This window comes from Roseibium sp. MMSF_3412 (genome assembly GCF_030733265.1).
GTDB lineage: Bacteria > Pseudomonadota > Alphaproteobacteria > Rhizobiales > Stappiaceae > Roseibium.
This window is the reverse complement of sequence record NZ_JASHJI010000001.1, coordinates 1-230,686: the sequence shown is the minus strand read 5'-3', so window position 1 is coordinate 230,686 and position 230,686 is coordinate 1. Positions and strand designations below refer to the sequence as shown.

Annotated in this window: 205 protein-coding genes, 3 tRNA genes and 1 riboswitch; of the genes, 143 read left to right on the top strand and 65 right to left on the bottom strand. The window is 59.6% G+C overall.

Translation table 11 applies throughout. From position 1 onward, the window contains the following. Positions 1–198: 198 nt before the first annotated feature. The 4 genes from RBB49_RS01040 to RBB49_RS01025 all read right to left on the bottom strand — a co-directional run bounded on the left by RBB49_RS01040 (position 199) and on the right by RBB49_RS01025 (position 3,599). Positions 199–1,302 carry a YeeE/YedE family protein gene (locus RBB49_RS01040; RefSeq protein WP_306140792.1) on the bottom strand — a complete coding sequence of 368 codons (1,104 nt, stop codon included), beginning with the start codon at positions 1,300–1,302 and terminating at the stop codon, positions 199–201. A 176-nt stretch (positions 1,303–1,478) separates the two neighbouring features. Beyond that, positions 1,479–2,534 (bottom strand): YeeE/YedE family protein, encoded by a 1,056-nt coding sequence (locus RBB49_RS01035; RefSeq protein WP_306140791.1) that lies wholly within the window; start codon positions 2,532–2,534, stop codon positions 1,479–1,481. Between the two features lie 306 nt (positions 2,535–2,840). Next, complete coding sequence (locus RBB49_RS01030) at positions 2,841–3,149, bottom strand: helix-turn-helix transcriptional regulator (protein ID WP_306141340.1); 309 nt, start codon at positions 3,147–3,149, stop codon at positions 2,841–2,843. Positions 3,150–3,230: 81 nt separating this feature from the next. Continuing rightward, positions 3,231–3,599 carry a hypothetical protein gene (locus RBB49_RS01025; protein ID WP_306140790.1) on the bottom strand — a complete coding sequence of 123 codons (369 nt, stop codon included), beginning with the start codon at positions 3,597–3,599 and terminating at the stop codon, positions 3,231–3,233. An 81-nt stretch (positions 3,600–3,680) separates the two neighbouring features. Between RBB49_RS01025 and RBB49_RS01020 the strand changes: the two genes are divergently transcribed. The 12 genes from RBB49_RS01020 (at position 3,681) to RBB49_RS00965 (ending at position 14,294) form a co-directional block, all read left to right on the top strand. After that, complete coding sequence (locus tag RBB49_RS01020; protein ID WP_306140789.1) at positions 3,681–4,421, top strand: cytochrome c biogenesis CcdA family protein; 741 nt, start codon at positions 3,681–3,683, stop codon at positions 4,419–4,421. 112 nt (positions 4,422–4,533) lie between these two features. Next, positions 4,534–5,094, top strand: coding sequence for a thioredoxin family protein (locus RBB49_RS01015; protein ID WP_306140788.1), 561 nt, complete (start codon positions 4,534–4,536; stop codon positions 5,092–5,094). A gap of 152 nt (positions 5,095–5,246) precedes the next feature. Next, complete coding sequence (soxX, locus tag RBB49_RS01010) at positions 5,247–5,720, top strand: sulfur oxidation c-type cytochrome SoxX (RefSeq protein ID WP_306140787.1); 474 nt, start codon at positions 5,247–5,249, stop codon at positions 5,718–5,720. A 22-nt stretch (positions 5,721–5,742) separates the two neighbouring features. Next, positions 5,743–6,165 (top strand): thiosulfate oxidation carrier protein SoxY, encoded by a 423-nt coding sequence (gene soxY, locus RBB49_RS01005; protein ID WP_306140786.1) that lies wholly within the window; start codon positions 5,743–5,745, stop codon positions 6,163–6,165. Positions 6,166–6,190: 25 nt separating this feature from the next. Next, the gene (soxZ, locus tag RBB49_RS01000) at positions 6,191–6,520 is read left to right on the top strand and encodes a thiosulfate oxidation carrier complex protein SoxZ (protein WP_306140784.1); all 330 of its coding nucleotides are present in this window, start codon (positions 6,191–6,193) and stop codon (positions 6,518–6,520) included. 36 nt (positions 6,521–6,556) lie between these two features. Then, positions 6,557–7,408: a sulfur oxidation c-type cytochrome SoxA gene (soxA, locus tag RBB49_RS00995; protein WP_306140783.1), complete on the top strand. Its 852-nt coding sequence runs from the start codon at positions 6,557–6,559 to the stop codon at positions 7,406–7,408. Between the two features lie 92 nt (positions 7,409–7,500). Beyond that, positions 7,501–9,198 (top strand): thiosulfohydrolase SoxB, encoded by a 1,698-nt coding sequence (gene soxB, locus RBB49_RS00990; RefSeq protein ID WP_306140781.1) that lies wholly within the window; start codon positions 7,501–7,503, stop codon positions 9,196–9,198. A 22-nt stretch (positions 9,199–9,220) separates the two neighbouring features. Continuing rightward, complete coding sequence (gene soxC, locus RBB49_RS00985; protein WP_306140780.1) at positions 9,221–10,492, top strand: sulfite dehydrogenase; 1,272 nt, start codon at positions 9,221–9,223, stop codon at positions 10,490–10,492. Then, positions 10,476–11,777, top strand: coding sequence for a c-type cytochrome (locus tag RBB49_RS00980; protein WP_306140779.1), 1,302 nt, complete (start codon positions 10,476–10,478; stop codon positions 11,775–11,777). The genes soxC and RBB49_RS00980 overlap by 17 nt, the downstream gene beginning before the upstream one ends. Before the next feature lie 6 nt (positions 11,778–11,783). Next, a complete protein-coding gene (locus RBB49_RS00975; protein ID WP_306140778.1) occupies positions 11,784–12,488 on the top strand; it encodes a c-type cytochrome in 705 nt (234 codons plus the stop codon). Positions 12,489–12,510: 22 nt separating this feature from the next. Then, positions 12,511–13,770: an NAD(P)/FAD-dependent oxidoreductase gene (locus RBB49_RS00970; RefSeq protein ID WP_306140777.1), complete on the top strand. Its 1,260-nt coding sequence runs from the start codon at positions 12,511–12,513 to the stop codon at positions 13,768–13,770. An 89-nt stretch (positions 13,771–13,859) separates the two neighbouring features. Continuing rightward, the gene (locus RBB49_RS00965) at positions 13,860–14,294 is read left to right on the top strand and encodes a DUF302 domain-containing protein (RefSeq protein WP_306140776.1); all 435 of its coding nucleotides are present in this window, start codon (positions 13,860–13,862) and stop codon (positions 14,292–14,294) included. A 29-nt stretch (positions 14,295–14,323) separates the two neighbouring features. Here the strand turns inward: RBB49_RS00965 and RBB49_RS00960 are convergent, their stop codons facing one another. The 3 genes from RBB49_RS00960 to RBB49_RS00950 form a co-directional block, all read right to left on the bottom strand. Beyond that, positions 14,324–15,271: an MBL fold metallo-hydrolase gene (locus RBB49_RS00960; RefSeq protein ID WP_306140775.1), complete on the bottom strand. Its 948-nt coding sequence runs from the start codon at positions 15,269–15,271 to the stop codon at positions 14,324–14,326. Next, a complete protein-coding gene (locus RBB49_RS00955; RefSeq protein WP_306140774.1) occupies positions 15,271–16,185 on the bottom strand; it encodes an MBL fold metallo-hydrolase in 915 nt (304 codons plus the stop codon). The genes RBB49_RS00960 and RBB49_RS00955 overlap by 1 nt, the downstream gene beginning before the upstream one ends. 896 nt (positions 16,186–17,081) lie before the next feature. Continuing rightward, positions 17,082–17,155 (bottom strand) — tRNA-Gly (locus tag RBB49_RS00950). A gap of 157 nt (positions 17,156–17,312) precedes the next feature. Between RBB49_RS00950 and RBB49_RS00945 the strand changes: the two genes are divergently transcribed. Together RBB49_RS00945 and RBB49_RS00940 are read left to right on the top strand one after the other, a co-directional pair. Beyond that, positions 17,313–18,104 (top strand): ion transporter, encoded by a 792-nt coding sequence (locus RBB49_RS00945; RefSeq protein WP_306140773.1) that lies wholly within the window; start codon positions 17,313–17,315, stop codon positions 18,102–18,104. A 61-nt stretch (positions 18,105–18,165) separates the two neighbouring features. Continuing rightward, complete coding sequence (locus RBB49_RS00940; RefSeq protein WP_306140772.1) at positions 18,166–19,632, top strand: gamma-glutamyltransferase; 1,467 nt, start codon at positions 18,166–18,168, stop codon at positions 19,630–19,632. 569 nt (positions 19,633–20,201) lie between these two features. Here RBB49_RS00940 and RBB49_RS00935 read toward each other — a convergent pair. Beyond that, on the bottom strand, positions 20,202–20,750 hold the full coding sequence (locus RBB49_RS00935; RefSeq protein ID WP_306140771.1) for a YigZ family protein: 549 nt from the start codon (positions 20,748–20,750) through the stop codon (positions 20,202–20,204). 42 nt (positions 20,751–20,792) lie between these two features. Then, the gene (locus RBB49_RS00930) at positions 20,793–21,929 is read right to left on the bottom strand and encodes a 2'-deoxycytidine 5'-triphosphate deaminase (protein WP_306140770.1); all 1,137 of its coding nucleotides are present in this window, start codon (positions 21,927–21,929) and stop codon (positions 20,793–20,795) included. Between the two features lie 129 nt (positions 21,930–22,058). Then, a riboswitch (SAM riboswitch) is annotated at positions 22,059–22,139 on the top strand. A 42-nt stretch (positions 22,140–22,181) separates the two neighbouring features. Between RBB49_RS00930 and RBB49_RS00925 the strand changes: the two genes are divergently transcribed. Then, positions 22,182–23,372: an O-succinylhomoserine sulfhydrylase gene (locus RBB49_RS00925; RefSeq protein WP_306140769.1), complete on the top strand. Its 1,191-nt coding sequence runs from the start codon at positions 22,182–22,184 to the stop codon at positions 23,370–23,372. A gap of 63 nt (positions 23,373–23,435) precedes the next feature. Next, positions 23,436–23,765, top strand: coding sequence for a hypothetical protein (locus RBB49_RS00920; RefSeq protein ID WP_306140768.1), 330 nt, complete (start codon positions 23,436–23,438; stop codon positions 23,763–23,765). Between the two features lie 29 nt (positions 23,766–23,794). Here the strand turns inward: RBB49_RS00920 and RBB49_RS00915 are convergent, their stop codons facing one another. After that, positions 23,795–24,931 (bottom strand): iron-containing alcohol dehydrogenase, encoded by a 1,137-nt coding sequence (locus RBB49_RS00915; RefSeq protein ID WP_306140767.1) that lies wholly within the window; start codon positions 24,929–24,931, stop codon positions 23,795–23,797. Positions 24,932–25,281: 350 nt separating this feature from the next. Between RBB49_RS00915 and RBB49_RS00910 the strand changes: the two genes are divergently transcribed. Next, positions 25,282–25,509: a hypothetical protein gene (locus RBB49_RS00910; protein WP_306140766.1), complete on the top strand. Its 228-nt coding sequence runs from the start codon at positions 25,282–25,284 to the stop codon at positions 25,507–25,509. A gap of 171 nt (positions 25,510–25,680) precedes the next feature. Here the strand turns inward: RBB49_RS00910 and RBB49_RS00905 are convergent, their stop codons facing one another. Beyond that, the gene (locus RBB49_RS00905; RefSeq protein WP_306140765.1) at positions 25,681–26,301 is read right to left on the bottom strand and encodes a LysE family translocator; all 621 of its coding nucleotides are present in this window, start codon (positions 26,299–26,301) and stop codon (positions 25,681–25,683) included. Positions 26,302–26,384: 83 nt separating this feature from the next. Here RBB49_RS00905 and RBB49_RS00900 point away from each other — a divergent pair, with 83 nt between their 5' ends. After that, positions 26,385–27,272 (top strand): LysR family transcriptional regulator, encoded by an 888-nt coding sequence (locus RBB49_RS00900; RefSeq protein WP_306140763.1) that lies wholly within the window; start codon positions 26,385–26,387, stop codon positions 27,270–27,272. Positions 27,273–27,278: 6 nt separating this feature from the next. On the opposite strand, the gene RBB49_RS00895 is transcribed toward RBB49_RS00900, so the two are convergent. Beyond that, the gene (locus RBB49_RS00895; protein WP_306140762.1) at positions 27,279–27,902 is read right to left on the bottom strand and encodes a CDP-alcohol phosphatidyltransferase family protein; all 624 of its coding nucleotides are present in this window, start codon (positions 27,900–27,902) and stop codon (positions 27,279–27,281) included. Between the two features lie 124 nt (positions 27,903–28,026). On the opposite strand from RBB49_RS00895, the gene apaG reads away from it, so the two are divergent. Next, positions 28,027–28,452, top strand: coding sequence for a Co2+/Mg2+ efflux protein ApaG (gene apaG / locus RBB49_RS00890; RefSeq protein ID WP_306140760.1), 426 nt, complete (start codon positions 28,027–28,029; stop codon positions 28,450–28,452). Between the two features lie 68 nt (positions 28,453–28,520). On the opposite strand, the gene RBB49_RS00885 is transcribed toward apaG, so the two are convergent. Continuing rightward, entirely contained in the window at positions 28,521–28,892 is a 372-nt protein-coding gene (locus RBB49_RS00885; protein ID WP_306141339.1) for a tellurite resistance TerB family protein, read from the bottom strand. A 280-nt stretch (positions 28,893–29,172) separates the two neighbouring features. Between RBB49_RS00885 and RBB49_RS00880 the strand changes: the two genes are divergently transcribed. Then, positions 29,173–30,831, top strand: a complete 1,659-nt coding sequence (locus RBB49_RS00880; protein WP_306140759.1) for a lysine--tRNA ligase — start codon at positions 29,173–29,175, stop codon at positions 30,829–30,831. A gap of 151 nt (positions 30,832–30,982) precedes the next feature. Here RBB49_RS00880 and RBB49_RS00875 read toward each other — a convergent pair whose 3' ends face one another. Then, positions 30,983–31,888 carry a thermonuclease family protein gene (locus RBB49_RS00875; protein WP_306140758.1) on the bottom strand — a complete coding sequence of 302 codons (906 nt, stop codon included), beginning with the start codon at positions 31,886–31,888 and terminating at the stop codon, positions 30,983–30,985. A gap of 207 nt (positions 31,889–32,095) precedes the next feature. Here RBB49_RS00875 and RBB49_RS00870 point away from each other — a divergent pair, with 207 nt between their 5' ends. Both RBB49_RS00870 and RBB49_RS00865 read left to right on the top strand, forming a co-directional pair. After that, a complete protein-coding gene (locus RBB49_RS00870; RefSeq protein ID WP_306140757.1) occupies positions 32,096–32,440 on the top strand; it encodes a DUF952 domain-containing protein in 345 nt (114 codons plus the stop codon). Further along, positions 32,440–33,531 (top strand): quinone-dependent dihydroorotate dehydrogenase, encoded by a 1,092-nt coding sequence (locus RBB49_RS00865; RefSeq protein ID WP_306141338.1) that lies wholly within the window; start codon positions 32,440–32,442, stop codon positions 33,529–33,531. The genes RBB49_RS00870 and RBB49_RS00865 overlap by 1 nt, the downstream gene beginning before the upstream one ends. Positions 33,532–33,844: 313 nt before the next feature. Here the strand turns inward: RBB49_RS00865 and RBB49_RS00860 are convergent, their stop codons facing one another. Next, positions 33,845–35,191: an MATE family efflux transporter gene (locus tag RBB49_RS00860; protein WP_306140756.1), complete on the bottom strand. Its 1,347-nt coding sequence runs from the start codon at positions 35,189–35,191 to the stop codon at positions 33,845–33,847. 51 nt (positions 35,192–35,242) lie between these two features. Beyond that, entirely contained in the window at positions 35,243–35,584 is a 342-nt protein-coding gene (locus RBB49_RS00855) for a helix-turn-helix domain-containing protein (RefSeq protein WP_306140754.1), read from the bottom strand. Positions 35,585–35,671: 87 nt separating this feature from the next. Here RBB49_RS00855 and RBB49_RS00850 point away from each other — a divergent pair, with 87 nt between their 5' ends. Continuing rightward, on the top strand, positions 35,672–36,409 hold the full coding sequence (locus RBB49_RS00850; protein WP_306140753.1) for a hypothetical protein: 738 nt from the start codon (positions 35,672–35,674) through the stop codon (positions 36,407–36,409). Positions 36,410–36,488: 79 nt separating this feature from the next. Beyond that, positions 36,489–37,436 (top strand): histone deacetylase, encoded by a 948-nt coding sequence (locus RBB49_RS00845; protein WP_306140752.1) that lies wholly within the window; start codon positions 36,489–36,491, stop codon positions 37,434–37,436. On the opposite strand, the gene RBB49_RS00840 is transcribed toward RBB49_RS00845, so the two are convergent. The 8 genes from RBB49_RS00840 to RBB49_RS00805 all read right to left on the bottom strand — a co-directional run bounded on the left by RBB49_RS00840 (position 37,402) and on the right by RBB49_RS00805 (position 46,673). Beyond that, positions 37,402–37,677, bottom strand: a complete 276-nt coding sequence (locus RBB49_RS00840) for a DUF6460 domain-containing protein (protein ID WP_306140751.1) — start codon at positions 37,675–37,677, stop codon at positions 37,402–37,404. The genes RBB49_RS00845 and RBB49_RS00840 overlap by 35 nt on opposite strands. A gap of 542 nt (positions 37,678–38,219) precedes the next feature. Beyond that, positions 38,220–39,353 carry an AraC family transcriptional regulator gene (locus RBB49_RS00835; RefSeq protein ID WP_306140750.1) on the bottom strand — a complete coding sequence of 378 codons (1,134 nt, stop codon included), beginning with the start codon at positions 39,351–39,353 and terminating at the stop codon, positions 38,220–38,222. 138 nt (positions 39,354–39,491) lie between these two features. Continuing rightward, a complete protein-coding gene (locus tag RBB49_RS00830) occupies positions 39,492–41,702 on the bottom strand; it encodes a 3-hydroxyacyl-CoA dehydrogenase NAD-binding domain-containing protein (protein WP_306140749.1) in 2,211 nt (736 codons plus the stop codon). 17 nt (positions 41,703–41,719) lie between these two features. Next, positions 41,720–42,118 carry a cupin domain-containing protein gene (locus RBB49_RS00825; RefSeq protein ID WP_306140748.1) on the bottom strand — a complete coding sequence of 133 codons (399 nt, stop codon included), beginning with the start codon at positions 42,116–42,118 and terminating at the stop codon, positions 41,720–41,722. A 3-nt stretch (positions 42,119–42,121) separates the two neighbouring features. Beyond that, positions 42,122–43,330, bottom strand: a complete 1,209-nt coding sequence (locus tag RBB49_RS00820) for an acetyl-CoA C-acetyltransferase (protein WP_306140747.1) — start codon at positions 43,328–43,330, stop codon at positions 42,122–42,124. A 25-nt stretch (positions 43,331–43,355) separates the two neighbouring features. After that, positions 43,356–43,994, bottom strand: a complete 639-nt coding sequence (locus tag RBB49_RS00815) for a glutathione S-transferase family protein (RefSeq protein WP_306140746.1) — start codon at positions 43,992–43,994, stop codon at positions 43,356–43,358. Between the two features lie 94 nt (positions 43,995–44,088). Beyond that, positions 44,089–45,885, bottom strand: a complete 1,797-nt coding sequence (locus tag RBB49_RS00810) for an acyl-CoA dehydrogenase C-terminal domain-containing protein (protein WP_306140745.1) — start codon at positions 45,883–45,885, stop codon at positions 44,089–44,091. Positions 45,886–46,211: 326 nt separating this feature from the next. Beyond that, complete coding sequence (locus RBB49_RS00805) at positions 46,212–46,673, bottom strand: MerR family DNA-binding transcriptional regulator (protein WP_306140744.1); 462 nt, start codon at positions 46,671–46,673, stop codon at positions 46,212–46,214. 411 nt (positions 46,674–47,084) lie between these two features. On the opposite strand from RBB49_RS00805, the gene RBB49_RS00800 reads away from it, so the two are divergent. The 6 genes from RBB49_RS00800 to RBB49_RS00775 all read left to right on the top strand — a co-directional run bounded on the left by RBB49_RS00800 (position 47,085) and on the right by RBB49_RS00775 (position 55,896). After that, positions 47,085–51,176, top strand: coding sequence for a peptidoglycan-binding protein (locus RBB49_RS00800; RefSeq protein ID WP_306140743.1), 4,092 nt, complete (start codon positions 47,085–47,087; stop codon positions 51,174–51,176). A gap of 126 nt (positions 51,177–51,302) precedes the next feature. Then, on the top strand, positions 51,303–52,232 hold the full coding sequence (locus RBB49_RS00795; protein ID WP_306140742.1) for a sulfite exporter TauE/SafE family protein: 930 nt from the start codon (positions 51,303–51,305) through the stop codon (positions 52,230–52,232). After that, positions 52,229–53,014, top strand: coding sequence for a TIGR02186 family protein (locus tag RBB49_RS00790; RefSeq protein ID WP_306140741.1), 786 nt, complete (start codon positions 52,229–52,231; stop codon positions 53,012–53,014). The genes RBB49_RS00795 and RBB49_RS00790 overlap by 4 nt, the downstream gene beginning before the upstream one ends. A gap of 145 nt (positions 53,015–53,159) precedes the next feature. Further along, complete coding sequence (locus tag RBB49_RS00785; protein WP_306140740.1) at positions 53,160–54,260, top strand: AI-2E family transporter; 1,101 nt, start codon at positions 53,160–53,162, stop codon at positions 54,258–54,260. Between the two features lie 615 nt (positions 54,261–54,875). Then, a complete protein-coding gene (locus RBB49_RS00780; RefSeq protein WP_306140739.1) occupies positions 54,876–55,220 on the top strand; it encodes an endonuclease domain-containing protein in 345 nt (114 codons plus the stop codon). A gap of 307 nt (positions 55,221–55,527) precedes the next feature. Further along, positions 55,528–55,896, top strand: coding sequence for a hypothetical protein (locus RBB49_RS00775; RefSeq protein ID WP_306140738.1), 369 nt, complete (start codon positions 55,528–55,530; stop codon positions 55,894–55,896). 43 nt (positions 55,897–55,939) lie between these two features. On the opposite strand, the gene pdeM is transcribed toward RBB49_RS00775, so the two are convergent. Together pdeM and RBB49_RS00765 are read right to left on the bottom strand one after the other, a co-directional pair. After that, entirely contained in the window at positions 55,940–56,677 is a 738-nt protein-coding gene (gene pdeM / locus RBB49_RS00770; protein ID WP_306140737.1) for a ligase-associated DNA damage response endonuclease PdeM, read from the bottom strand. Beyond that, entirely contained in the window at positions 56,674–59,178 is a 2,505-nt protein-coding gene (locus tag RBB49_RS00765) for a ligase-associated DNA damage response DEXH box helicase (protein ID WP_306140736.1), read from the bottom strand. Before RBB49_RS00765 ends, pdeM begins: the two co-directional genes overlap by 4 nt. A gap of 122 nt (positions 59,179–59,300) precedes the next feature. Here RBB49_RS00765 and RBB49_RS00760 point away from each other — a divergent pair, with 122 nt between their 5' ends. Together RBB49_RS00760 and RBB49_RS00755 are read left to right on the top strand one after the other, a co-directional pair. Further along, a complete protein-coding gene (locus RBB49_RS00760; protein ID WP_306140735.1) occupies positions 59,301–60,326 on the top strand; it encodes a ligase-associated DNA damage response exonuclease in 1,026 nt (341 codons plus the stop codon). A gap of 38 nt (positions 60,327–60,364) precedes the next feature. Then, positions 60,365–60,799 carry a DUF4440 domain-containing protein gene (locus tag RBB49_RS00755; protein ID WP_306140734.1) on the top strand — a complete coding sequence of 145 codons (435 nt, stop codon included), beginning with the start codon at positions 60,365–60,367 and terminating at the stop codon, positions 60,797–60,799. A gap of 51 nt (positions 60,800–60,850) precedes the next feature. On the opposite strand, the gene RBB49_RS00750 is transcribed toward RBB49_RS00755, so the two are convergent. Next, positions 60,851–61,486, bottom strand: coding sequence for a TetR/AcrR family transcriptional regulator (locus RBB49_RS00750; protein ID WP_306140733.1), 636 nt, complete (start codon positions 61,484–61,486; stop codon positions 60,851–60,853). Positions 61,487–61,642: 156 nt separating this feature from the next. Here RBB49_RS00750 and RBB49_RS00745 point away from each other — a divergent pair, with 156 nt between their 5' ends. Further along, a complete protein-coding gene (locus RBB49_RS00745; RefSeq protein WP_306140732.1) occupies positions 61,643–62,626 on the top strand; it encodes a MipA/OmpV family protein in 984 nt (327 codons plus the stop codon). Positions 62,627–62,767: 141 nt separating this feature from the next. On the opposite strand, the gene RBB49_RS00740 is transcribed toward RBB49_RS00745, so the two are convergent. Then, positions 62,768–64,819 carry a DEAD/DEAH box helicase gene (locus RBB49_RS00740; RefSeq protein WP_306140731.1) on the bottom strand — a complete coding sequence of 684 codons (2,052 nt, stop codon included), beginning with the start codon at positions 64,817–64,819 and terminating at the stop codon, positions 62,768–62,770. Positions 64,820–65,127: 308 nt separating this feature from the next. Between RBB49_RS00740 and RBB49_RS00735 the strand changes: the two genes are divergently transcribed. Next, a complete protein-coding gene (locus RBB49_RS00735) occupies positions 65,128–67,449 on the top strand; it encodes a methyl-accepting chemotaxis protein (RefSeq protein WP_306140730.1) in 2,322 nt (773 codons plus the stop codon). 679 nt (positions 67,450–68,128) lie between these two features. On the opposite strand, the gene RBB49_RS00730 is transcribed toward RBB49_RS00735, so the two are convergent. Beyond that, positions 68,129–68,695, bottom strand: coding sequence for a TetR/AcrR family transcriptional regulator (locus RBB49_RS00730; protein ID WP_306140729.1), 567 nt, complete (start codon positions 68,693–68,695; stop codon positions 68,129–68,131). Positions 68,696–68,698: 3 nt separating this feature from the next. Next, positions 68,699–69,232, bottom strand: coding sequence for a dihydrofolate reductase family protein (locus RBB49_RS00725; protein ID WP_306140728.1), 534 nt, complete (start codon positions 69,230–69,232; stop codon positions 68,699–68,701). A 452-nt stretch (positions 69,233–69,684) separates the two neighbouring features. Here RBB49_RS00725 and RBB49_RS00720 point away from each other — a divergent pair, with 452 nt between their 5' ends. Both RBB49_RS00720 and RBB49_RS00715 read left to right on the top strand, forming a co-directional pair. After that, a complete protein-coding gene (locus RBB49_RS00720; protein ID WP_306140727.1) occupies positions 69,685–71,349 on the top strand; it encodes a cisplatin damage response ATP-dependent DNA ligase in 1,665 nt (554 codons plus the stop codon). A 126-nt stretch (positions 71,350–71,475) separates the two neighbouring features. Further along, entirely contained in the window at positions 71,476–71,997 is a 522-nt protein-coding gene (locus RBB49_RS00715) for a hypothetical protein (RefSeq protein ID WP_306140725.1), read from the top strand. Positions 71,998–72,119: 122 nt separating this feature from the next. Here the strand turns inward: RBB49_RS00715 and RBB49_RS00710 are convergent, their stop codons facing one another. Further along, entirely contained in the window at positions 72,120–72,989 is an 870-nt protein-coding gene (locus RBB49_RS00710; protein ID WP_306140723.1) for a thioesterase family protein, read from the bottom strand. Positions 72,990–73,459: 470 nt separating this feature from the next. Here RBB49_RS00710 and RBB49_RS00705 point away from each other — a divergent pair, with 470 nt between their 5' ends. Further along, positions 73,460–74,140, top strand: a complete 681-nt coding sequence (locus RBB49_RS00705; RefSeq protein ID WP_306140722.1) for a response regulator transcription factor — start codon at positions 73,460–73,462, stop codon at positions 74,138–74,140. 375 nt (positions 74,141–74,515) lie between these two features. Beyond that, on the top strand, positions 74,516–76,906 hold the full coding sequence (locus RBB49_RS00700; protein ID WP_306140721.1) for a bifunctional diguanylate cyclase/phosphodiesterase: 2,391 nt from the start codon (positions 74,516–74,518) through the stop codon (positions 76,904–76,906). Between the two features lie 4 nt (positions 76,907–76,910). On the opposite strand, the gene RBB49_RS00695 is transcribed toward RBB49_RS00700, so the two are convergent. Continuing rightward, the gene (locus RBB49_RS00695; protein ID WP_306140720.1) at positions 76,911–80,432 is read right to left on the bottom strand and encodes a PAS domain-containing hybrid sensor histidine kinase/response regulator; all 3,522 of its coding nucleotides are present in this window, start codon (positions 80,430–80,432) and stop codon (positions 76,911–76,913) included. A gap of 293 nt (positions 80,433–80,725) precedes the next feature. Here RBB49_RS00695 and RBB49_RS00690 point away from each other — a divergent pair, with 293 nt between their 5' ends. From RBB49_RS00690 to RBB49_RS00680, 3 genes are all read left to right on the top strand, one after another. Beyond that, positions 80,726–81,898, top strand: a complete 1,173-nt coding sequence (locus RBB49_RS00690; RefSeq protein WP_306140719.1) for a pyridoxal phosphate-dependent aminotransferase — start codon at positions 80,726–80,728, stop codon at positions 81,896–81,898. A gap of 74 nt (positions 81,899–81,972) precedes the next feature. Beyond that, entirely contained in the window at positions 81,973–83,136 is a 1,164-nt protein-coding gene (locus tag RBB49_RS00685) for a PAS domain S-box protein (protein WP_306140718.1), read from the top strand. Positions 83,137–83,172: 36 nt separating this feature from the next. After that, on the top strand, positions 83,173–83,784 hold the full coding sequence (locus tag RBB49_RS00680; RefSeq protein ID WP_306140717.1) for a response regulator transcription factor: 612 nt from the start codon (positions 83,173–83,175) through the stop codon (positions 83,782–83,784). On the opposite strand, the gene RBB49_RS00675 is transcribed toward RBB49_RS00680, so the two are convergent. Further along, positions 83,781–83,903, bottom strand: coding sequence for a hypothetical protein (locus RBB49_RS00675; RefSeq protein ID WP_306140716.1), 123 nt, complete (start codon positions 83,901–83,903; stop codon positions 83,781–83,783). The two genes, RBB49_RS00680 and RBB49_RS00675, sit on opposite strands and share 4 nt — an antisense overlap. Positions 83,904–84,184: 281 nt before the next feature. Here RBB49_RS00675 and RBB49_RS00670 point away from each other — a divergent pair, with 281 nt between their 5' ends. The 3 genes from RBB49_RS00670 (at position 84,185) to RBB49_RS00660 (ending at position 86,304) form a co-directional block, all read left to right on the top strand. After that, on the top strand, positions 84,185–84,526 hold the full coding sequence (locus RBB49_RS00670; protein WP_306140715.1) for a response regulator: 342 nt from the start codon (positions 84,185–84,187) through the stop codon (positions 84,524–84,526). Between the two features lie 278 nt (positions 84,527–84,804). Then, on the top strand, positions 84,805–85,515 hold the full coding sequence (locus tag RBB49_RS00665; protein ID WP_306140713.1) for a helix-turn-helix domain-containing protein: 711 nt from the start codon (positions 84,805–84,807) through the stop codon (positions 85,513–85,515). 159 nt (positions 85,516–85,674) lie between these two features. Further along, positions 85,675–86,304, top strand: a complete 630-nt coding sequence (locus RBB49_RS00660; RefSeq protein ID WP_306140712.1) for a hypothetical protein — start codon at positions 85,675–85,677, stop codon at positions 86,302–86,304. Between the two features lie 18 nt (positions 86,305–86,322). Here RBB49_RS00660 and hemN read toward each other — a convergent pair whose 3' ends face one another. Beyond that, a complete protein-coding gene (gene hemN, locus RBB49_RS00655; protein WP_306140711.1) occupies positions 86,323–87,699 on the bottom strand; it encodes an oxygen-independent coproporphyrinogen III oxidase in 1,377 nt (458 codons plus the stop codon). Between the two features lie 76 nt (positions 87,700–87,775). Here hemN and RBB49_RS00650 point away from each other — a divergent pair, with 76 nt between their 5' ends. After that, positions 87,776–88,513 carry a glutathione S-transferase family protein gene (locus RBB49_RS00650; RefSeq protein ID WP_306140710.1) on the top strand — a complete coding sequence of 246 codons (738 nt, stop codon included), beginning with the start codon at positions 87,776–87,778 and terminating at the stop codon, positions 88,511–88,513. 98 nt (positions 88,514–88,611) lie between these two features. Next, positions 88,612–89,652, top strand: coding sequence for an AbrB family transcriptional regulator (locus RBB49_RS00645; RefSeq protein ID WP_306140709.1), 1,041 nt, complete (start codon positions 88,612–88,614; stop codon positions 89,650–89,652). Positions 89,653–89,711: 59 nt separating this feature from the next. Here RBB49_RS00645 and RBB49_RS00640 read toward each other — a convergent pair whose 3' ends face one another. The 4 genes from RBB49_RS00640 to glyA form a co-directional block, all read right to left on the bottom strand. Further along, complete coding sequence (locus tag RBB49_RS00640; RefSeq protein ID WP_306140708.1) at positions 89,712–92,039, bottom strand: methyl-accepting chemotaxis protein; 2,328 nt, start codon at positions 92,037–92,039, stop codon at positions 89,712–89,714. A gap of 34 nt (positions 92,040–92,073) precedes the next feature. Continuing rightward, positions 92,074–92,442, bottom strand: coding sequence for a response regulator (locus RBB49_RS00635; protein ID WP_306140707.1), 369 nt, complete (start codon positions 92,440–92,442; stop codon positions 92,074–92,076). Between the two features lie 35 nt (positions 92,443–92,477). Next, positions 92,478–93,611, bottom strand: coding sequence for an ATP-binding protein (locus RBB49_RS00630; RefSeq protein ID WP_306140706.1), 1,134 nt, complete (start codon positions 93,609–93,611; stop codon positions 92,478–92,480). A gap of 168 nt (positions 93,612–93,779) precedes the next feature. Continuing rightward, positions 93,780–95,102 (bottom strand): serine hydroxymethyltransferase, encoded by a 1,323-nt coding sequence (gene glyA, locus RBB49_RS00625; RefSeq protein WP_306140705.1) that lies wholly within the window; start codon positions 95,100–95,102, stop codon positions 93,780–93,782. A 101-nt stretch (positions 95,103–95,203) separates the two neighbouring features. On the opposite strand from glyA, the gene RBB49_RS00620 reads away from it, so the two are divergent. From RBB49_RS00620 to ccoS, 9 genes are all read left to right on the top strand, one after another. Next, entirely contained in the window at positions 95,204–96,088 is an 885-nt protein-coding gene (locus tag RBB49_RS00620; protein WP_306140704.1) for a LysR family transcriptional regulator, read from the top strand. 243 nt (positions 96,089–96,331) lie between these two features. Then, a complete protein-coding gene (gene ccoN, locus RBB49_RS00615) occupies positions 96,332–97,987 on the top strand; it encodes a cytochrome-c oxidase, cbb3-type subunit I (protein ID WP_306140703.1) in 1,656 nt (551 codons plus the stop codon). 14 nt (positions 97,988–98,001) lie between these two features. Then, positions 98,002–98,736, top strand: a complete 735-nt coding sequence (ccoO, locus tag RBB49_RS00610; protein WP_306140702.1) for a cytochrome-c oxidase, cbb3-type subunit II — start codon at positions 98,002–98,004, stop codon at positions 98,734–98,736. Positions 98,737–98,741: 5 nt separating this feature from the next. Further along, entirely contained in the window at positions 98,742–98,897 is a 156-nt protein-coding gene (locus RBB49_RS00605) for a cbb3-type cytochrome c oxidase subunit 3 (RefSeq protein ID WP_306140701.1), read from the top strand. Between the two features lie 3 nt (positions 98,898–98,900). Next, positions 98,901–99,779, top strand: a complete 879-nt coding sequence (gene ccoP / locus RBB49_RS00600; RefSeq protein WP_306140700.1) for a cytochrome-c oxidase, cbb3-type subunit III — start codon at positions 98,901–98,903, stop codon at positions 99,777–99,779. A gap of 201 nt (positions 99,780–99,980) precedes the next feature. Next, positions 99,981–101,444 (top strand): cytochrome c oxidase accessory protein CcoG, encoded by a 1,464-nt coding sequence (ccoG, locus tag RBB49_RS00595; RefSeq protein WP_306140699.1) that lies wholly within the window; start codon positions 99,981–99,983, stop codon positions 101,442–101,444. Between the two features lie 10 nt (positions 101,445–101,454). Beyond that, the gene (locus RBB49_RS00590; RefSeq protein WP_306140698.1) at positions 101,455–101,967 is read left to right on the top strand and encodes a FixH family protein; all 513 of its coding nucleotides are present in this window, start codon (positions 101,455–101,457) and stop codon (positions 101,965–101,967) included. A gap of 10 nt (positions 101,968–101,977) precedes the next feature. Beyond that, positions 101,978–104,233 (top strand): cation-translocating P-type ATPase, encoded by a 2,256-nt coding sequence (locus RBB49_RS00585; protein ID WP_306140697.1) that lies wholly within the window; start codon positions 101,978–101,980, stop codon positions 104,231–104,233. Further along, the gene (gene ccoS / locus RBB49_RS00580) at positions 104,233–104,391 is read left to right on the top strand and encodes a cbb3-type cytochrome oxidase assembly protein CcoS (RefSeq protein WP_306140696.1); all 159 of its coding nucleotides are present in this window, start codon (positions 104,233–104,235) and stop codon (positions 104,389–104,391) included. Before RBB49_RS00585 ends, ccoS begins: the two co-directional genes overlap by 1 nt. A gap of 74 nt (positions 104,392–104,465) precedes the next feature. Here the strand turns inward: ccoS and RBB49_RS00575 are convergent, their stop codons facing one another. Further along, positions 104,466–104,645: a hypothetical protein gene (locus RBB49_RS00575; protein ID WP_306140695.1), complete on the bottom strand. Its 180-nt coding sequence runs from the start codon at positions 104,643–104,645 to the stop codon at positions 104,466–104,468. 265 nt (positions 104,646–104,910) lie between these two features. Between RBB49_RS00575 and RBB49_RS00570 the strand changes: the two genes are divergently transcribed. Beyond that, the gene (locus RBB49_RS00570) at positions 104,911–105,447 is read left to right on the top strand and encodes a response regulator (protein WP_306140694.1); all 537 of its coding nucleotides are present in this window, start codon (positions 104,911–104,913) and stop codon (positions 105,445–105,447) included. 19 nt (positions 105,448–105,466) lie between these two features. Here the strand turns inward: RBB49_RS00570 and RBB49_RS00565 are convergent, their stop codons facing one another. Then, positions 105,467–105,688 (bottom strand): hypothetical protein, encoded by a 222-nt coding sequence (locus tag RBB49_RS00565; protein ID WP_306140693.1) that lies wholly within the window; start codon positions 105,686–105,688, stop codon positions 105,467–105,469. Positions 105,689–105,886: 198 nt separating this feature from the next. Here RBB49_RS00565 and aroQ point away from each other — a divergent pair, with 198 nt between their 5' ends. Then, positions 105,887–106,330: a type II 3-dehydroquinate dehydratase gene (gene aroQ / locus RBB49_RS00560; RefSeq protein WP_306140692.1), complete on the top strand. Its 444-nt coding sequence runs from the start codon at positions 105,887–105,889 to the stop codon at positions 106,328–106,330. A gap of 16 nt (positions 106,331–106,346) precedes the next feature. Here the strand turns inward: aroQ and RBB49_RS00555 are convergent, their stop codons facing one another. The 7 genes from RBB49_RS00555 to urtA all read right to left on the bottom strand — a co-directional run bounded on the left by RBB49_RS00555 (position 106,347) and on the right by urtA (position 114,542). Beyond that, positions 106,347–106,976: a sugar transferase gene (locus tag RBB49_RS00555; RefSeq protein ID WP_306140691.1), complete on the bottom strand. Its 630-nt coding sequence runs from the start codon at positions 106,974–106,976 to the stop codon at positions 106,347–106,349. A gap of 373 nt (positions 106,977–107,349) precedes the next feature. Then, positions 107,350–108,657, bottom strand: a complete 1,308-nt coding sequence (locus RBB49_RS00550; RefSeq protein WP_306140690.1) for a UDP-glucose/GDP-mannose dehydrogenase family protein — start codon at positions 108,655–108,657, stop codon at positions 107,350–107,352. A 176-nt stretch (positions 108,658–108,833) separates the two neighbouring features. Beyond that, entirely contained in the window at positions 108,834–109,529 is a 696-nt protein-coding gene (gene urtE / locus RBB49_RS00545; protein ID WP_306140689.1) for an urea ABC transporter ATP-binding subunit UrtE, read from the bottom strand. Between the two features lie 3 nt (positions 109,530–109,532). Then, the gene (gene urtD, locus RBB49_RS00540) at positions 109,533–110,279 is read right to left on the bottom strand and encodes an urea ABC transporter ATP-binding protein UrtD (protein WP_306140688.1); all 747 of its coding nucleotides are present in this window, start codon (positions 110,277–110,279) and stop codon (positions 109,533–109,535) included. A 3-nt stretch (positions 110,280–110,282) separates the two neighbouring features. Then, positions 110,283–111,521: an urea ABC transporter permease subunit UrtC gene (gene urtC, locus RBB49_RS00535; protein WP_306140687.1), complete on the bottom strand. Its 1,239-nt coding sequence runs from the start codon at positions 111,519–111,521 to the stop codon at positions 110,283–110,285. Continuing rightward, positions 111,518–113,128, bottom strand: coding sequence for an urea ABC transporter permease subunit UrtB (gene urtB / locus RBB49_RS00530; RefSeq protein WP_306140686.1), 1,611 nt, complete (start codon positions 113,126–113,128; stop codon positions 111,518–111,520). The genes urtC and urtB overlap by 4 nt, the downstream gene beginning before the upstream one ends. A 127-nt stretch (positions 113,129–113,255) precedes the next feature. Next, positions 113,256–114,542 (bottom strand): urea ABC transporter substrate-binding protein, encoded by a 1,287-nt coding sequence (gene urtA / locus RBB49_RS00525; protein WP_306140685.1) that lies wholly within the window; start codon positions 114,540–114,542, stop codon positions 113,256–113,258. A 279-nt stretch (positions 114,543–114,821) separates the two neighbouring features. Here urtA and RBB49_RS00520 point away from each other — a divergent pair, with 279 nt between their 5' ends. From RBB49_RS00520 to RBB49_RS00325, 40 genes are all read left to right on the top strand, one after another. Further along, positions 114,822–118,211, top strand: coding sequence for an ATP-binding protein (locus tag RBB49_RS00520; protein ID WP_306140684.1), 3,390 nt, complete (start codon positions 114,822–114,824; stop codon positions 118,209–118,211). Then, complete coding sequence (locus RBB49_RS00515; RefSeq protein ID WP_306140683.1) at positions 118,201–119,115, top strand: DNA-binding response regulator; 915 nt, start codon at positions 118,201–118,203, stop codon at positions 119,113–119,115. The genes RBB49_RS00520 and RBB49_RS00515 overlap by 11 nt, the downstream gene beginning before the upstream one ends. Positions 119,116–119,459: 344 nt before the next feature. Further along, the gene (locus RBB49_RS00510) at positions 119,460–120,362 is read left to right on the top strand and encodes a metal ABC transporter substrate-binding protein (protein ID WP_306140681.1); all 903 of its coding nucleotides are present in this window, start codon (positions 119,460–119,462) and stop codon (positions 120,360–120,362) included. A gap of 95 nt (positions 120,363–120,457) precedes the next feature. Next, the gene (locus RBB49_RS00505; protein ID WP_306141337.1) at positions 120,458–121,330 is read left to right on the top strand and encodes a manganese/iron ABC transporter ATP-binding protein; all 873 of its coding nucleotides are present in this window, start codon (positions 120,458–120,460) and stop codon (positions 121,328–121,330) included. Further along, on the top strand, positions 121,330–122,223 hold the full coding sequence (locus RBB49_RS00500; RefSeq protein WP_306140680.1) for a metal ABC transporter permease: 894 nt from the start codon (positions 121,330–121,332) through the stop codon (positions 122,221–122,223). The genes RBB49_RS00505 and RBB49_RS00500 overlap by 1 nt, the downstream gene beginning before the upstream one ends. After that, positions 122,223–123,089 (top strand): metal ABC transporter permease, encoded by an 867-nt coding sequence (locus RBB49_RS00495; protein ID WP_306140679.1) that lies wholly within the window; start codon positions 122,223–122,225, stop codon positions 123,087–123,089. The genes RBB49_RS00500 and RBB49_RS00495 overlap by 1 nt, the downstream gene beginning before the upstream one ends. 356 nt (positions 123,090–123,445) lie before the next feature. After that, positions 123,446–126,103 carry a CHASE3 domain-containing protein gene (locus RBB49_RS00490; RefSeq protein ID WP_306140678.1) on the top strand — a complete coding sequence of 886 codons (2,658 nt, stop codon included), beginning with the start codon at positions 123,446–123,448 and terminating at the stop codon, positions 126,101–126,103. Between the two features lie 382 nt (positions 126,104–126,485). Next, complete coding sequence (locus tag RBB49_RS00485; RefSeq protein ID WP_306140677.1) at positions 126,486–127,742, top strand: ABC transporter substrate-binding protein; 1,257 nt, start codon at positions 126,486–126,488, stop codon at positions 127,740–127,742. A gap of 81 nt (positions 127,743–127,823) precedes the next feature. Further along, positions 127,824–128,975: an iron-containing alcohol dehydrogenase gene (locus RBB49_RS00480; RefSeq protein WP_306140676.1), complete on the top strand. Its 1,152-nt coding sequence runs from the start codon at positions 127,824–127,826 to the stop codon at positions 128,973–128,975. Beyond that, on the top strand, positions 128,975–130,405 hold the full coding sequence (locus tag RBB49_RS00475; RefSeq protein WP_306140675.1) for an aldehyde dehydrogenase family protein: 1,431 nt from the start codon (positions 128,975–128,977) through the stop codon (positions 130,403–130,405). The genes RBB49_RS00480 and RBB49_RS00475 overlap by 1 nt, the downstream gene beginning before the upstream one ends. 149 nt (positions 130,406–130,554) lie before the next feature. Beyond that, positions 130,555–131,388, top strand: a complete 834-nt coding sequence (locus RBB49_RS00470; RefSeq protein WP_306140674.1) for a helix-turn-helix domain-containing protein — start codon at positions 130,555–130,557, stop codon at positions 131,386–131,388. Between the two features lie 201 nt (positions 131,389–131,589). Further along, a complete protein-coding gene (locus RBB49_RS00465; protein ID WP_306140673.1) occupies positions 131,590–132,603 on the top strand; it encodes a branched-chain amino acid ABC transporter permease in 1,014 nt (337 codons plus the stop codon). Between the two features lie 3 nt (positions 132,604–132,606). After that, a complete protein-coding gene (locus RBB49_RS00460; RefSeq protein ID WP_306140672.1) occupies positions 132,607–133,674 on the top strand; it encodes a branched-chain amino acid ABC transporter permease in 1,068 nt (355 codons plus the stop codon). Between the two features lie 5 nt (positions 133,675–133,679). After that, the gene (locus RBB49_RS00455; protein ID WP_306141336.1) at positions 133,680–134,486 is read left to right on the top strand and encodes an ABC transporter ATP-binding protein; all 807 of its coding nucleotides are present in this window, start codon (positions 133,680–133,682) and stop codon (positions 134,484–134,486) included. Continuing rightward, positions 134,479–136,647: an ABC transporter permease gene (locus RBB49_RS00450; protein WP_306140671.1), complete on the top strand. Its 2,169-nt coding sequence runs from the start codon at positions 134,479–134,481 to the stop codon at positions 136,645–136,647. Before RBB49_RS00455 ends, RBB49_RS00450 begins: the two co-directional genes overlap by 8 nt. Further along, positions 136,644–137,477, top strand: coding sequence for a phosphoenolpyruvate hydrolase family protein (locus tag RBB49_RS00445; RefSeq protein WP_306141335.1), 834 nt, complete (start codon positions 136,644–136,646; stop codon positions 137,475–137,477). The genes RBB49_RS00450 and RBB49_RS00445 overlap by 4 nt, the downstream gene beginning before the upstream one ends. A 20-nt stretch (positions 137,478–137,497) precedes the next feature. After that, positions 137,498–140,983, top strand: a complete 3,486-nt coding sequence (locus tag RBB49_RS00440; RefSeq protein WP_306140670.1) for a flotillin family protein — start codon at positions 137,498–137,500, stop codon at positions 140,981–140,983. Further along, positions 140,983–141,420: an SRPBCC family protein gene (locus RBB49_RS00435; protein WP_305989028.1), complete on the top strand. Its 438-nt coding sequence runs from the start codon at positions 140,983–140,985 to the stop codon at positions 141,418–141,420. Before RBB49_RS00440 ends, RBB49_RS00435 begins: the two co-directional genes overlap by 1 nt. A gap of 93 nt (positions 141,421–141,513) precedes the next feature. Then, complete coding sequence (locus RBB49_RS00430) at positions 141,514–141,915, top strand: nuclear transport factor 2 family protein (protein WP_306140669.1); 402 nt, start codon at positions 141,514–141,516, stop codon at positions 141,913–141,915. Between the two features lie 17 nt (positions 141,916–141,932). Beyond that, positions 141,933–142,376 carry an SRPBCC family protein gene (locus RBB49_RS00425; protein WP_306140668.1) on the top strand — a complete coding sequence of 148 codons (444 nt, stop codon included), beginning with the start codon at positions 141,933–141,935 and terminating at the stop codon, positions 142,374–142,376. 3 nt (positions 142,377–142,379) lie between these two features. Next, the gene (locus tag RBB49_RS00420; protein WP_306140667.1) at positions 142,380–143,186 is read left to right on the top strand and encodes a xanthine dehydrogenase family protein subunit M; all 807 of its coding nucleotides are present in this window, start codon (positions 142,380–142,382) and stop codon (positions 143,184–143,186) included. Then, entirely contained in the window at positions 143,183–143,665 is a 483-nt protein-coding gene (locus RBB49_RS00415; RefSeq protein WP_306140666.1) for a (2Fe-2S)-binding protein, read from the top strand. The genes RBB49_RS00420 and RBB49_RS00415 overlap by 4 nt, the downstream gene beginning before the upstream one ends. After that, positions 143,665–145,521 (top strand): xanthine dehydrogenase family protein molybdopterin-binding subunit, encoded by a 1,857-nt coding sequence (locus tag RBB49_RS00410; protein ID WP_306140664.1) that lies wholly within the window; start codon positions 143,665–143,667, stop codon positions 145,519–145,521. The genes RBB49_RS00415 and RBB49_RS00410 overlap by 1 nt, the downstream gene beginning before the upstream one ends. A 2-nt stretch (positions 145,522–145,523) precedes the next feature. Then, a complete protein-coding gene (locus RBB49_RS00405; protein WP_306140663.1) occupies positions 145,524–146,546 on the top strand; it encodes a xanthine dehydrogenase family protein molybdopterin-binding subunit in 1,023 nt (340 codons plus the stop codon). Between the two features lie 3 nt (positions 146,547–146,549). Beyond that, on the top strand, positions 146,550–147,431 hold the full coding sequence (locus RBB49_RS00400; protein WP_306140662.1) for a MoxR family ATPase: 882 nt from the start codon (positions 146,550–146,552) through the stop codon (positions 147,429–147,431). Then, on the top strand, positions 147,428–148,531 hold the full coding sequence (locus RBB49_RS00395) for a VWA domain-containing protein (protein ID WP_306140661.1): 1,104 nt from the start codon (positions 147,428–147,430) through the stop codon (positions 148,529–148,531). Before RBB49_RS00400 ends, RBB49_RS00395 begins: the two co-directional genes overlap by 4 nt. Next, entirely contained in the window at positions 148,528–149,403 is an 876-nt protein-coding gene (locus RBB49_RS00390; RefSeq protein WP_306140660.1) for an amidohydrolase, read from the top strand. The genes RBB49_RS00395 and RBB49_RS00390 overlap by 4 nt, the downstream gene beginning before the upstream one ends. Positions 149,404–149,447: 44 nt before the next feature. Then, positions 149,448–150,296, top strand: coding sequence for an N-acyl homoserine lactonase family protein (locus RBB49_RS00385; protein ID WP_306140659.1), 849 nt, complete (start codon positions 149,448–149,450; stop codon positions 150,294–150,296). A gap of 57 nt (positions 150,297–150,353) precedes the next feature. Further along, entirely contained in the window at positions 150,354–151,964 is a 1,611-nt protein-coding gene (locus tag RBB49_RS00380; protein ID WP_306140657.1) for an isochorismatase family protein, read from the top strand. Between the two features lie 10 nt (positions 151,965–151,974). Then, entirely contained in the window at positions 151,975–152,697 is a 723-nt protein-coding gene (locus tag RBB49_RS00375) for an SDR family NAD(P)-dependent oxidoreductase (protein WP_306140656.1), read from the top strand. Positions 152,698–152,988: 291 nt separating this feature from the next. After that, positions 152,989–154,995, top strand: a complete 2,007-nt coding sequence (locus RBB49_RS00370; protein ID WP_306140655.1) for a DUF4114 domain-containing protein — start codon at positions 152,989–152,991, stop codon at positions 154,993–154,995. Positions 154,996–155,290: 295 nt separating this feature from the next. Next, positions 155,291–156,865, top strand: coding sequence for an HlyD family efflux transporter periplasmic adaptor subunit (locus RBB49_RS00365; RefSeq protein WP_306140654.1), 1,575 nt, complete (start codon positions 155,291–155,293; stop codon positions 156,863–156,865). Continuing rightward, positions 156,865–158,466: a glycosyltransferase gene (locus RBB49_RS00360; protein WP_306140653.1), complete on the top strand. Its 1,602-nt coding sequence runs from the start codon at positions 156,865–156,867 to the stop codon at positions 158,464–158,466. The genes RBB49_RS00365 and RBB49_RS00360 overlap by 1 nt, the downstream gene beginning before the upstream one ends. A gap of 176 nt (positions 158,467–158,642) precedes the next feature. Next, positions 158,643–159,911: a hypothetical protein gene (locus RBB49_RS00355; RefSeq protein WP_306140652.1), complete on the top strand. Its 1,269-nt coding sequence runs from the start codon at positions 158,643–158,645 to the stop codon at positions 159,909–159,911. Next, positions 159,904–160,119: a hypothetical protein gene (locus RBB49_RS00350; RefSeq protein WP_306140651.1), complete on the top strand. Its 216-nt coding sequence runs from the start codon at positions 159,904–159,906 to the stop codon at positions 160,117–160,119. Before RBB49_RS00355 ends, RBB49_RS00350 begins: the two co-directional genes overlap by 8 nt. Further along, positions 160,116–161,342, top strand: coding sequence for a tetratricopeptide repeat protein (locus tag RBB49_RS00345; protein WP_306140650.1), 1,227 nt, complete (start codon positions 160,116–160,118; stop codon positions 161,340–161,342). The genes RBB49_RS00350 and RBB49_RS00345 overlap by 4 nt, the downstream gene beginning before the upstream one ends. Before the next feature lie 3 nt (positions 161,343–161,345). After that, positions 161,346–162,854, top strand: coding sequence for an MBOAT family protein (locus RBB49_RS00340; RefSeq protein ID WP_306140649.1), 1,509 nt, complete (start codon positions 161,346–161,348; stop codon positions 162,852–162,854). A 13-nt stretch (positions 162,855–162,867) separates the two neighbouring features. Further along, on the top strand, positions 162,868–164,775 hold the full coding sequence (locus RBB49_RS00335) for a hypothetical protein (RefSeq protein ID WP_306140648.1): 1,908 nt from the start codon (positions 162,868–162,870) through the stop codon (positions 164,773–164,775). Positions 164,776–164,895: 120 nt separating this feature from the next. Beyond that, entirely contained in the window at positions 164,896–168,396 is a 3,501-nt protein-coding gene (locus tag RBB49_RS00330) for a PAS domain S-box protein (protein ID WP_306140647.1), read from the top strand. Positions 168,397–168,427: 31 nt separating this feature from the next. Beyond that, a complete protein-coding gene (locus tag RBB49_RS00325; RefSeq protein WP_306140646.1) occupies positions 168,428–169,900 on the top strand; it encodes a sigma-54 dependent transcriptional regulator in 1,473 nt (490 codons plus the stop codon). A 31-nt stretch (positions 169,901–169,931) separates the two neighbouring features. Here the strand turns inward: RBB49_RS00325 and RBB49_RS00320 are convergent, their stop codons facing one another. Together RBB49_RS00320 and RBB49_RS00315 are read right to left on the bottom strand one after the other, a co-directional pair. Beyond that, positions 169,932–170,513: an NUDIX hydrolase gene (locus tag RBB49_RS00320; protein WP_306140645.1), complete on the bottom strand. Its 582-nt coding sequence runs from the start codon at positions 170,511–170,513 to the stop codon at positions 169,932–169,934. Between the two features lies 1 nt (position 170,514). Then, positions 170,515–171,783 (bottom strand): hypothetical protein, encoded by a 1,269-nt coding sequence (locus RBB49_RS00315; RefSeq protein WP_306140644.1) that lies wholly within the window; start codon positions 171,781–171,783, stop codon positions 170,515–170,517. 65 nt (positions 171,784–171,848) lie between these two features. Here RBB49_RS00315 and RBB49_RS00310 point away from each other — a divergent pair, with 65 nt between their 5' ends. The 5 genes from RBB49_RS00310 (at position 171,849) to RBB49_RS00290 (ending at position 177,845) form a co-directional block, all read left to right on the top strand. Further along, positions 171,849–173,258 (top strand): UDP-glucose/GDP-mannose dehydrogenase family protein, encoded by a 1,410-nt coding sequence (locus RBB49_RS00310; RefSeq protein WP_306140643.1) that lies wholly within the window; start codon positions 171,849–171,851, stop codon positions 173,256–173,258. A gap of 458 nt (positions 173,259–173,716) precedes the next feature. Continuing rightward, complete coding sequence (locus RBB49_RS00305; protein ID WP_306140642.1) at positions 173,717–175,201, top strand: peroxidase family protein; 1,485 nt, start codon at positions 173,717–173,719, stop codon at positions 175,199–175,201. Positions 175,202–175,494: 293 nt separating this feature from the next. Continuing rightward, the gene (locus RBB49_RS00300; protein WP_306140640.1) at positions 175,495–176,331 is read left to right on the top strand and encodes a class I SAM-dependent methyltransferase; all 837 of its coding nucleotides are present in this window, start codon (positions 175,495–175,497) and stop codon (positions 176,329–176,331) included. A gap of 90 nt (positions 176,332–176,421) precedes the next feature. Beyond that, complete coding sequence (locus RBB49_RS00295; protein ID WP_306140638.1) at positions 176,422–176,802, top strand: group 1 truncated hemoglobin; 381 nt, start codon at positions 176,422–176,424, stop codon at positions 176,800–176,802. Then, a complete protein-coding gene (locus tag RBB49_RS00290) occupies positions 176,799–177,845 on the top strand; it encodes an adenylate/guanylate cyclase domain-containing protein (RefSeq protein ID WP_306140636.1) in 1,047 nt (348 codons plus the stop codon). Before RBB49_RS00295 ends, RBB49_RS00290 begins: the two co-directional genes overlap by 4 nt. Positions 177,846–177,880: 35 nt before the next feature. On the opposite strand, the gene RBB49_RS00285 is transcribed toward RBB49_RS00290, so the two are convergent. Continuing rightward, positions 177,881–178,780 (bottom strand): LysR family transcriptional regulator, encoded by a 900-nt coding sequence (locus tag RBB49_RS00285; protein WP_306140635.1) that lies wholly within the window; start codon positions 178,778–178,780, stop codon positions 177,881–177,883. A gap of 115 nt (positions 178,781–178,895) precedes the next feature. On the opposite strand from RBB49_RS00285, the gene RBB49_RS00280 reads away from it, so the two are divergent. The 7 genes from RBB49_RS00280 to RBB49_RS00250 all read left to right on the top strand — a co-directional run bounded on the left by RBB49_RS00280 (position 178,896) and on the right by RBB49_RS00250 (position 186,305). Further along, entirely contained in the window at positions 178,896–180,053 is a 1,158-nt protein-coding gene (locus tag RBB49_RS00280; RefSeq protein ID WP_306140634.1) for an ABC transporter ATP-binding protein, read from the top strand. Next, positions 180,053–180,973 (top strand): carbohydrate ABC transporter permease, encoded by a 921-nt coding sequence (locus RBB49_RS00275; protein ID WP_306140633.1) that lies wholly within the window; start codon positions 180,053–180,055, stop codon positions 180,971–180,973. The genes RBB49_RS00280 and RBB49_RS00275 overlap by 1 nt, the downstream gene beginning before the upstream one ends. Then, positions 180,970–181,905 carry a carbohydrate ABC transporter permease gene (locus RBB49_RS00270; RefSeq protein ID WP_306140631.1) on the top strand — a complete coding sequence of 312 codons (936 nt, stop codon included), beginning with the start codon at positions 180,970–180,972 and terminating at the stop codon, positions 181,903–181,905. Before RBB49_RS00275 ends, RBB49_RS00270 begins: the two co-directional genes overlap by 4 nt. A 121-nt stretch (positions 181,906–182,026) precedes the next feature. Next, complete coding sequence (locus tag RBB49_RS00265) at positions 182,027–183,286, top strand: extracellular solute-binding protein (RefSeq protein ID WP_306140630.1); 1,260 nt, start codon at positions 182,027–182,029, stop codon at positions 183,284–183,286. Between the two features lie 77 nt (positions 183,287–183,363). After that, positions 183,364–184,188: a phosphodiesterase gene (locus RBB49_RS00260; protein ID WP_306140629.1), complete on the top strand. Its 825-nt coding sequence runs from the start codon at positions 183,364–183,366 to the stop codon at positions 184,186–184,188. 169 nt (positions 184,189–184,357) lie between these two features. Then, positions 184,358–185,533 (top strand): alpha-D-ribose 1-methylphosphonate 5-triphosphate diphosphatase, encoded by a 1,176-nt coding sequence (locus RBB49_RS00255; protein ID WP_306140628.1) that lies wholly within the window; start codon positions 184,358–184,360, stop codon positions 185,531–185,533. 184 nt (positions 185,534–185,717) lie between these two features. After that, complete coding sequence (locus RBB49_RS00250) at positions 185,718–186,305, top strand: NAD(P)H-dependent oxidoreductase (protein WP_306140627.1); 588 nt, start codon at positions 185,718–185,720, stop codon at positions 186,303–186,305. Positions 186,306–186,402: 97 nt separating this feature from the next. Here the strand turns inward: RBB49_RS00250 and RBB49_RS00245 are convergent, their stop codons facing one another. Both RBB49_RS00245 and acdA read right to left on the bottom strand, forming a co-directional pair. Then, positions 186,403–187,803: a tetratricopeptide repeat protein gene (locus RBB49_RS00245; RefSeq protein WP_306140626.1), complete on the bottom strand. Its 1,401-nt coding sequence runs from the start codon at positions 187,801–187,803 to the stop codon at positions 186,403–186,405. A 42-nt stretch (positions 187,804–187,845) separates the two neighbouring features. Beyond that, on the bottom strand, positions 187,846–189,063 hold the full coding sequence (acdA, locus tag RBB49_RS00240; protein WP_306140625.1) for a 3-sulfinopropanoyl-CoA desulfinase: 1,218 nt from the start codon (positions 189,061–189,063) through the stop codon (positions 187,846–187,848). 152 nt (positions 189,064–189,215) lie between these two features. On the opposite strand from acdA, the gene RBB49_RS00235 reads away from it, so the two are divergent. Then, positions 189,216–190,079 (top strand): LysR family transcriptional regulator, encoded by an 864-nt coding sequence (locus RBB49_RS00235; RefSeq protein ID WP_306140624.1) that lies wholly within the window; start codon positions 189,216–189,218, stop codon positions 190,077–190,079. A gap of 133 nt (positions 190,080–190,212) precedes the next feature. Beyond that, on the top strand, positions 190,213–191,100 hold the full coding sequence (locus tag RBB49_RS00230; RefSeq protein WP_306140623.1) for a DMT family transporter: 888 nt from the start codon (positions 190,213–190,215) through the stop codon (positions 191,098–191,100). A gap of 207 nt (positions 191,101–191,307) precedes the next feature. Here RBB49_RS00230 and RBB49_RS00225 read toward each other — a convergent pair whose 3' ends face one another. The 3 genes from RBB49_RS00225 to RBB49_RS00215 form a co-directional block, all read right to left on the bottom strand. After that, positions 191,308–191,691, bottom strand: a complete 384-nt coding sequence (locus tag RBB49_RS00225) for a hypothetical protein (protein WP_306140622.1) — start codon at positions 191,689–191,691, stop codon at positions 191,308–191,310. 14 nt (positions 191,692–191,705) lie between these two features. Then, positions 191,706–191,966: a hypothetical protein gene (locus tag RBB49_RS00220; RefSeq protein ID WP_306140621.1), complete on the bottom strand. Its 261-nt coding sequence runs from the start codon at positions 191,964–191,966 to the stop codon at positions 191,706–191,708. Positions 191,967–192,586: 620 nt separating this feature from the next. Next, a complete protein-coding gene (locus tag RBB49_RS00215; protein ID WP_306140620.1) occupies positions 192,587–193,498 on the bottom strand; it encodes a LysR family transcriptional regulator in 912 nt (303 codons plus the stop codon). Positions 193,499–193,637: 139 nt separating this feature from the next. Here RBB49_RS00215 and RBB49_RS00210 point away from each other — a divergent pair, with 139 nt between their 5' ends. The 17 genes from RBB49_RS00210 to hpxZ all read left to right on the top strand — a co-directional run bounded on the left by RBB49_RS00210 (position 193,638) and on the right by hpxZ (position 211,941). Then, the gene (locus RBB49_RS00210; RefSeq protein WP_306140619.1) at positions 193,638–195,263 is read left to right on the top strand and encodes an ABC transporter substrate-binding protein; all 1,626 of its coding nucleotides are present in this window, start codon (positions 193,638–193,640) and stop codon (positions 195,261–195,263) included. Between the two features lie 5 nt (positions 195,264–195,268). Continuing rightward, positions 195,269–196,294 carry an ABC transporter permease gene (locus RBB49_RS00205; RefSeq protein ID WP_306140618.1) on the top strand — a complete coding sequence of 342 codons (1,026 nt, stop codon included), beginning with the start codon at positions 195,269–195,271 and terminating at the stop codon, positions 196,292–196,294. Further along, a complete protein-coding gene (locus RBB49_RS00200; protein WP_306140617.1) occupies positions 196,291–197,175 on the top strand; it encodes an ABC transporter permease in 885 nt (294 codons plus the stop codon). The genes RBB49_RS00205 and RBB49_RS00200 overlap by 4 nt, the downstream gene beginning before the upstream one ends. Then, positions 197,172–198,824 (top strand): ABC transporter ATP-binding protein, encoded by a 1,653-nt coding sequence (locus RBB49_RS00195; RefSeq protein ID WP_306140616.1) that lies wholly within the window; start codon positions 197,172–197,174, stop codon positions 198,822–198,824. The genes RBB49_RS00200 and RBB49_RS00195 overlap by 4 nt, the downstream gene beginning before the upstream one ends. A gap of 25 nt (positions 198,825–198,849) precedes the next feature. After that, positions 198,850–200,673, top strand: a complete 1,824-nt coding sequence (gene atzF, locus RBB49_RS00190) for an allophanate hydrolase (protein WP_306140615.1) — start codon at positions 198,850–198,852, stop codon at positions 200,671–200,673. Between the two features lie 23 nt (positions 200,674–200,696). Beyond that, entirely contained in the window at positions 200,697–201,674 is a 978-nt protein-coding gene (locus RBB49_RS00185; RefSeq protein WP_306140614.1) for an isopenicillin N synthase family oxygenase, read from the top strand. 256 nt (positions 201,675–201,930) lie between these two features. Beyond that, entirely contained in the window at positions 201,931–203,043 is a 1,113-nt protein-coding gene (locus RBB49_RS00180) for a BMP family ABC transporter substrate-binding protein (RefSeq protein ID WP_306140612.1), read from the top strand. Positions 203,044–203,161: 118 nt separating this feature from the next. Beyond that, entirely contained in the window at positions 203,162–204,277 is a 1,116-nt protein-coding gene (locus tag RBB49_RS00175; RefSeq protein ID WP_306140610.1) for an ABC transporter permease, read from the top strand. Then, complete coding sequence (locus RBB49_RS00170) at positions 204,274–205,197, top strand: ABC transporter permease (protein WP_306140609.1); 924 nt, start codon at positions 204,274–204,276, stop codon at positions 205,195–205,197. Before RBB49_RS00175 ends, RBB49_RS00170 begins: the two co-directional genes overlap by 4 nt. Before the next feature lie 11 nt (positions 205,198–205,208). Next, complete coding sequence (locus tag RBB49_RS00165; protein WP_306140607.1) at positions 205,209–206,228, top strand: formamidase; 1,020 nt, start codon at positions 205,209–205,211, stop codon at positions 206,226–206,228. Between the two features lie 5 nt (positions 206,229–206,233). Then, a complete protein-coding gene (locus tag RBB49_RS00160; protein ID WP_306140606.1) occupies positions 206,234–206,968 on the top strand; it encodes a cysteine hydrolase family protein in 735 nt (244 codons plus the stop codon). Beyond that, positions 206,965–208,506, top strand: coding sequence for an ABC transporter ATP-binding protein (locus RBB49_RS00155; protein WP_306140605.1), 1,542 nt, complete (start codon positions 206,965–206,967; stop codon positions 208,504–208,506). The genes RBB49_RS00160 and RBB49_RS00155 overlap by 4 nt, the downstream gene beginning before the upstream one ends. Then, positions 208,506–209,171 (top strand): cysteine hydrolase family protein, encoded by a 666-nt coding sequence (locus tag RBB49_RS00150; protein WP_306140604.1) that lies wholly within the window; start codon positions 208,506–208,508, stop codon positions 209,169–209,171. Before RBB49_RS00155 ends, RBB49_RS00150 begins: the two co-directional genes overlap by 1 nt. A gap of 12 nt (positions 209,172–209,183) precedes the next feature. Next, complete coding sequence (locus RBB49_RS00145; protein ID WP_306140603.1) at positions 209,184–209,369, top strand: DUF4089 domain-containing protein; 186 nt, start codon at positions 209,184–209,186, stop codon at positions 209,367–209,369. Further along, the gene (locus RBB49_RS00140) at positions 209,366–210,766 is read left to right on the top strand and encodes an AtzE family amidohydrolase (RefSeq protein ID WP_306140602.1); all 1,401 of its coding nucleotides are present in this window, start codon (positions 209,366–209,368) and stop codon (positions 210,764–210,766) included. Before RBB49_RS00145 ends, RBB49_RS00140 begins: the two co-directional genes overlap by 4 nt. Positions 210,767–210,790: 24 nt before the next feature. After that, positions 210,791–211,561 (top strand): 5-formyltetrahydrofolate cyclo-ligase, encoded by a 771-nt coding sequence (locus RBB49_RS00135; RefSeq protein WP_306140601.1) that lies wholly within the window; start codon positions 210,791–210,793, stop codon positions 211,559–211,561. Further along, positions 211,561–211,941 (top strand): oxalurate catabolism protein HpxZ, encoded by a 381-nt coding sequence (gene hpxZ, locus RBB49_RS00130; protein WP_306140600.1) that lies wholly within the window; start codon positions 211,561–211,563, stop codon positions 211,939–211,941. Before RBB49_RS00135 ends, hpxZ begins: the two co-directional genes overlap by 1 nt. A 170-nt stretch (positions 211,942–212,111) precedes the next feature. Here the strand turns inward: hpxZ and RBB49_RS00125 are convergent, their stop codons facing one another. From RBB49_RS00125 to RBB49_RS00115, 3 genes are all read right to left on the bottom strand, one after another. Next, a complete protein-coding gene (locus tag RBB49_RS00125) occupies positions 212,112–212,756 on the bottom strand; it encodes a VPLPA-CTERM sorting domain-containing protein (RefSeq protein ID WP_306140599.1) in 645 nt (214 codons plus the stop codon). Between the two features lie 730 nt (positions 212,757–213,486). Next, positions 213,487–213,909, bottom strand: coding sequence for a DUF1353 domain-containing protein (locus RBB49_RS00120; RefSeq protein ID WP_306140598.1), 423 nt, complete (start codon positions 213,907–213,909; stop codon positions 213,487–213,489). 232 nt (positions 213,910–214,141) lie between these two features. Further along, positions 214,142–214,216 (bottom strand) — tRNA-Thr (locus tag RBB49_RS00115). A gap of 360 nt (positions 214,217–214,576) precedes the next feature. Here RBB49_RS00115 and RBB49_RS00110 point away from each other — a divergent pair. Together RBB49_RS00110 and murA are read left to right on the top strand one after the other, a co-directional pair. Further along, positions 214,577–214,756 (top strand): hypothetical protein, encoded by a 180-nt coding sequence (locus tag RBB49_RS00110; RefSeq protein WP_306140597.1) that lies wholly within the window; start codon positions 214,577–214,579, stop codon positions 214,754–214,756. A gap of 168 nt (positions 214,757–214,924) precedes the next feature. Then, a complete protein-coding gene (gene murA, locus RBB49_RS00105; RefSeq protein ID WP_306140596.1) occupies positions 214,925–216,214 on the top strand; it encodes a UDP-N-acetylglucosamine 1-carboxyvinyltransferase in 1,290 nt (429 codons plus the stop codon). A gap of 49 nt (positions 216,215–216,263) precedes the next feature. Here murA and RBB49_RS00100 read toward each other — a convergent pair whose 3' ends face one another. After that, a complete protein-coding gene (locus RBB49_RS00100) occupies positions 216,264–216,740 on the bottom strand; it encodes a DUF3124 domain-containing protein (RefSeq protein ID WP_306140595.1) in 477 nt (158 codons plus the stop codon). Positions 216,741–216,891: 151 nt separating this feature from the next. Between RBB49_RS00100 and RBB49_RS00095 the strand changes: the two genes are divergently transcribed. The 11 genes from RBB49_RS00095 (at position 216,892) to RBB49_RS00045 (ending at position 225,447) form a co-directional block, all read left to right on the top strand. Next, the gene (locus RBB49_RS00095; RefSeq protein ID WP_306140594.1) at positions 216,892–217,104 is read left to right on the top strand and encodes a hypothetical protein; all 213 of its coding nucleotides are present in this window, start codon (positions 216,892–216,894) and stop codon (positions 217,102–217,104) included. Positions 217,105–217,239: 135 nt separating this feature from the next. Beyond that, complete coding sequence (locus RBB49_RS00090; RefSeq protein WP_306140592.1) at positions 217,240–217,677, top strand: DUF2948 family protein; 438 nt, start codon at positions 217,240–217,242, stop codon at positions 217,675–217,677. A 79-nt stretch (positions 217,678–217,756) separates the two neighbouring features. Then, on the top strand, positions 217,757–219,052 hold the full coding sequence (hisD, locus tag RBB49_RS00085; RefSeq protein WP_306140591.1) for a histidinol dehydrogenase: 1,296 nt from the start codon (positions 217,757–217,759) through the stop codon (positions 219,050–219,052). Between the two features lie 25 nt (positions 219,053–219,077). Further along, a complete protein-coding gene (locus RBB49_RS00080; RefSeq protein WP_306140589.1) occupies positions 219,078–219,581 on the top strand; it encodes a UPF0262 family protein in 504 nt (167 codons plus the stop codon). 5 nt (positions 219,582–219,586) lie between these two features. After that, a complete protein-coding gene (locus RBB49_RS00075) occupies positions 219,587–220,039 on the top strand; it encodes a low molecular weight phosphatase family protein (RefSeq protein ID WP_306140588.1) in 453 nt (150 codons plus the stop codon). 103 nt (positions 220,040–220,142) lie between these two features. After that, entirely contained in the window at positions 220,143–220,361 is a 219-nt protein-coding gene (gene infA, locus RBB49_RS00070; protein ID WP_006939340.1) for a translation initiation factor IF-1, read from the top strand. Between the two features lie 40 nt (positions 220,362–220,401). Further along, positions 220,402–221,028: a Maf-like protein gene (locus RBB49_RS00065; protein ID WP_306140587.1), complete on the top strand. Its 627-nt coding sequence runs from the start codon at positions 220,402–220,404 to the stop codon at positions 221,026–221,028. A gap of 43 nt (positions 221,029–221,071) precedes the next feature. Then, the gene (gene yacG / locus RBB49_RS00060) at positions 221,072–221,266 is read left to right on the top strand and encodes a DNA gyrase inhibitor YacG (RefSeq protein ID WP_306140586.1); all 195 of its coding nucleotides are present in this window, start codon (positions 221,072–221,074) and stop codon (positions 221,264–221,266) included. A gap of 255 nt (positions 221,267–221,521) precedes the next feature. Beyond that, complete coding sequence (locus RBB49_RS00055; protein ID WP_306140585.1) at positions 221,522–223,132, top strand: bifunctional UDP-sugar hydrolase/5'-nucleotidase; 1,611 nt, start codon at positions 221,522–221,524, stop codon at positions 223,130–223,132. A gap of 1,075 nt (positions 223,133–224,207) precedes the next feature. After that, positions 224,208–224,283 (top strand) — tRNA-Phe (locus RBB49_RS00050). Positions 224,284–224,946: 663 nt separating this feature from the next. Further along, the gene (locus tag RBB49_RS00045) at positions 224,947–225,447 is read left to right on the top strand and encodes a translation initiation factor 2 (RefSeq protein ID WP_306140584.1); all 501 of its coding nucleotides are present in this window, start codon (positions 224,947–224,949) and stop codon (positions 225,445–225,447) included. A 36-nt stretch (positions 225,448–225,483) separates the two neighbouring features. Here the strand turns inward: RBB49_RS00045 and pqqE are convergent, their stop codons facing one another. Genes pqqE through RBB49_RS00020 form a run of 5 tightly spaced genes read right to left on the bottom strand, consistent with a single transcriptional unit; the run spans position 225,484 to position 228,807 of the window. After that, positions 225,484–226,572, bottom strand: coding sequence for a pyrroloquinoline quinone biosynthesis protein PqqE (pqqE, locus tag RBB49_RS00040; protein WP_306140583.1), 1,089 nt, complete (start codon positions 226,570–226,572; stop codon positions 225,484–225,486). Further along, complete coding sequence (gene pqqD / locus RBB49_RS00035) at positions 226,569–226,889, bottom strand: pyrroloquinoline quinone biosynthesis peptide chaperone PqqD (protein ID WP_306140582.1); 321 nt, start codon at positions 226,887–226,889, stop codon at positions 226,569–226,571. Before pqqD ends, pqqE begins: the two co-directional genes overlap by 4 nt. Positions 226,890–226,904: 15 nt before the next feature. Further along, positions 226,905–227,747, bottom strand: coding sequence for a pyrroloquinoline-quinone synthase PqqC (gene pqqC / locus RBB49_RS00030; RefSeq protein ID WP_306140581.1), 843 nt, complete (start codon positions 227,745–227,747; stop codon positions 226,905–226,907). Then, a complete protein-coding gene (gene pqqB / locus RBB49_RS00025; RefSeq protein ID WP_306140580.1) occupies positions 227,744–228,685 on the bottom strand; it encodes a pyrroloquinoline quinone biosynthesis protein PqqB in 942 nt (313 codons plus the stop codon). Before pqqB ends, pqqC begins: the two co-directional genes overlap by 4 nt. Positions 228,686–228,708: 23 nt before the next feature. Next, complete coding sequence (locus RBB49_RS00020) at positions 228,709–228,807, bottom strand: pyrroloquinoline quinone precursor peptide PqqA (protein WP_306140579.1); 99 nt, start codon at positions 228,805–228,807, stop codon at positions 228,709–228,711. Between the two features lie 42 nt (positions 228,808–228,849). Here RBB49_RS00020 and RBB49_RS00015 point away from each other — a divergent pair, with 42 nt between their 5' ends. Together RBB49_RS00015 and RBB49_RS00010 are read left to right on the top strand one after the other, a co-directional pair. Continuing rightward, the gene (locus RBB49_RS00015) at positions 228,850–228,978 is read left to right on the top strand and encodes a hypothetical protein (RefSeq protein WP_306140578.1); all 129 of its coding nucleotides are present in this window, start codon (positions 228,850–228,852) and stop codon (positions 228,976–228,978) included. Positions 228,979–229,020: 42 nt separating this feature from the next. Continuing rightward, positions 229,021–229,401, top strand: a complete 381-nt coding sequence (locus tag RBB49_RS00010; protein ID WP_306140577.1) for a hypothetical protein — start codon at positions 229,021–229,023, stop codon at positions 229,399–229,401. Between the two features lie 427 nt (positions 229,402–229,828). Here RBB49_RS00010 and RBB49_RS00005 read toward each other — a convergent pair. Beyond that, the coding region (locus tag RBB49_RS00005) for a LamG-like jellyroll fold domain-containing protein (protein ID WP_306140576.1) at positions 229,829–230,686 on the bottom strand (858 nt) is incomplete at its 5' end.

Here is a 230,686-nt window from a genome sequence, read left to right as displayed (position 1 = left end):
TACCCGTCTGCCATCGCCTTCATCGAGATGATACGCGACCCAGCCTGCCAGGAAGCTTCGCAACACAGGACAGTCAAAGCGCCGGGATTGCGTTTGTAGCATATCATCAGGCAAATCGCTGTTTCACTTTCTTATGTCGGAACGTTGGACAGCAGGAACGGTTGAACAACCGCGAAGGGAAGGCATGTTGGTTCGTCCTTACTGCGACGATTGCTTGCGATCGCGCTGAGCGTTGAGGGCAAGGGCTGTGGGCCGGGATGCCATTTCGAGCAGATGATCCGTCGCGATTGCTGACAGCCATATGCCGACAAGCGTCAGCCAGGCGGTGACGGCGAAAAGGGAAGCGCCGGTTATGCCTGCGCCAACCGCGCACCCACCGGCCAGCATCCCGCCAAAGCCCATCAGGGCGGCGCCGGTCAGATACCGCGCCATGGACGGTCCGCTTTCAAACCCCTGCAGCAGGAGTTGCCGGGTGAGGAGGGCTGCAAGGAAAGAGCCGAGGAAAACACCCGGCACAAGTCCTGAGTTGAAGCCGAGATTTTCGAAGGGCACGGACAGGAACAGCATCAGCATGTCGGCCGAGGGCCCCGTGAAGGTGACACCCTCCACCTGCACCGGATCGAACGCCTGGCGGGTCATGGCGGTTGTGAACCAGAGCGCCAGCGGCACCGTCAGTCCCGCGCCGACAGCCGCGGCCATCCGCCAGACGGAACTGCGGTTGCGAGCGGCGAAGCCAAGGCCTGCGAGCAGCCAGAGACACCCGAACAGAAAGATGGCTGTTTCGCTCATGCCCAGGAATGTCGTGAGATCATTGCCAGCCGTATCGACCGTCGTCCATAGTCCGGACAACCAGTCGCGCAGCGGTTTCAGGGCACCGTAAAGGCTTGCCTGGGCAACGACGGCAAAGACGAGTCCTGACAGCAAGGCCCTCAGATTGCCGGTTGCCGACAGGACCAGCAACCGGCTTGCGCATCCCCGTGCCATTACCATGCCGGTGCCAAACATCGCCCCTCCGATAAGCGCTCCGGAGAGGCTTTGCGGGGACGCCAGCTGGCGGGTTTCGCCCGTATCAACCTCTCCCAGAAGCGCAAGACATTGCGTCGCGATCAGGGCGCTTGAAAACGCCAGCAGCCAGATGGGCAGGCGGTCGGCGGGCCTGCGCCTTGAAAATTCGAGCGCGGCGGCCCTCAGGCAGAACCGGCTCTGCTGGGCAAGTGCACCGAACAGAACGCCGACCGTCAGTCCGCCAAGCACGAGCACCGTTGGTTCGGGCAGTCTGTCAAGAAGTGCGGTCAGGTCCATGAGCGATCCGGTGCAGCGGGATCAGCGCTGTCATCAGTTCAAGATCCCTCCAGTCTGGCGACGGCGTCCCGGCGCGCATTGACCGATCTCAAGAAAACATCAGGAAATGCGAAATTTTGAATATGTAAATGAGCCCCGTTCGTTTGTGCGTACCGATTGCTTGTTGGAGGGCGTTGTCATTCGGCGGGCGCAAACCCCGTGATGAGCTGTTTCAGGCCGAAGGCAGCTCCGGCGAAAATCGCCAGGAATGTCACCGGTGCGCTGTAGGCAAGGACGGAGAAAGCGGAAATGCCCTGACCGACGCTGCAGCCGACGGCAAGGATCGCGCCGGGACCCATGATTGCCGCACCTGTGATCTGACGTCTGAGTTCGCGCGGATCCTCGCAGGCCTCCCAGCGGAAGTGTCCCTTGGCGAAGGACCCGAGGAAAGCGCCAATGACAACGCCGACGACGGAGCCAACGCTGAAGGACAAGGTGTTTCCGGAGGCGGTCATGCCGTAGTAAATCGTGTCGCCGATGGGCGCGGCGAATGTGTGCGTCTCGATTGGTTCCGACTCGAACCCGGTCATGGCCACCCAATAAGTGCCGACCCAACCCGAAACGATTGCAAGCCCGACGACACTTCCCCAGAAGATATGCCACGGCGACTTCCGGAAGCCGGCGCTCGACAGGGTGAATGCAATTATCAGCCCGCCAATGGCAAGGCCTGTCACGATGGGTGCAATTCCGAACGCGGCATCGAAGAATTGGCTGACACCTTGCGGCGTTTCGGCACCGGTCTCGACCGGAAACAGCCATACGCGCGCATGGGCAAGAGGTCCGGACATGACAAAATAGGCAGACAACCCCATGACGATGACCATGACAAATGCCCGCAGATCGCCGCCGCCGAGGCGGGCGAGAGCGCCATATCCGCAATTTCCGCAAAGGGCCATGCCATAGCCGAACATGAGCCCGCCGACGATCGAACCCAGTGGGTTCCAGACCCTGTCGAGATAAGCAGTGCTTGATCCTTCAAGAAGTCCGGAAGACATGGCCGCATGCGAGCCGATAATGGCAACGCCGATTGCAAGACCCCACATGCGCATACGCCGGTCGTCTGCACCATAGAGCACGTCTTCGATAGCTCCGAGCGTGCAGAATCGTCCGATACGCGCGGCAAGACCCAGGGCGATCCCACCCATAAGGCCAATCAGCGCAACCGCGTTGGCTTCTCCAAGCGCCTCCAGCATGTCCGTCTCCTCCCTAGGGTCAGGACTCATTAATTTGGTTGAATTGGCGCAGCAAACCGCAATGAGCTGCAAAGAAAAGCGCGACAAGCGGGCTTCCTGCCCGGTTGAGCGGTTTGACGTAGTAGATCGAAGCCGCTTTTGCGTCCCTGAGGGGTAGGATGAACTTGGCCGGCAACGTCGTTGCAAATCTTCGGAAACCGGACGGTTTCCTGCAGCTTTGCACCTCGTGTCCGAAAAAATTCATCCCTACCAATTCATCCAAATTAATCAGTTCTGACCCTAACCGGACGCCAGAACAGCGCTCGGTTACTCCTCCCGGCAGAACAGGTCATAGACCACTTCCATGATTTGCTTGGGCCGGTCGTCTGTCAAGCTGTAGTAGATCGCCTTGCCATCACGGCGCGGGGTCACCAGACCTTCAAGTCTGAGACGTGTCAGCTGCTGCGACACGGCCGCTTGCCGCGCTGAGAGAAGATTTTCCAGTTCGGCGACCGACTTTTCGCCGGAGGCCAGGTGACACAGTATCATCAACCGGCCTTCGTGGCTGATGGCTTTCAGGAAATTGGAGGCGCGCTGGGCGTTCTTCATCATCCTGTCCATGTCTTCGGCACACATGTCGGCGTCGAACACCGGCAGACGGGATGTGCCTTCCTTCGCACTCTCTGGCGTGCCTTGGGTGTCAGCGCTCATGCTCAATCAACCTGTCTTATCCAGAGGAATGTTTGCCTGGCTGAACATCATGCCGAGCAAGCTCCAAAAAAAATCCTCACCGGGGTACCCCTCGATTCGACCGACTTCGTTGCCATTGTGCACGAGAATGAAGGTCGGTGTGAAGCGAACCTTCCTTTGGAAGGCCACATCGGGCACGTCGCCATGCAAGTTATAGCGTCTCAGCGGAGCGGTTCTACCTTCGGCCGTCTTTGGATAGATATGTGCGATCTCTTTGTTCCACCTGGCACACCAGTGGCACCCGTCTTCCTCTGCCATGAGCAAGAACGTCTCCGCATGCGCCCCGACCGGCGCGAGCGCGAGCATCAGAACGATCAGCGTCTTCAACAATGTCAATTCGAAACCCCGATTGACGAGTGCACACACTTAATCATAATCTAATTTGTGAATATATCAAGCTGAGAAGCAGCTCATTCCATGTTCGAGATCACCTATTTCGGTGCGTTGGCCGCAGGGCTTCTGTCGTTCCTGTCGCCCTGCATCCTGCCGATTGTTCCCTTCTACCTGAGCTACCTGGCAGGTGTCGGGGTGAATCAGGTGGAGATGGAGACCGACATTTCCCGTAGCGTGAAGCTGCGCGCCTTTCTGTCTGCCTGTTGTTTTGCGCTGGGCGTGATCACTGTCTTCATGGGGCTTGGGGCCACGGCCAGTGCATTCGGCCAGCTGGTGCGCGAGTATTTCGACGTGCTGCGCTGGATTGCGGCTGCAATCATCATTGCGATGGGCCTTCATTTCCTGGGTGTGATCCGGATCGGCATCCTTTATCGGCAGCTTCGGGTTGAGACCGGACAAGCAACAAACGCCAGCCTGCTCGGCGCTTATGTCGTCGGGCTTGCATTTGCTTTCGGGTGGACACCGTGCGTCGGACCGGTTCTCGCGGCGATCCTGTTTACCGCCGCTGGCCAGGAAACCGCGGGTCAGGGGGCCGTGCTTCTGTTCGTCTACGGCCTCGGTATGACGCTTCCCTTTGTTGTCGCGGCTCTTTTCATCGGTCCTTTCATGTCATGGATGGCCGGATTTCGAAAATATCTTGGCGTCGTCGAAAAGCTCATGGGAGCATTCCTGGTCCTGTTCGGGGTCCTGATCGCGACGAATTCCATCAACATCATCGCGCAATGGATGCTGGAAACCGTTCCCTGGTTCAGCGCCATTGGCTAGTCACCTGAATCTGACGTTCGACCCATTTTGCAGCCGGCTTCGAACGAACTTCAGATTCACCGCACGAGAGCCCCGTCGCATTCACAAGGGCTCAAATGGAGGAGGAATGACAATGACACGTTTGCTCTGGGCGCTGTGCGCAGTCTTTTTCTCGATGCAGGTGTTTGCTGCCGAGATCGGCGATGACGGGCTCCACAAGGCATCCTGGATGCGCGATACCTTCAAGGATCTCACTGAAGACCTGGAAGAGGCAAACACGGAAGGCAAACGCCTCATGGTGATTGTCGAACAGCGCGGCTGTATCTACTGCAAGCGGATGCACGAGGAAGTTTTCGTGGTGCCGGAAATCTCCCAGTACATCGAGGACAACTATTTTGTGGTCCAGATAAACATGTTCGGTGACGTCGAAGTCACCGATTTCGACGGCACGACCCTGCCGGAGAAGGACATGGTCAAACGGTGGGGCGCGCTGTTTACACCGAACATCATTTTCTTTCCGACCGAAGTTGCGGATAATGTCACCGCGGCACAGGCAGCCGTCGCGAACATGCCCGGCGCCTTCGGGCGCTGGACGACGCTGAACATGCTGACATGGGTGGTTGAAGAGGGCTATGCCGGCGACGAGCCCTTCCAGAAGTACCATGCGCGCAAGTTCGAAAGTCAAAACAAGTGACTATCGATACTGCAGCGCGACATTTTGTTGCGTTTTTGCTGCGCATGCGAACAAATCGATAAATTCATTTAATTGAATTTGTTATTGCGTAATAACGAATATGTGCTGTATGGTCGCACGAAAGGTCGCCGGAATCGGCTGAGGGAGGACCAATGAAACACGCAATTTTCAGCTTGGCTGCGATGCTTGTTGCTTCGACGGCTTTCGCCGAGGGGGTCAAGCCGACGGACGTCGTCTTCACGGATGGCGCTGTTGATGTTTCGCTGTCCGGCGTGGCCGGCGATCCGGCCGCAGGGGCTGAAATCATGAACAAGGGTGCCGGTAACTGCATCGCCTGTCATCAGGTGTCGGCCCTGAGCCACCTGGCGTTCCACGGCGAGATCGGCCCACCGCTCGACGGTGTCGCCGACAGGTGGTCCGTCGCGGAGTTGCGCGGCATCGTTGCGAACGCGAAGGTGATGTTCGAAGGCAGTCTGATGCCATCCTTTTACAAGACCGAAGGCTTTGTTCGCCTCGGTGACGCCTATACCGGCGACGCCCATGGCGACGGCGACGTGCAGCCGCTGCTGACTGCCCAGCAGATCGAAGACGTTGTCGCCTTTCTCGTAACGCTCAAGGAAGAGTGAGCGTCCTGATATGGAGATCAAAATGGAAATGACGCGGCGAAAGCTACTTGCATTCGGCTCCGGCACCTTCGTCCTGGCGACCCTGTCGAGCCTGCCTGCATTTGCCACCCTGACGGACGACGCAATCGCGGAACTGACCGGTGGCGCGGACATGGGCGAAGGGGCGATCACCCTGACAGCGCCTGAGATCGCCGAAAACGGCAACACCGTTCCGATCGCCTTCGACGCCCCGGGCGCAGCTGAGGTCACTCTGTTCGCCGACGGTAATCCTGTGCCGAACGTCGCGACGTTCAAGTTCGGTCCGCTCAGTGCGTCCCGCGGCGCCTCGACGCGTATCCGTCTCGCCACGACCCAGAACGTGGTTGCGATCGCGAAGATGGAAGACGGGTCCTTCCAGATGGCCAAGGCCAACGTGAAGGTGACCATCGGCGGCTGCGGCGGCTGATCGGCAAGGCATTAGGAGAAAAATCATGGCATCTGGTGTGAAACCACGGGTAAAGGTTCCCAAGAAGGCTGCGGCAGGTGAAACGATCACCATCAAGACGCTGATCAGCCACAAGATGGAAAGCGGTCAGCGCAAGGACGATGACGGCAATGTCATTCCGCGCTCGATCATCAATCGTTTCACCGCCGATTTCAACGGTGAGAACGTCATCGACGTTACGCTTGAACCGGCCATATCAACCAATCCCTACTTCCAGTTCGAGGCGGTCGTGCCGGAATCCGGTGAATTCAAGTTCACCTGGTACGACGACGACGGCTCCGTCTACGACACGACAAAGAAGATCACGGTCGGCTGACCGTTGATGACAAGCGTCTGGTTGAGGGAGGAAGGCGTGAAATATACGACAATAGCAATCGGCTCTGTCGCGGCACTGGTATTGATGCCGGGTCTGGCAATGTCCGATCCGGACGAAGACAGTCTGACAATCAATGGTGACATCTCCATCGTCACGGAGACCGACGCGCCAGCGCATACGGAAAACCTCTCGACGATCTATTCCGGTTGGCGGTTCCGTTCCGACGAGACGCAGGCGTTCCAGATGGATGATTTCGACAATCCGGGAATGATTGGCGTCGAGAACGCGATGGTGAACTGGGAAACGGTCGATGGTAGCGCGGGCAAGTCATGCGCAAGCTGCCACGAAGGTCCCGAAACAATGGCCGGCGTTCGTGCTGTCTATCCGAAATGGAACGACGAAAAAGGCAAGGTGACCACCATCGAGATGGAGATCAACGATTGCCGTACGACGCATATGGGCGCACAGAAGTGGAAATACACCGGCGGTGACATGACCGACATGGTTGCCCTGATTTCCTCCGTCTCGCGCGGCATGCCCGTCAATGTCGCGATCGACGGTCCGGCAAAGGAAACATGGGAGCAGGGCAAGGAGCTCTACTATACCCGGACAGGTCAACTTGAGCTGTCTTGTGCGAACTGCCACGAGGACAGCTATGGCCTGATGATCCGCGCCGATCACCTGAGCCAGGGTCATATCAATGGCTTTCCGACGTACAGGCTGAAAAACACCAAGCTCAATTCCGTGCATGCACGGTTCAAGGGGTGTGTGCGCGACACGCGGGCCGAGACCTACAAGCCCGGTTCGACCGAGTTCATCGCCCTTGAACTCTACGTTGCTTCGCGCGGGAACGGCCTGAGCGTCGAAGGGCCGTCCGTCCGTAACTGATGTAACGTCGGGGTCCCGGTTTCCAATCGGGGCCCTTTTCTCGAAGAGATATATTCACTTATGCGCATATGATTTGAGGAGCGAGCAGGAATATGATTTCGCGTCGCGATTTTCTGCAGGTTGGAATGGCAGCATCCGCAGTTGTCGGAGCCTCTGGTTTCGGCAATTGGGCGCGCCTTGCTGCGCAGCAGGCGCTGACCCAGGACCAGCTTCTGGAATTCGATACGTTTGGAAATGTCTCGCTCATTCATGTGACAGACATCCATGCGCAGCTGAAACCGATCTATTTCCGGGAACCTTCTGAAAACATCGGCGTTGGCGACAACCGGGGCGCCGTGCCGCACGTGACCGGCGCGCAGTTCCGCAAGCTCTACGGCATCGCGGACGGCAGCCCGAGCCACTATGCGTTGAGCTCCGGCGACTTTTCGTCTCTGGCGAAAGGTTATGGCCGCGTCGGCGGACTGGATCGTGTGGCAACCGTGATCAAGGCCATTCGCGCCGACCGCCCCGACGCCATTCTGCTTGATGGCGGCGACACCTGGCACGGCTCCTACACCTGCTACAAGACGGACGGGCAGGACATGGTCAATGTCATGAACGCGCTGAGCCCGGACGCGATGACGTTTCACTGGGAATTCACCCTCGGCAGCGACCGGGTCACCGAGATCGTCGAGGACCTTCCCTTTGCAGCGCTCGGCCAGAACATCTTCGATGTCGAATGGGACGAGCCGACGGAGCTTTTCCCGCCCTACAAGATGTTCGAGCGCGGCGGCACCAGGATCGCGGTCATCGGGCAGGCATTTCCCTATATGCCGATCGCCAACCCGGGCTGGATGTTCCCCGAATTCGCCTTCGGCATCCGCGACGAAAACATGCAGGCGATGGTCGACGAAGTGCGCGCGGAGGGCGCGGAGTGCGTCGTCGTTCTGAGCCACAACGGCTTCGACGTCGACAAGAAGATGGCGACTGTGGTCAGCGGGATCGACGTCATCCTGTCCGGCCACACCCATGATGCCCTTCCCGAACCGGTGCTGTCAGGCAAGACGATCATCGTCCCGTCCGGTTCGAACGGAAAGTTTGTCAGCCGCGTCGATCTCGACATCCGCAACGGACAGCTCATGGGCTATCGGCACAAGCTCATTCCGGTTTTCTCCGATGTTATCGAACCGGATGCGGAGGTCGCCGCGCTCATCGATGAGCAACGTGCGCCCTATACCGCCGAGTTGTCGGAGGTCATCGGCAAGACCGACAGCCTGCTTTACCGCCGGGGCAACTTCAATGGCACCTGGGATGATCTCATCTGCGATGCGCTGCTATCCGAGCGCGATGCGGAAATCGCCCTGAGCCCTGGTGTGCGCTGGGGACCGTCGTTGATCCCGGGCCAGGAAATCACGCGGGAGGACATCTTCAACGTGACCTCGATGACCTACGGCAAGGCCTATCGCACCGAAATGACGGGTGAATTCCTGAAGGTCGTGCTGGAAGACGTCGCGGACAACATTTTCAATCCGGACCCCTATTACCAGCAGGGCGGCGACATGGTGCGCACCGGCGGGCTTGGCTACAGGATCGATATCGCCCAGCCGCAAGGCAGCCGGATTTCGAACATGACCCTTCTGAAGACCGGCGAGACCATCGACCCGTCGCGCTCCTACGTGGTTGCCGGTTGGGCCAGCGTGAACGAGGGCACGGAAGGACCGCAGATCTGGGACGTCGTTGAAAATCACATTCGCAAGCTCGGCACGGTGACGACACGGCCGAGCAACAGCGTTGAAGTCATTGGTGCATAGTTTAGGCAGGGAGTCCTCTTTGATGGATGCGAAAACAGGAACATCCAGAAGGTCCTTTCTCAAAGGCAGCGTTGCAATTGCAGGCGCATCCGTCGCCGGGGCGGCAAGCGCCAGCGAAGCCGATCCGCTGATCACTGACGTTCAGGACTGGGCATCGATCACCGGTGCCGGCGTGGACGAAACGCCCTATGGCATGCCGATCAGCTTCGAGAAAGACGTGGTCCGCCGCAACGTTGAATGGCTGACAGCGTCGCCGATTTCCTCGATCAACTTCACGCCGATCCACGCGCTCGATGGTACGATCACGCCACAGGGCTGCGCGTTCGAACGCCACCATTCGGGCGCGATTGAACTCCGCAAGGAAGACTATCGGCTGATGATCAACGGGCTGGTCGACAATCCCCTGGTGTTCCACTACGCGGATCTGGAGCGGTTCCCGCGGGAGAACCATGTCTACTTCTGCGAATGTGCCGCAAATACCGGCATGGAATGGGCAGGCGCCCAGCTGAACGGTGCGCAGTTCACGCATGGCATGATCCACAACATGGAATATACCGGCGTCCCGCTTCGCACGCTCCTGAACGAGGCAGGTCTTGCGGCTGCGGGCGAGCTCAAAGACAAGTGGGTCTATGTCGAAGGAGCGGATGCGTCTTCCAACGGCCGTTCGATCCCGATGGAAAAAGCCCTCGATGATGTGCTTGTGGCGTTCAAGGCCAATGGCGAAGCGCTGCGCATGGAGCACGGTTACCCGGTCCGCCTGGTGGTGCCGGGGTGGGAGGGCAACATGTGGGTGAAGTGGCTGCGCCGCATCGAAGTCACCGACATGGCGGTGGAAAGCCGCGAGGAAACCTCGAAATACACCGATGTTTATGAAGATGGCACAGCGCGGAAATGGACCTGGGTGATGGATGCGAAATCCGTCATTACTTCGCCAAGTCCGCAGATGCCCATTGCGCACGGCAAAGGCCCCCTGGTCATTTCCGGGCTTGCCTGGTCCGGTCATGGAAAGATCACGCGGGTCGACGTTTCAAGAGACGGCGGCATCAGCTGGGAGACGGCCCGTCTCGGCAAACAGGGCGACACCAAGGCCCTGACCCGCTTCTATCTGGATATCGACTGGGACGGAAACCCGATGCTGCTGCAGTCGCGGGCCATGGATGAAACCGGGTACGTCCAACCGACCAAGGAACAGCTTCGCGCAATGCGCGGCGAAAACGCCGTCTATCACAACAACTGCATCCAGACCTGGTTCGTGGATGAAAACGGGGTCGCCGAGAATGTCGAAGTCTCTTAACCAGATTGTTCTTCCCGTTGCCGGCGGGACGGCGCTCGCGCTTTCGGCCGCGCTCCTGTTCGCCAACATGGATTACGGGCAAAAGAAGATCGGCGCCCTGGAACAACGTGTCGAGCAGATCTCCCTGCAGGCGGAAACGGCGAACAGGCGCGCCGATGACGAGGCGGCAGCCGTTTCGGATCTGAAAGAGAAAATCGCAGAGATCCAGGCCGCAGCGGAAGAGCGTGCGGCGCGCGGTGGCGATTTGACGGAACGAGCACCGGAAAGCGGTGATAAATTCGGCCTTGGCCGCACGGCGAAGCCGGAAGAAGTCGCGGCCTGGGACGTCGACGTTTTGCCCGATGGACGAGGCCTGCCCGAAGGCAAGGGGGATGCCTACTGGGGCGAGGAAGTCTTTGCGGAAAAATGCGCCTCCTGTCACGGAGACTTTGCCGAAGGCGTGGACAACTGGCCTGTTCTTGCCGGCGGGTTCGACACGCTTGGCGACAAGGATCCCGTGAAGACAGTGGGGTCCTACTGGCCTTACCTCTCGACCGTCTTTGATTACGTGCATCGCTCCATGCCGTTCGGCGAGGCACAGACGCTGACAGCGGACGAGACCTATGCGATCGTCGCCTACATTCTTTATTCGAACGACCTCGTCGATGACGACTTCGAACTCAGCCACGAGAATTTTGCCGCGTTCGAAATGTATAACAGGGACGGTTTCGTGATTGATGACCGTCCTGCACTGGAATACGCAAAGTGGCGGGCCGAGCCGTGCATGGAAAGCTGCAAACCGAGTGTCGAGATTACCATGCGCGCGACCTTCCTCGATGTGACGCCGGAAGACGGTGGCGAGTCGGTGATGAACCATGCAACGGCGGATGACACGCCGACCTTCGTCGCCGCTGCGCCTTCCGCCGGAACAGATGAGGTTGCCGCTGAAGACGCGCCGTCCGTTGCGGCTTCGGCTTCCCTCGATCCCGTTCTGGTGGCGTCCGGTGAAAAGGTCTTCAAGAAATGCGGGGCCTGTCATGCAGTTGGCGCAGGCGCCAAGAACAAGTCCGGTCCGCATCTCAACGGCCTGTTCGGCCGCCAGATGGGCTCCGTGGACGGGTTCAAGTACTCCAAGGTCTTCGTTGCCGCGCAGGAACAAGGCCGCGTCTGGGATGAGGTGGCGCTGGCGGAGTTTCTGGCCAAGCCGCGATCCTACATGAAAGGCACCAAGATGGCCTTCTCCGGGCTCAGGAAACAGGACGACCTCGATGCCATCACGGCGTATCTGAAGTCGGTCGGAGAGTGAGGGAAAATGCGCCTCACCAAAATCCTGCCGGTACTTGCATTGTCGCTGTTCTGCACGGGGGCTGCCGCCGATGACTTCGGCGATCCCGTCGCCGGCGAGGCGGTTTTCAAGAAATGCAAGAGCTGCCACATGGTCGGGGAGGGCGCAAAACACCGCATCGGCCCACATCTCAACGGCATCTTTGGCCGGCAGGCGGGAACGCACGAGAACTTCCGCTATTCCAAGGCGCTCGTCCGGGCCGGGACCGGCGGACTTGAATGGCATGCCGACACGCTGGATGCGTTTCTGGAAAAACCGCGTGCGCTCGCAAGCGGGACGCGCATGAGTTTTTCAGGTCTCAGAAAGCCGGAAGACCGCCTCAATCTGATCGCCTACCTGCGCGCGTTTTCCGATGATCCGGCCAACATCCCGGAAGCGGACCCGACTGCGACGCCGACGGATCATGACCTCGATCCGGCCATCCTCTCGCTCAAGGGTGATCCGGAATATGGCGAATATCTCAGCAGCGAATGCACGACCTGCCACCAGGCAGACGGCGCGGATGATGGCATCCCGTCGATTGTGTTGTGGCCGGAAGAAGACTTCGTGGTCGCGATGCATGCCTACAAGAACAAGAAACGCGCCCACCCGGTCATGCAGATGATGGCCGGTCGGCTGAACGCGGAAGAGATAGCGGCGCTGGCAGCCTATTTTGCTGCGCTTGAACAATAACGGTGCATTTAGGGAGGAAGAAATGACACTGAATAGACGGCAATTTATCGGTACGTCGGCTGCAATGGCAGCGGTTTTGTCCGCTCCCATGGTCAAAGCGCAGGGAACACCGCGCGTGGTTGTCGTTGGCGGAGGGGCCGGCGGTGCAACTGCGGCACGCTACCTCGCCAAGGACAGCAAGGGTGCGATCGACGTCACCCTGATCGAACCGACGCGCAAGTATTACACCTGTTTCTTCTCCAATCTTTATCTCGGCGGCTTCAAGGAAATCGAGGATATCGGCCATACTTATGGCGGCCTGGCTGCCGGCGGCGTCAACGTTGTCCACGATTGGGCCATTGGTGTCGACCGTGACGCCAAGACCGTGGCCCTGGCGGGCGGCGGTTCGGTGCCCTACGACAAGCTGATCCTGAGCCCGGGCATCGACTTTGTTGAAGGGGCTGTCGAAGGCTGGGGTCTGAGCGCGCAAAATGCGATGCCGCATGCCTACAAGGCCGGTTCCCAGTCGGAACTCCTGAAGGCACAGCTTGCGGCAATGCCGGAAGGTGGCGTCTTTGCGATGGTCGCGCCGCCAAATCCCTTTCGCTGCCCTCCCGGGCCCTATGAGCGGGTGTCGATGGTTGCGCATTTCCTGAAGCAGAACAATCCGACCGCAAAGATCATTGTGGCCGACCCGAAGCCGAAATTCTCCAAGATGGGGCTCTTCCAGGAAGGCTGGGCGAACCACTACGAAGGCATGGTTGACTGGATCGGCGAGGACTTCGGCGGCGGTAACGTTTCGGTCGACCCGGGGGGCATGACAGTCACGATCGACGGCGAAGAGACAAAGGTCGACGTCTGCAACGTGATCCCGGCCATGAAGGCAGGCCGCATCGCCGAACTCGCCGGTGTCACGGATGGCAACTGGGCGCCGGTGAATGCCGCGGACATGTCGACGAAAGCCGACGCGGACATCTACGTTCTCGGTGATGCCTCGAGCCAGGGCGACATGCCGAAATCTGGCTTCTCCGCCAACTCGCAGGCGAAGGTCTGCGCCAATGCCGTGCGCGGCGCGCTGACCGGATCAAAGGTCTTCCCGGCGAAATTCTCCAACACGTGCTGGTCGCTGATCGCGCCCAATGACGGTGTCAAGGTCGGTGCCACCTACGAGGCTACGCCGGAGAAAATCGCCAAGGTCGACGGTTTCATTTCAAAAACCGGCGAAAGCGCGGACCTGCGCAAGGCGACGTATGAGGAATCGGAGGGCTGGTACACCGGCATCACCACCGACATGCTTGGATAACAGCGGTTTCCGCGCCCCGGCATGGACATAGCTCAATGCACGGGGCGCGGCTGCATGCCAAGCTTCCCGTCACAATGGAGGATAAGGCTATGAAACCCGTTCTACTCGCGGCAGCACTCGGACTTGCTCTCAGCTCTCCTGCGATCGCCCAAAAGCCATTCACATATTCGTTTGACGGGTCTTTCGAGGATGCGACCTTTGCGGTCGAAAGCGCGATTGTGGGACAGGGCCTCGTCATAGATTTTGTCAGCCATGTGGGAGAGATGCTCAATCGGACCGGGTCCGACGTCGGCAGCGATGCCATGATTTTCAAGAACGCGGACATCTTTCTGTTCTGCTCAGCCGTCGTGTCGCGCCAGGTCATGGAAAAGGACCCGATGAACATCACCCATTGTCCCTATGGTATTTTCGTCATGGAGACGGATGACGGCGTCACGATCGGTCACAAGGACTATCCCGACGGTTCGATGCAGGCGGTCGAAAACCTGATGCAGCAGATCGTCGCCGAGGCGATCGGCAACTGACGGTGCGGTAAACTTCCAGAGCGGCAGTCTTATTCGAATTCCATCTGCTCGTAGACACGGCCAGCATTCCTGGTGGCCAGCTCTTCGAACGTGTCCAGATGCGCATAGGGCGACTGATCGACGTAGTAGGCGTCAGCGAGATCTCCGCCGTTTTCAAGATGTTCACCGATCTTTTCACGCAGATAGAGAAGGTAGTCGCGTGTGTAGCGGCGCACCTGCGCCATGTTCGTCGGGTGGCCATGGCCCGGAATGACATAGGTCGCGTTCAGGGCTTCAAAGCCGGTCTCCCATGTCTCCAGCCAGTCGGCAACAATCGTGTCCTCGAAGATCGGCAGCATGCGTTCGTGAAACGCCATGTCGCCCGCGATCACAAGGCTCTGTTCCGGCAGCCAGACCTGTGTGTCGCCGGGACCATGTGCCGGTCCTAGGTGAAGGACTTCAATGTGAAAATCACCCATCTCGATGACATGCCTGTCTTCAAAGGTCTGCGTCGGTGGCGCGACGAAGGTGCCTTCGGCTTTGTCTCGATTATAGCGTTTCATGCCCTCCAGGATCTGATTGCCGCGGTCCTCGATTTCATGCGCGGCATCGATATGGGCAAGGATCGTCACGCCTTGCTGTGACCAGTAGGAATTGCCGAGCATCGCGTGCCCCTGGCCGTTCTCATCGATAACCAGTCTTACGGGCTGGTCGGTGACAGCCTTGATCTCTTCGTGAAGTGCCTTGGCGAGGATATAGGCAGCGCCACCGTTGATCACGACGACGCCGTCACCGGTTACTATGAAACTGAGATTGTTGTTGTGGCCGGAGTTCTCGTAAGTCGGCGGCGCTGTCGCACCGATTGCGGACCAAACGTGCGGGATGACCTCCACCGGTTTGGAATAAAGCGCGGAGCCCGGATACTGGTCGGCGATGTCCTCGCTCGCTTGCGCCGAAACGGCAAGGCAAAGGGAAAAAAGCAACCCCGCGATGCGCATTATGAACCCTCCGATAGAAAGCGGAATGAATCACCCTTGCGTTCGACGTGTCCCATCCCGCCTGCGGGAAGGTGAAAGCCGGCAACCTTGAGGTCATCAGCGACAATCCGGTCGAGAAGCGCAATTCGCGTCGATGCCGCGACTTCGGCATCTTGATCAGATCCGCTTGGCCACCCGGGCCTCATGAAGGCAACATGATGGTTGCCGATGGCATCCCCGATGACAAGCGCAGCTTCAGAGCCGCTGCGCACTTCGAAGCTCATATGACCCGGCGTGTGCCCGGGCGTTGAAACGGCGAGGATGCCCGGCAGGATTTCCTGGCCGCCTTTGAAAAACTCAACCGTTTCCTCAATGGCCTCCAGCCTGCGCTTTGCGCCAACCGCCATTGCCGCTCGGGCTTCGCCGATTGTGTTGACGGTCTCCGGGTTCCACCAGTAGTCCCACTCGGCGCGGCCGATCATGTAGGTGGCCTCATGGAACAGAGGGTCGTCGAACTCGTCAAGCAGCCCCCAGATGTGATCCGGATGCGCGTGCGTAAAGACCACGTGCGTTACATCTTCTGGAGAGACACCCGCTTGCGCGAGACCCTCCACCAGCATACCGGCCGAGGGTTGGAAATCCGGGCCGGAACCGACATCAAACAAAACGGTGTTGGAGCCATCCCGGAAGAGCGAAACGTTGCAATCAGGCGTCAGCGTTTCTTGCGAAATCCCGGCACCCTTGAGCAACTGGGCCAACTCTTCACGGGGCATCGGGTCAAAAACGAAACTGCCTGGAAGCGTCAGATGCCCGTCACTTATTGTTGTGAGCGAACCTTGGCCGATGGAAATCTCAGCAATCGCAACCTGGCTAAGGTGTGCTGAAATCGGTAAAACAGCACATCCGGACAAAACGGTACGTCGGGACAGGGACATGAAGCTTTCTCATATAAAATTCGTATATTTGAATATGTATTAAATTGCGAGATCGTGCAAGTCGAAGTCACCTGAAAACATGCGATAGGCTTATCGTTTCCCGCCATGTCAATTGTGCCGAAAGCGCTGGTTTTCTGTTGCGCAATAGAGGTTGTTTTTTCCAATGCTGAAGCGTCTTGGGTCTTTCAGGTTTAAACGAACCTTGCTTTCTGGAGGCGAATTCAGGCGTCCTGCCAGAGAAAAACCTTACCTGGGCGTACCGGATCGATGCTGGCAGGCAAGGTCGCCCTCCGGCTGATGCGCGCGATCCGGCAATGGGCCAAACAACGCCGCCGCAGCCATATCCTGGTCCACGTTACCAATGGCATGCGCGCGGCGGAGAGTGACCAGTTTTTTCGTTGGTGTGCGTTGAAGACGGTGGGAGGGAACTACGTTGAGGTTCCATAGTGAACTGTGAAACTGGTGACGAACTTGGGCGATGTTCTTTAAGCTTTACTTGGGCCAATTCTCCAATGAAGGCAACCGAAGGGCCGCGGCTGGAAAGTAAAGAATTATCATCCGCTTGAGCCGGTCTGAACAAGTTACTAGACGAACGTAAAGTTCTATGTCTTTGGAGGCGGAGTCCGGTGTATACATACAATTTTTGACTGGAGGTGTTTACCTAGGTTACGGAAATTTTGGGTTTGCGTTTGGGATCGGCGGCAATGATGCAATTTGAAGAGGGCTAAAAGTAGCCTTTTCGAACAGCTTGGACAGCTCGGACGGCAGATTTTCTAATTTGACTTGAAGCGTCTAAGTGATGTGACATTTGATGTATGAAACACTGCCTCCTGATTTCCGGTGCTTCCCCGAATATCAAGCTTTTGGCGAACTGTATTCTAAGTTATTGACTTAATTGGAGCGGGTGAAGGGAATCGAACCCTCGTCTTAAGCTTGGGAAGCTCCTGCTCTACCATTGAGCTACACCCGCGTGGCCCTCTTCGATTACTGATCCGACAGAGCAAAACTGTCAAGCTCTGAACTTTGCCTCTCCTGCTGTCCGGCATCTTGCGCTGCGGTGCAAAAATCGCCATGTTCGCGCCGGCGCGCAAGCGCTTCGGTTCACGGACAAACTCCAGGTCGGATACATGCGAAATCAGGTCAAGGCGCTGGTCACATCGCGCAATTGGGAATTCTGCATCATCGGGATCATCATGCTGAACGCGGTGACGCTTGGCTTGGAAACAAGTCCCTGGATGATGGACAATTTTGGCACACTGCTCGTGACGGTCGACCGCATCATCCTCGGCATTTTCGTGGTCGAGCTGATGCTGCGTCTTTACGCGCACGGTCTGAAATTCTTCAAGGACCCGTGGAGCCTGTTCGATTTTGCCATTGTCGGAATTGCGCTGGTGCCCTCGACCGGGCCGATGTCGGTGCTCCGCTCGCTGCGTATCCTGCGTGTCCTGCGCCTGATTTCCGTCGTTCCCTCGCTCCGGCGCGTGATCGGTGGCCTGATAGCAGCGCTGCCGGGGATGGGGTCCATCGTCGTTCTGATGGCTCTGGTGTTTTATGTCTTCGCCGTCATGGCGACAAAACTGTTCGGCGAAACCTTCCCCGACTGGTTCGGTGACCTTGGAGCCTCGCTCTACACGCTGTTCCAGATCATGACACTGGAGAGCTGGTCCATGGGCATCGTCCGGCCCGTCATGGAGGTCTACCCTCTTTCCTGGCTGTTTTTCGTGCCGTTCATCCTGTGTACCGCGTTCACCGTCCTGAACCTTTTCATCGGTATCATCGTCTCGGCCATGCAGGAGGAGCACGAGGTGGAGGCCGATGCCAACAGGCAGGCGATCCATGACGATACCGGCCTGATCCTGGAAGAGGTCAAGGCATTGCGTGCGGAGCTGAAGGAACTGCGCATGAAAGTGGCTGATTGACCGGTCCGCGTGCCGGCTCTTAAGCCTTGCGTTTCGGGAGGCCGCGTGATTTGACCGGGATATGTCAACTCGTTCAACGCACAGCCCAAAGGGCAGCATCGCGGCCGGTCACCAGCTGACCGCAGAAGCCGGCGCGGACATGCTGCGCAATGGCGGCAACGCAATTGATGCGGCGATTGCCGCGCTTGCCATGTCCTGTGTCTGCGAACCGGTGCTGGCCTCTCCCGGCGGCGGTGGCTTTGCCATGTTGCGCAACGCCGGGAGCGGCAAGACCACCTTGCTCGACTTCTTTCCGCAAACACCAAGGCAGAAGCGCGACAGACCCGCTGAAGGCTTTCACAGCATCACCGCCGACTTCGGTTCGGCGACCCAGGTGTTTCACATCGGACCGGCGACTGTTGCCACGCCGGGTTTTCTGGCCGGCTTATCTGCGCTGCACCGGCAAGGCGGAACGTTGCCCTTCGCCGACCTGTTTTCGCCCGCTATCGTGGCGGCCCGGACTGGCCACGTTGTTACTGATTATCAGCACTACCTGTCGACCGTGGTTCGCCCGATCCTGACGGCGACAGAAGCGGCCCGTGCCCTTTTTGCGCCAACTGGCGATCTGCCCGTTGCCGGATCTGTGTTCCGCAATCCCGGCCTTGGCGACATGTACGAGGAACTGGCGAAAAAGGACTGGCTCCAGACCGGGATTGCAGGCCAGATCCTGAAAGAGCAGGAGCTTGGCGGATATCTCACTCAAGATGACTTGACGGGCTACCGGATGGAACCGCGTGCACCTTTGTCATTCAAAGTCGGCGCGGCCACCGTTCATCTCAACCCGCCTCCGGCTGCCGGAGGTGCGCTGATCCGGTATGCGCTTATGCATCTTGAAGGCCGCGGCAGGACCGCATTTGCCGGTGCCCTTGAAGCGGCGGACTGCGCAAGACTGTCCGCGCGCGGCGATCTCCAGTCGCTTCTGGACCGCCTGGTGCGCCAGCAGGGCACAACCCACATCTCGACAGTTGATGCCGAAGGCAATGCCTGTTCGGTCACCGTCTCCAACGGCACCGGAAATGGCGAAATCGTCGGCGGCTACGGCTTCATGCTGAATAACATTCTCGGCGAAGAAGACGTCAATCCGCATGGTTCCGCGGATTGGCCTACGGACCAGCGGCTGGCCTCCATGATGTGCCCGGCGTTGATCGACATGCCGGGCGAACGCCTGATCGCGCTCGGGTCCGGCGGATCCAGCCGCATCCGCTCGGCGGTCTTCCAGGTGGTGGCGCGTCTTTGCCTGGATGAGACGGCGCTTGAGGACGCTGTTCGCGCGTCGCGGCTTCACGTTGAAGACGGTCATCTTGACCTGGAATTGCCCGGCGCCGACGCTGACATATCCACATTGACCGACCGCTTCGCCGACCATCGCCTGTGGCCCGAAAAGAACATGTTTTTCGGCGGTGTGCATGCCGTCAGCACCGATAGCCAAGGCACCTTTTCCGGTATCGGCGACGCCCGCAGGGAAGGGGCCGCGGTGATCGTGGCCTGAGGGCGGGCCAGAAAGGCTGTGCTCTTTCCGTGGAGCTCTTGTTCTGGAGACGATTGACCTTCTTTTTTTGCCCAAAAGGACCTCATCCTGAGGAAGCGCTGTCTCGAAGGATGCGCGGCTACTTTGGAAGTGCGCGGCCCATCCTTCGAGACGGGCCTGTCGGCCCTCCTCGGGATGAGGTTCCGGTGACAAGAGAACCGATGTGCCTGGACGTCCTCAGGCCAAAATGACGTCGTCATCCCGGCCAGGCGCAGCGCGAGCCGGGATCGGGGTGGCACAGCTCCAACGGTTTCCATGTGTCTTTTCGACAGACCCGGGTTCCCCGGTCCCGGATCTCTCTGCGTTCGTCCGGGATGACGGCGGAGAGGGGAGCGTCCGGCGAACGGTTGTTCGATCGCCTGGCAAAGCCGCGAGCCGCCATGAAACACCAGCCTCATCCTGAGGAAGCGCGGAAGCGCTGTCTCGAAGGATGCGCGGCCCATACTTCGAGACGGGCCTGTCGGCCCTCCTCAGGATGAAGGTTGGGGCAGGTGGTTGACTTGAAATGAACGGCGAGCTTCCAGACGAAACTATAGCGCTGCCAGAACCTCTTCCGGTCCCTCGACAGTCAACTCAACGCCGGCCTCGGTGTAATCCCGCGCCACGACGGTCACACCGAGCGCTTCGATCCTGCGTTCAAGATCGGAACTCGCGGCAAAATCCGCGCTGACCGTTCTGGAGACGATCTTGCGGAACGGGACCAGCTTGGCGTGGCCGATAGCGTCCTGTGCCGCGCCGGAATAAGCGCGGGCAAGTCCGCCGCCGCCGAGCTTCGTACCCCCGAAGTAACGCACGACAAGCACCGCGCAGTTGATCAGATCAGCGCCCTGAAGGACCCGCAGGGTCGGCATGCCGGATGTACCGGCAGGTTCTCCGTCATCCTTGCCGCTTTCCTCGACCCGGCCGTCATCGAGAAGGCGGCGGTGCGCGGTGACGACATGGTTGGCCTTCCGGTGTTCCCGGCGCAACTCCTCAAGACGCTCGTCAAACCGTTCGTAGGGAACAAGATGGGCCAGAAACCGAGACTTGCGGTCTTCCAGATAGCCTTCGTATTCACGGGTGACGGTCTTGAAATTCATGTTGGTGATCTGGCGTGCATACCGGTCCCGCCGGGAACGGGACTAGGCAGGAACCTTGAAGTGTTTCGACAGTTTGAGGGCCTGGCCCTGATAGTTCGATCCGATGCCTTCGCCGTAAAGGGTTTCGGGGCGTTCGGCCATGTGTTCATAAACGAGGCGGCCGATGGTCTGACCGTGTTCCACGATGAAGGGAACGTCGTGTGAGCGCACTTCCAGGACCGCGCGCGACCCGATGCCGCCGGCGCCTGCGTGTCCGAAGCCCGGATCGAAGAAGCCGGCATAATGCACCCGGAATTCCCCGACGAGCGGATCGAACGGCACCATCTCGGCCGCATAATCCGGCGGCACGTGCACCGCTTCCTGGCTGACAAGGATGTAAAACGCGTCCGGATCGAGGATCAACTCACCCTTGCTGCGCCGGTAAATCGGTTCCCAGAAATCCAGCGGGTCCTGCGCTCCGACGACATCGACGTCGATCAGGCCCGAATGATGTTTCGCGCGGTAGCCGATCAGGCTGCCCGGCCCGTCGCCTTCAAGGTCGATCGAGAGCTGGACACCACCGCCGATCCGTTCGTTGCCACCGCTCATCAGCGTATGAGTCCGGTGCACGTCCTGAAGCACGTCATCGGCGATGATGGAGTGCCCGCGCCGGAAACGGATCTGGCTGAGGCGGGAGCCGCTGCGGGCAAGAATCGGAAAGGTGAGGGGCGAAATCTCTGCGTAAAGCGGGCCGGTGTAGCCTGCGGGCACGGTATCGAAGGCAAGGCCATTGTCGGTTATGACGCGGGTAAACACGTCCAGCCGTCCGGTGGAGCTCTTCGGGTTGGCGGTCGCAGAAATGTCCGGGGCCAGCGCAAGGCTTTCCTGCAGCGGCACGATATAGACGCAGCCGGTTTCCAGAACCGCGCCATCCTTCAGGTCGACGGTATGAAGCTTGAGCTCTTCCAGCCGGTCGGCGACCCGGATCTCGGGACCTGGCAGAAAGCTGGCACGGACCCGGTAGGCCTTGGCTCCAAGACGGAGATCGAGACTGGCCGGCTGGATCTGCCCGCTGACAGGTGGCGCGTCGGCTGCGATTTCACCTGCGTCAAACATCGCGTGGATGATCCGCTCCGGCAGAATGCCGCTGGCTGCAAGTGTCGCGCTTCCGTTCAATGTCTGCCCCGTTGTCCCGTTCATGAAGAATTCCCGTCGTTTTTCCTTATTGGAATCCTTAAAGGATCGGCTGGCCCGCGCCAACAGGCTTTGTCCGTTCACGGGAACTTTCGCCAAAGGTGATTGACCCTTGCTGCATTATCGCATAGGACAGAGCCACTTCGTGGTGATTTGGGCCGGCCGGCTTGCAGCCACGTTAAACAAGTCGCTAAAAAAGGCCGGAGGTGCGAACCCCGGTCTTGAGGCTGGGGTTTTTTGCGTTTGGAGCGAATGAAAATGACTGAGTCCACCAACAAGAGCTGGCGTCCTGCAACCTCACTGGTTCACGGCGGCACCATGCGGTCTCCCTTTGGTGAAACCTCGGAAGCCATGTACCTGACGCAAGGGTTTGTCTACGACAATGCCGAAGCTGCGGAAGCCCGTTTCAACGGCGAAGACCCGGGCTTTGTCTATTCGCGCTATGCCAATCCGACCGTTTCCATGTTCGAGGACCGCATCAAGGCGCTGGAGGGCGCGGAAGCCGCGCGCGGCACGGCAAGCGGCATGGCCGCCGTCAATCTCGCCCTGATGGCGTCGGTCAGGGCGGGGGATCACGTGATCGCGGCCAAGGCCCTGTTCGGGTCCTGCCGCTACATCTGCGAAACCCTGCTGCCGCGCTACGGAGTGGAAAGCACGCTGGTCGACGGCACCGACATCGACCAGTGGAAAGCGGCCGTGCGTCCGAACACGCGCGCGCTCTTCCTGGAAAGCCCGACCAACCCGACACTGGAGATCATCGACATCCCGGCGGTCGCGGAGATTGCAAAGTCCGCCGGCGCGCGCCTGATCGTCGACAATGTCTTTGCAACGCCGCTTTACCAGTCTCCGCTGCAACTCGGCGCGGACGTCGTCGTCTATTCCGCAACGAAACATATCGACGGCCAGGGGCGCTGCCTCGGCGGCGTTGTCCTGTCGGACGAGGAGTGGATCTCCGAGGAAGTGATGCCGTTCGTCAAGCATACCGGCCCGCACATGAGCCCGTTCAACGCCTGGGTTCTGATGAAAGGTCTTGAAACGCTGCCGATCCGCGTTGCCCGCCAGACCGAGAGCGCAGGCCAGATTGCCGATTTCCTTGCCGGGCAGGCCAAGGTCAGCCGCCTGATCTATCCGGGCCGCGACGACCATCCGCAGGCCGAGCTTGCCCGCACGCAGATGCGCGGCGGTTCGACGATGGTCGCGCTGGAGATCGAGGGTGGCAAGGAAGCCGCCTTCCGCTTCACCAATGCGCTCGACATTATCCGGATCTCCAACAATCTGGGCGACGCCAAGAGCCTGATCACGCATCCGGCGACCACGACACACCAGTCTATCGGCGAGGAGGCGCGCGCCGAACTCGGGATTACCGACGGCATCCTGCGCCTTTCTGTCGGCCTGGAAGATCCGCTGGATCTGCTGGAAGACGTCGAAAAGGCGCTTGCCGCTGTTTGAGGGCGCCAACTGCTTTGTGGTTTCGATGCCGGCTGAAACGGCATTGATGAATGCGAGGGACACATGATCATTCGCTGGTGGCGCGCGGTTGCAGGCTCTGAAGACGTTCTGCGGCAATATGCGGAGCATCTGGAAAGAACGACCTTCGCGGAGATGGCGGAACTCCCGGGGCATCTGGGCGCGTCTCTGGCCGTGAAGGTCAAGGGCCAGGATCAGGAGCTGGTGGTCATGAGCCTCTGGTCGGATCTGGCCTCGGCGGGGCATTTCGAAAAGGGTGCGTTCGACGACGCCGTCGTCAAGCCGAGCACGCAAAAGCTCCTGAAATCATTCGACCTGAAAGTGGAGTATTTCGAAACCGTCGTTGCGACTGGGAAACTCTCCGACGGTCTTTAGCGCACCTTGAGTGGAGCACCCGGCCGGGTTCAGAAAGAGGCCTCCAGCATCCGGCGGTAGTCCTCTGCCGTTGCCTCGAGCGGATTGGTCTTGTGGCTGTGGTCGGCAAGTGCACCGGCGATGATCCGGTCGAATAGATCCCTTTCAACACCCAGCTCCGACAGGCTGACGGGCAAACCGATCGCCGCAGTCATGTCGCTGATTGCGGTTCTGACCTCGGATCCGGCAGGGAGATTCATAACCTCTGCCATGCGCGCATACTTGTCTTCCCCGCCCCGGGCCGGGGCGGTCCTGTTGAAGTCCAGAACCGCCGGCATGAACACCGCATTCAGCGTGCCGTGGTGGAGTTTCGGGTTCAGCCCGCCGAGCGCGTGGCTCAGGCTGTGAACGCAGCCGAGCCCCTTCTGGAACGCCATGGCCCCCATCGTGGCGGCAATTGCCATATTGGCACGCGCATCCCGGTCCTCCGGGTTTTCCGTTGCCGTTTGGATGTTGGTCCAGGCGCGCCTCAGCCCCTCAAGCGCGATCCCGTCAGCAGGCGGATTGAAGGACGGGGCAAGATAGGTCTCGATGCAATGCGAGATAGCGTCCATGCCGGTTGCAGCCGTCAGCATCGGCGGCAGTGTCATGGTCAGGTCCGGATCGACGATGGCTGTTTTCGGGATCAGGTGAGGGGACAGCAGACCGACCTTGCGGCCGTCTTCCAGGATGACGATCGCCCCGCGTCCGACCTCGCTGCCGGTGCCCGAGGTGGTCGGGATCGCGATGGTGGGCCAGGTTTTGTCGGTGATTTTCTCAAGTCCGCCCTCGATGACGGCATAGGTTTTGAGCGTGCCGCCATGGGCCGCCAGGATGGCAACGGCCTTTGCAAGATCAAGGGCAGATCCACCTCCGATCGCGATGATCCCGTCGGCGCCGATGTCCTTGAAAAGCGCGGTTGCGGCCCTGACCGCGGCTTCGTTCGGGTTGCCGGGGGTGTCGTCGAAGATACCCGCCGGGGTTCCGCCGAGAACCGCCTCGATCCGGTCGAGAAACCCGAGCTGGCGGACGCCCTTGTCCGTCACGATCATGGGACGCGAGATCCCGGCCAGTTCCAGCTCCGTTTTCAATGTAGCGAGTTCGCCAGACCCGAACTGGACACGGGTCACATAGTTGATCAGAGCCATGGCTTTCCCTTTTGGTCTTCCTGAGTGGACGTCGATTAGCCCGAATTGAGGCGTCGGAGTAAAGGATTTTCGTTGGCAGGCTGTTCGGTCTTGAAGAAAACCCGCAGAGACCGCTTCGCCGAGACGCGCGCATAAGACCTTGGCTCTTTGGCACGCTGGTGCAAGCGGTTGTAGCCACGCCCAGTCTTTGCCCAAAATTGAAAAGACTTCGCAATTTCGAAAGCCGGACAGACGCCGTAGGGCGAAAGGGTGGGGCTAAAATATTGAAAAATATATGTAAAAAATGAAAGTCGTTTTTGGCATGTTCCTTGTGACGTCTACCCCAGTGCAACCAGAAAAGGGGTAAAGACATGACACATCGTTTTTCGAATGAGCAGGCGGCAACCATTCCAACGCTCGAAGACATCATTGAGCGAAACGTACGCCGGAGTGCAGGTCCGGAAAGCCTGCCTGCGCTGCACCAGGAATATCGGGACGTCGGAATCGCCGCCCTTTCCGCAGCAACACTTTGTATGAAATACGGTTCCAAGGTGCGGGACAAGCACACAAAACGAGATCGCGCTGCTGCTAGATGGTAGCTCCGGGTCCCGGCAACGGATGCATATCCTTGTGCTTTCCGGGGTATCTTTTGTCCAGAAGGCGGACTGCTGCTGGAAACCAGCGGCAGTCCGTTTTCATTTTCAGACAAGCGGCATGGATCGAACGCTTTCATGAGGGGCGTTGAGGCAGACCACGTCTGTCGTTTCGATTTAGGTGCTCTTGCTGACCAGCCCCAGAAAGGCTGCTGCGCTCATCAGAACCGAACCGCTCAGCCGATTGAGCAACCGGGGCCTTTGCCTGAGGAAGCCAAGCATCCCGTTTGCGCCCGCCGCGTAGAGCATCACGAACAGAAAGTCGAGTGCGGCGATTGTCGGGCACATGACAAGAAGCTGTGCATCGAGCCGCCGTGCCGGATCGATGAACTGAGGGAAAAAGGCGGTAAAGAAAACAAGTGCTTTCGGGTTGCTGATGGCGACCAGGAACCCCGACAGGAACAGGTGTCTGCGGCCATCGCGGATGCTTGTTCCTGTTCTTGCCTGTAGCGAGGCCGGCGCGCGCCATTGACGCCAGCCCATGAAGAGCAGGACCGCGACACCGGTCCATTTGATCACCGAGAAAGCCAGTGCGGACTGCGCAAGAACAACACCCAGGCCAGCGGCAACGACAAGCATCTGCACCATGTTCGCGCTGATATCGCCAAGGGCGGTGAAGAAGGTCTTGCCAATGCCGAAGTGAAGGGAATGGACCATTCCGAGAACAATGCTCGGGCCGGGTGTCATGGTCAGAAGAAGGGAAGCGGCCACGAAGGCCAGCCAGGTTTCGAAATTCATCGGGCGCATCCGGGTTTGGTGTTGGACGCAAAATAAATTTCAGATATATTCTTAATAGGAAAATAACCAAGGGTTATACTGTAATGGCCTCCGTCGATATTCCCCTGTCTGTCGCCCGGGCACTCGCCCTGGTCCGCTCGCTTGGCAGCGTTTCGGAGGCCGCGCGCATTCTGGGCGTCAGCCAGCCTGCCGTCAGCAAGGGCATTGCCCAGCTTGAACACAATCTCGGCACGCAGTTGCTTCGGCGGGGAAACCGTCCACTTGGCCTTACGGAAGAGGGCGTGGCGGTTGCCGACTACGCACACCGGGCCGATCTTCTGCACGATCAACTGCTGGCCCGTCTGGAAGACGCAAGAAGCAACCGAACCGGGACGGTTCGGCTCGGCTCATTCGGCTCATCCGCGTCGTTTCAGATCCTGCCGCGAACCCTCTCAGACTTTGCCCGCGCCTGTCCCGGGATCAGAGTGGAGATCCTCGAGTTTCCGGATGAAGAACTTGAAGAGGCGCTCGAGGACGGAATTGTCGACCTTGCGATCATGTCCCTGACGGACGCTGAAACGCTCGAAATTGCTTCCGTCGCAAGTGACCGGCTTGTTGGGCTCGTCAGCGACGGGCATCCCCTTGCCGGCCGCGAACGCGTGACGCCGGAAGAAATGGCCGGCTATCCGTTTATCCTGACCAAGGGGGGCAGCGGGCCCCTGGTGGAACGCTGGTTCGCGGCCGCCGATGTTTCGCCGAAAGTCACGCACACGATCCTGCAGGTCAACTCGATCCTTGCCCTGGTGGAGGCAGGGCTCGGCATCTCCATCATTGCGGAAATGGCCTTGCCGAAAAGTGAGGGGCGGTATCGCGTGCTGAACCTGTCACCGGAGGCGCCGCGCAGTTTCGGTTTCGTCCGCAGACAGGGAACCGCAAGGTCATACGCGGCGGAACAGTTCTGGCGTTTCTGCTGCCGGCATCCGATCGACTAGCGTCTGCTAGTCGTTGCTGCCACTGTTGTCGAGGGACTTCACGCCGATCAGCACGCGCGCACCCGCGGACACGAAACAGACCGCCGCAAATCCCCAGGCCAGCACCGGAAACCAGCCCGGCAGTAGGGCCATCAGCAAGAACAGCACGATCGTCTCGGTGCCTTCTGCGAGCCCACCGATATAGTAGAGGGATTTGGAGCCTTGCTGGTCTGTCGTCAGCCCGCGCCGCTCCGCCATGATCGCAAAGGCGAGAAAGGCTGATCCGTTGGCGTAGAAACTGCAAAGCAGGGCGGCAGCAGGAAGCGCGTTGCTGGCAGGGTCCTGGATGGCAAAGGCGAGCGGGATCGCACCGTAGAAAAAGAAGTCGAGCGAGATGTCGAGATATCCGCCAAGATCGGTTTTCCCGGTCACTCTCGCAATCGCGCCGTCCAGACCGTCGGCGATCCGGTTGAGCGCGATCAGCACGAAGCCGAGCAGAAAGTAACCTGTCGCAATCGCGACCGCAGCGCCGATGCCCAGGCCGAATCCGATCAGCGTCACGCCATTGGCGCCGATACCCGTCGCGGCCAGAAGCGCTCCGAGGCGGTTCAGAACCGGGTCGATCATGGGGCGGATGCGGGCGTCAAACACTTGAAAAGCCACCTGACTTGGAGGAAACAGCGCTGTAAATGCAAAATCCTTCAGGAAATCACAAGTAAGACTCTTTCACGCTTATGTCATTCGCCCTATAAGCCCTTCCTGAAGTTGTGGGCGAATGCCCGGAAGTGAAGGAACAACCGTGTCAGGTAGCTACAGCGCCATTACGCAGGGGATCGAGGTATCGGTAGAACCGTTTTATCTGGACGACGAGTCGAAACCGGAAGAGAGCGAGTTCATCTGGGCTTACATGATCGAGATCCATAATGGTGGTCCCGAGCCCGTACAGCTGAAAACGCGCTATTGGCAGATCACGGACGCGCTGGGCCGCCAGGAAGAGGTAAGCGGTGAAGGGGTCGTCGGCGAACAGCCGGTGATTGAGCCGGGGGAAACCTATGAATATTCCTCTCATTGTCCGCTCTCGACCGACAGCGGCATCATGGCCGGTTCCTACGCGATGGAGCGGCCGGATGGATCCAGGTTCCACGTTGCCATCCCGCCGTTTTCGCTCGACTTGCCGGATGCGATCCGGAGCCTGAACTGAGCGCATGCGAAATCCGGCGCTTTTTTCAGCGCCGCAGATCACTCAAATCGAATGCTGGAAACAGGGGATCAGACGGTCCGGTGGCGGGCGATTGCGCCGCGCTCGATAGCGGCAACCGTCAGCTTGTCCAGACGGAAACGGTCGCGCAGCATCTGAAGGATCCGCAACTCTTCCTGTTCCACGTGAAGATCGGCTGCGGCGACTTCCACCGCCAGTGCGTACGCCGTGTCGTAAAGCTTGGGTGGCAGGACATCACCGACCAGTTCCAGAACCAGCGACAGGCCGTTTTCTTCCTGGAGAATATCACCGCAGCGCTGCGCGGCGGGAATGATCCGGTTGCCGTCATAGTCGCCGAACACCGGCAACATCTTGATCATGTCACCGATCGTGGCCAGTTCCTTGTCGGTCATCGCATTGTCTGACGCGGACACAATCACCATCACGTAGATGAGGGCTTCCTGAACGCTGATCGGTTCATTGTTAGACACTATTCATTCTCCAGTGCGCCGGTGGTTGGGCAAAAACACGCTCAGACATGATCTGATTTGCGACGGGTGGTATAAAGGGTTGGCGGGAAAGCTTCAAGTCGACCACATGCGACAATTGATTGACCTTTGGTCCGTGCTTTTCTAGTGTCGCGCCGCAACATCAGGCCGGCTGCGAGCTTGGCAGCCGGAATTTGCGCCTTATCCATCAAATTCAACAGAATGAAACCCGAACATGACCGACCAATCCCTGCCCACGCTTGACCTTTCGCAAGATTTTGTCGAGGCGGCCACGAAATCGAAAGCCTGGCCGTTCGAAGAAGCACGCAAACTGGTCAAACGCATCGGCAAGCGGGATCCGGAAAAACCGGTTCTGTTCGAAACCGGATACGGCCCGTCCGGGCTGCCACATATCGGAACCTTCGGGGAGGTCCTGCGTACGACAATGGTGCGCACCGCGTTCCGCCTGCTGACGGAAGACAAGATCCCGACGCGTCTGCTGTCGTTTTCCGACGATATGGACGGGATGCGCAAGATCCCGGAAAACGTTCCTGACCGTGCTGCCCTGGAACCTTACCTCCAGATGCCGCTCAGCGCGGTGCCCAATCCTTTCGGGGGTGACTATGAGAGCTTCGCGGCGCATAACAACGCCATGCTGCGCCGGTTTCTGGACACATTCGGCTTCGACTACGAGTTCGCGAGCGCAACCGAATACTACAAGTCCGGCAAGTTCGACGAGGTTCTGATCCGCGCAACGGAGAAGTACCAGAAGATCATGGACGTGATGCTGCCGACCCTGGGGGCCGAGCGCCAGGCGACCTATTCGCCGTTCCTGCCGATCTCTCCCACATCCGGCCGTGTTCTTTACGTGCCGATGAAGGACGTCAATCCGCGGGATGCGACGATCACCTTCGATGATGAGACGGGCGAGGAAATCACCCTGTCCGTTACAGGCGGAAACGTGAAGCTGCAGTGGAAGCCGGATTTCGGCATGCGCTGGGCCGCGCTCGATGTCGACTTCGAGATGTTCGGCAAGGACCACCAGACCAATGCGCCCATCTACGACAAGATCTGCAACATCCTCGGCGGCAAGGCTCCGGAGCATTATGTCTACGAACTCTTCCTGGACGACAAGGGCGAGAAGATCTCCAAGTCGAAGGGCAACGGCCTGACGATCGACGAGTGGCTGACCTACGCGTCTCCGGAAAGCCTTGCACTTTACAATTTCCAGAAGCCCAAAACGGCCAAGAAACTCTATTTCGACGTGATCCCGAAGGCCGTCGACGAGTACTACACGTTCGTCCAGAAATACGGGCAGATGCCGGTTGAGCAGAAGCTGCAGAACCCGGCCTGGCATATCCACTCCGGAAACATTCCGGCAATCGATATGCCCGTGCCGTTCGCGATGCTTTTGAACCTTGTTTCGGCGTCAAACGCGGACAGCAAGGACGTGCTGTGGGCCTTTATTTCCCGGTATGCACCGGGCGTGACGGCTGCAACGCATCCGGAACTGGACGCGCTTGTCGGCTACGCGATCCGTTACTTCGAAGACTTCGTCAAGCCGACAAAATCCTTCAAGGCGCCGGACGACGTCGAAATCATTGCCTTGCAGCAACTGGACGCCAAACTGGCTGAGTTGCCTGCCGACGCGGACGGGGCCGCCATTCAGGACGCCGTTCTTGACGTCGCCCGCGCGATCGAACGCTATCAGGACCCGAACAAGAAAGGCCCCGACGGCGGGCCGGGTGTTTCGGTTGCCTGGTTCTCGGCGCTCTACCAGTTGCTGCTTGGCCAGGAAAAGGGTCCGCGTTTCGGATCGTTCGTGGCGCTTTACGGTATTGCCGAGACCCGGGAGATGATCCGCAAGGCGCTCGCGGGCGAATTGGCTGCCTGACACCGGCAACGTGGAACGACACAGGGCGGGAACAGGGTTCCCGCCTTTTTTGTGCCTCGCATGACGTTAGCGCCCGCACAGCTCTTACAAAAGGCAGGATGGCATCTGATCAATGGGGCGGTCCTTTGCCGGGCTCAGCGGACGTCCGGCATCATTGCTGAGGCAGCACGCCGGGAATGTCCGGCTCCGCGCCGAAGAACGGCTGACCCCCCGGATCGGTGTCGGTGCTCTGGCTCCATTCGACGATTTCCGGGGCAAGGTCCTCAAGACCGGGCAGGGGCGCGTCCGGATCCGCTTCCCAGTTGGATCGCGGTGCGGCGACCTGCCATTCGTCTTTCCACTTTCCGAGTTTTCGCTGTTTCGCGAGAAGGGCGAAGTCTTCAAACCCCTCGGGTGCATCGGCAGTCGGATCAGCCCATCCGTATCGCACCATGCGCGTGCTGAGGTCGATCTTTCCGCGCCTGCACGTTGCCACGATCTGTTGCGGTCCCGTTTCCGAGAGTTTCTCGCACGTGACCTTGAACTGGCGGATCAGCCCGCGCAGGAAGGTCCGGGCACGCGCACCGCACGGCCAGAGACCGCCCTGCCGGGCAACACAGGTTTCGTCGATTTTCATGGGTTCGATATGGGCGAGTGTGACAACCAGTTTGCCGGACTTGATCCGCCCCCCGTCCAGAACCTGCACACGGCGGAGTTCCAGCGGTCCGTCCGGGACCGGTTCGACCGGAGGATTGATGAGTTCCTGATAGCGTTCGGAAGGTTCGATCCGCGTCAAGCCACCGTCCACATCCGGCGCGGAGACACCATCTGGAGATACATCGCGAATGTTGTCCGGAAGCGGGGCAGCGGCTTCGCTTGCAGCGACTGTTTTTGCGGCGTCCTGCGCGTCTTTGGCTGGTGCCTCAAGATCGCTCTCGACGTCATTGATGCCGGGCCTGAGCGACCCGGCGAGCTGTTCTTGCGGCGGGGCCGGCGGTTCCACCAGCAACAGCCATGCGACGAGACCCGCGAAGGCGGTCAGCAGGAGCACGGGCACCAGGAAAGGCCGAAGCTTCATTGCGAGTCACTTGTTCCTTGTGTCATCTCATCAGTAGGCTGTTGAGATCGAATTCCGAAGACCTAACGCAGCGCTATTTTGCATTTTCCATGTGAATTTGTCATGCGTGCAGAAAGTCCGTGCTCCCGGCTTGTTTGCCCGACGGCCTGTGAGTAGTGTCCGGGCCAACACCAAGACGGCTGACATGCCGCAGCGGACACAAGACAAATGACCCTGATATTCAAAATCGTCCCGAAGACCATGTGGCAGGAAGCGGAGGCGGCAGGCGTCTTCAAGGGAGCGCCGGTCGACCTGGCCGACGGCTACATTCATTTTTCGACGGCCGGGCAGGCGCGCGAAACGGCGGCAAAACACTTCAGCGGTCAGGATGATCTTCTGCTGGCCGCCTTTGACAGCGAGTCTTTCGGAGAGGCGCTCAAATGGGAACCGTCGCGTGGCGGGGCCCTGTTTCCGCATCTTTACGCCGAGCTTAAGCCCGCCGATGCTCTGTGGGTCAAGGCGTTGCCCCTGTCAGCGGATGGTGGCCATGTCTTTCCGGAGATGAGCGCGTGATAACCGGTCCTCTTCAGAGCCTGGCGTTGAAGGGACTGCATCTGCTTGATGCGGAAAATGCCCACAGGCTCACGGTGCTTGCCCTTAAATCAGGTGTGCTCTCCGCGAAGCCGGCCCCGCAGGATCCGCGCCTCAAGGTGAGGCACTGGGATCTCGATTTCCCCAATCCGCTCGGAATGGCGGCCGGTTTCGACAAGAACGCGGACGTTCCCGATGCCGTTCTGGACCTTGGTTTCGGTTTTACCGAGGTCGGCTCCGTGACTCCCTTGGAACAACCGGGAAACCCGCGGCCGCGCGTCTTCCGCCTTCCGGCCGATGAAGGCGTGATCAATCGATACGGCTTCAACAACGAGGGTCACGCCGCGATGCGGCAACGCCTGCTCGCGCGGAAGGCGCAGAGCGGGATCGTCGGCATCAATGTCGGGGCCAACAAGGATGCAGACGACCGGATTGCCGATTATGTCTCCGGGATAACGGAATTTGCGGATCTGGCGTCCTATTTCACGGTCAACATTTCGTCTCCCAACACGCCGGGCCTGAGAGATCTTCAGGCTCGCTCTGCGCTTGCCGATCTGCTTCAGGCTGTGGTTGTGGCGCGCGACGCTCGTGCGCAGACGACGGGGCGGCGCGTGCCGCTTTTGCTCAAGATCGCGCCCGATGTGGTGGAAGAGGATCTTACTGACATTGTCGAAGAGGTCCTGGAAAAGGCCATCGACGGGCTGATCGTGTCGAACACGACGGTGGACCGGTCGGGACTGAGCGGGCAGGGACCGCACAAGGAGGCGGGAGGGCTTTCAGGCCGGCCGCTTTTTCGCAAGTCCACAACCGTTCTTGCCCGTGCGCGCAAACTGGCAGGACCCGACCTGCCCATCATAGGGGTCGGCGGCATTGACAGCGCCGAAACGGCCTGGACCAAGATCGCTGCCGGCGCCGATTTGCTTCAGGTTTATTCCTCGCTGGTTTTCAAGGGGCCGGGGCTGGTCGGAGACATCCTGGCCGGCCTTGCCGAAAGGCTCGACAAACACGGGTTCTCGTCGCTGCGGGAAGCCCGCGATGCCAACGTCGATGCCTGGGCGTCCGAGCCGCTTTAGGGTACGGACTCATAAATGAAGTCAATTTGGTTTGGATCGTTTTGACTAACTGTGAGGAGCGAAAGCGCAGGAAATGTGGTTCATTTTCAAGTCTTTCGCGACGCTGCAGATGGCTGAAACGGCCAAATCCGAAGGACGGCAAAATGGCTTCACCTCGTAGCGTCACCGTGCTTGACCGGGCATAACGCCCGCTCTGCGCACGCTTCCTCGCGAGATTTTGCCATTTCTACCGCCAAATCGGCTTCATTTATGGGTCCGTACCCTAGTGAAGGTCAGCTTCAGGTCCATGTCGGTTTTGCGGTGGCAATCGTGACTAAGAGAACGTGCTGTCGGCCCGTCGCTTGCACACGGCCAGCAGTGTTAGCCCGCGCAGACCCAGGAAAATCGAGATGGCAAGCCAGAGCCCGTGATTGCCAAGTACCGGGAACAGGGCGTAGTAGGCGGTTACGTAGATGGCAAGGGAAAGGAGCATCATGTTCCGCATCGTGCCGGACCATGTCGCGCCGATGTAGATGCCGTCCATCTGGAAGGCAAGCACACCCAGTAAAGGTGCCAGCACGGCCCAGATCAGGTAAGCGTTGCCGAGGCTGCGAACCTCCGGCGACGTGGTCATGAACTCGATCATCGCACTTCCGAACACCAGGAAGATGAGGGAAAGGAGCCCGGCCATGGCGAAACTCCACACCCCGGTCAGCTTCACGGTTCTGTCGAACGCGGGCCTGAATCTGGCACCGACCGCGCGGCCTGCCAGTTGTTCGGCTGCTGTTGCCAGCCCGTCCAGAAAGTAACCGGACACGAGGATGAACTTCTCAAGAACGGCGTTCGCGGCAAGAACGGCATCGCCCTGGTCCGCCGACCTCGCCATGAAGAACGCATAGGCGTAAAGCAGCGCGAAGGAACGGATCATGATGTCGCGGTTCAGCGCCATCATGCGCATCAAGAGCCGTCTGTCGAAGACGACATGCAGCGCCGGCCAGGACCTGCGTCCGGCGCTTTTCAGAACAAGCGCGAGGCCGAGCAGCGTCGTGGAAATCTCGCTCAGGACGGTCGCGACTGCGACACCTTCCACGCTCCACCCCAGTCCGACCACGAACCAGACACTGAGCGCGATGTTCAGGCCGTTCAGGAAAAGTTGCAGCATGAGGCCTGTTCCGGCGCGTCCAAGACCGATGAACCAGCCGAGGATTGCGTAATTCGCAAGCAGAAACGGCGCGCTCAGGACCCGGACATCGAAGTAACGTGTTGTCACCGCCTGCACGTCCGGGCTGCCGCCGAGAAACCACTGCCCGGCATGAAGCAGCGGGGATTGCAGCAAGACCACCAGAAGACCGCCAAGCGCTGCGATGACAAGCGCCCGGGCAAGCGTCGCCTTGACCTCTTGGTCGTTCTGTCCGCCAACCGCCTGTGCGGTCAGCCCCGTCGTGCCGGCACGCAGGAAATTGAATGTCGTGAAGACGAGGTCGAAGATGATCCCGCCGAGCGCGATCCCGCCGAGCAGCGCGGCCTCGCCCAGGCGTCCGATCACGGCCATGTCGACCACGCCAAGCAGGGGCGTCGACAAATAGCCGAGCGTCATCGGAACGGCGATTGCCAGAACCGACCTGTGCGTTACGGAGAAGGGGCGGCGTGGCGGATCGCCCGCTGCGTCGGCAGGTGTCATGAAAAACCCGGATTGAAGTCTGCGCCTTTCTGTCCGCAGAAGGCCCGTTCGTCAATCGCTTTTGTTGGTGCTGCCCCGGTCCGGGTAGAGCGTGCCCCAGTCGATCATTGCCTCCAGAACCGGTCCGAACCGGCGGCCCATTTCGGTCAGCACATATTCGGCTCTCGGCGGATGACTTGAATAAAGCTTGCGCTCCAGCACGCCTGCATTCTCAAGATGTTTCAGCCGGTTGGAAAGCGTGTTCGGGGGCAGGCCAAGCTCATTCTGCAGATCCTTGAAACGGCGCGTCTCGCCTTCCAGAAAGAACTCCCGAAGGATCAGAAACGACCATTGGTCCGTCAGAATGTCGGTTGCCCGCCGGATCGGGCAGTTGGCGCGAGAAATGTTTTTCATGACGGGAAATGTAGGCAGCTACTTGCAATTTGTGAAGCGAATACAATTTATGTAGTCATTATCTAAATTGAAGTAAGGAGATGCTGCATGTTTTCAACGTTCCTTGAGTTTTATGTCCGTGCCTTTGCGACACTGCTTCCGGTTCTTGCCGTGACTGCTGTGGCGGTAGCAGCGCATCGCGCCGGTCTGACCCGGACCTCGACCGTGGTTGCGATGGCGGCACTCGGTCTTCTTTTCGGGCTCTGGTACGCCCTCGCGGCGCGCCTTGGCGAGCTTGGCATCCTCATGCCGCCGGAAACGGTAACCGGTGTTCCCTACATCCTGTTTTTTCTGTTTGGCGGAACGGCCGTTCTGGTCCTGTTTGCGCTGGCGACCGCTGCGGGCAGGAAACTCCTTGCAGGCGCTGATCAGCGCGAAATTATTGTCTTTCAGGCCCCTCGCGTGATGGGCGTCATCTTTCTGGTCGGTTGGGCTGTTGGTGACATTCCCTGGCAATTTGCACTGCCTGCAGGTGTCGGCGACATCTGGGCGGGGATTGCCGGCTGGCAGGCCTACAGGGCGCTGGAGGCCGGCCAGGACAATGCGACGGCGCTGGTCTGGCGGGCAAACATCATCGGCCTCTTGGACTTCGCAGTCGCGGTTCTGACAGGGCTCATGACGTCCGTGGGGTTCCTGCATGTCATGGCGATAGAGAACCCGAATATCATCAACAATTTCCCGTTGGTCCTGTTTCCTGCGTTCTTTGTCCCGATCTTCCTTGCCGCGCATGTGTTCTCGATCATGAAGCTTCGCAGTTCCGCGCGCTTGTCAGCGGTCAGCGCCTGATTGAATTGCCGCCGGAAACGATTTCCGGCGGCATGCGCCGGTACTGGCAAGCGCCGGTCGCCGCGCTATAGTGCTGAAAATGCCCTTGCCGATCGTCCATCACCCGGCCTACTGCGCCGATCTTCCTGCAAATCACAGATTCCCGATGGACAAGTTCCGTGCTGTTGCCGACTTGATCCGAAAGGAAAATCTGCTCGATGGCGGATCTTTCTACCGTCCCCGGCCCGCACCGTTCGAATGGGTCGCACTCGCGCACGATCCGGCCTATGTGGATCAGGTCTTCAATGGCAAGGTGCCGGAGAAGGTCGCAAGGGAAATCGGTTTTCCCATGCGCGATGACATCGCGCTGCGCGCCAGATGCGCAACGGGGGGCACGGTGCTTGCCGGCTACCTCGCGCTTGAACATGGGATTGCCTGCAACACGGCGGGTGGAAGCCATCACGCCCGTCGGCTGCACGGGGCAGGGTTCTGTGTCTTCAACGACGTTGCAGTGGCACTGCGCGTGCTCCAGGCGGACGGAGCCATTCGCAAGGCGCTGGTGATCGATCTGGACGTGCATCAGGGCGACGGAACCGCGGATATATTCAAGGGTGATCCCGATGTTTTCACGTTTTCAATGCATTCCCAGAAAAACTACCCGGTTCGCAAGGTTCCTTCCAGTCTCGATATCGGTTTGCCCGACGCGACCGGGGACGAGGCCTATCTGCTGGCCCTGGAAGAGGTCTTGCCGTCCCTGATCACGCGCGATCAATGGGACATCGTCATCTACAATGCGGGCGTCGACCCGTACCAGAACGACCGTCTGGGCCGCCTGCACATGTCACGCCAGGGGCTGGAAAGGCGGGACAGATACGTCATCGAAGCGGTCCGGCAGGCGGGGCTTCCGCTTGCAGGTGTCCTGGGCGGGGGCTATTCGACCGACATCGACGAACTGGCCGATCGGCACCTGATCCTTCACAGGACCGCCAGGAGCGTGTTGATCGGAAAGAATCCTACCGGGACTTGCCCATCGCCAGAAGGCGCATGACGAGCCAGATCGGAATGACCACGATCGCGCCCACGACGAGATAATTGCCAAGCCTGCCGATGGCATGAAAACCCATATCCCAGAGCCGTTCGACGAAATTGACGGCCATGTGAACGAGGTCAATCGGGTTGAGGTTCAGCGCAGAAAGGATGATACCGACGACGAATGACAGAAACACAAGTCGCAGGAGAACCTGGGCGGGGGATCCGCCAAGAAATCGGCTCAGGCCGCTATCGGACATGCATTCCTCCGGAGGTGGTGTCTGTCATTGTGCATGATAGTTAGGGTCAATTGGCAGCAAATACAACGCACCCTCTGAATGCACCAGTTTGTTACGTAATATCAGAACCTTGTCGGATTTACTGAATTCGTATGCAAAATGTCGCGAATAGCCAAATCCTGGTGATCTCATGTTAATGACAACCAAATTTAGGTGGCGTACTTATCAGGTAGGGTAAAAAAGTCTGCCGGAGCTGGAATGCCCACTTCCCAAAAAGGCAGAAATACCCTCTACCTGTGGTGAAAGAAACGCCGAACCGGAACCCCCCGGTCGACGATAAAAAAGCACGCTGCAGGCTGGTCCGTGACCGGAGGGGACCCTCTTGCAGCTTGAGGGGGTCGCTTCTCAAAAGAGTCGCTGCATCTGTGTGGAGTGACGGATGCTGAGAGGACCTCGGATTTATCTCAGGCGCGGCGGTGGTTCAGCCCGTAATCGCCACCGTGCCGGAATTCTTCAAGGTGAATATTGATTGTTGGCTTCGTCTGAAGCCGGCTTGCATGTGGTCAGTCTGCCCGCACCCGTGACTTTCGGGCGATCGGTTTCTTCCGGCGCGCGGCAGGATGCGGACCGTTCATCACGCGGATGGAGTCCGGTTTCTTGCGCGCATTCGCGCCGGAGGCCGTGTGCCGGTGCGACCCTTCCCTGTATTTGCGTGGCGACATGCCGAACCACGACTTGACGGCCCTGGAGAAGGTGCTGAGCTCCGAAAAGCCGATGAGATAGGCAATTTCCTTCATGGGAAGGTCCGTGCCGCGCAGATACCTGTCCGCGGCAGACCGCCGGATTTCTTCGCTCAGCTTGCGAAAACTCGTGCCCTCGCGTTCAAGGAGCCTTTGCACCGCGCGCTGCGACATGCCCAGTTTTGCCGAAATATGCGGCAGGGTACAGGCACCGTGTGCGAGGTTGGAGGCGACTTCATTGGCGATCCTTGTCAGCGGCGATTCCAGTTGACCGAAACTGTCCAGTTCCTCCACTGCCGACTTAAGTATGATCTGGTAAAGGTGGTTGTCGCTCTGGCGAAGCGGCCTGTTCAGCAGCGCCTTCGGTATGAAAATGCGATTGTGCGAAGCGCCGAACTTGAGCCGGCCCTGGTACTTTTTCTGGAAAGCTGATTTTTTCCTTGGAGGCGAGGTGGCCAATTCGATCAGGACCGGCGGAACCTGTTGCTCCAGCGCCCGTTCCAGCATCTGGGTGGCCCATCCGATCCTGGCGAACATGTTCTGCCGCCATTCGCCGCGCCCTTCCAGGATAGGCCACTCGACATATCCGCCCGTGTCATCCTCCTCAAAGACCAGGCGGTAGGCGTTCGTCCTGATCGGAATGAACTTGACCCATGCCTGACAGGCATCCCTGAGCGTCGGGGCACAGGAGAACAGGTAGTCGAAGAGGTGGAAGCTGCCGATGTCGACATTGTTGAAGAGGTCGAACATGGCACCATCGTTGTCGAGGGTTTTGGCAACCTCTTCGAAAACGCCATGCCAGGCAGGAATCGGAACCACGCCCAGTGGATCGTCGATGCTCGCCAGATCAAAGCCATAGCGTTCCGCGACTTGCGGCCAGTTCAAATCGCAGTTTGAACTTATGTCTCGCAAGACCCGGAACACGTCTGCGCGTGCCCATTCGCCTTCAAGCGGCATTCCTGTCTCCGGCCAATTCGTGCACACTTCAAGAGGGACTGTGCATGACTGAGCCCCAAGGATCAAGATTCGGCACGCAATTCGTGCGTCTTTCCAGATGAAACGAACCATCTCAACGAGTGAGATGGTTCAAAAGTGTTATGCGGCCTCCCGGGTGGAATCATCAGCTTTTGGCGGAAACTTTCCGTAGAACGTCTCGTTTTCCTTGGCCATGTCGCGCAACAGCTTGTTGGGCTTGAACCTGGGCCCCCATTTGCGGGTAAACTTCTTGCAGATGTCGACAAAGGCCGCTGTTCCCATCATGTCGATATAGCTGAGCGTCCCGCCCGTGTAGGGCGCAAAGCCGAAACCCAGAATGGACCCGACATCGGCTTCGCGAACGTCAGCCAGGCATTTTTCCTCGAAAATACGTGCCGTTTCGAGAGCCTGCATCACCAGGAGGCGTTGTTTGAGTTCTTCAATGTTGAAGGCGGCCGCCGGTTTGGGTTGGCCTGTGACGTCCGTCAGGCCGGGCCAGAGCTTCTTGTCCTTGCCTTTGTAGTCATAGAAGCCCTTCGCGTTTTTGCGGCCGAAACGCTCTCTCTTGACGACCATGTCTTCAAGAATGTTGTCGAGAGGTCCCTCGACATATTTCACGCCAAGGTCCTTGCGCGTTGCGGAGACGATTTTCCACGCAAGGTCAAGCGCGACCTCGTCTCCCAGGGAAAGCGGTCCAACCGGCATGCCCGCCATTTTTCCGGCATTCTCGATCATCGCGGCAGGAACGCCGTCACCGAGCATCATCAACCCTTCGCGGATATAGGTCATGACAACGCGGGAGGTGTAGAAACCGCGGCTGTCATTGACGACGATGGGTGTTTTCTTGATGGCCTTGATATAGTCGAGCGCCATGGCAAGCGCCCGGTCTGACGTGCGTTTGCCGAGGATCACCTCCACAAGCATCATCTTGTCCACGGGTGAAAAGAAGTGGATCCCGATGAAGTTCTTGGGCCGCTTGGAGGCCTGCGCGAGGGAGGTGATCGGAAGCGTCGAGGTGTTGGAGGCGAAAATGGCGCGCGACTTCATGACAGCTTCGGCAGCCTGCGTGACCGTGCGCTTGATGTCGCGGTCCTCGAACACGGCTTCTATGACAAGATCGCAATCGGCAAGTGCCTCATAGTCCGTGGTCGGCGTGATCCGCGCGAGCAGCTTGTCCTTCTGCTCTGCGCTCGCCCGTCCGCGCTTGATGGCCTTGCTCATCAACTCGTCCGAGTGGGCCTTGCCCTTGTCCGCGGCTTCCTGGTCGCGGTCGATCAGAACGACGTCGATGCCTGCATTCGCGGAGACGTAGGCGATACCGGCACCCATGAAACCGGCTCCGAGGATGCCGACTTTCCTGATCTTGTTCGGCCTCTGGTCGGCCGGGCGGCGGGCAAGCTTGTTCAGCTCCTGCATGGAAACGAACAAGGAGCGGATCATGTTGGCCGCTTCCGGGGTCTGCAGAACTTTCGCAAAATACCGGCTCTCCACCTGGAGCGCGAGATCCATCGGCAGTTGCAGGCCTTCCACGACAGCGCTCAGGAGATAGCGCGCGCCGGGATAATTGTCGTAGGTCTCGCGGCGGTAGATCGCATTCGCTGCAGGCCAGAACTGGAAACCGGCAGGAGAATAGACCTTGCCGTTCGGCAACTTGAAGCCCTTCTTGTCCCAGTCCTTGACCGGATCAACGCCGCCTTTCAGCAGCTTCTTCGCCGCCCCGACCAGTTTCTTCGTGCCTGTGACCTCGTTGATCAGCTTCATCTGCAGGGCCTGGGGGGCCCGCAAGGTCCGTCCCTGCAGCAGGAACTGCATGCCTTGCTGGCCGTCGGTCATGCGCATGACGCGTTGCGTGCCGCCTGCTCCCGGAAAGAGCCCGACCTTGACTTCCGGAAGACCCATTTTCAGGCCCTCGTCGGCAACGCGGGCGTGACAGGCGAGCGCCAGCTCCGTGCCGCCACCCATGCAGGTGCCGGCGACGGCGGCGACAAACGGTTTTCCGCATGTTTCCAGTTTGCGGTAGATGAGCGTCAGACGCCGGGAGCCTTCGTAGAGCAGCTTGGCCGCACCTTCCGGGTCGGCCCCCCGCTTGACGTGGAAGTCCTTCAGGAGGCCTTCCATCATGGTCAGGTCTGCGCCGCCGGAAAACGCCGCCTTTCCGGAGTGGATCACGGCACCGGTGATGGCCTCGTCCTCAGCGACACGGTCGATGATCGCGTCAAGTTCATCCATGACTGTCAGATCAATGACGTTCAGGGACTTTTCAGGCATGTCCCAGGTGATCACGGCAATGCCGTCAGCGTCGGTTTCGACTGTGAAGTTCTTGTAGCTCATGGGAATACCTCCTCCGGTCAGGCATCGTTCGACTGCAGGGTCTCGGTTTGCAGATGGGCGCGCTGCTGCGCGGCCGACTTGGTGCCTTCGACGATGACATCGCCTGTGTGTTTGGTTTCTGCGGGTTCGAAAAGCATCACCCAGCACTCGTCCTGCGCGATCGGATTGTGCTGGACGCCCTTGGGCACGACGTGCAGGTCTCCGGCGCTCAGAACGGCGTCTTCCCGATCGCGGTACCGGATCGTCAGTTCGCCCTTGACCACGAAGAACAGTTCGTCCTCATCCGCATGGTCGTGCCAGACGAACTCGCCTTTCAGCTTTGCCAGCTTCACGCACTGACCGTTCACATCGGCGACGACGCGCGGCGACCAGGTGTCTGCAATGGCCTCGAATTCCCTTTCGATATTGCTGATCATGGCTCAGACACGCTCGATGATTGTCGCAGTGCCCATCCCGGCGCCGATGCACAATGTGACCAGCGCAGTGTTCAGATCGCGGCGCTCCAGTTCATCGAGGACTGTCCCCAGGATCATCGCGCCTGTCGCGCCAAGCGGGTGACCCATGGCGATCGCACCGCCATTGACGTTGACGATGTCCGGATCGAGGTCGAACGCCTGCTGGTAGCGCAGAACCACGGACGCGAAGGCCTCGTTGATTTCGACAAGGTCGAGATCCTTCATGTCCATCTTGGCGTTCTTGAGCAGCTTCTCGGTGACATCCACCGGGCCGGTCAGCATCAGGGCGGGTTCTGAGCCGACATTGGCAAAGGCCTTGATGCGTGCACGTGGTTTCAGGCCCGAAGACCGGCCGGCCGTGCTCGAGCCGATCAGAACCGCTGCGGCGCCGTCGACGATACCGGAAGAGTTGCCTGCATGGTGCACATGCTTGATCGCCTCGATTTCCGGATGCGCCTGGATGCCGACGGCGTCAAAGCCGCCCATGGCCCCCATCAGCTCAAAGGAAGGATTGAGCGAGGCGAGGGACTGCATGTCGGTCTCCGGCCGCATGTGTTCGTCCCGGTCCAGGATGGTGATCCCGTTGATGTCCTTCACCGGTACCACCGATTTGGAAAACCGGCCGTCATCCCAGGATTTTGCGGCACGTTTCTGGCTCTGAACTGCATAGCCGTCGCAGTCGTCGCGGCTGAAACCGTATTTGGTTGCGATCAGGTCCGCGGAGACGCCCTGCGGCATGAAATAGGAAGGAACGGCCACCTGCGGTTCGATCGGCCACGCGCCGCCCGAAGCGCCGATACCGACACGGCTCATGCTCTCCACGCCGCCTGCAATGACCAGTTTGTGCTGCCCTGCCATGACCTGGGCGGAGGCCATGTTGACCGCGTCGAGGCCGGATGCGCAAAAGCGGTTGATCTGCATCCCGGGGACCGATGTGTCGTATCCAGCGGCAAATACCGCGGCACGGGCGATGTCGCCGCCTGCCTCGCCGACGGGATCGACACACCCGAGCACGACGTCATCCACTCTGGCCGTGTCGAGCCCGTTGCGGTCGCGGACCGCCTCAAGCGCCGTCGCGGCCAGACGTACGGACGGGACTTCGTGAAGCGCGCCGTCCTTCTTGCCGCGTCCGCGCGGGGTTCTGACGTGATCGAAGATATAGGCTTCAGCCATCTGGTCCTCCTTCGGACGGTGGTGTCTAGTCGGCGCCCGGCAACGGATGGCCGGGCATCAGGTCATAGGGGTGTTTCCAGCCGGGCAGGGCCTTGATCCGCTCCAGCCAGGCAACAACATTCGGGTAAGGGGTGAAGTCCGTTCCGATCTCGTCGCGGACAAACAGGTAGCCACACAGGGAAAAGTCTGCGGTTGTCGGTTTGTCGCCAATTGCAAAGGCGTTCGCCGCGAAGTGCTTTTCCAGGATCGCGAGCGCGCTCTTGAACCTGCCTTCGAGCCACTTCGTGACTTCCGTTTCACCGGTCTTTGCATAGATCCGCAAAAAGCGCAGCGGCCCGGCGACACCGGAGATTTTCTGGTTGTCGAAGATGGTCCAGCGCAGGATTTCGCGGCGCTCGTCGTTGTCCTCCCCGCCATACGCGTCGAATTTTTCCGTCAGATAATCCAGAATGGTCCCGGATTGGGTCAGCGTCTTGCCATCATGCACCAGAACCGGCACTTCGCCCATTTCATTCAAGGAATTGCGGAACTCGTCAGAGCGGGTCTCGCCATTGAAGAAATCGACCCATTTCGGCTCCCAGTCGGCGCCGCACAGCGCCAGCATGAGTGCCACTTTGTACGAGTGCCCCGACTGGGCCATGCAATAAAGAACGTAGTCGGCCATACCTGTTTCGTCTCCCTGGCTGGTTGCGTAGGCGGAGAACCTACACCGGCCATTGCGGATTCGCGCGCCCTAATCTGCGTCCGGCAAAACCGGATCAGAACGCGTCCGCGTCAAGCGCCATCAGTGTCTCGGAACCGGAGGATATGCGCGCAAGATGTGCGGCCGTCTCAGGCATCGTGCGTTCCATGAAAAACGTGCCGAAGGCAAGTTTGGTTTCCAGCCACTCGGCTTTCTCGCCTGCATCGCCGCCGAGTTGTTCCCGGATCGCCTTGGCCATTTTGGTCCACATGTAGCCAAGCGCGACCAAACCGAAGAGATGCATGTAATCGACGGAGCCTGCACCGGCATTGTCCGGGTTTTTCATGGCATTGTTCATGAACCACATGGTTGCCCCCTGAAGGTCGTCCATGCCTTTTTTCAATGGACCGGTAAAGGCGGCCAGGTCTTCGTTGTCCTTGTTTTCCTTCAGGAATGTGTTCACTTCGTTGAAGAAGCTCATGACGGCACGACCGCCATTGGCCGGAAGCTTGCGGCCGACGAGGTCGAGCGCCTGGATGCCGTTGGCACCCTCGTAGATCATGGCGATGCGGGCATCGCGCACGAACTGTTCCATGCCCCACTCGGCGATGTAACCGTGACCGCCATACATCTGTTGCGCGTTGACCGCATTGGCGAACCCGGTATCCGTCAGGACGCCTTTCAGGACAGGCGTCATAAGACCCATCATGTCGTCGGAATACTGCCGGTCCTTCTCGTCGTCCGAACGGTGCGAGATATCACCGTGAAGGGCGGTCCAGATGACCAGCGCCCGTGCCGCCTCGTTGAAGGCGCGGATGGACATGAGCGTCCGGCGCACGTCGGGATGCACGATAATCGGGTCCGCTGCCTTGTCCGGGTTCTTCGGACCGGTCAGGGAGCGGCCCTGGAGGCGGTCCCTGGCGTAGGTGACGGCGTTCTGATAGGCGACTTCCGATTGCGACAGACCCTGAACGGCAACGCCGAGCCGCGCTTCGTTCATCATGACGAACATCGCCTTCAGACCCTTGTTCTCTTCGCCGACCAGCCAACCGGTGGCCTCATCGTAATTCATCACGCAAGTCGCGTTGCCGTGAATGCCCATCTTGTGTTCGATGGACCCGCACGAGACGCCGTTGTTGTCACCAACGGAGCCGTCTTCGCCGACACTGTTTTTCGGCACCACGAACAGAGAAATACCCTTGACGCCCTCGGGAGCTCCCTCGATGCGGGCAAGCACCAGGTGGATGATGTTCTCCGACATGTCGTGCTCGCCGGCCGAAATGAAAATCTTTGTGCCGGAGATCTTGTAGGAACCGTCGGCCTGGGGAACGGCCTTGGTGCGGATCAGGCCGAGATCCGTTCCGCAATGCGGTTCGGTCAGGTTCATGGTCCCGGTCCATGTGCCCGCGATCATGTTGGGAAGGTAGGCCTTCTTCTGGTCGTCCGTTCCGTGAATGGTCAGGGCTGCCACCGCGCCCGCCGTAAGGCCGGGATACATGGAAAAGGCCATGTTCGCCGACGAGGCATACTCGTTGAAAATGGTTGCAAGCGTGTGCGGCAGACCCTGGCCGCCATGGTTGGGATCGGCGGACAGGGTGCCCCAGCCGTTTTCGCAAAAGGCCTGATACGCCTCCGCGAACCCCTTCGGCGTCGTCACGGAGCCGTCGTCGTTCCGGGTGCAGCCTTCCTTGTCTCCGGACTGGTTCAGCGGCTGCAGGACTTCCTCGGCAAACTTGCCGCCTTCGCGCAAAATCGCCTCGACAAGGTCGAGCGGCGCATCCGAAAATCCGGGAAGGTTGGAATAGCGGTCATAGCCGAAAACATCTTTCAGCAGGAAAAGCGTGTCGTCGACGGGCGCGGTATAGCTTGGCATGCACATCCTCCCAGATCTGCCGGATCGGTTGTAGGTTTACGTTTCCGTAAACGTCATCTAGCGCTTATATACGCGTGTTGTTTTCGTGCGGCAAGTGGTGTCCCAAGGGAAGGGATTGCAAAAAAATGTGCCCAAAACAGGCAAATTGGAAGCTTTTTCGCAGATCCGTGCTTCAAATTCGTGTTGTGATGACAAATTTTTGAGGTTTTTCAATCCGGCGCCGTTGCTGCGCTTTTCCGGGAAAACACCCATTGAGTGAACCCTGAACGCAAAAACACCGGCCAAATGGCCGGTGTTCGATGTTCTTGGTGGTTTTGGAAAACGGGTCAGGCTTCCTCGGCTTCCTTGTGCTTCAGCATGCCGGAAACGATTTCCACAGTGCGCGAAAGTTCTTCGATGGCCTGTTCAATGTCTTTTCTCTGGTCTTCCAGAACGGCAATCTGTTCGTTGAACTTCGACAGCGCGACCCGCAGCTGCGTCACCTGGCCGTCGCGCAGGTCATAAAGATCCAGCATGTCCCGGATCTCCGTCAGCGAGAAACCGACCCGCTTGCCCATCAGAACCAGCTTCAGCCGCGCGCGGTCACGACGGTTGTAGACCCGGTTCAGGCCATCACGCTTTGGATTCAAAAGACCTTTGTCTTCGTAAAACCGCAGTGTTCTCAGCGTGCAGCCGAACTCCTTGGCGAGGTCGCCAATGGTGAACTGGGTTTTCTTGGTGCTGTCGTCCGAAGCGGACACGACGTCGACAAGATCGTCTTCATTAAGAATTGAAAGCGCTTCGCTCATGATGGTCTCTACTCGATTTTCTGCCGTTCTCCGGCAATGTTGGTTTTTGTTGCTCTTTTTTTGTCTGCACGGAAGGACAGACGGTTACTGTCTTGCAATCGTTGCGAAAACAGGTCTGCACACCGGCAATTGGCGTCTGTTTAGCTTACGTGCGCGTAAAGGTCCAGAGGGATGCGTGAAAGGTTAAGAAAAATTAAGAAATTTCAGGCCGTTCGCGGCAGGATCAGACATATAAACAGGTCATTTTTGGCAAAAAAGCTCGATTTTCGCATTTAGCAACGGTGGTTAACTACCTGTTTACCCTAAGTCGACAAAGTTCGTTGAAACGCTGCCACCGGTCCGTTTTCTGACGGAAACGGGTGGTAGTCCGCTCAAACCGCGGTCAGGTGACCGTCAGTCCAGGGTTGAGAGATGCCGGCTTGGAATAAACACGAGGCAGGACGCCGCGGCCGTGATGCGTATCAAGGCGACGACTATTACGCAACATCGGGCAGGGAACCGGCGCATGACCGCATCGAGCGGCTGACGCGGACGGCGACAGCTCTTGGAGGCGGATATGCTTCTCACGGCCGGGATGACGATCTGAACGCCGTCGCCGACGAACTTGACCGGATGCTGTCCGAACGCGGCGGCAGCGGTTCAGGCCGCGCAAAGCGTGCGGTGCGGTCACAACGCGCTGTTCCTTCCCGAAAATCACCGGCGCATCAATCCGGAATGGAAGATGTTCTGGGTGCGCTCGATCGGCTTGACGAACAGGTTCAGGGACTGGCGAACGCATCGAATGACCAGGATTATGGCGACCTGCCGTCTTCGCGCTCCTATCCGCAGGCCGGGCGCTACGCCATGGATGCGTTGGAAAACCACGACTATCACAACAGTCTGACCGGTCATCGGGCAGAGGAATACTCCACCGGTTTTGACGATGACGCATTTGCATCGCGCATTGAACGGGGCCAGCCCTCCTATGTGCACAACGATGCCTCGCTCCACATTTACAAGGATCTTGGCCGGCGCATCGACGCGCTGCGCGCCCCGCAGGAAAAAGCCTTCAGTCAGGTTCGCGAAGAACTCGGGTCGCTGCGTGATGCACTTGGCGGCATCTCAAGGGGCACAAGTGAAACGGTCGGGAGGCAGAATGTCGAACTGCGCCGCCTTGCCGACATGGTCGAGCGCCTGCGTGCGGACAAGCGCGGCGAGCAATTCGCAGTCGAAATCCGCAAGGAAGTCGCGGATCTGAAATCCATGGTCGGCCGCACCAACGTGGAAGGTGCGCTGCAGACGCTTGAGCATGGCTATGCCCATATCCTGCAACGCCTCGACGAACTGTCCCGGGCATCGCTGGACCCGCGCGTGCTGCGGGGTGTGACTGCGCGCCTGAATGAAATCGAGGAAGCCTTTTCCACTCTGCCGCAGTCAGAACACATGATGGTCCTGGAAGACCGGGTCGCCAACATCGCGGAGCGCGTTGAGGAGCTTCTTCAGCGTGAGCCGCAGGTTGAAATGGAGCCCTTGCGCGCAGAATTGCGCGAAGTTCGCGGCTATGTCGAGCAGATCGACATCAAGGGGCTTGTCGAAGGCATTGACGACCGGATGAAATTCGTCTCAGGCCGGCTGGACGATCTTGAAGTGCTCGCACGCGAGCAGCGCGGGCTCGATGCGCGCCTGTCCGCGATGGAAGAGCGCATGCCGCAGCCTGAAACGATTGCAAGGCTGCAGGGGCGTCTTGAAGACATCGCCGGCATGATGGCGGACGACAAGTCGGCGGGAGCCGACTACGAGCATCTCTCGCAGGTCGACCAGCGTCTTGATGAAATCGTTGAAAGACTGGAGCGGATGGAGCAGTCCGCACCGCTGCCGTCTGCCGACAGCGGCGCCTTCCAGGCACTCGAAACGCGATTGGAAAAGATTGCCGGCAAAATCGACAAGATCGAGAAAAAGGCGTCAAAGCCTGCCCCGGCTCTTGATCCCGAAGCGCTGCGCGCGATGGCTGGTCCGGACACGGAATTCCTGTCGCAGCTGCAGGAACGGCTGACCGATCTGTCGGCGCGCCTCGATGAGCCGAAGGACACGGTCACCTCTTCCGACCTCGACAAGTTGCGTGAAGAAATCGGTTCGATGCGCGAAAGTGTGTCGGTGCCGTCTTCGACCGAGACCCTGGAGGCAAGGATTGCGGATCTCGCGCAACTGGTCTCCAAAAGCGCGGACGCGACGGACGACGACCGCTTTGAATTGCTCGGCGAGAAGGTTGCTGCGCTTGCCGCGCAGATCGAGACCAGTTCTTCCGAAGCCCCGGGGCTGGATCAGGTTGCCCCCGTGCTTGAACGGATCGAGCGCGGCCTTGAACAGACCCGTTCTGATGTTACGGACATTGCCAGAAAAGCGGCTTTTGACGCCGTTGCGAACGCGCCGCAGCCGCAGGCGGCTCAGTATGATGAAGCGATTTCAGCGCTCCAGGGTGACCTGAAACGCCTGATTGATGCGGCCGAAGGCGGCGAGAAGCGGACAAGGCACACGTTTGAAAGCGTCAAGTCGGTGCTCGGTTCGCTCACCGAGCGTCTCGACAATCTGGAGCGCTCTGAAGGCGAAGTGCCCGTCGCGGCTGTGCCTTCCGACACCCCGGTCATGCCGGGGGTCACCCGTGCGGCGCCGCCGGTCATGAGCGAGGAACACGCGTTCCCGTTTACACAGGCCGCGCGGATCACGAACGAACCTGCTGAAAGTGACGGCGGTGACGCATCCAACGCGCCCCAGCCGGAAGACAAGGCGCGGGACCGCAAGGCAGACTTCATTGCAGCCGCGCGCAGGGCAGCGCAGGCCGCGTCCGCCGAAGCGGCAAAACTCGAAAAGTCGAAATCCGCGGGCGCTGGTGTTGGCGCTGCAGACGAAGGGCGCGGCAAGGCACGTGTCGGCTGGCTGCGCAATGTGCTCAAACGCGACAATACGGCGAAAATGGACGCTGACGCGCCCGAGACATCAGACGAACTGGAACTCAGCACCGACGATTTTGCGAGCGAACAGTTTGACGCCGACCAGGCACCGGTCCTGCCGGGCGATCGTCCCGCACCCGAAATCAGGGAACGTGGCGGAAGCCGGCGCAAGGCCATTTTGCTTGCCGCCGTCGCCGTGGTGCTCGCGCTGGGGACCCTGACGGCCTACCGCTTTGTGTCGGGTTCGCCGGAAGAGGAAAACATCGCCTCCGCCGAGCAGGAAACCACGGTTGTCGCCGAGACAGAAACGCTCGCGGCGGCAAATGAGGAGCCGGCGGCAACGGACACCGCTGTCGCCTCCGGCCCGGCGGAAGGTGCGCAGCCGCCACCAGCCCAAGCTGAACGGGCTTCCGCCGGTGCGGGTGCAGGCAGCCCGGCTGCCGAAGCCGCTGGCAGTCCCGTGGTTGCGGAGGCTTCTCCGGCTCAAACAGCGGAGCCGGTGCGCCAGAGCGAGCCGCTGGTGGCAGCTGGAAGCATTCCGGCGGCGCCGGCTACAGTGCAGGATGTTCCGGAAGCCGAAGCCGCCTTCGCACCGCCCGCAGGTGTCACAAGCAGTTTTGGGGACAACCCTGTTGCCGATCCTGGAACACCTGCGCCGGCCGCTGAAACGCAATTCACGGATACATCGTCCTTGCTTGCCAACCTCCCGCCCGAGGGTGTCGGCCCGATGGCGCTGCGCAGTGCGGCGGCGAGTGGCAACCCGGCGGCGGAGTTTCTTGTTGGTGTGAAGTACACGGAAGGCGAGGGCGTCCCGGCCGATCTGGAAAAGGCAGCCGTCTGGTATCAGAAGGCCGCCAACAAGGGTCTCCCCCCGGCACAGTACCGGCTCGCCAGCCTTTATGAAAAAGGGCGCGGCGTTGAAAAGGACACGGCCAAGGCCAGGGCCTGGTACTCGCAGGCTGCGCAGGCCGGCAACGCCAAGGCAATGCACAACCTCGCGGTTCTCTATGCGGAAGGCGGCGGTGAGGAGCCGGACTATGCCAAGGCGGCGATGTGGTTTGAATCGGCAGCCAACTACGGCGTGAAGGACAGCCTGTTCAATCTGGGTATTCTCTATGCAGGTGGTATCGGCGTCGACAAGGACCTAGTCGCGAGCTACAAGTGGTTTGCGATCGCCGCCGACAAGGGCGACCCGGAAGCCGCCAAACGCCGCGACGATGTCGCCAACATGATGGACCAGCAGACGCTGGCAAATGCACGCCTTGCCGTGGAAAGCTTCAAGCTCAAGGACGCGGATCCGGCGGCGAACAAGGTTACGCTTGAACCATCCTGGGCGGAACAGTCCTCGCTGCCTGCAGCGAACGTGTCCGCTCCGGCGCCGGCCGGCGACATCGACATGATCCGCGAGGCCCAGGACAAGCTCAACTATCTTGGGTTTGATACGGGCACGCCGGACGGGCAAATGGGCCCGCGCACACGCAGCGCGATCCGTGCCTTCCAGCGCAGCATCGGCCTGCCTGAAACAGGCGAAGTCGACGCCAAGCTGATTGACGAGCTCAAAAGTCAGGCAATCTGACGATTTTCGGGGTTTCCGAACCAAAGTGAGATGCTGGTTGGTTGACACATCGACCAGCACGGGTTTTTAACCAGTCTAGTCTACTTTTCCTGCAGCCCTGTCTGCATCCTGTTCCGGCGTAACCCAGTGCAACTATATCTGCCCATAGCCGAAATTCCGGTCAATATCTTCGTGATATTTGCCATGGGCGGAGCCGTGGGCTTTCTGTCCGGCCTGTTCGGGATCGGTGGCGGCTTTCTTCTGACGCCCCTGTTGATCTTTTCCGGCATTCCGCCGGCGGTATCGGTTGCCACCGTAACCACACAGGTTGTCGCTTCGTCCGCATCCGCAGTGGTCACCTACTGGCGACGAAAGGCAATCGATCTCAAGCTGGCATCGATATTGTTGGCGGGCGGTGTCTTCGGGTCGCTGATCGGCGTCATATTGTTTGACGTGCTTCAGTCTGTCGGGCAACTGGATCTCGTCATCTCCCTGTCCTACGTGACCTTTCTGGGTGCGATCGGCGGTTTGATGCTGGTCGAATCCGTGCGTGCGATCCGCCGGCGCAAGTCAGGTGCGGCCCCGTCCGCGCGCAAACCCGGCCAGCATAACTGGATCCACGGCCTGCCGCTGAAGGTGCGGTTCCGGCAGTCGAAACTCTATGTCAGCGTGATACCCGTGGTCGCGCTCGGCGCGATCATAGGTTTCCTTGGCACGATCCTGGGCATTGGCGGCGGCTTCATGATGGTGCCCGCGCTCATTTACCTCCTCAGGGTGCCGACAAATATCGTCATCGGAACATCCCTCTTCCAGATCCTGTTCACGATGGCGGCGGCGACGATCTTCCACGCCATGGGCACCAAGACCGTTGATATCGTTCTGGCGATGACGCTGATGATCGGCGGCGTGATAGGAGCCCAGTTCGGTGCACGCATGGGGCAGAACCTGCGCGGCGATCAGCTGCGCCTTTTGTTGGCCCTTCTGGTGCTCGGCGTCGGTTTGCGCTTTGCCGTGGATCTGCTGCTCATTCCCGACGATCTTTATTCCATCGCCATCCGCAAGGGGGCAGGGGTATGATCCGTTTCCTGCTTGCCTCCCTGTTTGTGCTGACTGGCCTCGTGGCAGGCACCGCGCAAGAGGAAGACCACTCGAAAGACCTGGTCACGGCATTGTCCTCGGACATGGTGTCGATCCAGTCGAATTTCACCGGAACCGAGATTGTCATTTTCGGCCAGGCGAGCCACATCGCCGACAGTTCCGGCGAAGCGGACGATTTTCAGCTCGCGATCGTGGTCGAAGGGCCCCCTCAGGACATCACGACACGCCGCAAGGGACGGTTTCTGGGCGTCTGGGTGAACCGCGAAGCGGAGCGCTTTCAAAACGTCCCCTCGTTTTACGCCGTCGCGAGTACTGCCGACATCGGTCAGATCGCGCACCGGAATGTGCTTGATGAGTACAGCATTGGTCTCAATCATATCAATCTGGCAGTTTCGGGCGTCTCGAACGTGGCGCTGTCGGATCGGGACGACTTCCGCCGCGCTTTCGTCCGCCTGCGCGAGGAGACAGGTCTTTATTCGGAACGGGAAACGTCGATCGAGTTTCTGACCGACACCATGTTCCGGACGAAAATCCCGCTGCCGGCAAACATACCTGTTGGCGACTACACCGTGAAAAGTTACCTCTTCAACCAGGGTGAACTCGTTTCGGAAACCCAGCAGATACTCGCGGTTGCGAAAATCGGTTTCGAGCAGGTGACCTTCGAACTGGCGCAGAACTATCCGCTCGTTTATGGCGTCTTGGCGGTGATCCTTGCGATCTTCACCGGCTGGCTTGCGGGCGTGATCTTCAAGAAGGACTGATCGGCATCAAGCGAGCACGCTGCGCCGGGCAACCGCGCCAGACCCGTTTCGGAACAGTGCCTGCAGCCATTATCATCTGGTACTCATAGGCCCTGTGGCTATTGTGATGAAGTGGCATGACCATGGAATCACAAGGTGGGGCACCATGACTGATCAGTCTTCTCCCGATCCGGCGGGCAGCGAAGCAGGCAAGCGCGAACCAACCCTCGACGCGAAGGTGATCGATATCGCCGTGCGTCTCGGCGTGCTCGGTCTGTTTGCCTATTTCTCGCTGCAGCTGATCGCGCCGTTCTTCCTGTTTCTGCTCTGGGCCGTCGTGCTCACGGTGGCACTTTATCCGGCCTATGACTGGCTCGCCGAAAAGCTGGGTGGGCGCAAGATCCTGTCCGCGGTGCTGATCACCCTGTTGTGCCTGGCCATCGTTATCGGGCCTGTCGCGGTGCTTGTCGTCAGCCTCGTCGAAACGCTCAGCGGCTGGTTCCACAAGATAACCGGCGACGGGCTTACCCTGCCGCCGCTGCCGGAAAGACTGGCGGCGCTTCCCGTTGTCGGCGACCGCATCGCCGAACTCTGGGGCCTCGCCAGCCGCAGTCTGGAACTGTTTTTCACCAAGGTCGGGCCGATGCTGGTGCCCGCCGGCGGGCGGATACTGTCCATGCTTGCCTCGCTGAGCGGCAGCGTGCTGTTCTTCATCGTTTCCATCATTCTCGCCGGCTGCCTGTTCGTGCCAGGGCCCACGCTCGGCAGGGGCGCCAAGCGCTTCGCCGACCGCATCATGGCGCCACGGGGGTCTGAGTTCGTCGATCTGGCGGGCGCAACCATCCGCAATGTTTCGCGTGGGGTGATCGGCGTTGCGGTGATCCAGGGCCTTCTGACCGGCATCCTTCTGATCGTTTTCAGCGTACCTCTTGCCGGTGTCCTGACCTTCATCGCCCTGATCCTGTGTATCATCCAGATCGGCCCGGCACTGGTGATCATCCCCACCATTATCTGGGCGTGGAGCTCCTGGGAATTCGTTCCAGCGCTCGCCTTCACCATCCTCATCGTGCCGGTGATGCTGGTCGACAACGTCCTGCGCCCGATCCTGATGTCGCGCGGCCTCGACGTTCCGATGCTGGTCATCCTCATCGGCGTCCTCGGCGGCACTCTGACCCACGGCCTGCTCGGTCTTTTCCTTGGCCCTGTTGTGTTGTCCGTCTTCTATGAACTGGTCATTGCGTGGGTGAAGGTGGGGGAAGAAGACTAGGAAACCTATCTCTTTTTCGCGCCCCATGCCGTGGAAACAAAAGGTACCTCTCCCCTGGGGAGAGGTCGGAGCGCAGCTCCGGGTGAGGGGGCGGACACTCTGCTCGTTGCGGTCTTCTGTTCCCTCACCCTGACCCTCTCCCAGGGGGAGAGGGAATGCGGGGAGTGTTCGGGGCTAATCTCGAAGCTGAATGACGGGACTAACCCGTTTTGTCCACCTTCTGAAACAATCATATGTTGGTGGTGTTGATCCATGCATCGAAATGCGACCCGCCGCGATGCGTGGCCTTACAGCACGACGAGTTACCTCTCCCCTGGGGAGAGGTCGGAGCGCAGCTCCGGGTGAGGGGGTGGACACTCTGCCCGTTGCGGCCTTCTATTCCCTCACCCTGTCCCTCTCCCAGGGGGAGAGGGAATGCGAAGCGGCGCGGCCATGTAAAAAAGCCGGATGCTGCTGCTTGTGGGTTGTTATTTTCTATTGAAACAACTATATGTTGAATACATCAGCCAATCCGACGAACTGTGACCCGCCGAGATGCGACATGCTGCAGCACGATGAGTTACCTCTCCCATGGGGAGAGGTCGGAGCGCAGCTCCGGGTGAGGGGACAGACGGTGTGAGCGTGGGAAAAACGTCACGCGCCAGATCGCTGCGCAGACGGGCAACGGAAGCGGAAATCAGGCTGTGGCATTATCTCCGGAGCAGGCAACTCGGTGGCTGGAAGTTTCGTCGTCAATTTCCCGTTGACCGGTTCATCGCCGACTTTGCGTGCATGAATGCCAAACTCATTGTTGAGCTGGACGGAAGTCAGCATGCCGAGAATGTGGACGCAGACGCAGAAAGAACGAGAATACTAAACAGCTGTGGCTTCAAGGTTGTCCGGTATTGGAATGCGGACGTACTGGAAAGAACCTTTGACGTTCTGGAAGACATTCTGGCCCATCTGGAAAAGCGGAAATAGCTCAGGTTTTCGGAAGCGCAGATCCCGGCAATTTCGGTCTTCTGTTTCCTCACCCTGGCCCTCTCCCATCGGGAGAGGGAATGCGAAACGGCGAGACCATGGCTCATAGTCAAACGGTACCTCTCCCCTGGGGAGAGGTCGGAGCGCAGCGCCGGGTGTGGGGGCGGAAGGTGTGAATGCAGCAACGGCTTGTTGTGAAGCAGATTTTCCGTAGACGCTTGTAAACGTGCATAGAGCCCCCACCTCAAATCCTGACCGATGCCGCGTCGCGGCATCTTGCGGGATCTCGATGTGGCAGGAACAGCATTTGAGCGTGAACAGGAAGCTGAACCGTCTGATGTGGTTTGAACGGGCCCGGACGGCTCTGCTGGTTGCGATTGTCGGCATACCGCTGGCCATTGGAATCAGCATGATCATGGTGTCGCAAAGCGGCGTCAACAACCAGGACGGCGAGCCCGTCACCGGTGTGCTGCTGCATCACTCGAGCGACTATCGCGATGACGGTTCCATTCGCACGACCTTGCGCGTTCGCCTGGCGGACGGCACGGAGGTCACGGTGCGGACACGCAACAAGGGGTTTCCCGCCGTTGGCGAGGAAATCGTGTTGATGAAGCGTTTGCGGGAAAACGGCCGCGCCTTTTATTATCTGCCCCTGGTGAAAACGACCGGCAAATGACGGCGGGTGCTGACGATGCCCATCGCCGCTTCGGGCGTCTGTTTCAATCCCCGACCAGACGGCTTGCCGTGAACGGGTAGAGCCGGTCGTTGCCCAGCATGAACACCGAGAACTGGCGCCGGGTGAACAGCGTTGAATAGGCGCGGTCGGCCACATTGAGACCGCCCGTGAGCGCGCCGAAGGCCGGAAGCACAAGGCGGGTTCCATCAGTAATGAAGCACGAGCGACGGATCGAGCGTCCGAACCGGCGGACCCGCGCAACCGGGTGCAGGTGCCCGCAGATCTCGCCCGCCGTGCCTTTTGTACCGATTTCTTCAACCGGTTCGTGCCGGAACTTGAGCGGCCCGACGGCAATCTCGTCCACCGTCTCGCCGCAGAGCCGCACGGGCGCGACAGGATCATGATTGCCCGTGACCCAGATCCACTCCCGGCCGAGCTGGAGTGTTGTGAGCATGGCGCGGTAGGGAGCCGGCAACCTGTCGGACCCGTCTGCGTCGTGGAAACTGTCTCCCAGACAGATGACGCGGGCCGGGTCGAAGGCATCCATGACGCCTGCGAGCTTTTCCAGCGTTGCCCCGGTGTCGTAGGGCGGCAGCATGACACCGCGCCGGGCGTAGCTGGAGCCTTTCTCCAGGTGAAGGTCGGCAACGACCAGCAGGGATTCCTCAGGCCACCACAACACGCCGCTGTCATGCAGGCCGACGAGCTGCCCATTGACCTGGATGTCATGACATACCGGCGCTGTCTCGTATTTGCGCAGATGGGATGTCAGAACGTTCATGCCATTGCCTCTTGAACAAGATCTTCGGCCGCGTCTTCAAGCAGCGAATCCATCGCCTCGCCATAGACCGGTTCCTTGCCTATTTCCAGGAGGATCGGCACGGCAAGCGGAGAAACGCGCGTGAGGACACTATGCGTGATTCTGCCACGAACGCGCGCAAGAAGTTCCCCAAGGCGAGAGATATCCAGAAGTCCTTCGGCGGCGTCCGCCCAGGTCGCCTTGAGCAGGATGTGATCCGGTTCATGCATGCGCAGGACATCGTAGATCAGGTCGGAGGAAACCGTGACCTGACGCCCGGTTTTCTCCTGGCCCGGGTGTCGGCGCTCGATCAGACCCGCAATGACCGCACAGTTGCGGAAGGTGCGCTTCATCAGGCTGGAATCCGCCAGCCAGGCATCGAGATCATCGCCGAGAATGTCCTCTTCAAAAAGCGCGTCCAGCGAGATACGCCCGCTCGAGAACAGCAGCGACAGATCGCCGAGCCCCCAGACCGAAAGTGCGTAGTCATTGGCGACAAACCCCATCGGCCGCGCACCGAGGCGCTCCAGGCGCTTGGTGAGCAGCATGCCGAGCGTCTGGTGCGCCAGGCGTCCCTCGAAGGGATAACAGACCATGTAATGCTTGTTGGACCGTGGGAAGGTCTCGACGAGAAGGCCGTCGCGCGCGGGCAGAACCGATTTGGCCTTCTGTATCTCCAGCCACTCGCGGACCTGGATCGGCAGGTGTTTCCAGCTTTTGGGATTGGCGAGCATCGCCCGCACACCGTCGGCGAGATAGGTGGACAGCGGAAACTTGCCGCCCATGTAGGACGGGATCATCGGATTGTCTGTCTTGGCGCGCGAGACATAGGTTTCGTTTTCCCGGATTGCCTCGAACCGGACGACCTCGCCGCCGAAAAGAAACGTGTCCCCGGGAACCATCTGGTCGACGAAATATTCCTCGATCTCTCCCAGGATACGGCCGCCGCGCCCGACCGGCGTGCGCCGCCCGTCCGCCTTGGACCGCACCAGGCGCACCTTCAGTTTCGGGGCTTCGACGATCGTCCCGACATTGAGCCGGTACTGTTGGGCAAGCTTGGGATGCGAAATACGCCACAGACCGTCCTTGCCCTTTTTCAGTTTGGCATACTGGTCGTAGCTCTTCAGCGCGTATCCGCCTGTTGCGACGAAGTCGACAACCCGCTCGAAAGTTTCCCAATCGAGATATCTGTAGGTTTCGCTGGAGCGGATTTCATCGAAGGTCGCTGTCAGATCGAGCGGTTCGGCGCAGGCAAGGCCCATGACATGTTGCGCCAGCACGTCAAGCGCGCCCTTGCGCAGGGGCGGGGTGTCCTGATCGCCGCGCTTGGATGCGGCAAGCGCCGCCTGACATTCCAGCACCTCGAACCTGTTGGAGGGAATAAGCACCGCCTTGGACGGTTCGTCCATGCGGTGATTGGCCCGGCCGATCCGCTGTGCCAGCCGGCTCGCCCCCTTCGGTGCACCGATATTCACCACGAGATCGATATCGCCCCAGTCGATCCCCATGTCGAGCGAGGAGGTCGCAACGACGGCGCGTAGCGCGCCGGACGACATCGCCGCTTCCACCTTGCGCCGCTGGCCGACATCGAGCGAGCCGTGGTGAAGGGCGATCGGCAGCGTGTCTTCGTTGATGCGCCAGAGTTCCTGAAACACCATTTCCGCCTGGCTGCGCGTGTTCACAAATAGGAGCGAGACGTTGTGCGCCTTGATCAGTTCGTAGATATCGCCGATCGCATAGCGGGACGAATGACCCGACCAGGGCAGCCTCTGGTCTGAATCGAGGATTGAAATCTCCGGCATGGCGCCGCCGGACACTTCCACCACATGCGACAGCGCTCTTCGGTTCACATCGGGCTGATCCACGAGATAGGCGCGCAGGTCGTCCGGCTTGGCAACGGTCGCCGACAGCCCGATGGTTCTGAGTTTAGGCGCAATCCGGCGCAGGCGCGCGAGACCGAGGGAAAGCAGGTCGCCGCGCTTGGAAGTGACCAGCGCATGCAATTCATCAAGGATGACCGTTTTCAGTGATGCGAACAGCCGTGCCGAAATGGGATCCGACAAGAGGAGAGCGATCTGTTCGGGTGTCGTCAGCAGAATGTCCGGCGGGTTGAGTTTCTGCCGCTGCCGCTTGTGAGAAGGGGTATCGCCGGTCCGCGTTTCCAGCTTGATCGGCAATCCCATCTCGTTGACGGGCGCTTCCAGGTTCCGGGCAATGTCGACGGCCAGCGCCTTCAATGGCGAAATGTAAAGCGTATGCACGCCGCCGCCGGCCTGTCCGGGTTTCACCTTGCCGCGCAGATCCAGTTCCACCAGGCTCGGCAGGAACCCGGCCAGCGTCTTGCCGGCACCGGTCGGAGCGATGAGCAGCGTTGAATGTCCCTGTGCCAGATGATCGATCAGCTGCAGCTGATGCGGCCTGGCGGCCCAGCCCCGGGAAGCAAACCAGCTCTGAAATCGATTGGGTAGCAGCGCAGCGTCCATCAGGCAGTTTTAGGATAGCAGCCCGGAAAAGGCGAGGGGGAGTGATGAAAAATGTTCACTTTGTGTTCTATGACGCGCGACCCTCTTGAAGTTGCAGCCGATCCGGGAACTAATGGCCCGTGATGTCAGAACTTCTCACGATAACGCCAGAAGGGCTCTATTCACCTGCAGCCGGGGCCCATATCGACCCGGTCCGGCCGGTCGAAAGGGCCATCGTCACGCACGGACACGCCGATCACGCACGCGCGGGGCACGGTGCGGTTCTGGCGACGCGGCAGACACTCGGCATCATGGCGATACGCTACGGAGAAAACTTCTGCGGAACCGCGCAGGCCATCGACTGCGGCGAGGTTATCAAGGTTGGCAGTGCCGATGTATCCCTGCATCCGGCCGGACATGTTCTGGGTTCGGCGCAGGTCCTCCTGGAGGCATCCGGCCACCGGACCGTCGTATCGGGCGATTACAAGCGCCAGGACGATCCGACCTGTGCTTCCTTTGAGCTGGTCAAATGCGACACGTTCGTGACCGAGGCAACCTTCGGTCTACCTGTCTTCCGCCACCCGCCGGCCGGTCAGGAAATCGCAAAACTCCTGTCGTCGGTGGATCTCTTTCCCGAGCAGACACATCTGGTCGGCGCTTATGCGCTGGGGAAAGCGCAACGCGTCATCGGCGAATTGCGCGCGGCCGGCTACGACCGGGTGATTTACCTTCACGGCGCGCTGGAAAAGCTGTCAGCCTATTATCAGTCTGAGGGTGTTGAACTCGGGGCGCTGGAACCGGTGGGCAAGCGCGGAAAGGAGCTGAAAGGCGAAATCGTCCTGTGTCCTCCAGGGCAACTGAGCGACAGGTGGGCACGGCGTTTCGGCGACCCGGTAGCTGCCATGGCATCCGGCTGGATGCGGGTGCGTGCGCGGGCGCGCCAGCGCGGTGCGGAGCTGCCGCTTATTGTCTCCGATCACGCCGACTGGGACGATCTGTGCCGGACGATCCTGGAGACGCAGGCGGAACAGATATGGGTCACCCACGGGGCCGAGGAAGCACTTGTGCATTGGTGCGAATTGAATGGACGAAAGGCCCGTCCTCTCAATATGATCGGGTATGACGATGGCGAGGATGCCGACGGTGTCGAGGTCTCAGAGGCAAACTGACCTTGGCAAGCTGTCCGGATCCTGAGGGAGGCGGTCATATGAACAGCGGTGGTGCTGAAAACACCGGCAACGGTCATGCAAACGGGGCCGGTTCGAACGAGGGCGCGGAAGAGGCGATCGCCCAGCTCTTCGACGATTATCAGGCCGGTTTCAACGATTATGACATAGACCGGATCTGCGACTGTTTCGCCTTGCCTGCCGTCATCTGGCAGCATGAGAAAGGTCATGTCTTCGCCGATGACGAGGAACTGATCGAAAATGTTGAAGCGCTCCTGAAGGCACTGGAAAAGGAAGGTGTCACCCATTCCGATTTTCAGGTCGTCTCGAGCCATGTCAGCGGATCGTCCGCGCTTGTCACCCTCGACTGGTCGCAGGAAAGCGCGGACGGTGAAACGGTCCTCGAATTCACCTGTCACTACCAGCTGATCCAGGACGGCGTTGACTGGGTCATAGCGGCCATCGTCAACGAGTGACCCGGCGCGGCACGCCATCCCTTCAACCTGCGAAAGCCGCAACCATCTGTCTCAGGAGCGCGCACTCGTGCCCGGTGTCAGGCAGCCGAGAATACCGACTGTGAGACTTTCGATGATCTGGTGACGATCGGGGACTGTTTCGCAATCCTGAACGGCCGCATGCATCACCGACCGGACCATGTTCATGATCACGAAAACGGCCGGCTTCAGCTGATCCCCGAGATCGACATCAGACCTTTCCGACAGGAAGTTCATCACATTCGCCGCCATTTCCTGCTGGAAAGTTTCCCGGTCGACGTGTTTCGATTGCGTCGGTATCCACTCATCGAAGGCGGCGTGGAGCCGGGGCGACTGCAGGTGCATGTCAAGATTTGCACCCACTATATGGCTGATTGCGTCGCGCAAGGGCAGATCATGTGATCGGTCCATCGCCCCTTTGACCAGCGCCAGCACGTCATCGTGGTGCTTCTTCTGGACGGCAAGAATAAGCGAGTCCTTGTTCGGGAAGTACTGGTACAGCGACCCGATGCTGATACCGGCCCGCTCTGCAATCAGGTTCGTGCTGGCGGTTTTGAAATCATGGTCTGCGAAAATCTGCCGGGCGGCTTCGACGATTGTTTCGACCATGAGGCGTGAACGCAATTGTTTGGGCTGACGCCGTTGGTTCGGATCGGATTGCAGGTGCAAGGACAACTCCTTTTTCCAGTCGGGAAGACCAGAAGCAGTCAAGTTTGGACAGAATTGTGACCGGAACGCGAGTTGCGTTGCACAAAACATCGCGCGGCTCGTAAACTCTCTCATAAAAAGATAATAAATACAGATAGTTAAATGGAAAAATCTTGATTGCTCATCTGTGAAAGCACCGGTCTCGAACGCGAGTTTCGCAATCGCTTCCTTGCGGCCAGGTTTTTGCCGCTGGCACTGAAACAGCGCCGGCGGACGAAAACCCTGAATGGCATGGAGGTTACAGCGTTGCGCACTTGCCGGTTTATCAGAAAGACATGGGGAATGGTCCTGCTCTTGAACGGGTGTTCGGGAGCAGCCGCATTGGCCGCGGACGTTCCGGTCGAACCGCCGGAAGGCGCATTCGTGGAGGACGACGGCACCAGCGGAGGCTTTCACGGTATCATCGTGCTGGGCGGGGGTGCGCAACCTGATTTCGAGGGGGCGACGGAATATGCGGCCATACCCATGCTCTACGCCAATCTGACGGCGTTCGGCCTGGGTCTGGAAATCGAAGGCCCGGAGGCCGCGCTCAACCTGCGGCCGGATGCTGCGCTGCAATTCGGTCCGGCCATCGGCTACGATATGGGGCGGGACGGAACCGCCAACAAAGTCGTTGATCGCCTGGACAGGATCGACGGGGCTTTCGAAGCCGGTGGATTTGTCGCCTATCAGTTCAATGCCCTTTTGAACCAGTCGGATATCTTTGAACTGTCCGCCGAACTCATGGCGGATGTTTCCGGTGTGCACCACGGTGTCACGGGATCGATCGGAGCAGGCTACATGGTCGCGGTCACCGAACAGCTGCGCCTGGGCACTGAAGTGTCCGTGGGATTTGCCAGTGACAGCTACATGGACACCTATTTCGGCGTCAACAAAGCTGGCGCGCTGCGGTCCGGCCTCGCGGAATACTCCGCGTCGGGCGGCATCAAGGATATCAGCCTTGGGGCCACTGCCAGCTTTAATGTCACGGAGCGCTGGGGAATTGTCGGAAGGGCGACCTACTCCAGACTTCTCGGTGATGCGGCCGACAGTCCGATCGTCAAGGATGAAGGATCGGCCGATCAGTTCTCCGGCGGGCTCGGCATTTCATTTTCATTCTGACAGAAGGCCGATGAAACCGCGTCCCGGGCCCTGGAACGCTGAGCCCGTTTGCGGCATGCAAACGGGCACAGTTTAGGGCTGAAGATGCACCCGGTTTTCGCGGTGCGGATCAACACCGGGCATCTCTGAGAGCGGGGTCTGTTACTTCTTCGCTTTTGCCGCTTTCCTTGCCGCGCGCGACGGCTTGTTTTTCTTGGCGCTCTTCTTTTTCGCACCAGTCTCCTTCGAAGCAGCGCGTGCCTTCGGCTTGCGCCGGTCATCACCTTCCTTGCCGGAACGCCGTTTCGGGGCGGCTTCTTGGTCCGGGTTACCGGCCAGTGCCTTCATGTCGAGAGGCTCATAGGCGGGGTGGTGCGGCGGTGCCTCGTCGTCTCCGCGCCGCCGCCTGTTTCCCTTCGCCTTGTCGAAGTCTCGTTTCGGACCGCGGGCCGGACGCTTCGGTTTCAAGCTGTCCTCGCGCCCCATGCTTTCGTAGTCGGGCGCGTCGGCTTCGCGCGGCCTCCGCTTGGGCGGACCGCCTCTGTCCCGGCGGTAACCGTCTTCCTTCGGAGCCGTCGGGACCTTGCCGCCGCGGGCATCGAGAAGCGTGATCGTGACATTGTCTTCGCCCGACCCGTCGCGCCTGATGACATCGGCAAAGCGTTCGCCGTGGCTCCCGGCGATTTCGAAATAGAGCTGGTTCTGGAAGATCTTGATCGCTCCGACTTCCTTCTTGGTCACGTGCCCGGCGCGGCAGATCAGAGGCAGGATCCAGCGCGGTTCCGCCCGTTGACGATGTCCGAGCGACAGCGAGAACCAAACGCCGTCTTCGAACTTTCCGGTGATCTCCGCGCTGCGCCCGCCACGGGACCCGGCATCACGCCCCTTCAGCGACGTATCGTCGAGCGAGGTGATATCTTCCGGCGCCGGCATGCGGGATTGCCGCAATTTGACGAACGCTGCGGCCAACTGCTCGGGGCTGTGCAGGGCGAGAAGTTCCATTGCCACGGCGCGGTCCTCGTCCTCCAGTTCCACCGACAGCGCAGGGTCCGCCAAAAGCCGTTCCTTGTCTTTTGCTCGGATCTGGTCGGCGGTTGGTGCACCAGTCCAGGTCGCCTTGATGCCAGCGAAATGCAGCACGCGTTCGGCCTGGCGTCGGCGTGGAAAGGGAACCATCAGAACGCAGGTTCCCTTGCGCCCGGCGCGCCCTGTCCGGCCGGACCTGTGCAAAAGGGCGGCCTTGCCGGTCGGCAGATCTGCGTGGATCACAAGGTCCAGGTTCGGAAGGTCGATCCCGCGCGCGGCGACATCGGTTGCAACGCAGACCCGCGCCCGTCCGTCCTTCATGGCCGCAAGGGCGCTGGAGCGCTGTTCCTGGCTGAGTTCGCCTGAGAGGGAGACGATCGAAAAGCCCCGGTTGGCCAGCCGGGACGTCAAACGGCTGACGGCTTCGCGTGTCGAACAGAAGACAATCGCCTTTTCCGCCTCGTGCAGCCTGAGCACGTTGATGAGCGCGTTTTCGCGCTCGTTGGGCGCGACGGGATGGGCGACATAGTCGATATCGCCGTGCTGTTCCCGGGCGTTGATGGTGGAAAGACGAACTGCGTCCTTCTGAAACCTCTTGGCCAGTTCCGCGATCGGCTTTGGAACGGTTGCAGAGAACATCAGCGTGCGCCGTTCGCGCGGGGCCGCGTCGAGTATGAATTCCAGATCCTCGCGGAAGCCCATGTCGAGCATCTCGTCCGCTTCATCGAGAACAACGGCGCGCAGTTCCGAAAGGTCGAGTGCGCCCCGTTCGATGTGGTCCCTCAGACGGCCGGGGGTGCCGACGACGATATGCGCGCCGCGCTCCAGCTGCCGGCGTTCGGTGCGCGGATCCATGCCGCCGACACACGAGGCGGTGACCGCTCCGGCTTCCTGGTAAAGCCAGGTCAGTTCCTCTTTCACCTGAAGCGCAAGTTCGCGCGTCGGAGCGATTGCCAGTGCGATCGGCGCGGCCGCTTTTCCAAGATGGGATTCGCCCTGAAGCAGGGTTGGTGCAAGGGCAAGGCCGAATGCCACGGTCTTGCCCGAGCCGGTCTGTGCCGAGACGAGGAGATCGGCATCTGAAGGCGCGTCGTTCAGGACGCTTTCCTGGACGGGGGTGAGGCTTTCATAGCCCCGCTTCGCCAACGCGGCCGACAGGGCCGGGGCGAGTGACATCAAATCAGTCATAGAGATCTTTCAACTGCTCCGGATCATCTGCGTCCCAATCAGCAGTCTACCGGATCGGCCCGAACATGCGCCGGGCAAGGGTTCGCGCGGCTTATATAGACAAAACGTTGCACAGTCCACATCGGGACAATGAAGTATTTTTGGGCACACTTGAAAGGTGTGACAATGGTTGCAATGTCAGCTGGAGCGACTGACCGGGCAAAATTGCCAATACTGCGTGTAACTCTTCTGGTTTCAGCTCTTGGTTGGTGAATTTGTTAACACCATCACCGTCAAATGAAGACGAATTGTGGTGATGGGAGTGTTCGATGTTGAAATCGATTCGCATGCAGATTGCCCTCCTGGCGATCGTGCCGCTTTTGGCCTACGTGGTGGCGACATTCATTGCGCTCAACGAAGCCTATACCGAAAGCAGGATTGCCTCTGAGATCTATCCGACCGCCCTTGTCGCCGAAAAGTCGGAGGCCGTGCTTCACGAATTGCAGAAAGAGCGTGGCCGGACGGCGGTGCTGCTTGCGTCCGGACATGCGGACACCCCGAGAGAGCTGCTTGCAAAACAGCGCGGCGCGACGGACACGGCCTTGGAAGACCTTCGGCAGACGGCTGCGGGCTTCCGGATCAGCAATACGAAACTTCAGGACGAGATCCATGCGACCGTCAGCGGGCTGGACGAAGTCGCTGCCCACAGGGCCGGGATTGACCGCGCCACCCTGGGTGGAAAGCAGAACCTTGCGTTCTATTCGGGCAAGATCCGGGATCTGATCAAGATCGTCCAGGAAGCCCAGCATGCAAGTGCCGACCCCGAATACGCCGGACAGATGACCCCTTTTCTTCTCCTGACGGAGGCCATAGAGGCAGGGGGGCTGGAGCGCGCGATCGGCGCGCAGCTGTTCACGATCGCGGGCAGAACCGGTGAGGTTCCGACTGACCGGTTCCTGGCCTATTTCGATCGCCTGTCCGTTGAAACGGCTTTCCTGAACAATTTCAGAAGTATCGCAACGCCGGAGGAAATTGCCGCCTTCGAGGCTGTTGTATCCGGGCCGGCGGTCGAACAGGTCATGGAGTGGCGCACCGTATTGAGAACTTTGCCCGAAACGAACGATGGCCAGGGCATTGAAGGGTCCGTGTGGTTCGGCAAGGCCACCGAGCGTCTGAACCTAATCCGTCAGGCGTCGATCGGCATGTTGAAGGCAGCGGAGACGCGTGCGCAGGAACTGGCCAGTGCCGCGAACAGCCATCTTCGATATGTTGTTGCAGAGACGGTCGGTGTTGTGCTCGTCACGCTGCTCATCTGTGTCTGGCAGTTGCGCAGCGTCAATGGTCTTCTGGCCAACCTGACTGCAAACCTGGTCAGGGTCTCGAATGGCGATGTTGATTTCAAGATGCCTTACGCGGACCGCCGCGACGCCATCGGTGATCTTGCCCGTGCAGGCGAAATTTTTCAGGAAAATGCGCGCGTCCGGCAGGTTCTGGAGGCCGAGGCCGCCAAGGAACGCGATCGTGAACGCATGCGCCAGAACCACGTCGAAGAGCTTATCAACAAGTTCAAGGGATTGATGGAAAGCGTCACGGGAGAAGTCCACGACAAGACCACCTCCATGACCGACATTGCAGCGCGTGTCCGCTCGATTTCGCAGGATGCCTCCTCGGCGGCAGGCCAGGCGCGCGACGCCTCCGCATCTTCGTCCAACAACGTTCAGACGGTTGCCGCGGCAGCAGAGGAGATGTCCGCCGCGATCCAGGAGATCATGAACCAGGCGGAGCGGGCAAACGGCGTCATCGATGATGCCACAACGATTGCAAGCAGGACGGACAACAATGTTTCAAGTCTGGCCGAGGCGGTGGAAAAGATCGGCACGGTCGTCGAAATGATCCGCGCGATTGCGGAGCAGACCAACCTTCTTGCGCTCAACGCGACAATTGAAGCGGCCAGAGCCGGGGAAGCCGGCAAGGGCTTTGCGGTTGTCGCCGCGGAGGTCAAGGAACTCTCCACGCAGACTGCAAAGGCCACGGAGGAGATCTCAAACCAGATCTCCTCCGTCCAGGGACTGACGGACGAAGCTGTCGACTCGATCCGCAAGATCTCGGGCTCCATTGAGATGATCAGCGAAGTCACGGGGGCAATATCGACGGCGGTCGGCGAGCAGAGTGTTGCAACCCAGGAGATCTCGCAGAGCATCACGATGGCCGCGACGGAGACAGGAAACGCGGTCAACAGCGCCGAGACAGTCGACAGCGCGATCCAGGCAACGGCGAGCGAAGCGGAAACGGTCGATACCATTGCCGGTGACGTGAAGACCGTTGCCGACACGATGGCGCAGGGGATCGAAGGCTTCCTTGAGGAAATGACCCAGGATGTCGAAGAGCGGCGCAGAGCCTCGCGCAAGCAGGAGACCGGCCAGCAAGTTACGCTCGTGACCGAGGACGGCCGCACATTCGAGACCTCTCTGGTCAACAGCTCCGACGGCGGCATCGGCGTGACCGCATTTGCCGGCGCCGAGATTGGCATGCCTGTCACCTATTTCGACGACAACGGGGATGAATTCCCGATGGAAGTCAGGTGGGTACAGGGCGAGACGCTCGGTCTTCAGTATCGTTCCGGTGAGGCTCTTAAGGACGTTGCGGCCTGACGGCGGGTTGTCTTGACGAAACGCCAAGGGCCGCATCCGGGCCACTGCTGTCCAGTTCAATCCGAAGCCGATCTCATGAGGCAATCGCCAGTCATTGATCTTGTCATTCCGGCTGAAGCGCAGCGGAAGGCCGGGACCCGGTAACCACCTGTGTTTCCTCTTTCTTCTCATTTCAGCCACTCAGCGTACTGGTTCCCGGTCTTGCCGCGCGTGCGACAAACCGGGACGACAAATCGGGGAAACAAACCTGTATCCCGATTTGGCATCGCGAGGAAATATGCTGCTTTCTCGACTGCATAAGTTTGATAGGACTTTCTAAACCGGACAGTAGTCTGCCCCGGTATGTCTAGCCTGTGCACGCGTTCTCCCAACGGCTCGACAGGCTGTCGCTGAAACCGCACCGGCTCGCCAGACTTCAATCCCTGCTTTGCCCGCAGAGGCCAAAGCTTTGCCGATCAGGTCGACAGCCGGTTGAGAGCCTCTAATGACAGTTGGTGCGTTTGGTATGAATGACGGCTTTGCGCTGAATTTGGGCGTTCGCCGGCCTTCGACGTGGTTCTATACGAAGCCGTTCGTTGCACCACGCGCCAAGGTCTGGAAAGGGCGGGAAGCGGACTTTCGCTGTGGTTTGAACGAATGACCGCAGAGCCGGACAAAGCGCTCTTTCACCGACGTCAGTTCAACGTCTGCTCTCCATGACATCCAACAGCCAGTCGATGCTATTCATGCAGTTCTCCAGGGTGAGACTAACCTCCGTTGGAGCTGCGTCTGCTGCGAAGACGAAACCGTGAACATAGTCGATCAACAAGTTCAGCATTGCATCATCAGAATCACCATGATTGATGGCCTGTGTTCTTCGCCGGATTTGGGTCGTGAATTCGCTTAGTGCCTTTGGCATACAATTGGGATTGCTCAGCAGATATCGAACGAGATCGGCGTTCTTGAGGGTAAGCCCACTATAGCGAACCAACAATTGTCGGAGCTCTGCGCTCGGTGTTTCACCAGCAACGCCTGCATCAATTCCCTCGAAAATATGAGCGGCCAAATCACTCAACAATTGGTCCCGGCTACCAACGTGATGTTTAACAGCCATTGCTGTTACGCCTAGCTCGGCTGCGAGGGCACGAAAGGTCAGTTTCTCCAACCCTTGCGTAGCCAAAATCGAATGGGCACAGCGTAGGACAGCCGCTTTGTCGACGCCGCCCCACTGCTTCTTAGGTCTTCCTCTGCGTTTCTGACCGGGCACGGATCAGGCCACTTTATATCTCAATTCAACCAATCCTGATGGGTAGGCCTTCGTATGCGTAAGCTCGAGGTCTACATCTGACGGAAGGTCGCCGAACAACCGGATTCCGTCTCCAAGCAGAATAGGGACAATTGCCAGCTTGAAGTCGTTAATCAGTCCCAACTTGATAAACGATTGCACGATGGCACCGCCGTCAACATAGATGCGCTGCCATCCACGACGTTCCATCTCTGCGATCAATGCCTGTGGCGATAGCTTCATGACTTCCACCTTTTTAGCCAGTTCGGGTGGCACGTCCTCGCTCGTAAGTGAATTACTTAAGACGACAACGGGTTTTTCATATGGCCAAGCTTCAAACCCAAGCACTGTGCGGTATGATCCACTACCCATTACAATGACGTCAATGGTGCCGAGGAACTCGGCAAACCCATGATCTTCATCGGCTGTTTTCTGCTTCATCAACCAATCTAGTGAGTGGTCTTTTCGCGCGACGTATCCATCTAACGTGATGGCCATCATGACGTGTCCAGTAGGCATGGAAGTCTCCATAACTCTTAATTATACAATGTATAATTTATTTCTGTAGAGACTACAATATGCGGGCGAGTTTTTGATGAAACAGACGTCCGGCGTGCCGCAGAAACTCTGTTGGTATGGGCTCCTTTAAGACCTTTGCTGCAGTTTCCTTAAACGTCAGCAGCGGGCCGAAACCGGCCGCTAACTCGCGCTGCGCAAACATCCACTTCGATGACTTTTCGGCCAAAACCCGCCAGTCCCCTCCCAGTCCCAAAACGTCCATTCGCAACGGACGCATATATGTGCGGTCCGTCCGCGATGTCGGCCTGCGTGTTGGATTACTGTCTTCGGATATTCCACCGAAAGCAGCCAAATGCGCTGGCTCGTTTATGAGCACGCGCCCTAAACCAGCCAGACCCCTATCCGGTTCGGGAAAGACTTGCCCTTCAGGTCTTTCAAGGTATGTCTAGGGTATGCACGCGTTTTCCCAACTGCTCGACAGGCTTTCGCTGGAGCCGCGCCGGCTCGCCAAGGAGGCGCTGCTGGTCAGGTACTTCCGCGAGACCGCTGATCCCGATCGCGGCTACGCCCTAGCAGCCCTGACAGGCGGCCTGAATTTCAAGAACGCAAAACCGGCACTCCTGCGCGCGCTGATCAACGATCGCACGGATCCGCAGCTGTTCGCGCTGTCCTATGACTTTGTCGGCGACCTTTCTGAAACGATCGCCTTGATGTGGCCGGCCGGCGATGATGGAGCTGCCACCGAACCGCGGGATTCGCTGCCTCTGAGCGCCGTGGTCGAGACGCTGGAGACGGCCGGCAAAACCGATGTCCCGCGCCTGTTGACCGGTTGGCTCGACCGCTTGGACGAAACCGGCAGATGGGCGCTTTTGAAGCTTGTGACCGGCGGGCTTCGCGTTGGTGTGTCTGCACGCCTTGCAAAAACCGCGATCGCGCGCCTCGGCGGACTGGATGTTGCCCAGATCGAGGAAGTCTGGCACGGGCTCAAGCCTCCTTACGAAACCCTGTTTGCCTGGGCAGAGGGCAGAAGCGGCAGGCCGGACAATCAGGATCCGGCCCCCTTTCGGCCCGTCATGCTGGCACATCCCCTGGACGAGGAACGCGAACTGCCGCAGCTTGACGCCGCAGCGTTTGCCGTCGAGTGGAAGTGGGACGGCATCAGGGTTCAGGCCGCAGCGGGGCAAACCGGGGCAGGCGAAACCGTCCGTCGTCTCTACAGCCGGACCGGCGAGGACATTTCCAGGGCCTTTCCGGACATCGTAGAGCTGCTGGACTTCAATGCCAGCATCGACGGTGAACTCCTCGTGGTGAGTGATGGCATCGTGCGTCCTTTTTCCGACCTGCAAAAACGCCTGAACCGGAAAACAGCCGGACCCAAGCTGATCCGTGAGTATCCGGCGGCGATCCGCGCCTACGACCTGCTTGAGCTTGAGGGCGAGGATCTGCGCGGTTTGCCGTTTGAAACACGCCGGGAAAAACTTGGCTTATTCATCGAAGCCCTGTCCTTGCCGGCCATTGAGCTCTCGCCCATGCTGGAGGTCGGTGACTGGGATCAGATCGCGGCGGCCCGATCGGACCCGCATTCCATCCTTGACGCTGCGAATGCTGACGCCGTCGAAGGGCTGATGCTCAAGCGCCGGGATGCGCTTTATGTCAGCGGCAGACCGAAAGGCCTGTGGTTCAAATGGAAACGGGAGCCATACCTCGTCGATGCCGTTTTGATGTACGCGCAGCGGGGCCACGGCAAACGGTCTTCCTTTTACTCCGATTATACGTTCGGCGTCTGGCGCGCTGGCGCCGACGGTGATGAACTCGTGCCTGTCGGCAAGGCCTATTTCGGCTTTACCGATGACGAACTTCGCGAGATCGACCGGTTCGTGCGCAACAACACGCTCAATCGTTTTGGCCCGGTGAGGGAGGTGAAGCATGGCAGGACGGAAGGTCTCGTTCTGGAAGTCGCCTTCGAGGGACTGAACCGGTCGAAGCGGCATAAATCTGGTGTCGCCATGCGCTTTCCCAGAATTTCAAGGTTGAGATGGGACAAGCCGCCAAACGAAGCAGACCGTATCGAAACCCTTGAGGCTCTGCTGCCGAAAGCGGAGAACCCGGCGCCCTGACGCCTCTCGGCAGAAGAGCCGGATTGATTTTGGCCGTGCTTTGGCCATGGATTTGTGGCACGCCTTCACAACGGCAGAAGTGAGGCACGTGGTCCTCAGGTCCGCTGCCGGAATCGGAGAAACCCTATGACGATGCCAGTGTTGAAACGTCTTTTTGTATCTGCTGCGGCTGCGGTTTTCCTGATGCAGGTTGCTCCGGTGTCGGCTCAGTCGGTTTTGTCCGCCGACACGAAGGAGGCTGTCACGGAGGGCGACCCGAACCGGTTTTCACTGGTTGAAGCGGACGATGAGATCTTGAGGGTCGACAGGCAGAACGGCACAATCTCGATCTGCCAGGAGCAGAACGGTTCCTGGCGATGCAACCCGGTGCCGCTGGCCGAAGAGGCCTATCTTGCCGAAATCAACGAACTGGCCGCGGAAGTGGACCGCCTGACCGCGCGTCTTGAGGAACTGAGTCCGGATGGCGGGGCGTCAACAACACCCGAACTCTCGCAGAGGCCGAGGAAGCCGGACAGCAGTGACGGGTCCGGCTGGACCGAGGACGACGAAGAGCTTGAGCGTATGCTGACCTTCACCGAAAGCGCCATGCGCCGGTTTTTCGGCATGGTTCGCGACCTGCAGAAAGACTTTGAAGGCGAAGGCAACTAGAGCCGCTTTGGGATTGCGACGGGGCAATTCCGCCCCGCACATTCAACCGGACCCTGGCACCAGCCAGTCCGCTGCTGCAGCAATAGCAAGCGTCAGTCCGGCCGGTTTCCTGCAGAAGATGCTCAGTCGATCAGCGTTTTGGAGATTGCGGCATGCGCGCTTTCCGGAAGCTCAACTGCCTTGCGGGAAGACAGGTCCATCGGAAGAGCGACCACGTCCAGCGTTGCAGCCAGGCGCGAGGTCCTGCTTTCGAACAGGTGGTGCCTCATGGAAAACGTGCGTGCGCCCACGCTTGTAAACCCGGTTGCGACGACGACGGCATCTCCGGTCTTGAGCGGGGTTGACCAGGATAACTTCATTTCGACGGCGACGCGGCCGAACCCGTTCTCGTCAAGATAGGCCCGGGTCATCGGGGTCCGTTGCCAGACATGAGCAACGCCGTCGGTGCAGCAGGCAAGTGCATACTGATCGTCGGCTTTGCCGTCCGGTCCGACATCGCGCGGCATGACGGTTCCCCGGAAGCAGATCTCTGCTCCCTGGCCCAGAAGCGCCGGCAGGCTCGAACGGACGGCTGACGGGCCGGACTTGATGCCACGTGGTGCGGCCTCGGTGATCATCGGCGTCTGGAACTCCTTGAACCTTTGCCGCAGGGATTTTGCCGAATTCGGGTTCGGCTCGTACCCGTCCAGGGCGGTTGCGGCAAGGATCCCGGTGGCGCCGTCGCGCATTTCATGCACCACGGTCAGCATGTGCGGGCCGTCGAAAGCAACGCTGGAGTGGATCGTGATCAGATCGCCTGTTCTCAGTTCCTTGTGGTACCGAACGTGCCGGACGCGTCGCGCGCCCACGATTGTTTCGCTCAATCCGCTCATCAGGCGGAACTGGCGGTCTGCTTCTTCAAATCTGCTGAAGTAGAACTGTACGTTCAGGTGATCGTTTTCATCGCATTCCCAGCGATTAACAAATGAATAAAGGGTAGATTGAATGGTCATTCTAAAACTTCGTGCAAGTGATTAAAAACTAGATGTTCAGGGTTCACCGTAAGTTCATTTGTTGCCTCCTTTCGAGAAATTATCAATAGAAATGTAGACTGTGGAAAAAAATAATTCTAAACCGGCGAGTTATATTATTTGGATTTGGAAGGATGCTGCGGAAAGTAGCATTTAAACCGTTGGTTGTGCATTTTCTAATGTATTTTTGAGTGGGCTATACTTTTACTTGTGCGATGATTCGGCGAAAATTACCTTTGACGGCAATCTCGGGTCTGTTTGGTGTTGAGCGTGCTGGCCAAATCGATTGTTTGACTTGCACCTGACCGGTGTTGCAAACATACTTCAATGCGGTAGCTCTATCAGACCAGAAGCCAAAGAACAGGCCTAGAAGCGCTCGGCAACCGCCTGAGCGCTCGGCAAGCAAAGGCTTGGTACAGCTGCGAAAAGACCGTTGAGGGAGGAAAAACAACGTGTCGGCAACCTCGTATCGCTTCATCATCGCAGATGATCATCCCCTGTTTCGAGGGGCGCTTCGCCAGACCTTGGAAAATCAATATCCGGACGCCTCGATTGAAGAGGCCGGTGCTCTTGAAGACGTCACGGCACGCCTTGAGCAGGATGGAGATGCCGATCTCATTCTGCTTGACCTGACCATGCCGGGCATGCGTGGTTTTTCAGGTCTCATGTATCTGCGCGCACAGTTTTCCGGTGTCCCGGTCGTCGTTGTGTCCGCCAATGAGGAGCCACAGGCAATTCGCCGGGCAATCGAATTCGGTGCGTCAGGTTTCATTCCCAAGTCACACGGAATTGAAGTCATCAGACAGGCGATTTCGGACGTCATGTCCGGGAATGTCTGGACACCGCCCGATGTCGACCTGAAAGCAGACGACGGCAGCGATGACCTGATCCAGCGTCTGTCGACACTGACACCGCAGCAGGTGCGCGTTCTGATGATGTTGTCGGAAGGGCTCCTCAACAAGCAGATCGCATATGAACTGTCCGTCTCCGAAGCGACCGTGAAGGCACATGTCTCTGCTATTTTACAGAAACTGGGCGTGGAAAGCCGGACGCAGGCCGTCATCGCGGCTTCCAAGATCGAAGCAGGACAGTGGCAGCTCGGCGGGGAAGAGCAACAAGCCGCGGGCGCTTGATGTGCCGATTGCACCTTTGTTGCCGGACATTCTCAGGCGCGGTGTTTTGTCGTTCGCCGCACTCTCCGTGCCTCTGGCATGGCCACGATTTGTCGTCGGGCACAGGTTCGTTAAGGTAAACGGGCGTTAGCGCTAAATTCTTCGAAAGACTCGGCAAACTCGGAAAATTTCACAAGGTTCTTTACCGGAACTTCAGGGAATGAAGGCTATATCTGCGTCACAAGGAGCTGTGTCACACGCACGGCAAAATGACAGTGATGCGGAGAAGAAATGCGGCCTGGCGCCAATTGGAGATTGGTCCTTAAAACGATATTGCTGGCGCTTGTGTCACCTGGTTCACGGGTCAAACATGCTGCAATGCGTCCGGATGGGCATATGGATGCCAGTCCGACGCGGGCGCTGTTGCTCGCGTTCGGTCATCCGGTTGTGGATCAGTATCTGGCCTGCCGCGTGCGTGCGGCCCAGATTGCGAGCATTGCCCGTCTGACGCCGCTGACGGTTTTTGCAAATGTCGTCAATGTTGTCGTGGTCATGCCGGTTCTGGCACTGTCGCTTCCGTTCGCCTATGTGATCGCATGGGCCGTAGCGGCGATGAGCCTCATGGCGTTGACGACCATCAAATGGTTCGTGTCATCGCGGTCGCCCATCGAGCTTGCATCTCACCGTGCCCTGAATGCGGCCGTCCGCCATGCGACGCTTTTGAGCCTCTTGTGGGCAGTGGTGCCCATTGCCGCCTTCATGAGCGGGAACCTGAATGCGATCTGGATTGCGTCCTGTGTGACCACAGGCATGATCTGCGGTGGCGGATTTGCGCTCGCAACCGTACCGCAGGCTGCGTTTCGCTGGGTTCTGATCCTGTATGCCGCGACCGTTGTTGCCCTTGTGATCGACCAGAGCGTCATGATGTGGCCGCTGCTGTTTCTTCTTACAAGCTACACGTTCGTTGTCATTGGCAGCACCACTGCGGCAGGGTGGCTGTTCGCATCCCACTTCCTTGCCGAAGCGGAACTTGAAAAGAATGGCGATCTTATCGCTCTGCTGCTGAACGAATTCGAGGAAACGTCAAGCGACTGGATCTGGGAAACGAGCAGCAGCGGCAACTTCCGGAACGTGTCCGACCGCTTTCTCCATGCCAGCGGCCGAACCCGGCCGGAACTTCATTCCATGCGCATGGTCGATCTGGCCTATTCGCTCGACAGCGAGGACGCGCGGGCGCAGGTCGCCGGCCTGGAAGACGCAATCAGCCTGCAGAAATCGTTTCGCGAGATCGTTATCGGGCTCACGGTGAATGGCGAGGAACGCTGGTGGTCGATCGCCGCACGCCCTGTCTACGATGACCACGGCTCATTCACCGGCTATCGCGGGGTCGCGTCCGATATCACCGAGGCCAGAAGAGCGGAAAAGCTGGTAACACATCTCGCCGAGCATGACTCCCTGACCGGGATAGGCAACCGCAGCTGGTTCCTGAAACAGGCGGAGGACCTGCTTTCCGAACAGGTCAAAGCCGGTCAAAACACGCTGACGCTGTTCCTGATCGATCTCGACAACTTCAAGGTCGTCAACGATACCAGCGGACACCCTGCGGGCGATGAACTGCTGAAACAGGTTGCCGATCGGTTTACCGCCATCAGCGAAGGCAGGACGTCACTGGCACGCTTTGGCGGCGACGAATTTGCTGCGCTCGGACGGTTCGTCAGCGATCAGGCCGCAAGCGCCTTTGCCGAGGAACTCGTCAACGTGGCCCGCAAGCCGTTCAGGATCGGAAACCGGGACTTTGCAATCGGGGCCACTGTCGGTTTCACGAGGCTGAGAGGGGCTGGCGATACGGTCGACGATCTCATGCGCAACGCTGACATTGCGCTCTACAAGGCCAAGGAGAGCGGCCGCGGCCGTGCTCTTGCCTTCGAAGCTGCCATGGAAAGGGAAGTTCGTGAACGGCGCGAACTGGAAGCCGATTTGCGCGAGGCATTCGAATTCGGCAAGCTCAGCGTCGAGTTTCAGCCGATCGTCAACGCGCGCTCGGGCAAGGTGGTTTCAAGCGAGGTGCTGGTCCGCTGGTTCCATCCGACGCGCGGCGAAGTCACGCCGGACACGTTTCTGCCGATTGCCGAGCATGCCGGGCTTATTCTGCCACTTGGAAACTGGGTTCTGAGAAAGGCCTGCGCCGCGGCGGCGCAATGCCCGGACCTTGAAAGTGTTGCGGTCAATCTGTCGGCGGTCCAGTTCATGGATCCCAATCTCGTGAGCCAGATAACAAGCGTGCTGGACGAGACAGGCTTTCCGCCGGAAAGACTGGTCCTGGAAATCACCGAGTCGGTGTTCCTGCGCGATTCGGGTGCAGCGCCGGATAAGCTGAAGAAATTGCGCAATCTTGGCATCAAGATTTCGCTCGATGATTTCGGTACCGGCTACTCGTCCCTGTCCTATCTGCGCAAATACAAGTTCGACAAGATCAAGATCGACAAGACCTTCGTCGACGAGATTGGAGAACGCAGTGACGGCCTCGCCATTATTTCGGCCGTCATCGCCCTGGCACATAATCTCGGACTGGAAGTCACTGCGGAAGGTGTTGAACGCCGCTTCCAGGTTGATGCGCTGAGGACGCTGGGCTGTGATACCCTGCAAGGATATTTCTTCGGCAAACCAAGCGCCAACCCGATGCACATCATTCAGGCTGCGTCCGAGGGGTGGGACGGCCAGGCCGAAGCTCCGGTCTCGGACAGCGAACAAGACAAGCAGCAGGCCTCCACCGCCGCCGTGAACTGAAGACCTACTCGGCGGCCTGGCCCGCCTGGCACCGCGCCAGTTGTGCGCGTAGCGCGGCTGGTTTGACGGGCTTGTTGAAGAACGCGATGTCCTTTTCGCCGGCTTCCGATCGCACCGGCCGGCTGCGATCGGCCGTAATCAGGATCGCCGGAATGTGGCGTCCGAACTTCCACCGCAGTTTCACGATGGCTTCGATACCTGTTCCATTGTCCAGATGGTAATCGGCGAGGATCACGTCCGGTGTCAGGCCCGCCTTGTTGAGTTGTGCTGCCGCTTCGTGTTCGTTGCCGGCGGTAACGACGAGGCAATCCCAGCTGGACAGCAGATGTCGCATGCCGCTCAGGATGTCCGGTTCGTTGTCGATGGCAACGACGCACAGACCATCCAGGTTACCGATCGCGGCCGGGGCCTGTTTTGCCGGCAGCGTATCGGGAACGGCAGCGGCGCGCGGCAATTCGACCGAAAAGCACGATCCCTTTTCCAGAACCGACCTGAGCGCGACCGGGTGGTCCAGTACGTGACTGATGCGTTCGACGATGGAGAGGCCCAGACCAAGCCCCTTGGCGACACGCATGCCGTCGTCCAATCTGTGGAATTCCTGAAAGATGGCCTTCTGCTTGCTTTCGGGTATCCCCATTCCGGTGTCGTGAATTTCGACGATCACGCGATTGCCGTGCCGGCGGCACCCGACCAGCACCCGTCCGTCCTGGGTATACTTCAGTGCGTTTGAGACAAGGTTCTGAAGCAACCGGCGCAACAGCCGGCGATCTGTGCGTACGGAGACCGATGTCGGCACGATCCGCAGTTCGAGGCCCTTTTCCTGCGCGACGGGCAGGAAATCCAGTGCAAGGCCGCGCAGGATCTCGTCCAGCCGGAAAACCGTGGGTTCCGGCTTCAGCGCTCCGGTGTCCAGCCGTGAAATGTCCAGAACGGCGCCCAGAATGTCCTCAACGGATTCCAGCGCGGATTCCACGTTGCGAACAAGTTCGCCGTCTTCTCCCGCTTTCAGCTTTTCCACGAGTACCGAAGCATAAAGGCGTGCTGCGTTGAGCGGCTGCAGAATGTCATGCCCGGCAGCGGCGAGAAATCTCGTCTTGCCGATATTCGCTTCTTCAGCGGCATGGGTCGCCTCCTGCAGGCGTTCATTCACGTGGGTGAGTTCTTCCGTCCTTTCCCTGACGCGCCGCTCAAGCGTTTCATTGGCGCGCGCCAGGGCTTCTTCGGCCATCACGCGTTCGGTGATATCTGTGTAGGTCGTAACGATACCGCCATCGGGCATCGGGCTGATCCGGACCTCGAACACGGCCCCGCTCGATTCAAGGCGCTCCTGAAATGTTTCCTGGACGACGACAAGTTTCTCGATGCGATCGGCCACGATGCTTTCGACCGGTCCGGGACCGTACTCGCCCCTTTGGGTGTTGTAGCGCAGGATCGCATCAAGCGTGGTCCCGACCTGCCCGTACTCCGCAGGAAGGCCAAGCAGGTCCCGGAACTGGCGGTTCCAGCAGATCAGCCGCAGATCGCGATCGAAGACACCGATACCCTGGCGCACCTGGTTGAGCGCCGTCTGCAGCAGGTCCCTGTTGTACTGGATGGCGATGGACGCATCGTCGAGCAGCTTGACGGCACCCTTGGTCGAGGGGTCGTGCCGTTTGAGCATCAGCGTCAGGACGAGACGGGACGAGGCCGCGCCGATGGCACTCGCCAGAAGCTGCTCGGAAAACCGCAGCAGATTGGCATCGGCAAGCGTGTTTGGATCCAGCGGTATGCCTCTTTCGCTGGCAAAGCGGTGAAACGACCGCTCGGTGCGTTCCTCGCCGAGATAACGCGCGACGGTCGATTGCAGGTCGGCCGCGGTGACGGACGTGCGCCAGTAGCGCAGGCTGGGGGAGGGGGTCAGTTCCGCCGGCACGAAAACATTGGCCTGAAGAGTTTCGGCCGGAAGCGGTTTCCTGAAAAAGGACACGCCGACGAACAGCAGAATGTTGATGCAAAGGCTCCAGAGCGTTCCATGAATGAACGGGTCCAGTTGCAGGCCGAAAAGCGATTGCGGGTTCAGAACACTCAGCCCGAACGGGCCCGTCTCCAGGAAGTCTGTCGACAGCAGGCCGGATTGCGCGAAGGTCGGCAGAAGCAGCGTATACCCCCAAATCAGGAACCCGCTGCTGAGACCGGCAAGGGCGCCGAGCGAGGTCGCGCGCCGCCAGAACAGGGCACCGATGAAGGCGGGGGCGAATTGCGCGATCGCTGCAAAAGACAGGAGACCGATGGAAACAAGGGCGGCCGTGTCTCCAGCCGCCTTGTAGTAGGCGTAGGCAAGAAGAAGAATGCCGAAAATAGCCAGGCGGCGGATCGTCAGCAGCTGGCGGCTCATGTCGCGTCCGCCGGACGTCATCAGATCGGCTTCGCCCTGACGGCGCAACAGGAGCGGCACCACGATGTCGTTGGAGATCATGATGGCAAGCGCGACCGTTGCGACGATGACCATCGCGGTGGCCGCTGACAGACCGCCGATAAAGGCAAAGAGGGCGAGCCACTCCTGGCCGGCATCGATCGGCAGTGCCAGGACGTAGGTGTCAGGGTTGACGTCCTGACCGAAGCGCAGCATGCCCGCTGCCGCGATCGGGATGACAAACAGGTTGATCAGCACCAGGTAGACCGGGAACATCCACGTGGCGCATCTCAGCTCCGAATCCGAGTTGTTCTCCGTGACCGTGACGTGGAACTGGCGCGGCAGCATCAGGACGGCGAAACCGGACAGGATCGACAGGATCAGCCAATTGCCGACATTGATCGGCTGTTCGAACACCTCGGCGACTTCCGGTGCTTCGGAAATGGCGCGCACCAGATCGAACGGACCGTCGAACAGCCAGTAGGTAACCCAGAAACCGACGGCCAGGAAGGCCAGGAGTTTGACGATCGCCTCGGTAGCGATCGCGAGCATCAGGCCTTCCTGGTGTTCTGTCGCGTCAATGTGCCGGGTGCCGAACGCCCAGCTGAAGATCGCCATGCCGAGCGCGATCAGCAATGTGATGTCATTGAAGAACGGCGCAAAGCTGAAGCCGGGAGTTATGAGCGGGCCGACCATGGTCGTGACCGAGAACGAAACCGCCTTCAGTTGAAGCGCGATATAGGGAATGACGCCGATCACCGCGATCAGGGTTGCCAGAGCGGCCACTGACTGGCTCTTGCCATAACGCGCGCCAATGAAATCGGCGATTGAGGTGATGCTCTCGGTTTTCGAGATCTGAATGATCCGGCGAAGCAGCGGGTAGCCGAGCGCGAAGACGAGCAGGGGGCCGATATAGATGGTAAGAAATTCCGCACCGTTGCGCGTCGCGTTGCCAACCGATCCGAAGAAGGTCCAGGAGGTGCAATAGACCGAGAGGGACAGGGCATAGATGAACGGGCGTCCGCCCGCTCTGGACGGCGAGTTGCGCGTCATCCTGTCGCCAAAACTCGCGATGGCAAAGAGCAGCAGGATATAGGCCGTTGCGACCAGTATCACGATCCAACCGTGCAGCATGATGCTGTTACCGTCCTCCCGAGCGGTTTGCAGACACGTGTTCTGCCACTTTTGCCAATCCGACCACAGCGCCGGTCGCATGTCCATTCGCCATGCGAACTAGTGCGGTGAATCTGAGGTTCGTTCGAAGCCCGCTGCAGAATGAGTCGAACGTCAGGTTCTTTCGATTATGGACCGGTTCGCAACAGGTTGAAACCAATCAACTTTGGTGAAGTCTTGTTCACATCGTTTCATGCAAAAACCATCCACAATCGCGCTATGGTGCGCCGAGGTTGAGCTGAGAGGAATTGACGGTGTCCGACTTGATGCAGCGCCTGAGCACAGGTGCGCGTAACACGCCCGAAAGCGGGATCATTGAAATATTCAATGCCGCGGCAGGTCATGAGGCGCTGATCCCGCTCTGGGCAGGGGAAGGAGACCTGCCTACCCCCGACTTTATCAACCGGGCCGTCAAGGCGTCGCTGGACAGGGGCGAAACCTTCTACACGTATCAGCGCGGTATTCCGGAATTGCGCGAGGCGCTGGCGGCCTATCACGGTGACATCTACGGGCGGACGTTTTCGCCGGAGAGGTTTTTCGTAACCGGATCCGGCATGCAGGCGATCCAGCTTGCCGTGCAGGCCATTGCCGATGCCGGGCAGGAAATTATCGTGCCGTCTCCGTCCTGGCCCAATATCTCCGCATCCGTGGACATTCACGGTGCAAGGACGGTCTTTGTGCCCATGCGCGAAGCGTCCGGAGGCTGGGCGTTGCATCTGGAAGACGTTGAAGCTGCGATCACGCCGCAAACGGCTGCGATATTCCTGAATTCGCCGAGCAATCCGACCGGGTGGGTCGCTGAAGAACAGGTCTTGAAGGACTGTCTCGATCTCGCCCGCAAGCACGGTCTGTGGATCATCGCTGATGAAATCTATGCACTCTACTTCTTCGGCGCTCAGTCCAGATCTCCCTCTTTTTATGACATCGCCGAGGATGACGATCAGATCATTTTTGTAAACTCGTTTTCCAAGAATTGGGCCATGACGGGATGGCGGGTCGGCTGGATGTCCGCTCCGCCCGCCATTGGCCAGGTCATTGAGAACCTGGTTCAATACTCGACTTCCGGTGTGCCGGCGTTCCTGCAGCACGGCGCGCTTGCTGCGTTGAACGAGGGCAAGGAGTTCCTGGCCTCCCAGATCGCGCGCGCGCGCGACGGCCGGAGCGCCGTTGTCGGCGGATTGCAAAAGAGCGGGCGCATCAGTGTTGCGCCTCCCGAGGGCGCCTTTTACCTGTTTTTCTCCGTTGACGGTGTTGATGACACGCGCCGGTTCGCGCTTGACCTTGTGCGCGAGACAGGTGTCGGCCTTGCTCCAGGCACAGCTTTCGGTCCGGGCGGCGAGAAATATCTGCGACTTTGCTACGCCCGCAAACGTGCGCATCTCGAAGAAGCGGTCCGGCGAATGAACGCTTGGCTTCCAGCGTTATAGAAACGCAACGGGTTGCTGGTCTACGTGAAACCCCTTAAACCTTGATTGGACGTGATTTCCATGTGGGTTGAGGGATGGCAGACGAGTTTCTAATTGATCGTGATGCGGAAACCGCTGCTGTGTCTGAAGCGCGGCTGTCGAGTGTTTTCGACACGGCGGTTGACGGTATCATCGTGATCAATGACCGAGGCCTCGTCCTTGCCTACAACAAGGCCTGTGAGCGCCTCTTTGGATATGAGGCGGCTGATCTTCTGGGGCGAAATGTCAACAAGATCATGCCGCAGGATTACGCGCGCGCGCACGACCAATATGTCCGCAACTACATCGATACGGGTGACAAGAAGATCATCGGCATCGGCCGGGAGGTCAAGGCCCAGCACAAGGACGGGACGGTTTTTCCGATAGAGCTTTCGGTCGGAGAGGCGGACACCCCTTACGGACGGCAATTCATCGGCATTCTAAGGGACCTGAGGTCGAGGAAGGTCATCGAAGAGCGCCTGGCGAAAGCGCAGGCGCAGCTGCTGCACATGACCCGCCTCAGTGCGCTCGACGAGATGGGTGCGGCGATTGCCCATGAGCTCAATCAGCCCCTCACAGCGGTTTTGCTCTACCTTCAATCGGTTTCAAGGAAGGCCAGGAACGACGGCTCGGTAGATCCACAGATTCTTTCCGTTATCGAAAAGGCTGAACGGGAAGCGGAGCGGGCAGGAGAAATCATCCAAAGAATGCGCCAGCTCGTTGAAAAAAAGGCCCCGGAAAGACAAACGCTGGATGTCACCGAACTCGTGACGGCGTGCCTCGAAATGGCGGAACTGGGGAATGGCGAGACCAAGACGCTGCTTTCGTCCAGCATCGAACCGGGCTTGCCGCCGTTGCAGGCGGACCCGGTGCAGATCCGCCAGATTCTCATCAATTTGCTGCGCAATGCCCGCGAAGCGGTCGCGGACCAGGACGACAAACGCGTGAACCTGTCCGTGACGCAAAATGGAGACCTGCTCGAGTTCAGGGTCACCGACAATGGACCGGGAGTTCCAAGCGAGCTTGTCGACGGCCTGTTTCGGGCGTTCACCGGCGCCAAGCACAAGGGTGTCGGTCTCGGGTTGGCGATATCGCGTTCGATCGCGCAAAACCATGGCGGTGACCTGAAGTTGGAGCCCGTATCCGACGAAAGTGGGGCTTCGTTTTTGTTGACCTTGCCGGTTCACCCGCGCGAAGAAGCAACGGAACAGGGCGCTTAACTGGCAAAAAGACCAACGAACCAAGGACGGAAGCAAATGGAAGCTGGCGCAGAGGCCGTATACATCGTTGATGATGACCCCGCGGTGCGTGACGCGTTGTCTGTGCTTTTCAACATGGAAGGCTACGTGGTCGAGACTTTCTCCGACGGTGACACCTTCGTGCAGTCCGCCAGCAAATCCGTGCCGGCCTGCGTCATGCTTGACGTTCACATGCCCGGGCGTTCCGGCATCGAGATCCTGAAGGCTCTGAACGCCGAAGACTATCCGGCTCCCATCTTCATCATTTCCGGGCAGGGCGATATTCCCATGGCCGTTGAGGCCATCCGAAACGGTGCCTTCGATTTCATCGAGAAACCGTTCTCTGCCGAGACAGTTCTTGAGCGCGTAAAGGAAGCTGTGACTGCGATGAAGCAGCGGCAGGAGGTCGACACGTCCCAGACCTTCGAGGGCGCGGATCTTCTGACCCGCAGGGAACTGGAAGTTCTGAAGGAAATAACCGACGGCGCGTCGAACAAGGAAGCGGGAAGAACGCTTGGCATCAGCCCGCGCACCGTCGAGGTTCACCGGGCGCGGATCATGGAAAAGCTGAGCGCACGCAATGCGGCCGACCTGGTTCGCATTGTTCTGGGGCATCCGACCGGAGGCTAGGGTACGGCCCCATAAATGACGCCGATTTGGCGGTAGAAATGGCGAAATCCCGTCAGGAAGGGTGTGCGGAGCGGGCTTTTTGCCCGGTCAAGCACGCTGACGCCACGGGGTGAAGCCATTTTGCCGTCCTTCGGATTTGGCCGTTTTGACCATCTGCTGCGTCGCGAAAGGCTTGCAAATGAACCACATTTCCTGCGCTTTCGCTCCTCACAGTTGGTCAAAACGATCCAAACCAAATTGACTTCATTTATGGGTCCGTACCCTAGGGTAGGGACGAAAACCGTCCGATCACGCAAGTTTTTGGCTATGAACGTATTTCTGCGTACATTCGCCGGGCAATTTGTCGCGTATGTTCCTTGGTGATTTTGGCAATGTCGCCTGAATCTCCGGAAACACGTCTTTGGTCGTTCACATTATCGAGGATGATGAAGCTGTTGCCGATGCGCTGACAATCGCGCTCGAACTGCTGAATCATTGCGCCAAAACATACTTCGACGGCGAAACCTTCATGGCGGAAGCTGACCTGGCTTCCGGTCACTGGGTGATTGTCGATCTTGGCCTTCCGGGTATAAGCGGCGCTGAAATCGTCAGGAAACTGAAGAGCCTGGCGTCGCCGCCGAGGATCATTGCCATATCCGGAAAGTCGCGCACGAAGATCGCGCGTCTGGTCAGTGAATTCGAAGGGCTCAAGGTTTTGCGCAAACCTCTGTCCATCGACATGCTCACCGCCGCAATGGTCTGAGACTGGTTCCCGCATACGCATTTTCCTCGATCAAACACGATGCACGCGAAGGCTGCGGCGTATTGCCATATGTAGTTCCTCTTACGCAGTCGACCGAATTCCTTCAATAGATTCCTCGCTTTAGAGTTAAGCCTGCAAGTTGCAAAACGTCGGACGGGACGTTTTGGCGGCAGGGGAACCTCCTTGTTCCATCGGTTTAGAAGGCAATCTCGCCTTCAACGCAACGAAACCTGCCGGGGTTGGCCAAGGCCGCGCAGATATGCGCGTAGGAGGGAAAAATGGCATATTACGAAGCAGGTGTTGCAGGTCACGGTGCTGGTGCTCGCTCTGTTGCGACAAGTTTGAGTCCCGCCCAGGCAGGTTTTGCCGAAGTCGGCGGCAAGGCAAGCGAATATGACACCCATTCCGTCGTCTACTACGAGGGCGATCCTGCAAGACGTCTTTACGAGCTGGTTCGCGGTTCTCTCATGCTCTACAAGCTCCTGCCGGACGGACGCAGGCAGGTTGTCGAGGTTCTGCGCCCTGGAGACATTTTCGGGCTCGCAAACGGTGACGAGCACGACTGCACCGCAGAGACCTTGACCAAATCGCTCGTGCAGGAAATCGATCTCCGGAAAGTCGAGCGGTCCGAAGAGCTTCAGAAAAGCCTGACGAAATGCCTGACAAACCAGATGCGCGCGCTACATGAGCATGCCGTGCTGCTTGGCCGCAAGTCAGCTGTCGAGCGTGTCGCCAGTTTTCTGATGCATATGGTCCCTGACCGCGGCGGCGTAGGTTGTGTCGGCCCCGCTGACGAGGACGATGACGGCTTTGACCTTCAGCTCCACATGACGCGCCAGGAAATTGCCGACTATCTCGGCCTGACAATTGAAACCGTCAGCCGTGTGGTTTCGGATCTGAAGCGGCGCGGCGTTATTCGCGTCGACAAGGCTGACAAGATCCACCTCAACAAGGTCTGTGGCCTGTGCCAGATGACGGGCATGCACTGACACCTCCCACCTCCCGAAACTCAAGGGCCGCGCCTCGACGCGGCCTTCTTTTGTCTCAAACCGGCAAGCCTTTCTTAACAGTGTTTTCTGTTTTACCGGGCCCGGTTGGAAAGTCCGCTTCAGAACCACTTCTTTCTTAAGGGGTGGGACCGCATATGAATGCCGGTTCCATACAGTCGGGGCGTGATTGCGATGCAGATCCTCTCTCTTCGGTTTGTTGAAGTGCGAAATCCTGAAGGCGGCGCATACAAGCGCTATCACGTCCTCGCAGACGAAAACGAATGTGTTCGCTTCGATCTGACGAAAAGGACGATCGGGAAACCGGTGGACATGGTCAATCTGCTTGATCAGTCGGTAAGGACGCTGACACCGGAGCGAAAACTTCTTTGCAGGCAATGGCATCTTGCCGGGGGTGATCCGGCTGAGGAGGGGCAGATTGCAGCCAAGGGATCCGATACATGGCTCGTCCATGGACCATCTCAAACGGAACTCTTCCGGGTCGTTGATCCTCGGAGACTCGCGACAAAAACACTTGAAACCATGCTGGGAAGCTGGCCGGACAGTTATGCCGTTGTTTCCGGTGACCAATGTGTCGGTGTCATCCGGCGCGCGTTGAAACCCGGGCAGGAAGAGCCAACGAACCGTCTCGGCAAACTTGCCGGTCTGTTCAAGGATCGGGACTGGGCCCTGGTACTCAGCCAACCAATCCCGTTGCAGGCGGCCTACCGCATGATCGCTTCGGTGCTGCTTCTGATCGAAGTCACGGTCAGCGGTGCGCGCGCCGGCTGAAGATCCTCCAGATTGAAGCTAGACGGCGGCGGAGTGCCGCGCCTTTCCGCTGGCCTGGCTCTCGGCGAGATAGGCATCGAACGCGGCTGCAGCCAATCGGACATAGGGACGCCCCGCGTCTGTGACCCGCACCCGGGCCTGATCGGTACCATCGCGTTCCAACGTCACCAGACCGTCGGCAGCGAGCTCTTCCAGACCGGTGAAGGCGTTGCCGACATGTTGAATGGACAGTCCGAACCCTGCGCAGACGGATCCAAGGTCGCACGCATAGTTGGTCATCAGCTCTTCGATGATCCGGCCACGCAGCCTGTCGTCCGCCGTCAGTGCCAGCCCTTTTGAAACCGGCAGTTTGCCGGCAAGGATGCTCCGTCTCCAGCTGCCGACATCGGGCATGTTCTGAACGAACCCGCCGGTCAGCTTGCCGATGGAGGAAACACCGAGGCCGATGAGTTGCTCGCCCTGATCGGTCGTGTAACCTTGAAAATTCCGTTTCAGCGTCCCGTCGGAAAGCGCGATGGCCATGCTGTCGTCCGCGCGGGCGAAATGATCCAGACCGATCGCGACATAGCCGGCGTCCAACAACGCGCTGCGTGCCAGGTCGGCCAACTCCAGCCGTTCGGCGGCCGACGGCAGACTTGCCTCGTCGATCAGTCTCTGGTGTTTGCGCATCCAGGGAACATGCGCGTAGCCGAACAGCGCGATCCGGCCCGGTGCGAGCGACAGCGTCTTCTCGATCGTGTCGCGTATGGTCTCCGGTGACTGTGCCGGCAGTCCGTACATGAGATCGAAATTGAGAGCATCAAGACCGGCGGACCTCAAAAAATCCGAAGCCCGTGCGACGGTTTCATAGGGCTGAATGCGGCCGATTGCCTTTTGTACGGCGGGATCGAAATCCTGAACGCCGAGGCTGGCGCGGTTGATCCCCATCATGGCGAGTGTTTCGGCAAGCTCGGCGGTGACCAGCCGCGGGTCGAGTTCTATGGCGTGTTCCAGCGCGGGAGAAAGGTCGAACAGGACGCGCATCAGGCCGGTCAGGTCGACAAGGCTTTCTCGCGAAAGCAGGCTCGGCGTACCGCCACCCCAGTGGATGTGGCGCACCTGTCCAGCGTTCTTCAGGTGCTCGCCGACAAGACTGATCTCCTGACCCAATGTCGCAGCGTAGACCTTCAGTGGCGCATCCTTGCGGGTGGCCTTTGTGTGACATCCGCAATAATGGCAGAGTTCCCGGCAAAAGGGCACGTGCAGATAAAGCGACAGGCTGTCTTGCCGCGTGATATCCGAAAGCCATTGGGCGTAGGTTTCCTCGGTCACGCCGCTGTGGAAATGGGGCGCGGTCGGATAGCTGGTGTAACGCGGTACGTTGCGAAGCGCGTAGGAAAGCGGGTCTTTGGTCATGACGCCATCATTGAGGCGAACATCGATTCGAGCCTTGATATTCCTCAAGCCCATGGCCTGATTCTGGAGAAATAAAGTGATCGAAAGTGCTGAAGCGACAGCCCGCGTGGCAGGAGATGGCATATACAGACTTCACGGAGCGCCCGACAATGCCAACTTTGTCGTTCGCATGGTCCTTGAGGAACTCACCGTCGCCTATGAATTTGTTTCCATCGACAGGGCATCCGGCGAGCAAAAGTCGGAGACCTACAGAAAGCTCAATCCGCAAGGTCTGATCCCCGTGCTCGAAGTTCCAGGGCAGGACGCGGTGACCTTTGAAACCGGGGCCATCCTGCTGATGCTTTCGGAACGGCACAAGCGTCTGGCACCGGCACCGGATTCGCCCAGGCGCGGCCGGTTCCTCAAGTGGCTGTTTTTTCTTTCCAACACGCTGCATGCGGATCTGCGCATCTCTTTCAAACCACACCGCTACATGCCTGAAAAAGCATGCATGCCTGATCTCAACGCCGCACTCCGGAACCGGATTGATGCGAGTTTTGCCATTCTGGAGCAGGAGCTTGCCGCGTTTGAAGGTCCGTTCCTGCTGGGGGCAGATCTCAGTTGCCTCGATTTCTACCTGGCAGCCTGTGCGCGTTGGGCGCAAATCTACGGGACCTGTGGCCGCTGGCCTGCGGACCGCTGTCCCCGGTTGCTGAAACTCTTTTCAGAACTGGAAGCGCGGGCGTCCGTTAGAAGGGCGTGTGAGCATGAGCTGATAGAAGGCGCTCCCTTCACGGCGCCCATGCCGGTCGCCTTCGCACGGGAGAAACTCTAATGTTGATCTATGCAATCAATCATGACGACGATAATCAAGCAATGTATTAGCCGGTACCGTATTGGCTCAAGACACATACGGAACCTATGATTACAGGAATGATGAACTCGACGGCGGCAAAACTCATTTTGACGGTCCTGCTCGCGGCAGGCGGCGGCATCACCTTTTTTGTGCTCGGCCTGCCGGCGGCATGGCTGTCCGGTGCCATGGTCTTTGTTGCGGTGGCAACGCTTGCGGGCGTTCCGACCGTCATGCCCGACCGGCTGCGCGATGCCTTGTTCGTTGTCATCGGAGTATCGATGGGGGCCGGTGTCCGGCCCGATGTGGTGGAGCGTATCGGCGATTGGCCGGTTTCCATGGCGCTTTTGCTGGTCGTTGTGGTCTGCGTGACGTTTGCCGGCTATGCGGTTCTTCATTTCGGCGCCAAGTGGTCGCGGGAAACGGCCTTTTTCGGGGCGATCCCGGGCGCGCTCAACTACGTGATCGCGCTGGCGACCGACCGGGGCGCGGATCTGCCGAGGATCGCGTCGAGCCAGTCGCTGCGGCTTTTCGTGCTTGTTGCCATCCTGCCCTTCGCGGTGGTCTCCACCAGCGGAACGCTGGAAGGCGAGGGCAGTGCGGTTGTGGTCTCCACCTGGTTTGAAATCATCATCGGCCTGCCGCTGTGCCTGCTCGCCAGCCTGATTGCCCAGAAGCTCAACGTGCCGGGCGGTCTGATGACGGGTGCCTTTTTCATGAGTGCCGGGCTGAACGCGTCCGGGGCCTGGACGCTGATCCTGCCGGTCTATCTCGTTGTGCCGTGTTTCGTGATGATGGGCGCGATGATCGGATGCCGCTTCGCCAACATGACCATCCGCCAGTTCGTCAGTGTTCTTGGTGCCTCGATCGCAGCCTTCAGCGCCGCTTTCCTGATGTCGATCCTGGGCGCGCTGATCATCTCGTCGCTGGTGGACATTCCCTTCGGACAGGCGCTTCTCGCCTATGCGCCCGGCGGCCTTGAAGTCATGACGCTGCTGGCGTTCATGCTCGACCTGGATCCGGCCTTCGTCGCCGCTCACCAGATTGCCAGATTTACCGGGATGGTGCTGTTGTTGCCGCTGATCACGGCGCTGGTGCTTGGAAGGAACAAGACGGAATAGTCATGGAAAAGCCGGGGGCAAGCGCCCCCGGCTTTCAAGGCCTTAGTCTAGAGCGTGGCTCAGGCTGCGGAAGCCAGAGCGAGCTCTTCGAGCTGCGTCCTCAGATCCGCAATGTGATCCAGGTTCAGCGGGAACTGAAGCGTGGTGGTATCGCCTTCGCTGACCGCAACGCGTGCCTCGATCGGCCTGGAGAGGTCGCCGCATTCGAAGGTGACGCGCGTGCCGGGCATGACGTCGATCCGGACATTGACGATGCAGTTGGCCGACGAAATCTTCACCGCGCTCGCCGCCACCTGCTTGTCGCCGATCGTCAGCGTTGCGGGCCAGTTGACGTCGTAAATCCGGTAAGTCTCGTCGTCGCCGCGGTTGCCGATCGCATCCAGGAATGTTTCCACCTCGTCGCCCAGAAGAACCGCTTCATCGTAGACAACCGAGCTGCCGTCCTTCACCAGCTTGGAGGAATTGGCGGTGTCCTCCGAATTCTGGCGCATCACCGAGACGCTGTCGCGCACGCGCGCCGCACTGCTGGAAACCGTCTCCATGCTGCGCGCGATTTCGGACGTTGCGCTTTCCTGCTGGGTGACGGAGGAGGCGATGCTGGTGGCGACATCGTTGATCTCGCGGACCGTGCCGTAGATCTCGCCAATGGATTGCTCGGCGCTCTGCGCCGTGCGCTGCACAGCGCCGACCTGGTTGCTGATTTCGCCGGTCGCCCGCGAGGTCTGCGCTGCCAGTTCCTTGACTTCCGAGGCAACGACCGCGAAGCCCTTGCCGGCTTCACCGGCACGCGCCGCCTCGATCGTCGCGTTCAGCGCGAGCAGGTTGGTCTGATCGGCGATTTCGCGGATCAGGTCGACGACGCTGGTGATCTGGTCGGACGCGGTGACGAGTTCAGTGAAGTTGGACTTCGTCTCCTCCGCCCGGTCCGAGGCCCTGGCCGCGATTTCAGCAGAGTGATCCGCATTGCGCCGGATTTCCTGGATAGAGGAAATCAGTTCTTCTGCTGCCGAGGAAACGGTTGCCACCATCGAGGAGGTGTCACTGGCTTCCTTGTCGAGCACCGTTGCCTGGTTGGTCGAGTTGTCCGACGTCTGGGTCAGCGTTTCCGCGGTTTCGGACATTTCCGTCGAGGATTGGGACATGCGCTGGAAGATACCGCGAATGGTATTGCCGAAGATGCCGATCATCTGGTCCAGCTCGTCGCGCCGCCGGTTGGTGGTTTCGCGGTTCTTCTCCTGCTGCTCGCGCATTGTCTGGCGTTCGACAAGGCCATCGCGGAACACCATGACCGCGCGGGTCATCTCGGCGATTTCGTCCTTGCCTTTGATAGCCTCGATCTCGGTCTCAAGACGATTGTGGGACAGATCGTCCATCGTCCGTGCAAGCCCGTTGATCGGCCGGCTGATCATCCGTCCCAGCATAATCGCTGCGGCGAGCCCGATGACAAATCCGATGATGGTTCCACCGACGGAAAACAGGATCGAATTCGCGGTCTGCGCATGCACCTTTGCTTCCAGCTTATGCTCTGCATCGATCGCGAATTTCTTGATCGCCGCAAGGTCGTCGGCAATGATTTTCGCTTCGGCGAACATGACGTCATGTTCCAGGTGCCTGATATCTTTTTCAAGCGTCCGGAACTCGTTGAGAGCGCTTACATAAACCTCGATCTGCTTGAGTGCATCGTCGACCAGTTGCTTATCCTCGCCGTCGAGCTTGGCCATGGCGTCGCTGGTCAGGTCTTTCTTGACCCGGTCGATCTCGGAAAGCGCATAATCGAGTTCGCTTTCCATTCCGGAATAGATGAACCGGTTTGCGTGATCGCGGGCGATCAGTAGATGGATCATGGCATCCGTGACAAGCTCGACGGTCTCGGACGGCTTGCCGTTCTTTGAGTCCTGCTCCTGCTTGTGCTTGAAGACTGTCACGATCTCGTATTGAAGCTTATCGCCGGCCTTGTGCAGGCTGTTGTCGACAATGTCCTTCTGAAGGGCGCGCTCATACGCGACCTTCTGGAAGTTCTCCCAGTAGATCTCGACATGCTTTCGAGCGTCTTCAAGGCGCTCGATTTCTTCCGGCACATGCAGCTTCTTGAGCTTGTCGTCGATCAGCTGAAGCACATTCGTGTGCGCGGCATCGACAGCCTGAAGCTTGTCATCGGACGAATTCTCGACATATTCGATCGCCTTGATCTCCATGTGGGAGAAGGCTTGGGTGACGTCCGTCGCGGCGGCAAGCGCGTTGCCATGTTCGGTGAATTCAGTGAACTCCTGATCCAGCGTGTGGAACATCATCGCTGACTTTCCACCCAGGAAAGCCATAATGAGCAGGAGTGCGCCGAAGGCGAGCAGAAGCTTCTGCGTCAGCCGCATATTGTAAAACCAGGCCACGATATCCCCTCCGAAAACGTGGTTGAATGGAAGATCAGTTCGAGGTGAGATCGCTCACGGTCTCAATCAGGACGTCGTTCGTGAAGGGTTTCTTCAGAACCGCATCCGCTTGGGTTGAGGAAAGCTGCAGGACATTGTCGGCCGGGATCCCGGCACCACCGCCGGACATTGCGATCACCTTCGGAGCAGACGATTTCGTCTTCAACTCGAACACGACGTCGGTTCCGTCCGAAGCCGGCATCATGATGTCCGTGATGACTAGATCAAACTGACGCGACGAGGCGATTTCCAGCCCCTTGTTTCCGTCGTCGGCTTCGACGACGTCGTGGCCGGCCTTGCGAAGTGTTGCTGCGATGGCATGCCGAACCGGCTGCATATCGTCAATTAGTAGAATGTGGCACATTGTTCGGTATCTCCCAGATCTACCGAACTACAACCCTACGTAATTGTCGGTATATCTATAGTAAACATACAACCTCGGGCGTCATCGTTAGGTTGTAAAAGGCCCTCTGCAACTATTATTCTTCCCCCAACTTTATTAATAATTTGCAAAGCGACAGAAAGGCCAAGTCCAGTGCCATTTTTACTGATGTTATTAGAGTAAAAAGGGTCGAATACTTTGCGCCTTAGCCCAAATGGAATGCCTGGTCCATTATCGGCAATCGAGATTTGCGCCTTCGAACCCTCGAGGTCTGCAAGTTCTATACGTATTGTCCCTGAATGCTTGGTCGCCTGGGACGCATTTGTGACGATATTGATGATTACTTGTGCAAACATGGTTTCACTGATCGGTATATTCATATCCTTTGGAACGTTCCTGAAACCGGTTTCAATCGTCACCGTCGGCGGCAGCATGAGGCGCACCAGATCAACGGCACGGATGAGGGCGTCTGGCAGGGTTGTTTCACCTGTTTCCTCTTCGAATCGGCCCCTGGAAAGGCCCAGCAGGTTGTTCGACAGCTCCGCCGCCTGGGTTGCGCTGTAATGGGCCATCTCCAGGTCGGTCCGGATCCCGGGATCCGGAATATCGGGCAGGTGCAGCGAGATCAGGCTCGTGACCGGGTGCAGCAGATTGTTGAGCTGATGGGCGAGTGCGCCGGAAGCTGTCCCGAGCGCTTCCAGACGGTTCCGGGAAATCTCGCTTTCCGCCCTGATGCGCTCTTCGGTGATGTCCCGCTGGATGCCCAGATAGGCCGACAGGTCTCCGCTGGCATCGAAGATCGGTGCCATACGCAGCGAATTGAGGAACGGTTCGCCCGTTTTGCGGTAGTTCAGCAGAACCACATCGATCGGCTCCCGGTCGGCGATCGCCTTCCTGATCCGCGCGACATCGTCGGTGCTTGTCTCGTCGCCCTGCAGGAACCGGCAGTTCCGTCCCAGCGCTTCCTCGGACGCATATCCGGTGGTTCTTTGGAAGGACGGATTGACGTAGGTGAGCGGCAGGTCGGGCTGGCGGGCGTCCGAAACGCTGACGGTATCGGGCGAGCCTTCCAGCAGGGACTTCAGAAGATCGGGTGATGTCCCCGCAATCTTTTCAAGCGCGGCGTAACCCTGGTCCATGCGGCCTTGCATTTCAGTCTCCCCACACGAAGCGCTGACTGCTCATAGCCGCAAGGTTAGGGGGAGAAGCAGAAAAACGGAAGAGCGCAGGGCGAGTGTTCCCCACAGGAAACAACGCCCGTTTGTCTCTTCCGAATTCCGCAAAGATCGGAAACTGCGTTCAGAACACGCCTGGTACGCTCAGGACCGGATGAAGTGCAGTGTTCTGAAGTCCTGCCGCCAGGCGGATACTCTTCTCACCATGGCTTCGGGATCGTTGGCACGCAGGGCCTCCGCGATGAGACCGGCGAGGCGTGGCATGTCCGCCGACGTCATGCCCCAGCGCACAAGTTCGGGCGTCCCGATCCGCAATCCGTTCATGTCCCCGTCGACCGGTGCGGCAGGCAGACCGATGCCGCAGGCAAGGAAACCGGCCTTGCGCAGTTTCTTCGACGCGGCCTGGCCTCCGCCGAAAGCCGCCGCTTCCACCGCGAACTGATGCGACGCGGTCATCCCTTTCGATGTCTCGAACACCGGAATGCCTTCATCTGAAAGCGCGCGCGCAAGCGCCTGCGCAGATGCAACCATTTCCTGGGCATAGCCGGTACCGAAATCCCGCCAGTCCAGCAGCGACACGGCGAGCGCAGCCGACTTGGCGACATCGAAATTGGCCGTCAGTCCGGGAAAGGCAATCGCGTCGAGCAGGTGCGCCAGGTCCTGATCGTTCGTGACAATCAGGCCACCTGCGGGCCCGCCGAGGCTTTTATACGTGCTCATGGTCATCAGATGAGCACCTTCGGCAAGCGGGTCGGAAAAGACACCGCCGGCGATCATGCCGCATTGATGGGCCGCATCGAAAAGAACGAATGCCCCAACCTCGTCGGCAATCTTCCGGATGTCGGAAACCGGATGGGGGAAGAGATTGAGGCTCATCCCGATGGTGATCAGTTTCGGCTTCAGTCTGTGTGCCATCTCGCGCAGACCGTCCACATCGATCGTGTAGCCGTCGGCGTCCACCGGAGCCTCATGAATGTCAAGGCCGTAGAGACCGGCGCAGCCCGGGCCGTGGTGGGTAACATGACCGCCGACGGAAGCGGGCGGCGCGATGATGACGTCGCCCGGCTTCGTTGTCGCCATGAACGCATAGAGATTGGCCATCGCCCCGGATGCGACCCGGATTTCGGCATGTTGCGCGTTGAAGATCTCGCAGGCGAGATCCGCAGTGATCACCTCGATCTCTTCGATGGCTTCAAGACCCATCTCGTATTTGTCACCCGGGTAGCCGAGCGAGGGACGGGAACCCAGTCCGCTGGCCAATAGGGCCTCGGCCTTTGGGTTCATGACGTTGGTTGCCGGATTGAGATTGAAGCAGTCCCGTTCATGGATCTTGCGGTTTTCGTCCACCAGCTGGTCGATCCGGCTGGCAACCAGATCCGAGGTGAGCCTCCGCGTGTTTGCGCTGATCCCGTCGATCCGCGCCGCCGCGGTCTGCGGCAGCCAGGGCCGGAGTTCATGTACTGACATGGAAAGTCCTCCAAAGCGTGTTGGCTCCAGGATGAACGCGCGCTTGAAAAATCTCAAATCAGTTTTTAGAAAAGTAAGGGCTAGAAAAACTAGGTCAGGTGATGGCAGTCTCTCCACCGACACCCCGAATCCCGTCGCTCAACGCCCTGCGTGCCTTCGAGGCAGCGGCCCGCCTTGGCGGATTCGCACTTGCGGCCGAGGAACTCGGCGTGACACCCGGGGCAGTCGCCGCGCAGATCAAGTCGCTGGAAGAGGAGATCGGGGCAGCCCTTTTTGTCCGCAATGCGCGCGGAGTTGCGCTGACGCCGATCGGTCGGCGGGCCCTGCCGGGTTTTGTCGATGTGTTCGACCGTTTGGCAACTGCTGTTCATGAACTCAGACAGGACGCAACGCCGCACAAGGTCCACATCGCCGCATTGCCTGCGCTGGCGCAGCTCTGGCTTGCCCCGCGTTTGCCCGGGTTGCGCAATAGCCTTCGCGGGATCGACGTCTCCGTCACGGCCCTGGAAACACCGCCGAACCTCAAACGTGTGCCGTTCGATATCTGTCTTTTCTACAGCGACGAAATCAGGAGTGACAGTGTCTGGACCGAGGCCGACGCGTTGCTGCCGGTCTGCACGCCTGAACTCGCCGAAACACTCACCCGGCCGGGCGAATTGAAATCGGCGGTGTGCCTGACCGACGCCACCTGGAAAGATGACTGGTTGCTCTGGGCTGCTTCGGCGATGCCCGGCGAGGATTTTGTTCCGAAAGGACCGGTCTATTCGCTCTATGCGGTCGCCGTTGAGGAGGCGCTGAACGGGGCAGGGGTGCTGATGGCGCACAGATCGCTTGTGGAAGGACATCTGCGAAGCGGCCGGCTGGTGGCGCCGTTTTCGCAAACGGTGCCGTTACCCCACAAGATCTCGATGTGGATACAGCCGGGAACCCGGAGCCCCGAAATCCTCGAAAACATCATTGATAACCTGACAAGAGAGCACCGCTAGAAACGCCCGGATCGGCACCGCGCTTCGGACAAGACGCGCTGGCGGTCGTGCTCGAACGGTCCTGTACGCAAAACTACGATTGCGACAACGTGCCTGCGCCGTGCGACATCGTGCGGGCAATTCTCACATCTTCGAATGCCGTATGACCCCCTTGATATGAATCAACGCGGCTCACCGGGAGTCGTGCGCATGGTCGTCCCATCGTTGGCACCTTGCATGGATTCTAAGAACTGGGGCGCTGAAATGGCACAAAAAAAGACCGGTTTGGTCTCGCTCGAGGAGGGGGGATTCGCCATCTTCCTCGTGCTGCTTGCATTCGCTTGCATAATAATTGCGGGCAAAACCTTTGATCAGGTCATGGCTTTTCACGCTGGCTTGGGCGCATTGCTCGCCGCAGTCAGCGTCTTCCTGATCTTCAAGAACTACTTCGACGACGGCGGTGAACCGATCCCGGCCGAAATCGACGGAAAACCGAATTACAACATGGGGCCGGTCAAGTTCGGAACCATCGCCGCAATGTTCTGGGGGCTGGCCGGGTTCACGGTCGGTCTCGTGATCGCGCTTCAACTGGCCTGGCCGGCGTTGAACTTCGATCTTCCCTGGACGAATTTCGGCCGCCTGCGTCCCTTGCATACCTCTGCGGTGATCTTCGCCTTCGGCGGCAACGTGCTGCTGGCGACATCGATGTATGTGGTCCAGCGGACCTGCCGCGTGCGCATGCCGGGCAAGATCCTGCCCTGGTTCGTCATCCTCGGCTACAACGTTTTCATCCTGATCGCGGGAACGGGCTATCTGCTCGGCGTCACGCAGAGCAAGGAATACGCGGAGCCCGAGTGGTACGCTGACCTTTGGCTGACCATCGTCTGGGTGATGTATCTGTTCCTGTTCCTGGGCACGCTCTGGAAGCGCAAGGAACCGCATATCTATGTGGCCAACTGGTTCTACCTGGCGTTCATCGTCACCATTGCCATGCTGCACATCACCAACAACCTGACGATCCCGGTCTCGATCTATTCGACCAAGTCCTACATCGTCTGGTCGGGTGTCCAGGACGCTATGGTGCAATGGTGGTACGGCCACAACGCGGTGGGCTTCTTCCTGACCGCGGGCTTCCTGGCGATCATGTACTACTTCATTCCGAAGCAGGCCGATCGTCCGGTTTATTCCTACCGTCTGTCGATCGTGCACTTCTGGGCGCTGATCTTCATCTACATCTGGGCCGGACCTCACCACCTTCACTACACGGCATTGCCGCAATGGGCGTCGACGCTCGGTGCGACCTTCTCCATCATTCTTTGGATGCCGTCCTGGGGTGGCATGATCAACGGCCTGATGACGCTGTCGGGTGCCTGGGACAAGCTCAGGACCGACCCGGTCCTGCGCATGATGGTCGTCTCCGTTGCCTTCTACGGAATGTCGACCTTTGAAGGTCCGCTGATGAGCCTGCGCTCCGTCAACTCCCTGTCACACTACACCGACTGGACAATCGGTCACGTGCATTCAGGTGCGCTCGGCTGGGTCGGATACATCTCCTTCGGCGCGATCTACTGCCTCGTTCCGTGGCTGTGGAACAAGAGGGGCCTTTATTCGCTGAAACTGGTGAACTGGCACTTCTGGCTCTCGACCCTGGGGATCGTTCTCTACATCACTGCCATGTGGGTGTCCGGCATCATGCAGGGTCTGATGTGGCGCGCCTATGACAGCCTCGGCTTCCTGGAATACTCGTTCGTGGAAACCGTGGAGGCGATGCATCCTTTCTACATCATCCGTGCTCTCGGCGGTGCGCTCTTCGTGGTTGGCGCCGTGATCATGGCCTACAATCTCTGGATGACTGTCCGTCATGGTGAGGCTGAAGAAGCCGACACCACGCCGGTCGGCTCCCTGGCTCCGGCCGAATAAGGGAGGGACACTGAATGTCTGCATGGAAAAAACATGAAATCTTCGAGAAGAATTCCTTCGTTCTTCTCGTCGGAATCCTGGTCGCGGTCGCCGTTGGCGGCCTGGTCGAGATCGCACCGCTCTTCTACCTGAAGAGCACGATCGAGAAGACCGAAGGCATGCGTCCCTATACGCCGCTGGAACTGGCCGGACGCGACATCTACATCCGTGAGGGCTGTTATCTGTGTCATTCGCAGATGATCCGCCCGATGCGCGATGAGCTGGAGCGCTATGGTCACTTCTCGCTCGCTGCGGAAAGCATGTACGATCACCCGTTCCAGTGGGGATCGAAACGGACCGGACCGGATCTGGCGCGTGTCGGCGGAAAATACTCCGACGACTGGCACGTCGAGCACCTGGTCAATCCGCGCTCGCTGGTGCCCGCGTCGATCATGCCGGGCTATCCGTTCCTGGCGGAAAACCGCGTGAACGCGCGGGACATCAAGGCTCACCTGTCGGCCAACGCGATCGTTGGTGTTCCCTATACCGAGGAGCAGATCGAAAACGCGGCATCTGACCTTCTCGGCCAGGCCATGCCGGATTCCGACGCAGCCTATGACTTCGAGGAACGCTGGCCGTCCGCCAAGGTTCGCGACTTTGACGGCAATCCGAGGGAAGTCACGGAGATGGATGCGCTGGTCGCCTATCTGCAGGTGCTCGGCACCATGGTCGACTTCTCCATCTACGATGACGCAGCAAACGCGAGGTAAGTGCGATGAACGAGACCTATAACGCCTTCGCCGGCTTCGCTCAGACCTGGGGCCTTCTCTATTTCATGATCCTGTTTGGCATCGTCCTGGCCTACGCATTGTGGCCGAAGAACCGGAAAAAGTTCGACGATGCAGCTCAGATCCCGTTCCGTGAGGACTGATTGATGGCAGACACACACAACAAGGAAGTCGACCAGATCTCCGGGGTCGAAACCACCGGCCACGAATGGGACGGTCTGAAGGAACTGAACAATCCGTTGCCGAAATGGTGGCTCTACATCTTTTACGCAACGGTGGTCTGGGCCGTGATCTATTGGGTGCTTTACCCGTCATGGCCACTGGTATCCAGCTACACCAAGGGTGTTCTGGGAGCCAACCAGCGCCAGGAGGCCATCGCCGCCTACGACAAGGGCGTCGCCGACCGGTCCGAGTTCGCCGACAAGATCGTTGCCACGTCCCTGGAAGACATCACCAAGGACCAGGAATTGCTGCAGTTCGCGCTGGCCAATGGACAGGCCGCGTTCGGCGACAACTGCGCACCCTGTCACGGGGCAGGCGGCACCGGTTCGGAAGGCTATCCGAACCTTCAGGACGACACCTGGATCTGGGGGGGGACCCTCGACGATATCCACACGACCCTGCTTTACGGCATTCGGTCCGACAGTGACGATGCCCGCATCGGCGACATGCCGGCCTTCGGTGCCGACGAACTGCTGAGCAAGGAGGAAATCGATCAGGTCGCCAATTTCGTCGCCTCCCGTGCAGGCGTCGAAACGGATGAAGGCATCGACCTTGCCGCCGGCCAGGTCCTTTACGAGGACAACTGTGCTGCCTGTCACGGCGACAACCTTGAAGGCATCCAGGAGGTCGGTGCGCCGAGCCTGATGTCGGCGAATTACCTTTACGGAAACTCGCTGGACGACATCAGGGCGCAGATCGCCAATCCGCGCAATGGCGTAATGCCCGGCTGGGCCGAGCGTCTTGACCCGGCAACCGTCAAGTCGCTGACGGTCTACGTGCACTCCTTCGGCGGAGGTCAGTAGCGTCCGCGAGAGGATGCGGCAAATCCGCCGGATCACGCACAACCTTTGATCCGGCGCAAGGTGTGACGCTTTGCGCCGGATTAGCTTCAGGAGGCACCGGTTAAAACGGTATTCCGGAGCGGGAAACCCGCTCAAGGGTCACGACTTTAGACTGAATCAGGATCCTATTGGGGCAGGATCGCGTTTGAGAGGACGGACGGTATGTCTGCGGACACCGAAACGCATGAGGGCGAACACTCCGAGGAGTGGTTTGCGTCGGCCAAGAAAATCTACCCCATGGCAACCCACGGCCTGTTTCGCAGGATCAAGTGGACGCTGCTTTTCATCACGCTTGGAATTTACTATTTCCTGCCATTCATCCGCTATGACCGCGGGCCGAACGCCCCGGACCAGGCTGTTCTCATCGATATGGAACACCGCCGGGCCTACTTTTTCTTTATCGAGATCTGGCCGCAGGAAGTCTACTACCTGACAGGGCTTTTGATCATCGCTGCCGTCGCGCTCTTTCTGATGAACGCGGTCGCCGGCCGGATCTGGTGCGGGTATCTGTGCCCGCAGACGGTCTGGACCGACCTGTTCTTGTGGGTCGAGCGCAAGATTGAGGGCGATCGCCGCGAACGCATCGCACTCGACAAGGACCCGTGGACCTTCGAAAAGGTTGGCAAGCGCGCCACCAAGCATTTCTTCTGGCTCATGATTGCCTGGTGGACCGGCGGCGCGTGGGTTCTCTACTTCAATGACGCACCGACGCTGGTCTGGCAGCTCTTGACGTTCCAGGCCCCGATGGTTGCCTATGTCTGGATCGGCATCCTGACGGCGACGACCTATCTGCTGGCCGGTTTCATGCGCGAGCAGGTTTGCATTTACATGTGTCCCTGGCCGCGCATTCAGGCCGCCCTGACCGACGAGAAGGCGCTCAACGTGACCTATCGCTGGGACCGGGGCGAACCGCGGGGGTCGCTGAAACACAACAAGAAGCTGGAAGCCCAGGGTCTGCCTGCCGGTGACTGCATCGACTGCTTCCAGTGCTTCCAGGTATGCCCGACCGGTGTCGATATCCGGAAGGGCATGCAACTGGACTGCATCCAGTGCGGCCTGTGCATTGATGCCTGCGACAACATCATGACGAAGATCGGCAAGCCGACAGGCCTGATTGCCTACGACACGGACGAGAACATCGAGCGCCGGCTCGAAGGCAAGGAGCCGGTCTACGAAATCGTCCGCACGCGGACGGTCATTTATGCGGCGGTCATCGCATTGGTCGGTGCGATCATGCTGTTCGCACTGCTCAATCGGGATTTCGCCGATATCAGCGTCCTGCACGACCGGAACCCTGTTTTCGTCGAGCAATCCGACGGCTCGGTCAGAAACGGCTACACGGTTCGTCTGTCCAACAAACGCCGTCACCCGAGGTCGTTCATGCTGCATGTGGAAGGCATGCCGCCGAACACGCTGGTCGAGGCGGTCGGTGCCGATTCCACTTTCGCCGGCAGGCCGATCGTCGAGGTCGGGCCCGACACCACGCGGGAGGTGCGTGTCCTGGTGAGTTCGCCGCCCGAGGCAGAAATGCCGCATTCGACGCCGGTTGTCTTCCGCATCACCGAGAGTGTGATGGGCGAAGTCGTAACGGCAAAAGACACGTTCAAAGCACCGGACAAGCCCTGAGGAGAACGAAATGACGATGGCTCAATCGAACATGAAGGATCCCAAGGCGATCACCGGCAAGACCGTCCTGGCCTGGCTTCTGGGCTTCTTCGGCGTGGTGTTTGCCGCAAATGGCATTTTCCTTTACCTCGCGCTCGGATCCTTCCCGGGCGTTGTGGTCGACAGCTCGTACGAAGCCGGGCAGGCCTATAACCAGGAAATAGCTGCAGCCAGGGCTCAGGCCGGGCTGGGGTGGCAGGTGTCGAGCGAAATTGCCCGGACATCACACGATGGCGCCAAGCTTGTCGTGACGGCGATGGATGCGCAGGGCACACCGCTCTACGGTATCGCCGTCAAAGCGGCACTCCAGCACCCCGCGCAGGAAAACGAGGACGTAACCGCGGTTCTTCGCGCGGACGGCGGCGGCAGATATATCGGCGAGATTGACAAGCTGGCATCGGGCAACTGGACGCTTGTTCTGGAGATCGAGCAGGATGGAACCCGCCGGTTCAAGTCCGAAAACCGTATGTTCATCGGCGACTGAGGCGTGCATCGTGACGGTACATCAGCGTGACTGGCAAGCCTTCATTACTCCGGCGGACGACGGCGCGGTTCATATGGATCTGGCCGTCGACGGCATAACCTGCGCCGCGTGTATGGGCGACATCGAACGCGGCCTGAAGCGTCTGCCCGGCATCCGCGCCGCGCGTGTCAATCTGACCAGCCAGCGTCTCGCGGTGGATTGGGTCGAGGACCAGACCTGCGCGGAAGAGATCGTTCGTGAACTTTCCCGGCTTGGCTACACGGCGCACCCGTTCGATCCGGCCAGCCAGAAGGACCGTCAGGACAGGACGGGGAAACAGCTGCTCAGATGTCTGGCTGTTGCCGGTTTCGCCGGCATGAACATCATGCTGCTGTCGGTCTCCGTCTGGTCAGGAAATGCGACCGATATCACGCCCGAGACGCGCGATTTTTTCCACTGGTTGTCAGCCCTCATCGCGTTGCCGACCGTTGCCTATGCGGGACGTCCTTTCGTCAAGAGTGCGTTTGGCGCGCTTTCCGCCGGCCGGCTCAACATGGACGTTCCGATTGTGATCGGCGTCTTTCTCGCGGTTGCGCTTTCCGTGGTGCAGACACTGCAGCACCACCACCACGCCTATTTTGAATCTGCGGTCATGCTGCTGTTCTTCCTTCTGGTCGGCCGCTATCTGGATCACAACATGCGCGGGCGGACACGGTCGTTTGCCGAAAACATCGCGGCCCTCAAGGCCGAGGTTGCCGCAAGACTGGGTCCGGACGGGGAAGTCCGCGAGGTCCCGTTGTCGAAAATCGCAACAGGAGATCTGGTTCTTGTCTCCGGCGGCGAGCGCGTTCCGGTCGATGGTGTTGTCGAAAGCGGGCGGTCGGAAATCGACCAGAGCCTGGTTACCGGCGAGAGTGTTCTGGTGCCGGTCAAGCCCGGACAGAGGATCTATGCCGGGACGATGAATGGTGCAGGGGCGCTGCAGGTTCGGGTCGAGGCGGCATCGGGCGCAACTCTGCTCGACGAAGTCAACCGGCTGCTGGAGACCGCGGCGCAGGCAAAGTCCGCCTATGTCCGCATCGCCGACAGGGCCGCACGCCTTTATGCGCCGTTGGTGCACGGAGCTGCAGCGCTCACATTCCTCGGCTGGCTTCTGGCCGGGATGAGCTGGCAGCCGGCGCTTGTCATCTCGATTTCCGTTCTGATCATCACCTGCCCCTGCGCCCTTGGGCTGGCGGTCCCGGCGGTGCAGGTGGTGGCGTCCGGACAACTGTTCCGCAGCGGAGTTCTGCTCAACGCGGGCGATGCCATTGAGCGTCTCGCTGAGGTCGACACGATCCTGTTTGACAAGACCGGCACCTTGACCCGGGCGGAACCTGACCTTTGCGGCGGGATTGACCCGGAAGACGAAATAATCATGCTCGGCGGCCGTCTTGCGCTCGCCAGCCGTCATCCGTTGTCCGCGGCCCTTGTGAAGGCAACCGGCGCTCTCGTGCCGCTTGCCGATGTGGAAGAGGTTTCGGGCGCCGGACTGGAAACAATCCATGAGGGGGCAAGACTGCGGCTCGGCAGCCCGCAATTCTGCGGCGCGTCCGATCTTGAGATCGAAGACGCACTTCAGCGCGTACCCGGCGCATCGCTTCTGGCGATCCGGTATGAAGACCGGCCGGTACGCCTGCTGACCTTCCGTCAGAGCCTGAGGCCGGACGCCAGAGAGGTCGTCGACCGTCTCAGGAAGCTCGGTTACAGGCTGGAGATCCTGTCCGGCGACACCCGGCCTGCCGTGTCGGACTGCGCCAGGACGCTCGAGATCTCCGATTGGCAATCGGCCATGAAACCGGCGCAGAAAATTGCCCGCCTTGAGGAATTGCAGGCGAAGGGCCACAAGGTCCTGATGGTCGGCGATGGTCTCAACGATGCACCGGCACTTGCCGGGGCCCATGTCTCGCTCTCACCCGTCTCCGCTGTCCATCTCAGCCAGGCGGCCGCCGATGCCGTTTTCCTGGGAGACAGGCTGATGCCGGTTGCCGATGCCTTGCGTCTTTCAAGGAACGCGCGCGCGGCAATCGAGCAGAACCTCTGGATTTCCGCGCTTTACAATGTCGTGGCTGTACCGATTGCCGTCGCCGGCTTCGTAACACCGCTGATGGCGGCCGTGGCCATGTCTGCATCCTCGATCGCGGTAACCGCCAATGCGCTGAAGCTCCGGTGGCGCGAGACCGGCAATCGCGCCTCTGCGGAAACGCCTGCGGGCGAACTGCCGGCTTCCATACGGAGTGACAGCTGATGGACGTTCTCATCTACCTGATCCCGATCGCGCTTCTTCTGGGTGCGCTTGGGCTGGGCGCCTTTCTCTGGTCCCTCAAAAGCGGTCAGTACGACGATCTGGAAGGCGCGAAATGGCGCATTCTGGATGATGACGACCTGCCTGATCAAAGACACTGAGCGTGTGCTTTGTTCAAGAACGGCGACGTAATGAGCAAGGAAGCCGCTCCTGGAGCGCAGCTGAAGCCGGGAAATCAGGCGAAAATGTTGGAAAGCGCCATGGCCACGGCCAGTAGCACGAGGCCGACTCCGGAGAACAGAAGAATGTTTTCACGCGAGCCGTTGGAGCCCGGCGCAGAAGGTTCATGACTTCCTGCGAGCTTCTCGTCCTGTCTGCTCTTGTCCGGATCTGTGGTCATAAGGCTCGTGATCATCGAATGTTTGTTTCTCGTTTTTGATTGCGATCCTAGAATGATCGACAGCTCTGAAAGGCACGTTAATCCGCTGCACGTAAAAGTGTTAACTGCGAGCAACATTACCAAGCTGTGAACCTGAGAGCTGCAGTCTTCGCGGTCATCTTTACAAATGCGCATCGGATACTTTTGTGCAGCACCGGCACACGAAGCACCTGGAAGCGTCTCACGGCTAACCCAATCTTCAGAATTTCATGTCAAGACGAGTTGACACTAGGAGGGTTTGGTGAGTCTCGATCTTGCCTCTTTGACGTTTTTGCTGGTCGAAGACAGTGCTTACATGCGTACGATCCTGCGGACGATGCTGCAGGGCTTCGGCGCGCGCCGCATTGTGGAAGCCGAAGACGGTGCATCCGGTCTTGAAGCGATGGACCGCGCCAACCCGGACATTCTGATCCTGGATTGGGTCATGCCCATCCTGGACGGTGCGGATATGGTGCGCATGATCCGCAGTCCGAACAACCCCTTTGCCTATATCCCGATCATCATGGTGACCGCGCATACCGAGCGCAGCCGGATCGTCGAGGCGCGCCGGTTGGGCGTGCACGAATTGCTGTCGAAACCCATCTCGGCGAAGTCTCTCTATCAGCGTGTTTCAAGTGTGATCCTGCACCCGCGCGATTTCATCAAGACCGCGACCTATTTCGGACCGGCGCCAAGAGAGATCAGAAACAGGCAGAAGATCTGGCAGGGAGGCCCTCCGGGCCAGCCGCCGGGTCAGGCGGCGGACGGGCCGGAAGAAAACGTTACGGCAATCGGATAGATCCGGAAGCTGCCTGTTTTCAGGCAGCCGACTGTGCAGCGGCGGATGAACCTTCGGCGGCTTTTGCAGCCTCACTCGCTCCGACCTCAAGAGCACTTGCGAATTGAGCCAGAACGTCCAGATCAACCGTGTAGTTGTCGAGCAGGAATTGCGACAGTGTATCGATCGGAAGGTGCTGGTAGCCGTCGATCGCTTCCATGAGCGCTTCCAGGGTATCCAGTCTTTCACGCAGCTTTATCATGGTTTTCCGTTGGATTGTGTTTCTGCCACGATGAATATTCATGGTTAATAGTACGTAAATACAACCGTTGCAAGAGTTCATCTTTTGGGTTGTTTGAACGCGGAAATCGTCCACAGCCCAGTGGGGAGAAGAGCCCGGATTTGCTGGAAAAATGTGCAAAATGAGCACATCTTACGGAAATGATACCAAGGGACCCAAATGTCTAAAGTCGTCTACATCCTGAACGGACCGAATCTCAACCTGCTCGGGAAGAGGGAACCGGAGATCTACGGTCACCAAACGCTGGATGACGTGAACGAAATGTGTGCGGCACTCGCCGCCGAACTCGGGCTCGAGATCATCTTCCGCCAGAGCAATGCCGAGCACGATCTGATCGACTGGGTGCAGGAGGCCAGGGAAGCGGCTCAGGCGATCATCATCAATCCGGCGGCCTACTCCCACACCTCGATCGGAATACTGGACGCGTTGAGCGCCTGCCAGTTTCCCGTTCTGGAAGTGCATGTGTCCAATATTCACAAGAGGGAGGCTTTCCGGCATTTCTCCTACGTCTCGCAACGCGCGGACGCGGTGATTGCCGGGTGTGGCGTCGAGGGATATCTGCTCGCACTGCGGCGCGCTGCGACACTGCTTGACAACGCGTAAGCGTCTTCAGGACAGGTCAGTACCCGTTGCCATGAAAGAACTCGCGGGAAACCGTCTGTGCGATGATCTTGAGATCGAGAGCCAGGGACTGCTTTTCCAGGTATTCCAGGTCATATTCGAGACGTTTGCGCGCAGAGACGGGGTTTGTCGTCTCACCGCGGCAGCCGCTTACCTGTGCAAGCCCGGTAATGCCGGGACGAACCTGGTGCCGGCTCATGTATCTTGCATCGAAGTCTTCATAGGCCATGCCGGCCGCCAGCATGCCCGGGACATGAGGGCGCGGACCGACCAGCGACATGTCACCCTTCAGCACATTCAGCAGCTGTGGCAATTCATCAAAGTTGCTCTTGCGCAAAAACGAGCCGACGCGCGTGATGCGAGGGTCGCCGCACACTGTCTGACAGACACCGGTTCCGTCGCCCAGATGTGTGTACATGGATCTGAACTTGAATATTGTGAACACATCACCGTTCAGGCCGTGCCTTTCCTGGCGGAAAATCACGGGTCCCCGGCTTGTGGCCTTGATGGCAACCGAAATGGCCAGCATCAGCGGCAACAGCAGGATCAGGCCAATGCCTGCGCCGAAGATATCGAGAGTTCTCTTCAGTTTCCCATAACCGGGTCTGGGAACCGGTGCTGATGGCAACGGTTCGTTGTCCTGATCGAAAGTTGGACCTTCGATCTTGGATTCAGGGCTGGTTAGAGATTGCTGTAAACTTGCGCGCCGGTCATATCTGAGTGAATTTTTTCCCAAGCCTTGCAAGCTCCACACTACAAAATGCAATTCCTGCGGAACGTCTTCAGGTCAAGAAGGTGACGCTGCCGCTCTTCGTTAACACAAGCCCAACGAAATGCTTAAAATTTAAATTTGCAGCATGCTGATAACAGCTCGCCCGGCATGCCGCAACAGCATCACGCAAGACGTGACCTGATTTCCTGTAAATACTGCGTGTGTGCTGCCGGCCCTTGAAGCGGCCGGCAACAATAGGTGCCGTGCGTGCGCGGATGCGCCCACAGCGTCAGTAGCTGCGGCCGACGCTGGTGTACTCAAAGCCGCGCGCTTGCATGTAGTCGGGCGTGTAGATGTTTCTGAGATCGACCACCTTCGGCGCCTTTACCAGCGTCTTCACGCGATCAAGGTCAAGCGCCCGGAACTGGTCCCACTCCGTCACGATCACCACGACGTCCGCATTCTCCAGCGCGTGGTAGGGGCCGTCGCAGAACATGACGTCGGACATGAGGTGACTGGCTTCGTCCATGCTTGCCGGGTCATAGGCCCGGATCGTGGCACCGGCAGATTGCAGCTTCTTCACGATGTCGAGGCTCGGAGCCTCGCGCATGTCGTCCGTGTTCGGCTTGAAGGCAAGACCGAGAAGCGCAATCGTTTTTCCGTTGACGTCTCCACCAAGGAAGTCGATGACCTTGTCCGCCATCTTCTTCTTGCGTTCCGCATTGACGTCGATCACGGCATCGACAATCTTCAGGTCGGACTTGGCGTCGGCTGCAATCTTGGAAAGCGCCAGTGTGTCTTTGGGAAAACAAGAGCCGCCGTAGCCTGGCCCGGCATGCAGGAATTTTGAACCGATCCGGTTGTCGAGACCGATACCGCGGGAAACCTCCTGGACATTCGCCCCGACGCTTTCGCAAAGGTCCGCGATCTCGTTGATAAAGGTGATCTTGACGGCCAGGAACGCATTCGCCGCGTATTTGATAAGTTCCGACGTGCGCCGCTTGGTAACGATGATCGGTGTTTCGTTGAGGTAAAGCGGGCGGTAGAGTTCGCGCATGACGTCTGCCGCTTCCTCGCTATCGGTTCCCACGACAACCCGGTCCGGCCGCTTGAAGTCGTTGATGGCAGCGCCTTCGCGCAAAAATTCCGGATTGGAAACAACGGCGAATTTGGCGTCGGGGTTGGTCTTGCGGATGATGTCTTCCACTTCATCGCCGGTTCCGACCGGAACCGTCGATTTGGTGACAATAACCGTGAAGCCTTCGATCAATCGGGCGATCTCTTCCGCTGCTGCATAAACGTAGGAAAGGTCGGCATGCCCGTCACCGCGCCTGGTTGGTGTGCCCACGGCGATAAACACGGCATCCGCAGAGCGGATGGCTTCGGTCGGATCGGTGGTGAAATAGAGCCGTTCTTCCGCTACGTTCTTTGCAACGAGGTCCTGCAGACCCGGTTCGTAGATCGGAATTTGCCCGGAATTAAGGGCATCAATTTTGGTCGCGTCCTTGTCGATACAGGTGACCACATGACCAAAATCAGCAAAACAAGTGCCGGAAACGAGGCCGACATAACCGGTCCCAATCATCGCAACGCGCATAGCAAATTTCCAGTTCCAAATTTAAAGTCCGAGTCAATTCAACCGCGGGTGCATAGGCCCTCGCAGCAGCGTGGAAGCTGCACAGCCTCTAACATGACTGCGAGCGTGATTTCTACCCACAAGGGGTCGCAAATGATGAGCGCGCGTGCCAATTTTTTAAGCGGACTTGCGGGCGGCTAGACGGTCAGGTAACGCCGCACCTCGGTTTCGGAGAGATCTTTGCCGGACCCGGCAAGCACAACTTCACCGCGATCCATGACAGCATAGGTATCGGCAAGATCACGGGCGAATTCGAAATACTGCTCGACAAGCACGATCGCCATTGTTCCCTGATCCCTGAGCCAGGCAATGGCGCGACCGATATCCTTGATGATTGAGGGTTGAATGCCTTCCGTGGGTTCGTCGAGAACAAGCAGCTTCGGCCGTGTGACCAGGGCGCGTGCGATGGCAAGCTGCTGCTGCTGGCCGCCGGAAAGATCGCCTCCGCGCCGGTTCAGCATGTCCTTGAGGACGGGAAACAACTCGAAAATCGTGTCTGGAATGTATCTGTCCTTGCGTTTTACCGGGGCAAAACCGGTCTCCAGGTTTTCCTTCACCGAAAGCAGCGGGAACACTTCGCGACCTTGCGGCACCAGCGCAATTCCGGCGCGGGCACGCGCATGGGCCGGCAGGCTGGAAATGTCCTGCCCGTCCCACATGATCTTGCCGGCGGCAATCCCCTGCTGACCTGCGATTGCCCGCAATGTCGATGTTTTCCCGACGCCGTTACGGCCCATCAGGCAAGTCACTTTTCCGGTTTCCGCCGACAGCGAAACGCCTTTCAGCGCTTGCGCCGCGCCATAATAGAGGTCGATTTGATCAACGTTCAGCATGGATCAGCGTCCCAGGTAGACTTCAACAACCCGCTCGTCGGCGGAAACATGATCGAGCGAGCCTTCGGCAAGCACCGAACCCTCGTGCAGGACCGTGACCTTGACCCCGAGAGAGCGCACGAAATCCATGTCGTGTTCGACAACAACGACCGAATGATCCTTGGCAATGTCCTTCAGGAGGTCAGCGGTCTCCGCCGTCTCCGCATCGGTCATTCCTGCCGCCGGTTCATCGACCAGCAACAGTTTCGGGTCCTGCGCTAGCAGCATTCCGATCTCGAGCCACTGCTTTTGACCGTGACTGAGATTGGCGGCAAGCTCTGCCCGTTTTTCGTTCAGCCTGATCAGGTCCAGCAATTCTTCGATCCGGTTCTTCTCTCCGCCCGTGATGACGTGGAAGAGGGTGTTGAAAGGACCCCTTGGCGCCTTGAGCGCGAGTTCCAGATTGTCCCATACCGTGTGGCTTTCAAAGACCGTCGGCTTCTGGAACTTCCGACCGACACCGAGTTCGGCAATCGAGGCCTCGTCCTCGCCGGTGAGATCGATCGTCCCGTTGAAGAAGACTTCGCCGGTGTCCGGGCGGGTCTTGCCGGTGATCACATCCATCATGGTGGTCTTGCCGGCTCCGTTCGGTCCGATGATCGCGCGCATTTCGCCCGGTGCGATCATGAGCGACAGTTCATTCAGGGCCTTGAACCCGTCGAAGGACACCGACACTCCGTCAAGATAAAGCAGGCTTGTGGTCCGGGTCATGCTCTACTCCGCAGGTTGAGGGTGCGCCGCCCCGGCGCGCGAGATTGCTGAAGCCGGTTTTTCCACGTTTGCCTGCGCACCGGGAGATTGCGGCGGCTGTGATGGAGGGTCGCCCGATCCTTCGCTGAAATCCGAGGAGATCTTGCGCTGACGCAGGGCTGTCCAGCCCTGGCTGACGGTGCCGACAATCCCTTTCGGCAGGAACAGGGTTACGAACACAAACAGGCCGCCGAGGGCAAACAGCCAGATGTCCGGAAGCGCGGCTGTGAACCATGTCTTGGCGAAGTTCACCAGGACGGCACCGAGCACGGCACCGACGAGCGTGCCCCGGCCGCCAACGGCCACCCAGATGACGACTTCGATCGAGTTGGCTGGCGCGAATTCGCCCGGATTGATGATGCCGACCTGGGGCACGTAGAGCGCGCCCGCGATCCCTGCCATCATGGCCGACAGTGTCCAGACGAACAGCTTGTAGTGTTCCACGCGGTAGCCGAGGAAACGCGTCCGGCTCTCCGCATCGCGCACCGCGACAAGGACTTTTCCAAGCTTTGAGCGCGTGATGGAGCGGCAGATCAGGAAGCAGATAACAAGGGCAATTCCCGATGCCGCGAAGAGGCCGGCGCGTGTGGTATCGGCCTGGATATCGAAGCCCAGAACGTCCTTGAAGTCGGTCAGGCCGTTGTTGCCGCCAAAGCCCATGTCGTTTCGGAAGAAGGCGAGCAGCAGGGCATACGTGAGCGCCTGGGTGATGATGGATAGGTAAACGCCTGTAACGCGCGAGCGAAAGGCGAACCAGCCGAACACGAAGGCGAGCACGCCCGGCACGAGCAGGACCATGAGGGCTGCAAACCAGAACATGTCGAAGCCGTACCAGTACCAGGGCAGTTCCTGCCAGTTCAGGAACACCATGAAATCCGGCAGGATCGGGTCGCCGTAAACGCCGCGGGTTCCGATCTGCCGCATCAGGTACATGCCCATGGCATAGCCTCCGAGTGCAAAGAATGCGGCATGACCAAGGGAAAGAATGCCGCAATAACCCCAGACCAGATCGACCGCCAGCGCGAGGAGCGCGTAGGTCAGGTATTTGCCCATAAGGGTGACGGCGTAGGTCGGCACGTGAAAGGGCGAGCTTTCCGGCACAAACAGGTTACAGGCAGGCACGAGGATAATCACCGCCGCCATGAGGGCGAGAAAGACACCGGCCCGTGCATCCATGGCGCGGAAGAGAAAGGACGACATCATGCCTCAACTGCCCGGCCCTTGAGGGCGAACAGCCCCCGCGGACGCTTCTGGATGAACAGGATGATAAAGACGAGAACGAAGATCTTGCCGAGCACCGCACCGGCATATGGCTCCAGGAACTTGTTGACCACGCCGAGTGTCATTGCGCCCACAAGCGTACCCCAGAGATTGCCGACGCCGCCGAACACCACGACCATGAAGCTGTCGATGATGTAACCCTGGCCGAGGTTCGGCGACACATTGTCGATCTGTGACAGGGCAACACCTGCAATGCCGGCAATGCCCGAACCTAGTCCGAAGGTCAGCGCGTCGATCCAGGGCGTCCGGATGCCCATGGAGGCGGCCATCCGCCGGTTCTGTGTGACGGCTCTTGTGTAAAGCCCGAAAGGCGTTTTCTTCAGAACCAGCATCAGCCCGGCAAAGACAAGCAGCGCAAAGACGACGATCCACATGCGGTTATAGGTGATGGTCATCTGCCCGAGTTCAAATGCCCCCGACATCCAGTCCGGGTTGCCGACCTCACGGTTCGTCGGTCCGAATATCGAGCGGACGGCCTGCTGCAGGATGAGCGAGATCCCCCAGGTGGCCAGGAGGGTTTCAAGCGGGCGTCCGTAAAGCCAGCGAATGACCCCGCGCTCGATCGCGATGCCGATCAGGCCGGCGGTGAGAAAGGCGAGGGGGAGGGCGATGAACAGCGAATAGTCGAACAGGCCGGGCGCCGATGTTCTGATAAGATCCTGAACCACGAACGTGGTGTAGGCGCCAATCATGACCATTTCGCCGTGGGCCATGTTGATAACACCCATGACGCCGAAGGTGATGGCAAGCCCGATAGCGGCGAGCAGCAGCACCGAGCCGAGCGAGATGCCGTACCAGATGTTTTGTGCCGCATCCCACGCGGCGATGGACTTTTCGATTTTGGTGACGGCGGCTGCGGCGGCAACCTGAACCGCCCCTTGAGTGCTCGACCGGACGCCGATCAGCAACGAGAGCGCTTCGCGGTTGCCCATCTCGGAAAGTGTTTCAACGGCTGCAATCTGCTCTGATTCCTCGAGATCGGAGTTTAGAACCGCGGCGGCACGCGCCTGTTGCATGACACGCAGAACGTTTTCGTCCTTTTCGGCGGCAATGGCGGTATCCAGGGCCTCGATGCTTCCTGGATCCTGCGCCTTGAAGACGGCCTCTGCGGCCGCGATGCGAACCTTCGGGTCTGGCGCCATAAGAGTGAGGGAACCGAGCGCAGAGCGGATCACCCGTCGCAGCTTGTTGTTCACCTTGATCTTCTTGACTTCGCGCCTGCCGGCTTCACCTTGTGCTTCCAGCGTCAGCGGATCGGTCAGTTTGAATTGTTTCCCGTCCTTTTCGGCGATGAAGACCTGCCCGTCCGACTTGCGGAAATAGAGGTCTCCGGCCCCAAGGGCTTCGAGTGCGGGGGCAACGGCCGGGTCGCCTGTCGCTGCCAGATCGCCGATCTGTTGCTCCGTTTCGGCATATTTGCCCTTTGCCAGCTCGTTGATCAGCGGACGGAGCGTTTCCGGATCCGATTGTGCAAGTGCGGGGCTGGCCAGCAGGAAAAGGAACAGCAAAAACGATTTCAAAAAGGACATAGGTCCACCGGCTTAGGCAATTTGAAAGTCTCTCCCTCGACCCGGAACCGGCAGTGTCATCGGAGCGGGAACGGGGGAATACAAAGGTCGGAGCGGGCCGTTGCGGCCCGCTCCGCTGGTTCCTCCCTTAGGACCCGGAACCGCCGCACTTGCCGGTGGCGGTGTTGAAGTTGCCGCAGGAAAGCGGCGCACGCCAATCCGAGATCAGATCCTTGGAGCCTTCCAGGTAGTCGGACCAGGCATCGCCAACGACGGTGCCGGAGGTTTCCCAGACGGTTTCAAACTGACCGTCGTCCTGGATCTCGCCGATCAGAACCGGCTTGGTGATGTGGTGGTTCGGCATCATGGCCGAGTAACCGCCTGTCAGGTTCGGCACGGAGACACCGACGATTGCGTCGATCACCGCATCCGGATCGGTCGTGCCGGCTTTCTCGACAGCTTCGACCCACATGTTGAAGCCGATGAAGTGGGCTTCCATCGGATCGTTGGTCACGCGGTCCTCATCGCCGATGAAGGCGTGCCATGCGTCGATGAACTCGGCGTTGATGTCGGTGTCCGCGGACTGGAAGTAGTTCCAGGCAGCCAGGTGGCCGACAAGCGGGCCGGTGTCGAGGCCGGCGAGTTCTTCTTCACCAACGGAGAAGGCAACGACCGGAATGTCTTCGGCCTTGATGCCGGCATTTGCCAGTTCCTTGTAGAAGGGAACGTTGGCGTCGCCGTTGATCGTGGAGACCACGGCGGTTTTCTTGCCGCCCGAACCAAACGTCTTGATGTCCGAAACGATCGTCTGCCAGTCGGAGTGACCGAACGGCGTGTAGTTGATCATGATGTCTTCTTCAGCGACACCCTTGGACTTCAGATAGGCTTCGAGGATCTTGTTGGTCGTGCGCGGATAGACATAGTCGGTACCGGCCAGAACCCAGCGCTCAACACCTTCTTCGTTCATCAGGTAGTCAACGGCCGGAATGGCCTGCTGGTTCGGAGCAGCGCCGGTGTAGAACACGTTGCGCTGGGACTCTTCACCTTCGTACTGAACCGGGTAGAAGAGAAGCGAGTTCAGTTCTTCGAAAACCGGCAGCACGGACTTGCGCGAAACGGAGGTCCAGCAGCCGAAAACGGCGTCGACGCCGTTCACTTCGATCAACTCGCGCGCCTTTTCGGCAAACAGCGGCCAGTCGGAGGCCGGATCGACGACAACAGCTTCGAGCTTCTTGCCCAGAAGACCGCCTTTCTTGTTCTGCTCCTCGATGAGCATCAGCATGGCGTCTTTGAGTGTGGTTTCGGAGATCGCCATCGTGCCGGACAGCGAATGCAGGATGCCGACCTTGATCGTGTCGTCGTCAGCGGCTGCGCCACCAATCATGGTGGAGGCCATCAGGCCGGCCAGGGCGAATTTGGTGAATGTCTTTTTCATGTAAGTCCCCTTAATGCGATGCACCGGTTCCCTGCCGGCGCAGGACGGCTGGAAGGATTGCCGCCATCGGGGAGGGATCGTGCGCCGGAACCGTTGCGCCGCAACATACGTCAATTGACGTAAGCCGCTTCCGGCCGATCCGGCATGGCCGGCGGCCGGTCGGCATGAAATGTGCTGTGTAAGTCGCCTTGGACTGAAAACAGGGAAAGTTGGGGCAATGCAGGCGCTGTTCTGCCGAAAAAATAGGCATATGGCCAAAAGCAGGGCAGGGAAGGCACTTTGACGGCCCGCCAGCGCATATTGCCCATTCGCCGACAGTACAACAAATGGGTCAACAACCAGACGCTTGAGGATTACGCCCTGCGCTTCACGGCAAAGGGCGCGCGCCGGTTTTCCTCACGCGCCATTTCACAGACAGCGATCGGCGCGATTTCGTTTCTGGCGCTGGAAGCCATCGGCGGTGCGATCACGCTGTCGCACGGGACGGCGAACGCATTCGTCGCAATTCTGGTGGGAAGCCTGGTTCTTCTCATCGTCGGCTTGCCGATCAGCCGCTATGCCATGCGCTACGGTGTCGATATCGACCTTCTGACCCGCGGCGCGGGCTTCGGCTATATCGGATCGACCATAACGTCGCTGATCTATGCCAGTTTCACCTTCATTCTGTTCGCCATTGAAGCCTCGATCATGTCGAGCGCGCTCGAGTTTGCATTCGGGGTGCCTCTCTGGCTGGGGTACATCATCAGTGCCGTCGCGGTGATTCCACTGGTGACGCACGGCATTACCTGGATCAGCCGGTTCCAGCTTGCAACGCAGCCGTTCTGGATCGTGCTGAACATTCTGCCCTTCGTCTTCATCGCCTTCACGGACTGGCAGTCCGTCGGGCAATGGCTGACATTTTCAGGCATCGATCCGGCGACCCAGGCTCCCAGAACGGAGCCGGGAGGATGGGAAAGCGTCAACCTGATCAGCTTCGGCGCGGCAACCGCCGTCATCCTTGCCCTGATGGCGCAGATCGGCGAGCAGGTCGATTTCCTGCGGTTTCTGCCGGCGGAGGATTTCGCGCGCCGGCGGCACAGGCTTGCGCTTTTCCTCGCGGGGCCGGGCTGGGTGGTGCTCGGCGCGCCGAAGATGATCGCCGGCTCCTTCCTTGCCGTCCTGGTGCTGTCGCATGGCGTGCCCGTGGAGCACGCCGACGAGCCATCGCGCATGTACACCGTTGCCTTCGGTTACATGATCCCCAACGAGACCGTGGTGCTGTTGCTGATGGCTGCCTTTGTGGTTGTTGCCCAGCTCAAGATCAATGTCATGAACGCCTATGCCGGGTCGCTTGCCTGGTCGAATTTCTTTTCCAGGCTGACGCATTCGCATCCCGGGCGCGTGGTCTGGCTGGTGTTCAATGTCGGCATCGCCCTGCTCCTGATGGAACTCGGCATCTACAAGCTGCTTGAGGAAACACTCGGTATCTTTTCAATCATCGCGATGGCCTGGCTGTCGGCGATATCCGCGGACCTCTTCATCAACAAGCCGCTTGGCTTGTCGCCACCCGGTATCGAGTTCAAGCGGGCGCACCTTTACGACATCAATCCCGTCGGCACCGGTGCAATGCTGCTGGCGGCGGGGCTGTCCCTTGCGGCGCATTTCGGTCAGTTCGGTGAGGTCCCTGCTGCGCTCGCCACTTTCCTGGCAATGGCGATTGCCTTTGTGGCAGCGCCATTGATCGCCTATGCAACGAAGGGAAAATACTATCTGGCGCGCAAGCCGCGCGCGAGCTGGCAGGGTAAAACGAGCATTGCCTGTTCGATTTGCGAAAACCCGTTCGAGCCGGAAGACATGGCCTATTGCCCGGCCTATCAGGCGCCGATCTGTTCCCTGTGCTGTTCGCTGGACGCGAGGTGTCACGATTCCTGCAAACCCAATGCCCGCGTTGCGCATCAGGTCGGCAGCGTCGCCTCCCTGGTGCTGCCGGAAACCGTGATCGAATACCTGAATTCGCGTCTGGGCCGCTACGCCATGGCGTCCGCCGTCTCTATCACCGGCATAGGCCTCGTCCTGTGGGTGATTTATGCCCAGGCTGTCAGCCGGTTTGGAGACCCGACCGGCATCATTGCCCAGACGATCACCCTGATTTTCTTCGTGTTCACCATTGTTGCGGGGATTGCCTGCTGGTTCCTTGTACTTGCCCATGACACGCGCCGGGTCGCAGAAGAAGAATCCGCGCGCCAGAACGCGCTCCTGCAAAAGGAAATCGATGCACACGGCGTTACCGACGCCGCACTGCAAAAGGCCAAGGAAGATGCCGAGGCGGCGAACCTCGCCAAAAGCCGGTATGTTGTCGGCCTCAGCCATGAACTCAGGACACCGCTGAATGCCGTTCTTGGCTATGCACAGGTGCTGGAACGGGATGACAGTGTGCCGACTGCCCGCAAGCCGGCCGTCAGCACGATCCGCCGCAGCGCCGAGCATCTCTCCGGACTGATCGACGGGCTGCTGGACATATCGCGCATCGAGGCGGGACGTCTGCAAATCTACTCCAACGAAATCAACATTCACGACTTCCTCGACCAGATCGTCGACATGTTTCAAATGCAGGCGAGCGCAAAGGGCCTGGGGTTTGAGTTCAAGGCCGCCCCCAACTTGCCGGTCTTCGTCAGAACAGACGAAAAGCGCCTGCGGCAGATCCTTGTCAATCTTCTGTCCAACGCCATCAAGTTCACCGAGACCGGAAAAGTCTCGCTCGCTGTCGGCTACCGCTCACAGGTTGCCAGCTTTGTCATCAAGGACACCGGACCGGGTATCGAACTCAACGAGCAGACAAAGATCTTCGAACCGTTCGGCCGCAGCAAAACACCCGCGAGCCGGTCAGCCCCCGGACTTGGCCTCGGTTTGACCATCACCAAACTCTTGACGGAAACCATGGGCGGGGCCATCGCGCTTTCAAGTGAGCCGGGGGAGGGGGCGGCCTTTGAAGTCCGGCTTATGCTGGCTGCGGTCGACCGGCCCGTCGATATCGTTCGTCTCGAGCATCAGGTGAGGGGCTACAAGGGCGCACGCAGAACCATTGCCGTCATAGACGACAATCCCGACCATCGCGCACTGGTGAACGAGATCCTGAAGCCGATCGGGTTTACGGTTCTGGAGGCCGGAAACGGCTCCGAATGCCTGTCGACACTGGCCAATCTGGCGCCGGATCTTTACCTCGTCGACATCTTGATGCCGGGCATGAACGGCTGGGAACTGGCGGACGCTCTGCGCGAAAAAGATGATCACACACCGATCGTCATGTTGTCGGCAAACATCGGCGACCAGTCCCTTCGACCCGACGGCCCGTCGCGTCACGATGCGACACTGGCCAAACCGTTCGATATCGGCCAGCTCCTGGACCTCTTGCAGAAACATCTGGGTCTGACCTGGACGGAAACCGTTCAGCCGGACGAACCGGAACCGGCGAAAACGGCGCGGCTGCGCTCACCCGGTGCAAAGCATGTCGCGGATCTGATCTCGCTTGCGGAAATCGGATATGTGGAGGGCATCGAGGCTAAGCTTGCCGAGCTTGCGGACACGCCCGAAAACAAACCCCTTGTCGAAACGCTTCATGGTCATCTCAACCGGTTTGATTTTGACGCCTATAACGACGTTTTGAGCGAACTGGAAACCAATGACGGATGACCGCCGCGATACCGTCCTTGTGGTGGACGACAGCCCGGAGACGCTGGGTTTTGTGACCGAGGCGCTGAAAAGGACCGACGTTGCCGTCCTGGTTGCGACCAGCGGGGAGGCGGCGCTGGCAATTTGTGACAAGGTGACGCCCGACACGATTTTGATGGATGCGGTGATGCCGGGCCTCGACGGCTTCGAGACCTGCGGGAAAATCAAGGACAACCCGGCCCTGAAGCATGTTCCCGTGATCTTCATGACGGGGCTGTCGGAAACCGAGCACATCGTCAAGGCGCTGGAATCAGGCGGCGTCGATTTCCTGACCAAGCCGATCGATGTCGACGAACTGAAGGCGCGCATCAAGGTTCACCTCAAGAATGCACGTTCGGTGCAGAGCGCCCACGTGGCATTGGACGCTGCCGGGCGCCATCTCGTTGCGGTCAATGCCGCCGGCGCAATCCTCTGGTCAACGCCGCAGATCCGGTCCCTCCTGGCGCAGGCCGGAGATGCCGAGGCACGCCTTGCAAAACTCGGCAAGTCGCTTGGGGAATGGCTTGCAGCCTCCGAACCGTCCGGCGCATACCACAAGAGTTTCATGCTTGAACTGTCCGATACTCTCGCCGTCCAGCTGCATCCGCTCGGCCGGGTCGGACCGGACGAGAACCTCTTTCGCGTGACCGCCGAAGACGAAGCCGGCCAGATCAGGGCGCTGCAGGAAAGGTTCGAGCTGACACAACGCGAAGCCGAGGTGCTGATCTGGATTGCCAAGGGCAAGTCCAACAAGGACATCGGCGAGATCCTCGGGCTCTCACCCCGCACGGTCAACAAGCATCTGGAGCAGATCTTCGTCAAACTCGGCGTGGAGAACAGGGCATCTGCCGCCGTCCGCGCAGCTGAAGTGATCTACGCCCTCTAAGCGCGGCCTTGCTTCCTATTCTATCCTCAGGCTTTCCATTTTCCAGCCCGGCGCTAGGGGACGGACTCAAAAATGAAGCCATTTTGCCGTCCTTCGGATTTGGCCGTTTTGGCAATCTGCTGCGTCGCGAAAGGCTTGAAAATGAACCACATTTCCTGCGCTTTCGCTCCTCACAGTTGGTCAAAACGATCCAAACCAAATTGACTTCATTTATGGGTCCGTAACCCAGGTTCCGTCTGTCGATGCCTTTTTATTGAGAATAATTCGCAACTGGCTTGACAGTTGCAAATGATTTGCAATATCAATTGCAGAAGACGAAACGAAATCCCTGTTTGGAGTCCGAAATGCTCAAGAGGTCAATCCTCGCCGTGCCGGTGACCGCGCTTGCCCTGATGTTGTCGCCGGTGGCGCAGGCGGCAGACAAGATGAAGGTGGCAACCACCTTCACCGTGATTGCCGATATCGCCAGCAACGTGGCAGGCGAGGCCGCCGAGGTCGTGTCGATCACAAAGCCGGGCGCTGAAATCCACGGCTACCAGCCAACGCCACAGGACATCGTGCGGGCGTCGGATGCCGACCTGATCCTCTGGAACGGCATGAACCTGGAACTCTGGTTCGAGCAGTTCCTGTCCAATCTCGGTGATATTCCTTCCGCGACGCTGACCGATGGCATTGATCCGATCGCCATCAGGTCCGGGGCTTACGAGGGCAAGCCAAACCCGCATGCCTGGATGGGTCTCGACAACGCGCTGGTCTATATCGACAACATCGTTGCCGCCTTCTCTGCCCAGGACCCGGAAAACGCCGCGACTTACGAGAAGAATGCGGAAGTCTACAAGGACAAGCTGCGGGCGACCATCGAACCGCTGCGCGAGGCGGTGGCTGAAATTCCCGAAGCGCAGCGCTGGCTGGTTACCTGTGAAGGCGCATTCAGCTATCTCGCCAGGGATTTCGGCATGAAGGAACTTTATCTCTGGCCGATGAATGCCGATCAGGTCGGCACCCCGCAGCAGGTGAGATCCGTGATCGACGGTGTCAGGGAAAACGAGATCCCGGTTGTCTTCTGTGAAAGCACGGTAAACACAGCGCCGGCGAAGCAGGTCGCGCGGGAAACAGGTGCAAGCTACGGCGGCGAGCTCTATGTGGATTCCCTGAGCGAGGCCGGTGGCAAGGTCCCGACCTATCTCGATCTCCTGAAGGTGACCGCAACCACCGTCGCCGAAGGATTGAAGTCGGCGGCGAACTGATCGCTGCCGGGCGGGCGGCCGCCGCCCGATTGTTATGTTGTAAAGAGTACTCTTTAATGGGGTGACCCGTGCTGCAAATCGTCAAGGACCCCGAAATGGACGCGACCGTGTCAACGGACGCCGGTGGACTTTCCGCAAAAGATGTGACCGTTACGTATCGTAACGGTCATACGGCGTTGTGGAATGCCAGCTTCTCAATACCCAAAGGCACGGTCACGGCTCTGGTCGGTGTGAACGGGGCAGGCAAATCGACGCTCTTCAAGGCCATCATGGGGTTCGTCCCCGCCGCGCAGGGCGAGATCCGTATTCTCGATCTCCCGGTGCGCGACGCGCTGAAACGGAACCTGGTTGCCTACGTCCCGCAGTCAGAGGAAGTCGACTGGTCCTTTCCGGTGCTGGTCGAGGACGTCGTGATGATGGGCCGCTATGGCCACATGGGGTTCTTGCGCCGGCCGAAGCCGGCCGATCACGCCGCTGTCGACCAGGCGCTCCAACGGGTCAACATGCAGGACTATCGCCACCGCCAGATCGGCGAATTGTCCGGCGGCCAGCGCAAGCGCGTCTTTCTGGCCCGTGCATTGGCACAGGACGGCCAGGTGATCCTTCTCGACGAGCCGTTTACGGGCGTGGACGTCAAGACCGAAGAGCAGATCGTCGCCCTTTTGAAGGAACTCCGGGACGAGGGGCGGGTGATGCTTGTTTCCACGCACAATCTCGGATCCGTTCCTGAATTCTGCGACCGCACGGTCCTGGTGAAGGGAACCGTGCTGGCCTATGGAGCGACGCAAACGACATTCACGCGCGAAAACCTGGAGCAGGCCTTCGGCGGCGTTTTGCGCCATTTCACGATTTCGGACGAAACGCTGCATACGGATGGCGATCAGCGCAAGGTGACGATCCTGACCGACGACGAGCGCCCGTTCGTGCAATATGGCGACGAAGTCCAGACCACGGACGGAAGGCAGTAATGGCGATCCTGCTGGAGCCTTTCTCTTACAACTACATGGTCAATGCCATGTGGGTTTCAGCGCTGGTCGGCGGCGTCTGCGCCTTTCTGTCCGCCTATCTGATGCTGAAAGGCTGGTCTCTCATCGGCGATGCTCTGTCGCATTCGGTGGTGCCGGGTGTCGCCGGGGCCTACGTTCTCGGTCTGCCGTTTTCTCTGGGTGCGTTTCTCGCAGGCGGGCTGGCAGCAGGGGCCATGCTGTTCCTTTCAGAGCGTTCCGGATTGAAAGCGGATGTGATCATCGGGTTGATCTTCACGTCCTTTTTCGGCCTCGGTCTGTTCATTGTGTCCGTGAACCCGATGTCGGTGTCGATCCAGACAATCACGATGGGCAACATTCTGGCGATCACGCCGGAAGACACCCTCCAGCTGGCGATCATCGGTTTTGTCTCGCTGGCGGTTTTGCTGGCGAAGTGGAAAGACCTGATGGTGACGTTCTTCGACGAGAACCACGCCCGCTCCATTGGCCTGAAACCCGGTCTTCTGAAGGCCGTCTTTTTTGTGCTGCTGTCCGCGTCGGTCGTTGCCGCGATGCAGACCGTGGGTGCGTTTCTGGTGATCGCCATGGTGGTGACGCCCGGTGCCACCGCCTATCTTCTGTGTGATCGCTTCCCGCGCCTGATCGCGCTCTCCGTTGCGATCGGGGCGCTGACGAGCTTTATCGGTGCATATGTCAGCTACTTTCTGGATGGGGCGACCGGCGGCATCATCGTGACACTGCAGACGCTCATCTTTCTGATCGTCTTCCTGTTCGCGCCCAAGCACGGCCTGCTGGCTGCACGGCGCAAGGCTGCCGCTGCCTTGCGTGAGGGCGGGCCTGACACAGTTACGGCAAAGAGCGGGGAGGCCGGCTGATGGATCTCGAGGCGCTTTCGTTGCCGTTCCGCTTTCCCTTCATGCAGAACGCCTTCCTGATCTGCATCATCGTCTCGGTGCCGACTGCGCTGCTATCCTGTTTTCTGGTCATGAGGGGCTGGGCCCTGATGGGCGATGCGGTGAGCCATGCCATCCTGCCCGGTATCGTCGTTGCCTATATCTTCGGTATTCCGCTTCTGATCGGTGCGTTTGCCGCCGGTATGATGTGTGCGCTTGCAACCGGGTATCTGGCGGGCAACAGCCGGGTAAAGCAGGACACGGTGATGGGCGTGGTATTCTCGGGCATGTTCGGCCTTGGTATCGTGCTTTACGTGGCCATCGAAACCGACGCGCATCTCGATCACATCCTTTTCGGCAACATGCTCGGCGTCGGAACAGCGGATCTCGCCACGGCCGGGATCATCGCGCTCGTGGTGGGCGCAGCGCTCGTTCTGAAATGGAAGGACCTCGTCCTGCACAGCTTCGATGCGGCCCAGGCGAAGGCGTCCGGTCTGCCGGTCAACCTGCTGCACTACGGGCTTCTGGCGGCGCTTTCGCTCACCATCGTGGCCACCCTTTCGGCGGCAGGCCTTATCCTCGCCATCGGCCTTTTGATCGCGCCTGGGGCAATTGCCTTCCTGATGGTGAGGACCTTCGGCGCCATGCTTTGGGTGTCTGTTCTTGTCTGCATGTCGTCCATGCTTGCAGGCACCTACGCCAGTTTCTTTCTCGACAGCGCGCCTGCACCGACCATCATTTTGATCCTGACCCTGGTGTTCGTCGCCGCCTTCGTGCGGCGGCTCGTGCTGACGCGAGCCGCGTCCGTGAGACGGACAGTGTCGCAGGACGATGGCGCCGTTTCATAAGACAAATAGCCTGGACATAGCCCCTTGGGAGATATTCTAAGGGAATTTGCGTATTTTTTTGTTTGCAAAATAAATCCTGGAACAGGCTGCCGGTCCAATTTTCAATTAAGTACATGTGATAATTGTCTAATTTGAAGTTTCGCTCCTCCGCGATCGCAAGTAATCGCTCCCACCCCCTTAGATGGTACGTGTTAAATCTGACGGGTTCACGTCCTGCGATAGTTGGGTTGTGTATGGCTCCTCAACCTCCGATGGATTTATTTTCACGTGCTAAATTTAGGGTTTACTTGGCGTTAAATTATGGCGCGCAGATTTGCCGGAGTGTGTTAGCGCCGTGCGCGAATCGGAGACAGACCATGCGCCTCAAGAATATCAAGACAAGATCGAAAGTCTTCATCGGCTTTGCCTTTCCAATCGCGCTTCTGGTTGTTTTGAGCGCGACTGTCTACTGGTCGATCGGGCAAATTGTTCGCACGGACAAATGGGTGCAGCACACCCACAATGTGCTTTCCGACGCTTCCGGGATCGTATCGTCGGCGGTCAACATGGAAACGGGCATGCGCGGTTACCTGCTTGCCGGCAAGGACGAGTTTCTTGATCCATACAGGCAGGGCGAGGCAAATACTTACAGCGAGCTCGAGAAGCTTCAGAACACCGTCAGCGACAATCCGGCCCAGGTGGAGCGGCTGGCCGAAGCCGTGGCCATACTTCAAAATTGGCAGGCGAACGTTACGGAGCCGACGATCGAACTGCGCCGCACGATCGGTGATGCAAAAACCATGAACGACATGGCCAAACTCGTTGGTGAAGCGCGCGGCAAGACGTATTTTGATGGTTTTCGCGAGAAAATCGCCACTTTCATCGCGCGTGAGGAAGAGCTTCTGAAACAGCGGCGCAAGGACTTCACGGCGGCAAAGGAGCGCGTCGGTGAGGCCAAGGGCGAGTTGATTGCCGCAATGGATTGGGTCGAGCACACCAACAAGGTGCTGGCCTCAAGCGCCAACATCGTCGGTCATGCGGTCGACATGGAAACCGGAATGCGTGGTTTTCTGATCGGTGGAGAAGACGAGTTTCTTGAGCCCTACACGGGCGGGCAGAATGCGCTCTTTCCCGAGATTGACGCCCTGAAAGAGACCGTGAGCGACAATCCGCCCCAGGTCGAGCGGCTTCAGACAGCGGAAAACCAGATGACCGAATGGCTCATCCGCGTTGCGGAGCCGGTCATAGGGATGCGCCGCCATGTGACTGCCGGGGTGCGGCCAATGACGGATGTGATCGAAAAAGTCCAGCAAAAGGAGGGCAAGGCCTTCTTCGACGCCTTCCGCAAAACCATGGCAGAGTTTGAGGAGATCGAACGGGCTCTGATCCAGGAACGCTATGCAGCAGCAACTGCGGCGCGCGAGGCCAGCGAGGCCGCGCTCAAGCAGATGGAGCAGAACGAAGCCTGGGTTTCGCACACCTACAAGGTGATCGGTCAGGCGAACCAGATTTTGGCCTATGCGGTTGATATGGAAACCGGCATGCGCGGATATCTGTTGGCAGGCAAGGAGGAATTCTTGGGGCCGTACAACAATGGCGCCAAGAAGTTCTACGCATCCGTTGCCGATTTGCAGCAAACGGTCAGCGACAACCCGGCACAGGTTAAACTCCTGGGTGAAATCGATACGACGCTGAAAGACTGGCAGGCCGACGTGACCGAGCCGACAATTGCTCTCCGGCGCGAAATCGGAAATGCAAAAACGATGGACGACATGGCCGATCTTGTCGGTCAGGCGCAGGGCAAACAGTATTTCGATGCGTTTCGTGAAGTGATGGCAACCTTCCAGGCCGAGGAGCGCACCCTCATGACGGCGCGTCTCGACACGAAGGAACAAACCGTCAGCACGACAAATACGATCGTTATCGCCTGCACGGTGTTTGCACTCCTGGTCAGCGGTTTGCTTGCCTGGATCATCGGATCGGGCATCGCAAATCCGCTCAACACAATGACCGCAGCCATGAAACGTCTGGCAGAAGGCGATACGACGACGGAGGTTCCGGGCGCAGAGCGCAAGGACGAGATCGGTGCCATGGCAGGCGCGGTCCAGGTGTTCAAGGACAACGCGATCGAGAAAGAGCGCCTGGAAGAAGAACAGAAAGAAGCCGAGTTGCGCGCGGCCGAAGAAAAACGGCAGGCGCAGATACAAATGGCGGACGATCTGGAGGATGCCGTGAAGGCCGTCGTTCAGTCGATCGCGGGTGCGGCCGTTCAGATGCGCGACACCGCTCAGAACATGACGCAGATTTCCGATGACGCCAGCCACAAATCGACCTCGGTCGCCGGGGCGACGGAAGAGGCATCGGCCAACGTGCAGACTGTTGCCGCGGCTTCAGAAGAAATGTCCAGCTCGATCGCGGAAATCAGCCGTCAGGTCGACACGGCGCTCGATGTGGCCTCGAACGCGGAGACAACCAGCAGCGGCGCCACCGAAACCATGAAGGCGCTCGCCGACATGGCGCAAAACGTCGGCACGGTCGTCAGCATGATCAACGACATCGCAGAACAGACCAACCTTCTTGCGCTCAACGCGACCATCGAGGCCGCGAGAGCAGGTGAGGCGGGCAAAGGCTTTGCCGTTGTCGCTTCCGAGGTCAAATCGCTGGCGAGCCAGACCGCCAAGGCGACAAGCGACATTGAAGAACAGGTCAACGCAATGCAGGCGGCGACCAATACTTCCGTTCAGTCGATTGATGAGATCCGGGCCGTGATCACCCAGATTTCCGAGACGTCCGCGTCAATCGCTTCGGCGATACAGCAGCAGAACTCGTCGACACAGGAGATCTCGCGCAACGCGCAGGAGGCAGCTGTCGGAACCCAGGACGTTGCCAACAACATCTCCGTTGTCCAGATGTCGGTTGAGAAAACAGGTTCAGCTGCAAGCGAAGTCCTGACGGCGGCCGAACAATTGTCGACACAGGCCGAGGACCTTGATCACAAGATCGATGACTTCCTCAGCCGGCTACGCGCGGCCTGACCCGTTTTCATCGTCAACTTGGCCGGAAGAAACATGGCGGCTCTCGATCCATCGGGAGCCGTCGGTCTTTGAGATCTGCATCAATACTTCACGTCTGCTTGTGCGTTGGAAGTCCGCTTAACCTGACCGGGACATGCTCAAAATGCCGCGGGGTGCCATTGCGCGGGTCCGCCGTTGACTGGAAACAAGCAAGTTCCGGGAGGTGATTAAAGCCCCAAAAACAGACTGTGCGTTATATCACCCGTACTCTCCGAGATAGTTGGAAACTCCTGCCTGACGCATGCTAGGCGCATTGCCGTAGACGCAATTGGCGGTCGCAATTGACACCAGTTCCGGCCTCGCATGCGATCAAAAGCGGCTCAGTATTCGTTGGGAGGAACGGATGAAGAAGCATCTCCTGGCCGCTGTCTCCGCGGCTGCATTTCTTTCAACCGGCGCAGCTTTTGCGGCGGATGGTCCCTTGAAGGTTGGCGTCCTTGCGACGCTTGAAGGCACTTATACGGTTCTCGGCGAGGACGGTGTTCGCGGTCTCAAGACGGCAATGGCCGTGCGCGGCCCAAAGGCGGGTGGCCGTGACATCGAGCTGATCATTCAGTCGACGGACGCATCGCCGGACAGCGCCGTGCGCGGCGCGCGCAAACTGGTCGAACAGGACAAGGTCGATCTCGTGATCGGTCCGCTCTCCGGTTCCGAAGGCATCGCGATCCGGGATTATTCGAAAACCCAGCCTCAGGTCACGTTCCTGAACGGCATCTCCGGTGCGCAGGAAACCACCTACGTGACGCCGTCCGACAATTTCTTCCGTTTCAACACGGACGGGGCGCAGTGGTCCGCGGGTCTTGGCGACTATGTCTTCAATGAAAAGGGCTGGGAAACCGTCGCGACGATCGGCGAGGACTATTCCTTCATCTACACGCAGGTCTTCGGTTTTGCGCTGGAATACTGCCAGGCCGGTGGCGAGATCACCGAACGTTTCTGGGTTCCGCTCGGAACGAAGGATTTCGGCTCGATCATTGCATCGCTTCCCGATGACGTGGATGCGATCTATCTCGGTCTCGGCGGCGGCGATGCGGTCAACTTCCTGAACCAGTACCAGCAGGCTGGCGGTGACGCCAACCTGATCGGCGGTTCCATCATGGTGGATGGCACGGTCCTGAACTCCAAGGGCGACGCCAAGAACGCGCTTATCGGAACGCCGTCCGCCGGACCGCAGGCCGACACCTGGGATGACGCGAACTGGAAGACCTATGTGAAGGCCTATCAGGATGCGTTCCCGCCGGATCAGCGGTTCCCGAGCCCGTCGCTTCTGGCAACCGGGTACTACAACGCGACAACCGCGGCGATGACCTGCCTCGATGAAGTCGGTGGCGATCTGTCCGACGGACAAGCAAAATTCCGCAGTTGCCTCGCCAACCTGGAACTCGATGCCCCGAACGGCAAGATCACGCTTGACGGCAACCGTCAGGCCGTCGGCGCGAACTTCGTGTCCGAGGTCGCCGAGCAGGAAGACGGTACGCTTGTGACCAAGCTGGTTGCGATCAAGGAAAACGTGCCGCAGACCCTTGGCATCGATCCTGAAGTCTTTGCAAAGATCGGCCTCCCAAGCCGTGAGACGCCTGAGTGCAAGTCGTCTTACTGACCGCAAAGCACCGGGCGGCACATGCCGCCCGGTCCCTCTACCGGGCCGCCGCATCCAGCAGCTTCTTGTCGAGATCTGGCAATGACTCTCATTACCTACGTTACGCGAGTTCATTTTGCCGATGGCGTTTTGGAAGAAGCGCTGTGGTCGGAAGTGGAAGTCAATCGCAAGACCCGGCCCCTGATCGTCACCGACGAAGCGCATCTCAAGAGCGAACTATACGAACGGCTTCTCGCGGGACTGCCGGTGCGAACCTCGGTCGAGGTGGTCAGCGACGTGCCGGATATCCCGAACGAAGGTGCCGCCCGGCATATTGCCGAAATTTTTGATCGAACCGACCGCGACCTCCTGATCGCATTCGGACGCAACACCGCGATCGATCTCGCCAAGATTTCGAGAATTTCGATTGCGCACAAGGAGCCGCTTGAAACCTTTTCCTATGCGACGGGCGGATCCCGGCGGATCGGCAACAACCTGCCGGACCTCTACGCCGTTCCGGGCATCCAGGGGTTCGGTTCCGCTGTCAGCGCCCATGCGCCGGTCGTCCTGCAGGACGGTGAGCGGACGCGTCTGATGTGCAAGAAACTTGTTCCGGCCGTGACGATCTGCGATCCGACGCTGACACTGGGCGCAACGCCGGTCGAAAGTGCCAGTGCCGGCGCCGATGCGCTCGGGCGCTGTGTCGAAGCCTATCTTTCCCCGGGCTACAATCCGCCGGCCGACGGGATTGCGCTCGACGGGCTCGGACGCGTGATTGCCAACCTGCACAAGGTGCTGGAGAACGACAGTGTCACGGCGCGCCGCGAGTTGATGGCGGCCAGCCTGAACGGCGCACTTGCGCTTCAGAAAGGCCTGGGAGCCATCCACGCCATCGGCTGCGCGCTGGAGACCGTCGTCGACCGCCGCCTTGACCCGGGGGCCTTGAGCCGTTTGCTGCTGCCTTCTGTTCTGCAGTTCAACGCCGGTGCTGCGCGTGAGAAGTTCAACACGCTGCAAAAGCTTTTCGACCCGGCGGGCGAGCAAGGCCCTGCGCAGTCCGTAACGGAGTTTCTGCACGATCTTCCGCTGCCTGAGAGCCTCAACGACATGGGCATCGGCGAGGAGGAGCTTCGAACCGCCGCCGACCTTGCCGCATCCGACCTTGCCGCCGTTCGCAGCCCGCGCGCGCTGTCCAGTTCAAGCCTCTATTCGATCATGAAATCGGTGCATTTGGAAAGAACCCGGGTGGCCTGATGAAACCTTTGCTGATCAACGGGGAATGGGTGGCGACTGCCAGCGCCGCGGAAAACCGGAATCCGTCAGACCTTTCCGACGTGATCGATCTTTACGCACATGCCGGTGTTTCCGAGACGCAGGCGGCCATCGAGGCGGCGGCCGCAGCAGCGCCCGGTTGGGCCGGTACGTCGCCTCAGCAACGATTTGATGTTCTCAACGCGGCCGCAGACGAACTGGCTGCCCGGAAACAGGAAATCGGCACGTTGCTGTCCCGCGAGGAGGGCAAAACGCTGCGCGAAGGTCTCCTCGAAGCGGACCGGGCCGCGAATATTTTCAGGTTCTTTGCCGGAGAGTGTGTGCGACAGACCGGCGACCTCCTACCCTCCGTCCGATCTGGGATAGACGTCGAGGTTACGCGCGAACCGCTCGGTGTCGTCGGGATCATAACGCCGTGGAATTTTCCGATCGCGATCCCTGCCTGGAAAATAGCCCCGGCGCTTTGCTACGGCAACGCGGTCGTTTTCAAACCCGCTGAACTGGTTCCAGGCTGTGCCTGGGTTCTTGCTGACATCTTGCAAAGAGCCGGTGTTCCGGGCGGGGTTTTCAATCTGGTGACGGGAAAAGGTTCCCTGGTCGGCCAGACGATGCTCGATGATCCCCGGATCGACGGGATCACCTTCACCGGATCGCAGACCGTAGGTCACAGGGTTGCGGACGCCTGTTTGAAACGGCTGCGCAAGGTTCAGCTTGAGATGGGGGGCAAGAACCCGCTCGTCGTCCTGAACGACGCGGATCTGGATCAGGCGGTTGAAGTTGCGGTGGACGGAGCCTTTTTCGCAACCGGTCAAAGATGCACGGCCTCGTCGCGCCTGATCGTGACTGAGGAAATTTGCGGCCGCTTCGTTGAGAAACTGGTCGATCGCTGCAAGGCGCTCGTGGTCGGCAATGCGCTGAGCGAGGGAACCGAGATCGGACCGGTCGCCAGCGCCGACCAGCTTGAGACGGACCTGAAATATATCGGGATCGGACGCGCCCAGGGCGGCAACCTGCGCTGTGGCGGCGAGCGCCTGCGCCGCGACACCGACGGATACTACCTGCAGCCGGCGCTTTTCACCGACACCACCAACGACATGCGTATCAATACCGAAGAGGTGTTCGGTCCGGTGGCCTCGGTCATTCGCGTGAAAGATTACGACGAGGCACTGTCGGTCGCCAATGAGACCGAGTTCGGCCTGTGTTCGGGCATCTGCACGACCAGCCTCAAACATGCCAGCCACTTTCGCAAGAATTCCAGGGCAGGGATGGTGATGGTCAATCTGCCGACCGCCGGTGTCGACTATCATGTTCCCTTCGGCGGCAGGAACGGCTCAAGCTTCGGTCCGCGGGAGCAGGGCCGGTATGCGGCGGAATTTTTCACGACAGTCAAGACCGGGTACATTCGCGCCTGAATACTGCGCCGCAGCATGAATTTCAGTCTGATTTCGTAACTCTGAGTCTCTTTGTGAGGCAGTTTGTCTTGCAAATCGGTATTTTTGCGAGGTTTACTTCAGGAAATAAAAAAATAAACGATCGCGATAATCCTCGGGAGGAGGGGACTATGAGCGAAGCCATATCCGTTCACCACGGTGAATTCGGCCGCGCGGCTCTATATAAGCTGGATAAGCCTATCATTACCCATGCCCACAGAGAGGGGCACCTGATTTTTTATCTCGGCGGTGCCGAGGCGAAAGTCAGTGTTTCGGGAAAATGGGTCGCCGCAGACCGCAACACCGGCGTTGCCGTAAGTCCCTGGGAGCAGCACAGTTTTCATCTGAAAGAAAAGAATCCGGTCGAGGCCTGCATGTGCCTGGTGCTTTACATCAAGCCGATCTGGTTTCTGGAAAACAGCCAATCCGCTGAATTTGCACTGAATTTCGGCAGGTCATTCATCTCCATGACGCCGGACGTCTCCAACTGGGTGAAACGTCTGACATCCCTGTTGCTGGATGGCGGCAACGACCATCTGTTCGACGGCTATCTCTACCGAACGACGCTGCAGTGTTTCGAGCAGTCATGGCGCCATGCGGACCGCAATTCCGTTCTCAGCGACACCCGCCACAGGTTCACAGACTATCGTGTTCGCCGGTCCCTCCGCCTCATGCAGGAAAACTATACCGAGGAAGTCGAAGTCGAGTGGCTGGCGCGTGAAGTCGGTTTGTCCCGGCCGCATTTCTTCAAGCTTTTCAAGAAACAGATGGGAATTACGCCCAACCTTTACCTCAACACGTTGAGGGCGGAACAGGCGATTTCGGATCTGATGACCACCGACAAGTCGGTGACGGAAATCAGCTACGATCTCGGCTTTTCCTCGCAGGCGAGTTTCACCCGTTTCTTTTCCTCCAATGTCGGGATTCCGCCAAGCGATTATCGCCGCGTGGCGCACGTCACCTGAGTGGAGCGGTCCGTCGGCGCTGAACACCAATTATGCCGATGATGGGCCAACAGAGAAGACTATCGGGTACGTCGTTTCCGGTGCTTCGCACGTAGCCTTTTCCTGAGCCAACGACCTCAACGTCGAAAGAGCTTAGGGAGGACGTCGCGTGTTGCGGCAAAAACATTTCGGTCAACGCACCGCTGCCGGAGGGAGTTTCCGATGAGGGACTTCGCATCGAAACATCCGGTTTGGACAGTCATCATCCTGCTGGCGGTTGCCGTTTTCATATGGCTGATCTTTGCCGTCTGGCCGAAGGGGCTTGTCGACGTTATCGGGCGCAAGAAAGTCTTTCTGAACGCGGTCTTCAACGGCATCACGCTCGGCGGTCTCTATTTCCTTGTGGCGAGCGGCTTCACCCTGATCTTCGGCTTGATGCGCAACGTCAACCTGGCGCATGGTTCGCTGTATCTCCTTGGTGGCTATATCGGCTATTTCGTCGCCAGCTCGACCGGTTACTGGCTTCTGGCCTTCCCGGTTGCCTTCGTTCTTGTCGCTATCGTCGGCATTCTCATGCAGATCTTCATCTTCCGCAGGATGGAGGGTCAGGATCTCAGGCAAACGCTCGTCACGATCGGCATTTCCATCGTCATGGCGGACCTGATGCTCTGGGGCTTCGGAGGAGATTTCTACAATATTTCTCCGCCAAGTTGGCTGAGCGGACCGATGGAGACCCTGTTCGTGACGGGCGTGAAACGCTCTTCAGGAGAACTGATCTATCTGAAATACCCCGTGGTACGGGTTGTCATTTTCCTGGCGTCTGTCGTGATCGGGGTTGCCATGTGGCTGATCCTGAACCGGACCCAGATCGGCATGATGATCCGGGCCGGTGTCGATGACCGGGACATGCTGTCGGCGACAGGTGCGCGTATCCAGCTTGTCTTTGTCGGCGTGTTTGCGTTCGGAGCGGGCCTTGCTGGCATCGCCGGTGTCGTCGGCGGTACTTTCCAGTCCGTTGCGCCCGGAGAGGACATTCGCTTTCTGCTCGCCTCCCTCGTGGTCGTCATCGTCGGCGGTATGGGATCCATCACCGGTGCGGCGCTCGGTGCGCTCCTGATCGGCCTCGCGGAACAGTTCGGTTCCGTCTATTTCCCGACCTATGCGGTCGTCCTCACATTCCTGATCATGGTTCTGGTGCTGGCTTTCCGTCCTCAGGGCCTGATGGGAAGGTCTTGATCCATGGCGCTGGCTGAGAGCAATCCCGCACCCAAGATCCACGACGCGCGCGAGCGGGTGTGGTTCGAGCGCATTCCGGCGAGCTACTGGATCGTCTCGATCGCGCTTTTGATCATGCCGGCCTTCGCCAGCGAGTTCACGCTCTACCAGGTCTTCGGGTGGTCTTTCATCCTCGGCATGATCTCGCTCAGCCTCATGTTCCTCGGCGGTTATGGCGGCATGGTGAGCCTCGTCCAGATGTCGGTTGCAGGGCTGGCCGGATACATGGTTGCCATCTTCGGCGACAGCGCCATCACCGACATCAGCCTGGGCTGGCCCTGGTACATCGCCATTCCGCTGGCCCTCATTGTCGCGATGATTTTCGGCACGATCGTTGGATCGCTGGCGGTGCGGACGGAGGGGATCTACACGATCATGATCACCCTGGCCGTCGCCGCGGCGTTCTTCTATTTCACGCGCCAGAACTACGCCGTCTTCAACGGCTTCTCCGGTTTCAACGGGGTGTTGCCGCCCAACCTTTTCGGTGTGGACTGGCGCCAGAGCATTCCGTTCTACTACCTGACCCTGTTCTGGGCTGCGGTCGCCTATTTTACCGTTCTTTACATTTCCCGCGCGCCGTTCGGCCTCGCGCTTCAGGGCGTGCGTGACAATCCGCGCCGCATGGCCGCGCTCGGCTACAACGTCAATGCGCACCGGATCGCCGCCTATGCCTTCGCAGCCCTGATCGCCGGAACCGGCGGTATTCTGCTGACCTGGCAGTCGGCGCAGATCTCTCCGGGCACCGCAGGCATCGGTCCCGCAATCGATATCCTTGTGATCGCGGTGATCGGTGGCATGAGCCGTCCGATCGGTCCGTTTATCGGGGCGTTCATCTATGTGCTCCTCAAAACCTTCGCCATCGACATTCTTCTCTCGGTCGGGCTGAGCGGCGAGCGCTTTCAGCTTCTCATCGGTCTCGGCTTCCTTGCCATCGTGTTCTTCTCGCCCGACGGTCTGCTCGGCCTCTGGGACCGCTGGCAGGACTATCGAAAGCGCGATCCATTGCTGGATCGCGGGGAGGACAGGCTGTGACCCTTCTGGAAGCCGCCGGCACCTCCGTATCCGACCGCCTGAGCGTCACCGGCACGGCGAATGCACTGGAGCTGCGCGGGGTCAGCAAACTCTTCGGTGCATTGGCGGCGCTGAGCGATATCGACCTGATCGTCAAACCGGGCGAACGGCGCGCTGTGCTCGGCTCCAACGGCGCCGGGAAAACAACGCTTTTCAACTGCATCACGGGCGACTTCGCGCCGACAACCGGATCGATCCGGTTCTTCGGGGAAGAGGTGGCCGCGTTTCCGGCCCAGGAACGCATCCGGCGCGGGTTGCGCAGAACCTACCAGATCTCGCTGCTGTTCACCGGGCTGTCTGTTCTCGACAACGTTTATCTGGCCTGTTGCGGTGTGTCCCGCGGCCGGTTCTCGTTTGTCCGCCCGCGCCGCAACGATGCCCTGATGGCCAGCGCGGAAAACCTGGTTCATGTGGTGCATCTCGACGACGTGCGCGACACAAAGGTGTCCGACCTGTCCTACGGGCAGCAGCGCCAGCTGGAAATCGCGATGGCTCTGTCTGGTGCGCCGAGGTTCATCCTCTTCGACGAACCGGCCGCCGGTCTTTCCCCGACGGAGCGGCAGGAACTGATCGAGATCCTCACCGGCCTGCCGAGCCACATGGGCTACATCATCATCGAGCACGACATGGACGTCGCCCTGCGTGTCGCCGAATCCGTCACGATGATGCACAACGGGCGCATCTTCAAGGAAGGCAAACCGGCCGAAATCGAAGAGGATGAAGAGGTTCAGGCCCTCTATCTCGGTGGCGAGGAGGGGCTGGGCCATGGCTGAACGCACCGCCGCAGCGCTCGAGATCAAGGATCTCAATGTCTACTACGGCCAGTCCCATGCCCTGCAAGGGGTGAACCTTAAGCTGGATCACGGGGTCCTGTCTGTCGTTGGCCGCAACGGCATGGGCAAGACGACGACATGCAAGGCGATCATGGGTCTTGTTCCGGTCGCGTCGGGCACCATCAGTCTCTTTGGACAAACCCTCGCTGGGCTTGGCCCGGCCGAAATCGCGCGGCTCGGGATCGGCTACGTCCCTCAGGGGCGGCGCTTATGGCGGTCATTGACCGTCGACGAACACCTGCAACTGGTGTCGCGGCGTGGCGGGGCCTGGACACCGGAGCGGGTCTATTCCGTGTTCCCGAGACTTGCGGAGCGGCGCAGCAATGGCGGGGCGCAGCTGTCGGGCGGCGAGCAGCAGATGCTGGCCATCGGACGCGCCCTGCTGCTCAATCCCAAGCTCCTCGTCATGGACGAGCCGACTGAGGGCCTGGCGCCCGTGATCGTCAACCAGGTCGCCGAGATGCTGGTGCGGCTCGGCCAGGAGGGCGATATCGACGTTCTCGTGATCGAACAGAATATCGGCGTCGCCTGCGCGGTTGCCGACCAGGTCGCGATCATGGTCAATGGACGGATCAACAGGATCCTGCCCTCAAACCAGTTGGCGGCGGACAGGGACCTGCAGCAGGCCCTTCTCGGTGTCGGCCGTCATGCGCACGACGAGACACCGGCCCCGGCGCGCGAATCTGAACCGGATCATGCGGCGTCCTCCGCCCCCCATGTTCAACGGGTTTATCTTTCCAATCCCAAGACGCCGACACGCTGGTCCCGGCCGGTTCCGGTCCGCGTGATCGAAAACACCGCGCGCACAAGTACGGCCGTTGCCGCATCGGCTGCAACGCCCGTCACGCCGCTCTTTGCGCAGCGGACCGGAGGTGGTGCGACCGTCTATGTCGCCGGCACGCTCGACACCAAGGGCGAGGAGCTGCGCTACATAAGGGACATCCTGAAAGCGGAGGAACTGACGGTCCGGCTTGTCGACCTGTCGACGAGCGGCAAGCCGTCCGGCGCGGAAGTGCCGCCCCATGCGATCGCCGCCTTTCATCCCCGCGGTGCGAACGGTGTCTTCACCGGAGACCGGGGCACGGCCGTTGCCGGGATGACACTGGCATTCGAACGCTGGATGCAGGCACAGACCGATGTCGCCGGTGTCATATCGGCTGGAGGATCGGGCGGCACGGCGCTTGTCAGCCCGGCGATGCGCACCCTGCCGGTCGGTATTCCGAAGGTGATTGTCTCGACCGTTGCCAGCGGCAACGTGGAGCAATATGTCGGCCCGTCCGACATCATGATGCTCTATTCGGTGGCCGACGTTCAGGGTCTGAACTCGATCACGCGCGAGGTTCTCGGCAATGGGGCCGGTGCGCTTGCGGGTGCGGTCAAGGCGCGCGCGAAACGCAAGCCGGTCCGCAACGCCAAGCCCGCCGTCGGCTTCACCATGTTCGGTGTGACGACACCTTGCGTTCAACAGGTAACGGCGGCTCTGGAGGATGACTTCGATTGCCTGGTGTTCCACGCCACGGGCGTCGGCGGCAGGTCCATGGAAAAGCTCCTCGACAGCGGCATGCTGGCCGCCGTGGTCGACCTCACCACCACCGAAATCTGCGACATGGTGGCCGGAGGTGTCTTTGCGGCCAACGACGACAGGTTCGGTGCATCGATCCGCGCGGGGCTTCCTTACATCGGCGCATGCGGCGCGCTCGACATGGTCAATTTCAACGCGCCTGACACCGTTCCGGAACGCTATCGCGGCCGTCTTTTCTACGAGCACAATCCGCAAATCACGCTGATGCGGACCACGGTCGATGAAAACATCGAAATGGGTCGCTGGATCGGCAACCGCCTGAATGAAATGACCTCACCGGTCCGCTTCTTTCTGCCCGAGGGCGGCGTTTCGCTTCTGGACGCCCCCGGAATGGCTTTTCACGACCCGGCTGCTGACGAGGCGCTTTTCAGATCCCTCGAGGACACCGTGCGCCAGACCAGCGAACGCCGGCTGATCCGTGTTCCCCACAATATCAACGACCCGGAATTCGCCGAGCTGATCGTCGAAACCTTCCGCGGCTTTCATTCCAGCCGGCGCAGCCGTGCAGCAGGAGACTGACGATGTTCGAACGCAAGCAACTTGTTGAAAAGTACCGGGCGATGATTGCCCGGGGAGAACCGATTATCGGCGGCGGTGCCGGTACCGGTTTGTCCGCCAAGGGAGAGGAAGCCGGCGGTATCGACCTGATCGTCATCTACAATTCCGGCCGCTACCGGATGGCCGGGCGAGGCAGCCTCGCAGGCCTGATGCCCTATGGCGATGCCAACAGCGTCGTCATGGAAATGGCCGGTGAGGTCCTGCCTGTCGTGAAGAAGACGCCGGTGCTTGCGGGCGTCTGCGCCTCCGATCCGTTCCGGCTGATGGACAAGTTCCTGGATGAGGTCAAATCCGCCGGGTTTTCAGGCGTTCAGAACTTTCCGACCGTCGGACTGATCGATGGCAACTTCCGGGCCAACCTGGAAGAGACCGGCATGTCCTATCAGCTGGAAGTCGACATGATCGCAATGGCGCACCAGAAGGACATGCTCACGACGCCTTACGTCTTCTCGACGGAGGATGCGACCGCGATGGCAAGGGCAGGGGCCGATATCATCGTATGCCACCTCGGCCTGACCACCGGCGGCAGCATCGGTGCGGAAACCTCGCTGCAGCTTGCAGACTGTCCGGCGATCGTCGACGAATGGTCCGCGGCGGCGCTTGCAGTCAATCCCGACGCGATCGTCCTGGTACATGGCGGCCCGGTGGCGATGCCGGATGACGCCGAATTCGTCCTGAAGAACACGCGCAACTGTCACGGCTTCTACGGTGCCTCCTCCATGGAGCGCCTGCCGACCGAGGTCGCACTCGTCGAACAAACCAGAAAATTCAAGGAAATCCGCGGCTCTTGAGCCGGGGGGGAGGATCGAACATGGCTGGTCAGCTCATCGGGCAATTGGTGCTTTGGCTCATACTCGCGGTCATCGTCGTCTTCATCCTCTATTGGGTGATGCACTGGCTTTACCGGCGCTCGACCAAGGAAGTCGCCTTCGTGCGAACGGGTTTCCTGGGCGAGAAGGTGGTGATTGACGGCGGCGCGTTCGTCTGGCCGATCATTCACGACATCACGCCCGTCAACATGAATTCCCTGCAGATGGCGCTGACCCGCGAAAAGGAAGACGCGCTGATCACCAAGGACCGTCTCAGGGTCGACGTGGATGCGGAATTCTACGTGCGCGTCGGTCAGACGAAGACCGCCGTCAGTCTGGCGGCATCCACCCTCGGGCGGCGCACGCTTGAACCGGAACGCATTCACTCGCTTCTTTCGGGCAAATTCATCTCCGCGCTCAGAACCGTCGCCTCGGAAATGACGATGGAGGAGCTTCACGAAAGCCGCCATCTCTATGTTGATCGTGTGCTTGAGGCTGCGCAGGTCGGGCTGGACAAGAACGGTCTGGAACTTGAAAGCGTCGCGATCACCGATATCGACCAGACCGGGATCGAATACTTCAATCCGTCCAACAGGTTTGATGCCGAGGGTCTGACGACCGTTATCCGCGAAATCGAGGACCGCCGGAAGCTGCGCAACGACATCGAGCAGGATTCCATGATCCGCATCCGCTCGCGCAACCTGGAGGCTGAAAAGCAGGTTCTGGACATTGAGCGTGAAAGTGAAAACGCACGGCTGGAACAGGAGCGCGAGATCGAGTTCCGCCGCGCCCAGCAGCACACGGACTTGGTTCGCGAACGCGCAGAACGGGAGAAGGAGGCTGAACAGGCCTCTCTTCTGAGCCGCGAAGCCATCGAGACCGCCCGGATTGAAAACGAGCGATTGATCTCCGAGGCGCGCATTGCCTCTGAAAAGGAAGTCCGACAGAAGGAAATCGACCGTCAGCGTGTGATTGACGAAGCGGAGATCGTCACGCGCGAAGCCGTGGAGAAAGCGCGGATCGGGCAGGAGAAGAACCTGACCGAGGAGCGGATCAAGACCCAGCAGATGACCGAGGCGGCGGACATTGCCGCAAAGGAAGCGGTTGAAAAGGCCCGGATCGCGCAGGAACGCGCCTTGTCCGAGGCCCGCATCGCCAAGGACCGGGAGACCGAGGCGCTCGAAATCGAGCGGCGGAAAACCATCGAGGAAACCGATATTGCCGCGCGCGAGCTGATCGAAAAGGCGAAGATTGCGCAGGAAGAAGCGGTGACCGAAGCGCGGATCACCTTTGAACGCTCGACCCGCGAGCGGGAGATTGCGCGCAATCTTGCGGTCGAGCAGGCCGAGATTGCCTCCCGCGAAGCGGCTGAAAAACTGCGCGTCGCGCAGGAGCAGACAGTCAATGCTTCGCGCATCGAGGCAGACCGCGAAACCCGCCGTCTGGAAATCGAGCGCCAGAAGATCCTGGAAGAGGCGGAAATCGCCAGCCAGAAGGCCACGGAAGCGGCCAGGATCGCCCGCGAAAAGGCTCTCTCGGCGGAGCGCATCGCCTCCGAACAGGCGACACGTGCGCTTGAGATCGAGCGTCAGCAGCAGATCGACATCGCCCAGATCGCCGCCCGCGAGGAAACCAACAAGACACGGATCGCCCAGGAAGAGCGCATCAGAAACCTGGAAATTGCCTCCAACAAGGCGATCGACGAGGCCGAGATCGCCGCGCGCGAGGCGGTTGAAAAGGCACGCATCGCCCAGGACAGGCAGCTGTCGTTCGAGCGCATCGCGGCGCAGGAGGCGACTGACGAACGTGACGTCGCCCGCCAGGCGGCCCTTGATGCGGCCAATATCGCCGCCAAGGAGGCAACCGAGGCGAAGCGCATTGCTCAGGAGAAGGTGATCGCGGCAGAGCGCATTTCCTTCGAGCAGGAAACACGCGGGCTGGAAATCGCGCGCAACAAGGCGGTCGAGGAAGCCGAGATCGCGGCGCGCGAAGCGGTCGATGCGGCCCGGATCGCTCAGGAAGCCAAGATCACGCTGCAGCGGATCGAAAGCGAGGAAGCGACACGGGAACGCGACGTTGCCCGCGCAAAGGCCATCGAGGCGGCGGAGATCGCCAAGCTGGAGGCAACGGAAGCCGCGCGCATCGCCAAGGAAAAGAAGGTCGCCGCCGAACGCATCGCCTACGAGCAGGATCTGCGCGAACGCGAGATTGCACGCAACCGCGCGGTCGACGTCGCCAACATCTCGGCGCAGGAGCTTGTCGAGGCCGCGCGCATCGCACAGGAAAACAAGGTCCGCACGGCGGAGATTGCCAAGGACGCAGACATCCGTGCGCGCGAGATCGAGAAGACCGAGGCGATCGAGACAGCCGAAGTCGCCTCGCGGCGTACAGTCGAGCAGGCCCGCATCGCACAGGAGCAGAAAACAACGGCCGAGAAGATCGCCCGGGACGAGACGATCAGGTCGCTGGAGATTGCCCGCAACAAGGCCATCGACGAAGCCCAGGTCGCGGCAGATCAGGCCGTGGAAGCTGCCAGGGTTGCCAAGGCAAAGTCCATCGACGCGGAAAAGATCCTGGCAGAACAGGAGCTCGACGCGAAGAAGCTGGAACGCAAGAAGGTGCTTGAGCAGCTCGAGATTGCCCGTGTCCAGGCCTTGCGCGAAGCCGAAATCGTCAGCCAGGAAGAGATCGAGCGCGCGCAGATCGCCTCCGAGCGCGGTCTGGACGATGCCCGCATAGGCCACCAGACGGAACGCAGACGTCTGGAAATCGAACGCGAGAAATCGGTCGAGAGCGCCCAGATGGACAAGGCCATCGAGCTCTACAAGAAGTCGCTGGATGAAAGCGCCGCCGCGGTCGAAGCGGAAGCCGCCCGCGCGCGTGCCACCGAGGCCGCGGAAAAGGTCAAGACGGCACAGGAGACGGAAGTCGCCACCCGACGCAAATCCGTCGATGTGGTTCTGGCAGAAAAGGAAGCAGAGGAAAAGCGCATCGCGGCGGAAGCCGAACGCATCCGCAGGGCCGTGGAGGCCGAGGCGCAGAAACTCATCAACGAGGCGGAAAACGTGCTCACCGACGGTGCCCGTCATTCCCTGTTCAAGCGCAAGATGCTCGAACATGTCGAAGGCATCGTCGCCGCATCCGTCAAGCCGCTTGAGAAGATCAACGACATCAAGATCATGCAGCTCGGCGGCAACGGTTCCGGCGGTCTCGGCTGGGCCGACGGCAACGGCGGTGTGGCCGGAGGCGGCGGTGGCGGAGGCGGCGGCAGCCCGACCGACGAAGTCATCAACTCGGCCCTGCGCTACCGGGTTCAGGCCCCCATGGTCGACAGCCTGCTCAGCGATATCGGCATTGACGGCTCCAACCTTGCCAAGTCGGATGTCATGCGCACGGCCAATGACATGACCCGCGCCGCCAACGAGATGAAGCGACTCAAGGCGGATGACAAGCCCAAGGGCTCCGGCTCCTCGAAGGAGGGCAAGTAATGGCCCGGGTCTACACGTCCTCCGTGATCAACGCGCCTGCGGCAAAGGTCTGGGAACGGATCCGGGATTTCAACGGACTGCCCAAGTGGCACCCGCGCATTCGCGAGAGCCGTATCGAGGACGCGCTGCCCGCAGACAAGGTCGGCTGCATCCGGAACTTCAACCTGCAGAACGGCGACAATATCCGCGAGCAGTTGCTCGGCCTGTCCGACTACGACCTCTTCTACAGCTATTCGATGCTCGAAGGTCCGATGCCGCTCAGCGACTACATCGCCACGCTCCGTCTGACACCTGTGACGGAAGGGGACCGTACCTTCATCGAGTGGTCGGCTGAGTTCGAATGCGACCCGGAAAACGAGGACGATCTCGTCAGCGGGATCGGGACGAATGTCTTTCAGGGCGGTTTCGATGCTCTCAAGAGGCATTTCGGGGGGTAAGTGCAAGGTTTCGTTGTCAAAAATGGAGGATGGACAATGACATACCGGACTGTTTTAGGCGCAATAGGCTTAGGCTTTGTGGCAACGGCCGCTATGGCGCAAGATCTGCCGCCGCTTGTCGTGCAGCCGAATGCCGAACTGGTCACTTTCGAACATATAGAGGCGTTGAACGCCTGTGACTGGAACCGGCTGATGGCGCAATACCCCGAAGAGGTTCTGTTCATCCTGCCGAACGGGGTCTGGATCGAAGGCCGGAAGAACATCGGCGACGTCTTTGCCGGTTTCTGCAAACCGCGCGAAGAAGGCGGGTTCAAGGGCGCCACTTTCATTGCCGAGAAAGTCAAGACGATCGGCGACACCGTCAACGTGTCGTGGCGCGTGGAAGCTGACTTCCTTGCCGAGCCTTACAAGGGTGCCGACGCATACGTGACACGGGACGGCCTGATGTACGCCCAGGTCACCACGTTCGACCCGAACGACATGAAGTTCAAGTAATCGAAGGCGAAGCGGTGGTGGTCAAGGTTGTACGCAGCACAGTGTTAAAGGCTCCGGTGGATGCCGTTTGGGATGTCCTGCGCGACTTCAACGGCCACGACCGCTGGCATCCGGCGGTTGCGACCAGTCAGATGGAGCGGGGAGAGAGCTCCGATCGGGTGGGCGCGGTGCGCCGGTTCAGGCTTCAGGACGGATCGGAACTGCGCGAGCAACTTCTGACAATGTCGGATCTGGAGCAGAGCTTTTCCTACTGCCTGCTGGATACGCCGATCCCGCTCTTCAACTACGTGGCGCATGTGCGTCTGTTCCCGGTAACCGACGGGGACTGGACGATGTGGGAATGGGAAAGCCGGTTTGACACGCCGAAGGGGCGGAACAGGGAACTGGCGGATCTCGTTGGCAATGACATCTACGTCGCCGGCTTTAAGGCTGTCGCGGAACATATCGGGGTGGAGGCCTAACACATGGTGACGGTAACGACGGTCGATACGCTTCAGGAAGCTGCGGCGAGCAGCGCCGGACAGGCCGTGTTTCTGGGTGGCGGAACGCTGGTGATGCGCAGTGTCAACTACGGCGAATTATCAGTCCCGCAAATCGTCCGGCTGCGCAGTGTTGCAGCGTTGCGCAGCATCAGGGCGGACGGCACGCGCATCGTGATCGGGGCGGCCGCAACCATGGGTGACATTCTCCGGTCTTCCGAGGTGTCCTTTCTGCATCCGGTTGCGCGGCAGATCGGCGGTCCGGCGATCCGCAACATGGCCACTGTCGGAGGCAATATCTTTGCACCGCACCCCTATGGCGACTTCGCGGTCGCGCTGCTTGCGCTCGATGCGAAGCTGCGCCTGTCCGATGGCAGCGAGACTGACCTGGAAAGCCTGCTGGCCGCGCGTGACAATGAGAAGCGGCTGGTTGAATCGGTTTCGATCGCAAGACCTGCCGGCGATGATTTCAGATTTCGAAAGGTCAGCCGGGTGAAGCCCAAGGGGGTCTCGGTGATGAGCCTTGCCGCCTGGCTGCCGCGATCGGCCGGCCGCATTTCCGGCGCGCGCATTGCTTTTGGAGCCATGGCTCCAACGCCCGTCCGGGTCAGAGCAGCGGAAGCAGCGCTTGAGGGCGCCACACTCGATGAAAACGGGATTGCCGGTGCACTTGCCGCCGCCACGCAAGGCCTCACCCCGCCGGATGACGGACTGGCGTCCGGCTGGTACCGCAGCCAGGTCGCGCCGGTCCACCTGAAACGTCTTTTGCTGGGCGAGGGGAGCCGCACATGACAAAGAAGCCGGTCCAGTTCCGATTGAATGGCTCGCCTGCCGCCGTTTTTGTAGACGAGGGGCAGAACCTTCTCGACTTGTTGCGCCGCGGTGTCGGCGATCTGTCGCCCAAGTATGGCTGCGGTCAGGGCACCTGCGGCAGCTGCACCGTGATCATTGACGGCGAACCGCGACTGAGTTGCCTGACTCTCGCCGAAACCGTTGAAGGTCAGCAGGTGGAGACCACGAACGGTCTTGCCGACGGCCCGGATCTGCATGCGCTCCAGGAAGCCTTCATGGAGAACTTCGCGGCGCAGTGCGGCTATTGCACGCCCGGCATGCTCATGGCCGCGAAAGCCCTGCTCGACCGGACACCGCGCCCGAGCCGGGAGGAGATCGTCGAGGCGATTTCCGGGAACATCTGCCGCTGCACGGGGTATGAGCCGATCATCGACGCCATCCTGGCCGCGAGCGGTCAGCCGACACGGAGGACCGGCTGATGTCATCGGTTGAATTCCGGAAAGACCTCTTCGCGGACGAGCGCGACGACAATTTGCAGGAAATCGGCAAACCGACGCGGCGCCAGGACATCCTGGGCCACGTGACCGGGCGCTCGCCCTATTACGACGATCACCTGTTCGACGGTCTGCTTCACATGCGCTGCGTGCGTTCGCCGCATCACCATGCCCGTATCCGGTCCATCGATACCAGCCAGGCAGAACGCATGCCCGGCGTGGTGCGTGTCGTGCTGGCGCGTGATGTGCCCAACAACCTCAACACGCTCCTCTCGCTGATCAATTTCGGCAAGGACGAGGAGAAACTGATCCAGGACACCAAGGTTGCCTATGCCGGTGAGCCGGTCGCCGCGATCATCGCCGAAACCGAAGGGCAGGCACGGGCGGCTTGTGCCGCCGTCAGGGTTGACTACGAGGTGCTGCCGCACGTTCTCGACCCCGAGGCGTCCTTGAGACCGGATGCACCTGTCGTCAACGAGGTCTATCCGAACAACACCTTCGACTATCACGACCTCTACGACCACCAGAAACTGCGCTTCGGGGATGTGGAGAAAGGTTTTTCCGAAGCCGACCACATCGTTGAGGGCGAATACCAGATGTCGCCGATCGAGCAGGCGCCGATCGAGACCTGCGGCGCGATCGCGGCACCGGAAACCAACGATCGCTTCGTCTGCTACACCTCGACACAGGCGCTGTTCTTTTCGCTCGGCACGACCGCCAAGCTTCTGAACATGCCATCCTCCCGCCTGCATTTTGTTGGCGGAACCGTCGGCGGCGGCTTTGGCGGCAAGGTCGACAGTATTGTGGAACCCCTGTCTGTCCTCGGCGCGGTTCTGACCGGGCGGCCTGTCAAATTCATGTGGGACCGGGCGGAGGAAATGCAGGTCGGGGCTCCGCGCGGTGCGGAGCGCTGGCGCATCAAGGACGGTGTTGCCCGTGATGGCCGCATTCTGGCGCGGGCGTTCACCGGTTTCTTCGACGCAGGCGCTTACACGCGGCTGTCCTCCTACGCCATCATCAAGTGCACCGGTCACATTCCCGGGCCCTACTCAATCCCGAATGTTGCCTCCAACGTCTATTGCGTCTTCACCAACCGGACACCGGCGACCGCCATGCGCGGCTTCGGCATCACCGGCGTCGATTTCGCCATCGAGTGTCACATGGACAAGGTGGCCGAGACGGTCGGCCTGAACCCGATTGAACTCAGGATCCTGAACGCCTACCGGGACGGCGATATGAAGCCGCATCGCCGTCTGGCAAAGAACACGGCGCTGATTGAATGCTGTCAGGTGGCCAGCCAGAAATCCGGATGGGCGATCAGTGCGGACGCCGCGCGTCAGTCCAGTCTCGCCGGTGGCGGTGGTACGCGGGCGGAAATCCCTGAAAGCCTGACCGACAGTGTGGGCCGGATAGGCGAACGCAGGCGCGCCGACATACCGACGGAGCCCGGAGCGGGTGCTCCCTCCAGGGGGCGGGTCGCGGCGGGGACTCAGGGCATCCCGATCGTCGCGGCAGCCCCCCAGGATGAGGACATGATCACGGACCCGGCGCGCATGGGGTTCCGGCATGCACCTGCTGCGCCGCCGCAACCGCGCGCGACGCCATCGACCCCGGTTCCACCGGCGGTGGCTCCAACCGGCACGCCCGTGCCATCGCAGCAGGCTGCAGCGCCACCGCAACCCGCATCGCCGCAGCCATCTGCTTCGCAGCCTGCGGCACCCCAGCCTCCACAGGCACCGTCCGACCCGGCCCCGGCACCTTACAAGCCCGAGCAGCCGTTCTCGCGCGGGGTCAAGCGGCCCGGCGTCTCCCGTTTTCTGTCCGGTTCAAGGAGGCGCTGACCATGGCCATTCACAAGGGGCGCGGCTTTGCCTGCATCAACTACCCGATCGGCATGAACCTTGGCGGTGATCCGAGCCAGGCGCTCGTGCACTCGACCCCGGACGGCAAGTTCATGGTATCGCTGTCCTCCATCGATCTCGGACAGGGCATGAAATCGGTCACGCGCCAGATCGCGGCGGAAACGCTCGGTGTTCCGGTGTCGGATGTCTATGTCGATACGGCCGACAGCGACACCGGTCCGCACTGCATGGGGTCCTTTGCCTCGCGCGGGACGCACCGGGTCGGCAATGCCGTCATCCGCGCGGCAACCGAAGCGCGCAAGGCGCTGCTGGAGGCCGCCGCCGAAGAGCTGGAAGTCAATGCGACGGATCTGGAAACGGACGGACAGGGCAACATCCAGGTCAAGGGTGCACCGGGCCGGACGATCACCGTCGCCGACACCGCCATTGCCGCCCAGTTCAAGCAGGGCCGGACCCTGTCCGGCCGGGGCATCTTTCTGATCCCGCCCTCCGATGTCGATCCGGATACCGGCGAAATGACACCCGTGTCCTGTTTCGCCCATGCCGCGCTGGTCGTTGATCTCGAGGTTGACGATGAAACCGGCGAGGTCGCGGTCACGGAGATCAACTCGGCCTACGAGGTTGGGCGGGCCCTGAACCCGCGCCTTGTCGAACAGCAGCTGATCGGTGGTGCCTGGATGGGTGTCTCGCACGCCCTTTATGAAACGACCGAACCCTATTATCCGGACCGGAGCCACGGTCCGGTGGACTTCAACACCTATCTGATGCCCGGACCGGGCGAAGTGGTGAACCACAACATTGCTGTTCTGGAAAGACCTGCCGAGGACGCGCCCTTCGGGGGCAAGGGGCCCGGCGAGATGTGTGCCAATCCCGTCCTTCCGGCCATTGCCAATGCCGTTTACAACGCCGTCGGCGTCCGTTGCGACACGCTGCCCATCACGCCGGAAAAGGTCCTGCGGGGCATTCTCGCCAATGGCGGCGCGCAGCCGCAGGGAGCGCGCTGAGCCATGCCCGTCAAGCCGTCCATCGTCGGGATCGACAGCCCGGATCGCCTCCGGAATGCCCTCAATGCCGCGCAGTATATCGCGGGAGACGATCTGTCGACGGCTGCCTATCTCGCCCTGGCGCTGGGCAAACCGCTCCTACTGGAAGGCGCCCCGGGTGTCGGCAAGACGGAAGCCGCAAAAGCCATCTCCTCGGTGCTCGGCAGGCGCGTCGTCCGGTTGCAGTGCTTTGAGGGGATCGATGCGGCCTCTGCGCTTTATGAGTGGAACTACACCAGGCAGATGCTCGCGATCCGGCAGGCCGGCGACGACTACGTCAACATCTATGAGGACCAGTTCCTGCTGCAGCGTCCGATGCTGGAAGCGCTGCGGTCGCCCGATGACTGCGTCCTCCTGATCGACGAGATCGATCGGTCGGACCAGGAGTTCGAGGCCTTTCTGCTGGAGTTCCTGTCCGATTTTGCGATTTCAATTCCGGAGACCGGAACGGTGCGTGCCGCCCGCCCGCCGGTCGTCGTGCTGACCTCCAACCGCACCCGTGACCTGCACGAAGCGCTTCGTCGGCGCTGTGTCTATCATTGGATCGACTATCCGGACATTCACCTTGAAGCCCGAATTGTCATGGCACGGGCAAGCACTGTTGCCGAGGCAACGGCAAACGCGGTCGCCGGCGCGGTCGCCAAACTCCGGACGGAGCCGCTCGCCAAACCGCCCGGCGTTGCCGAGACGGTGGAATGGGCGGAAGCGGCAACGCTGCTGCACAGCCAGGGCGCAGCCTGGCCCGAGGCGTTCCGCCGGGCAATCGGCGTGGCGCTCAAGGACCACGATGACCTGACCTTTCTTGAAGGACGGCTCGACAGTTTCATGCCGCAGGAGGCTGCATGACCCTCCCGCGCGCCAGCAGACCCTTCGTCGAGTTTCCCGCGATCCTCAGGGCGCACGGGTTTGCCGTTGCGCCTGATCAGACCATCGACTTCCTGCAATCGATCAGTCTGCTTGGCCCGCGCGACATCGCCGATATCCGGCGCGCAGCCCTCGCCACCCTGGCGATCCCGCGTGAGCGCCATGCGGAATTCGATGCGCTGTTTCAGGCCTTTTTCCTCGGCCAGGCATTGGCCGCACCGATCGAGGATGAGGATGGTGAAGACGGTGTCGAGGCGTTCGAGCCTTCTTCCGAAACAATCGAGATCGACCAGGATGAGGGTGAGGAAGAACCGGGTGAGCTGGCAGCCTCTGCGGAACTTCTTGGCCGCCGGCAATTCGCGGCAATCGCCGATCCCGACGTCCTCATTGACCTGGCCCGGCGGGCTGAGAAGGAACTGCCGCGCAGACAGTCATACAGGCGCTTCCTCGACAACGGGGGAACGCGGATCGACCTGCGCCGCGCCCTGCGGCAGGCACTCCGGCGTGACGGCGAGGTCTTCGATCTGCCGAAGACCCGGCGCAAGACGAAGCAACGCCGCATTCTGCTGCTGATCGATGTGTCCGGGTCGATGAAGGATCATAGCGATGCTGCGCTCCGGTTCGCCCACGCACTGGTCCAGTCGGCGGACAGTGTCGAGGTTTTCAGTCTTGGCACACGGCTGACACGGATCACCGCGCCTCTCAGGATCAAGGATGCCGACCGGGCGCTCGACGGTGTCGGGGCGGCAGTGGCCGATTTCGACGGCGGCACGCGCATCGGGGAGGCACTTGCCGCCTTTCTGGCCGTGCCGCGCTTTGCCGCATATGCGCGTGGCGCCGCGACGCTTGTTTTGTCCGATGGACTTGAACGCGGGTCCCCCGAGGCGCTGATTTCCGCCGTTCAACGGTTATCGCGGGTGTCCTGGCGGCTCGACTGGCTGTCGCCGCTCGCCGCCGATCCAATGTACGAACCGCGCACGGAAGCCCTGTCCGCGTGCCTTCCCTATCTCGACGCGCTTGTGCCCGGTGACCGGATCGACGCCATGTGCACCCATGTTCTGTCCCTTGCGAGGCCCGCATGATCGACGCCCACCATCATATCTGGCTTCAAAAGGATCTGCCCTGGCTCCTGGGTCCGGAACAGCCGCGCATATTCGGCCCTTATGCGGCGATCAAGCGGGATTACCTGATCGACGAATTCCTGGCCGACCTGGAAGGGACAGGGATCGAAAAGTCGGTCTATGTCCAGGCCAACTGGGCGCCGAACTGGTTCGAGGACGAAGTCGCCTGGGTTCAATCCGTTGCCGATGAGGCCGGATGGCCGCACGGGATTGTCGGGTTTGCCGACTTTACGGTGGAAGATGTCCGCCCGCAGCTGGACAGGTTGAAGAAGTACCCGCTGATGCGCGGTATCCGGCAGCAGCTGCACTGGCATGAAAATCCGCTCTACCGGTTCGCTCCGCATCCCGGTCTGCCGGCAGATCCGCTTGTGCGTAAAAACATTTCCTATCTTGCCGATTATGGCTGGTCCTTTGATCTTCAGGTCTTCGCATCGCAGATGGAAGATGCCGCCGGGCTTGCCGAGAGCTGTCCGGATGTTCCGTTCATCCTGATGCATGCGGGCATGCTGGAAGACACGACGCCGGAAGGCGTCAAGACCTGGCGCAAGAGCATGCGCAGGCTCGCGGCATGTCCGAACGTCTTCACCAAACTGTCCGCCTTCGGCACGTTCATCCACCGGAACGATCCGGAATTCATCGCCTTCATGATCAAGCAGAGCCTGGACCTCTTCGGGGCCGAGCGCTGCATGTTCGGGTCGAACTTTCCGATCGAAAAACTCTGGACCACCTATGCGGATCTTTTTGCGGCCTTCCGGCAAGGCGCGAAGGGTCTTTCGAAAAGCAAACAGCAAGCGATCTTTCACGACACGGCTGAGCGGGTCTACCGGCTCTAGCCACCCGTCAGCCTGACTGCCTTTCATCTATGGGAGAAACACAAATGGCCCTTACCATCCATGTTCTGGACTACGGAGACATTGAGCTCGAGACGTCCTTTCTCGTGCTCGGCCACGAATGCGGCCGCATCCGGCGGGTTCCTGTCTACGGCTTTCTGATCCTTGGAGGGACACATCCCGTTCTGGTCGACACCGGCTATCGGGACAATGCGATCATGGAAAGCCTCGGCATGCGCGGCCTGCAGTTCCACGACAACATGATCGAAAATCAGCTTGCCAAACACGGGCTGAAGCTGGGCGACATCCGCTATATCCTGCACACGCATCTGCACATCGACCATGCCGGCAAGGACGATCTGTTCCCGATGAACACGACTGTTGTTCTGAACCGCAGGGAGATGGAATTCTCGGTCTCCGGCATCATGTATCCGCAATATCCGAAGCCGGACATCATGCATCTGGTCGAGCGGATCTACGAACCGGAGGCGATGCGTTTCCTCGATCTGGAAATCACCGGCGCGGAGGAGATCATTCCGGGCGTCTGGTGCGAGGCCGCCGGTGCGCATACCGAAGGCTCTATGAACGTGATCGTGGAAACGGCGGAAGGACTGGCCTGCATCTGCGGTGATGTCATCTACGATTTCAACGATCAGATCGTCAATCACGTCTACACCAACAACTGGATGGAGCCGCGCGTGACCGGCAACCACGCCGGTTCGAAGCGCGAGGAAAAAGGCGCGATCAAGAAGCTCCTCAACAATTACACTTTCCTGCTGCCGGTGCATGACCGCCCGGCGAAGATCCAGAACCAGCAGGTTGTCGGACGACTGTCCATGACCGTTCCAGGTCCGATGACGGAGACCGTGCCCGAGCGGCAATGGTTCCCGATGTAGCGGACGCGATCACTGGAAGCCTTTGCTTCCTTGGCTAGGAAAGACCGGGAGGGATCCGTGGGACATACCGTTGTCGACCCGAAATTCTTGGAACTGATGGACCAGCACGCCGCTGTTGAACGGATCGGCACAGGTTTCGTGTTCACCGAGGGGCCTATCTGGCATCCGTTGGAACATCATCTCCTGTTCTCCGACATGCCCGGCGATGTCAGGCGCAAATGGACCCGGCAGAAGGGTGTGAGCGAGTATCTGCGCCCGTCGAACAAGGGCAACGGCATGACCTACGACGCGGAGCTGAACCTCCTCGTTTGTGAGCATGCCACGAGTTCGGTCGCAAGGTTTCGCCCTGACGGAACGCGGGAACTGCTCGCCTCGCACTACGAGGGCAGGGAACTCAATTCCCCCAACGACATAGTTGTCAGGTCGGATGGGGCGGTTTTCTTTACCGATCCGACCTATGGCCGCATGGAGCATTTCGGTGTCCCGCGCGCGCTGCAACAGGGCTTTCAGGGGGTCTACATGCTGCCTCCCGGACACCGGCCGGGCGACGAGGCAGTTCTTGTTTCGGACCGCTACATGTTCACTCAGCCGAACGGGCTCTGCTTTTCGCCTTGCGAACGCTGGATGTGGGTGAATGACACCGAGCAGGCAAATATCCGCATGTTCGATGTCGGTGAAGACGGCAGGCTCAGAAACGGACGCATCTTTGCGTCCGGTATCAAGGATGCGGTGAAGGCAGGTGTGCCGGACGGCATGAAGGCCGATGCCAACGGCAATGTCTGGGTGACGGCGCCTGGCGGGGTCTGGGTCTATTCGTTCGAAGGACTTCTGATCGGAAAGATCGAAGTGCCTGAAATGGTTGCCAATCTGCATTGGGGCGGAGAGGACTGGCAGACCCTTTTCATGTGTGCCTGTACCTCCGTCTACACAGTTAAAACGAAGGTTCGGCCGCGCCTGGAGCCCTTCATGTCCGCCAAACCGGCGAGCCATGCGACTGCGGACACGGCCGCTGTGGCTGCCGGGTCTGTCGGCGCATCTTCCAAGGGGCTGCAGCTTGCCGACTGTCCTGCGCTTGATCCGAAGAAAACCGCGCTCCTGATCCAGGACCTGCAGAATGATGTGATGATCGACGGGGGTGCATTCGAGGGAACCGGCTCCCCGCAGCATGCGCGCGAGCAGAATGTGGTTGCCAATGCGATTGCCCTTGCGGACGCGGCCCGGCGGCACGGAATTCCCGTCATTCACATCTGGATGGTTTGCGAGCCAGGTCATCCGCTGCTTGCGCAGCACGCGCCGCTGTTTCAGGGACTCAAGGGCGAAAACGCCCTGGTGAGGGGAACGTGGGGCGTTGCGCCTGTTCCCGGACTTGAGCCGAAACCGGGCGATCTGGTCTGCGAGAAAATGTCGATGAGCGGCTGGGAGACATCGCGCCTGGAAAGTTATCTGCGTCATGCCGGTATCGATACGATCATCAACACCGGTTCCTGGACCAACATGAGCGTGGAACACACGGCGCGCACGGCTGCGGACAAGGGCTTCAGGGTGGTTGTGCCGGAAGACGCCTGCTCTACAATGAATGCCGACTGGCACCGCGCCTCGATCAACTACGCCATGCAGAATGTGGCCCATGTCACGTCGGTTGCCTCGGTCATGTCCGCGCTGGGATAGGAGCCATTGAATGAGCAGGATCGCGATCGTCACCGGAGGTGCGCAGGGCATCGGCTATGCCTGTGCGAAGAAACTGAAGTCCGACGGAGCGCGTCTTGTTCTTTGGGATATGGACGAGGAAGTTCTTGGGTCAGCGGCAGCGGAGCTCGATGCAACGGCCATCAAGGTTGATCTCTCCGACTGGAACGCGGTCTCCGAAGCCTATGAGCGCACCAGGTCGCTTGTCGGCAGTGCTTCCATTGTCGTGAATTCGGCAGGGATTGCCGGACCGAACATGCCTGTCGAGGACTATCCGGTCGCCGACTGGGCGCGGATCATGGACATCAACGCAAACGGGTCGTTCCATGTACTCAAGGCGGTTCTGCCTGATATGAAGAATGACAATTTCGGCCGTGTCGTCCTGATCGCCTCCGTCGCCGGCAAGGAGGGCAATCCGAACGCCTCGGCCTACAGTGCCTCGAAAGCCGCCGTCATGGCGCTCGCCAAGAGCGCCGGCAAGGAATGTGCGGGCTACGACATCGCCATCAACGCGGTAACGCCCGCCGCCGCGCGCACGCGCATTTTCGATCAGATGAGCCAGGAGCACATCGACTACATGCTGTCGAAGATCCCGAGAAACCGCTTTCTCGAAGTGTCCGAGGCCGCAGATATGATCGCCTGGCTGTGCAGCTCCGAAAACAGTTTTACAACCGGGGCGGTCTTCGACCTGTCCGGTGGCCGCGCGACTTATTGAGCTGCCCGGCTGTACGCCGCGACCGTCGCTTCAAACTCCTCTTGCGAAGGCCGTTGGCACAACGGTTTTGCGGTCCGCACGGCTTTCGCAGAACGGAAATCTTTGTTTGCAGAACTGAAATACGCTGTTGTTTTTTCGGAAGCAGCAAACTCGACTGAAAAATGGTAAATGTGTAACTTTTTGAAAAATAAGAGAAAAATCTTTGGAAAAGTTAGCTGGTTAATGGCCCCTTAACTGCACAGCTCCGGCTGAAATTGCGCGTCTGCGCGTTATCAGAAGGAGTGCAGTAACATGCCTAGCTTACCCGCAACACGTCCCGTCATCGGGACCAATGAAGATGATGTTTTGAATGGCTCGAAACACTCCGACGTAATGTCCGGACGTTTCGGCGACGATCTCCTTACCGGCAAGAACGGCAATGACGAAATCTGGGGTGGAACCGGAGACGACACGCTATACGGCGACAACGGCAACGACATTCTCTATGGCTCGGGCGGTCCGAGCCTCGTGCAGGTAACGTCGGTCGAGATCGCCGATGACTATCCCGTTTCCGTTGTTTTCGAAGGCGAGACCGCCGGATACCGCAACACGTTCGGCTATTACAAGATCGCCGAAGACGGCACGATCCAGGACGTCGAGTTCATCTGGCCGAACGCCTCACTGCAAGGCAGCGGTGGTGATCTTGTTGCCGGTCAGTCCCGCGAATTCCTCGATGTGAGTTCCGGTGACCGTATCGCCTTCTTCATCGTTTCCAACGGTTACAGCCGCAATGGCGGATATTCGCATCTCGACATGGAGAACGGCACGCTGGAGTTCCAGAACTCCGATGGAAGCCAGGCAACGCTTAACAGCGACAGCCCGCGCCTTTATCACATTGCCCCCGACGGCACGAAGACGCTCATCCAGTATGACCCCTACCACACGTCCGCTTATGGCGACACGGTTAACCTGAACCCGGACAACATCCTGCATACGACCGGTGTCCTGAAGACCGATGCTGGCACGCTCACCCTCGGTTTTGAGGATCTTTTCAACGGTGGCGACCGCGACTTTGACGACAGTGTCTTCACGGTCGATATCGGTCTTGCCAATGCCTTGCTCCTGAACGCGCATTACAATCAGGACACTGGCGGAACCGATCCCGATCCCGGCAATGGTGGCGACACGCCGGTCGTCGTAGAGCGGTCCGACAACGACCACCTGCATGGTGGAACGGGTGCCGATGAACTCCATGGCCGGTCCGGCGACGATTGGCTTTACGGAAACAACGGCGATGACGACCTGCATGGCGGCAGCGGAGACGACAACCTTTATGGAGGATCGGGCGAGGACAAGCTCTATGGCAATTCCGGCAACGATAGTCTCTATGGCGGCCAGCAGAACGACGAGCTGAACGGCAACAACGGTGACGATACGCTTTATGGCGAATCCGGAAACGACACGCTCAATGGCGGCTCCGGCAACGACACGCTGGACGGCGGCAATGAGAATGACACGCTCAACGGCGGTTCCGGCGATGATGCCATGCAGGGCGGCTACGGCGACGACGCAATGAACGGCGGCATCGGTAACGACACCATGGATGGCGGCAACGGCGTTGACACGCTCATCGGCGGTTCCGGCGACGACATCATGCAGGGCGGTTACGGCGACGACATCCTCAAGGGGGGTGCCGGCAATGATGAACTGCGCGGTGGCCACAACAACGACAAGCTCTACGGCGGTCACGACGATGACACGTTCTACGGAGATGCCGGAAACGACTACATGCATGGTGGTCAGGGCAACGACACCGTCGACTACTCCGCCTTTGGCGTCGATCTGTCGATCCTGCTTCACAACAAGAAGGCACACGGCCTGGAAATCGGAACGGATACGCTCCACTTCATCGACAACATCAAGTCCGGCTCCGGGGACGACATCCTGAAAGGGACGTCCGGCGTCAACGTGATTGACGGCGGTGCGGGCGATGACGAGATCCGGAGCCTTGGCGGCAGCGACACGCTGACCGGTGGCACCGGCATCGACACGTTTATCTTCCGCAGCTACGACCTGAGTGGCCTGGATCTCATCACCGATTTCGTTATCGGCACGGATCTCCTGGACTTCAGCCACCTTGCCGGAAGCGATGATGACCAGACCTTCCTGGGCAAGCTCCAGGCGACAGGGTCGGACGGTGACACGCTGCTGTCCGTCGATCTATCGGGCAACGGCAGTTACAACGACATCTGCACATTGAGCGGTGTCGGCGAGCAGTCGCTGCAGTTCCTCTATGACAATGACTGCTTCGTCTTCTGAGGAGTGAATCTTGAAAAACCAACAGGCTGCGGAACTCGTTTCGCGGCCTCTTTCCGATTCTGACAAGCACTGAAAACTTTGCAAAATGGGAAGACCCCCGGGCCGCACAGGCCATCGGGGGTTTTTCATTTTGCAAAACCGATAAACGGCGCTTGCGGGTGAAAATTGAAAAGATATGAAAAATCAAAGGATTATTTGAAGGTGGCAGTGCGCCTGTAGGAACGTTAACCACGCTGCGCCGTTGGCATCCCAGTTGCAAAAGAACTGCTGTCGACGCAACAACGGGAAGCAGAAATTGGAAATCATTCACGAAAGACCCAGCCAGAGGCTGCACTACCGGGTAACGGCGCCGATGCGCGTTGCCGTGGGAGAGCAGTCTTTCGACGCTGTCGATTGGGGTCTTGGCGGCTGCCGGATCGCCGGTGCCTTTCGTGATCTTCCGGACGTGGGCACCAGTCACGAATTGCTGTGCACCCTCCCGTTCCAGGGCTTCAACATCACGCTGAAAGCGGAAGCGGAAGTCGTTCGCCTCGACGCGGAAAAGGGCGAGGTCGCCTACCAGTTCGTGCAGCTCGGTGAGCGTGAAACCGCTCTGATGCAGCATTTCGTCGAAGACCTCGTGCGCGGCAAGATGACGGATGTCGCCGACACGATTGTACGCATCGACACGCCGGTCACCCCGGTTCCGACAAAACCCGATCCCAATCCTGCCGAGGCCATGCCGGTCCGCCGCTGGCCCGTCAAGCAGATCGTCATGACCCTGTTCTATTTCGCTCTCGGCGCGGTGGTTTTCGGCTATGTCGGTCTTTATGTATTCGCGACCCTGTTCCGCCTCGAAGTGACGTCGGCGGTCGTGACATCGGAGCGGCAGGCCATCACGGCACCGGCGAACGGCCGGGTCCTGAACGTGCAGCACGGCATTGGTGACATCGTCGCCGCCGGACAGGTTCTGCTCGTCATGGAAGACGGGCGGCACGAAGAGGCTTTGCGCCGCGCCCAGACTGCGCTCGCTTCAACCCGGGCCGAGCTGGCCGAGACGGAGGCCCTGCTTGCCGAGGAGAACCGGAAGGCCGAGGGTTACGCGCTTGTTGCACGCAACAATGTACGCCAGGCCGGGTCGCAGGTCGAAGGGCTGGAGCTTGCAAAAGAGAACGCGCTTCTCAAGGTAGAGCGCATGCGCTCCCTGGCCACGAAGGGCCTTGCACTTGCCGATGATGTCGAGGCGGCGGAACTGGAACTCAAGTCGGTGATCTCCGACCTTGAACGCAAGCAGATCCACATTCAGGAACTTGAAGAGCTGATTGCCGGCGGCGACAGTGTCCGGCTCTTTACCGGCAATGCCTTTGCCGGACGTCTTGCGGAGATGAAGGCAAGGGTTGCCCGGCTGAAGTCCCAGGAAACGTTCCAGGCTTCCATGGTTACAGACCTGATGGCAAAGGAAGCCAGGCTCAAGGTCGCAGCTCCCTTTTCAGGTCTCATCAAGGAGAAAGATATCCTGGAGGGGACCGCGGCCAAGCAGGGCGAACCGCTTCTGGTTCTTGAAAAGTCGGGATCGGAATCGGTCAGCGCCTATCTCACCCAGGACGAGGTGCAGCACATTCGCCTGGGAACGACCGCAAACATTTTTGTTCCTTCCGAAAACCGTTGGGTGACGGGTACGGTCGACCACATCGACCGGACGGACGGGTTTGTCGATGAAGTCTCCGAAACCTTCCGGTTCAGGGCACCGGATGCGCGTTCCGCAAAGGTCACTCTGATCCCGGTAGAAGATGCTTTTCCAGCCAGTGGCACACCCATCACGGTTTATTTCGAGCGCCACCGGAACAACATCGTCTTCCGGACTGCCCAGCAACTGGTGAGTGGACTGTGATGGCACAAGACAGATCATCACTCCCCTACAAGGTGGACGAGATCATGCACCAGCCGAAGGGCTGGGCGAAATGGACACCCTGGGCGCTGTTTCAGATCATGCTCTATTTCGGTTGCTGCTTCATCGGTGTCACGATCTTCGAAAACGTGTTTTTCAGCCCGTCCACGAAAGAGATCACGTTCGTCATCGGCCTCCTGGGCATCTGGCGCTACGGCTGGTGGTTCACCCATGCCGTCAGGGCGTGGATCTACGGCAAGTTCGTTTATCCCTCCATGCGCGATGCGGGCAAGAAGGTCTGGGATGATGGCTGGCGTCCGCGGCATCTGCATTTCATGATGACGACCTACAAGGAGCATCGCGACATCACAGAAAAAGTCATTCGCTCGATCTGCCGTGAGATCAGGGATGCGGGCGTTCCGGGCACGATCTGGCTCGGCTCCGGCGACCGCTATGACGAGGAGCTGATTTCCAATCTGCTCGTTCGTGAATGGTCTGATCTGGATGTCACGCTTCATGTCGTGCGGCAGAACCAGCCGGGCAAGCGGCTTGCCATCGGTCTCGTCCTGCGCGCGATGAGCCGCGGCAATGTCGAGGCCGATGATCTCATCATCTTCATGGACGGTGACTTCATCCTTGCCCCCAACGCAGTCGGTGCCTGCCTGCCGCTGTTCAAGCTCTATCCCGACCTGCAGGCCTGCACGACTGACGAGGAAGTGCTCTGCATCGGACCCAGATGGGTCGCCAACTGGCTGACCATGCGCTTCGCCCAGAGGCGCCTTGCGATGCAGTCCCATTCCCTTTCCGGCCGGGTTCTGACCCTGACGGGCCGCATGTCCGTGTTTCGTGCCAACCACCTGGTCAAGCTGAAGTTCATCCGCCTGCTGGAAGCCGATCACCTGGAGCACTGGCTCTGGGGCAAGTTCCGCTTCCTGTCTGGGGACGACAAGAGCACCTGGTACTACATGCTCCAGTCCGGCTGCCGCATGCTCTACGTCCCGGATGCCATGGGCTACACGGTCGAGGTGATCGAAGGATCCGGCATGGACCGGATGGTGCAGAATTTCCGCCGCTGGTCGGGTAACATGCTGCGCAACGGCACCCGGGCGCTGGCGCTCGGTCCGCACCGCATGCCCTTTTTCATCTGGTGGTGCCTGCTCGACCAGCGGATTTCCATGTGGACCATGCTCGTGAGCCCGGTTCTGGCCGTCTGCACGTCGTTCCTTTACGACCCGCACTACATCTTCGGCTACATCGTCTTTATCTGCATCACGCGCATGCTCTTGTCGCTGTTCCTGTTTCAGTATGCGCGCAAGGTGGATCTCAGCTATCCGTTCATCCTCTATTTCAACCAGCTCATCAACGCGTCGGTGAAGGTCTATTGCATCTTCCGGCTGTCAAAGCAGCGCTGGTCGAACCGGGGTGACCAGCGCGCGGGCGAGGGTGACGGCCTGATCGCAACGCTGCAGAACTGGATGGCGAGCTATCTGACGTTTCTTTATGTCACGATGCTCTTCCTCGGCGTGTGCCTGATGGCCGGTCTCATCGATCCGCCAAGCAGCGGCATGATCACCTATCTGCTCGGCTGGACGGCGTCAGCCTGAAGGCCGATGCGGTTTTTCATTTTGCAAAACCTTCCTTTTCAATATCGAACTACGCGCGACTTCCCAAAATCGGAAAATGAAATCAAGCATATGATTTTATTGAAGATTTAAATGTAGCGGCGCGCTGGCCCGGTTCTTGTTTCTAAAGGCGCAGAAACAATTTCAGGGGCTTTGCCATGAGACTGACATCAAAATTCTACACCGCTGCCATGGCCATGACCGCGATGATCGCGCTGGCACCGGTCGCGTTCAATATCGTGGTCGATGCGTTCGATCACAACAGGCTGGTGGACCTTGATCTGAACAAGAAGGAAACCAGCGTCAGGGCGCACTACCCCCTCTACAAGATGATCGAGTATCCGCGCATCAAGGCACCGACCGTCATTCTGGGCGACAGCCGGGCGCGGGCGCTTCAGGACAGGTACTGGCAGGAACTCGGCCGTGACGATGTTTACAACTTCGCTTATGGCGGCGCGACTGTTTACGAGATCTACGATACGTTCAAATACCTGCGTGATACGGTCGAACTCGACACGCTGATCGTGAGCCTGCCATTGAGGAGCATGGATGCGCGCTTCAAGGGCGGCATGAACCGTGTGCCGGAGGCGATCGCGCTTGCCGACAATCCCTTCGGCTACTACACGAACTGGTTCGTGGCCAAAACCGGATGGCAACTGCTTGAAGACCGCTATCCCGCCCTCACGGGTTCCTTTGAAGACATGTCCTTCTGGCCCGTTCAGGAAGCCAGGGCGGCCGATTTCAACGCGATCGGAAAACTGTCGGTTGAAGCGCTTCTCGATCCTGCTCTTTGCGACGAATGCGCCCTGAGTTCGTCGGTCTCCGCGCTCCGGCTTCCGGCGATCTATCACGGTCACGGTTTCGGTCTGGGGCGCTGGGCCGGTTACTGGCCCGAAATCACGATAGAGCGTGATCTGCCACAGCTCTTTGCCAAGCAGGTCGGCACAAACGGTGCGGCCGACTGGCGCCGCTTCAAGCAGTCGGACGAGTTGTGGGCGATGGTGGAGGAAATTGCCTCATGGTCTGCCGACAACGATGTTGACCTCGTTTTCCTGATCCCGCCGACCATCTCCGAGATGCAGCGCCGGATTTCCGATTTCGGTCTGACGGCGGCCAATCACAAGTTCCGCGAGCGGCTGTCGACACTGGCTCCTGTCGTGGACCTGGACTTCGACACGCCCTTCACCCGGGAGCTGGGGAACTTTACCGACGCTTATCACTTCGGCTCAGACCCGGCGCGCCGGATCGTCGGTGAGCTGCTGATGCTGATCGACCGCGATCCGGAGAATGTCGCCATGGCTGGCAGCCGCCGCAAGGACATGGTCTGCCCGCTCACACCCGCTGAAACGGCAAAGTCCCACAAGGTCGGAACGCTGGAACTGCTGGAAGGTGTTTCGTGCAGGATCTGGAGGCGGACCGATGGCTAAATCCCGGTTTTCATTTGAAGAAACAATCATCTGCGCGACTGGTCTGCTCATTGGAGCTATCGCGGCTGCGGGCTTCAAGGAAGCGCAGGACCTGACCCCGACAAACCCCGACGAGCACGAATGCTCCTGCAACGAATACGACCTGCCGCTGAACACGATCGACATTGGCGGGCCTACGACGGAACTCACCCTGGAGGTGCTGATATGACCCGGATGAACAAGAAAACGCTTCTTTGGAAAGGGCTGCTGCTCGGAGCCGTATTCGGTGTCGCCGGAGCCGTGGCGCTGTCTTCAGACACAGCGCCGGTAAAGGCCAAGTCCGAGCGGATCGATCCGACCATTGAAGAGATGATCAAGCAGGCCCGCGGCCTTCAGAAGGTCGGCCGCTGGCAAGCAGCTGCCGATATCCTGACCCAGCTTGCCAATGACGGTCATCCGGTTGCGCTCTTTCATCTCGGCAGGGCCTACAAGAACGGCTGGGGTGTGGACACCGATCTGGACCAGTCCCGGCTGATCTTCATGGAAGCCGTCCGCTATTCCTTTGCGTATCGCGGCGAGACCGCTTACGAACTCGGCCGGCTCTTCCAGCGCTCTTCTGGTGACAAGTGTGCGGAGATCGCGCTGCAGTGGTTCATGAAGGCGCTTGAGTGGGATTATCCCAAGGCACATGTGCAACTAGCCAAGCATTATGAGCGCGGTATTGGTGCCGAGCGTGATCTGAACGCGGCATTCCACCACTACGAACAGGCTGCCATCGCCGGCTACCCGTCCTCGACCATCAACTATGCGCGTATCCTGCTGACGGGACGTTATGGCCTGACGCCGGATCCCGAACGTGCCCGTTTCTGGGCCGAGCGTGCGATAGCCGGTCTGGAACAAAAGGCCCGCGACGGATCTGCAAGCTCTGCAAAGACCCTCGGCCGCATCTACCGGGACGGTGAATTCATGACCGCGGACCGGTCGCTCTCCGAAGACTGGTTCCTGCGCTCGGCCAATCTTGGCGATGCAGGTGCGATGCATGATCTCGCCTTGATGCTGCTGGCCGGCACTCCGGACGACAACACGGCCGGGGAAGCGCTGAAATGGTTGCGCCTGGCCGCAACCGCCGAACATGGCGGCGCGCTGACGGCGCTTGCCCGTCTTCATCTGAAGGAAAAGCACGGATTGGAGCCGGAAAGCGCGGTTGAACTGCTCGAGCGCGGCGTCGCAGTGGGTCATCCCGGCGCAATGCAGGAACTCGCACGGCTCTTCGCCAAGGGCAACCTTGTGCTCCAGGATCGCCAGAAAGCCATCGAGCTTGCCCAGAAGGGGGCCGATCGCGGTCACCAGGGCAGCACCAGCCTCCTGAAGGAACTGCTTCAGGAGGACGAGGCAAACCTGACGATCATCGAGAAATCCGTTCAACCCGTTGCCGACAAGAAGGAGGGCTGAGTCATGGTCTTCAGTTCATTGGAATTTATCTACCTGTTCCTGCCCCCGGTCCTGCTGGGATACCTGATCCTGCGCCACTACGGCTGGGAAAACGGGATCATCTGGTGGCTTATCCTGGCCTCGCTTGTCTTCTATGGCTGGTGGACGCCGATCTATCTGCCGTTGCTCCTCGGCTCGGTGGTCGTCAATTACGGTTTTCACCGCGTCCTGCGTGCCGTGAAGGACAAGTTCATCCTGGTGAGCGGCATCGTCTTCAACCTCGGGCTGATTGCCGTATTCAAGTATGCCGACTTCTTCATCGGCAACGCGAACTTCATCGCCGGGGCGGATATCCCCCTGTTGCACCTTGTGTTGCCCCTGGCGATCTCGTTCTTCACGTTCCAGCAGATCTCGTTCCTGATCGACACCTGGAAGGGAGAGGTCACGGAGTGCGATTTCCCGCGCTACATGCTGTTCGTCGTGTTCTTTCCGCAACTGATCGCAGGGCCGATCGTGATGCAGAAAGAAACCATTCCGCAGTTCAAACTGCCGGTCTTCAAGAACAAGCTGGTCCTGAACCTGGCTGTCGGCAGCACCCTGTTCGCCATCGGTCTGTTCAAGAAGATCGTGCTCGCAGACGGCATCGCGCCCTACGCGAACTCCGTCTTCAACATGGCCGAGACCACGACGGGTGTCCCGTTCGAAGCGGCCTGGATTGGCGCACTCGCCTATACGTTCCAGCTGTATTTCGACTTCTCCGGCTATTGCGACATGGCTCTGGGTCTTGCCCGCCTGTTCGGCATCCGCCTGCCGGTGAACTTCAACTCGCCCTACAAGGCCACCAGCATTTCCGATTTCTGGCGCCGCTGGCACATCACCCTGTCGCACTTCCTGCGGGACTATCTTTACATCCCGCTTGGCGGCAATCGCAGCGGTCCTGTCCGCCGCTACTCCAACCTCATGATCACCATGCTGCTTGGTGGTCTGTGGCACGGCGCCAGCTGGACCTTCGTCTTCTGGGGTGGCCTGCACGGTGCCTACCTTGCCATCAACCATGGCTGGTCCGCCCTGGTCTCCGCAGGTTACGTACCGTCGATCCTGCCGAAGCCGGTCGGCAACGTCCTCTCCCGCGGCATCACCTTGCTGGCCGTCGTGGTTGCCTGGGTCTATTTCCGCGCAGAAAGTTTCGAGGGTGCCAACAACATCATTCTCGGCATGACCGGCCTGTCGACGGTCTACGAGCCCAAGCTCTGGGACGTGATGATAAGCGGTACAGCACCGGTCTGGGCGGCGATGATCTGCCTGGCGGCAATCGTCTTCCTTCTGCCGAATTCGATCGAGTTCACGGAGAACTACAACCCGATCCTGGGCCTGAAGAAATTCGTGTCCCAAAGACGGTCGGACGGTTTCATGCCGGTGCGCTGGAAGCCGACGGCAGGCTGGGCGGCAGCGGTTTCCGTTCTCTTCGGCGTTGCCCTGATCCAGACCTATCGCCTGGCCGAGCTGACCGAATTCATCTACTTCAACTTCTAACCGGAAGGCCGGAATGCGTTATCTGTTTAAGATACTTGGTCTCTCCGCTGTCCTGTGTGCCTCAGGCACGCTGGCAGCGGGGACAGAAGCTCCCGGCGATGAACTGATCCTGCCGGTTCAGAAGATGTCGGTCGACCTTGAGACCGGCATCGTTTCGCGCAATGGAGAACGCGGACTCTGCCTGGAAACGGTTTCCCAGGCCGGTCCGCACAAGTTGCTGGTTCGACGGAACCCGGGAGACGACGTTGCCACGGTCACGGTAAACGGCATCCCCCAGGATTGGGTCGCTGCAGCCTCCGGGCGTGCCCGCATGGGTGCGCTGCGGCTCTCCAGGGACGGCTCCCTGGCCGTCCTGCGGACCTGGAAAACCGGAGAAAAGCAGACCGAATTGCTTCAGGACGGGCAAACTGCAATGAGCTGGAGGCGCGACACCTCGGTAAAGCTGCTTCGATACGCGACCGATGCCGTTCTTCTTCTGGAAAAAAGGGCGGCAGGTCCGTGGCATCTCAACAGGTATCGGCGCAACGAGGATGGCAGGATCGAGACAGTGGCGCAGACGCTCGTCGAATTCGGGACCTGTGAGCCCGGGCGTCTCAGGATTGCCGGCAACACGCTCTGGGCCCAGCTCGATTGCACCAGAAACGACAAGGGTATCTACAAGGTCGATCTCAAAACCGGTGCCGTCGGCAAGCCGCTGCTGGCTTCGCGACAGGCCGAATTCACGAAATTACCAACGTCCTTCGGCCTGTCAGACGGCCAAACGATAATGGACGTGTCCGGCACGCCTGCGGCTGTCCGGTTCTTCTATGCGGTTTCGGGCCTGCTTCTGTCCCAGACAGGCGAAGTCCGGGCATGTTCGTCCGATGCCGAGGGACTTCAGAGCTGGAATCAGAGCTACCGGCTGCGTGCGCTGACTGTGCTTTATGAGAAGACCGGGGCGGATGTCTTTGCCCGTTTGGCGTTGAAATCGATGCGCCTGACGCTGGCAGCAAGCGATGCGCTGCAAAAGCACGCCGATCCGGAGGGTCCGCAATGCGGCTGGAGTTCGACGATCTACGGCACCAATCCCGGTGAACGGCTCTCGCTCATGATCAACCAGGCTATGATCGCGAACGCGCTGACACAATCCTGCAAGGTCCTTGGAGGCTTGTGTCCGCAGAAACTGAGGGATGAAATCGCCGGAACAAATGCCTGTCTCGTCCGAAAATTCGAGCGAGAATTTGACACCGCTCACGGACTTTACCGTATCAACGGAGACACCGACTTCCGCTTCGCCGGCAAGCTCGCGCCCTGGAACTGGCAGATCGCATTTGCGGGCATCCTGGACGCTTCAGCCCTACCTGAGATGCAGCAAAGGGCCGCGAACATGGTCCGGACGTTTCTGGACGAATGGGAAAGCGACGAAAATGGCGGTCTCTGGCGCTACTGGCCCAAAGGCTATTACCTGGAAAAGGGTCTGTCGCAGAAACAACTCGCCGAACAAAGAAACGAAGATACGGGCCATGCGGGTATCACGCTTCTGACACTGAGCGACTTTGCTTCCGGCGCGACGGATCGCATCTTGCGGGCGGTGCGGGATCGGCTCGATTTCGTGCTGGCCTTCGGTACGGAAACACCGAGGGATCTGGACGGTGAAGGACCCAGGGGCGCGCGCTGGTTTCCGGCAAGCGGCTGGAGCCACTATGCATCGCCGATGTTCAAGGACGTCTATTCGGCAGCTGTTCCGGGTCATGTTTCCGCGGACACGCTCTATGCCTATGCGCAGTTGTTTGACGCATCAGACCCGTTTCAGCTGACCATCGACATCTATAGCTGTGCGGATGTCTGCACCAAGCAGAGGGAACTCTCCTATGCCAGCCTGCAGGCCTTCATGAGCGGCAATCCGTTTTTTCAGGTCCTAGCGGAAACCCGGGGAAACTGAGGCTGCTGGAGCAGTTATGCCGCAGCGTTAAATCGAAAATTCATAACCCATGAGAGAGGATAGACCAAAGTGCGTGAGCTAGGGGGGCGGGACCGGCAAAGGGAACCGAGGGGACAAAGAATGCGCAAGTGGATCCAGGAACTGACATTCGATGCCACATTCTGGCTGGTCCTGGTCTTCATCTCGGCTTCGGCCATCGCGGCCTATGTGATTGCCGTTGATTTCGGACAAAAGGCGAGAACCGCCGATCTGTCTGCCGCCGCGCGTGCGCAGTCGGAATTGCTGACGGCTGCGCGGTCGTTCTATTCCCGCGAAGTCGTGGACAAACTCTATTCTTCGCAGGACGTATCTGTCAGCCACGACTATCACGACAAGGACCTGACAATTCCCGCGCCCGTGTCGATGACCCTGGCACTCGAGGACGAACTGAAGGCGCAGGGAGCCAGCAGCGCGATCAGGATGCTGTCGACACATCCCTGGCCCTGGCGCGGGGACCGGCAGCTCGACGAATTTGAAAAGGCGGCCCTGGCGGCGATCGAGAAGGACCCGGGCAAGCCGTTCCAACGTCTCGAACAGCGCGAGGAGGGCACTTTTTTCCGCAGTGCATCGGCGGTACGCATGGAAGAAAGCTGTGTGGCTTGCCACAACACCCATCCTGAATCGCCGAGAACCGTGTGGGAAGTCGGCGATGTCCGGGGGCTTCAGGAAGTCATCATCCCGGCAAGCGCGCTTTACGGGACCGGGTTCACCTCGATCGACAACCTGATCTTCATGCTCGCGATTGCGTTTGCGGCAGCACTCGCCCTGACCTTCGTGCTGTCCCTGCAGCGTCAGAGGGCCATGCGGCGGCTTGCCGGTCTTGCCGAAGCGGAGCGCGAGAAGAACGATGCGCTTGTGAAGGCGACCTTGCGCGCAGAAACGGGCGAAGCGCAGGTCAACGCAATTCTGGACACCATGCTGGACGGGGTTCTGACCCTCTCGCCTTCAGGCGAAGTTCTGAGCGCGAACAAGCGGGCGATTGCCATGTTTGGCGCGTCCGAAAGTGGCGAACTGGTTGGCCGCTTTATCAATGACTTTCTTCCCGAAACCGGCGGTGAAGAACTGCCGTTCGAGTGTTGCCCGGGCACGGCGACATCCATCGAGACCTCCGGAAAACGTCTGGAGGCGACCGGCAGGCGCCTGGATGGCGGGGAGTACCCGGTTGAGATGTCGCTGTCGGAAGTTATGATCGACGGTTCGGCCACCTTCACGGCGATCTTCCGGGATCTGACAGACCAGAAAGCGGCTGCGGCAAAGGTGAAACAGGCGGAAACCCGTCTCGTCGATGCAATTGAATCTTTGCCCGACGGCTTCGTGCTCTACGACGCCGACGACCGGCTCGTCCTGTGCAACAGCAAGTACCGTGAGTTCTACAGTTCCAGTGCGGATCTCATTCAGCCGGGGGCCAAATTCGAGGAGATCATCAGAAAAGGCGCCATGCGCGGCCAGTATCAGGTTAACGAGGATATCCTTGAAGACTGGGTGGCCATGCGCATGGAACGCCATCAGAACCCTGGCGCCCCCATGGAACAGCATCTGGATGATGGGCGCTGGCTGCGCGTGATCGAGACCCGAACCAGTGAAGGCGGTATGGTCGGCTTCCGGGTGGACATCACCGAGCTCAAGAACCGTGAAGCCGAACTCAGGCGCAACGAGGATTTGCTGCGCAATGTCGTCGATGCGTCCTTTGACGGTGTTATTGTCATGAATGGCGACGGTGTCGTCCTGGATTTCAGTCCTGCTGCCGAAGATGTCTTTGGCTGGACGGCCACGGAGCTCATCGGCAGGAAAATGTCCGACTACATCATCCCCGATCAGCACCGTAAGGCACATGACGACGGGCTGGCCAGGTTCTTGAAAACGGGTGAAGGGCCTGTGCTCGGCAAGCGGATCGAGATCGAGGGGCTGCATCGCGACGGACACGAGATCATCGTTGAACTGGCGATCCGGCACACCAAGGGGGCCGAAGGACCCTTGTTCCTCGGCTATGTCCGGGACATCACCGAACGAAAAGCTGCCGACGCGGCCCTCAGGGATGCCAAGGAAAAGGCGGAAGCCGCGAACGAGGCCAAGGCCAAGTTCCTGGCGATGATGAGCCACGAAATCCGCACGCCGATGAACGGTGTGCTCGGCATCCTCAGCCTGCTGCGCGACACCGACCTTGACCCGGCACAGGCCGATTACCTCAAGACAGCGCGCGAGTCGGGCCGCTCTCTGCTGGAACTGATCAACGATATTCTCGATTATTCCAAGCTTGAAGCCGGTCGCATGGAGCTCGATCCGGCTCCGTTCCGGCTCAAGTCCGTCGTCAAGAGCGTTGTCGACCTGTTCAAGCCGATCGCCCAGGACAAGGGGCTGCAGCTGTCCATGCAGTACCCATCCGACCTGCCGCACAATGTTGTCGGAGACTCGGGGCGCCTGCGCCAGGTGGTGCTGAACCTGGTCTCGAATGCGATCAAGTTCACCGAGATCGGCTTTGTCGAGATTTCCGTCGGTATCGCGAAAGACGATCCGGTCGAGCCGACGTTCCGCTTCTCGGTCAGGGATTCCGGCATCGGCATCCCGGAAGACAAGCACGAAGCGCTCTTCGGAGATTTCGTCACGGTCGATACGAGCTACACCAAGAAGCAGGGCGGAACCGGACTTGGCCTGGCGATCTGCAGGCAGATTGCACATTTGATGGGCGGTGAAGTCTATGTTGAAAGCGAAGAGGATGTCGGCAGTACGTTCGACTTCGTCGTGCCGATCCGGCTCGCGGAGGACCAGACGGTGGTTCTGGACGAGGATCGTCCGGAAGAGCCTGCCGAGCTTCCCGAGAATGTGACCATTCTACTCGCCGAGGACAACGCGACCAACCAGATCGTGGTCAGTCACGCCCTGCGCAGTGCCGGCTGCGACATTGATATCGCAAACAACGGCAGAGAAGCTGTTCAGGCCGCCGCGAAGCGCGATTACGACTGCATTCTGATGGACATTTCAATGCCGGAGATGGACGGGATAGAGGCAACGCGCCGTATCCGTCACGGCCAGCGCAATGTGGAAACGCCCATCGTGGCACTCACCGCCTATTCGCTGCGCGGCGACAAGGAACGCTTTCTTGACTCCGGCATGTCGGACTTCATGGCAAAGCCGGTTGAAAAGGAAGACCTTCTGGCCTGCGTCTCCCGGAACGTGGCCCGGAAAGTCGCCGGTGCTTCGCAAGCCGCCGCGACGGGACCCACGGCCTCGCTGGAAGCAGCAAGGGAGATCCTTGGCACCATGCCGGACGAGTTGAAGCAGAAGCTGCTGCAGCAGTTTGTCGACGACACGCTCAAACGGCGGCAGTCGGCGCTTGATGCGGCCGAGGCAAACGAACCGGACAAGCTCGAACGGGCGACGCACGCCCTCAAAAGCGTGGCCGGAACGTTTGGCGCTCTTGAACTTGCGACCATTGCGACCACGGTCAACTCCCTGGTTCGCGACGGCAAGGAGACGGCGGCCATGAGCAAAATGGACGATCTTTCCGCGATCTGTGACCGCACACTAACGGAAGTTAAAGCATTGGCAGACGAAATAGGTGTAAAGGTAACGCTTGAAACCTGACGGATGATTTGTCCCGTGGAAGGAGCACAAAGTGAAGGTTCTGATCGTTGAAGACGCTTTGCCCCTTGCAACCGTGTACGGTCATCAGTTGTCGCGCGCGGGGCTCGACACGCTTCATGTAGAAACCGGAACGGAAGCTCTGGAACGCCTGCGCAAGGGCGGCATCAGCGTCGTGCTGCTCGATCTGCAATTGCCCGATATGAGCGGAATGGATGTCCTGGCGGCAATCCGCGAAGAGCAGCTCCCGGTAACGGTGGTGGTGGTGACCAGCTCCGGCTCCATCAAGACGGCCGTTGATGCCATGCAGGCCGGCGCTTATGACTTCATCGTCAAGCCGGTAGCGGAAGAACGTCTCGTCACGACCACGCGCAACGCGCTGGAGCGCGAAACCCTGACGGAAGTCGTTGAAGAGGTACGCAAACCGGCCGCCGGCAAACTTCAGCACGGGTTCGTCGGATCCTCCCTGCCGATGACCGCTGTCTACAAGATGATCGAGAGCGTTTCGCGTTCAAACGCGTCCGTTTTCATCACCGGCGAGAGCGGTACCGGTAAGGAAGTCTGTGCCGAGGCCATTCACCGTTCCAGTCCGCGTGCCAAGAAGCCCTTCGTACCGTTGAACTGCGCCGCGATCCCGAAAGACCTGATCGAGTCCGAGATCTTCGGGCACATCAAGGGGGCTTTTACCGGAGCGACGTCGGACAGGGACGGGGCGGCCGCACGGGCAGATGGCGGAACTCTCTTCCTCGACGAGATCTGCGAACTGGAACTCGGCCTTCAGGCCAAACTTCTGCGTTTTCTGCAAAGCGGCACCGTTCAGAAAGTCGGCAGTGATGCACTCAAGAAAGTGGATGTGCGCATTGTGTGCGCCACCAACAGGGACCCGCTCGGCGAAGTGGAAGCCGGAAGATTTCGCGAAGATCTGTTCTACCGGCTGCACGTCCTGCCGATCGGATTGCCGCCCCTGAGGTCGAGAGGGGCCGATGTACTGGAACTTGCCAAGCACTTTCTGACGCAGTTCGCAGGTGAGGAAGGAAAGGCTTTCGAGGGTTTCTCGGTGGAAGCGGAAGAGGCGCTGTTATCCCATTCCTGGCCCGGCAATGTGCGCGAAATGCAGAACACCATCCGTAATCTCGTCGTCCTGAACGAGGGGCCGTTTGTGGAAGCGGACATGCTGACAACGCTTCAGGGGCGCGCACCGGTGCCCAGGACACAGGCCGAGGCCGCTCCGGTCCAGAGCGCTGCTGCCCAGATCGCACCCGGCGAAAGAGGTACTGCCGTGGCCGCGGGTGCCTGGCCGGCGATCACGGTGACACTGGGGCAACCTTTCGAACAGCTCGAACGGCAGATTATCGAGGCAACGATCGACGCTTGCGGCGGAAGCCTTCCAAAGACCGCGCGCACTTTGCAGGTCAGTCCTTCGACGCTTTATCGAAAGAAGGAGATCTGGGCCGAACAGGACGAGGACGCAATGTCCGGCGATGATCTGGCATCGGAAAGCGCCTGAGTCCCCGTTCCGTCGCTCTTGGATCCGTCACCTAAGGCTTGGCTGCCGCAAACAGTGCTTCGGCGATGCCGATCGTCGCAACATGTGATGTGACCGGCAGTTCACCCCTCAGGATTGCCTCGCGCAGATACGCGCGCCGGCGCGTGACCAGAACAGCGTCCTCAAGATCATCCGAACAGGCCTCACCAAGCTTGATGACGTGGCTTGCAACGAAGACATGGGCCCGCGCAATGCCCTGGTTGCCGTGCAGGACAAGTGAGGGACCCGTGACCCACCGTCCGCCGCCGTAACCGGTCTCTTCCAGCAGTTCGCGCCTTGCGGAAAATTCGGGATCTTCTCCGGGATCGACCTGGCCGCCGGGAAGTGTCAGGCACACCCGGCCGGCACCGTGTTTGTACTGCCGCAAGAGCAGCACTTCGTTGTCTTCCGTGACCGCGTAGACCGAGGTGAAAGACGGAAGGTCGATCCTGAAATAGTCGTCGACAATCCGGGTGTCGGGCAGTTGCACGGTCTGACGCATGACACGCAGCTGGGCGCCGTTGTCATAGACCGCATCGCTCTGGAGGATGGTCCAGTTCGATGGTTCTTCGTCAATGATCGGCAAGGCCTTCATGTCATGCCTCCTGCACAAGACGAAGCGGGTTCCAGATTCGTTCGTTTTTTTCCTGTATCCGCCGGTTTTCGTAACTGAGCAACTGGCTGACATCGCTTGCACCGCCGACTTTCGAAACAATATCTCCCTCCTGGAGGGCATCGCACAAAGGAGCTGCAAAGCCATCGGCTGCCGTTTTTTTGAGATAAGCGACCAGTCTTGCGGACTTGTGGCGCTTCAGGATCTGCTTCTGGACCAGTGCCGTTGAATACGAACGCGGTGTGAAAAGCAGGCTGACCTCGGTGTCTCTGTAAACTGAGTGGTCCGGAAAGCGGCTCTCGAGCGCTTCGACAATCTTGTCGAGTTCTCCATGTTCGCGTTCCCATTCCAGATAGGCCCGCTTTGCGGCCAGCCCGGCCCGCGTGCCAGCAAGACAGATACGCAACGTTGCCGCTCCACAATCGATCAGCGGCGTCTGCTTTGCCGGGTAAGAGCTTCGGAGCAAGAGTTTGACGATGCACTCGTAGATGTCGTCTGAAAATGAATGCTCGTGACGAACCAGCAATTCGTTCCTGTGCCAGAGTTCGGTTCCGGCGGAGCTGAAAATCCCGGCGAGTTCCCGGCGTACGCGGGAAGGGATCCGTGTTGCCGTTTCCGCATAGTTGCAGCTGGTCAAAAGATAGCAGGCGCGATGCCGGGCGAAATCGGACAGATAAGACGCGAAAGCGGGGTCCATCTCGCGCTGATGGGCGTTTGAAACCGCGTCGATATCAAAAACGAAGACATCGTTTTCAGAAATCTTCATTGGCTGGCCAAAAGGACCCGGAACGGTGCTGATCGCCTCGAATGTCTGGTTGATCATCATTGCTTTGCCTCCTCGAAATTGGACTTGTGGAGGTCTTTGCAAATCGGTGGCCAAATGTGCTTGAAAAATAAAAATGATATTTATCAATGCGTTATTGGGAGAGTGGTCCTGTTCCGGCAAAATGGCACAGCAAATTTTCGCGAAATGGCAAAGCGCGGTTTTTGAATTCGAAAAACCCGGAATGCCGAACCGTCGGTGGCCAGAAGGCTTTATATATAGGGCGCTGTCAGCGACGGAAATTGTGGCAGCGGTTCTGCTTTTTGGCCCGGCCAGGCTGGCATGGATTTTCTCGATCCGAAAACGCTTTGCGGATTTGCAATCGAAAAACCGAAAACGCGAAGTTTCCGTTGCCAATTTCGCAAGTTGAAACGCCGTTGCAAAAATCAGAAAATTCATAACGCATTGAAAGTAATATAGAAAATTCATGCCAACTCATTTGGCACGGAGATTGTTCCTCTAGTTCCCAGAAACAATCACATGGGAGCAATGACATGAACATGTTTGTTGGAAATTTCGAAACTGCACGTGAGCTTGACGGTTTTGAACTGAAACATTCAGACCAGAAAAAAGCGATCAGCGTTGTTGGCCTTGGATATGTTGGCGCGGTTTCACTTGCCTGCCTGAGTGATCTTGGTCACCGCGTAGTCGGTACGGATATCGACGGCCAGAAAGTCGAGTCCATCTCCTGGGGTGAGAGCCCGATCCACGAAGACCGCCTCGGAGAATTGCTGACACAGGGTGTTGCTGAAGATCTTTTGAGCGCAACAACGGATCTGAAAAAGGCGGTCATGGAGACGGATGTCACATTCGTTTCCGTCGGCACGCCGACCAGCGAAGACGGTGGCTGCGACACAAGAGCCATTGAAGCGGTTGCACGCGGCATCGGCGAAGCCCTGGCCGCAAAGGACGGGTTTCATATCGTCGTCCTGCGTTGTTCCGTTCCTCCGGGGACAACACTCGACATCATGAAACCCGTCCTCGAGCAGTATTCCGGCAAGATCGCCGGGCAGGGCTTCGGCATTTGCTTCAATCCGGAATTCCTGCGCGAAGGCACAGCCATCGCCGATTTTCACGCGCCGCCGAAGACGGTGATTGGCGTCTCAGATCCGAAGACGGCCGCAGTGCTCGCCGAGATCTACGCGCCGGTCGACGAAAACCCGATCGTCACGACGGTCGAAGTCGCCGAACTGGTGAAATATGTCGACAATGTCTGGCACGCCACCAAGGTTGTCTTCGCCAATGAGGTCGGACGTCTGTGCAAGCCGATGGGCATCGACAGCCACGCGGTCATGGACATCTTTGTCCAGGACACCAAGCTCAACCTGTCGCCCTATTACCTGAAGCCCGGATTTGCCTTTGGCGGCTCCTGTCTGCCCAAGGAAGTGCGCGCTGTGAACCACCTTGCCGAGAAACTCGGCGTGGCGACCCCGCTGATGGATTCACTGACACCGTCGAACGAAAAACAGGTCGAACAGGCTGTCGACCTGGTCCGCGACACCGGTGCGAAGAAGGTTGCCGTTCTGGGCGTGGCATTCAAGCCCGGTACAGACGATCTGCGTGAGAGCCCGGCCCTGGAACTGATCGCGCAATTGCAGGAAGAGGGCGCGGAAATCGTCGCCTACGACCCGGCGATCCAGCCCGGCCCGCATATCACCAAGCAGTTCGACTACATGCGCTACGCGGCTCCGCATCTCAAGAACTTGGTCGACGGCCTTGCGGACTTCATGCAGGAGACACCGGAAGACGCTGCACGCGATGCCGACGTCATCGTCGTCACCCAGAAACTGCCAGAGCTCCGGAGCGTGCTCAGGTGCAAGAAGGAAGAGGCAACGGTGGTGGATCTAGTCCGCATATCCGACGAAGCCCGCAACTCTTCCCGTTATATCGGCATAGGCTGGTAGACCTCACGCTCCAGTCCGCTCCCTCCCAAATTGCCCCCATCGATACCCCGACGGGGGGGAGCGGACACCTTCAGGCGCACCGAGGCGGGCAGGTCAACGCACATCACCGGGCTGCCGCGAGCGTTTGCGGGACTGCAATTGCAGTGTAGATCCAAGAAAACACATTGAGTTTGCTCATAAAACAAAAGTAATTTTCTATGATTTTGAATTTCGAAAATAAAATATCAATCTTAGATTGAATTCTGGTTGTATTATTCTGTTCTTATTCTGCTTACTTCGATTTACAAAAAAATATTTCAAAAAAGATCGTATTGTTTACAAACACATTTCCGCATTTCTGCAACCAATATCCTTCAATTTTGCAACCATTGCAAGAAGGGTGTACTTGACTTTACGTAAAGTAATCCGTCACCATCTCCGCGTTTTTAATAGTACATTTTTAGTCCCGCGGAGGCACCATGACCGGCACCCACCACGGCCTGACACGGCTGGATCAACTCGTCAAAACCTGCATTCACGGCGAAGGCCCCTCGCGCCCTTTCGCACAGACCTTCGGGCGTCTCTTTCCGGCGAACCCGGTAAAGATCAAGAACATCACGCACAAGGACGTCATCCACGCGCTCGACCATCTTGCGTCCGACATGGCCGCGACGGAGAACACGGACGGTCCAGCCGATGCCGGCATGACCTTCCTGGGTCAGTTTGTCGATCACGACATCACACTCGACGCAACGTCTGCGTTGGGATCGCGTATCGACCCTGCAACGATCGCAAACATCCGAACGCCGAGCCTGGATCTGGACTGCGTCTATGGTGCCGGGCCCGAGGCGTCTCCGCACCTCTACGGTTCTGGTGATGCGGAACACTTTCTCGTCTTCGGGCGAAAGGACAACCCCAGGGACCTTGCAAGGACCTGCGCCGGCAAAGCCTTGATCGGCGACCCCCGCAACGATGAGAACATCATCGTCGCGCAGGTCCAGGGCATCTTCATCGAGCTGCACAACCTCCTGATGAGCAAGCACGTTGAGAACGGCAACACAGCAAACGATATTGTCGCCTGCGCGCATCACGGCATGAGCGACGACATCTGGCATGCGCATGTGAATCCGAAACTGAGCGGGTTCGAGGAAGTGCGTCGCTTTATTCGCTTGCACTATCAATGGGTTGTCTGGAACGAATTGTTGCCCGACTTTGTCGATCAGGCATGCCTGGACTGGGCCCTGAGGGAAGAGGCGTTTGGCTGGAATGCACCCGTGATGCCGGTCGAGTTTTCCGGCGCCTGTTACCGGTTCGGCCATGCGACGACCCAGTTCAAATATGCATTGCATGAGGGCGGCGAGCACAAAGGTCTGTTCGCACTTCCCGGTTTCGGGCCGCGTTCTGTCGACGGAAATATCGAGCTGGGAATGTATTTCCAGCTGGCAGGCGGTCCGGCAGCGCAAAAGGCGCGTCCGGTCGGTCCCCGATTGGGCGCACCGCTCCTGAACCTTCCGTTCGTGCACAACGGGATCGAGCTGGCCGATATCGAGGAAAGCCTGACCGTCGAACAGGCGCGAAACCTTGCTCTGCGCAACATGATCCGGGATCGCTACACCTACCAGCTTGCCAGCGGCCAGCATGTGGCCGCCAGGCTCGGAACGCCTGTGGTGCCGGTACCGGAGCAACTCGCGGCGAAGGGCTTCACACGGACACCGCTCTGGTTCTATGCCCTGCAGGAAGCCGAGATCCATGGCGGCGGCAAACTGACCGGAGCAGGAGGACGCATCGTTGCCTCCGTCTTCGCAAATCTGCTGAAGCGCGACTCGACCACGTTCCTGCATATTCCGCACTTCAAGCCATGGTCCGGTTTCGACGGACAGCCAAGCGTCTTTGCGGGCATGATCGCCTATATCGAAGCCAATCGCGCCCATATGAAACACACAGCCGACCTGCAGTGCGGCTGAGTTGAACGGTGAATATCGCATGGGAACCGGGCCGGGTGATATCGGCCCGGTTCCTTGCTTGAAGGCGATCGCTATTTACTGCCTGGAAGTTAGCGACTTCGACCCGCGCGAGCGCACGACCGTTTAGCATCCTGGAAGCGCTGGGTGGCTTGAAATCAGCGCATATTCCGTAAAAACCATGAGATTTCAGGCTCTCCTCAGATATTCCCCACGGCCCCCTCAGGCAATCTTCAAGCGCTCCATCCCCGTCAGTGCGATCAATGCTCCGTCAACTTGAACATGAATGGAGCACAATGATGAACGTACTCAATCAGCCATCCTTTGAAGGCCCGGACCTCAAGGCGGTCAAGCAGCGCCAGCAGACCGTCTGGTCGACCGGCGATTATCCGGCGGTCGGCACCACGCTTCAGATCGTGGGTGAAACACTTGCCGAAGAACTGGACCTTGCACCGGGTGAGCGCGTACTGGATGTCGCCGCCGGCAACGGCAACGCGACACTGGCGGCAGCCCGCCGTTTCTGTGACGTCGTTTCCACCGACTACGTCGAGGCCTGGCTTCGCGCCGGCATGGAGCGCGCAAAGGCGGAAGGCCTGGCGGTTGCCTTCCGCGAGGCCGACGCGGAAGACCTGCCTTTTGACGACGCAACATTCGATGTCGTCACATCGACCTTCGGTGTCATGTTCACCGCCGATCAGGAGGCCGCTGCCCGATCGATGATGAGGGTTCTGAAGCCCGGTGGACGCATTGGCATGGCCAACTGGACGCCGGCCGGTTTCATCGGCCAGGTCTTCAAGACGATCGGCCGGCACATGCCGCCGCCCGCCGGTGTGCGGTCTCCCCTGGAATGGGCATCGGAAGACCGTTTGCGCGAACTCTTCGCACCGCAGGCCGCATCGATCCGTGTTGCTTCCCGCACGTTCGTCTTCCGCTACCGCTCTGCCCGCGACTGGGTCGAGACCTGGCGCGAGATCTACGGTCCGATGAACAAGGCGTTCCAGGCGGTTGGCGAGGACGGTGCCGAAGCACTTGAGACTGATCTCGTTGCGGTCGCCGAGACGGCCTCCGTCGGTGGCGAACGGGCCATGATCGTCCCGGCCGAATATTCGGAAATCATCATCCGGAAACACTGAGATCTCTGGAAACGTAAAGCCTCAGAATGCGCGGGCGCTTTCCGGCCCGCGCGTCTCCTCAAGCGCAGACACCGACAACGGAGCAATCAAATGACGGGCAACAAGCAGACACTTTACGAAAAATACGGTGGTTTTCCGGGCGTGCGCCAGGTCGTGACGGAGTTCTATGAACGCGCGCTCGACAATGATGTCGTCGGCCACTTCTTCGAACACGTCAATATGGCCCGGCTCATTGATCACCAGACCAAGATGATCGCAGGTCTGCTTGGCGGACCGGTCGAGATATCGGACGCGCGTCTGGCAATGGCGCATGCACATCTGGAGGTCGAGCACCACCATTTCGACGAGATCGCGCTGATCCTGAACGAAACCCTGACCGACGCCGGTTTCGAGAAGCAGGATCGGGTCAAGGCGATCGCGGCCGTTGAAGCGCGGCGTTCGGTGATTGTCAGAAGGAGCAGGGCGGCATGAATATCGATACGATCAGCATGCGCATGCTGTCCAATATCGGGGTCGGTGTGGCGCTGGCGGATCCGGAGGATTTGAAGATCCGCTACCGGAACCCGGCTTTTGCCGACTGGTTCGGGGTAGAGGACAACGCGACGCTGGATGATGCGCTTGAGAATGTGACACGCGAGGAGTTGCTGGAGCGCCTGCAAGGGCGGGAGGCCGTCAAGCTCGATGTCGCGTTGAAACGCCGGCGCCGGCTCCTGACAATCGAGACGGTGATCCGGCATGCGGAAAGTGACGGCCGGAAAATACTCGTTGTCGAATGCCAGAACATTTCGCGTCTGCGCGAGACCGAAGCCATGATCGACAGCTATGCACGCATTGCCGAGCGCAAGGCGCGTGAACTGGAACTGGAAAAGAACCGCGTCGAGAAGTTGTTGCTCAACGTCATGCCGCGCTCTGTCTACGAGGAGTACACGGCGTTTGGAACGGTCACGCCGAAACTCTACGAACCGGTGTCCGTGCTGATGCTGGATTTTGTCGGCTTTACCCAGATGGCCGCGGCCGCCGATCCGACCGTCACGGTGACGGAGCTGAACGATATTTTCACGGCCTTTGACCGCATCGCGGAGATGCACGGCTGCGAGCGCATCAAGACAATCGGCGACGCCTATCTTGCCGTCGCAGGTCTGCCGACACCTGACCCGGATCATGCCTCTGCGGTTGCCCAGTGCGCCTTCAAGATGATCCGTTATCTGGAAAGGCGGAACCAGAGCCATAAACACAAGTGGCAGGCCCGGATCGGCGTTGCATCCGGCTCTGTTGTCGGCTCCGTCGTGGGTGTCCAGAAATACGTTTACGATGTGTTTGGTCCCGCTGTGAACCTTGCGTCCCGGCTGCAGGCGCTCTCCAAGCCGATGGAAGTGACGGCGACTGCCGAATTCTGCGCTGATGGTCCGGAAGGGTTGGTCGCGGCTGATCCCAGGATGGTCGACATCCGCGGTTTCGGCGACACTTCCGTCGCAACACTGCAGCCACGCGGCGCGCTCACGCTTGCCGCGTGAGGTGCGCTCGGCCTTTTGTCCCCAAGCGCTTTGTCTTATTGGACGCGTCTTTCTTCCGAGACCACCAGCTCTATGCAAACGCCGAGAAAGCTCTTGATCAGGCGCAGGTCATTCTTGTCCTTGGGTATAACCACACAGTCACGATAGGTTTCCGGCATTTCCTCAACCGGGATCGCGACAAGATTCTGTGACGGGTACAGGCTGTTTTCCAGCAGGAGGCCGACGCCCAGACTGTGCAAGAGCGCCTCCTTGACCATCGGGAACGTGGTCGTTTTCAAAATGCGAGAAAAGGTCAGGCCGTGCTTGCGGATTTTTGAGTTTGCCACCCTCTGCGTCAGCGATCCATCACCAGGCAGAACCAGCGTTTCGCATTGCAGTTCCTTGAGCGACACCACATCCCTGTTTGCCAGCGGATGATCGCACCGCGTGTACGCCATATACCTTGAACGGCGCAATTCATGGGTGACGAAGCTGTCGCCTGGCGGCGGCTCCGTGATGATCGCCATGTCGACCTGCCGTTCATTCAGGAGGGACATCGCCGTCGTCCAGTCATAGAGGGTGAAGTCGATCTGGACCTGCGGGTATCGCTTTCCGTATTCGGCAATGATCGGCATGGCAGGGCGCGGAGCGTTTGCGATCAGTTTGATATGTCCGTCAGTGAGGGCGCTGAAATCGCTGATTTTCTCGTTGACCAGCTGCTCCAGCGTCGTCAGCCGGTCGGAAATGGCGAAGAGTTCCTTGCCCGCGCGGGTAAGTTCCAGTGCGCCGCGGCGGCGGATGAACAGCTGGGTTCCCATCACCGTTTCCAGTTTGCCGACATGTTGCGTGACCGAGGATTGCGTGACGCCGAGGACCTTGGCCGCCAGCGAAAAGCTTCCCTCCCGCGCGACATGCGTGAAGGCCTTGATCTGATAGGGACTTGGCGGCGTGTTCATGACAGTTCCGTGTTACCAGCGCTGTCAAACCTTAGGTGCTATTAGCAACACTAATATTACGTCACACCCGGTTCAATCAGCCTGACTAGGTTGCTCGCGTAACCGGGGGCGACACATGACCGCGATATCCTTGTCAGCGATAGAAAAGAGCTTTGGAACCACGTCGGTTCTGAACGGAATCAATCTTGATATTGCGGACGGAGAATTCCTGACGCTGGTCGGACCATCGGGCTGTGGCAAGTCAACCCTATTGCGCATTCTCGCCGGTCTGGAAGCCCCGTCTTCGGGAGAGGTCGTGATCGGCGGTCAGACCGTGAATGCCGTCCGTCCGGCAAGGCGAAACCTGGCCATGGTGTTCCAGTCCTACGCGCTTTATCCGCACCTGACCGTTCTCCAGAACATGATGACCCCGCTGAAGCTGCGCGATCTTTCGCTTACTGGCCGCTTGCCGCTGCTCGGGCCCGTGTTTGCCCGCGGCCAATACAGGGCGATAGTCGAGCAGGTCCGCGAAACGGCGCAAATCCTGAAGATCGGTCACCTGCTGGACCGCAAACCCGGCCAGTTGTCGGGCGGGCAGCGGCAACGGGCAGCGCTCGGCCGGGCCATGGTTCGCAAACCCGTTGCATTCCTGATGGACGAGCCACTTTCAAACCTCGATGCCGCCCTGCGCATTCACATGCGTTCTGAGCTTGCCGAGTTGCACCGCTCGTTGAAGACGACCTTCGTCTATGTCACGCATGATCAGGCGGAAGCATTGACCATGTCGGACCGGATGGCCGTCATGATGGATGGAGAGATCCTTCAACTCGGCGCGCCGCATACCGTCTACAACGATCCGCAGGACATAAGGGTTGCCGAGTTTGTCGGCGCACCCAGGATCAATCTCCTGCCAGGATCGCTGGACAACAACGGATACGCCCGCTGCGGCGAAATCGTGCTGTCGCGCGCGGCAACGCAGGGTGTGGTCGGTTCGGTCAGTATCGGCCTGCGCCCCGAGCATTTGTCTCTCTGCGAAAAGGGCACGCCGGAAGCGCTCTCCGGCCAGGTCGTGCACAAGGAAAACCTGGGCGCGGACATCTACCTGCATGTATCGGTTTTGAACGGATCTCAGCGGCTTGTCGTAAGGGTGTCGCCGCACGAGGGGCAGGGGGCCTCGTTCGGCCAGACGGTCCATGTCATCCGCGAGCACGGCCGGGCGCTGGTTTTCGGCAAGGACGGAAAGCGGCTGGACATCAGGACCGCCGGTACCGGCAACGTTGCCGAGGTGGCGTGATGCAGACCGCGAAGGCGCATTGGTGGTTTGTCGGCCCCGCCCTGTTTCTGATGGTCGTCATCCTGCTGATGCCGATCGCAATTGCAGGTGCACTGAGCTTTACAAGTTACAGCCTCGGAAATCCGGGTGCCGAATTTGTCGGCCTGGAAAACTACGAGAAGATCTTCACCCGCTCGACCTACGAAAAGATGTTCGGGGCGACCTTCCGCTATGTCTTCGTCGTCGTGCCGCTGTCTGTCGGACTTGGGCTTGGGGCCGCGCTCCTGATCAATTCCACCAGGCGTTTCGGTGATCTGTACAAGACGATCTATTTTCTGCCGGTCATGGCGGCACTGATCGCGATGGCCATTGTCTGGGAGTTCGCCTTCCACCCGACGATCGGCATCGTCAATTCCACGCTGGAGCGCGGTTGCGGGTCGTTTCTGGAAAGCTGGTCCTGGTTTGCGCATGGCTGCGAACGCGGCTTCCCGCTCTGGCTGACCGACCGCGACTACGCGATCTGGACCGTGGCCTTCATCGGTGTATGGCAAGGCTTTGGTTTCAACATGGTGCTCTACCTCGCCGGGCTGACGAGTGTGCCGCGTGAACTTTATCACGCTGCCGAGATGGACGGTGCTGAAACGGCCTGGGATCGGTTCCGCCTGGTCACCTGGCCCATGCTCGGCCCGACAACCGTGTTTGTCGTCACGATTTCCTTCATCCGTTCCTTCCAGGTCTTCGACACTGTCGAGGCGTTCTACCCGCAAGGGGGAGGGCCGTCGAAGTCGGTCTACGTGATGATGTTCGCAATCTACGAAAAGGCGATCCAGCAGAACCTGATGGGCATCGGCGCCGCGATTACCGTGGTCTTCCTCGCCTTCGTCATGTTCCTCACGCTGATGCAGCGCTGGATCGTTGAAAGAAGAGTGCACTACACATGAGCGAAGCGAGCCTTCCGGCCACAAGTTCGGTTTCCCTTCCCGCCTTCCGGTTTTCGGTGGCCGAGACGGCCAAGCATGCCGTCCTGATCGTCGGAAGCCTGATCGTGCTGCTGCCGTTCTACGTGATGCTGAGTTACAGCTTCAAAAGCCCGGCCGAGATCATGCAGAACACGGGCGGGTTCTTCGGAACGCAGGAGCTTTTCCGGGACGACTATTGCATCAAGCTCGGCAGGGATGTTGCCGACTGCATGGTGACGCCGTTCATCTACAATTACACCACGGCTTTCGAAAAGGCACCGCTGGTCCGCTACCTTTTCAATGGTGTCGTCGTGACCGCGTCAATCTTCTTCATCCAGGTGCTTGTCGCGCTGCCTTGCGCTTACGCGCTTGCAAAGCTCCGCTTCTGGGGCCGGGAAGCCGTTTTCGGCCTGGTTCTCTTCTGCCTGCTTATCCCCGTTCACGCCATCGCGCTGCCGCTTTACATCATGCTGGCGAAGCTCGGGCTCACCAACACCTACGCCGCCCTGGTCATTCCCTGGACGATTTCGGTCTTCGGCATCTTCCTCATGCGGCAGTTCTTCATGACGGTTCCCGACGATCTCATCGACGCGGCGCGCATGGACGGCATGAGCGAGTTTTCCATCATCTGGAACGTGATGCTGCCGACAGCGGTCCCGGCGCTTCTCGCCTTTGCGATCTTCTCGGTGGTTGCCCACTGGAACGACTATTTCTGGCCGCGCATCGTTGTCACGGGAGACCGCTCCCTGTTCACGCCACCGCTCGGTCTGCGCGAATTCAAGGGCGATGCGGACGGCGACAATTTCGGGCCGATGATGGCCACGGCAACCATCATCGTCGCGCCCCTGATCGTGGCATTCATGATCGCGCAGCGGCGCTTCATCGAGGGCATCACCCTGTCGGGAATGAAATGACCCGGCCGATTTGCGGGACCGCCCTCAGGCGGTCCCATCACCGAAATCCCACTCAAGGGATCACCTGGGAACGGGCGAGTTTGGCGACCTGCCGTTCCCCCGGCAACAGACGGAGAGTTCCATGAAAAAGACCCTCACCGCAATAGCAATGCTGCTTGCGGCTTCCGCCGCACAGGCAGAAGACACGATTACCATCGAGTTCGCTTACCCCTACAGTCACCTGTTCGATGTGACCTATGAAAAGATCCTGCCCAAGTTCAAGGAGCAGCATCCCAACATCGACGTGAAGATCCGCGCCACGTACGAATCCTACGAGGACGGCACCAACACCATCCTGCGGGAAGCTGTCGCCGGCACGTTGCCCGACGTCACCATGCAGGGTCTCAACCGTCAGGCGATCCTGGTCGAAAAGGGCATCGCCAAGTCGCTCGAGCCGTTCATCCTCAAGGAAGAAGACTTCGCCAAGGACGGCTATCACGATGCGATGCTGTCACTCGGCACGTTCAACGACGACATTTACGGCCTGCCGTTTTCCGTCTCGCTTCCGGTCGGCTATTACAACATGGACGTGATGGCGAAGGCCGGCATCACTTCCGCCGATCAGCTTCCCAAGACCTGGGACGAGGTTGTCGAGGTCTGCGGAACGCTGCGCGAGGCCGGTGTGAAGAACCCGATGTTCTGGGGCTGGAACATCACCGGCAACTGGTTCCTGCAGGCGCTGATGTGGTCGCAGGACAAGGCGACCATGGAAGGCAACGAAATCCAGATTGCATCGCCGGAAGGCCTGAAGGCTCTTGAGACCATGAAAGGTCTTTTCCGCGGCTGCGACATGCAGAATATCGAATGGAAAGCGGCGCTTGCGTCCTTCTCCGCCGGCGAGATCGGCATGATGTTCTGGTCGACCTCCGCGCTGGGCGCGGTCGAGCGTGCCAAGGGCGATTTTGAACTGAAGACCAACGAATATCCGGGTCTGGTTTCAAGCGGCCCGATGGGCCTGCCGGCCGGTGGCAACGCCGCCATGCTGGTTTCCTCCAGCGACGATCCGAAGGTTCTGGACGCGTCCTGGAAATGGCTGAAATTCATCACATCCGGTGAAGGCGCTGCCGATGTCGCCCGCACGACCGGCTACATGCCGCCGAACAAGGCTGCGAACGAAGTCATTCTTGCCGACTTCTACAAGCAGAACCCGAACAAGGAAACGGCGGTGCGCCAGCTGCCGCTGCTGCGTGACTGGCAGGCCTATCCGGGCGACAACGGCCTGGCAATCACCCAGGTTATCTATGACGGCATCGAAGGTATCGTCACGGGCGAGTTCGAGGACATGGGCGAACTACAGGAAGACCTGAGCGAAGAAGTTCAGGACCTGCTGCCGTCCAACTGATCACGCTTCTTTCCGAAAACCGCTGCTGCCCGCGTCAGCGGGCAGCAGTCCAATCAGAACAACAATCGGAGGAAGATGTGAAACTTCTTCAACTGACCGACATTCACCTGACCACGCCCGGTGAAACCATTGGCGGACGCGAACCGAACGATAATTTCAAGAAGGCGCTCGCTCATGCGGTCACCCATCATCCGGATGCGGATGCGCTTGTCATCACGGGCGACTTGTCCGACTGGGGCGATCGTGCCGACTATCTTCGGCTCAAGGACCTGATTGCCGCCTCGCCAGTCCCGGTATCCCTGTGTATCGGCAATCACGACAAGCGCGATGTGTTCACCTCTGTCTTTCCGCATCTTGTCGACGAAAACGGCTTTGTCCAGTCGGTCCTGGATCTTCCCGGAGGCCGCGCGCTTCTTCTCGACACGTGGGGTCCGAATTCGCATGCAGGATACTACTGCGACCAGCGCCTGCGCTGGCTCGACGCGCAGCTGAGTTATTCGCCGGACAATGTCTTCCTTTTCATGCATCACAATCCCGTCCCGACCGGGATCGCGCCGATGGACAAGATCATGTTGCAGGATGCCGACGCATTCGGAGCCGTCGTCAGGAAGCACAGGTCCAGGATCCGGCATATTTTTCATGGCCATTGCCATCTGCCGCTTTGCGGATCGTTTCATGGGGTGCCTTTCAGCGCGCCGCGCGGAACCAACCACGCCGGATGGCCAGACTTCGGAAATGGCGGCAACCTCAGCGCGTCCGATCTTCACGAGAGTTATGCCGTCATTCTGGCCGACGACAGCTCCGTGATGGTGCACATGGTGGAATACGGCTATCGGGGTGAAATCCGCCGCGAGGGTTCACCGGATTATGCCGACTGGAACAGACTGACCATGGTGCGGTAAAAGGATTGGCCCGGACACGATGCGCGTTTCGGGCCGAACCCTCGGGATGTCACAGTCTCTTCCCCAAACTGTCACATTAGGTGCCCGGTTTGGGAGTAGAAGGCCTCTTTCCTGAACAAACACGGCGCGATCCCGTCAACACGGGTCGACTGCCGAGCCGGAGTGAGCCATGACCTTTGCCGACAAGACCCTGCCGACCGGAAGCGAACTGACCGTTCTCAAGAACGCCAGGATCGTCCTCGCTGATGAGGTTGTCGAGGGGCACGTGGCTGTCTCCGACGGGCAGATTGTTTCCATAGACACGGGTCTTGCGCCACAGGCCGGTCTGGATCTGGAAGGAGACTACCTGATCCCCGGCCTTGTCGACATTCACACCGATCATTTCGAGAAACATGTCTACCCGCGCGCGCATGTGAGGTGGGACCCGCTGCGCGCCGCCCTTGCGCATGACGCGCAGATTATCGGCAGCGGCATTACCACGGTGTTCGACAGTCTTTGCGTCGGCGCGACAGTGACAAGACCGGAACGGCGCGAAGTGCTCGGGCCGATGGTGGACGCCATCGAAGCGGCCCAGTCGGCCGGGCTCTTCCGCGCTGAACATCTCGTGCATCTTCGCTGCGAGATCACCGATGCGGAAACGGCGCGGCTGACGGAAGAAAACATCGGAAAGCCGATCGTGCGCATGGTTTCCGTCATGGAACATCTGCCGGGCCGCCGTCAGAGCAAGGACATCGAGGCCTATATGCAACGGCGCATGGCCGATACCGGCGAAACCCGCACCGAAGCGGAAAAGTCAGTGCAGGGCCTTTTGAATTTCTCCGACGATATCAGCGCGAAGGTCCGCCCGGCTGTCATCGCGCTCGCCCACGCGCGCGGCCTGCCTCTGCTCAGCCACGACGACACCGAATTGCATCATGTCGACGAAGCGCTCGCCGAAGGCGTCACGGTGTCCGAGTTTCCATGCACGCTGGCGGCAGCGCGCAAGGCAAAGAGCCACGACATGTTTGTCGTCGGTGGCGCCCCCAATGTGCTTCGCGGTGGCTCGCAATCCGGCAACGTTGCCGTCAAGGACCTGATGAGGGAAGGACTGGTCGATATTCTGGCGTCCGACTACGTACCCCGGTCGATGCTGGACGCCGCCTTCATGATCGCCTTCAATGAGGACTTCAACGAGGATCTTCCGGCGACCCTCCGGACGGTGACAAAGACACCGGCTGACGTGTCCGGCCTGACGGACAGGGGAGAGATCGCAATCGGCAAGCGCGCGGACCTCCTGCAGGTTGGCCTCCATGCTGGCCATCCGGTCGTCAGACAGGCCTGGCTGAAGGCGCGGCGCGTCTTCTGAGAACGTCGCCAATTGCCGCCGGAGCATCGTTCCCTGCTTTCAGGAAACGGCTTTGATTGAATTTTCTGCTTGATCTCAAGTTAACCTGAGGCCCTAGAACCTCCGGCTGTGAGCAAGATCAGCCAGGCGGGCAATTGGTCTTGGCACGTGTTTCACGTCCGACAGTCAAGACTGGAGATTGCCTGTGCACATACTGACCGTTCTGGATCATCCCAACCCGAAGTCCTTCTCTGCGGCCGTTGCCAAGTCCTTCATGGAAGGGGCGCGGTCCGCGGGCCATTCGGTTGAACTTGCGGATCTGCATGCAGAGCAGTTCGATCCGCGCTGGACAATGGCCGACGTCGAAGCGGACGGGGATGCCAGCGCGATGGAAGACGTTGTGCAGGAGCAGGTCAGGATCGCCCGGGCGGATGCGATCTGCCTTGTCTTCCCGCTCTTCTGGTGGGGCATGCCGTCCATGACCAAGGGATGGATCGACCGCGTCTGGAGCTGGGGCTGGGCTTATGATCAGCTGGATGATCCGGAAGGATCGCTTCAGCGCAAGCGTCCGGGCGTTCTTCTCGTTCCAGCTGGTGCGCGGTCAGACGAAGTGGAAGAGAAGGGCTATCGACAGGCACTGGAAACCGCCTGGATACGCGGAACCTTCGGATATTTCGGAGTGACGCCGCGCAAACTCGAATTGCTCTGCGGTGCTGACGGCTCGAAGGAAAGGCGGGACGACCTGCTTCAAAGAAGTTTTCAAACGGGCAGGGACCTGTGCCCCGTTCTCTAGACGGGCATCCGGCAAGGCACGCGATCACCTGATTTAACCGCTGGCTTGCCGGTCCGCTGCAGGTTGGTATCTCGCCAAGTTCTTCAGGGTATCTATGTCACCTTGCCAGAGCCTTGCGGGATTTCTCAAGGGCCCGGGCGGCCTCGTCTGTCCGGCCCATGGTTTCAAGAATGCTGCTGTAGTTTTTCCAGGTCCAGCTGGAATGCACCTTGTCGCCCAGCCTGTCGGCAAAAAGCGCCCGTGCCTTGAGGGCATCGTGACTGGCCTTGGCCGCGTCCAGCATGATCATCATGAAGACGTCGCGCTGCGCGGCGCTGCCACCGATCCGGTTCAGGCTGTAGCGCACGGGTTCCATGCGTGCGACGGCAGTCGCAAAATCACCGTCGCAGGCGCTCTGTAGCCCGTCGGCAATGGCAAGGCCGACATCAGCACAGATCCGTGCCTGTGTCCCGTCGAGGCCGGACCAGTCCCGCAAACCGTCCTGAAGCTGCTGAGCTGCGGCCCTGTCGCCGTTGGCCACGAGGGCCATGAGGTAATGCAGGGAGACAAAGATCAGGTCCTTGTCGCCGAGATGCTTTTGCGCCACCGACGACAGGTCGCTCCAGCGGTCGCCGACATCGATCCCGAACATTTCCAGCCGCCAGAGCAGCGACGAGCAGTTGCAGATGTCGAGATAGAAATCGGATGCAATGTCCGAGGCGACCTGCTCGTCGTAGATTTTCAGGACCAGGTCGAACTCACCGCGTTCAAGGTGGTAGAGGCATTTGTGCCAGTAAAGGTGAAAGCGGAAATTGTTGACGGTTGACCAGTCCTTCTCAAGGCCCGCGACCCAGGCGATGCCCTCTTCGTGGCGTTCGGTCATTTCCAGCACATGCGCGATCGAGTGCACCGACCAGGCATCCTGCGGATTGCGGGCCACGGCTGCGCGTCCGTATTCTTCGGCCTTTGCGTATTCCCCGGACTCTTCCAGGCCGAAGGCATACATGCCCAGCAGGAAGCCATAGTCCGGATGGTCTTCAGACCAGAGCGGCAGCACCCGCGCCAGCGAGTCGCGCATCTGGCGGCCGTTGCCGGAATAAAAATGCGTGAAATGGGCCAGCCTGAGCGCAAGTCCGTCGGTCGGATGCTGAAGCAGGATATCTTCCCAGATGCGCGTGGTCTTCTCCAGATCACCGTCGCACCATGAAGACAGCGCCGCGGCATGCTGCTTCTCGCGTTCGTTTGCATCGATCCTGGCAAGATGACCGTTCAGATCTTCGGACGTCCTGGCAGCACGCGCGGAATGGTTTGAGCTGCCCATCAGTTTGGCAAAATAGCCCTTGGCGCAAAGGGCCATGGGCATGTCCGGATCGCTTTCCAGGAGGCCCTTCAGAATCGCGCCCGTCTCACGCCGAAATCCCATATAGGCGGTTGTAAGCTCGCAGAACGCCTGTGCGCTGTCAGGCGAACTTGAGGTGTAGCTCAGATCGTTCGCATCCTTGTAACTGCTCAGTCCCATGCCGATCGGCCTCCCGGTCGCCGGAACTTCGCTCTATGTGCTTCAAGTTCCCTGGCGCGTTTGCGGTGTCTTTATCCCAAGGACGGACCCGGCGACCTGTGTCTTCAGGATCTGTGCGGTTCCGCCGCCGATCGTGAACATGCGTACATCGCGGTACATGCGCTCAAGCGGCTCCAGGTCACCATAACCGCGCGCGCCGAACATCTGAAGGGCGTCATTCACCACCTTGATGGCATTTTCCGACGCGAAAGCCTTTGCCTGGGCCGCCTTCGTCATGTCGGGGAAGCCGGTCTCGGAGAAAGCCGCAGTATGCGCGGCCTCGAAAAGCATCAGCCGGGAGGCATGAACCAGTGCTTCCATGTCGGCGATCATCCACTGAAGCCCCTGGAACTCGGCCAGCGGCCTGCCGAACTGCTCCCGCTCCCTGACATACTGCTTGGCACGGTCCAGTGCCCCGGCAGCAACCCCCATTGCGATGGTTCCGGCACCGACCCGCTGACTGTTATAGGCCGTCATCAGGTCCTTGAACCCCTGTTCGAAGCCGGACGGGGTGCGCAATACCATGTCGTCCGGCACTTCGAGATTATCGAAGCTGAGTTCCGCTTCCGGCATGCCGCACAGTCCCATCGTGCGTTCAAGGCGCACCACTGCAAAACCGTCGGGTTCGATGCCTTTTGCCGGGTCGACATGAACGAGAAATCCGCCGATGCCGAGTTCGGATCCGTCTTCGTCAAAGGCGCGGGCAAAGATCAGATAAAGCTTCGAAACGCCGCCACCGGTGATCCAGTGCTTGCGGCCATTCAAAACCCAGTGATTGCCCCGGCGGTCCGCGCGCGTGGTCATTTGTGTGGCGGCGCTGCCCGCATCCGGTTCGGAAATGCAGATGGCCGGTTTGTCGCCCGCCAGCACGATCGGGGCCGCGAATGCGCGTTGCGCGTCCGTGCCATAGGCCATGACGGCGCTGATACCGCCCATATTCGCCTCAACCAGGACCCGCGCCGTCAGCGTGCAATGGCGCGCTGCTTCTTCCACCACTTCGGCGACCTGGAGAAACGATGCCCCGCCGCCACCGAAGCGCCGCGGGATCGTCATGCCCATGAGGCCGGCTTCTGAAAGATCTGCGATATTGGACCAGCAATAGCTGCGCTCCCGGTCCCACCGGGCAGCTCGGTCCGCGATCCCGGGTGAAAGGTCCCGCATCCGGTCGAGCCACGGATTGGCCGTCCGGTCCCTGGTGAAGAAAGCGGCATGGGTGTTCATGGAAATGGCCTCTTCGCGGACGGATATCCCGGACCGCCCAGCCCGTCGTCTTGCCCCTTGAAGACATGACAGCAGGATAATCGTTACAAAACCAATGGAAAAGCGATAAAAACTAAGATATAAAGTTAGAAAACCTAACGCTATCGCATCTTATGAACCTTCGCTTTCTCAAAACAGTGATCGCCGTGTCGCAGCACAGTTCGCTGAATGCGGCGGCCAGAAGCCTCGGTTTGAGCCATTCTGCCGTCAGCCTTCAGATCAAGGCGCTCGAGGAAGAACTGAAGTTTCAGATCCTCGACCGCTCCAAACGCCCTCCGGTTTTGACGGCCGAAGGCCTTGCGCTGGTGGAACATGCCAGGCGCATGGAGGATATCTCCAGCGATATCGAGGCCCTTGCCGACAGGCGTCGGCTGCATGGCCGGGTAACGCTCGGGGCGGTTCCATCGACAATTTCAAACATCACCGCTCCGGCGCTCGCCGCCATTCATGCCGAACACCCGGACCTGAAGGTGGAGCTCATGGTGGCGCTCTCACAAAGGCTGATCGAACTGGTGAGCGACGGCACCGTTCACGCAGCCCTTGTGACTGACCCCAAGATGGACGATCCCAACCTGGCGCTGGCGGGGATCTGCAACGAACCGTTTCACGTCATCACATCGCTGACGGAGCCGCTCGGCTCGCTGGATGAACTGCTCGGCGAGCGCTCCTTCATCTGGTTCGACCGCAGAAGCCGGTTGTCGCAACAGGTCGAGGCCTATCTGCTGGCAAGGGGGCTGCGCCCGAAAACCGCGATGGAGGTCGACTCGTTCGAAGCGGTCGAAGCCCTGGTCCGCTATGACCTGGGTGTTTCCATTCTCCCCAAGCGGGCTTTGACGGAGGTGCCGCAGGGCATCCGCAGTTGGCCCCTCGATGCGGGAGCGTTTGAGCGCCGCGTCGTGCTCGCCAGCCGCCGCAATGCACCGCGAAGCCGCCTGATCTCCAAGATCGCGGAGGCCATGCGCCTGCCGTTCGCCTGAACGCGTTGGCGCGGGGTGACGGCCCTGGAGGCTCCGGTTCACGGCATCCAACGAGCCGATAGAAACTTTTCGCTTAATTTGTCCGGTTGAAAATCCTATAAGTCATCTGTTCTACGCGAGTTTTGGCACCTTCATGAAAATCAGGCCCAGTCTTGGCGGTACGGGGCAAGGCATCTTGCTCATGATCGCGACGATGTTTCTTTTCAGCGTGATGGACGCGATGGCCAAGGAGGTCGCGCACCGCACCGATACCGTCATGGCGGTCTGGGCGCGTTATACCGGACAGACGGTCGTGGTCGCGCTTCTGGCCGCGCCGCGGATGAAACAGGTCCTCAAGACCCGGTATCCGGGACTGCAGCTGCTGCGGTCGATTTTCCTGCTCCTGGCGACGACCTTCTTCTTTTTCGGCTTCGTGATCATCGGCCTGGCAAACGCCGCCGCGATCATGTCGCTCAACCCGGTGCTCATAACCGTTGGCGCGGCGCTGATCCTGGGCGAGCGTTTCGGGCCACGCCGGGCTGTCGGCGTCGGCGCGGCGCTGGTCGGCGCGCTGATCATCATACGCCCGGGATCGGATGTGTTTTCGAGCGCCGCTCTGCTGCCGCTCTGTGCCGCCTTTGCCTATGCTGGCTATGCGCTCACCACACGCTTTGTCGGCCGCAACGAGGACGCCTGGACATCGCTGCTCTATACCGCCGCCTTCGGCACGATCGTCTTCAGCGTGATTGTGCCGTTCTACTGGGTGACGCCCGATCCGACGGCGACGACGTTGATGCTGGTCATGGGTGCGGTCGGCGCGCTTGGCCATTTCTGTGTCATCCGGGCGCTCATGGTCGCAGAAGCCAGCGCCATTGCTCCGTTCACCTATGTCGGGCTGCTCTTCGCGATCATCTGGGGCATGGTCTTCTTTGGTGATTTCCCGGATACGTTCACCTATGTCGGTGCCGCCGTGATCGTCTCCGCCGGCGTCTATGTCTGGCACCGCGAAACGCTGCGGGTTCGGAAGGTGCCGCAGGGGTGAGACGGGCTTAAGCGCCGACGATCAGATGTCCCGTGCCGAGAACCGGGGCACAGCCGCATGTTGCCGCGGCTTGACGGCCAAGTGTTTGGTCTTGGGGAACGTTCGCCCGTGTCATCCCGGAGCAAATTCGGCACGGCATTTTGCGCGCAGTCAGATGCGAGCTTCCACGACCGCCCACATGGGCCCACCCTTCGCTTACACGAAGTCTTAACCCATCGATTTTTCCCTCAGAACGTCGCGCGTGATTTGCAGGTTCGCGCCGTCCAGAAAGACCTTTGGAACGGTGGCGATACCGCTAGTCATCAGTGTTAGGTTTCTGTGGGAGTGAACGAGCAATTGCTCGCGCTTTCTTTTGAGGGCTGATCTGCCGAAAAAAGGGAGCTTTTCGGTCTGAAGGCATCTCAGCGTTGATGCAAAGCCATTGACTGCTTTCAGAACCTCCGCCAGGGACTTGTCGATTTCTCCGCCAATATTTCGTTTGGAATCATCATCTTTTATAGCGTCGTATTTCTTGAAGTTGACGGAAAACGCGTTTCCGTAGCTGTTCAGCATCTCTATGTACTGATCGATTATGTCGTCAGTCAGAACCATGATGGCCGCGCGCTCTAATCCTCAATACTCTTCACCCCGGCAACGATCAGAATGACCTTGGAAACGATCAGGACAAGGATCACGGGGACATGCCAGCCGAACATGAAAGTGATCCAGCTGACGAACGCGAGGCAGAAGATCACCAGGGCTGTGGCAGTCGCCAGGAGGGTGCCCGCCCGGATCCACTTTTTGCCGAGTTCCTGTTTTTTCTTTGCATGCCGGTCCTTGTCCGTTTCCGGATAAGGAGCCCATGCCTCGAAATTGGCCTTCGCCATTGTTCAGTGCTCTCTCGTGTTGGAGCCTGGGATTGCTGCCGGATGAGCCCCGGCAATTCCTTGCCGAAGCGCTGGCGCCGGGGGCGCACAATGCGCCTGTTGGGCGATGATTTGCGACGGAGGACGACTGGGTCCGCAAAAACCGGTCGTACCGGGGACCGGCTTTTCCTTGGATTTCCGCGCAAATGTCAGCTTCGGTACCGGGGCGGTCAGACAGAACGTCATAGGCTGATCAGTCGATCGGCTCTGGCCGCGTGGCGCTGGTTCGACAGCGTTCCATGGTCAGCTCACGGCTCAATAGATTGAGCCCGGTGTTCGTGAATTCGAAGGTCATGAATCAGCCCCGCTACCTCGTTGCAGTTGCGTCAGGCTATGGTTGCAATCGGCGGCGGCGTTAGGCGGCTAGCGCAACAAGTTGCGGGCTGTCCACAATCATGTGCCAACGAGATGGACTGCGTCCTGCTTTTCGGAGTCCGGAGATGCCTGGTCCGAGAAAATCCGGGGACCTGACCGGTGCTCTTGCGGCAATGCGAGCGGATATGGGTCGGTCCGGCACACGTTGCGCAGCACCTGACCTGGATACGGCGGAGGACGGCGGTTCCGGAGGTCTCCCGCAGGTCTTATCGGTTCGGCGCGACGGCCCGGTCATTGAGTGTGGCTGCGAGCTGGTTGGCGAATCTGGCGGAGGCGACGGAAAGGGTTCGTCCCTTCATCTGCATCAGCGTTAGATTTCCGTATGTAACGTCGCTTTTGGGGAGAGGGCGGAACACGAGCCGGTCGTCCCCGGTCAGGTTCAGCCCAATGGGGAACTGAAAGCCGACGGCGCGTTCGTGCTGAACGTAGTGGCGCATGAACTCGAATGAGTCGGCTTCCGCAATCGGCTCCAGTTTCTGCGACATCCGGCTGACGGCCAGGTCAAGGAGGAAGCGGATACCGATCCGTTTTGGCGGAACGACATGGGGGAACCCCAGGCAGTCGCGGAGCCGAAGATCCCGTTTTTCGACAAGCGGATGGTCCTTCGCCATGACGGCGAAGACAGGTTGTTCCACGGAGAGCAGAACATCGAAGTCACCAAGATGGACCGGCTCGAAAACAAGGGCGAGGTCGCTCTGGAACGCCCTGAGATCTTCTTCGGCCGCTTCCCGGTCGCGCACCTGCACGGAGAAGGAAACTCCGGGATGTTCTGCCCTGTAGTCCGCGATCTGGGCCGGCATGAAATAGGGCTGAAGGGCCTGCGAGCAGGCAATGCTGACATGGCCGCGGCGAAGACCGGACAAGTCGGCAACCTGGCTGCGCACACGCTCAAGGTCTGCCATTTGCCCGCGTATGTGCTCGATCAGGAGTTCGCCTGCCGGGTTGAGCCGGACGCCGCCATGGAGACGTTCGAAAATGGGAGCGCCGAACTCTTCTTCGAACCCGAGGATGCGCCGGTTGAGCGCCGACGACGTGATGTGCATGTCTTCGGCGGCCTTCCGGATGGAGCCGGCCTTGTTCACGGCATCGATCAGTTTGAGGGTCTGAAGATGTTTCATTTTCAGGGCCTTGGCAGTTGTGCTGCAAATTTTGAAGCACAAGGCTGCAAAAATAGCAATAGAAGTACGCACCCGTTCCGCGCATCGTGCTGGAAAGCGGGAAGGGCGTATCGCGCCTTCCTTCCAAGAGGGGATTGATATGACCAACGACACTTCACGCCGCAGTTTCCTGAAAGGTGCCGGCGCAACGGCGTTCGGAGCATCGGTTTTACCGTTTTTGAAAGTGCTGCCGGCAACGGCGGCCGGAAATGACGTGGTGGTGGCCGTCACCGGTCAGACCATCAACAGTCTGGATATCCATCGCACGGGCACGAACCGGCCGAGCTACCAGGTGGCGGTGAATGTCTACGACCGCCTCGTCAGCTTCGGCACCAAGACGCTCGATGACGGCAGCCTGTCTTACGATTACTCCGTTATCGAGCCGGAGATCGCGGAAAGCTGGGAGTTCACCGACGACGGCATGGCGATCGTGTTCAAACTGCGCCCCGGCGGGAAGTTTCAGGACGGATCTCCTATTACGGCCGATGACGTGAAATGGTCGTTTGACCGCGCCGTCAGCGTTGGCGGATTTCCGACCGTGCAGATGAAGGCTGGCTCGCTTGAGAAGCCGGAACAGTTTGAGGTCGTCGACGACATGACCTTCAAGATCAATCTGCTGCGCAAGTCCAAGCTGACCCTGCCGGACCTCGCCGTCCCGGTTCCCATGATCATCAACGCCAAGGTCGCGCGCGAACATGCGACGGACGACGATCCCTGGGCAATGGAATATCTGCACAAGAACCCGGCCGGGTCCGGTGCGTTCAAGGTGGCTTCATGGAAGCCGGGCGAACAGCTTGTCTACGAGCGCAACGACAACTGGACGTCTGGGCCGGTGCCCGCCGTCAAGCGGGTCGTGCTGCGCGAGGTGCCGAGCCCGGCGACACGGCGCGCGCTTCTGGAACGCGGCGATGTCAACATGTCGTTCAACATGCCGAACAAGGACGCCAAGGAACTCTCCGGTGAAGGCGACATCACCATCGCGACGACGCCGATCGAAAACGCGATCTACTGCCTTTGCCCGAACCTCTCCTTCGAACCGTTCAAGGACAAGAAGGTGCGTCAGGCGATTGCCTGGTCCGTCCCTTACGAAGAGGTGTTCCAGACCGCCGCCTATGGCCGAGGTGCACCCATGTGGGGCGGTGACGCGACCACACCGGCCGACATCGCCTGGCCGCAGAAATTTCCCTATTCGACCGATCTGGACAAGGCCAAGGCCTTGCTGGAAGAAGCGGGATACGGGTCGGGTTTCGAGGTGCCGCTGTCCATTTCGCTCAGCCAGACCGACTGGATGGAGCCCGCGGCGCTGCTGATCCAGGAAAACCTGGCCAAGATCGGGATCAAGGCGACCATCGAAAAGATCCCGGGCGCCAACTGGCGGACGGCATCGCTGGTCGAAAAGCGTTTGCCGCTGCACCTTGAAACTTTCGGCGGCTGGCTGAACTACCCGTGCTACTACTTCTTCTGGGCCTATCTGGAAGGCCATCTCTTCAACTCGTCCAACTATCGCAACGAGGAGATCGAGACACTCACATCCGAAACGCTTCACATGAATGTCGATGATCCGGCCTATGCGCCGAAGATCAAGCGGATGATCGAGATCGCCTGGGATGAAGTGCCCCGCATTGCCCTTTGGCAGCCGGCCCTGAATGTGGGAACGCGCAGCCTGGATGGCTATGAATACTGGTTCCACCGTCAGCTCGACGTTCGCGGACTGAAGAAGGTCTGAGCTTGATGGCCGGGCGCTTGTCCACAATCGGGGTCAGGATCACACATGCCATTCCCGTGATCCTGGGGGTTGTCGTGGTCAGCTTCCTGCTGACCCGCGCCCTCCCGGGTGACCCGGCGGTCTATTTCGCCGGCGCGGCCGCCGATGAGGAATCGATTGCCGAAATCAGAACAGCGCTCGGCCTGGACAAACCCCTTTATGAGCAATTCATCATTTATGCCGGTGATGTTGCCACGGGCGATCTCGGCAATTCGCTGTCCACCGGACAGCCGGTTCTTGAGGATCTGGCAAACCGGCTTCCGGCCTCGCTTGAACTCACACTGACCGCTCTGCTGCTGTCATGCTCAATCGCAATCCCTCTCGGCGTGCTTGCAGCCACACGCCCGGGGTCGGCAGTGGATCACCTGTGCCGCGTTCTTGTCACGGCCGGCGTGTCGCTGCCGACGTTTTTCACCGGTGTCGTGCTGATTTACGTCTTCTACTATCTCCTCGGGATTGCGCCCTCGCCATTGGGGCGGCTCGATTTCATCTATATCGAGCCGGATCACGTGACCGGGTTCTATCTGATCGACGCAGCCATTGCAGGCGACTGGGAGACCTGGCTCGGCGCGCTGAAGCAGCTTGTGCTGCCGGCCGCCACGCTGGCTCTGTTCACGCTCGCGCCGCTTGCAAGGATGACACGGGCGGCGATGCTGAGCGCCTTGTCTTCGGACTATATCCGCACGGCGCGTGCCGCCGGACTGACCGAAGACAAGGTCCTGTTCACCTACGCGTTCCGCAACGCGCTGCTGCCGGTCATCACCACGCTCGGGATGGTGTTTTCGTTCACGCTCGGCGCCAATGTTCTGGTCGAGAAGGTTTTTGCCTGGCCGGGCATCGGCTCCTACGCGGTCGAAGCGCTGGTCGTATCCGATTATGCCGCCGTTCAGGGCTTCGTGCTGGCGATGGCGCTCCTGTTCGTTGCCCTCAATCTCGTGATCGATCTCACCTACACCCTCATCGATCCGCGCATCGGATTTGAAACCAAATGAGTGATCTGGCAAGCGCACCGGGGACAACAAAAGGGACCGACAGCACGTTCGCTCATATCGTTTACGTGTTGCGATCCAATCCGGTCACGCTGCTGGCCTTTGCGATGTTCGCGGTTCTGCTGCTTACGGGCATTCTGGGACCGGCCCTGGTGCCTTACGATCCGCTGCAATCCAATGCCGCACGCGCGCTTCAGCCGCCGTCGTTCGACCACTGGTTCGGCACCGACAATCTCGGCCGCGATGTTCTCAGCCGTGTCGTGGTCGCAACCCGGCTCGATCTTGCGATCTCCGTTGCGGCGGTCGCGCTGTCCTTCGTGATCGGGTCTGTGCTCGGCAGTATCGCCGGATACTGGGGCGGCTGGCTTGATGCTGTACTGAACCGCCTTTTCGACACGATCATGGCCTTTCCGTTGTTCGTACTGGCAATGGGTATCGTCGCAGCGCTCGGCAACACGGTGGAAAACATCGTTTACGCTACTGCGGTCATCAACATCCCCTTTTACGCGCGCCTCGTCAGGGCGGAAGTCAACATCAGGCGCGATGCGGGTTTCGCGCAGGCGGCAAAACTCGCCGGTAATTCGGATATCCAGGTTCTTGCCCTGCACATTTTTCCAAACGCGCTGCCACCCATGATGGTGCAGGTGTCGCTCAACCTCGGCTGGGCGATCCTGAATGCTGCCGGCCTGAGCTTTATTGGTCTCGGGGTGCGGCCGCCGACCGCCGAATGGGGGATCATGGTCGCCGAGGGTGCGAACTTCATCGTTTCCGGTGAATGGTGGCTGGCCATCTTCCCGGGGCTGGCGCTCATGTTTGCCGTGTTCACTTTCAATCTTCTGGGAGACGGGCTGCGCGACATTGTCGACCCCCGGCAACGCTCATGAGCCTTCTTTCCATACAAGGTCTGAAGGTCGCCTTTCAGACGCGGCGCGGCAGCGTCGATGCCGTCAGGGGTGTTTCGCTCGAGATCGACAAGGGTGAGATCCTCGGCATCGTCGGTGAATCCGGTTCCGGTAAATCCGTGACCTCCTATGCCCTGATGCGTTTGCTGGACAGGAACGGAAGCATCACCGGGGGTGCGCTCAGCTACGGCGGTATCGATCTGAACTCCGTCCGCGAGAGCACGATGCGGGATTTGCGCGGCCGCGAGATCTCGATGATCTTTCAGAACCCGCGCGCCGCGCTCAATCCGATCCGCAAGGTCGGGCACCAGATCGAGGATGTACTGCGCCGTCATTCCAGGGCGACCCGCTCCAACGCGAAGGCAGAAGCGATCAAGGCGTTGGAGGCGGTCAAGATCCGTGACGCGGAGGCGCGCTACAATGCCTATCCGTTCGAGCTATCCGGCGGCATGTGCCAGCGCGTGGTGATTGCGCTTGCCCTGGCCTGTGATCCGAAACTGCTGATCGCCGATGAACCGACGACAGGTCTCGATATCACCACGCAGAAGGCTGTGATGGATCTCATCGCGGAATTGATTGCCGAACGCAGCATGAGCGCCATGGTGATCACGCACGATCTCGGCCTTGCCGCGCAATACTGCGACAGGATCGTCGTAATGAAAGACGGCGAGGTGGTCGAAGAAGGCAGCGCAGAGCGCCTGTTTACAGCGCCGCAGCACGCTTACACCCGCAAGCTCGTCGATGCGACCCCAAGGGCCGGTGCCGGGATTCGCGCGCTCCTGCCGGCCGAGCAACGAACGCCTGAACCTGTTCTGCCGGTGTCCGACACGCCTCTGCTGGAGGTCAGGGATCTGGTGAAGACCTACCAGGGAAAGTCAGGACCGGTGCATGCGGTGAAGGGCATTTCCTTTTCCGTCATGAAAGGTCAGAGCGTCGGCCTGGTCGGTGAATCGGGCTGCGGCAAGTCAACGACGTCATCCATCCTCGTGCGTCTCGCCGATCCGACATCCGGCGAGATCCTCTTCGACGGCGAAGATCTCGCAAATACGCCGGCGAAAAACTTCGCCCGGGACCCGCGCAGGGCCAAGATCCAGATGGTGTTCCAGGACGCAACTGACAGCTTCAATCCGAGGCACACGGCGCGGCATTCCATCGAGGAACCGCTGGCGCGTCTCGGTGGCCTGTCCCGGCGCGAACGCAAGGAACGGGTCGGCGAACTGGCTGATCTTGTCGGACTGCCGAGAACCCTGCTCGACAGGTTTCCGCATCAGCTTTCCGGCGGGCAAAAGGCCCGCGTCGGCATTGCAAGGGCCATTGCGCTTGAACCCGAGTTCCTCATCCTCGACGAACCGACGGCGGCACTCGATGTTTCCATTCAGGCGATCGTTTTGAACCTGCTGGTCGATCTGCGCGCCAAGCTTGGCATCAGCTATCTCTTCGTCAGCCATGATCTGCATGTTGTCCGGCTTCTGTGCGACTATGTCATCGTGATGCGGGACGGTGAAATCGTTGAGGAAGGGCCGGCGGCAAAGGTCATGCAGACCCCGTCCCACGCCTACACGCAGGAACTGCTGGCCGCAGCGCCGGTACCGCCTGCCTTGCAAGAACCGGCCAGTTCCGCGGCCGAATGAGAATTGAGAGACTTTGAGGATTAAGATGTTCGACCTTCCTTTTACGCTTGCCTCGCTGAAAACCGCTTATGAAGACGGTGTCAGCCCGACAAAGGTTGTCGAGGAAGTCTACCGCCGGATCGCGGCCGTCGACGATCCGGGGATCTTCATTCTCCTGTGCGACAAGCAAGAGGTGCTGCAGGAAGCCACTGCCTTGGGCGCTTACGACGCGCGAAAACCGCTTTGGGGTGTGCCGTTCGTCATCAAGGACAACATCGATGTCGCGGGAAAACCGACGACGGCCGCATGCCCGGCCTATGCCTATGACGCAGATGAGGATGCATTTGTCGTGCACAAACTCCGCGAGGCAGGCGCGCTTCTGATCGGCAAGACCAATCTCGACCAGTTTGCGACCGGTCTCGTCGGCGTCCGCTCACCCTTTCAGCCGCCGAAGAACTCTGTCGACCCGGCGATTGTTCCAGGCGGTTCGTCTGCCGGATCTGCCGTTGCGGTCGGACACGGAATCGTCAGTTTTTCCCTTGGAACCGACACGGCTGGATCGGGGCGTGTCCCGGCCGCGCTCAACAACATTGTCGGTCTCAAGCCGACACTCGGGTCCCTGTCCGCAAGCGGCGTTGTTCCGGCCTGCCGCACCCTCGATACGATCTCGATTTTCGCCCTGACCGTTGAGGACGCCTACACTGTGTTCCAGGCCGCGGCTGGTTTCGACGAAAAGGATGCCTATTCGAGAGAGATTGCCGTGAGGGATCTTGCGGCGTCGCCGTCCCGCCTCAAGATCGGCATACCCGATGCGGCATCAATCGAGTTTTTCGGTGACGGCATCCAGGAACAATCCTTCCGCGACACGGTCGCTCTCTTGAAGGAGTATGGGGCCGATATCATCGAAGTCGATTTCACACCCTTCTACGATGTCGCGCACATGCTTTACGAGGGCGCGTGGGTGGCGGAAAGGCATACGGTGATCGAGGACCTGATGCGTGACGATCCCGATGCCGTCCATCCGGTGACCCGGAAAATCGTCGGCGCAGCCCTGGATCTAAGCGCGACCGATGCATTCCGGGGCATCTACCGGCTCAAGGAACTGGCGCGCAAGACGGAACCGGTTCTGGCTGCACTTGATCTCCTGTGCGTGCCGACAATTCCGACGTTCTACTCCGTGGCCGATCTTGAAGCCGACCCTGTCGGTCCGAACTCGCGAAATGGCACCTACACCAATTTCGTCAATCTCCTGGATATGTGCGGTCTTGCCCTGCCGGTATCCGCACGCTCGGACGGACGGCCCGGCAGCGTCACGCTGCTGGCATCGGCGGGACAGGACGGGATGATCGCATCACTCGGTATCGAACTGGAGAAAATGGCGCCTCATTCCCTCGGCGCGACAGGTTGGGCCGCACCGGAGCCGGTGGCACGCCCGCTTCTGGCAATGCCCGATGAAATCGCCGTTGCCGTCTGCGGGGCGCATATGTCCGGAATGGCGCTGAATAGCGAGTTGACCGGGCGCGGCGGGAGATTTCTGAAAAGCTCCAGAACAAGCGATGCCTATTCGCTTTATGCCCTGGCAGGTGGCCCGCCGAAACGGCCGGGACTTGTGCGCGGAGCACCGGGGTCTGGCCGGGAAATAGAGCTTGAAATCTGGACACTTCCGAAGGCGGAGGTCGGCGGTTTTCTTTCCGGTATTCCGGCTCCTCTCGGACTTGGCACCGTTGAACTGCTCGATGGAAGCAAGGTGACCGGCTTTGTTTGTGAAGCCGTTGGTGCGGAAGGGGCGGAGAACATTTCACATCTCGGCAGCTGGCGCACCTATATGGAAGATGTGAACAATGCGCAGCCGGTCGTGGCGGCGGAATAAAACAAGGAACGTCCGGTGACAAGATGACAGACCAGGGTCTTCCCGTAATCGATCTGGCCCCCCTTGCGGGGGGGACGCAGGAAGGGGTGGCAGCCGTTGCTTCGGAAATCGGGCACGCGGCTCGTGAGATCGGCTTCTTCTACGTCAGGAACCATGGCGTCGAGGCCGCGTTGATTGAACGGACCTTCAAGGCGGCGCACCAGCTTTTCGGCGAGCCGCTCGATGCCAAGATGGCGCTCACCAGGGATTTCTTCAAAACCAATCGCGGCTACGTCCCCATGAAGGGAGAAAATCTCGACCCGTCGAAACCTTCGGACCTCAAGGAGGCCTTCAATATCGGACTGGACCTTGCGCCGGATGACCCGAGAATAGTCGCCGGTGAACCGTTCCGGGCGGTAAACCAGTGGCCGGACCTGCCAGGTTGGAAGGAGACCTTGCTGAGCTACTTCAACGAGGTTTGGGCGCTCGGAAGGAGGCTGCACGAGGCCATCTCCGTTGACCTTGGCGTGGAACGCGATTTCTTCGAAGACAAGCTTGATGCACCCATGGCGACACTTCGCCTGTTGCATTACCCGCCGCAGCCGTCGAACGCCGAAGCCGGCCAGATCGGTGCGGGCACCCATACCGACTACGGCAATATCACCATCTTGTTGCCTGACGAGGTCGGAGGTCTGGAGGTGCAGCGGCGCGACGGTGTCTGGCTGAAGGCCCCGACAATCGAAGGTGCTTTCGTCTGCAACATCGGCGACTGCCTGATGCGCTGGACCAACGACGTCTATGTCTCCACGCCGCATCGTGTCGTCAATTCAGGTAGCCGGGAACGATACTCCATCGCGTTTTTTCTCGACCCCAATCCGGAGGCGGAAGTTGCCTGTCTGCCAGGATGCCTGCGCGAGGGAGAGCAGGCGAAGTACCCGGCGATTTCCGGCGCGGACTACCTGAAAACAAGGCTGGACGCGAGCTATGAACCGGTCAGGGCCGCCCGAGACTTGAACAGTTAAATGATGAAAAATTAGCCAGAAAACCTTAGAGGCTGAAAAATAGGCAAAAGCGTCGGTCGCAAGTCCCGGCGCACAGGAGAGGTGTGTGTTCAATCGCATCAAAAAGAATCAAAAAAATATAATAAAATCAATAATTTAAATGAAAATCCTTTAAGGGGTTGAACTTGCGGGGAAATGGCACGGGGATTGCAAAATCATGTCGAAGAAAAACGGAGCGGGCGATGACGCATGGCTTCGTCATAAAACGGAGGACGTAATGTCAAAGTTTGAACTTTCACGCCGCAACATGCTGAAGTCGTCGGCAGCCGGGCTGGCCGCTCTCTCGGCAGGTGGCCTCTCAAGGCTGGCGCATGCATCAGACCTCACGGTCGGCATTGTTTATGTCGGACCGCGCGACGATTTTGGCTGGAACCAGGCGCATGCCGTTGCAGCGGCCGCGCTCAAGGACGTTCCGGGTGTGACCGTGGTTGAGGAAGAAAACGTGCCTGAAACGGTCGCGGTCGAGAAGTCCATGGAATCCATGATCAATCTCGATGGCGCCAAGCTGATTTTCGCGACGTCCTTCGGGTACTACAAACCGTTCGTTCTGGATCTGGCAGGCAAATACACAGACGTGGAATTCCGGCACGCAGCACCGCTGTGGACCGAAGCCGACCCGAAAAACGCGGGCAGCTATTTCGGTTATCTCGACCAGGCGCACTACGTGAACGGCGTTGCTGCCGGCCTGTCGACCACAAGCAACAAGCTCGGCTTCGTCGCCGCCAAGCCGATCGGCACCGTGCTGCGCAACATCAACTCCTTCCTTCTTGGTGCACGCAAGGTGAATCCGGAAGCCACGGTCCAGGTGATTTTCACCGGCGAATGGTCAATGCCGGTGCGCGAAGCAGAGGCTGCCAACGCGCTCGTGGATGCCGGGTGCGATGTCCTGACCTGTCATGTCGACGGTCCGAAAGTGGTGATCGAAACGGCGGAATCGCGCGGTATCAAATGTTGCGGCCACAACGCCTCGCAAGCGCCGCTGGCACCCAAGGGCTTCATCACCGGCGCAGAATACAAGTGGGAAACGATCTACAAGATGTTTGCCGCAAACCTCGCCGAAGGCCAGCCGTTGCCGAACTTTACCGGCGGTGGATTTGATGTCGACTTCGTCCGCTCCACACCTTACGGCGCCGGCGCTTCGGAAGCGGCGATCGCGTCCGCCGACGCGGCACGGGCGGACGTCAAGGCGGGCAAGCCGATCTTTGTCGGCCCCATCAACAAGCAGGACGGATCACCGTTGCTCGCCGCAGGGGCAAGCTTCGACAACTACGAGCCTTCCCTGGACCAGACCGACTACCTGATCGAGGGCGTCGTCGGTTCGATCACCTGAGGCGCATTTGACCTCTCCACCGGCGGCTTGTCTCAAAGGGCTGGCCGCCGGGGGAGCGAACATTTCGGCGCGGCCGTAGTTGCGTTAACGCACGGCCGGCCAATCTCAGGGAAACGGTATGGCAGATACCACGGAAACGCCCGGCATCGCCGTTCAGTCCGGCATGTCGAATGATCTTCTGGAGCGCCTCAGGCGCTCGTCCGAATACGTGGTTATTCCACTTCTGGCACTCGTCTTTTCGGGCGTGCTTTTTTCAGTATTTCTGTTCGCGCTCGGCAAGTCGCCGGCGGAGTTCTTTTCGCATGTCTGGCGCGGGGGTTTCGGCACCAGTTTTTCCTGGCAGAACACGCTGGTGCGTGCCGCGCCGCTGATTTTCACCGCGCTGTGCGTTGCCATTCCGGCACGCCTCGGCCTCGTCATTATCGGTGGAGAGGGCGCTCTTGTGCTTGGCGGATTTGCTTCTGCCGCGATCGCCATACCGATGATCGGCTGGATGCCCGGCTTGCCGATGCTCGCCATCATGGCGTTCGCCGGCATGGTGGCCGGAGCAATCTGGATCGGCTGCGTCGGTGCCCTGCGGCACTATCGCGGCGTGAACGAGACAATCGCCTCTCTCCTGATGTTCTACATCGCGGTTTCGATCCTGAATTTCTTTGTCGAAGGCGCACTTCGGGATCCGTCCGATCCGAACAAACCATCGACCAAGCCGATCGGATCGGAAAACATGATCGGCGTCATTCCGGGAACGGACGTGCACTGGGGTCTCCTGGTCGGTGTCCTTCTGTGCGGTGTGCTCTACCTGGTGATGAACCGGACCACGTTCGGCTTCGCCGCGCAGATCGCCGGCGGCAATTTGAGAGCCGCGCAGGCGCAGGGGCTCCCGGTCGGACGCCTGATGGTGGTCTCCTGTGCGATTGCCGGTGCCTGTGCCGGTCTGGCCGGTTTCTTTGAGGTTGCCGCGATCCACGGCAAGGCCAATGCATCGCTGATCGCCGGCTATGGCTTTACCGGCATCCTTGTGTCTTTTCTCGCCCGTCACAATCCGCTCGTGATCGTTCCCGTTGCCATTTTCCTCGGTGGCATTGCAGCCTCCGGCGGTCTGGTGCAGAGGCGCATGGATCTGCCGGATGCAACGGTCCTGGTGCTTCAGGGGCTTTTGTTCCTCGTCATTCTCGTGTCGGAAACCTTTTACGGGCGGCTGTCCATCTTCAAATCGAAGGGAGCTGCGCAATGAGCGACGATGCAGGTCTGATGACCGTGCTCCTGGCCATGTTTGCCGGCGCGATCCGGGTGTCTACGCCGTTCCTGTTCGTGAGCCTCGGCGAAATGCTCACCGAAAAATCAGGTCGCATCAATCTGGGCCTTGAAGGCACGCTGGTCTTCGGTGCGATGTCCGGTTATGCGATCTCCTATCACACCGGTTCGCCTTGGTTTGGGGTGCTTGTCGCCGGTATCTGCGGGTCGTGTTTCGGTGCCTTGCACGGCTACCTGTGCAAGCTTCCGAAGGTGAACGATATCGCGATCGGCATCGTGCTGATGCTGTTCGGAACCGGTCTCGCGTTCTTCTTCGGAAAGGCCTACATCCAGCCGTCCGCGCCGCGTCTGCCCGCCATTTCCTTCGGTGCATGGAGCGACCATCCCGGCATCCGTCAGGCGCTTGAGATCAATCCTTTGTTCCTGCTCGGGATCGTTCTGGCGATCTTTCTGTGGTGGGCGCTCAGGAACACGCGCTACGGCCTGATCATCCGGACCACGGGAGACAGCGCACCGGCTGCTCTCGCGCTGGGGATCAATGTCGATCGCGTGCGGCTTCTGTCAACGATGGCGGGTGGGTTCTTTGCCGGCATCGGCGGGTCGTTCCTGTCGCTCTATTATCCGGGAAGCTGGACGGAAGGCCTGTCTTCGGGGCAGGGATTGATGGCGGTCGCGCTCGTGATCTTCGCCCGCTGGAACCCGCTCTATTGTTTTTGGGCCGCACTTCTTTTCGGTGCAGCCGGTGCGCTCGGACCCGCACTTCAATCCATCGGTATTTCGCGTGGCTACCACTTCTTCAATGCCGCGCCCTACATCCTGACGCTTTTGATCATGATCGCGAGCACATCGCCAAGGCGCTCTTTGAAAGGAGCGCCGGGCGAACTCTCGATCACCAAATAAGGAGCCATGCAATGAGCGGACTTGGAGGACTGAACAAAGCCCCGAACGGAGTGGTTCTGGGCATGGTGCAACTGCAACTGCCGACGGTTGTCACGGAAATCGATCTGGCCAAACAGACCGATGTCATTGTTGGCATGGTCGCCAAAGCGCGCCGCAACATGCCGACGATGGACATTGTCGTTTTCCCCGAATACGCGCTTCACGGCCTGTCCATGGATATCAATCCGGACATCATGTGCTCGCTCGATGGCCCGGAAGTGGCCGCCTTCAAGAAGGCCTGTGTCGACAACGACATCTGGGGCTGCTTTTCGATCATGGAACTCAACCCGGGAGGCATGCCTTACAATTCCGGGCTGATCATAGACAACAAGGGTGAACTCAAGCTCTATTACCGCAAGATGCATCCCTGGGTGCCGGTCGAACCTTGGGAGCCGGGCGATCAGGGCATTCCGGTGATCGACGGTCCGAACGGCTGCAGGATGGCGCTCATCATCTGCCACGACGGCATGTTTCCGGAAATGGCCCGTGAATGTGCCTACAAGGGTGCCGAAATCATGATCCGCACGGCCGGCTACACGGCCCCGATCCGGGAAAGCTGGAAATTCACCAATCAGTCCAATGCGTTCTGTAACCTTATGGTGACGGCAAATGTCTGCATGTGCGGCACAGACGGCACCTTCGACAGCATGGGCGAGGGCATGATCGTCAATTTCGACGGCACCATCCTGGCCCACGGAACCAGCGGGCGCGCCAACGAGATCATCACGGCAGAGGTGCGGCCGGACCTGGTGCGCGAGGCACGCATCAACTGGGGCGTGGAGAACAACATCTACCAGTTCGGTCATCGCGGTTACGTCGCCGTGAAAGGCGGCGCACAGGATTGCCCTTACACCTACATGACCGATCTTGCCGCCGGAAATTACCGCCTGCCCTGGGAAGACGACGTCAAGCACACGGACGGCACGTCCTGTGGTTTCGACGCGCCGGTGCGCCGCTTTGGCGACAGGGCCTTGAGCGACGCAGCGGAGTGAACATCATGAGCCTTGCTGAGCCGAGTCCCGCCGACCTCGAAGGTCCCGTTGCCGCCGATCCATATCCCTGGCCCTATAACGGTGACCTGAGACCCGGGAACACGGCACTGGTCATCATCGACATGCAGACCGACTTCTGCGGCAAGGATGGCTACGTTGACAGCATGGGCTACGACATCAGCCTGACGCGTGCGCCGATTGAACCGATCGGAACCGTTCTTGCCGCCATGCGCGCGGACGGATACCACATTATCCATACGCGGGAGGGGCACAGGCCGGACCTTGCAGACCTACCGGCAAACAAGCGTTGGCGCTCACAGAGGATCGGAGCCGGCATCGGAGACCCGGGACCTTGCGGCAAGATCCTTGTCCGCGGCGAACCCGGCTGGGAGATCATCCCCGAACTCGCGCCTTTGCCCGGTGAGCCGGTCATCGACAAGCCCGGCAAAGGATCCTTTTGCGCAACGGATCTGGAGTTGCTGTTGCGGACGAGAGGCATCGACAACCTTGTCCTGACCGGTATCACCACGGATGTGTGCGTGCACACCACGATGCGCGAAGCCAATGATCGCGGCTTTGAGTGCCTGGTGCTGTCGGATTGCTGCGGCGCGACCGACCGGGGCAATCATGACGCCGCCCTGAAAATGGTGACCATGCAGGGCGGGGTGTTCGGAGCCGTTGCCGACAGCGCGGCCTTTCTTTCCGGGTTGCATGCGGCCCGCGGGATGTCGGGCGCATGAGTGTGGCGTTGGAGACCGGCTCAGGGTCCCGTGCCATCGGTGTCGAAACCGTCGGCATGACCAAGGCTTTCGGCAATCTTGTCGCTTTGGATGACGTTTCGATCCGCGTGACGCCCGGGTCCTTTCACGCTCTGCTTGGTGAAAACGGCGCGGGCAAGTCGACACTCGTCAAGTGCATGATGGGGTTCTACCAGCCGACAAGCGGTGCGATGCTGGTCAACGGGGAAGAAGCTGACGTTCCCAACCCGCGCGCCGCCCATGCCCATGGCATCGGCATGGTCTATCAGCACTTCACCCTGGTTCCGTCTCTGACTGCCGCTGAAAATCTCGTCATCGCGCGCACCGACGCGCCGCGCGTGATCGACTGGAAGGCGGAACGCAGGGCCTTGAGTGCCTTTCTGGAAACAACGCCGTTCAAAGTGCCGCTCGACGTGCCCGTTTCCGGGCTCTCGGCGGGTGAGAAGCAGAAGCTGGAAATCCTGAAGCAGCTTTATCTGGATCAGCGCTTTCTGATCCTCGATGAACCTACATCGGTGCTGACGCCGGATGAGGCCGACGAAGTCCTGGGGCTGCTGCGCGCCATGACCGAGGCCGGTGATCTGACCATCCTGATGATCACCCACAAGTTTCGCGAAGTCACCGCCTATGCCGACGATGTCACGGTCTTGAGACGCGGGCGCGTGGTCGGCAGCGGCCGGGTCCGGGATCTTTCCGTGGAAGACATGAGCCGCATGATGATTGGCGAAACGGAAATCCGGGAAAGCGCAGAGCGGACCGCGCACCAACAGGCGGCGCTCAAGCTGGAACTGGCCGGGCTGTTCGCCGATGACGACGAGGAACTGCCCGCGATCGAGGCCATCAGCCTGAAAGTTCATGCCGGTGAAATCCTCGGCATCGCGGGTGTCTCCGGCAACGGCCAGTCGGAATTGATCGAAGTCCTTTCCGGGCAGCGGATGCTGAAGGACGGCCGGATCTTCATCGGCAAGGAACCCTATGAGCCCGAACGTGGCCAGATGGACGCGTTCAAGGTGTTCGGGTTTTCCGAGGAACCTCTCAAGAACGTGGCTGTGCCGCGCATGAGCGTCGCCGAGAACATGGCGTTTCGAACCTTCGACAAGGCACCGATCTCTCCCTTCCGGGGCTGGTTGTCGCCGCCACCCATGCGCCGTCAGGCCCGGGATCTGATTGCCGCCTACAGGGTCAAGACGCCGTCAACGGAAGAGCCGATCGAAAATCTGTCCGGCGGAAACGTTCAACGCGCGATCCTTGCGCGGGAACTCTCCGGCGACGTCGATATCCTGATTGTCGCCAACCCCTGTTTCGGGCTCGACTTTGCCTCCGTTGCCGAAATCAGGGCGCAGATCATGGACCAGCGCAACAGGGGAGCCGCGATACTGCTGGTGTCGGAAGACCTCGATGAAATTCTCGAACTCGCCGACACGGTCGCCGTGATGTCCGAGGGGCGCATCACCTACCAGTCGCCGATGGCGGAGACGGACAGGGCGACCATCGGCCATGCCATGGCGGGGCACCACTGATGCTCAAGGTCGATGCGGAACCCTTCACCTTCACTTTCGATCCGGGAAGCACGGCGCTTGTCGTGATCGACATGCAGCGCGACTTCATCGAACCGGGCGGGTTCGGGGAAACGCTCGGCAACGACGTCTCGCATATGCAGCGGGCAATCGCACCAACGCAGCACTTGTTGCGCCTGTTCCGGCAGAAGGAATGGCCGGTGATCCATACGCGCGAGTGCCACGCCGCCGACCTGAGCGATTGCCCACCGGCGAAACGGGACCGGGGCAGCCCGTCGATGCGCATCGGCGATGACGGGCCGATGGGGCGCATCCTCGTGCGCGGTGAGCCGGGTGCCGAGATCGTGTCTGAATGTGCACCTGTTGAAGGTGAGATCGTCATCGATAAGCCCGGCAAGGGCGCGTTTTACGCAACATCCCTTGGCGCGGACCTTGAACGACTGCAGATCCGGAGCCTCGTCTTTGCCGGTGTAACGACGGAAGTCTGCGTCCAGACCACCATGCGCGAGGCCAACGACCGTGGTTTTGAGTGCCTGCTGATCGAGGAGGCAACCGAGAGCTACTTTCCCGAGTTCAAGGCGGCGACGCTCGACATGATCAGGGCACAGGGCGGGATTGTCGGCTGGACCGCACCCTTGAGCTCATTCGCCTCTGCAATTGATGAATAGGACGAGGATCACATGAGCACCGAATTCGATGCCAGGTCCCATGTGGCCCATATGGAGAAGGTGATGGGCCTCACGATCGAGGAAGACTGGCGGCCGGTCGTCGAGGCGCATATTGCCGCGATCGAAAAGGCAGCCGCGCTTGTCCAGTCCTTTCCGCTGGAGGAAGAGACCGAAGCTGCGCCGGTGTTCGAGGCATGAGCGGTTCAACGGACATCACTGCGATGACGGCAGCGGAAATCGCGAAGGCAGTCACCGGCGGCGGTCTGTCGGCAACGGAAGTCGTCAAGGCGTCGCTGGCGCAGATCGACAAGCGCAATCCGGCGGTCAATGCCTTCACCGATGTAACTGCAGATGCCGCCCTGGCGGACGCGCGAAAGATTGACGAGGCCGTTGCCGGTGGAACGAGACTGCCGCTCGCCGGCGTTCCCTTCGCAGTGAAGAACCTGTTCGATATCGAAGGCGTCGTCACCCGGGCCGGATCGAAGATCAATCGCGGCAATGCCCCCGCAAAGTCGGACGCAACACTCGTTCAACACCTGCGCCGGCAAGGCGCCGTCCTGATGGGCGGACTGAACATGGGCGAATATGCCTATGATTTCACGGGTGAAAATGTCCATGACGGCAACTGCCTGAATCCCCATGACCTTGGCCGGATGAGCGGCGGATCGTCTTCAGGCTCCGGGGCAGCGGTTGCGTCTGGTATGGTGCCGGTGAGCCTCGGCTCGGACACCAATGGATCAATCCGCGTGCCCTCGTCCTTCTGCGGGCTTTTCGGCCTCAAGCCGACCTACGGGCGTCTGTCTCGCCACGGCACCTATCCGTTTGTCGGCAGTCTCGATCATCTCGGGCCCATGGCAAGATCCGCGGCTGACCTGTCGCTCGTCTTCGACGCGCTTCAGGGAGCCGATCCGAACGACCCGGCGCAGGCGGCAAGGCCCGCGCTCGCAACCCATGAAAAGATCGGCCATGGCGCGGACGGACTGCGCATCGCGGTTGCCGGTGGCTATTTCCGGGAGAAAGCGGAACCGGAAGCTCTTGCTGCCGTTGACGCCGTTGCACGGGCGCTCGGCGTTTCAGCTGAAATCGACATTCCCGAAGCCGCCCGCGCCCGCGCGGCCGCCTATGTGATCACCAGTGCGGAAGGCGCGAACCTTCATTTCGACAGGATCTCTTTGCGGCCCGGGGACTACGATCCCGATACGCGTGACAGGTTCCTTGCCGGTACGATGGTGCCTGCGGTCTGGGTTGAGCAGGCGCAGCGGTTTCGCAGCTGGTTCCGTGAACGCATGCGCAAGATTTTCGAAGAGGTCGACATTCTGCTGGCACCGGCAACGCCTTTTTCCGCGCTGCCGTCCGGAACGAAGACCATCACGCTGGACGGTGTCACGATGCCGGCGCGCCCGAATATCGGTCTGTTCACCCAGCCGGTGTCCTTCATCGGACTGCCGGTGGTCGCGGCGCCTGTCTGGCTGGAGGGAGCGCTGCTGCCGATCGGCGTCCAGGTGATTGCGCCGGCCTGGCGGGAGGACCTTGCCCTGCGGGTTGCTGCCGAGCTTGAGCAAGCGGGTGTCTGCCGCGCTCCTATAGCAACCTGAAGAGCTTCTGATGAGGGATTGATCATGGACGACGCACGCTGGTCGGGGCGGAACCGGGACAAGGACCGGATCAGGCATCGCATCTGGTCGGACCTTGAGACAAGCGGCAACAGCATTGGCCCGGCCCAGAGCTGCATTCCCAATTTCGCGGGTGCGGACCTTGCCGCGCGCAACCTTGCCCGGCTCCCTCAGTGGCAGGCGGCGAACGTGGTGAAGTGCAATCCCGATCCACCGCAAATTCCGGTCCGGTTGCGTGCGCTCTACGAAGGCAAGATCGTCTATGCGCCGGTTCCCGAACTCCTCAAACCGTTTCCCTTTGTCCGTCTCGACCCTGACAAGCTTGCAAGGAAAGGCATTCAGTTCGAGCTGGCGGCCACGTCCCAGGGTTTTGTCGAACACGGCGACCCGGTGGAATTTGAGGACATGGAACCGCTTGATTTCGTGGTCGTCGGCTGTGTCGCCGTCAGCCGGGCCGGGGCACGAACGGGCAAGGGCGGCGGATTTGCCGATCTTGAACTCGGTATCTTTCGCGAACTGGACAAACTGAAACCGGACGCGCCGATCACCACGACGGTTCATTCCTCGCAGGTCGTCGGCGACGGGGAGCTTGTCATGATGCAGCATGACAGCGCGCTGGATGCAATCGCAACGGAGACCGGTCTGATCGAGACCGGCACGACGTTCCCGCAGCCGGCCGGCGTTTCCTGGGACGCCGTTCAGCCGGACCAGTTCCGCGATATTCCGTTTCTGGAAACGTTGCGTGACCGTCTGAATGGCTCGGGGAGGGGAGAGTAATGGAAATCAACATCGCGTCCGTGAAGGCGGAGGTCGAGGCAGTGTTCGCCGAATATGAAAAGGCCCTTGTCGGCAACGATGTCGCCACGCTCGACCGTCTCTTTTTCAACGCCCCCACGACCATCCGGTATGGCGGTGGTGAAAACCTCTACGGCTATGACGAGATCGCGGCCTTCAGGTCGGCGCGGAACGACGGCAATCTTAAAAGACGGCTCGAAAGAACCGAGATCACCACCTACGGTACCGATTTCGCAACGGCCGCGACGCTGTTTTACCGCGACACGGCGCCCGGAAAGGTCGGCCGCCAGATGCAGACCTGGATGAAAACACCCGACGGCTGGAAAGTGGTCGCAGCCCATGTCAGCGTGGTCGCGGAGTGAGCGGGGGGGGGAATTGCCAGCCCCCCGCGGTACGCCAGCGTCTGATCAGCTCAAGACCGATCGACGAGGATTTCCAATGCGAAGGGAATGCGCGCAGCGTTCAGACGGCTGACAAAAAAACGCTCGCCGGATGCAGCGAGCGTTCAGGGGCGGGTTTCGCCTTGTTCCGCCTAAGCGGACCGCTTGCGGCGCATGACCACAAGACCGCCGATCCCGGCCAGAAGAAGCCAGCCGGCGGCGGGCAGCGGAACCGGTGTTGCCGTTATCGAGGCGAACTCGAAGGCGTTGTTCGGATCTGATTTGAACCAGACTTCGTCGAAGAGGCCCGAATAGGTCACATACACGGAGCCCGCGCTCGGAGATCCGGTAATCGGGCTGCCCTGGAATTCGGCAACCATCGATCCGGCAAGGTAGAAAATCAGATCGTTGTAGGTATCGGGCGAACCCCAGAGAAACGACAGCGAGTTCTGAACGGTGTCGAAAACCAGCTTGGCCGGGTTCGGCAGGTTGCCGGGGCCAGTGGCGAAGAAGTCGATGGAACCGGGATTATTCACGGTGGCATTCTCAACGGCTCCGTTCGATGTTTCATCCCAGGGAGTGCGATAAACGCCGTTCTGGTTGCCGCTTCTCACCTGCGCGGCCACATCCCAGGATGCGCCGGATGGCAGGGTCACGGAATTGGATGCGTCCGGATAGACGAACGACCCGTCCGAGAACTCAACGGAAGAGGAAAGCGTAACGGCATGCGCCGCGGACGACGCTGCCACGAGCGCCACCGCAAAGAATGAGGCCTTTGCAATTGTCAGGATTTTCATAGGTTACTTCCTAGGCTTATTCTCGCGAATCCCAGTTCCTGGCAGGGATCAACGATATAGCCCCCAAAGCACCCGACGGCGCGATAATGGCGTATTTGATACGGTTTTACAATGCCGGCTTGTGTCGTGCCGGTTGTAGCGGGAAACGGGCGAAAGCTTAGCAGGTTCAATGAACGCTCAGCGCTTGTTCAGGCCCGGTTTCTGCCAGCTCAGGAAAATCCCGTCCAATTCTTCCTTGACAATCAGCCTAGGTCCTACCCTCATAACTCAGTCCGCAATGGCGCAGCAAACGGCAATGAGATGCCAGGAAAAGCGTGAAAAGCGGGCTTCCGGTCCGGTTGAACGCTTTGACGAAGCAGATCGAAGCCGTTTTTGCGTCCTGGAGGGATAGGGTGAATTTGCCCGGCAACGTCGTTGCAAATCTTTGGAAACCGGACGGTTTTCCGCAGCTTTGCGCCTCGTATCCGAACAAATTCATCCATACCATTGTGGTCTGATTTATGAGGGTATGACCTAGCCTCATCGCGTTCAAGCTTGTGCCGATACAGCCAGGTTTCGTAGTCAGTCAGCCTATGCCGAATGTAGTTGTGGCTGCAGATCCCGACTGCGTTGCCGATGGTACAATCCTGCCACGTCCTGCTTGAAGCTCTTCTGACAATCTTGTCCCGGTGGGTTCGCGGGCAGCCCGGCATTTTGTCAAATGGAGAATTTGAGTAACAAAATCAGATGATTATGCGTCGTCACTCGTCACAATGACGCAAATATTGGTGTTGGGTTTCGGTTGACCCCGATAGTCGCCCCAAATGCCAAATCGAAGCGTTCCAAACAACCGAACGGCGGCGGGCATGAGCCACTTGCGATAGCCGTAGCTGTGCTTCTGCATTTGCAGTTCGTATTCCTTGTCCATGAAAGCCCGGTTGTATCGATGCCAAGGACCGGTATCGAGCAGATAATCGTGGACAAGGGCGGCAACAATATCTGTGTCGTAACGGGGAATTACCAGAGACAAAGGCCACGGGACAGAGTGACCGTTGAACCGGTAACCCTTTTTGATTTCAATGGTATCACCGTTGTGAAGTTTGATCGTGACGTCTTCGTCAAGATACCAGTTTCGGAATTTATCATGATCAGGGAGAATTTTGGGAGAGTTCATAATCCGACAAAGTCCCTAAATGGAGAAATTGCACCGCCAGCGACCGCCGAAGACTGGCCAGCACTAATACTGAAAGATAATTCGATACACGAACCTACTGCGATTTGTTGCTACCAGTGATTGTAGTTCAGTTGAGCATCAAAAGTCGAGCGGTAACATCAACACTGCCATCATCAGCAGCATTGGCCTTATTGATCACCGTTGTGATGCTATTGTTTTCATTGGGAAAAGATGGTGCTGCCGGAGAGATTTGAACTCTCGACCTCTCCCTTACCAAGGGAGTGCTCTACCCCTGAGCTACGGCAGCATATGGGCGTTTGAAAAGGTGCCCGGCGTCGGACTGGCTTTGCAGAAAGCTGCGGTTTCAGACGCAAGTCGCTGTCCCGTGCAGCCTTGCCGCCCGGAATGAGGGCGCTTTTGCCACAAGAGCCCCGGGGACGCAAGCTGTGTTTTCGATTTTTTTGGTGGACACTTGTGGAGTTTCTGAAGAAGCTTCAGGCGCGCTTGCAGGGCCTTGATCCTGACCTGGAATCCGGTTGAAGAACCGGTTTTGGCAACAGGCCGGGACGCCGGAAGACGGATCCTTCCATCCGGTGGCCGGACGGCGGAAAGGGCGGCGGTGCGCGCGCACCGAAACTGGCGATCGGACAGGGCTTTTGGTCGGAAAATGAGTGGAAAAGACAAGAAAAAACAGGATGCTGGCGAGGCGGCGCCAAAAGCTGGCAAGCCCACTGGTGCCGGCGCGAAAGGCGTCGCCACTTCCTCGAAGGAAGAGCGTCTCGCCGAAGCCTTGCGCGCAAATCTCCGCCGCCGCAAGGCCGCGGCAAAGGCGAGAAAGAGCGACTGAGACCTCCGGCAGCACGCCGGGCACCGGTTTTCCCTGCCTTGAAAACGCCCGATCGCGGACGCCGCGCTGCCTTGCATGGGCCGCAACTTGTGTGTAGACCGCAGGTTTGTGCATGTCTTCAAATGAGACGGCCGTTTGAGAAGAAAACGGTCGGATGCGGGGTTTCATATGGATAGCATTAAGGTCGTCGGCGGTGCTGAGCTGAACGGTGTCATTCCGATTTCGGGCGCGAAGAACGCAACGCTGCCTCTGATGATCGCCTCGCTGCTGACGGACGAAACGCTGACGCTCTCCAATGTGCCGCGGCTGCGCGACGTGGCGCAGCTCATGCAGATCCTCTCCAATCACGGTGTCGACTATTCCGTCAACGGCAAGCGCAGCGGCCAGAACGATCTTTCCGGCCAGACGTTGAACCTGACCGCCCGCGAAATTGTCGACACGACCGCGCCTTATGAACTTGTTTCGAAAATGCGCGCCAGCTTCTGGGTGATCGGCCCGCTCGTCGCGCGCATGCGCGAGGCGCGCGTGTCGCTTCCGGGCGGTTGCGCCATCGGAACGCGCCCCGTCGATTTCTTCATTGACGGGCTGGCGGCGCTTGGCGCGGATATCGAGATCGAGGGCGGCTATGTGGTCGTCGGCGCGCCGGGTGGCCTGAAGGGCGCCCGTGTCGAATTCCCGAAGGTGTCGGTCGGCGCGACCCACACCATCATGATGGCGGCGACGCTGGCCAAGGGCGAGACCGAGCTTGTCAATGCGGCGCGCGAACCCGAAGTGGTCGATCTCGCCAATTGTCTGAAGGCCATGGGCGCGAAGATCGAGGGTGCAGGCACCTCGACCATTCGCATTCAGGGCGTCTCCCGGCTTCATGGCGCGCACCACGCCGTGGTTCCGGACCGGATCGAAACCGGCACCTATGCCATGGCCGTCGCGATGACGGGCGGCGACGTGCTGCTTCAGGGGGCGCGCTCCGACCTGCTGGAGAGTGCGCTCGATACACTGCGGCAGGCCGGCGCGGACATCACCCAGACCGATGAAGGCCTAAAGGTCTATCGCAACGGCAACGGTATTCAGCCGGTCGACGTCACGACAGAACCGTTCCCGGGCTTTCCGACGGACCTGCAGGCGCAGTTCATGGCGCTGATGACCAAGGCGGGCGGCACAAGCCGGGTCACCGAAACGATCTTCGAAAACCGCTTCATGCATGTGCAGGAACTGGCACGGCTCGGTGCGCAGATCCAGGTCGACGGCCGCACGGCCCTGATCGACGGGGTCTCCGAACTGCGCGGTGCGCCGGTCATGGCAACGGACCTGAGAGCGTCCGTATCCCTGGTGATTGCCGGACTGGCGGCGGAGGGGGAAACCACCGTCAACCGGGTCTATCATCTGGATCGTGGCTTCGAGCGGCTGGAAGACAAACTGACCCGCTGCGGCGCGCAGATCGAGCGGATTTCAGGTTAAGCCAGCAACGATCCGGCCGCGGCCCCGGCAAGAAGGCACGCGGTGCGGCTCATTCCGCGTGCTGGCGTTCGATCACGCGGCCCCTGGTCGTAAAGGACGGGCCCGGCCCGCCGCTGCCGCTTGTCATGATCGCCTCGGCAATCGGGCTCAGCGCCGGCGCCTCCGACGACCACACGACAAGGAAATTCGAGCCGACGCCGCCGCTGGTGTCGTTGATGGGAATGAGCACCGTCTTCGACTGGAACGGTGCGAGTTCGAGCGGTGTTTCAAGCAAAGTGCGCAGCACCTTGCCGTCCTCGCCGTGATAGTCGACCCGCGTGAGCGTGATGGGTGTCTCGGGATCGACATTGTGAACGGCAAGGGTGGCGGCGAGCAGGTCGGAGCGCTGCGGATAGGAAAAGATCCTGGAATAGGCCGGCACGTAGATGCTTTCGCCAAGAACCTTTTCGCTCATATCCTGTGCCTGCCCCGAAGGTGCCAGAAGGAAGGAAAGCGCTAGATAGAGGACCGGGAGCCTGAAATGCATGGGTATCCGCGACGGTGTTAGAGTGCAAGCATCCTGTCACTGTCGAGGATGCTATGTTTGATTGCAAGCTTGGCTATGGAGAATTGCAGCCTTGAAGCTGCATGCTGGTAATCGCTGAAGTCGGCGCGGCGAAAGCAAGGAAAGGGGCGCAATGGGCGCACAGACAATCCGGTTTCTGATTCAGGTGGGCTTTGCCTTTGCCGGCATGCTCGCCGTTGTTCTCGTGCCGCCACCCTTTGGACCGACACTCGGGTTCTTCCTGCTTGTCTTCGGGCTCTGGCTGGGGCGGCGCGTCTTCAAGCGTCTCGCGTCACTGGACGAAATCAAGGACGATCTGCGCCAGCGCGTTGATGAAGGCCCCTGAGGCAAAAGCCTCTGCTCATTCGTGCGTTGCAAAATTGTTTAATCCGCTTTAGGTCAACATTCTTGGGACGCGGCAGAACCCCACCTATATGCGGACTGCCCGAAAACGAACGAACGGATCAGAATTCGGACCGCCATGGATCAGCTGAAACTTGCCGCCCTCGACCAGGAAGATCTTGAAGTTCTTTCCGCCCATATCCAGGACGCCGTCCTGACCGTCGCCGATATCCGCTTTCTCCCGAAGGAGAAAAAAGCGGTGTTTGTGATGAACCGTTTCGTCTGGGACAAGAAGGCGGACAAACGCAGCAAGGAACATGAACGGCGCAGGTCCGCGCTTGCGTTCACCCAGGTGACCGACATGAAGGCACAGAACATCCGCCAGGATGCGAAGGGCCTGGTCCTGGAGTTGCTCGCGGTCACGTTTGAAGCGGGCGAAGACCCCTCCGGCACGATCCAGCTCGCATTTGCGGGCGGTTCCAGCATTGCGCTTCAGGTTGAATGCATCGAGGCACAGCTGTCCGATCTCGGCGCTGCCTGGGCGACGCCCAACCTGCCCCAGCACGATCTGAGTTGACTGACGCTGCCGGCCGTGGCCGGCGCCGCGTGTTGAAAGAACGCCAAAAACACTGCCAGAAATCATGATGGAGCCGCGTGTGGTCCACCGCCTGAACAAATCTGAAGCCGGCTTTGAAGCAAAGTTCGAAGCGCTTCTGTCATCAAAGCGGGAAGTGTCGGAAGACGTTGATCTCGTTGTGAGGGACATTATCGACGCGGTGCGCAGGGACGGCGACAAGGCCGTGCTGGAATACACCGCGAAGTTCGACAGGCTCGAAGCGGACAGCATGGCGGCGCTGACGGTCTCAGAAGAAGAGATCGATCGGGCCGTCAGTGAGGTCCCGGCGGAGACGCTTGAGGCCCTGCAGCTGGCGCATGACAGGATCACCGCGCACCATGCGCGCCAGATGCCGCAGGACGACCGTTACCAGGACGCGCTCGGCGTGGAACTGGGATCCATCTGGACCGCGATCGAGGCGGTCGGAGTCTATGTGCCGGGAGGGCTTGCGAGCTATCCGAGTTCCGTTCTCATGAATGTCGTTCCGGCGCGCGTTGCAGGTGTAGAGCGGATCGTCATGGTCGTGCCGAGCCCCGACGGTGTTCTGAACCCGCTTGTTCTTGCAGCGGCCAAAGTTGCCGGCGTGACGGAAATCTACCGGATCGGCGGTGCGCAGGCGATTGCCGCGCTCGCCTTCGGGACCGGGACCATCGCCCCGGTCGCCAAGATTGTCGGACCGGGAAATGCCTATGTCGCAGCCGCAAAGCGCCGGGTTTTCGGCACGGTCGGCATTGACATGATCGCCGGGCCATCCGAAGTGCTGATTGTCGCCGACGGCGGCAACAACCCGGACTGGATCGCCGCGGATCTGCTTGCCCAGGCCGAACACGACACCGCCGCCCAGTCGATCCTGATTACCGACAGCATGGATCTGGCGCAAGAAGTGGAAAAGGCGGTTGAATCGCAGTTGAAGACATTGCCGCGCGAAGAGGTCGCCCGCGCGAGCTGGGAAGACTTCGGCGCTGTTATCACTGTTGAGGATCTGGGAGCGGCCATGCCGCTCGCCAACCGGATCGCCCCGGAACACCTGGAACTTGCGGTTGCCGGCCCGGAGGAACTCCTGAAACAAGTCCGCAATGCGGGCGCGGTTTTTCTTGGCCATTACACCCCTGAAGCGATCGGCGATTATGTCGGCGGGTCCAATCACGTGCTGCCGACGGCCCGCTCCGCGCGGTTTTCCTCAGGTCTTTCTGTACTGGAATTTGTCAAACGCACCTCGATCCTGAAGTGTAATGCGGATAATCTGCGGGCTCTTGGCCCGGCAGCAATGACGCTGGGTGAATCTGAGGGCTTGTCGGCGCACGCGCGCTCTGTTTCCATCAGGTTGAACATGTAATCGGGAGCAAAGAGGTTTCTCGCACATGAGCGATACGCAACCGGACACCAGTTCGCAATCCGCCGGAGGGCGGTTGGTCGACGTTGTTCTGGACGAGGCCTCGATCGCGCGTTCAACACCGGAAGTGGAACATGATCGGGCCGTTGCGATCTATGACCTGATCGAGGAAAACAGCTTCCAGCCCGTCGGACATCCGGCCACCAGATACGTTCTCAATCTTGCCGTCGTCGAAAAGCGGCTCGTTTTTCGAATCAGGACCGAAGACGAGCAGGATGTCGTCACGCACGTTCTGTCGCTCACGCCTCTGCGCAAGATCGTCAAGGATTACGACCTGATCTGCGAGAGCTATTACGAGGCCATACGTCATGCGACGCCCAGTCAGATCGAGGCGATCGACATGGGGCGGCGGGGTGTTCACAATGAGGGATCGACGATCCTGATGGAGCGCCTGGAAGGGAAGATCGAAGTGGACATGCAAACGGCAAGACGATTGTTCACGCTCGTTTATGCCCTCCACTGGAAGGGCTGACACAGGTGACCGGGCCGGGCCTCCGTCCGACTGCGGTTCTGTTTGCGTGCGGGATGAATTCCGTTCGCTCTCCCATGGCCGAAGCGCTGACGCAGAAACTGTTTCCGGGCAGGATTTATGTGCGCTCGGCAGGCGTTCGCGAGGGCAAGACCGACCCGTTTGTGGATGCGGTGATGTCGGAGATCGGCATCGACATGAGCCGGCACCAGCCCAAGACCTTCGAGGACCTTGATGAATCGGGCTTCGATCTGATTGTCTCACTCGCACCAGAAGCCCACCACAAGGCATTGGAAATGACCCGCACGGAGGCCGTGGACGTCGAATACTGGCCAACGATGGACCCGACGCTGGCGACCGGCAGCCGCGAGCAGATCCTCAATGAATACCGCGCGGTACGCGATCAGTTGATGATGCGCATCAAGAAACGCCTCGACTGGTCCCCGACCGCGGCAGACTGAATTTCTTTTTTGTAAGGAACGGAAAGAAAGGTTCACTTTCGCCCGCTAATCCGTTAGTTTCCCCCGCACCCGCGGGCCAGGCCCGCTTTAATCAGGATATCAAATGGCCAAAGAAGAAGCTCTGGAGTTTCCGGGCGTCGTAACGGAACTGTTGCCCAATGCCACGTTCCGCGTAAAACTGGAAAACGATCACGAGATTATCGCCCACACCGCAGGGCGTATGCGCAAGAACCGGATCCGCGTTCTGGCGGGTGACAAGGTTCTCGTTGAAATGACCCCTTACGACCTCACCAAGGGGCGGATCACCTACCGCTTCAAATAGCGGATTTGATTGTGATGCCGGCTGCAAGGTTCCTTCTAAAATGACCGATGCTCCTCAGCTCATACTGGCTTCTGCATCTCCGCGCCGCCTTGCGCTGCTGCAGCAGATCGGCCTTGATCCCGATCACCTCATGCCGGCCGACATCGATGAAACACCGAAAAAACACGAAACGCCGCGCAGCCTTGCGCTGAGACTGGCCCGGACCAAGGCGGAAACCGTCCGCCAGTCCGCCGATGCCCTGCAGGAAACGCAGGGCGGTATCGTGCTCGCCGCCGACACCGTGGTTGCGGTTGGACGCCGCGCCTTGCCGAAGGCGGAACTGACCGAGCAGGCACTCATGTGCCTTTCCATGCTTTCCGGCAGGGGACACCGTGTTTTCACCGGCGTTGCCGTTGCGGAGGCGAATGGCAAGGTCCGTTCGAAACTGGTCGAAACGCGCATTCGCTTCAAGCGCTTGTCGCGCAAGGATGTTGATGATTACATTGCATCCGGTGAATGGCGCGGCAAGGCCGGTGGCTATGCCATCCAGGGACTGGCAGGGAGTTTCGTGGTCAAGCTCGTCGGCTCCTATCCCTCCGTGGTCGGATTGCCGCTGGTGGAGACCGTCAACCTGTTGACTGCGGCCGGATACCCGGTGCACCAGGGCTGGGCGACCGCCGCCGCCTGATCTTTGATCCGGTGGCATCGCCAAGACAGCGAGGCCGACATTCGTGAGTGAAGACAAGACAGCAACGCGCCGCATGCGCCCGTGTCCGATCTGTTCGAAGCTCTCTACCCGGGAGGACTATCCCTTTTGTTCGGACCGGTGTGCGAAGATCGACCTGAATCGCTGGTTTACCGAGGGCTACACGATCCCGGTTGTGGAAACCGACGACATCGACGAAAGCAACTTTCCGGACGACTGATCTCTGCGTAAAAAGCCCCGTTTGCGTTTGCGGATTGGTGCAGCACCCGAAGCGCCGACGGTTTTGACGGCGCGTGACGTGCCGTGAGTGCCGCATGTGAAATTATGCGGCTAAATTTATTTCCCTCATTCCGGCCTGACCGCTTGCGGTTGCAGGCATTCTGTTCGAAGATTTGCCTTCACCGGCTGGCCGGTCCCGGGACCGCGAGGCGCAGGTGCTTCTGAGCAAACAAACAGAATCAAGGGCGAGGGTCCGATGAAGAACCGTTTTCTGATCGCTTCGGCGCTGTGTTTGTCGACAGGCCTGTCGACGGCGGCATATGCCGACTTTTCACTTTCCATATTGCATCTGAACGATCTCCACTCGCGCATTGAATCGATCAACAAATACGATTCGACCTGCGGCGCCGAGGATGAAGCGGAAGGGAAGTGTTTCGGCGGTATCGCGCGCATCAAGACCATGCTCGATCAACGGCGCGCGGAGCTTGAGGCCGAGGGCAAGAACGTCATCGTGGTCGATGCCGGCGACCAGTTCCAGGGCTCTCTCTTCTACACCACCTACAAGGGCGATGCCGCGGTGGAATTTGCCAATGTCCTTGGTCTCGACGCCATGGTGGTCGGCAATCACGAATTCGATGACGGTCCTGAAGTCCTGGCGAAGTTCATCGACAAGGCCGAGTTTCCGGTCATTTCAGGCAATATCGATGTCAGCGCCGAGCCGGCCCTGAAAGGCAAGGTTCCGGGCATCGTCATCCTGGAGCGAGGCGGCGAGAAAATCGGCATCGTCTCGGCACTGGCCGAGGACACGTCCGAAACGTCCTCGCCGGGCGAGAATGTCCGCTTCATCCAGGCAGAAGACTACCTGAAGGGTGCCGTTGAAGGCCTGGAGGCTGCTGGAATCAACAAGATCATTGCCGTGACTCACATGGGCCTGTCTCGCGACATGGAAATCGCAGCGGCGGTTCCCGGGATCGACGTGATCGTCGGCGGGCATTCGCACACGCTTCTGTCGAACACGCAGGAGAGGGCGTCCGGGCCATATCCGGTGATGGTGACCAATCCGGATGGCAACGAGGTGCCGATTGTCCAGGCCTACGCCTATGGAAAGTTCCTCGGCGAACTGGACGTGACCTGGGACGATGACGGCAAACTCTTGAAGGCTGAAGGCGAGCCGATCCTTCTGGACGCCTCCGTGACGCCGGATGAAGGTGTTGCGGCGCGTGTCGCGGAACTTGCCGCGCCGATCGAGGAACTGAAGGCCAAGGTCATCGGCTCCAGTGAAGGCGCGATCGACGGCGACCGCGGCTCCTGCCGTGCCGGCGAGTGCCAGATGGGCAATCTCGTAGCCGACGCGATGCTCGACCGTGTCAAGGACCAGGGCGTTCAGATTGCGATCCAGAACGGCGGCGGCCTGCGCGCCTCCATCGATGGCGGCGAAGTCACCATGGGCGAAGTCCTGACGGTGCTGCCGTTCCAGAACACGCTCTCCACCTTCCAGCTGAAAGGCTCGGACGTCGTGGCGGCGCTGGAAAACGGCGTTTCGCAGGTCGAGGAAGGGGCCGGGCGCTTCCCGCAGGTTGCCGGGTTGAAATACTACTGGACCCGCAAGAAGGACCCGGGCGCGGGCCGCGTCCTGTTGGTTGAGGTCATGGAAGACGGCAACTGGGTTCCGCTTGATCCGGACAAGGTCTATGGCGTCGTTTCCAACAATTACATGCGCGGCGGCGGTGACGGCTACAAGGTCTTCGCCGAAAACGGCATGAATGCCTATGACTACGGCCCGGGTCTGGAAGTCGTTGTGGCTGATTACATAGCCGCAAAGGGTGGGTATGCCCCCTATACGGACGGCCGGATCACAGAGCAGTAGACCCGGGCTTTGCCGGGAAATGAAAGCGCGCCGCATGACGGCGCGCTTTTTGTTTGCAGTGCAGCTTGCCGGTGGCTGGTCAGGGCAAGGTTCAGCGCAGAGCCGGCAGTAGGCTCAGGGTCTCACCTCGTTCGCCTTGGGTGACGGTGGAGACGGGGAACCATTCGGGTGATGTTTGCTTAAGGGCTGCCGAATTCATGATCCGCCGGGCAGGGTCATCTTGCCTCCGTCCACGTCATGCCATGGCGTGACCCACTGCTGTCCGGTTTAGAAGTTGCAATCGAACTTGTGCAGCTGAGAAAGCTTCATAATTCCGATCGGTACCGAGTCGGGATACTGACTTGCTTCCCGGATTTGTCGTCCCGGTTTGACGCATATGCGGCAAGACCGGGATCCAGTACGCCGTGTCGCTGGAGGTTAGATGAAGATGGAGAAACAAGAGGGTCCTGGTTCCCTGCCTTCCGCTCCGCTTCAGCAGGGATGACAAGTTCATCGACCAGGGATCGCCGCAATAGATCATTGCCGGGATAAACCGGACAGCAGTGGGCCTGACCATGGCATCCATGCCGTTTCGCCTCCGGTAGCACGGCCCAAAATTGTTGAATCGCTAGGGCATGGATTACCGGATCAAGTCTGGCAATGACCGCCGGATCGGGGGGGAAATCGCGGCGTTATCCCCACGAAGACCGAAGACCCGTCTCGAAGGATCACGGCGTACTTAAGGGGCGTGGTCCGGCGACAAGCCTTCGCAGGCCGTATTGCAAGGTCTCGCAGCGCTCCGCGCCGCAGGAAAAGACGGTACGAACGGGAAGCCGGCCAATCCCTTTGCGCAACTGCACTGATCGTACGGTCTGAGCCTCTCCCAGCGGGACAGGTTTCCTGCCTTGCGAGCGGCTTCGGATGTGCGCAGAAAGGCGAAGTTTTTCAGGGCCTTGAGTTCTGTGATGGGTGTCGTCATCCACACCGTCAACCATGCGCAAAAAACTTTGCCGGAATGCTGGACAAGGTCTGAGCGAGCCTCTATAAGGACCGGGCTTTCAACGAACGGAGCCCGGCTCCACCTGCTTGCAAGCGCGCCCAGATAGCTCAGTTGGTAGAGCAGCGGATTGAAAATCCGCGTGTCGGTGGTTCGATTCCGCCTCTGGGCACCACTCTTTCTCTTATTCCCCACAGTGTTTCCCCGCGTTATTCGCGCGTGCTTCGGAAAGCATGCAATCAAACGTCGCGGCGGCCGTATTCCCCGGCGCAACGGTGGCGGTCGTTGACGAGCCGGAAATGACGCTGAAATTGGCTGCGACGTCTTCAGAACTTGCGTTCTCGGGATATTTCGCTGCAACGGCTTTTCCTATCGTTTATCGCCTTTAAAGACGACGGGGCGAGTTCCGTGGCAGCGGCCATTCCCTGCTTTTTCTGCAAAAGGCTTTGTGTTTCGAAGGCCATTGATACTTGCTGCGATCGCTGCCGGCACCAGTGTCATGCATGTATGCATGCTGCTGGTCCGCCTTCGGCTGTGGTAACAGGTGACACAGATGACGTGCCCGTCCTTCAACGCCCGATGACCGGCATCGTATCGGCCTCAATTCAGTGGGCCCGGCGCTGTTCCGTTCAGCCTGCGCAGATTGCGCTTACGCGAAAACAAAAATCCGATCTCGTGGGGACGTCACCGGCAATGCCACCGGGAAAGCGCCAGAAGTCCTTGATATTTTGATGATGTTTCGCTTTCAGCCTAATCCTTGATCACTGCCGCTCTTACAATTGTGTTCCGTTCAACATGGTGGGTGGCCATGTCGCTGCCAGGAAACAGGATTGTGTGAATGCAAGGCAATTTGTCCGTCGGGGCCGTGCTCGCCCTTTGTCTCCTTTTACCGGCATGTGCAAGCGTTACACGCGGCACGACGGAAACGGTGAAGATCTATGCGTCTCCGGAGGGGGCGCATATCGCGACGAGTATCGGTCTGACGTGTTCGACGTCACCCTGTTTGGTGGAGGTATCCAGAAAGAAGGAATTCACCGTGACGGTCACCAAGGAAGGTTACGAAAGCCAGACGGTGCATGTCAGCACGGTCGTGGCGCCCGGCGGGGTTGCCGGTATGGCAGGCAATGTTCTGGTTGGCGGTGTCATAGGCATGGGTGTCGACGCGGTGTCCGGAGCAACCCTGGACCACATACCGAACCCCGTTCTGGTGGAACTTGTGCCCCGGAACCCGGAAGATCCGGAGACGCCAAAGGGAGACTTGTCGTCCGTGCGCGACAAGATCGCCGAAAAGCAGCGGGAACAGGAAGACGCTGCAATGAGGAAATCGGGGGGCGTCTAGAGGTCTTTCCGGCGCAGCGCAACGGATCTGTGGCGCTCACACCTTTGCGATCGTCGCACCGATCATGCGTTTGTGCACCGTTGTGCTAGTCGGAAATGCCCTCAGCTCCTCATGGAACGGGGACTTGATGCAGGCGGGGTCGGTCTCCGTGGCATTGCCGGTGACAGCGAAGGCCTGGCAGCGGCAGCCTCCGAAATCAATGTCCCTGCGCGGGCACGCCTTGCAGCGGTCGGACATCCAGTCCGTGCCGCGGTAGGCATTGAAACTGTCCGAGCGCTCCCAGATCGCCTGCAGTGGCTTCTCCCGCACGTTCTCGAACGAAAGGCTCGTGATCGATTGGGCCGCGTGACATGGCAGCATGGTGCCGTCCGGTGCGATCATGAAGGCATCCTTCGCCCACCCGCCCATGCAGGGCTTGGGATAGTCGGCGTAATAATCCGGGGGAACAAAGTCGATATTCAGGACGCCGGTCAGATCCTCGCGCGCCCTGGTCACGAAGTCGATCTGCTGTGTGACCTGCTCGCGGTCGGGCAGGAGGGCGGCCTTGTTGAGTTCCGCCCAGCCGTAATACTGCACATTGGCAATTTCCAGACGCTCCGCGTCAAGTTCCAGAGCCAGGTCCACGAAGGCCGGGACCTCTTCGATGTTGAGCCTGTGGATCGGCGCGTTGATCGTCAGTGGCAGGCCGAGTGCGCGTGCCTGACGTGCGGCGGCACGTTTTTTTTCAAAGGCGTTCTTGTAGTGCCCGATCCTGAACGTCGTCTCGTCGGTCGCTCCCTGAAAACTGATCTGGATATGATCCAGTCCGGCGTTCTTGAGTGCCTTCAGCCTGTCGCCGGGAAGCGTCACGGCGGCCGTGATCAGGTTGGTATAGACGCCACTTCGGGCGAGGCACGCGACGATGTCTTCAAGGTCCTGCCTCAGCGTCGGCTCACCGCCCGACAGATGCACCTGCAGGACGCCGAGATCCGCGGCCTGCCTGAAAACATCCAGCCATGTTTCTGTGTCCAGTTCCCGGTTGGCCTTCAGGAGCTCAAGGGGATTGGAGCAATAACCGCACTGGAGCGGACATCGGTGCGTGAGTTCCGCAAGCAGTCCCAGTGGGATATCGGTGCCGCCGCTCATGGCTTGCCTCCGCTCTGCTCCGCAAGCCTGATCAGCAGCCTGTCGCTCCAGTCCTGCAGGAACTCCAGGATGTCTCCCAGGATTTCCGAAGAGGGCGCGCTGAATTCCTTCGACAAGGCGCGCGCGATTTCACCGATGGACCTGGCTCCGTCGCAGTTTTGCAGGATCAGCACGCTGATATCGTCCGGCCACAGGATCTTTTCAGGTGCGAGCACGACCCAGCTTTCACGTTTTTCGTTGAAGACCAGGCGAACATGCGCGGGCAGTATCGGAACACTGTCTGCTGTCAGGATTGCCCGTTTGCGCGCCACCGTCACTGCCTGTCGCCACCTTTATTGTCTCGTGTCTTCTTCGCGCGGGCGGAACGCGCCGGGCGGAATGCTGCCGGGCGAAACATAGGCATGCTGAAGAGCGTCCAGCATCGCCCACAACAGGTCGCACTTGGCAAGGAGCGCGTCCACCGCATCGGCTTGTTTGTCGGGCGTGTCGGCCCAGTCGGTTACGAGCGAAAGGGCGTGTTCGGCATCCCTTGGAGCCTGTTTCAGCCGCGGCGTGAAATACGCCAGCGTGTCCTCGGTTATGTAGTCGTAGCGGGCGAGCATCGCGGGTACGCGTTCTCCGATCGCGACCGGCGAGAACAGTTCCGTCAGCGACGAGGCGACGGCGACAAGCAGGGACGAACTGGAGACCAGATCGAGATAGGCGCCCACAGCATAGCGCGTCGCGGGCAGGGCAAACTTGCGCGACCGGACCATGCCGATGTCGAGCCCGAGCCCTTCGGCGAGCTTGAGCCAGCGCTTGATGCCGCCGTCCTGTTCAAGGCTGTCACTGCCGTCGTGATCGACGATGCGCTTGATCCATTCGCGCCGGAACTCAGGGTCGTCGGACCGCGACAGGATGATGCTGTCCTTCTTGGGAATGGCATCCTGGTAGCAGAAGCGGTTGAGGGCCCAGGCCTGCATCTGCGCCTTGGTGAGTTCTCCTGCATTCATCATTTTGTGGAACGGATGATGAATGTGATAGCGGTCAAAACCTGCGGTGCGCAGAACCTCGGTCAACTCCGCCGGGGTAAGCAGTCGGCCGCGTTTGCGGATGACATCCGCCGCCGTTTCCGGAACACCGCTTCCGATCGGCGGCGCCGCACCAGCGGGATGAGAAAGGGCGAGATCGGTCATAGCTCCAGCTCCATGCCGTCAAAGGCGATTTCCCAGCCCGCCGCCCGGACCGCAGACGCTTCGCCGGAATGCGGATCGAGGACGGGGTTGGTGTTGTTGATATGGATGAAGATGCGGCGCTGCAGATCGACATCGGCAAGGCCCGCAAGGCTGCCGTCCGGCCCGCTCATGGCAAGATGACCCATGCGCGCGCCGGTTTTGGAACCGACCCCCGTGCGGGCCATTTCGTCGTTTTCAAAGACGGTTCCGTCGAACATGAGGCAGCTCCCGCCCGAAATCCGCTCCTTGAACGCGGTTTCGATTGCGGCACATCCGGGAACATAGAACAGTGTCTTGTGGGGCTGGCCGGCATGAGCGCTGCGGCGGATCGCGAGGCCGATCGTGTCACCGCCGGATGTGCCGAAGTCCTTTTTTTCCGGATCCTCGAGAAACAGCGCTACTTTTCCCGGAACACTGAAAGTCTCAATGGAAAGTCCCAGTGCGCCCTCGGGGCCGTGCAGCTCCGTTTCCCCCTCAAGCGCCAGTTCGCGGCGTTCGACATAGTCGGGATTGAGCACCTGAAAAATGCTGTTCGCGGCCAGCGTATCGAGAACCCGGCGCGTTGCGTAGAGCGTGAACGGTTCCCGTTCGCGCAAGGAGAGCAGGCCCGCAATGTGATCGACATCGGCGTTCGTGAGCACGACGGCCTTGATGGGCGTTGAGCGTAACGGCGCATCGGCGGAAGGCTGCAGCTCAGGTGTCGCGGCAATCTGCTCGCGGATATCCGGAGACGCATTGAAAACGGCCCAGCTCCTGCCGTCGGCACTCGCAGCGATGCTGGATTGCGTTCTGGCGAGAAACCCGGGCCGGTTTTGACGAACAGCGCGGCTCAGAGGCGCATTACAATTCCATTGCGGGAAGCCGCCTCCGGCTGCCGCACCCAGAACCCTGATTTTCATCGTGGCTCTTGCTTAGCCGCGAATTACTTGCGCTTGCAGGTGCCGATTTCGGCAGGCATGTAACGCGTGACTTCGAAGCCGGCTTCGGTGGCTTTCGTGGACGGCTTTTTCCAGGTTTTCATGTTTTTCCTCCTCTAGGCGGGTTACGCAGACGAAAATCTAGCATGCCCGCCGGCATTAGTAACCGGTACTTTGGTGCCGGTATCGCTGCAGACCTTTATGGCGCTGTGCTCGAACCGGCCGATCTGCAGTCCGTTTCCAAGGTAGGTATTGAAAAAGGCGGCTACGTCTGATTGCATGTCGCTTGCGGGGACCTTCCAGATTCGGAGACACAAGTGAAACTTGTCTGGTACACCGCGCTTGCGGTCATTGCGCTGCTCTTCACAGGAACCCTTTACGCCGCCAATCAGCTTTCCCAGAGGATCGACCGGCTTGAGCAGGAGGTCGCCGATCATCTTCCAGGTCGGATCGAAAGGCTGGAACTTGTCAAGCACACGGAAGTCGCGGCCTTTGTGAAAGGCCTGTCCGTCCTGTGCGGCCATCAGGACATGACTCAAGATCTCTTTGACTTTGACGCAACGCAGGGTGCTGATCTTTACACCGCCAACCTGAACGGCGTCACTTTGGTGACGCGCCTCAAGGACTATGGCCTGAGACCTGAAAAGTCCTTTTGCGAGAATGAACTCAGCCAGTTCATCACGCAGAACGGACTTTAGGGTACGGACCCATAAATGACGCCGATTTGGCGGCAGAAATGGCAAAATCTCGCGAGGAAGCGTGTGCAGAGCGGGCTTTTTGCCCGGTCAAGCGCGGTGACGCTGCGAGGTGAGGCCATTTTGCCGTCCTTCGGATTTGGCCGTTTTGGCCATCTGCCACGTCGCGAAAGGCTTGAAAATGAACCACATTTCCTGCGCTTTCACTTCTCGCAGTTAGTCAAAACGATCCAAACCAAATCGGCGTCATTTATGGGTCCGTACCCTAGGTTCAGGGCATGAGAGCTGCCGGAACAGCCAGTCATCTTCCACCAGGCTCAACGTGTTTCAAAGACCCAGTTCGCGAAGCCGGCAGATTGAAGAGGAACCGCCTCGGCAGCGGAATGCTGAAGAGGCGGTCCCTGCATGGCTTGCGGCGCGTTCGCCCCGGTCAGACGAACAACTCGTCTCTGACCCGGTCTTCGCCGATCTGTTCGTTCAGGACAGTGAAGTCGGAGATGACGCCGTCGAAATGGTTGCCGGTCCATCCGATTTCACCGCTCGGGCTGCTCCAGCCATTCGCGCCGATCATCAGATATTCCTCGTTTCCGAGCCAATCGGATTCGAAATCGTCGTCCCGTGCCACGGCGACTCCGTCGACATAGAGAACTGCGCCGTCGTCGCCGAATGTGAACGCGAAATCGTGTTCCTTTCCGACTTCGAACACATCTTTGGCCTTGAGCCAGAGTGAACTGCTCTCGTCCTGGAAACGCACCTTGACGTCACCGCCGTCGGTCACCCAGGCCGTGAGATGACCGCCGGTGACGTAACCGCTGGCATCCTTTGAGAACAATGCATCGCAGCCGCTGACAGTATCCGCCTTGAAGGAAAACGCGATTGTGCCTTCCGAAATCTCCATCTCCTCTGAATGCTCGATGGCAATCTGACCGGCGCGCGTGCCGTCAAGGCTTATGTCCCCCGCGATAGCAAAGACGGGTGTCATGCCTTCGGGCAGGGGCAGGTCGTCCTGTGTCGGGATATCGTCGGGCGGTGCGATCTCGCCGCGGTCGGTTCCCATCTCGATGGGTTTGATGGCCTCGTCGATATCGGCGATGGAGCGGACGATGCCGTAGGCCGGTTTGGCGGTTGTCGAGATGTCGGAGAGGGTGATCAGGTCGCCATAGACGGTGATGGTTCCCAGGTCGTCATTGGCATGGGCGCCGCCGCCCGACCCCTGGTCGGAATAGAGGCTGATGACGGAGTGGTCGACGATGCCGTCCTCGTTGCTGTCGCCATAGGTGATGGATCT

Excerpts from the sequence above, each read along its gene's own strand:
- RBB49_RS01040 (WP_306140792.1), bottom strand. The coding sequence starts at position 1,302 with ATGGACCTGACCGCACTTCTTGACAGACTGCCCGAACCAACGGTGCTC.
- RBB49_RS01035 (WP_306140791.1), bottom strand. The coding sequence starts at position 2,534 with ATGCTGGAGGCGCTTGGAGAAGCCAACGCGGTTGCGCTGATTGGCCTT.
- RBB49_RS01030 (WP_306141340.1), bottom strand. The coding sequence starts at position 3,149 with ATGTGTGCCGAAGACATGGACAGGATGATGAAGAACGCCCAGCGCGCC.
- RBB49_RS01020 (WP_306140789.1), top strand. The coding sequence starts at position 3,681 with ATGTTCGAGATCACCTATTTCGGTGCGTTGGCCGCAGGGCTTCTGTCG.
- RBB49_RS01015 (WP_306140788.1), top strand. The coding sequence starts at position 4,534 with ATGACACGTTTGCTCTGGGCGCTGTGCGCAGTCTTTTTCTCGATGCAG.
- soxX (WP_306140787.1), top strand. The coding sequence starts at position 5,247 with ATGAAACACGCAATTTTCAGCTTGGCTGCGATGCTTGTTGCTTCGACG.
- soxY (WP_306140786.1), top strand. The coding sequence starts at position 5,743 with ATGGAAATGACGCGGCGAAAGCTACTTGCATTCGGCTCCGGCACCTTC.
- soxZ (WP_306140784.1), top strand. The coding sequence starts at position 6,191 with ATGGCATCTGGTGTGAAACCACGGGTAAAGGTTCCCAAGAAGGCTGCG.
- soxB (WP_306140781.1), top strand. The coding sequence starts at position 7,501 with ATGATTTCGCGTCGCGATTTTCTGCAGGTTGGAATGGCAGCATCCGCA.
- soxC (WP_306140780.1), top strand. The coding sequence starts at position 9,221 with ATGGATGCGAAAACAGGAACATCCAGAAGGTCCTTTCTCAAAGGCAGC.
- RBB49_RS00980 (WP_306140779.1), top strand. The coding sequence starts at position 10,476 with ATGTCGAAGTCTCTTAACCAGATTGTTCTTCCCGTTGCCGGCGGGACG.
- RBB49_RS00975 (WP_306140778.1), top strand. The coding sequence starts at position 11,784 with ATGCGCCTCACCAAAATCCTGCCGGTACTTGCATTGTCGCTGTTCTGC.
- RBB49_RS00970 (WP_306140777.1), top strand. The coding sequence starts at position 12,511 with ATGACACTGAATAGACGGCAATTTATCGGTACGTCGGCTGCAATGGCA.
- RBB49_RS00965 (WP_306140776.1), top strand. The coding sequence starts at position 13,860 with ATGAAACCCGTTCTACTCGCGGCAGCACTCGGACTTGCTCTCAGCTCT.
- RBB49_RS00960 (WP_306140775.1), bottom strand. The coding sequence starts at position 15,271 with ATGCGCATCGCGGGGTTGCTTTTTTCCCTTTGCCTTGCCGTTTCGGCG.
- RBB49_RS00955 (WP_306140774.1), bottom strand. The coding sequence starts at position 16,185 with ATGTCCCTGTCCCGACGTACCGTTTTGTCCGGATGTGCTGTTTTACCG.
- RBB49_RS00945 (WP_306140773.1), top strand. The coding sequence starts at position 17,313 with ATGCGAAATCAGGTCAAGGCGCTGGTCACATCGCGCAATTGGGAATTC.
- RBB49_RS00940 (WP_306140772.1), top strand. The coding sequence starts at position 18,166 with ATGTCAACTCGTTCAACGCACAGCCCAAAGGGCAGCATCGCGGCCGGT.
- RBB49_RS00935 (WP_306140771.1), bottom strand. The coding sequence starts at position 20,750 with ATGAATTTCAAGACCGTCACCCGTGAATACGAAGGCTATCTGGAAGAC.
- RBB49_RS00930 (WP_306140770.1), bottom strand. The coding sequence starts at position 21,929 with ATGAACGGGACAACGGGGCAGACATTGAACGGAAGCGCGACACTTGCA.
- RBB49_RS00925 (WP_306140769.1), top strand. The coding sequence starts at position 22,182 with ATGACTGAGTCCACCAACAAGAGCTGGCGTCCTGCAACCTCACTGGTT.
- RBB49_RS00920 (WP_306140768.1), top strand. The coding sequence starts at position 23,436 with ATGATCATTCGCTGGTGGCGCGCGGTTGCAGGCTCTGAAGACGTTCTG.
- RBB49_RS00915 (WP_306140767.1), bottom strand. The coding sequence starts at position 24,931 with ATGGCTCTGATCAACTATGTGACCCGTGTCCAGTTCGGGTCTGGCGAA.
- RBB49_RS00910 (WP_306140766.1), top strand. The coding sequence starts at position 25,282 with ATGACACATCGTTTTTCGAATGAGCAGGCGGCAACCATTCCAACGCTC.
- RBB49_RS00905 (WP_306140765.1), bottom strand. The coding sequence starts at position 26,301 with ATGAATTTCGAAACCTGGCTGGCCTTCGTGGCCGCTTCCCTTCTTCTG.
- RBB49_RS00900 (WP_306140763.1), top strand. The coding sequence starts at position 26,385 with ATGGCCTCCGTCGATATTCCCCTGTCTGTCGCCCGGGCACTCGCCCTG.
- apaG (WP_306140760.1), top strand. The coding sequence starts at position 28,027 with ATGCCCGGAAGTGAAGGAACAACCGTGTCAGGTAGCTACAGCGCCATT.
- RBB49_RS00885 (WP_306141339.1), bottom strand. The coding sequence starts at position 28,892 with ATGGTGATTGTGTCCGCGTCAGACAATGCGATGACCGACAAGGAACTG.
- RBB49_RS00880 (WP_306140759.1), top strand. The coding sequence starts at position 29,173 with ATGACCGACCAATCCCTGCCCACGCTTGACCTTTCGCAAGATTTTGTC.
- RBB49_RS00875 (WP_306140758.1), bottom strand. The coding sequence starts at position 31,888 with ATGAAGCTTCGGCCTTTCCTGGTGCCCGTGCTCCTGCTGACCGCCTTC.
- RBB49_RS00870 (WP_306140757.1), top strand. The coding sequence starts at position 32,096 with ATGACCCTGATATTCAAAATCGTCCCGAAGACCATGTGGCAGGAAGCG.
- RBB49_RS00860 (WP_306140756.1), bottom strand. The coding sequence starts at position 35,191 with ATGACACCTGCCGACGCAGCGGGCGATCCGCCACGCCGCCCCTTCTCC.
- RBB49_RS00855 (WP_306140754.1), bottom strand. The coding sequence starts at position 35,584 with ATGAAAAACATTTCTCGCGCCAACTGCCCGATCCGGCGGGCAACCGAC.
- RBB49_RS00850 (WP_306140753.1), top strand. The coding sequence starts at position 35,672 with ATGTTTTCAACGTTCCTTGAGTTTTATGTCCGTGCCTTTGCGACACTG.
- RBB49_RS00845 (WP_306140752.1), top strand. The coding sequence starts at position 36,489 with ATGCCCTTGCCGATCGTCCATCACCCGGCCTACTGCGCCGATCTTCCT.
- RBB49_RS00840 (WP_306140751.1), bottom strand. The coding sequence starts at position 37,677 with ATGTCCGATAGCGGCCTGAGCCGATTTCTTGGCGGATCCCCCGCCCAG.
- RBB49_RS00835 (WP_306140750.1), bottom strand. The coding sequence starts at position 39,353 with ATGCCGCTTGAAGGCGAATGGGCACGCGCAGACGTGTTCCGGGTCTTG.
- RBB49_RS00830 (WP_306140749.1), bottom strand. The coding sequence starts at position 41,702 with ATGAGCTACAAGAACTTCACAGTCGAAACCGACGCTGACGGCATTGCC.
- RBB49_RS00825 (WP_306140748.1), bottom strand. The coding sequence starts at position 42,118 with ATGATCAGCAATATCGAAAGGGAATTCGAGGCCATTGCAGACACCTGG.
- RBB49_RS00820 (WP_306140747.1), bottom strand. The coding sequence starts at position 43,330 with ATGGCTGAAGCCTATATCTTCGATCACGTCAGAACCCCGCGCGGACGC.
- RBB49_RS00815 (WP_306140746.1), bottom strand. The coding sequence starts at position 43,994 with ATGGCCGACTACGTTCTTTATTGCATGGCCCAGTCGGGGCACTCGTAC.
- RBB49_RS00810 (WP_306140745.1), bottom strand. The coding sequence starts at position 45,885 with ATGCCAAGCTATACCGCGCCCGTCGACGACACGCTTTTCCTGCTGAAA.
- RBB49_RS00805 (WP_306140744.1), bottom strand. The coding sequence starts at position 46,673 with ATGAGCGAAGCGCTTTCAATTCTTAATGAAGACGATCTTGTCGACGTC.
- RBB49_RS00800 (WP_306140743.1), top strand. The coding sequence starts at position 47,085 with ATGCCGGCTTGGAATAAACACGAGGCAGGACGCCGCGGCCGTGATGCG.
- RBB49_RS00790 (WP_306140741.1), top strand. The coding sequence starts at position 52,229 with ATGATCCGTTTCCTGCTTGCCTCCCTGTTTGTGCTGACTGGCCTCGTG.
- RBB49_RS00785 (WP_306140740.1), top strand. The coding sequence starts at position 53,160 with ATGACTGATCAGTCTTCTCCCGATCCGGCGGGCAGCGAAGCAGGCAAG.
- pdeM (WP_306140737.1), bottom strand. The coding sequence starts at position 56,677 with ATGAACGTTCTGACATCCCATCTGCGCAAATACGAGACAGCGCCGGTA.
- RBB49_RS00765 (WP_306140736.1), bottom strand. The coding sequence starts at position 59,178 with ATGGACGCTGCGCTGCTACCCAATCGATTTCAGAGCTGGTTTGCTTCC.
- RBB49_RS00760 (WP_306140735.1), top strand. The coding sequence starts at position 59,301 with ATGTCAGAACTTCTCACGATAACGCCAGAAGGGCTCTATTCACCTGCA.
- RBB49_RS00755 (WP_306140734.1), top strand. The coding sequence starts at position 60,365 with ATGAACAGCGGTGGTGCTGAAAACACCGGCAACGGTCATGCAAACGGG.
- RBB49_RS00740 (WP_306140731.1), bottom strand. The coding sequence starts at position 64,819 with ATGACTGATTTGATGTCACTCGCCCCGGCCCTGTCGGCCGCGTTGGCG.
- RBB49_RS00735 (WP_306140730.1), top strand. The coding sequence starts at position 65,128 with ATGTTGAAATCGATTCGCATGCAGATTGCCCTCCTGGCGATCGTGCCG.
- RBB49_RS00725 (WP_306140728.1), bottom strand. The coding sequence starts at position 69,232 with ATGCCTACTGGACACGTCATGATGGCCATCACGTTAGATGGATACGTC.
- RBB49_RS00720 (WP_306140727.1), top strand. The coding sequence starts at position 69,685 with ATGCACGCGTTTTCCCAACTGCTCGACAGGCTTTCGCTGGAGCCGCGC.
- RBB49_RS00715 (WP_306140725.1), top strand. The coding sequence starts at position 71,476 with ATGACGATGCCAGTGTTGAAACGTCTTTTTGTATCTGCTGCGGCTGCG.
- RBB49_RS00710 (WP_306140723.1), bottom strand. The coding sequence starts at position 72,989 with ATGACCATTCAATCTACCCTTTATTCATTTGTTAATCGCTGGGAATGC.
- RBB49_RS00700 (WP_306140721.1), top strand. The coding sequence starts at position 74,516 with ATGGATGCCAGTCCGACGCGGGCGCTGTTGCTCGCGTTCGGTCATCCG.
- RBB49_RS00695 (WP_306140720.1), bottom strand. The coding sequence starts at position 80,432 with ATGCTGCACGGTTGGATCGTGATACTGGTCGCAACGGCCTATATCCTG.
- RBB49_RS00685 (WP_306140718.1), top strand. The coding sequence starts at position 81,973 with ATGGCAGACGAGTTTCTAATTGATCGTGATGCGGAAACCGCTGCTGTG.
- RBB49_RS00680 (WP_306140717.1), top strand. The coding sequence starts at position 83,173 with ATGGAAGCTGGCGCAGAGGCCGTATACATCGTTGATGATGACCCCGCG.
- RBB49_RS00675 (WP_306140716.1), bottom strand. The coding sequence starts at position 83,903 with ATGGCTTCACCCCGTGGCGTCAGCGTGCTTGACCGGGCAAAAAGCCCG.
- RBB49_RS00665 (WP_306140713.1), top strand. The coding sequence starts at position 84,805 with ATGGCATATTACGAAGCAGGTGTTGCAGGTCACGGTGCTGGTGCTCGC.
- RBB49_RS00660 (WP_306140712.1), top strand. The coding sequence starts at position 85,675 with ATGCCGGTTCCATACAGTCGGGGCGTGATTGCGATGCAGATCCTCTCT.
- hemN (WP_306140711.1), bottom strand. The coding sequence starts at position 87,699 with ATGACCAAAGACCCGCTTTCCTACGCGCTTCGCAACGTACCGCGTTAC.
- RBB49_RS00645 (WP_306140709.1), top strand. The coding sequence starts at position 88,612 with ATGATGAACTCGACGGCGGCAAAACTCATTTTGACGGTCCTGCTCGCG.
- RBB49_RS00635 (WP_306140707.1), bottom strand. The coding sequence starts at position 92,442 with ATGTGCCACATTCTACTAATTGACGATATGCAGCCGGTTCGGCATGCC.
- RBB49_RS00630 (WP_306140706.1), bottom strand. The coding sequence starts at position 93,611 with ATGCAAGGCCGCATGGACCAGGGTTACGCCGCGCTTGAAAAGATTGCG.
- glyA (WP_306140705.1), bottom strand. The coding sequence starts at position 95,102 with ATGTCAGTACATGAACTCCGGCCCTGGCTGCCGCAGACCGCGGCGGCG.
- RBB49_RS00620 (WP_306140704.1), top strand. The coding sequence starts at position 95,204 with ATGGCAGTCTCTCCACCGACACCCCGAATCCCGTCGCTCAACGCCCTG.
- ccoN (WP_306140703.1), top strand. The coding sequence starts at position 96,332 with ATGGCACAAAAAAAGACCGGTTTGGTCTCGCTCGAGGAGGGGGGATTC.
- ccoO (WP_306140702.1), top strand. The coding sequence starts at position 98,002 with ATGTCTGCATGGAAAAAACATGAAATCTTCGAGAAGAATTCCTTCGTT.
- RBB49_RS00605 (WP_306140701.1), top strand. The coding sequence starts at position 98,742 with ATGAACGAGACCTATAACGCCTTCGCCGGCTTCGCTCAGACCTGGGGC.
- ccoP (WP_306140700.1), top strand. The coding sequence starts at position 98,901 with ATGGCAGACACACACAACAAGGAAGTCGACCAGATCTCCGGGGTCGAA.
- ccoG (WP_306140699.1), top strand. The coding sequence starts at position 99,981 with ATGTCTGCGGACACCGAAACGCATGAGGGCGAACACTCCGAGGAGTGG.
- RBB49_RS00590 (WP_306140698.1), top strand. The coding sequence starts at position 101,455 with ATGACGATGGCTCAATCGAACATGAAGGATCCCAAGGCGATCACCGGC.
- ccoS (WP_306140696.1), top strand. The coding sequence starts at position 104,233 with ATGGACGTTCTCATCTACCTGATCCCGATCGCGCTTCTTCTGGGTGCG.
- RBB49_RS00575 (WP_306140695.1), bottom strand. The coding sequence starts at position 104,645 with ATGATCACGAGCCTTATGACCACAGATCCGGACAAGAGCAGACAGGAC.
- RBB49_RS00565 (WP_306140693.1), bottom strand. The coding sequence starts at position 105,688 with ATGATAAAGCTGCGTGAAAGACTGGATACCCTGGAAGCGCTCATGGAA.
- aroQ (WP_306140692.1), top strand. The coding sequence starts at position 105,887 with ATGTCTAAAGTCGTCTACATCCTGAACGGACCGAATCTCAACCTGCTC.
- RBB49_RS00550 (WP_306140690.1), bottom strand. The coding sequence starts at position 108,657 with ATGCGCGTTGCGATGATTGGGACCGGTTATGTCGGCCTCGTTTCCGGC.
- urtE (WP_306140689.1), bottom strand. The coding sequence starts at position 109,529 with ATGCTGAACGTTGATCAAATCGACCTCTATTATGGCGCGGCGCAAGCG.
- urtD (WP_306140688.1), bottom strand. The coding sequence starts at position 110,279 with ATGACCCGGACCACAAGCCTGCTTTATCTTGACGGAGTGTCGGTGTCC.
- urtC (WP_306140687.1), bottom strand. The coding sequence starts at position 111,521 with ATGATGTCGTCCTTTCTCTTCCGCGCCATGGATGCACGGGCCGGTGTC.
- urtB (WP_306140686.1), bottom strand. The coding sequence starts at position 113,128 with ATGTCCTTTTTGAAATCGTTTTTGCTGTTCCTTTTCCTGCTGGCCAGC.
- urtA (WP_306140685.1), bottom strand. The coding sequence starts at position 114,542 with ATGAAAAAGACATTCACCAAATTCGCCCTGGCCGGCCTGATGGCCTCC.
- RBB49_RS00515 (WP_306140683.1), top strand. The coding sequence starts at position 118,201 with ATGACGGATGACCGCCGCGATACCGTCCTTGTGGTGGACGACAGCCCG.
- RBB49_RS00510 (WP_306140681.1), top strand. The coding sequence starts at position 119,460 with ATGCTCAAGAGGTCAATCCTCGCCGTGCCGGTGACCGCGCTTGCCCTG.
- RBB49_RS00505 (WP_306141337.1), top strand. The coding sequence starts at position 120,458 with ATGGACGCGACCGTGTCAACGGACGCCGGTGGACTTTCCGCAAAAGAT.
- RBB49_RS00500 (WP_306140680.1), top strand. The coding sequence starts at position 121,330 with ATGGCGATCCTGCTGGAGCCTTTCTCTTACAACTACATGGTCAATGCC.
- RBB49_RS00495 (WP_306140679.1), top strand. The coding sequence starts at position 122,223 with ATGGATCTCGAGGCGCTTTCGTTGCCGTTCCGCTTTCCCTTCATGCAG.
- RBB49_RS00490 (WP_306140678.1), top strand. The coding sequence starts at position 123,446 with ATGCGCCTCAAGAATATCAAGACAAGATCGAAAGTCTTCATCGGCTTT.
- RBB49_RS00485 (WP_306140677.1), top strand. The coding sequence starts at position 126,486 with ATGAAGAAGCATCTCCTGGCCGCTGTCTCCGCGGCTGCATTTCTTTCA.
- RBB49_RS00480 (WP_306140676.1), top strand. The coding sequence starts at position 127,824 with ATGACTCTCATTACCTACGTTACGCGAGTTCATTTTGCCGATGGCGTT.
- RBB49_RS00475 (WP_306140675.1), top strand. The coding sequence starts at position 128,975 with ATGAAACCTTTGCTGATCAACGGGGAATGGGTGGCGACTGCCAGCGCC.
- RBB49_RS00470 (WP_306140674.1), top strand. The coding sequence starts at position 130,555 with ATGAGCGAAGCCATATCCGTTCACCACGGTGAATTCGGCCGCGCGGCT.
- RBB49_RS00465 (WP_306140673.1), top strand. The coding sequence starts at position 131,590 with ATGAGGGACTTCGCATCGAAACATCCGGTTTGGACAGTCATCATCCTG.
- RBB49_RS00460 (WP_306140672.1), top strand. The coding sequence starts at position 132,607 with ATGGCGCTGGCTGAGAGCAATCCCGCACCCAAGATCCACGACGCGCGC.
- RBB49_RS00450 (WP_306140671.1), top strand. The coding sequence starts at position 134,479 with ATGGCTGAACGCACCGCCGCAGCGCTCGAGATCAAGGATCTCAATGTC.
- RBB49_RS00440 (WP_306140670.1), top strand. The coding sequence starts at position 137,498 with ATGGCTGGTCAGCTCATCGGGCAATTGGTGCTTTGGCTCATACTCGCG.
- RBB49_RS00435 (WP_305989028.1), top strand. The coding sequence starts at position 140,983 with ATGGCCCGGGTCTACACGTCCTCCGTGATCAACGCGCCTGCGGCAAAG.
- RBB49_RS00430 (WP_306140669.1), top strand. The coding sequence starts at position 141,514 with ATGGCGCAAGATCTGCCGCCGCTTGTCGTGCAGCCGAATGCCGAACTG.
- RBB49_RS00420 (WP_306140667.1), top strand. The coding sequence starts at position 142,380 with ATGGTGACGGTAACGACGGTCGATACGCTTCAGGAAGCTGCGGCGAGC.
- RBB49_RS00415 (WP_306140666.1), top strand. The coding sequence starts at position 143,183 with ATGACAAAGAAGCCGGTCCAGTTCCGATTGAATGGCTCGCCTGCCGCC.
- RBB49_RS00410 (WP_306140664.1), top strand. The coding sequence starts at position 143,665 with ATGTCATCGGTTGAATTCCGGAAAGACCTCTTCGCGGACGAGCGCGAC.
- RBB49_RS00405 (WP_306140663.1), top strand. The coding sequence starts at position 145,524 with ATGGCCATTCACAAGGGGCGCGGCTTTGCCTGCATCAACTACCCGATC.
- RBB49_RS00400 (WP_306140662.1), top strand. The coding sequence starts at position 146,550 with ATGCCCGTCAAGCCGTCCATCGTCGGGATCGACAGCCCGGATCGCCTC.
- RBB49_RS00395 (WP_306140661.1), top strand. The coding sequence starts at position 147,428 with ATGACCCTCCCGCGCGCCAGCAGACCCTTCGTCGAGTTTCCCGCGATC.
- RBB49_RS00390 (WP_306140660.1), top strand. The coding sequence starts at position 148,528 with ATGATCGACGCCCACCATCATATCTGGCTTCAAAAGGATCTGCCCTGG.
- RBB49_RS00385 (WP_306140659.1), top strand. The coding sequence starts at position 149,448 with ATGGCCCTTACCATCCATGTTCTGGACTACGGAGACATTGAGCTCGAG.
- RBB49_RS00375 (WP_306140656.1), top strand. The coding sequence starts at position 151,975 with ATGAGCAGGATCGCGATCGTCACCGGAGGTGCGCAGGGCATCGGCTAT.
- RBB49_RS00370 (WP_306140655.1), top strand. The coding sequence starts at position 152,989 with ATGCCTAGCTTACCCGCAACACGTCCCGTCATCGGGACCAATGAAGAT.
- RBB49_RS00360 (WP_306140653.1), top strand. The coding sequence starts at position 156,865 with ATGGCACAAGACAGATCATCACTCCCCTACAAGGTGGACGAGATCATG.
- RBB49_RS00355 (WP_306140652.1), top strand. The coding sequence starts at position 158,643 with ATGAGACTGACATCAAAATTCTACACCGCTGCCATGGCCATGACCGCG.
- RBB49_RS00350 (WP_306140651.1), top strand. The coding sequence starts at position 159,904 with ATGGCTAAATCCCGGTTTTCATTTGAAGAAACAATCATCTGCGCGACT.
- RBB49_RS00345 (WP_306140650.1), top strand. The coding sequence starts at position 160,116 with ATGACCCGGATGAACAAGAAAACGCTTCTTTGGAAAGGGCTGCTGCTC.
- RBB49_RS00340 (WP_306140649.1), top strand. The coding sequence starts at position 161,346 with ATGGTCTTCAGTTCATTGGAATTTATCTACCTGTTCCTGCCCCCGGTC.
- RBB49_RS00335 (WP_306140648.1), top strand. The coding sequence starts at position 162,868 with ATGCGTTATCTGTTTAAGATACTTGGTCTCTCCGCTGTCCTGTGTGCC.
- RBB49_RS00330 (WP_306140647.1), top strand. The coding sequence starts at position 164,896 with ATGCGCAAGTGGATCCAGGAACTGACATTCGATGCCACATTCTGGCTG.
- RBB49_RS00320 (WP_306140645.1), bottom strand. The coding sequence starts at position 170,513 with ATGAAGGCCTTGCCGATCATTGACGAAGAACCATCGAACTGGACCATC.
- RBB49_RS00315 (WP_306140644.1), bottom strand. The coding sequence starts at position 171,783 with ATGAATTTTCTATATTACTTTCAATGCGTTATGAATTTTCTGATTTTT.
- RBB49_RS00310 (WP_306140643.1), top strand. The coding sequence starts at position 171,849 with ATGAACATGTTTGTTGGAAATTTCGAAACTGCACGTGAGCTTGACGGT.
- RBB49_RS00305 (WP_306140642.1), top strand. The coding sequence starts at position 173,717 with ATGACCGGCACCCACCACGGCCTGACACGGCTGGATCAACTCGTCAAA.
- RBB49_RS00300 (WP_306140640.1), top strand. The coding sequence starts at position 175,495 with ATGATGAACGTACTCAATCAGCCATCCTTTGAAGGCCCGGACCTCAAG.
- RBB49_RS00295 (WP_306140638.1), top strand. The coding sequence starts at position 176,422 with ATGACGGGCAACAAGCAGACACTTTACGAAAAATACGGTGGTTTTCCG.
- RBB49_RS00290 (WP_306140636.1), top strand. The coding sequence starts at position 176,799 with ATGAATATCGATACGATCAGCATGCGCATGCTGTCCAATATCGGGGTC.
- RBB49_RS00285 (WP_306140635.1), bottom strand. The coding sequence starts at position 178,780 with ATGAACACGCCGCCAAGTCCCTATCAGATCAAGGCCTTCACGCATGTC.
- RBB49_RS00280 (WP_306140634.1), top strand. The coding sequence starts at position 178,896 with ATGACCGCGATATCCTTGTCAGCGATAGAAAAGAGCTTTGGAACCACG.
- RBB49_RS00275 (WP_306140633.1), top strand. The coding sequence starts at position 180,053 with ATGCAGACCGCGAAGGCGCATTGGTGGTTTGTCGGCCCCGCCCTGTTT.
- RBB49_RS00270 (WP_306140631.1), top strand. The coding sequence starts at position 180,970 with ATGAGCGAAGCGAGCCTTCCGGCCACAAGTTCGGTTTCCCTTCCCGCC.
- RBB49_RS00265 (WP_306140630.1), top strand. The coding sequence starts at position 182,027 with ATGAAAAAGACCCTCACCGCAATAGCAATGCTGCTTGCGGCTTCCGCC.
- RBB49_RS00255 (WP_306140628.1), top strand. The coding sequence starts at position 184,358 with ATGACCTTTGCCGACAAGACCCTGCCGACCGGAAGCGAACTGACCGTT.
- RBB49_RS00245 (WP_306140626.1), bottom strand. The coding sequence starts at position 187,803 with ATGGGACTGAGCAGTTACAAGGATGCGAACGATCTGAGCTACACCTCA.
- acdA (WP_306140625.1), bottom strand. The coding sequence starts at position 189,063 with ATGAACACCCATGCCGCTTTCTTCACCAGGGACCGGACGGCCAATCCG.
- RBB49_RS00235 (WP_306140624.1), top strand. The coding sequence starts at position 189,216 with ATGAACCTTCGCTTTCTCAAAACAGTGATCGCCGTGTCGCAGCACAGT.
- RBB49_RS00230 (WP_306140623.1), top strand. The coding sequence starts at position 190,213 with ATGAAAATCAGGCCCAGTCTTGGCGGTACGGGGCAAGGCATCTTGCTC.
- RBB49_RS00225 (WP_306140622.1), bottom strand. The coding sequence starts at position 191,691 with ATGGTTCTGACTGACGACATAATCGATCAGTACATAGAGATGCTGAAC.
- RBB49_RS00220 (WP_306140621.1), bottom strand. The coding sequence starts at position 191,966 with ATGGCGAAGGCCAATTTCGAGGCATGGGCTCCTTATCCGGAAACGGAC.
- RBB49_RS00215 (WP_306140620.1), bottom strand. The coding sequence starts at position 193,498 with ATGAAACATCTTCAGACCCTCAAACTGATCGATGCCGTGAACAAGGCC.
- RBB49_RS00210 (WP_306140619.1), top strand. The coding sequence starts at position 193,638 with ATGACCAACGACACTTCACGCCGCAGTTTCCTGAAAGGTGCCGGCGCA.
- RBB49_RS00205 (WP_306140618.1), top strand. The coding sequence starts at position 195,269 with ATGGCCGGGCGCTTGTCCACAATCGGGGTCAGGATCACACATGCCATT.
- RBB49_RS00200 (WP_306140617.1), top strand. The coding sequence starts at position 196,291 with ATGAGTGATCTGGCAAGCGCACCGGGGACAACAAAAGGGACCGACAGC.
- RBB49_RS00195 (WP_306140616.1), top strand. The coding sequence starts at position 197,172 with ATGAGCCTTCTTTCCATACAAGGTCTGAAGGTCGCCTTTCAGACGCGG.
- atzF (WP_306140615.1), top strand. The coding sequence starts at position 198,850 with ATGTTCGACCTTCCTTTTACGCTTGCCTCGCTGAAAACCGCTTATGAA.
- RBB49_RS00185 (WP_306140614.1), top strand. The coding sequence starts at position 200,697 with ATGACAGACCAGGGTCTTCCCGTAATCGATCTGGCCCCCCTTGCGGGG.
- RBB49_RS00180 (WP_306140612.1), top strand. The coding sequence starts at position 201,931 with ATGTCAAAGTTTGAACTTTCACGCCGCAACATGCTGAAGTCGTCGGCA.
- RBB49_RS00175 (WP_306140610.1), top strand. The coding sequence starts at position 203,162 with ATGGCAGATACCACGGAAACGCCCGGCATCGCCGTTCAGTCCGGCATG.
- RBB49_RS00170 (WP_306140609.1), top strand. The coding sequence starts at position 204,274 with ATGAGCGACGATGCAGGTCTGATGACCGTGCTCCTGGCCATGTTTGCC.
- RBB49_RS00165 (WP_306140607.1), top strand. The coding sequence starts at position 205,209 with ATGAGCGGACTTGGAGGACTGAACAAAGCCCCGAACGGAGTGGTTCTG.
- RBB49_RS00160 (WP_306140606.1), top strand. The coding sequence starts at position 206,234 with ATGAGCCTTGCTGAGCCGAGTCCCGCCGACCTCGAAGGTCCCGTTGCC.
- RBB49_RS00155 (WP_306140605.1), top strand. The coding sequence starts at position 206,965 with ATGAGTGTGGCGTTGGAGACCGGCTCAGGGTCCCGTGCCATCGGTGTC.
- RBB49_RS00150 (WP_306140604.1), top strand. The coding sequence starts at position 208,506 with ATGCTCAAGGTCGATGCGGAACCCTTCACCTTCACTTTCGATCCGGGA.
- RBB49_RS00145 (WP_306140603.1), top strand. The coding sequence starts at position 209,184 with ATGAGCACCGAATTCGATGCCAGGTCCCATGTGGCCCATATGGAGAAG.
- RBB49_RS00140 (WP_306140602.1), top strand. The coding sequence starts at position 209,366 with ATGAGCGGTTCAACGGACATCACTGCGATGACGGCAGCGGAAATCGCG.
- RBB49_RS00135 (WP_306140601.1), top strand. The coding sequence starts at position 210,791 with ATGGACGACGCACGCTGGTCGGGGCGGAACCGGGACAAGGACCGGATC.
- hpxZ (WP_306140600.1), top strand. The coding sequence starts at position 211,561 with ATGGAAATCAACATCGCGTCCGTGAAGGCGGAGGTCGAGGCAGTGTTC.
- RBB49_RS00125 (WP_306140599.1), bottom strand. The coding sequence starts at position 212,756 with ATGAAAATCCTGACAATTGCAAAGGCCTCATTCTTTGCGGTGGCGCTC.
- RBB49_RS00120 (WP_306140598.1), bottom strand. The coding sequence starts at position 213,909 with ATGAACTCTCCCAAAATTCTCCCTGATCATGATAAATTCCGAAACTGG.
- RBB49_RS00110 (WP_306140597.1), top strand. The coding sequence starts at position 214,577 with ATGAGTGGAAAAGACAAGAAAAAACAGGATGCTGGCGAGGCGGCGCCA.
- murA (WP_306140596.1), top strand. The coding sequence starts at position 214,925 with ATGGATAGCATTAAGGTCGTCGGCGGTGCTGAGCTGAACGGTGTCATT.
- RBB49_RS00100 (WP_306140595.1), bottom strand. The coding sequence starts at position 216,740 with ATGCATTTCAGGCTCCCGGTCCTCTATCTAGCGCTTTCCTTCCTTCTG.
- RBB49_RS00095 (WP_306140594.1), top strand. The coding sequence starts at position 216,892 with ATGGGCGCACAGACAATCCGGTTTCTGATTCAGGTGGGCTTTGCCTTT.
- RBB49_RS00090 (WP_306140592.1), top strand. The coding sequence starts at position 217,240 with ATGGATCAGCTGAAACTTGCCGCCCTCGACCAGGAAGATCTTGAAGTT.
- RBB49_RS00080 (WP_306140589.1), top strand. The coding sequence starts at position 219,078 with ATGAGCGATACGCAACCGGACACCAGTTCGCAATCCGCCGGAGGGCGG.
- infA (WP_006939340.1), top strand. The coding sequence starts at position 220,143 with ATGGCCAAAGAAGAAGCTCTGGAGTTTCCGGGCGTCGTAACGGAACTG.
- RBB49_RS00065 (WP_306140587.1), top strand. The coding sequence starts at position 220,402 with ATGACCGATGCTCCTCAGCTCATACTGGCTTCTGCATCTCCGCGCCGC.
- RBB49_RS00055 (WP_306140585.1), top strand. The coding sequence starts at position 221,522 with ATGAAGAACCGTTTTCTGATCGCTTCGGCGCTGTGTTTGTCGACAGGC.
- RBB49_RS00045 (WP_306140584.1), top strand. The coding sequence starts at position 224,947 with ATGCAAGGCAATTTGTCCGTCGGGGCCGTGCTCGCCCTTTGTCTCCTT.
- pqqE (WP_306140583.1), bottom strand. The coding sequence starts at position 226,572 with ATGAGCGGCGGCACCGATATCCCACTGGGACTGCTTGCGGAACTCACG.
- pqqC (WP_306140581.1), bottom strand. The coding sequence starts at position 227,747 with ATGACCGATCTCGCCCTTTCTCATCCCGCTGGTGCGGCGCCGCCGATC.
- pqqB (WP_306140580.1), bottom strand. The coding sequence starts at position 228,685 with ATGAAAATCAGGGTTCTGGGTGCGGCAGCCGGAGGCGGCTTCCCGCAA.
- RBB49_RS00020 (WP_306140579.1), bottom strand. The coding sequence starts at position 228,807 with ATGAAAACCTGGAAAAAGCCGTCCACGAAAGCCACCGAAGCCGGCTTC.
- RBB49_RS00015 (WP_306140578.1), top strand. The coding sequence starts at position 228,850 with ATGCCCGCCGGCATTAGTAACCGGTACTTTGGTGCCGGTATCGCTGCA.